At 71.7% G+C, this 222,273-nt stretch carries 219 protein-coding genes, 1 tRNA gene and 2 pseudogenes (2 of these 222 only partly in view); 125 read left to right on the top strand and 97 right to left on the bottom strand.

All coding sequences use genetic code 11. The annotated features are described in order from the left end of the window. From ACFW9Z_RS08865 to ACFW9Z_RS08845, 5 genes and pseudogenes are all read right to left on the bottom strand, one after another. A protein-coding gene (locus tag ACFW9Z_RS08865; RefSeq protein WP_384636499.1) for a lantibiotic dehydratase crosses the window boundary here: on the bottom strand, positions 1-1,829 show its 5' portion. 1,237 nt of this gene lie to the left of the window's left edge; only the first 1,829 of its 3,066 coding nucleotides appear in the window; it begins with the start codon at positions 1,827-1,829; its stop codon lies off the left edge, out of view. 85 nt (positions 1,830-1,914) lie between these two features. Then, positions 1,915-2,106, bottom strand: a complete 192-nt coding sequence (locus ACFW9Z_RS08860; protein WP_012380187.1) for an FxLD family lanthipeptide — start codon at positions 2,104-2,106, stop codon at positions 1,915-1,917. Between the two features lie 55 nt (positions 2,107-2,161). Beyond that, positions 2,162-3,397 (bottom strand): methyltransferase, FxLD system, encoded by a 1,236-nt coding sequence (gene fxlM / locus ACFW9Z_RS08855; protein WP_384636495.1) that lies wholly within the window; start codon positions 3,395-3,397, stop codon positions 2,162-2,164. A 319-nt stretch (positions 3,398-3,716) separates the two neighbouring features. Then, positions 3,717-3,962, bottom strand: a pseudogene (locus ACFW9Z_RS08850) (hypothetical protein); the annotation flags it as partial. Between the two features lie 71 nt (positions 3,963-4,033). Beyond that, positions 4,034-4,459, bottom strand: coding sequence for an ATP-binding protein (locus ACFW9Z_RS08845; RefSeq protein WP_384636492.1), 426 nt, complete (start codon positions 4,457-4,459; stop codon positions 4,034-4,036). Between the two features lie 619 nt (positions 4,460-5,078). On the opposite strand from ACFW9Z_RS08845, the gene ACFW9Z_RS08840 reads away from it, so the two are divergent. Further along, a complete protein-coding gene (locus tag ACFW9Z_RS08840; RefSeq protein WP_384636489.1) occupies positions 5,079-5,951 on the top strand; it encodes an XRE family transcriptional regulator in 873 nt (290 codons plus the stop codon). Beyond that, on the top strand, positions 5,948-6,475 hold the full coding sequence (locus tag ACFW9Z_RS08835) for a GNAT family N-acetyltransferase (protein WP_384636486.1): 528 nt from the start codon (positions 5,948-5,950) through the stop codon (positions 6,473-6,475). The genes ACFW9Z_RS08840 and ACFW9Z_RS08835 overlap by 4 nt, the downstream gene beginning before the upstream one ends. A gap of 169 nt (positions 6,476-6,644) precedes the next feature. Here ACFW9Z_RS08835 and ACFW9Z_RS08830 read toward each other — a convergent pair whose 3' ends face one another. Next, the gene (locus tag ACFW9Z_RS08830) at positions 6,645-7,562 is read right to left on the bottom strand and encodes a LysR family transcriptional regulator (RefSeq protein WP_384636483.1); all 918 of its coding nucleotides are present in this window, start codon (positions 7,560-7,562) and stop codon (positions 6,645-6,647) included. Positions 7,563-7,734: 172 nt separating this feature from the next. Between ACFW9Z_RS08830 and ACFW9Z_RS08825 the strand changes: the two genes are divergently transcribed. Beyond that, positions 7,735-8,727, top strand: a complete 993-nt coding sequence (locus ACFW9Z_RS08825; RefSeq protein ID WP_384636480.1) for a DMT family transporter — start codon at positions 7,735-7,737, stop codon at positions 8,725-8,727. Positions 8,728-8,958: 231 nt separating this feature from the next. Continuing rightward, entirely contained in the window at positions 8,959-9,390 is a 432-nt protein-coding gene (locus tag ACFW9Z_RS08820; protein WP_384636476.1) for a hypothetical protein, read from the top strand. A 156-nt stretch (positions 9,391-9,546) separates the two neighbouring features. Here the strand turns inward: ACFW9Z_RS08820 and ACFW9Z_RS08815 are convergent, their stop codons facing one another. After that, positions 9,547-10,557, bottom strand: a complete 1,011-nt coding sequence (locus ACFW9Z_RS08815) for a DUF2690 domain-containing protein (protein WP_384636473.1) — start codon at positions 10,555-10,557, stop codon at positions 9,547-9,549. Positions 10,558-10,918: 361 nt separating this feature from the next. On the opposite strand from ACFW9Z_RS08815, the gene ACFW9Z_RS08810 reads away from it, so the two are divergent. Then, a complete protein-coding gene (locus ACFW9Z_RS08810) occupies positions 10,919-11,332 on the top strand; it encodes a peptidoglycan-binding protein (RefSeq protein WP_384636470.1) in 414 nt (137 codons plus the stop codon). A 43-nt stretch (positions 11,333-11,375) separates the two neighbouring features. Here ACFW9Z_RS08810 and ACFW9Z_RS08805 read toward each other — a convergent pair whose 3' ends face one another. The 3 genes from ACFW9Z_RS08805 to ACFW9Z_RS08795 all read right to left on the bottom strand — a co-directional run bounded on the left by ACFW9Z_RS08805 (position 11,376) and on the right by ACFW9Z_RS08795 (position 13,974). Beyond that, entirely contained in the window at positions 11,376-12,293 is a 918-nt protein-coding gene (locus tag ACFW9Z_RS08805; protein ID WP_384636467.1) for a helix-turn-helix domain-containing protein, read from the bottom strand. Between the two features lie 133 nt (positions 12,294-12,426). Beyond that, a complete protein-coding gene (locus ACFW9Z_RS08800) occupies positions 12,427-13,146 on the bottom strand; it encodes an NUDIX domain-containing protein (protein WP_384636464.1) in 720 nt (239 codons plus the stop codon). A gap of 129 nt (positions 13,147-13,275) precedes the next feature. Next, positions 13,276-13,974, bottom strand: coding sequence for a hypothetical protein (locus tag ACFW9Z_RS08795; RefSeq protein ID WP_384636461.1), 699 nt, complete (start codon positions 13,972-13,974; stop codon positions 13,276-13,278). A gap of 285 nt (positions 13,975-14,259) precedes the next feature. On the opposite strand from ACFW9Z_RS08795, the gene ACFW9Z_RS08790 reads away from it, so the two are divergent. From ACFW9Z_RS08790 to ACFW9Z_RS08745, 10 genes are all read left to right on the top strand, one after another. Continuing rightward, positions 14,260-15,090 carry a TIGR03084 family metal-binding protein gene (locus ACFW9Z_RS08790; protein WP_384636458.1) on the top strand — a complete coding sequence of 277 codons (831 nt, stop codon included), beginning with the start codon at positions 14,260-14,262 and terminating at the stop codon, positions 15,088-15,090. A 110-nt stretch (positions 15,091-15,200) separates the two neighbouring features. After that, positions 15,201-16,904: an acyclic terpene utilization AtuA family protein gene (locus ACFW9Z_RS08785; protein ID WP_384636822.1), complete on the top strand. Its 1,704-nt coding sequence runs from the start codon at positions 15,201-15,203 to the stop codon at positions 16,902-16,904. After that, the gene (locus tag ACFW9Z_RS08780; protein WP_384636455.1) at positions 16,901-18,508 is read left to right on the top strand and encodes an acyl-CoA carboxylase subunit beta; all 1,608 of its coding nucleotides are present in this window, start codon (positions 16,901-16,903) and stop codon (positions 18,506-18,508) included. Before ACFW9Z_RS08785 ends, ACFW9Z_RS08780 begins: the two co-directional genes overlap by 4 nt. A gap of 63 nt (positions 18,509-18,571) precedes the next feature. Further along, positions 18,572-20,569, top strand: a complete 1,998-nt coding sequence (locus tag ACFW9Z_RS08775; protein WP_384636452.1) for a biotin carboxylase N-terminal domain-containing protein — start codon at positions 18,572-18,574, stop codon at positions 20,567-20,569. Further along, on the top strand, positions 20,566-21,744 hold the full coding sequence (locus ACFW9Z_RS08770; RefSeq protein ID WP_384636449.1) for an acyl-CoA dehydrogenase family protein: 1,179 nt from the start codon (positions 20,566-20,568) through the stop codon (positions 21,742-21,744). Before ACFW9Z_RS08775 ends, ACFW9Z_RS08770 begins: the two co-directional genes overlap by 4 nt. A gap of 149 nt (positions 21,745-21,893) precedes the next feature. Beyond that, positions 21,894-23,567, top strand: coding sequence for a 4-coumarate--CoA ligase family protein (locus tag ACFW9Z_RS08765; protein ID WP_384636446.1), 1,674 nt, complete (start codon positions 21,894-21,896; stop codon positions 23,565-23,567). Then, entirely contained in the window at positions 23,564-24,298 is a 735-nt protein-coding gene (locus ACFW9Z_RS08760) for an enoyl-CoA hydratase family protein (protein WP_384636443.1), read from the top strand. Before ACFW9Z_RS08765 ends, ACFW9Z_RS08760 begins: the two co-directional genes overlap by 4 nt. Further along, entirely contained in the window at positions 24,286-24,891 is a 606-nt protein-coding gene (locus tag ACFW9Z_RS08755) for a TetR/AcrR family transcriptional regulator (protein WP_384636440.1), read from the top strand. Before ACFW9Z_RS08760 ends, ACFW9Z_RS08755 begins: the two co-directional genes overlap by 13 nt. Positions 24,892-24,935: 44 nt before the next feature. Continuing rightward, a complete protein-coding gene (locus ACFW9Z_RS08750) occupies positions 24,936-25,316 on the top strand; it encodes a hypothetical protein (RefSeq protein ID WP_384636437.1) in 381 nt (126 codons plus the stop codon). 316 nt (positions 25,317-25,632) lie between these two features. Further along, positions 25,633-30,876 (top strand): hypothetical protein, encoded by a 5,244-nt coding sequence (locus ACFW9Z_RS08745; RefSeq protein ID WP_384636434.1) that lies wholly within the window; start codon positions 25,633-25,635, stop codon positions 30,874-30,876. Positions 30,877-31,023: 147 nt separating this feature from the next. Here the strand turns inward: ACFW9Z_RS08745 and ACFW9Z_RS08740 are convergent, their stop codons facing one another. Further along, a complete protein-coding gene (locus ACFW9Z_RS08740; protein WP_384636431.1) occupies positions 31,024-31,383 on the bottom strand; it encodes a hypothetical protein in 360 nt (119 codons plus the stop codon). Positions 31,384-31,591: 208 nt separating this feature from the next. Continuing rightward, the gene (locus ACFW9Z_RS08735; RefSeq protein ID WP_384636428.1) at positions 31,592-32,608 is read right to left on the bottom strand and encodes a DUF4232 domain-containing protein; all 1,017 of its coding nucleotides are present in this window, start codon (positions 32,606-32,608) and stop codon (positions 31,592-31,594) included. 314 nt (positions 32,609-32,922) lie between these two features. Here ACFW9Z_RS08735 and ACFW9Z_RS08730 point away from each other — a divergent pair, with 314 nt between their 5' ends. Further along, complete coding sequence (locus ACFW9Z_RS08730) at positions 32,923-33,141, top strand: hypothetical protein (RefSeq protein WP_384636425.1); 219 nt, start codon at positions 32,923-32,925, stop codon at positions 33,139-33,141. 10 nt (positions 33,142-33,151) lie between these two features. Here ACFW9Z_RS08730 and ACFW9Z_RS08725 read toward each other — a convergent pair whose 3' ends face one another. Then, the gene (locus tag ACFW9Z_RS08725) at positions 33,152-33,553 is read right to left on the bottom strand and encodes a DUF4440 domain-containing protein (RefSeq protein ID WP_384636422.1); all 402 of its coding nucleotides are present in this window, start codon (positions 33,551-33,553) and stop codon (positions 33,152-33,154) included. Positions 33,554-34,750: 1,197 nt separating this feature from the next. Then, positions 34,751-35,863, bottom strand: coding sequence for a MarR family transcriptional regulator (locus ACFW9Z_RS08720; RefSeq protein WP_384636419.1), 1,113 nt, complete (start codon positions 35,861-35,863; stop codon positions 34,751-34,753). Positions 35,864-36,506: 643 nt separating this feature from the next. Here ACFW9Z_RS08720 and ACFW9Z_RS08715 point away from each other — a divergent pair. The 3 genes from ACFW9Z_RS08715 to ACFW9Z_RS08705 are packed head-to-tail and all read left to right on the top strand — an operon-like array spanning position 36,507 to position 37,591. Continuing rightward, positions 36,507-36,956, top strand: a complete 450-nt coding sequence (locus ACFW9Z_RS08715) for a helix-turn-helix domain-containing protein (RefSeq protein ID WP_384636416.1) — start codon at positions 36,507-36,509, stop codon at positions 36,954-36,956. A 58-nt stretch (positions 36,957-37,014) separates the two neighbouring features. Next, complete coding sequence (locus ACFW9Z_RS08710) at positions 37,015-37,248, top strand: hypothetical protein (protein WP_384636412.1); 234 nt, start codon at positions 37,015-37,017, stop codon at positions 37,246-37,248. A 28-nt stretch (positions 37,249-37,276) separates the two neighbouring features. Continuing rightward, a complete protein-coding gene (locus tag ACFW9Z_RS08705) occupies positions 37,277-37,591 on the top strand; it encodes a hypothetical protein (RefSeq protein WP_384636409.1) in 315 nt (104 codons plus the stop codon). A gap of 100 nt (positions 37,592-37,691) precedes the next feature. On the opposite strand, the gene ACFW9Z_RS08700 is transcribed toward ACFW9Z_RS08705, so the two are convergent. Beyond that, positions 37,692-38,006 (bottom strand): 4a-hydroxytetrahydrobiopterin dehydratase, encoded by a 315-nt coding sequence (locus ACFW9Z_RS08700; protein WP_384636406.1) that lies wholly within the window; start codon positions 38,004-38,006, stop codon positions 37,692-37,694. 589 nt (positions 38,007-38,595) lie between these two features. Between ACFW9Z_RS08700 and ACFW9Z_RS08695 the strand changes: the two genes are divergently transcribed. Beyond that, positions 38,596-39,189, top strand: coding sequence for a hypothetical protein (locus tag ACFW9Z_RS08695; RefSeq protein WP_384636820.1), 594 nt, complete (start codon positions 38,596-38,598; stop codon positions 39,187-39,189). A 102-nt stretch (positions 39,190-39,291) separates the two neighbouring features. On the opposite strand, the gene ACFW9Z_RS08690 is transcribed toward ACFW9Z_RS08695, so the two are convergent. After that, positions 39,292-39,873: an HD family hydrolase gene (locus tag ACFW9Z_RS08690; RefSeq protein ID WP_384636403.1), complete on the bottom strand. Its 582-nt coding sequence runs from the start codon at positions 39,871-39,873 to the stop codon at positions 39,292-39,294. Between the two features lie 12 nt (positions 39,874-39,885). Then, positions 39,886-41,004 (bottom strand): helix-turn-helix domain-containing protein, encoded by a 1,119-nt coding sequence (locus ACFW9Z_RS08685; RefSeq protein WP_384636400.1) that lies wholly within the window; start codon positions 41,002-41,004, stop codon positions 39,886-39,888. 136 nt (positions 41,005-41,140) lie between these two features. On the opposite strand from ACFW9Z_RS08685, the gene ACFW9Z_RS08680 reads away from it, so the two are divergent. The 3 genes from ACFW9Z_RS08680 (at position 41,141) to ACFW9Z_RS08670 (ending at position 43,022) form a co-directional block, all read left to right on the top strand. Continuing rightward, entirely contained in the window at positions 41,141-41,287 is a 147-nt protein-coding gene (locus tag ACFW9Z_RS08680) for a hypothetical protein (protein WP_384636842.1), read from the top strand. Positions 41,288-41,575: 288 nt separating this feature from the next. Next, entirely contained in the window at positions 41,576-41,797 is a 222-nt protein-coding gene (locus ACFW9Z_RS08675) for a hypothetical protein (protein WP_384636398.1), read from the top strand. Positions 41,798-41,918: 121 nt separating this feature from the next. Further along, entirely contained in the window at positions 41,919-43,022 is a 1,104-nt protein-coding gene (locus tag ACFW9Z_RS08670; protein WP_384636396.1) for a methyltransferase domain-containing protein, read from the top strand. A 333-nt stretch (positions 43,023-43,355) separates the two neighbouring features. Here the strand turns inward: ACFW9Z_RS08670 and ACFW9Z_RS08665 are convergent, their stop codons facing one another. Then, positions 43,356-43,748: a hypothetical protein gene (locus tag ACFW9Z_RS08665; RefSeq protein ID WP_384636393.1), complete on the bottom strand. Its 393-nt coding sequence runs from the start codon at positions 43,746-43,748 to the stop codon at positions 43,356-43,358. Between the two features lie 8 nt (positions 43,749-43,756). After that, positions 43,757-44,896 carry an amidase domain-containing protein gene (locus ACFW9Z_RS08660; RefSeq protein ID WP_384636390.1) on the bottom strand — a complete coding sequence of 380 codons (1,140 nt, stop codon included), beginning with the start codon at positions 44,894-44,896 and terminating at the stop codon, positions 43,757-43,759. On the opposite strand from ACFW9Z_RS08660, the gene ACFW9Z_RS08655 reads away from it, so the two are divergent. Beyond that, a complete protein-coding gene (locus ACFW9Z_RS08655) occupies positions 44,862-45,287 on the top strand; it encodes an RNA polymerase sigma factor (protein WP_384636387.1) in 426 nt (141 codons plus the stop codon). The genes ACFW9Z_RS08660 and ACFW9Z_RS08655 overlap by 35 nt on opposite strands. A gap of 208 nt (positions 45,288-45,495) precedes the next feature. Next, a complete protein-coding gene (locus ACFW9Z_RS08650) occupies positions 45,496-46,083 on the top strand; it encodes a class IV adenylate cyclase (RefSeq protein WP_384636384.1) in 588 nt (195 codons plus the stop codon). 119 nt (positions 46,084-46,202) lie between these two features. On the opposite strand, the gene ACFW9Z_RS08645 is transcribed toward ACFW9Z_RS08650, so the two are convergent. Both ACFW9Z_RS08645 and ACFW9Z_RS08640 read right to left on the bottom strand, forming a co-directional pair. Continuing rightward, complete coding sequence (locus tag ACFW9Z_RS08645; protein ID WP_384636382.1) at positions 46,203-46,760, bottom strand: VOC family protein; 558 nt, start codon at positions 46,758-46,760, stop codon at positions 46,203-46,205. Between the two features lie 78 nt (positions 46,761-46,838). Continuing rightward, positions 46,839-47,948 carry a citrate synthase 2 gene (locus tag ACFW9Z_RS08640; protein ID WP_384636379.1) on the bottom strand — a complete coding sequence of 370 codons (1,110 nt, stop codon included), beginning with the start codon at positions 47,946-47,948 and terminating at the stop codon, positions 46,839-46,841. Positions 47,949-48,331: 383 nt separating this feature from the next. On the opposite strand from ACFW9Z_RS08640, the gene pdxH reads away from it, so the two are divergent. Further along, a complete protein-coding gene (gene pdxH, locus ACFW9Z_RS08635) occupies positions 48,332-48,967 on the top strand; it encodes a pyridoxamine 5'-phosphate oxidase (protein ID WP_384636376.1) in 636 nt (211 codons plus the stop codon). Positions 48,968-49,398: 431 nt separating this feature from the next. Here pdxH and ACFW9Z_RS08630 read toward each other — a convergent pair whose 3' ends face one another. Together ACFW9Z_RS08630 and ACFW9Z_RS08625 are read right to left on the bottom strand one after the other, a co-directional pair. Next, positions 49,399-50,691, bottom strand: a complete 1,293-nt coding sequence (locus ACFW9Z_RS08630) for a PQQ-binding-like beta-propeller repeat protein (RefSeq protein ID WP_384636373.1) — start codon at positions 50,689-50,691, stop codon at positions 49,399-49,401. A gap of 618 nt (positions 50,692-51,309) precedes the next feature. Then, a complete protein-coding gene (locus ACFW9Z_RS08625) occupies positions 51,310-52,281 on the bottom strand; it encodes a hypothetical protein (RefSeq protein ID WP_384636370.1) in 972 nt (323 codons plus the stop codon). Between the two features lie 867 nt (positions 52,282-53,148). On the opposite strand from ACFW9Z_RS08625, the gene ACFW9Z_RS08620 reads away from it, so the two are divergent. After that, positions 53,149-54,549 carry a PAS domain-containing protein gene (locus ACFW9Z_RS08620; protein ID WP_384636367.1) on the top strand — a complete coding sequence of 467 codons (1,401 nt, stop codon included), beginning with the start codon at positions 53,149-53,151 and terminating at the stop codon, positions 54,547-54,549. A 152-nt stretch (positions 54,550-54,701) separates the two neighbouring features. Here ACFW9Z_RS08620 and ACFW9Z_RS08615 read toward each other — a convergent pair whose 3' ends face one another. The 5 genes from ACFW9Z_RS08615 to ACFW9Z_RS08595 all read right to left on the bottom strand — a co-directional run bounded on the left by ACFW9Z_RS08615 (position 54,702) and on the right by ACFW9Z_RS08595 (position 59,988). After that, on the bottom strand, positions 54,702-55,979 hold the full coding sequence (locus tag ACFW9Z_RS08615) for a hypothetical protein (protein ID WP_384636364.1): 1,278 nt from the start codon (positions 55,977-55,979) through the stop codon (positions 54,702-54,704). A gap of 457 nt (positions 55,980-56,436) precedes the next feature. Beyond that, positions 56,437-57,636 carry an ABC transporter permease gene (locus ACFW9Z_RS08610; RefSeq protein WP_384636361.1) on the bottom strand — a complete coding sequence of 400 codons (1,200 nt, stop codon included), beginning with the start codon at positions 57,634-57,636 and terminating at the stop codon, positions 56,437-56,439. Continuing rightward, entirely contained in the window at positions 57,633-58,433 is an 801-nt protein-coding gene (locus ACFW9Z_RS08605) for an ABC transporter ATP-binding protein (protein ID WP_384636359.1), read from the bottom strand. Before ACFW9Z_RS08605 ends, ACFW9Z_RS08610 begins: the two co-directional genes overlap by 4 nt. Continuing rightward, positions 58,430-59,491 (bottom strand): efflux RND transporter periplasmic adaptor subunit, encoded by a 1,062-nt coding sequence (locus tag ACFW9Z_RS08600; protein ID WP_384636356.1) that lies wholly within the window; start codon positions 59,489-59,491, stop codon positions 58,430-58,432. Before ACFW9Z_RS08600 ends, ACFW9Z_RS08605 begins: the two co-directional genes overlap by 4 nt. Beyond that, complete coding sequence (locus ACFW9Z_RS08595) at positions 59,488-59,988, bottom strand: hypothetical protein (RefSeq protein ID WP_384636353.1); 501 nt, start codon at positions 59,986-59,988, stop codon at positions 59,488-59,490. The genes ACFW9Z_RS08600 and ACFW9Z_RS08595 overlap by 4 nt, the downstream gene beginning before the upstream one ends. Positions 59,989-60,124: 136 nt before the next feature. Here ACFW9Z_RS08595 and ACFW9Z_RS08590 point away from each other — a divergent pair, with 136 nt between their 5' ends. Together ACFW9Z_RS08590 and ACFW9Z_RS08585 are read left to right on the top strand one after the other, a co-directional pair. Further along, a complete protein-coding gene (locus ACFW9Z_RS08590) occupies positions 60,125-60,817 on the top strand; it encodes a response regulator transcription factor (protein ID WP_384636351.1) in 693 nt (230 codons plus the stop codon). After that, positions 60,814-61,980, top strand: coding sequence for a sensor histidine kinase (locus tag ACFW9Z_RS08585; protein ID WP_384636348.1), 1,167 nt, complete (start codon positions 60,814-60,816; stop codon positions 61,978-61,980). Before ACFW9Z_RS08590 ends, ACFW9Z_RS08585 begins: the two co-directional genes overlap by 4 nt. A gap of 97 nt (positions 61,981-62,077) precedes the next feature. On the opposite strand, the gene ACFW9Z_RS08580 is transcribed toward ACFW9Z_RS08585, so the two are convergent. Then, complete coding sequence (locus tag ACFW9Z_RS08580; RefSeq protein WP_384636345.1) at positions 62,078-62,833, bottom strand: SIS domain-containing protein; 756 nt, start codon at positions 62,831-62,833, stop codon at positions 62,078-62,080. Positions 62,834-63,054: 221 nt separating this feature from the next. Here ACFW9Z_RS08580 and ACFW9Z_RS08575 point away from each other — a divergent pair, with 221 nt between their 5' ends. Both ACFW9Z_RS08575 and ACFW9Z_RS08570 read left to right on the top strand, forming a co-directional pair. Further along, a complete protein-coding gene (locus ACFW9Z_RS08575; RefSeq protein ID WP_019764618.1) occupies positions 63,055-63,747 on the top strand; it encodes a metal-dependent transcriptional regulator in 693 nt (230 codons plus the stop codon). 717 nt (positions 63,748-64,464) lie between these two features. Next, positions 64,465-65,373, top strand: coding sequence for an alpha/beta fold hydrolase (locus tag ACFW9Z_RS08570; protein WP_384636340.1), 909 nt, complete (start codon positions 64,465-64,467; stop codon positions 65,371-65,373). 164 nt (positions 65,374-65,537) lie between these two features. Here the strand turns inward: ACFW9Z_RS08570 and ACFW9Z_RS08565 are convergent, their stop codons facing one another. The 3 genes from ACFW9Z_RS08565 to ACFW9Z_RS08555 all read right to left on the bottom strand — a co-directional run bounded on the left by ACFW9Z_RS08565 (position 65,538) and on the right by ACFW9Z_RS08555 (position 68,795). Further along, positions 65,538-67,202, bottom strand: a complete 1,665-nt coding sequence (locus tag ACFW9Z_RS08565) for a transporter (RefSeq protein ID WP_384636338.1) — start codon at positions 67,200-67,202, stop codon at positions 65,538-65,540. Next, a complete protein-coding gene (locus tag ACFW9Z_RS08560; RefSeq protein ID WP_384636336.1) occupies positions 67,199-68,068 on the bottom strand; it encodes an ABC transporter ATP-binding protein in 870 nt (289 codons plus the stop codon). Before ACFW9Z_RS08560 ends, ACFW9Z_RS08565 begins: the two co-directional genes overlap by 4 nt. A 61-nt stretch (positions 68,069-68,129) precedes the next feature. Then, the gene (locus ACFW9Z_RS08555; protein WP_384636333.1) at positions 68,130-68,795 is read right to left on the bottom strand and encodes a bifunctional DNA primase/polymerase; all 666 of its coding nucleotides are present in this window, start codon (positions 68,793-68,795) and stop codon (positions 68,130-68,132) included. A 299-nt stretch (positions 68,796-69,094) separates the two neighbouring features. Here ACFW9Z_RS08555 and ACFW9Z_RS08550 point away from each other — a divergent pair, with 299 nt between their 5' ends. Continuing rightward, complete coding sequence (locus ACFW9Z_RS08550) at positions 69,095-70,477, top strand: transcriptional regulator (protein ID WP_384636330.1); 1,383 nt, start codon at positions 69,095-69,097, stop codon at positions 70,475-70,477. A 177-nt stretch (positions 70,478-70,654) separates the two neighbouring features. Then, positions 70,655-72,316 (top strand): hypothetical protein, encoded by a 1,662-nt coding sequence (locus tag ACFW9Z_RS08545; RefSeq protein WP_384636327.1) that lies wholly within the window; start codon positions 70,655-70,657, stop codon positions 72,314-72,316. Between the two features lie 44 nt (positions 72,317-72,360). Here the strand turns inward: ACFW9Z_RS08545 and ACFW9Z_RS08540 are convergent, their stop codons facing one another. Then, positions 72,361-73,647 (bottom strand): ABC transporter substrate-binding protein, encoded by a 1,287-nt coding sequence (locus tag ACFW9Z_RS08540; RefSeq protein WP_384636325.1) that lies wholly within the window; start codon positions 73,645-73,647, stop codon positions 72,361-72,363. 174 nt (positions 73,648-73,821) lie between these two features. On the opposite strand from ACFW9Z_RS08540, the gene ACFW9Z_RS08535 reads away from it, so the two are divergent. Continuing rightward, positions 73,822-74,268 (top strand): hypothetical protein, encoded by a 447-nt coding sequence (locus ACFW9Z_RS08535; protein ID WP_384636817.1) that lies wholly within the window; start codon positions 73,822-73,824, stop codon positions 74,266-74,268. 77 nt (positions 74,269-74,345) lie between these two features. After that, the gene (purU, locus tag ACFW9Z_RS08530) at positions 74,346-75,245 is read left to right on the top strand and encodes a formyltetrahydrofolate deformylase (protein ID WP_384636323.1); all 900 of its coding nucleotides are present in this window, start codon (positions 74,346-74,348) and stop codon (positions 75,243-75,245) included. A gap of 16 nt (positions 75,246-75,261) precedes the next feature. Here the strand turns inward: purU and ACFW9Z_RS08525 are convergent, their stop codons facing one another. Together ACFW9Z_RS08525 and ACFW9Z_RS08520 are read right to left on the bottom strand one after the other, a co-directional pair. Continuing rightward, positions 75,262-76,878: a maleylpyruvate isomerase N-terminal domain-containing protein gene (locus tag ACFW9Z_RS08525; protein ID WP_384636320.1), complete on the bottom strand. Its 1,617-nt coding sequence runs from the start codon at positions 76,876-76,878 to the stop codon at positions 75,262-75,264. Continuing rightward, entirely contained in the window at positions 76,875-77,468 is a 594-nt protein-coding gene (locus tag ACFW9Z_RS08520; protein ID WP_384636317.1) for an RNA polymerase sigma factor, read from the bottom strand. Before ACFW9Z_RS08520 ends, ACFW9Z_RS08525 begins: the two co-directional genes overlap by 4 nt. Positions 77,469-77,820: 352 nt before the next feature. Here ACFW9Z_RS08520 and ACFW9Z_RS08515 point away from each other — a divergent pair, with 352 nt between their 5' ends. Both ACFW9Z_RS08515 and ACFW9Z_RS08510 read left to right on the top strand, forming a co-directional pair. Beyond that, a complete protein-coding gene (locus ACFW9Z_RS08515) occupies positions 77,821-78,195 on the top strand; it encodes an STAS domain-containing protein (protein ID WP_384636314.1) in 375 nt (124 codons plus the stop codon). Between the two features lie 114 nt (positions 78,196-78,309). Beyond that, complete coding sequence (locus ACFW9Z_RS08510; RefSeq protein ID WP_384636311.1) at positions 78,310-78,837, top strand: EF-hand domain-containing protein; 528 nt, start codon at positions 78,310-78,312, stop codon at positions 78,835-78,837. A gap of 47 nt (positions 78,838-78,884) precedes the next feature. Here ACFW9Z_RS08510 and ACFW9Z_RS08505 read toward each other — a convergent pair whose 3' ends face one another. Beyond that, on the bottom strand, positions 78,885-80,486 hold the full coding sequence (locus ACFW9Z_RS08505) for a class I adenylate-forming enzyme family protein (RefSeq protein ID WP_384636309.1): 1,602 nt from the start codon (positions 80,484-80,486) through the stop codon (positions 78,885-78,887). Between the two features lie 169 nt (positions 80,487-80,655). Between ACFW9Z_RS08505 and ACFW9Z_RS08500 the strand changes: the two genes are divergently transcribed. From ACFW9Z_RS08500 to ACFW9Z_RS08485, 4 genes are all read left to right on the top strand, one after another. Beyond that, entirely contained in the window at positions 80,656-81,879 is a 1,224-nt protein-coding gene (locus ACFW9Z_RS08500; RefSeq protein ID WP_384636306.1) for an amidohydrolase family protein, read from the top strand. 11 nt (positions 81,880-81,890) lie between these two features. Then, a complete protein-coding gene (locus ACFW9Z_RS08495; RefSeq protein WP_384636303.1) occupies positions 81,891-83,048 on the top strand; it encodes an acyl-CoA dehydrogenase family protein in 1,158 nt (385 codons plus the stop codon). A gap of 6 nt (positions 83,049-83,054) precedes the next feature. After that, a complete protein-coding gene (locus ACFW9Z_RS08490; protein WP_384636301.1) occupies positions 83,055-84,083 on the top strand; it encodes an acyl-CoA dehydrogenase family protein in 1,029 nt (342 codons plus the stop codon). Positions 84,084-84,520: 437 nt separating this feature from the next. Then, entirely contained in the window at positions 84,521-85,030 is a 510-nt protein-coding gene (locus ACFW9Z_RS08485) for an ATP-binding protein (protein ID WP_384636298.1), read from the top strand. Positions 85,031-85,061: 31 nt separating this feature from the next. Here the strand turns inward: ACFW9Z_RS08485 and ACFW9Z_RS08480 are convergent, their stop codons facing one another. Continuing rightward, the gene (locus tag ACFW9Z_RS08480; RefSeq protein WP_384636295.1) at positions 85,062-85,988 is read right to left on the bottom strand and encodes a cyclase family protein; all 927 of its coding nucleotides are present in this window, start codon (positions 85,986-85,988) and stop codon (positions 85,062-85,064) included. An 84-nt stretch (positions 85,989-86,072) separates the two neighbouring features. Here ACFW9Z_RS08480 and ACFW9Z_RS08475 point away from each other — a divergent pair, with 84 nt between their 5' ends. The 5 genes from ACFW9Z_RS08475 to ACFW9Z_RS08455 all read left to right on the top strand — a co-directional run bounded on the left by ACFW9Z_RS08475 (position 86,073) and on the right by ACFW9Z_RS08455 (position 90,743). Further along, entirely contained in the window at positions 86,073-86,990 is a 918-nt protein-coding gene (locus ACFW9Z_RS08475; protein ID WP_384636292.1) for an SDR family oxidoreductase, read from the top strand. Positions 86,991-87,083: 93 nt separating this feature from the next. Continuing rightward, entirely contained in the window at positions 87,084-88,247 is a 1,164-nt protein-coding gene (locus ACFW9Z_RS08470) for an acyl-CoA dehydrogenase family protein (RefSeq protein WP_384636290.1), read from the top strand. Further along, positions 88,244-89,293, top strand: coding sequence for a Zn-dependent alcohol dehydrogenase (locus ACFW9Z_RS08465; RefSeq protein ID WP_384636287.1), 1,050 nt, complete (start codon positions 88,244-88,246; stop codon positions 89,291-89,293). Before ACFW9Z_RS08470 ends, ACFW9Z_RS08465 begins: the two co-directional genes overlap by 4 nt. A 132-nt stretch (positions 89,294-89,425) precedes the next feature. Further along, positions 89,426-89,917: a MarR family winged helix-turn-helix transcriptional regulator gene (locus ACFW9Z_RS08460; protein ID WP_384636284.1), complete on the top strand. Its 492-nt coding sequence runs from the start codon at positions 89,426-89,428 to the stop codon at positions 89,915-89,917. Positions 89,918-90,077: 160 nt separating this feature from the next. Beyond that, positions 90,078-90,743 (top strand): TetR/AcrR family transcriptional regulator, encoded by a 666-nt coding sequence (locus tag ACFW9Z_RS08455; protein WP_384636281.1) that lies wholly within the window; start codon positions 90,078-90,080, stop codon positions 90,741-90,743. Positions 90,744-90,749: 6 nt separating this feature from the next. On the opposite strand, the gene ACFW9Z_RS08450 is transcribed toward ACFW9Z_RS08455, so the two are convergent. Continuing rightward, positions 90,750-91,739, bottom strand: a complete 990-nt coding sequence (locus tag ACFW9Z_RS08450; RefSeq protein ID WP_384636278.1) for a GlxA family transcriptional regulator — start codon at positions 91,737-91,739, stop codon at positions 90,750-90,752. A 440-nt stretch (positions 91,740-92,179) separates the two neighbouring features. Between ACFW9Z_RS08450 and ACFW9Z_RS08445 the strand changes: the two genes are divergently transcribed. Further along, positions 92,180-92,602, top strand: a complete 423-nt coding sequence (locus tag ACFW9Z_RS08445; protein ID WP_384636815.1) for a DUF2809 domain-containing protein — start codon at positions 92,180-92,182, stop codon at positions 92,600-92,602. Here ACFW9Z_RS08445 and ACFW9Z_RS08440 read toward each other — a convergent pair. Continuing rightward, positions 92,532-92,888 (bottom strand): hypothetical protein, encoded by a 357-nt coding sequence (locus ACFW9Z_RS08440; protein WP_384636276.1) that lies wholly within the window; start codon positions 92,886-92,888, stop codon positions 92,532-92,534. The genes ACFW9Z_RS08445 and ACFW9Z_RS08440 overlap by 71 nt on opposite strands. A gap of 194 nt (positions 92,889-93,082) precedes the next feature. Here ACFW9Z_RS08440 and ACFW9Z_RS08435 point away from each other — a divergent pair, with 194 nt between their 5' ends. Then, positions 93,083-94,471: an MFS transporter gene (locus ACFW9Z_RS08435; RefSeq protein WP_384636274.1), complete on the top strand. Its 1,389-nt coding sequence runs from the start codon at positions 93,083-93,085 to the stop codon at positions 94,469-94,471. A 15-nt stretch (positions 94,472-94,486) separates the two neighbouring features. On the opposite strand, the gene ACFW9Z_RS08430 is transcribed toward ACFW9Z_RS08435, so the two are convergent. From ACFW9Z_RS08430 to ACFW9Z_RS08420, 3 genes are all read right to left on the bottom strand, one after another. After that, positions 94,487-95,092, bottom strand: a complete 606-nt coding sequence (locus tag ACFW9Z_RS08430; protein ID WP_384636812.1) for a flavin reductase family protein — start codon at positions 95,090-95,092, stop codon at positions 94,487-94,489. 97 nt (positions 95,093-95,189) lie between these two features. Then, a complete protein-coding gene (locus ACFW9Z_RS08425) occupies positions 95,190-95,780 on the bottom strand; it encodes an HPP family protein (protein ID WP_384636271.1) in 591 nt (196 codons plus the stop codon). Between the two features lie 258 nt (positions 95,781-96,038). Next, positions 96,039-96,641, bottom strand: a complete 603-nt coding sequence (locus ACFW9Z_RS08420; RefSeq protein ID WP_384636268.1) for a CGNR zinc finger domain-containing protein — start codon at positions 96,639-96,641, stop codon at positions 96,039-96,041. 151 nt (positions 96,642-96,792) lie between these two features. Between ACFW9Z_RS08420 and ACFW9Z_RS08415 the strand changes: the two genes are divergently transcribed. From ACFW9Z_RS08415 to ACFW9Z_RS08400, 4 genes are all read left to right on the top strand, one after another. Next, the gene (locus tag ACFW9Z_RS08415) at positions 96,793-97,248 is read left to right on the top strand and encodes a VOC family protein (RefSeq protein ID WP_384636265.1); all 456 of its coding nucleotides are present in this window, start codon (positions 96,793-96,795) and stop codon (positions 97,246-97,248) included. A 76-nt stretch (positions 97,249-97,324) separates the two neighbouring features. Next, positions 97,325-98,293, top strand: a complete 969-nt coding sequence (locus ACFW9Z_RS08410; protein ID WP_384636262.1) for a pyridoxamine 5'-phosphate oxidase family protein — start codon at positions 97,325-97,327, stop codon at positions 98,291-98,293. A gap of 43 nt (positions 98,294-98,336) precedes the next feature. Then, positions 98,337-98,531 carry a ferredoxin gene (locus ACFW9Z_RS08405; RefSeq protein ID WP_384636259.1) on the top strand — a complete coding sequence of 65 codons (195 nt, stop codon included), beginning with the start codon at positions 98,337-98,339 and terminating at the stop codon, positions 98,529-98,531. Further along, positions 98,528-99,742 carry an NAD(P)/FAD-dependent oxidoreductase gene (locus ACFW9Z_RS08400; protein WP_384636257.1) on the top strand — a complete coding sequence of 405 codons (1,215 nt, stop codon included), beginning with the start codon at positions 98,528-98,530 and terminating at the stop codon, positions 99,740-99,742. Before ACFW9Z_RS08405 ends, ACFW9Z_RS08400 begins: the two co-directional genes overlap by 4 nt. Positions 99,743-100,108: 366 nt before the next feature. Here ACFW9Z_RS08400 and ACFW9Z_RS08395 read toward each other — a convergent pair whose 3' ends face one another. From ACFW9Z_RS08395 to ACFW9Z_RS08385, 3 genes are all read right to left on the bottom strand, one after another. Then, positions 100,109-100,468 carry a hypothetical protein gene (locus ACFW9Z_RS08395; protein ID WP_384636254.1) on the bottom strand — a complete coding sequence of 120 codons (360 nt, stop codon included), beginning with the start codon at positions 100,466-100,468 and terminating at the stop codon, positions 100,109-100,111. Positions 100,469-100,556: 88 nt separating this feature from the next. Further along, a complete protein-coding gene (locus ACFW9Z_RS08390) occupies positions 100,557-101,447 on the bottom strand; it encodes an enoyl-CoA hydratase/isomerase family protein (protein ID WP_384636251.1) in 891 nt (296 codons plus the stop codon). Next, positions 101,438-103,666 (bottom strand): acetate--CoA ligase family protein, encoded by a 2,229-nt coding sequence (locus tag ACFW9Z_RS08385; RefSeq protein WP_384636249.1) that lies wholly within the window; start codon positions 103,664-103,666, stop codon positions 101,438-101,440. Before ACFW9Z_RS08385 ends, ACFW9Z_RS08390 begins: the two co-directional genes overlap by 10 nt. A 201-nt stretch (positions 103,667-103,867) precedes the next feature. On the opposite strand from ACFW9Z_RS08385, the gene ACFW9Z_RS08380 reads away from it, so the two are divergent. Both ACFW9Z_RS08380 and ACFW9Z_RS08375 read left to right on the top strand, forming a co-directional pair. After that, positions 103,868-103,941: transfer RNA gene (locus ACFW9Z_RS08380), tRNA-Met, on the top strand. 167 nt (positions 103,942-104,108) lie between these two features. Then, positions 104,109-104,990, top strand: a complete 882-nt coding sequence (locus tag ACFW9Z_RS08375) for an NAD(P)H-binding protein (RefSeq protein WP_384636246.1) — start codon at positions 104,109-104,111, stop codon at positions 104,988-104,990. Positions 104,991-105,124: 134 nt separating this feature from the next. On the opposite strand, the gene ACFW9Z_RS08370 is transcribed toward ACFW9Z_RS08375, so the two are convergent. Further along, the gene (locus ACFW9Z_RS08370; RefSeq protein ID WP_384636243.1) at positions 105,125-105,661 is read right to left on the bottom strand and encodes a hypothetical protein; all 537 of its coding nucleotides are present in this window, start codon (positions 105,659-105,661) and stop codon (positions 105,125-105,127) included. Between the two features lie 380 nt (positions 105,662-106,041). Then, on the bottom strand, positions 106,042-107,019 hold the full coding sequence (locus ACFW9Z_RS08365; protein ID WP_384636240.1) for an AraC family transcriptional regulator: 978 nt from the start codon (positions 107,017-107,019) through the stop codon (positions 106,042-106,044). 104 nt (positions 107,020-107,123) lie between these two features. Here ACFW9Z_RS08365 and ACFW9Z_RS08360 point away from each other — a divergent pair, with 104 nt between their 5' ends. The 4 genes from ACFW9Z_RS08360 (at position 107,124) to ACFW9Z_RS08345 (ending at position 111,071) form a co-directional block, all read left to right on the top strand. Beyond that, positions 107,124-107,993: an NAD(P)H-binding protein gene (locus tag ACFW9Z_RS08360; protein WP_384636237.1), complete on the top strand. Its 870-nt coding sequence runs from the start codon at positions 107,124-107,126 to the stop codon at positions 107,991-107,993. A 423-nt stretch (positions 107,994-108,416) separates the two neighbouring features. Next, positions 108,417-109,169: an ABC transporter ATP-binding protein gene (locus ACFW9Z_RS08355; protein WP_384636234.1), complete on the top strand. Its 753-nt coding sequence runs from the start codon at positions 108,417-108,419 to the stop codon at positions 109,167-109,169. Further along, positions 109,160-110,476, top strand: coding sequence for a hypothetical protein (locus ACFW9Z_RS08350; protein ID WP_384636231.1), 1,317 nt, complete (start codon positions 109,160-109,162; stop codon positions 110,474-110,476). Before ACFW9Z_RS08355 ends, ACFW9Z_RS08350 begins: the two co-directional genes overlap by 10 nt. 4 nt (positions 110,477-110,480) lie before the next feature. After that, complete coding sequence (locus ACFW9Z_RS08345; protein ID WP_384636228.1) at positions 110,481-111,071, top strand: hypothetical protein; 591 nt, start codon at positions 110,481-110,483, stop codon at positions 111,069-111,071. A gap of 116 nt (positions 111,072-111,187) precedes the next feature. Here ACFW9Z_RS08345 and ACFW9Z_RS08340 read toward each other — a convergent pair whose 3' ends face one another. Then, complete coding sequence (locus tag ACFW9Z_RS08340) at positions 111,188-112,381, bottom strand: flavin-containing monooxygenase (protein ID WP_384636225.1); 1,194 nt, start codon at positions 112,379-112,381, stop codon at positions 111,188-111,190. Between the two features lie 226 nt (positions 112,382-112,607). On the opposite strand from ACFW9Z_RS08340, the gene fepB reads away from it, so the two are divergent. The 3 genes from fepB (at position 112,608) to ACFW9Z_RS08325 (ending at position 115,832) form a co-directional block, all read left to right on the top strand. Next, the gene (fepB, locus tag ACFW9Z_RS08335; protein WP_384636222.1) at positions 112,608-113,615 is read left to right on the top strand and encodes a Fe2+-enterobactin ABC transporter substrate-binding protein; all 1,008 of its coding nucleotides are present in this window, start codon (positions 112,608-112,610) and stop codon (positions 113,613-113,615) included. A gap of 61 nt (positions 113,616-113,676) precedes the next feature. Further along, positions 113,677-114,738 carry a FecCD family ABC transporter permease gene (locus ACFW9Z_RS08330; protein ID WP_384636219.1) on the top strand — a complete coding sequence of 354 codons (1,062 nt, stop codon included), beginning with the start codon at positions 113,677-113,679 and terminating at the stop codon, positions 114,736-114,738. Continuing rightward, positions 114,735-115,832, top strand: a complete 1,098-nt coding sequence (locus tag ACFW9Z_RS08325) for a FecCD family ABC transporter permease (protein ID WP_384636217.1) — start codon at positions 114,735-114,737, stop codon at positions 115,830-115,832. The genes ACFW9Z_RS08330 and ACFW9Z_RS08325 overlap by 4 nt, the downstream gene beginning before the upstream one ends. Positions 115,833-115,871: 39 nt before the next feature. Here ACFW9Z_RS08325 and ACFW9Z_RS08320 read toward each other — a convergent pair whose 3' ends face one another. Both ACFW9Z_RS08320 and ACFW9Z_RS08315 read right to left on the bottom strand, forming a co-directional pair. Next, positions 115,872-116,207 carry a transcriptional regulator gene (locus ACFW9Z_RS08320; protein WP_384636214.1) on the bottom strand — a complete coding sequence of 112 codons (336 nt, stop codon included), beginning with the start codon at positions 116,205-116,207 and terminating at the stop codon, positions 115,872-115,874. 3 nt (positions 116,208-116,210) lie between these two features. Then, positions 116,211-116,657, bottom strand: a complete 447-nt coding sequence (locus tag ACFW9Z_RS08315) for a hypothetical protein (RefSeq protein WP_384636211.1) — start codon at positions 116,655-116,657, stop codon at positions 116,211-116,213. A gap of 153 nt (positions 116,658-116,810) precedes the next feature. Between ACFW9Z_RS08315 and ACFW9Z_RS08310 the strand changes: the two genes are divergently transcribed. Both ACFW9Z_RS08310 and ACFW9Z_RS08305 read left to right on the top strand, forming a co-directional pair. Beyond that, positions 116,811-117,263, top strand: coding sequence for a DoxX family protein (locus ACFW9Z_RS08310; protein ID WP_384636208.1), 453 nt, complete (start codon positions 116,811-116,813; stop codon positions 117,261-117,263). Beyond that, positions 117,260-117,706, top strand: coding sequence for a Zn-ribbon domain-containing OB-fold protein (locus tag ACFW9Z_RS08305; RefSeq protein ID WP_384636206.1), 447 nt, complete (start codon positions 117,260-117,262; stop codon positions 117,704-117,706). Before ACFW9Z_RS08310 ends, ACFW9Z_RS08305 begins: the two co-directional genes overlap by 4 nt. 11 nt (positions 117,707-117,717) lie before the next feature. On the opposite strand, the gene ACFW9Z_RS08300 is transcribed toward ACFW9Z_RS08305, so the two are convergent. From ACFW9Z_RS08300 to htpX, 3 genes are all read right to left on the bottom strand, one after another. Continuing rightward, a complete protein-coding gene (locus ACFW9Z_RS08300) occupies positions 117,718-118,260 on the bottom strand; it encodes a hypothetical protein (RefSeq protein ID WP_384636203.1) in 543 nt (180 codons plus the stop codon). A gap of 134 nt (positions 118,261-118,394) precedes the next feature. Beyond that, the gene (locus tag ACFW9Z_RS08295; RefSeq protein ID WP_384636200.1) at positions 118,395-118,979 is read right to left on the bottom strand and encodes a hypothetical protein; all 585 of its coding nucleotides are present in this window, start codon (positions 118,977-118,979) and stop codon (positions 118,395-118,397) included. A 28-nt stretch (positions 118,980-119,007) separates the two neighbouring features. After that, the gene (gene htpX, locus ACFW9Z_RS08290; protein ID WP_384636197.1) at positions 119,008-119,916 is read right to left on the bottom strand and encodes a zinc metalloprotease HtpX; all 909 of its coding nucleotides are present in this window, start codon (positions 119,914-119,916) and stop codon (positions 119,008-119,010) included. A gap of 329 nt (positions 119,917-120,245) precedes the next feature. Between htpX and ACFW9Z_RS08285 the strand changes: the two genes are divergently transcribed. Beyond that, positions 120,246-120,413, top strand: coding sequence for a hypothetical protein (locus ACFW9Z_RS08285; protein ID WP_384636194.1), 168 nt, complete (start codon positions 120,246-120,248; stop codon positions 120,411-120,413). A 102-nt stretch (positions 120,414-120,515) separates the two neighbouring features. Here ACFW9Z_RS08285 and ACFW9Z_RS08280 read toward each other — a convergent pair whose 3' ends face one another. From ACFW9Z_RS08280 to ACFW9Z_RS08270, 3 genes are all read right to left on the bottom strand, one after another. Continuing rightward, complete coding sequence (locus ACFW9Z_RS08280; RefSeq protein WP_384636191.1) at positions 120,516-121,877, bottom strand: hypothetical protein; 1,362 nt, start codon at positions 121,875-121,877, stop codon at positions 120,516-120,518. A 40-nt stretch (positions 121,878-121,917) separates the two neighbouring features. Then, positions 121,918-122,685 carry a hypothetical protein gene (locus tag ACFW9Z_RS08275; RefSeq protein ID WP_384636189.1) on the bottom strand — a complete coding sequence of 256 codons (768 nt, stop codon included), beginning with the start codon at positions 122,683-122,685 and terminating at the stop codon, positions 121,918-121,920. Between the two features lie 385 nt (positions 122,686-123,070). Continuing rightward, positions 123,071-123,763 (bottom strand): pyridoxal 5'-phosphate synthase, encoded by a 693-nt coding sequence (locus ACFW9Z_RS08270; RefSeq protein WP_384636186.1) that lies wholly within the window; start codon positions 123,761-123,763, stop codon positions 123,071-123,073. 142 nt (positions 123,764-123,905) lie between these two features. Between ACFW9Z_RS08270 and ACFW9Z_RS08265 the strand changes: the two genes are divergently transcribed. Beyond that, the gene (locus ACFW9Z_RS08265) at positions 123,906-124,184 is read left to right on the top strand and encodes a type II toxin-antitoxin system Phd/YefM family antitoxin (RefSeq protein ID WP_384636184.1); all 279 of its coding nucleotides are present in this window, start codon (positions 123,906-123,908) and stop codon (positions 124,182-124,184) included. Next, positions 124,177-124,581, top strand: coding sequence for a type II toxin-antitoxin system VapC family toxin (locus tag ACFW9Z_RS08260; RefSeq protein WP_384636181.1), 405 nt, complete (start codon positions 124,177-124,179; stop codon positions 124,579-124,581). Before ACFW9Z_RS08265 ends, ACFW9Z_RS08260 begins: the two co-directional genes overlap by 8 nt. A gap of 37 nt (positions 124,582-124,618) precedes the next feature. Here the strand turns inward: ACFW9Z_RS08260 and ACFW9Z_RS08255 are convergent, their stop codons facing one another. Next, positions 124,619-125,794 carry an acetyl-CoA acetyltransferase gene (locus tag ACFW9Z_RS08255; protein ID WP_384636178.1) on the bottom strand — a complete coding sequence of 392 codons (1,176 nt, stop codon included), beginning with the start codon at positions 125,792-125,794 and terminating at the stop codon, positions 124,619-124,621. Between the two features lie 164 nt (positions 125,795-125,958). On the opposite strand from ACFW9Z_RS08255, the gene ACFW9Z_RS08250 reads away from it, so the two are divergent. Beyond that, entirely contained in the window at positions 125,959-127,266 is a 1,308-nt protein-coding gene (locus ACFW9Z_RS08250; RefSeq protein WP_384636176.1) for an acyl-CoA dehydrogenase family protein, read from the top strand. Then, complete coding sequence (locus tag ACFW9Z_RS08245) at positions 127,266-127,763, top strand: nitroreductase/quinone reductase family protein (protein ID WP_384636173.1); 498 nt, start codon at positions 127,266-127,268, stop codon at positions 127,761-127,763. The genes ACFW9Z_RS08250 and ACFW9Z_RS08245 overlap by 1 nt, the downstream gene beginning before the upstream one ends. A gap of 175 nt (positions 127,764-127,938) precedes the next feature. Here the strand turns inward: ACFW9Z_RS08245 and ACFW9Z_RS08240 are convergent, their stop codons facing one another. Beyond that, on the bottom strand, positions 127,939-128,586 hold the full coding sequence (locus tag ACFW9Z_RS08240) for a TetR family transcriptional regulator (RefSeq protein WP_026241229.1): 648 nt from the start codon (positions 128,584-128,586) through the stop codon (positions 127,939-127,941). 390 nt (positions 128,587-128,976) lie between these two features. On the opposite strand from ACFW9Z_RS08240, the gene ACFW9Z_RS08235 reads away from it, so the two are divergent. Both ACFW9Z_RS08235 and ACFW9Z_RS08230 read left to right on the top strand, forming a co-directional pair. Beyond that, positions 128,977-129,786 (top strand): VOC family protein, encoded by an 810-nt coding sequence (locus ACFW9Z_RS08235; protein ID WP_384636170.1) that lies wholly within the window; start codon positions 128,977-128,979, stop codon positions 129,784-129,786. Between the two features lie 248 nt (positions 129,787-130,034). Beyond that, complete coding sequence (locus ACFW9Z_RS08230; protein WP_384636167.1) at positions 130,035-132,458, top strand: PQQ-binding-like beta-propeller repeat protein; 2,424 nt, start codon at positions 130,035-130,037, stop codon at positions 132,456-132,458. 149 nt (positions 132,459-132,607) lie between these two features. Here the strand turns inward: ACFW9Z_RS08230 and ACFW9Z_RS08225 are convergent, their stop codons facing one another. After that, a complete protein-coding gene (locus tag ACFW9Z_RS08225; RefSeq protein WP_384636164.1) occupies positions 132,608-133,270 on the bottom strand; it encodes a hypothetical protein in 663 nt (220 codons plus the stop codon). Between the two features lie 261 nt (positions 133,271-133,531). On the opposite strand from ACFW9Z_RS08225, the gene ACFW9Z_RS08220 reads away from it, so the two are divergent. Then, positions 133,532-134,056, top strand: a complete 525-nt coding sequence (locus ACFW9Z_RS08220) for a hypothetical protein (protein ID WP_384636162.1) — start codon at positions 133,532-133,534, stop codon at positions 134,054-134,056. Positions 134,057-134,104: 48 nt separating this feature from the next. On the opposite strand, the gene ACFW9Z_RS08215 is transcribed toward ACFW9Z_RS08220, so the two are convergent. The 3 genes from ACFW9Z_RS08215 to ACFW9Z_RS08205 are packed head-to-tail and all read right to left on the bottom strand — an operon-like array spanning position 134,105 to position 136,563. After that, positions 134,105-134,890, bottom strand: a complete 786-nt coding sequence (locus tag ACFW9Z_RS08215) for an enoyl-CoA hydratase/isomerase family protein (RefSeq protein WP_384636159.1) — start codon at positions 134,888-134,890, stop codon at positions 134,105-134,107. Between the two features lie 3 nt (positions 134,891-134,893). Next, the gene (locus tag ACFW9Z_RS08210) at positions 134,894-135,385 is read right to left on the bottom strand and encodes a Zn-ribbon domain-containing OB-fold protein (protein ID WP_384636155.1); all 492 of its coding nucleotides are present in this window, start codon (positions 135,383-135,385) and stop codon (positions 134,894-134,896) included. 29 nt (positions 135,386-135,414) lie between these two features. After that, on the bottom strand, positions 135,415-136,563 hold the full coding sequence (locus ACFW9Z_RS08205; RefSeq protein WP_384636152.1) for a lipid-transfer protein: 1,149 nt from the start codon (positions 136,561-136,563) through the stop codon (positions 135,415-135,417). 103 nt (positions 136,564-136,666) lie between these two features. On the opposite strand from ACFW9Z_RS08205, the gene ACFW9Z_RS08200 reads away from it, so the two are divergent. The 3 genes from ACFW9Z_RS08200 (at position 136,667) to ACFW9Z_RS08190 (ending at position 139,002) form a co-directional block, all read left to right on the top strand. Next, on the top strand, positions 136,667-138,223 hold the full coding sequence (locus ACFW9Z_RS08200) for a FadD3 family acyl-CoA ligase (RefSeq protein ID WP_384636809.1): 1,557 nt from the start codon (positions 136,667-136,669) through the stop codon (positions 138,221-138,223). Positions 138,224-138,313: 90 nt separating this feature from the next. Continuing rightward, a complete protein-coding gene (locus ACFW9Z_RS08195) occupies positions 138,314-138,607 on the top strand; it encodes a hypothetical protein (RefSeq protein WP_384636149.1) in 294 nt (97 codons plus the stop codon). Continuing rightward, positions 138,607-139,002: a PIN domain-containing protein gene (locus ACFW9Z_RS08190; RefSeq protein WP_384636145.1), complete on the top strand. Its 396-nt coding sequence runs from the start codon at positions 138,607-138,609 to the stop codon at positions 139,000-139,002. Before ACFW9Z_RS08195 ends, ACFW9Z_RS08190 begins: the two co-directional genes overlap by 1 nt. 12 nt (positions 139,003-139,014) lie before the next feature. Here the strand turns inward: ACFW9Z_RS08190 and ACFW9Z_RS08185 are convergent, their stop codons facing one another. The 4 genes from ACFW9Z_RS08185 to ACFW9Z_RS08170 form a co-directional block, all read right to left on the bottom strand. Then, positions 139,015-139,413 carry a type II toxin-antitoxin system VapC family toxin gene (locus ACFW9Z_RS08185; protein ID WP_384636142.1) on the bottom strand — a complete coding sequence of 133 codons (399 nt, stop codon included), beginning with the start codon at positions 139,411-139,413 and terminating at the stop codon, positions 139,015-139,017. Beyond that, positions 139,410-139,688, bottom strand: a complete 279-nt coding sequence (locus tag ACFW9Z_RS08180) for a hypothetical protein (RefSeq protein ID WP_384636139.1) — start codon at positions 139,686-139,688, stop codon at positions 139,410-139,412. Before ACFW9Z_RS08180 ends, ACFW9Z_RS08185 begins: the two co-directional genes overlap by 4 nt. Before the next feature lie 175 nt (positions 139,689-139,863). Beyond that, entirely contained in the window at positions 139,864-140,037 is a 174-nt protein-coding gene (locus tag ACFW9Z_RS08175) for a hypothetical protein (protein ID WP_384636136.1), read from the bottom strand. Positions 140,038-140,242: 205 nt separating this feature from the next. Further along, on the bottom strand, positions 140,243-143,194 hold the full coding sequence (locus ACFW9Z_RS08170) for a BTAD domain-containing putative transcriptional regulator (protein WP_384636133.1): 2,952 nt from the start codon (positions 143,192-143,194) through the stop codon (positions 140,243-140,245). 332 nt (positions 143,195-143,526) lie between these two features. Here ACFW9Z_RS08170 and ACFW9Z_RS08165 point away from each other — a divergent pair, with 332 nt between their 5' ends. Next, positions 143,527-144,747: an amidohydrolase family protein gene (locus tag ACFW9Z_RS08165; protein ID WP_384636130.1), complete on the top strand. Its 1,221-nt coding sequence runs from the start codon at positions 143,527-143,529 to the stop codon at positions 144,745-144,747. 99 nt (positions 144,748-144,846) lie between these two features. Further along, positions 144,847-146,250 (top strand): SMI1/KNR4 family protein, encoded by a 1,404-nt coding sequence (locus tag ACFW9Z_RS08160; protein ID WP_384636128.1) that lies wholly within the window; start codon positions 144,847-144,849, stop codon positions 146,248-146,250. Here the strand turns inward: ACFW9Z_RS08160 and ACFW9Z_RS08155 are convergent. The 3 genes from ACFW9Z_RS08155 to ACFW9Z_RS08145 form a co-directional block, all read right to left on the bottom strand. Further along, a complete protein-coding gene (locus ACFW9Z_RS08155; protein ID WP_384636125.1) occupies positions 146,207-146,665 on the bottom strand; it encodes a hypothetical protein in 459 nt (152 codons plus the stop codon). The two genes, ACFW9Z_RS08160 and ACFW9Z_RS08155, sit on opposite strands and share 44 nt — an antisense overlap. A gap of 117 nt (positions 146,666-146,782) precedes the next feature. Further along, positions 146,783-147,652: a MerR family transcriptional regulator gene (locus ACFW9Z_RS08150; RefSeq protein WP_384636122.1), complete on the bottom strand. Its 870-nt coding sequence runs from the start codon at positions 147,650-147,652 to the stop codon at positions 146,783-146,785. Between the two features lie 158 nt (positions 147,653-147,810). Continuing rightward, positions 147,811-148,014 (bottom strand): cold-shock protein, encoded by a 204-nt coding sequence (locus tag ACFW9Z_RS08145; RefSeq protein ID WP_003967102.1) that lies wholly within the window; start codon positions 148,012-148,014, stop codon positions 147,811-147,813. A 413-nt stretch (positions 148,015-148,427) separates the two neighbouring features. Between ACFW9Z_RS08145 and ACFW9Z_RS08140 the strand changes: the two genes are divergently transcribed. From ACFW9Z_RS08140 to ACFW9Z_RS08125, 4 genes are all read left to right on the top strand, one after another. Beyond that, on the top strand, positions 148,428-149,282 hold the full coding sequence (locus ACFW9Z_RS08140) for a menaquinone biosynthetic enzyme MqnA/MqnD family protein (RefSeq protein ID WP_384636119.1): 855 nt from the start codon (positions 148,428-148,430) through the stop codon (positions 149,280-149,282). 265 nt (positions 149,283-149,547) lie between these two features. Next, complete coding sequence (locus ACFW9Z_RS08135; RefSeq protein ID WP_384636117.1) at positions 149,548-151,491, top strand: serine/threonine-protein kinase; 1,944 nt, start codon at positions 149,548-149,550, stop codon at positions 151,489-151,491. 71 nt (positions 151,492-151,562) lie between these two features. After that, the gene (gene mqnC / locus ACFW9Z_RS08130) at positions 151,563-152,762 is read left to right on the top strand and encodes a cyclic dehypoxanthinyl futalosine synthase (protein WP_384636114.1); all 1,200 of its coding nucleotides are present in this window, start codon (positions 151,563-151,565) and stop codon (positions 152,760-152,762) included. 7 nt (positions 152,763-152,769) lie between these two features. Further along, entirely contained in the window at positions 152,770-153,546 is a 777-nt protein-coding gene (locus tag ACFW9Z_RS08125; protein WP_384636112.1) for a hypothetical protein, read from the top strand. A 40-nt stretch (positions 153,547-153,586) separates the two neighbouring features. Here ACFW9Z_RS08125 and ACFW9Z_RS08120 read toward each other — a convergent pair whose 3' ends face one another. Genes ACFW9Z_RS08120 through ACFW9Z_RS08110 form a run of 3 tightly spaced genes read right to left on the bottom strand, consistent with a single transcriptional unit; the run spans position 153,587 to position 155,772 of the window. Further along, the gene (locus ACFW9Z_RS08120) at positions 153,587-154,591 is read right to left on the bottom strand and encodes a DUF3152 domain-containing protein (RefSeq protein ID WP_384636109.1); all 1,005 of its coding nucleotides are present in this window, start codon (positions 154,589-154,591) and stop codon (positions 153,587-153,589) included. Then, entirely contained in the window at positions 154,588-155,214 is a 627-nt protein-coding gene (locus ACFW9Z_RS08115) for a hypothetical protein (RefSeq protein ID WP_384636106.1), read from the bottom strand. The genes ACFW9Z_RS08120 and ACFW9Z_RS08115 overlap by 4 nt, the downstream gene beginning before the upstream one ends. Positions 155,215-155,223: 9 nt before the next feature. Further along, entirely contained in the window at positions 155,224-155,772 is a 549-nt protein-coding gene (locus tag ACFW9Z_RS08110) for a SigE family RNA polymerase sigma factor (protein WP_384636104.1), read from the bottom strand. A 486-nt stretch (positions 155,773-156,258) separates the two neighbouring features. Here ACFW9Z_RS08110 and ACFW9Z_RS08105 point away from each other — a divergent pair, with 486 nt between their 5' ends. The 5 genes from ACFW9Z_RS08105 to ACFW9Z_RS08085 all read left to right on the top strand — a co-directional run bounded on the left by ACFW9Z_RS08105 (position 156,259) and on the right by ACFW9Z_RS08085 (position 160,773). Continuing rightward, positions 156,259-157,146 (top strand): ABC transporter permease, encoded by an 888-nt coding sequence (locus ACFW9Z_RS08105; protein WP_384636101.1) that lies wholly within the window; start codon positions 156,259-156,261, stop codon positions 157,144-157,146. A gap of 67 nt (positions 157,147-157,213) precedes the next feature. Continuing rightward, positions 157,214-158,269, top strand: a complete 1,056-nt coding sequence (locus ACFW9Z_RS08100; protein WP_384636098.1) for an ABC transporter substrate-binding protein — start codon at positions 157,214-157,216, stop codon at positions 158,267-158,269. Continuing rightward, a complete protein-coding gene (locus ACFW9Z_RS08095; protein ID WP_384636095.1) occupies positions 158,253-159,092 on the top strand; it encodes an ABC transporter ATP-binding protein in 840 nt (279 codons plus the stop codon). The genes ACFW9Z_RS08100 and ACFW9Z_RS08095 overlap by 17 nt, the downstream gene beginning before the upstream one ends. Before the next feature lie 34 nt (positions 159,093-159,126). Beyond that, positions 159,127-160,050 (top strand): TauD/TfdA dioxygenase family protein, encoded by a 924-nt coding sequence (locus ACFW9Z_RS08090; protein WP_384636092.1) that lies wholly within the window; start codon positions 159,127-159,129, stop codon positions 160,048-160,050. Positions 160,051-160,080: 30 nt separating this feature from the next. Beyond that, on the top strand, positions 160,081-160,773 hold the full coding sequence (locus ACFW9Z_RS08085) for a demethylmenaquinone methyltransferase (RefSeq protein WP_384636089.1): 693 nt from the start codon (positions 160,081-160,083) through the stop codon (positions 160,771-160,773). A 72-nt stretch (positions 160,774-160,845) separates the two neighbouring features. On the opposite strand, the gene ACFW9Z_RS08080 is transcribed toward ACFW9Z_RS08085, so the two are convergent. After that, complete coding sequence (locus ACFW9Z_RS08080) at positions 160,846-161,376, bottom strand: GNAT family N-acetyltransferase (RefSeq protein ID WP_384636086.1); 531 nt, start codon at positions 161,374-161,376, stop codon at positions 160,846-160,848. Between the two features lie 97 nt (positions 161,377-161,473). On the opposite strand from ACFW9Z_RS08080, the gene ACFW9Z_RS08075 reads away from it, so the two are divergent. Together ACFW9Z_RS08075 and ACFW9Z_RS08070 are read left to right on the top strand one after the other, a co-directional pair. Further along, on the top strand, positions 161,474-162,757 hold the full coding sequence (locus tag ACFW9Z_RS08075; RefSeq protein WP_384636083.1) for a geranylgeranyl reductase family protein: 1,284 nt from the start codon (positions 161,474-161,476) through the stop codon (positions 162,755-162,757). A gap of 10 nt (positions 162,758-162,767) precedes the next feature. Further along, positions 162,768-163,670, top strand: a complete 903-nt coding sequence (locus ACFW9Z_RS08070; RefSeq protein WP_384636080.1) for a GNAT family N-acetyltransferase — start codon at positions 162,768-162,770, stop codon at positions 163,668-163,670. 26 nt (positions 163,671-163,696) lie between these two features. Here ACFW9Z_RS08070 and ACFW9Z_RS08065 read toward each other — a convergent pair whose 3' ends face one another. Next, complete coding sequence (locus tag ACFW9Z_RS08065) at positions 163,697-164,416, bottom strand: CGNR zinc finger domain-containing protein (protein WP_384636807.1); 720 nt, start codon at positions 164,414-164,416, stop codon at positions 163,697-163,699. 185 nt (positions 164,417-164,601) lie between these two features. Here ACFW9Z_RS08065 and ACFW9Z_RS08060 point away from each other — a divergent pair, with 185 nt between their 5' ends. The 5 genes from ACFW9Z_RS08060 (at position 164,602) to ACFW9Z_RS08040 (ending at position 168,998) form a co-directional block, all read left to right on the top strand. Continuing rightward, the gene (locus tag ACFW9Z_RS08060) at positions 164,602-165,339 is read left to right on the top strand and encodes a metallophosphoesterase (RefSeq protein WP_384636077.1); all 738 of its coding nucleotides are present in this window, start codon (positions 164,602-164,604) and stop codon (positions 165,337-165,339) included. Positions 165,340-165,689: 350 nt separating this feature from the next. Continuing rightward, entirely contained in the window at positions 165,690-165,920 is a 231-nt protein-coding gene (locus ACFW9Z_RS08055) for a hypothetical protein (protein ID WP_384636074.1), read from the top strand. Positions 165,921-166,293: 373 nt separating this feature from the next. Then, positions 166,294-167,580 (top strand): MFS transporter, encoded by a 1,287-nt coding sequence (locus tag ACFW9Z_RS08050; RefSeq protein WP_384636071.1) that lies wholly within the window; start codon positions 166,294-166,296, stop codon positions 167,578-167,580. 34 nt (positions 167,581-167,614) lie between these two features. Then, complete coding sequence (locus tag ACFW9Z_RS08045; protein ID WP_384636068.1) at positions 167,615-168,151, top strand: VOC family protein; 537 nt, start codon at positions 167,615-167,617, stop codon at positions 168,149-168,151. Then, a complete protein-coding gene (locus ACFW9Z_RS08040; RefSeq protein ID WP_384636065.1) occupies positions 168,144-168,998 on the top strand; it encodes a MerR family transcriptional regulator in 855 nt (284 codons plus the stop codon). The genes ACFW9Z_RS08045 and ACFW9Z_RS08040 overlap by 8 nt, the downstream gene beginning before the upstream one ends. Here ACFW9Z_RS08040 and ACFW9Z_RS08035 read toward each other — a convergent pair. The 3 genes from ACFW9Z_RS08035 to ACFW9Z_RS08025 all read right to left on the bottom strand — a co-directional run bounded on the left by ACFW9Z_RS08035 (position 168,972) and on the right by ACFW9Z_RS08025 (position 170,618). Then, complete coding sequence (locus ACFW9Z_RS08035) at positions 168,972-169,364, bottom strand: hypothetical protein (RefSeq protein WP_384636062.1); 393 nt, start codon at positions 169,362-169,364, stop codon at positions 168,972-168,974. The genes ACFW9Z_RS08040 and ACFW9Z_RS08035 overlap by 27 nt on opposite strands. A 190-nt stretch (positions 169,365-169,554) precedes the next feature. Beyond that, positions 169,555-169,752 (bottom strand): DUF397 domain-containing protein, encoded by a 198-nt coding sequence (locus ACFW9Z_RS08030; protein ID WP_384636059.1) that lies wholly within the window; start codon positions 169,750-169,752, stop codon positions 169,555-169,557. Between the two features lie 11 nt (positions 169,753-169,763). Beyond that, on the bottom strand, positions 169,764-170,618 hold the full coding sequence (locus tag ACFW9Z_RS08025) for a helix-turn-helix domain-containing protein (RefSeq protein ID WP_384636057.1): 855 nt from the start codon (positions 170,616-170,618) through the stop codon (positions 169,764-169,766). A 267-nt stretch (positions 170,619-170,885) separates the two neighbouring features. Between ACFW9Z_RS08025 and ACFW9Z_RS08020 the strand changes: the two genes are divergently transcribed. Together ACFW9Z_RS08020 and ACFW9Z_RS08015 are read left to right on the top strand one after the other, a co-directional pair. Further along, positions 170,886-171,374 carry an ATP-binding protein gene (locus ACFW9Z_RS08020; RefSeq protein WP_384636054.1) on the top strand — a complete coding sequence of 163 codons (489 nt, stop codon included), beginning with the start codon at positions 170,886-170,888 and terminating at the stop codon, positions 171,372-171,374. 304 nt (positions 171,375-171,678) lie between these two features. Beyond that, positions 171,679-172,899 carry an esterase/lipase family protein gene (locus tag ACFW9Z_RS08015; RefSeq protein WP_384636051.1) on the top strand — a complete coding sequence of 407 codons (1,221 nt, stop codon included), beginning with the start codon at positions 171,679-171,681 and terminating at the stop codon, positions 172,897-172,899. 80 nt (positions 172,900-172,979) lie between these two features. On the opposite strand, the gene ACFW9Z_RS08010 is transcribed toward ACFW9Z_RS08015, so the two are convergent. Beyond that, positions 172,980-173,864, bottom strand: a complete 885-nt coding sequence (locus ACFW9Z_RS08010; RefSeq protein ID WP_384636048.1) for a C40 family peptidase — start codon at positions 173,862-173,864, stop codon at positions 172,980-172,982. Positions 173,865-174,766: 902 nt separating this feature from the next. Here ACFW9Z_RS08010 and ACFW9Z_RS08005 point away from each other — a divergent pair. The 15 genes from ACFW9Z_RS08005 (at position 174,767) to recQ (ending at position 193,142) form a co-directional block, all read left to right on the top strand. Next, the gene (locus ACFW9Z_RS08005; protein ID WP_084748452.1) at positions 174,767-175,126 is read left to right on the top strand and encodes an NADH-quinone oxidoreductase subunit A; all 360 of its coding nucleotides are present in this window, start codon (positions 174,767-174,769) and stop codon (positions 175,124-175,126) included. Positions 175,127-175,144: 18 nt separating this feature from the next. After that, positions 175,145-175,699, top strand: a complete 555-nt coding sequence (locus tag ACFW9Z_RS08000; protein ID WP_114932397.1) for an NADH-quinone oxidoreductase subunit B family protein — start codon at positions 175,145-175,147, stop codon at positions 175,697-175,699. Then, positions 175,696-176,421 carry an NADH-quinone oxidoreductase subunit C gene (locus tag ACFW9Z_RS07995; protein ID WP_384636045.1) on the top strand — a complete coding sequence of 242 codons (726 nt, stop codon included), beginning with the start codon at positions 175,696-175,698 and terminating at the stop codon, positions 176,419-176,421. Before ACFW9Z_RS08000 ends, ACFW9Z_RS07995 begins: the two co-directional genes overlap by 4 nt. After that, entirely contained in the window at positions 176,421-177,743 is a 1,323-nt protein-coding gene (locus ACFW9Z_RS07990; RefSeq protein WP_384636042.1) for an NADH-quinone oxidoreductase subunit D, read from the top strand. Before ACFW9Z_RS07995 ends, ACFW9Z_RS07990 begins: the two co-directional genes overlap by 1 nt. A gap of 26 nt (positions 177,744-177,769) precedes the next feature. Continuing rightward, positions 177,770-178,594: an NADH-quinone oxidoreductase subunit NuoE gene (gene nuoE, locus ACFW9Z_RS07985; protein ID WP_384636804.1), complete on the top strand. Its 825-nt coding sequence runs from the start codon at positions 177,770-177,772 to the stop codon at positions 178,592-178,594. Next, the gene (gene nuoF, locus ACFW9Z_RS07980; protein WP_384636039.1) at positions 178,591-179,973 is read left to right on the top strand and encodes an NADH-quinone oxidoreductase subunit NuoF; all 1,383 of its coding nucleotides are present in this window, start codon (positions 178,591-178,593) and stop codon (positions 179,971-179,973) included. Before nuoE ends, nuoF begins: the two co-directional genes overlap by 4 nt. Further along, a complete protein-coding gene (locus ACFW9Z_RS07975) occupies positions 179,970-182,480 on the top strand; it encodes an NADH-quinone oxidoreductase subunit G (protein ID WP_384636036.1) in 2,511 nt (836 codons plus the stop codon). Before nuoF ends, ACFW9Z_RS07975 begins: the two co-directional genes overlap by 4 nt. Beyond that, on the top strand, positions 182,477-183,880 hold the full coding sequence (gene nuoH / locus ACFW9Z_RS07970) for an NADH-quinone oxidoreductase subunit NuoH (protein ID WP_384636034.1): 1,404 nt from the start codon (positions 182,477-182,479) through the stop codon (positions 183,878-183,880). The genes ACFW9Z_RS07975 and nuoH overlap by 4 nt, the downstream gene beginning before the upstream one ends. After that, positions 183,873-184,553 (top strand): NADH-quinone oxidoreductase subunit NuoI, encoded by a 681-nt coding sequence (gene nuoI, locus ACFW9Z_RS07965; RefSeq protein WP_384636032.1) that lies wholly within the window; start codon positions 183,873-183,875, stop codon positions 184,551-184,553. The genes nuoH and nuoI overlap by 8 nt, the downstream gene beginning before the upstream one ends. Then, a complete protein-coding gene (locus ACFW9Z_RS07960; RefSeq protein WP_384636029.1) occupies positions 184,550-185,416 on the top strand; it encodes an NADH-quinone oxidoreductase subunit J in 867 nt (288 codons plus the stop codon). Before nuoI ends, ACFW9Z_RS07960 begins: the two co-directional genes overlap by 4 nt. Next, positions 185,413-185,712, top strand: coding sequence for an NADH-quinone oxidoreductase subunit NuoK (gene nuoK / locus ACFW9Z_RS07955; protein WP_031127582.1), 300 nt, complete (start codon positions 185,413-185,415; stop codon positions 185,710-185,712). Before ACFW9Z_RS07960 ends, nuoK begins: the two co-directional genes overlap by 4 nt. Before the next feature lie 13 nt (positions 185,713-185,725). After that, positions 185,726-187,621: an NADH-quinone oxidoreductase subunit L gene (gene nuoL / locus ACFW9Z_RS07950; RefSeq protein ID WP_384636026.1), complete on the top strand. Its 1,896-nt coding sequence runs from the start codon at positions 185,726-185,728 to the stop codon at positions 187,619-187,621. Positions 187,622-187,625: 4 nt separating this feature from the next. Continuing rightward, on the top strand, positions 187,626-189,197 hold the full coding sequence (locus tag ACFW9Z_RS07945) for an NADH-quinone oxidoreductase subunit M (protein WP_384636023.1): 1,572 nt from the start codon (positions 187,626-187,628) through the stop codon (positions 189,195-189,197). Then, a complete protein-coding gene (gene nuoN, locus ACFW9Z_RS07940; protein WP_384636020.1) occupies positions 189,194-190,858 on the top strand; it encodes an NADH-quinone oxidoreductase subunit NuoN in 1,665 nt (554 codons plus the stop codon). The genes ACFW9Z_RS07945 and nuoN overlap by 4 nt, the downstream gene beginning before the upstream one ends. 202 nt (positions 190,859-191,060) lie before the next feature. Continuing rightward, positions 191,061-193,142 carry a DNA helicase RecQ gene (recQ, locus tag ACFW9Z_RS07935; RefSeq protein WP_384636802.1) on the top strand — a complete coding sequence of 694 codons (2,082 nt, stop codon included), beginning with the start codon at positions 191,061-191,063 and terminating at the stop codon, positions 193,140-193,142. A 25-nt stretch (positions 193,143-193,167) separates the two neighbouring features. Here the strand turns inward: recQ and ACFW9Z_RS07930 are convergent, their stop codons facing one another. The 5 genes from ACFW9Z_RS07930 to ACFW9Z_RS07910 all read right to left on the bottom strand — a co-directional run bounded on the left by ACFW9Z_RS07930 (position 193,168) and on the right by ACFW9Z_RS07910 (position 199,182). Continuing rightward, the gene (locus tag ACFW9Z_RS07930) at positions 193,168-193,428 is read right to left on the bottom strand and encodes a hypothetical protein (protein ID WP_384636018.1); all 261 of its coding nucleotides are present in this window, start codon (positions 193,426-193,428) and stop codon (positions 193,168-193,170) included. Positions 193,429-193,547: 119 nt separating this feature from the next. After that, a complete protein-coding gene (locus ACFW9Z_RS07925) occupies positions 193,548-194,225 on the bottom strand; it encodes a GPP34 family phosphoprotein (RefSeq protein ID WP_384636015.1) in 678 nt (225 codons plus the stop codon). Beyond that, the gene (fahA, locus tag ACFW9Z_RS07920; RefSeq protein WP_384636013.1) at positions 194,222-195,451 is read right to left on the bottom strand and encodes a fumarylacetoacetase; all 1,230 of its coding nucleotides are present in this window, start codon (positions 195,449-195,451) and stop codon (positions 194,222-194,224) included. The genes ACFW9Z_RS07925 and fahA overlap by 4 nt, the downstream gene beginning before the upstream one ends. Before the next feature lie 158 nt (positions 195,452-195,609). Further along, complete coding sequence (locus ACFW9Z_RS07915; protein WP_384636010.1) at positions 195,610-197,604, bottom strand: CocE/NonD family hydrolase; 1,995 nt, start codon at positions 197,602-197,604, stop codon at positions 195,610-195,612. Positions 197,605-197,682: 78 nt separating this feature from the next. Next, on the bottom strand, positions 197,683-199,182 hold the full coding sequence (locus tag ACFW9Z_RS07910; protein ID WP_384636007.1) for a peptide MFS transporter: 1,500 nt from the start codon (positions 199,180-199,182) through the stop codon (positions 197,683-197,685). A 156-nt stretch (positions 199,183-199,338) separates the two neighbouring features. Between ACFW9Z_RS07910 and ACFW9Z_RS07905 the strand changes: the two genes are divergently transcribed. The 8 genes and pseudogenes from ACFW9Z_RS07905 to ACFW9Z_RS07870 all read left to right on the top strand — a co-directional run bounded on the left by ACFW9Z_RS07905 (position 199,339) and on the right by ACFW9Z_RS07870 (position 208,841). Then, a complete protein-coding gene (locus ACFW9Z_RS07905) occupies positions 199,339-200,349 on the top strand; it encodes a polyprenyl synthetase family protein (protein WP_384636004.1) in 1,011 nt (336 codons plus the stop codon). 288 nt (positions 200,350-200,637) lie between these two features. Continuing rightward, the gene (locus tag ACFW9Z_RS07900) at positions 200,638-201,891 is read left to right on the top strand and encodes an outer membrane lipoprotein carrier protein LolA (RefSeq protein WP_384636001.1); all 1,254 of its coding nucleotides are present in this window, start codon (positions 200,638-200,640) and stop codon (positions 201,889-201,891) included. A gap of 92 nt (positions 201,892-201,983) precedes the next feature. Further along, entirely contained in the window at positions 201,984-203,006 is a 1,023-nt protein-coding gene (locus ACFW9Z_RS07895) for an ABC transporter ATP-binding protein (RefSeq protein ID WP_384635999.1), read from the top strand. After that, the gene (locus tag ACFW9Z_RS07890; protein WP_384635996.1) at positions 202,993-203,889 is read left to right on the top strand and encodes an ABC transporter permease; all 897 of its coding nucleotides are present in this window, start codon (positions 202,993-202,995) and stop codon (positions 203,887-203,889) included. The genes ACFW9Z_RS07895 and ACFW9Z_RS07890 overlap by 14 nt, the downstream gene beginning before the upstream one ends. Before the next feature lie 240 nt (positions 203,890-204,129). Continuing rightward, entirely contained in the window at positions 204,130-204,720 is a 591-nt protein-coding gene (locus tag ACFW9Z_RS07885; RefSeq protein ID WP_384635993.1) for a TetR/AcrR family transcriptional regulator, read from the top strand. A 173-nt stretch (positions 204,721-204,893) separates the two neighbouring features. Continuing rightward, positions 204,894-205,619, top strand: a pseudogene (locus tag ACFW9Z_RS07880) (carbon-nitrogen hydrolase family protein); the annotation flags it as partial. 411 nt (positions 205,620-206,030) lie between these two features. Then, a complete protein-coding gene (locus tag ACFW9Z_RS07875; RefSeq protein WP_384635990.1) occupies positions 206,031-206,501 on the top strand; it encodes a peptidoglycan-binding protein in 471 nt (156 codons plus the stop codon). Positions 206,502-206,726: 225 nt separating this feature from the next. After that, complete coding sequence (locus tag ACFW9Z_RS07870) at positions 206,727-208,841, top strand: SpoIIE family protein phosphatase (protein WP_384635987.1); 2,115 nt, start codon at positions 206,727-206,729, stop codon at positions 208,839-208,841. A 45-nt stretch (positions 208,842-208,886) separates the two neighbouring features. Here ACFW9Z_RS07870 and ACFW9Z_RS07865 read toward each other — a convergent pair whose 3' ends face one another. Continuing rightward, the gene (locus tag ACFW9Z_RS07865) at positions 208,887-209,804 is read right to left on the bottom strand and encodes an aminoglycoside phosphotransferase family protein (protein WP_384635984.1); all 918 of its coding nucleotides are present in this window, start codon (positions 209,802-209,804) and stop codon (positions 208,887-208,889) included. Between the two features lie 150 nt (positions 209,805-209,954). On the opposite strand from ACFW9Z_RS07865, the gene ACFW9Z_RS07860 reads away from it, so the two are divergent. Beyond that, on the top strand, positions 209,955-210,449 hold the full coding sequence (locus tag ACFW9Z_RS07860) for a MarR family transcriptional regulator (protein WP_384635981.1): 495 nt from the start codon (positions 209,955-209,957) through the stop codon (positions 210,447-210,449). 98 nt (positions 210,450-210,547) lie between these two features. On the opposite strand, the gene ACFW9Z_RS07855 is transcribed toward ACFW9Z_RS07860, so the two are convergent. From ACFW9Z_RS07855 to ACFW9Z_RS07805, 11 genes are all read right to left on the bottom strand, one after another. Then, the gene (locus tag ACFW9Z_RS07855) at positions 210,548-211,354 is read right to left on the bottom strand and encodes an HAD family hydrolase (protein WP_384635979.1); all 807 of its coding nucleotides are present in this window, start codon (positions 211,352-211,354) and stop codon (positions 210,548-210,550) included. Between the two features lie 148 nt (positions 211,355-211,502). Next, the gene (locus tag ACFW9Z_RS07850; protein WP_384635976.1) at positions 211,503-212,072 is read right to left on the bottom strand and encodes a hypothetical protein; all 570 of its coding nucleotides are present in this window, start codon (positions 212,070-212,072) and stop codon (positions 211,503-211,505) included. Positions 212,073-212,155: 83 nt separating this feature from the next. Further along, on the bottom strand, positions 212,156-212,656 hold the full coding sequence (locus tag ACFW9Z_RS07845) for a hypothetical protein (protein ID WP_384635973.1): 501 nt from the start codon (positions 212,654-212,656) through the stop codon (positions 212,156-212,158). 14 nt (positions 212,657-212,670) lie between these two features. Beyond that, on the bottom strand, positions 212,671-212,895 hold the full coding sequence (locus ACFW9Z_RS07840) for a DUF397 domain-containing protein (RefSeq protein WP_384635970.1): 225 nt from the start codon (positions 212,893-212,895) through the stop codon (positions 212,671-212,673). An 81-nt stretch (positions 212,896-212,976) separates the two neighbouring features. Continuing rightward, complete coding sequence (locus tag ACFW9Z_RS07835) at positions 212,977-213,831, bottom strand: helix-turn-helix domain-containing protein (RefSeq protein WP_384636799.1); 855 nt, start codon at positions 213,829-213,831, stop codon at positions 212,977-212,979. After that, positions 213,807-214,322, bottom strand: coding sequence for a DUF6879 family protein (locus tag ACFW9Z_RS07830; RefSeq protein WP_384635968.1), 516 nt, complete (start codon positions 214,320-214,322; stop codon positions 213,807-213,809). Before ACFW9Z_RS07830 ends, ACFW9Z_RS07835 begins: the two co-directional genes overlap by 25 nt. After that, positions 214,315-214,509: a hypothetical protein gene (locus ACFW9Z_RS07825; protein WP_384635965.1), complete on the bottom strand. Its 195-nt coding sequence runs from the start codon at positions 214,507-214,509 to the stop codon at positions 214,315-214,317. Before ACFW9Z_RS07825 ends, ACFW9Z_RS07830 begins: the two co-directional genes overlap by 8 nt. A gap of 203 nt (positions 214,510-214,712) precedes the next feature. Then, positions 214,713-214,922, bottom strand: a complete 210-nt coding sequence (locus ACFW9Z_RS07820) for a DUF397 domain-containing protein (protein ID WP_384636795.1) — start codon at positions 214,920-214,922, stop codon at positions 214,713-214,715. A gap of 80 nt (positions 214,923-215,002) precedes the next feature. After that, positions 215,003-215,515, bottom strand: a complete 513-nt coding sequence (locus ACFW9Z_RS07815; RefSeq protein WP_384636792.1) for a DUF6879 family protein — start codon at positions 215,513-215,515, stop codon at positions 215,003-215,005. Next, positions 215,512-215,730: a DUF397 domain-containing protein gene (locus ACFW9Z_RS07810; RefSeq protein WP_384635963.1), complete on the bottom strand. Its 219-nt coding sequence runs from the start codon at positions 215,728-215,730 to the stop codon at positions 215,512-215,514. The genes ACFW9Z_RS07815 and ACFW9Z_RS07810 overlap by 4 nt, the downstream gene beginning before the upstream one ends. Continuing rightward, positions 215,727-216,578 carry a Scr1 family TA system antitoxin-like transcriptional regulator gene (locus tag ACFW9Z_RS07805; RefSeq protein ID WP_384635960.1) on the bottom strand — a complete coding sequence of 284 codons (852 nt, stop codon included), beginning with the start codon at positions 216,576-216,578 and terminating at the stop codon, positions 215,727-215,729. The genes ACFW9Z_RS07810 and ACFW9Z_RS07805 overlap by 4 nt, the downstream gene beginning before the upstream one ends. A gap of 82 nt (positions 216,579-216,660) precedes the next feature. Here ACFW9Z_RS07805 and ACFW9Z_RS07800 point away from each other — a divergent pair, with 82 nt between their 5' ends. From ACFW9Z_RS07800 to ACFW9Z_RS07780, 5 genes are all read left to right on the top strand, one after another. Then, the gene (locus tag ACFW9Z_RS07800) at positions 216,661-216,921 is read left to right on the top strand and encodes a hypothetical protein (protein WP_015610646.1); all 261 of its coding nucleotides are present in this window, start codon (positions 216,661-216,663) and stop codon (positions 216,919-216,921) included. Next, the gene (locus ACFW9Z_RS07795; RefSeq protein ID WP_384635957.1) at positions 216,918-217,340 is read left to right on the top strand and encodes a hypothetical protein; all 423 of its coding nucleotides are present in this window, start codon (positions 216,918-216,920) and stop codon (positions 217,338-217,340) included. The genes ACFW9Z_RS07800 and ACFW9Z_RS07795 overlap by 4 nt, the downstream gene beginning before the upstream one ends. Before the next feature lie 89 nt (positions 217,341-217,429). Continuing rightward, positions 217,430-217,939 (top strand): hypothetical protein, encoded by a 510-nt coding sequence (locus ACFW9Z_RS07790; RefSeq protein ID WP_384635955.1) that lies wholly within the window; start codon positions 217,430-217,432, stop codon positions 217,937-217,939. A 121-nt stretch (positions 217,940-218,060) separates the two neighbouring features. Beyond that, entirely contained in the window at positions 218,061-219,023 is a 963-nt protein-coding gene (locus ACFW9Z_RS07785) for a hypothetical protein (protein WP_384635952.1), read from the top strand. Positions 219,024-219,229: 206 nt separating this feature from the next. Beyond that, complete coding sequence (locus ACFW9Z_RS07780; RefSeq protein WP_384635949.1) at positions 219,230-219,925, top strand: DUF4232 domain-containing protein; 696 nt, start codon at positions 219,230-219,232, stop codon at positions 219,923-219,925. Positions 219,926-220,189: 264 nt separating this feature from the next. Here ACFW9Z_RS07780 and ACFW9Z_RS07775 read toward each other — a convergent pair whose 3' ends face one another. After that, positions 220,190-220,645, bottom strand: a complete 456-nt coding sequence (locus ACFW9Z_RS07775) for a VOC family protein (protein ID WP_384635947.1) — start codon at positions 220,643-220,645, stop codon at positions 220,190-220,192. A gap of 148 nt (positions 220,646-220,793) precedes the next feature. On the opposite strand from ACFW9Z_RS07775, the gene ACFW9Z_RS07770 reads away from it, so the two are divergent. After that, the gene (locus ACFW9Z_RS07770; protein ID WP_384636789.1) at positions 220,794-221,372 is read left to right on the top strand and encodes a CGNR zinc finger domain-containing protein; all 579 of its coding nucleotides are present in this window, start codon (positions 220,794-220,796) and stop codon (positions 221,370-221,372) included. Positions 221,373-221,385: 13 nt separating this feature from the next. Further along, positions 221,386-221,778, top strand: a complete 393-nt coding sequence (locus ACFW9Z_RS07765) for an SRPBCC domain-containing protein (RefSeq protein WP_384635944.1) — start codon at positions 221,386-221,388, stop codon at positions 221,776-221,778. 111 nt (positions 221,779-221,889) lie between these two features. Here the strand turns inward: ACFW9Z_RS07765 and ACFW9Z_RS07760 are convergent, their stop codons facing one another. Next, on the bottom strand, positions 221,890-222,273 hold the 3' portion of the coding sequence (locus ACFW9Z_RS07760; protein ID WP_384635941.1) for a hypothetical protein. The gene runs 81 nt beyond the window's last position; only the last 384 of its 465 coding nucleotides appear in the window; the start codon falls outside the window, past its right edge; the stop codon is at positions 221,890-221,892.

Raw genomic sequence — 222,273 nt, 5'->3', positions numbered from 1 at the left:
AACGGCTTGTAGGCGGCGTACCGTCCGTTGGCCACCTCGGCCAGGAACCGGGCCAGTGGTGGGGTCTGGGTTCCGCCTTCCAGGGCGTGCAGGACCCGCACGTCGATGTGCCGGCCGGTGGAGAGCTGGACGAGATGGAAGCTGCGCGGGTCGGCGGTGACGGCGATGTCGGCGAGCCGGATCGTCGTCTCGTCGCGCTCCTGGTGGCCGGACAGCTCGATGACGTGCGGCAGCAGTCGCGATGTGCGGGTGACGTTCTCGTTGCGGTGCCGACGCGGCGGGAACACGAGCTGCGCGGTGAGGCGGTCCGGTGCTTCGCGATAGCTGGTGGCGAGGGCGTCTTGGTGCTCGGGCGGCAGGACGTGGGCGAACCGACCGGCCATGCTGCTGCCGGGGCGGGGCGCCGCCGTGAGCAGGAGTTCGAACGTGCCGCTGGACAGCGCCCGGGTGCTGGGGGCGTGGATCTCGAAGGCGGCCTCCACTCGGGGCACGAACAGCCGCTCGTCCGTTCCGGCGGCCTTCTCCAGGGCATGGACCATGTCGTCCGTCAGCCGCAGTTCGTCGCGGCCGTCGAGGAGGACTTGCTGCATCAGCGCGAGCAGCAGTTCGTCGCGGTCGGTGCGCACCTTCAGGGAGGCTCCGCGTTCGGAGCCGATGTATCCGGCGGGCAGCCCGAGGCCGCTGTCGGCAACCAGGTTCATCACCGGCACCAGGGCGCCGACGCCGTACTGGGCCCGGAACCGGCGGTGGTAGTCGCGCCAGTGCTGATAGCCGTAGGGCTGGGGGGTGGTCCGGTAGAGGGCCGACACGGCTGCCTGCGCTTCCGCGATCACGGCCTGCGGGAGCTGGGTCTCGCAGTCGAGGGCGGTATCAATGAGCAACGGTGTGGGCGTGACGGCGGTGAGGGCGCGCATTCGTGTGGCGAGGGCGCTCACGCTGATGTCGGAGAGCGTCGGCTGGTGGGCGGATACCTCGTCGCGTAGTGCGTACAGCTCGTGGACCAGGTCCCGCACGTCAGGGATGCTGTCCGCGTCGTGCTGTTCCAGTTCGTGGCACAGGTGCTGGAGGGGGTCCACGGTGGTCATGGGTGCCCACAGGCTGGTGATGAGGAACCGCTGCTCGACCAGGACGGTGAGAAGCGCGTCGATCTGCTCCGGTGTGGCCTGCGGGAAGCTGTCGCGCAGGTGGCCGTACAAGGCGCCGTAGGGGATGGGCGAGCGGGCGGCGTCCATGACGGCGGCCACCGGCCGGGCATTGCGGACGGATATCTCGACCGGGGCCAGCAGGACGGCGTGGCCGTCGGAGGGCGGGCCCGGCGCCACGAGCCGATCGCCCCGCGTGTGGGCGGCGTTGTTGGCGACGAGCGGGAGCCGCTTCAGTAACGCGAGGGTGCGTTGAAGCCGACGGACCATGTCGGTGACCCATTCGGAATCCGGCCGGATGAGCACGCGGTGTTTGTCGCCCCACCGCGCGCTTGCCCTGGGGCCGACCGTCACCGGAGCGGTTCCGGCGAACAGGCCCAGCGGGGTCGGCCGGTGCTGCCACCGCAGGAGGTAGGAGACCGTCGATACCGCGGTGCGGCGGACATGACGGGGATCGGTCTGTCGGCCTTGGACGACTGCCCCGATGGCGTCGGACAGGACGGGGGTGGCCAGCTCCAGCGCGTCGCGGAAGCCATCGCATTCCCAGACGCGGTTCAGCCACCCGCGAGTGGCGGCCACGTTGTCCAGGTCGAGAGTACGGGGGAGGTCTGCCGGTCCGGTGCTGGTGGTGGCGCGCAGCATGGCGGCACCCTGCCATCGGTGGTCGGCGACTGCTCGGGAAACCATGGGCCCTCCGTCTGACGGGGCGGGTGAGGGGCCGGTGGGCCGGGCGGAGCACTTCGCTCGGCCCACCGGGAGGGAACGGCCTGGATCAGGCCGGGTCCTCCGTGAAGGAGCCGCAGGCGGAGGCGCCGGTCGCGCAGGTGGTGCCGCAGCCGTCGCCCGTGGAGCACATGAGCTTGCCGTACGCGTGCTCGGCGATGACGACCTTCACGTCCAGGGGTGCGAAGTCGTCGTCCAGGCCCGCCAGCGGGGCGGGAGGGGCCAGAGTGGCGCTCGTCATGTTCGTGCCTTTCCTCTTGGTGTCCGGATGGGGTGGAACAACCTGGCTTCCCGCGTTACGCCGAGGGCCAGGAGAGCGAGACCCGGCTGTGCACCTTGTCGATGACCCGGTCGGCCGGGATCTGGTCATCAGAGGTGTTGGCCGGATAGACCCGGATGACCGGGCTGGGGCCGCCGCGCCGACTGGCCTCCCAGTCACGGAGCACGTCGGCGACCTGGTCGGCGAACTGCTTCGCGTTCGGGCCGAGGGTGTGCACGCCGTACTCGATGTGCTTGTTGTCCTCGGTGCGGCGGGTGACGAGGTAGGCGAAGGTGTCGTCCTCGACGGCGGCGAGGGCGAACCGCTTGTTCACGGGGGTGACCAGGCCCGTGTCCAGGTTCTCGTCGACGGCCATCGTGCAGAAGCCGGGCAGGCTGATGGCCATGGCCATCTGGAGGGTGTCGATGAGTTCCGAGAGGCCGATGACGACGCCTGTCCACAGCTCGTGGCGCGGGAACGTGACCGCGTTGTCCAGTCGGTGTGGGTCGGCCGGTAGCCCGTCGTCGAACTTCAGCCCGATCTCCGGTGTGCCGTTGACGAGAAGAAGTTCTTCCCGGTGGGCTGTCGAGCCCTGCATCGGGACGAAGCCGCAGATGAGCGCCGACACGCTCTCCAGGTACGGGCCGTGTTCGCCCGTGATCTGCGTGAAGGCGACCGACCGGGTCAGGCCACGCATCCGCAGCGGCACCACAAGTCGACCGCCCTGCTTGAGCTGCGCGGTCCACGCCGGGGCGATGTCCCAGGCTCCAGCGGTCACCATGACGACGTCGACCTCGCCGAGCTCCGGAATGGGCTCGGCGGCGTCGGCGGTGACGACACGCACCCGGTCGTAGCCGTGCTCGTTCAGGAGCCGGTGCGCCCGTTCGGTGACGACAGGGTCGATGTCCACGGTGACGACCTCGCCGTCCTCACCCACGAGCTCGGCGAGGTAGGCGGCGTTCAGCCCGCCCGAACCGATCTCCAACACGCGCATACCGGGCTTCACCTGGGCCTGTTCCAGCATCATCGCCTGGATCTGCGGGGCGGAGACGGAGCTGAGCTGCACACCGTGTTCGTCCGTCTTGGTGATCACCGCCGCGTACGTGTCGTACGCCTTGTCCAGCGGGGTGTCGGGAATGAACGCGTGCCGGGGCACCTTGCGCATCACGGCTTCGATCTCCGGGGAGGAGATACTGCCGCCCGCGCGCAGTTCGTCCACCACCTTGTTCCGGAGACGGGTTGCTTCGTCGGGCTCGACGGTCGTGTTCGTCATGGACTTCCTTCGGTCGTACGTGTTGGGGGATGCAGGCCGGCATCGTGTGCCGGATGGGCCGGGCAAACCGGGGGCGAACGTGCTCCGTTCTCGTCGGCGCATCGACGGGGCCATGCGCTGGACGGCAAGTTGGGGGAGGCTCACGCCCGCGGAGGGCTGCCCGGCGGGCCGGTTCGTGTCGACCAGCCCGCTGGGTGGTTCGCGGGTGGGTTGGGGCGTGCGTCACTCGATCCCCTTGATGCAGCGGGCCTCGATCAGCTTCGATCAGGTCAACGGTCACGAAGGCGAGACGGCGGGCGAGTCCGACGGCCTGCCGATAGCCAGCCGGAGTGGGCTCCTCCAGCAGAGGAACTCCTCGCTCGACCAGGCGGGTCATCTCGGCACTGGGCGGGAAGCTGTCGTCAGCCACCGTGATGTCGCTGAGCCGCTTCAGGTGTCTGCGGAGGCGGCCGAGCAGGGCGACAGCCGTTGCGACAGGTGGCGGCTGACTGCCGATCGCCGCGTCGAGGTCGTCGAAGACCTCCTCGATGTCGAGGGGTTCCCACGCCCGGAACCGCTCCAGCACGAGCCGTAAACCGTCCGCGTCGAGCGGTGGCGTCCACTTCCGGGCTGGAGGTTTCGGAGCCACTGCGGTGCTCACCGCTCTCTCCCCACCGAGGTCTCGATCACAGCCCAGGTGACCTTGCCCCACGGGTGCGTTTCGTAGCCCCACCAGGAACTCATCGCCGCGACCAGACTCAGACCCCGGCCGCTCTCAGCTGTCAGGTCGGCCGTCCTCAGGTGGGGAACGTCGTGCGAGCGGTCGGAGACTCCGATGCGGACGGCACCGTTGCTCGGACGCTCGATGTGGATGCGCGACACCGGGGTCTCGGTGTGCTCGACGGCGTTGGCCAGCAGTTCGGTGACGATGGTCTTTCCCCAGCCGGTCACGTCGTCGTCCATGCCCCAGACCGCCAGCACCCGGGAGACGAAAGCGCGGGCGAGGCTCACGGACTGACGTACGCAGGGCACTTCTGCGGCGTAACCCGGGGAGTCGATCGCATTCGGTTGAGCGACGGTCATGGTCACGAGGTCTTTCCCTCCGGCTGGGGTTCCCGGTCCGGACAAGCAAGGCAGGACCGGGCTTTCCTCCGTGCCGCCGCACCGAACTCGGCTTGGCGACCGATGACCAGTCAACGAGCGACGAGCGCAGCGCAACAGGAAGAGTCCCGGATTCGTGCACGTCCACCAACCGGAAGACTTTGCGTTTCCCTTACCCGAGCTCTAGGTACCAGCGTGACGGTGGAGCTACGTTCGGCGCATGGGAGGAAATCTCGTTCTTCAGGCCCGACTTGATCAACTCGGTCTGACACAGGAGGAGTTGGCGGAGCGCCTGAACGCCGCGCTGCACGGGATCACCGGTCGGCCCGGCGATTTTTCCTCCCGGACGGTGCGCAACCTGCTCAACGGATCAAGCCGACGCCCAATCGGACGCACTTGCGCCGCACTTGAGCGTGTGTTCGGCTGCCCCGTGGCGGACTTAGGGTTCAGCGCACCCAGCTCCATGCAACATCCCCCGGAGGGCTCCGTGCGGCGTCGCGACTTCATCGCTTCCACCACCGGGACGGCAGCCGCAGTCGTTCCCGTGGTCAAGCAACGTCGGTCGGTGGGCATGACGGACGTGGCCCGAGCATCGGCCGGCATGAACCGGCTCGTGGAGGCCGACGACCGCCAAGGCGGGCACGCCTCCCTGGCTACCGCAGCCCTCGAAGCTCGCGCCAAGGTGCTGGAGCTTCAGCAGCGGAACGCCGGCGAACGTGTACGCCGTGCCTTGTACGCGCTCGCGGCCGAGTTCACCACCGTCGCCGCCTGGTCGTGCATCGACCTACGTGACCTGGACAAGGCCCGGACGTACCTGCACGAGTCGTCCACGTTCGCCGGCCTCTCCCAGGACCCGCCCACGGCCATGCGCGTGTGGGTCAACATGGCCATGCTCGCCTACCAGCGGAAGAACTGGCCGGAACAGCTCGCGGCAGCTCAGGCGGCCAACGCCTCCCCAGCCGCCCGCAGAGACCCGTTCTTCGGCTCCATGGGCCGCGTCCGTCTCGCGCTCGCCCACTCGTCGCTGGGAGACCTGCGGGGCGCTCGCCGGTCCCTGGGCGCAGCGCAGGAGAACTACCGGAAGGCGGCCGAGGACGAGCGTCCTCGATGGACCGCGTTCTACGGGCCGGCGGAACTCAACCACCTCGCGGCGATCATCCTCAACCACAACGGGGAGCCCGCCGAAGCCGAGGCGATGGCTCACCGGTCCCTGGCCAGGATCCCGGCGGAGTTCCAGCGCAACCGCGCGCTGGCCACCTGCCAGCTCGCCCTGGCGCAACTCCGCCAAGGCGAGCCCGAGCAGGCCACGGCGACTGCGGGCACCGTCTTCACGATCATGGAGGGCGCTCCACTGCCGGGACGCATGCGCACCCTGATCGGAGACTTCCACCGAGACCTGTTCCGGCTGGCGCCGTCCACGACGTACGCCCGCGACTGGGCAGACCGCATGCGAGATGAATGGAGCCGAACGTGACCAGGGTGATCGACCTGCGGCACTACGCACAGGGAAGCCTCCCCGAGGGCTTCAAGCAGATGCTGATCGATGTGCATGCCGACGCCTACGCCGACGCGATGGACAACGAGTTCAACCAGCGGTTCCCGTGGTTCGTCGATCACTGGTCAGGAATGGACGGCTTCACCTGCGTCGTCGCCTTCGACGGTGACGAGCCGACCGGCTTCGCGTACGGCGCCCCGCTCCAGCCGGGCCGCGAGTGGTGGCGTTCCACGGCGTTCGCGCCGAACAACGGCTACACCGCGACCTACGCCGTCTCCGAGGTCATGGTGCGCCCGCAATGGCGGAGGCAGGGGATCTCGGAGCGGCTCCACGAAGCCCTGCTGAAGGAACGCGGCGAAGATCTTGCGGTGCTCCTGGTCGACGTGACGCACCCAAAGGTTCAGGGCCTGTACGAGACGTGGGGCTATGAGAAGGCGGGCGAGCAGCAGCCCTTCGCCGACTCCCCGGTGTACGCGGTCATGGTGAAGAGGCTGCATCCCTGAGCAGCGCCATCTCCGAGTCACCTCGCTGCTACGCCGTGTACCGGTCGACTGGTGGTCGCTGATCGCCAAGGCGACGTACTCAGGACCTCGATAGCGCTTTCGGCCAAGACGCTGGGGTAGCGCCCTCGGAGGTGTCCGGCGCGGCCCAGGCTTTGACTCCGGCCCCCGTTCATCCCCGCGCGACGATCTCCCGGGCCAGCGCGGCCAGCTCCGGCAGGGCGGGGTGGCCCGGGCCGTCGCGGCGGGCGAGGAGGACCGGGACGCCCGGGGCGTCGTCGAGCGGGAGGTAGGCGACCCCGGGGTGCGGGTGCATGGCGGCGGTGGAGGCGCCCGAGACACCGCTGCCGCGCCCGGCGGCGATGGCGGTCAGCCAGTCGTCGGTGTTGGCGACGGTGAGGGTGGCGGTGGGCCGGGCGTGCGGCGGCCAGAGCTCGGGGGTCGTGCTGCCGGAGACGGGGTTCAGGACGACGGGGCCGCCCGCGAGGTCGGCGAGGCGGAGGGACGTACGGGAGGCCAGCGGGCCGTCCGCCGTCACCGCCGCCACCCGCGCCTCGGTGAACAGCACCTCGGTGACGAGCCCCGGCGCCCGCACCGGTCCGCGCAGTACCGCCGCGTCGACCTCGCCCCGGGTGAGCCCGGCGGTGCGGTCGTCGATCCGGAGCAGCTCCAGCGGGGTCTGCGGGTGGCGTTCCTGCCAGGTCCGCAGGAGCGGTGTGGTGTACGGGCCGAAGGCCGACCAGGCGTGCCCGAGCCGCAGGGGCCAGTGGCGCAGCCGCCCGGGGGCGAGGGCCTCGTCGAAGGCGGCGACCGCGGTGGCGGCCTTGTCGCGGAAGGCGACGCCCTCGGGGGTCAGGGCGAGGTGGTGGGTGGAGCGGTCGACGAGCCGGACGCCCAGGTGCCGTTCCAGGGCGGCGAGGGTGCGGGAGACGGCGGGCTGGGTGAGGCCGAGGTGCGCGGCGGCCCGGGTGACGTTGCCCTCCTCGGCGACGGCGAGGAAGGCCCGCAGATGGCGGAGCTCGACGGCACGGCCGGGATGCCTGGGGCCTGCGGGTACTCCGGCGTTTCCTGTGTCTCCCCGGCTGTTCATGCGTCCGGAGCATAACGGGAGTCCAGAAGTCATTTCACGGGACGCGCTCGGATGCCTAACGTGGAGCCTGCGCCGCCGTGGTCGCGGCACATCGTTTCGTACCTTCTCCGTACTCCATCCGTACTCCCTCCGTATCCTCCTCGCACCCCCTCGTACCTCCGGAAGGCCGCCCGTGAACGTCAAGCGCACTGCCGCAGAGTCGGCGGCCGCAGCTGTCGCCGTACCCGAGGCGGTGCCCGCCCTGGTCGCTGCCGACCACGGCGGCGCCCGCGGGCCCGGTTCCGGGGCGAAGGGCAGCGGCGGTGGCAGCGGGCGCGGTACGCAGCTGGTGCCGGTCGTGCTGGTGGTCGCGGGCGGCCTCTCCGTCCAGTTCGGCTCGGCCATCGCGGCGCTGCTGATGCCGAGGGCGGGGGCGCTCGGCGTCGTCATGCTCCGGCTGGCGGCGGCCGCGCTGATCCTGCTGGTGGTCTGCCGGCCGAAGCTGCGCGGCCACTCGCGCGCCGACTGGGGCACGGTGGTGGCCTTCGGCGTGGCCATGGGCGGTATGAACACGCTCTTCTACCAGGCGCTGGACCGCATCCCCCTCGGTATCGCCGTCACCCTGGAGGTGCTCGGCCCGCTGGCCCTCTCCGTCTTCGTCTCCCGCCGCCTGATCAACGTCGTGTGGGCCGGGCTCGCCCTGGTCGGCGTGGTGCTGCTGGGCGGCGGGGGCGCCGACCGCCTGGACCCGGTGGGTGTGGCGTACGCGCTGGGGGCGGGGGCGATGTGGGCGGCGTACATCGTGTTCAGCGCCCGCACCGGCCGCCGCTTCCCGCAGGCGGACGGGCTGGCCCTGGCGATGGTGGTCGCCGCGGTCCTCTCACTGCCGCTGGGCCTCTGGGAGTCCGGCGCCAAGCTCACCGTGCCCTCCACCCTGGCGCTCGGCGCGGCGGTGGCGGTCCTGAGCTCGGTGCTCCCGTACACCCTGGAGCTCATGGCCCTGCGCCGGCTGCCCGCCTCCACCTTCGCGGTCATGATGAGCCTGGAACCGGCGATCGCGGCCACCGCGGGCTTCCTGATCCTGAACCAGGCCCTGTCCACGACGGACGCCCTGGCCATCGCGCTGGTCATCGGGGCGAGCATGGGCGCGGTGCGCAGCCAGCCGGGGGCGCGGCGGCGGGAGTGAGCCGCGAGGCCCTCGCCTTCACCTTCTCGGGCGTCCCGCGACGGTGTCACCCGCCCCGGTATATCCGCAGGTCAGACGGGTTGCTGTCCCGCGATTGCCCGGGTCGGCGGGTTCCGTGGACGGGGCCCGGCGGACGGGGGGAGTCTCGGTGACGTACCGACCGGCGGCACGGTCCACGGACCCCGCCGCCGCGTCGGGCGAACCGCGAACGTCCTATGCAAGGAGACTGTGATGGCATCACGCCAGGGCCTGACTCTGATCACCGCGGCCGCCGTTCTCGGCGGCGGCCTCGCCCTCGCGCCGGCCGCCACCGCCGCCCCCGCCGCCGGTCCGGCGACGGTCGCCGCGGCGAAGGCGAAGCCGAAGAACACCCAGTGTGTGCTGAAGACGGCCAAGTGGACCACCTGCAAGAAGGCCGGCAGCATCACGGTGAAGAAGGGGAAGACCCTCGAAGTCGAGCTGGTGTCCTCCGGCAACAAGCCGATCGACCTCCGCATCGCCAACCAGAACTCGAAGGCGCTGGCCAAGAAGAGCAACGTCCGGCCCGGCTCCGGATACACGCTCTTCTGGAACAACAGCGGTAAGGCCAAGAAGGTCAAGATCCAGGCCGACCGGGATCAGCCGATGAAGATCAACGCCAACATCCGCTACCGGATCAAGTAACCGGCCGCACGCCCGTCGGCGAACCGCTGCGAAGCGGCTCGCCGACGGGCGTCTCCGTTGTCCGGCCCCGAGCCTCGGTCGGATGCCGGATGCCGGATGCCGGATGCGGGGTGGTGCCAGGTGCCAGGTGCCAGGTGTCAGGTGGCGGATGTCGGGTTACGAGGGCACAGGTGACGCCCCTGGAAGGGGTTTGTCGCTGCCGTGCCGCGTGCAGCCCTTTTCCCCCGTCGACAATTCCCAGCAGGTTTTCACCTGACGGGGGGAGGGCGCCGACAGCATGAAGGTGAAGGCGGCGAGGTTGGCATCGTCGGGGACCACCTCGTCGAAGGTGCGGCCGTCCTTCCGGACGACCTCGACCCGGTCCCCGGGAACGGCGGACTTGACGCGTGCCCAGGCGGTTCTGCACGTACTGCTGTAGCGGACTTCGACGAACCTCCCCTGGACCCGGCTCACCGCCGCGGTCCAGGCGTCGCCGCCGCACCCCATCTCCACCGCGTCCTTGCCGTCGCACGCCGTGCCGAAGCACTGCGCCTCCACGCCCGTGACCGGTGGCTCCTGGGCGCTCGGGGTGCCGGAAGGGGAGCCTCGGCCCGGGTCGTCGGCCGGGGAGGCGCGGAGCACGGCGACCGTACAGACGACGGCGAGGGCCACGGCCGCTGCGGCCGAGACCGCCAGGACTCTCCGGCGGGGCCGCCGGGGACGGTCCCGTACACCGTCGGAAGCATCTGAGCCGGGGTCATCGGCTGCGGCAGGGGCACCGGTTCCGCTCGGCTCACCGGCCCCGGCAGTGGCCGCGACTGTGACCCCGGCTGCGGCCCCAGCCGGGGTCTCCTCCGGAGGCTCGGGGCGGGACGTCTCCCGTACGGCGGCGGTACGGGCCCGGCCGCTCCAGGCGCACTCCGCCACCTCCCACAGGGCCAGCAGCCGTTCCCCGTCCTCCCCGCCACCGCCTCCGCCACCGCTCCGGACGGCCAGGGCCTCGACCGCCGCGCGCGGGGGAAACTGCGTACCGTTGAGGAACCGTTCCCAGGACGACCTGCTGTACGGAGTCGCCTCGGCCAGGGCGGACAGGCTCAGGCCCGAGGCGTCCTTCGCCCGGCGCAACTCCCTGACGAGACGACCGACATCGGAATGCAGCCGCTCGGTTCGGGGATTTCCATCAGCCATAGGTGCAGACCATTCTTCGGCTGCCGACCGCCTTTATCGCAAGGCCATCCGGAGCCAGTTGAAATACGGACTTTTCTTCCCGTTCTATTCTTCCTCCTCCCGTGGCTGATCACTCGTAAACTGACGGGAATAAGGCAGGCAGTGTGAGGAAGGCCGCATGCACCGGTCATGGTCAATGGCGTTTATTCTGACGGCCGTTCTCGCGGTGAATGGCTGCGCGGGAGGGGACGGCTCCACTTCCCCGGCGCCCGGTTCACCGGCCGATCGCCCGTCCCCTCCGTCCCCTCCGTCCCCTCCGTCCCCTCCGTCCTCTCCCTCCCCTCCGTCCTCTCCGACCCGTCCGGCGCAGGAGAGGCCGTACGTGCACGGCACCGGACCGCTCGCCCAGCACTGGGACGACGAAGGCCTCCTCGGGGAGGACCTTCCGCTCCACAGCGACCTGGTCGCCCTGTGGCAGGCCGTGCTGTGGGCCGACGGCTATGTCAACCGGTCGCGGATCGACTGCCGTTACGACGAGCCCACGGTCCGGGCCACCCGGGCCTGGCAGAACAACCACGGGCTCCCGGCCGACGGCATCATCGGCCCGAAGACGTTCGGAAAGGCGGGGGCACGGCTCACCGAGCGCGACGGCGCCGTGTACTACGAGGGGAGGAAACACTCCGTACCCTTCCGTCGGGCCGACGACGGGAGGTATCTGGTGAAGGACGCGGGCCGGTACAAGCCGCTGCACCGCTACCGGCCGACCCTGGACGTGTGCGCGAAGACGCCCGGCTGATCCGCTGATCCGGCTGATCCGCTGACCCGGGTGACACGGGTGTTCAGTCCGTCCAGGAGCGGTTGTCCGAGGCGACGCACGCATGCTCGTCCCGCACCTGGACACAGACCTGGGCGCCGGTCCCCGCTCCATCCGGCACCGGGAGCATACGGGTGCGGCCGACGCCCGGCCGCTCGTCCAGGTGCGCGGGCAGCGGTGTGCTGACGGAGAGCCGATCCGATCCCCGTACGGGAGACACCTCACCCCAGACGGTCCCGCAGTGCGGACTGTGTTTCAGCTCCAGGCGCTGCGCGTCCCGGTCGAGCCGCCCCAGGACCCGCCCGTCCCGCGCGCACCCCGTCCGGACCGCGTCCTGCCCCTCGCAGTCGGGCCCCTGGCACTGCGCCGCCCGGCCCGGGGCCCCGGCGGCGGGGGCGGGATCGGCGGGCCAGGGCCAGGAGGGGCCGTCGGGCGTCCTGCCGGAGGACTTCGGCAGGGCCAGCAGGAGGAGCACGGCGATCCCGGCCACGAGGGAACGCACCCGCAGCGCCTGCTGTGACCGCTGGGCCTGTTGTGTCGGGGGCTCTGCTTCCCGAGGTTCTTCCCGCTGTTCCGACGACCGGTCGGGCTGGTCGGGCTGGTCGGTTAGAGCGGCCCGGGGGCAGGAATTGTCCGCAATCGGTTCACTCTTCCGGGCAGCCTTCCCAGCCGGTTCGGCCTCCGCAGCCGCTTCCCACAACACCCGCAGCCGGGCCAGATCCTGCCGCCCCGCACCGCCGAGTTTCCCGAGGGCTTCCACCGCCGCCCAGGGCGGCAGCGACGCCGCGTTTAGGTACCGCTGCCAGGAGGAGGCGCTGTACGAGGTCTTCCCCGCCAGCGAGTTCAGGCTCAGCCCGGTACGGTCCTTCAGCAGCCGGAGCCGCTCCGTCAGCCGTCGCCGCTCGGGCTCCATCTCCGCCGCCAGCGGCAACCACCGTGCCATGCGTCCCGGCCCCTTTCTTCCGACGTTTCCGATGCGAGCATGCACGCTCCAGCACCGGAAGGGCCTCCCCGGCCGTCACGCACCGGGCGGTACGGGCTGATACCGGCCGATAGCACCCCTTCGGCGGCCCCGGTCACCAGGTGCAGGCGGCCCGCAGATCGGTGATGGAGTCGGCCAGTTCGGCCGGGTGCGCGGGCCACCCCGTCCGGTGCCAGTGCTCGATCCGCCACGAGAGCCGGCGCGGCCAGAGCGGGGTGGCGGGGAGGTCCGCCACGGGGAGCCAGACGGGGACGCCGCCGTAGGTGTCCAGGGTCTCGGCGGACCCGAGCGTGCCCTCGGCCGCCATGAGGAAGTAGTGCTCGTGCCGGCCCCCCTTCCAGACCCGCGCCACCTCGCGCCCGACGCTCCCGTGGAGACCGGTCTCCTCCCGGAGCTCGCGTACGGCGGCCTCCTCGGGCGTCTCGCCCGGCTCCACCCCGCCGCCGGGGATCTCGTAGTACGGGCCGTCCTCGTCCGGCTCCTGGAAGCGGATGAGCAGCATGTGCCCGTCCTGGATCAGGAGCGCCCCGGCCCGGACCCGTACGGGAGGAACGGCGGCCGGATCGTCCACCTCGACCGCCCCCGCAGGCCCGCCACCGCCCTCCGCCCAGGCCCGCAGGACGGCCTCCGCCGTACCGGTGGGCCATATCCGCGCGTGCAGGGCCTCGTCCAGGGTGAGCGCGCGCAGCGGGCCCCGGGCCTCCGTCGCCGTACCGGGGAAGGCGTAGCGGACGGATCCGGCCTCGTGGCGCTCCTCCAGGACGAGCCGGTCACGGTCGAAGTGCGGGGTCACCAGGTGCGGTTCGGCAGTCATCGGCGGAGATTAGCAGCGGAGCGGACGGGAGCGCCCCCGGATCGCGCCCCGGCCGCGTTCCTGGACGTACCCCGGGCGTGTCCCCGGATCGCGCCCCGGCCGTGCTCCCGGCCGCATCCCCGTACGGGGTCAGCCGGCGAGCGTGTAGCCCAGCGGGCCGCCCACGATCTGGCTTTCGCAGTTCGGGTCGTTGGACTCGAACAGCTGGCGGTTGTCGCGGGTCAGGCAGCGGTAGAGCGGCAAGCTCGCCACCCCGTCCGGCGGCCCCACGGGGAGCCAGCCGAGCCGGGTCACGTACTCCTGGCCCTCGCAGTTGCGCTCGTAGGACAGGAAGTGGTCGCCCCGCACGACGCACAGGTACAGCGCGTGGGTGCCGGGAGCGGCGGAGGTGTACAACTGGCCCAGGCCGCCTTCGCGGTTGTAGCCGTCCGGCACGTGCCAGACGCTGCTCAGGTGGTCCCGGCTGCTGAGATACCGGTACAGCATGCGCGTCGGAGTGGCCGCCACCGGTTCGCCGACGCACTTCAGATGCCGTGTCGAGAACCAGTAGCCGCCGGTGATGGGGTTGTCGAAGGCAAAGGTGATCCGGCACTGGGAGCTGTGGAATCCGCTCTGGGCGGCCAGAACGAACGCCGAGTCGTACGCGGCCCGTTGGGCGATGTTCAGCGGGCCGCCGCCGGTGCCGACGAACTGGAGCTGCACCGGCCCCACGTCGGAGGCGGCCGCAGGGGCGGGGGCGGCCTGCGCGGGGGCGACTCCGGCCACCACCGTGGCGCAGGCGGTGACCAGGGCGAGCAGAACAGCGCGAAGGCGCGAAGGACGTCGCATCTGAGGACTCCTGTTGGTCATGCGGGTGATGAAGGGGAACGCGCGATGAAGGAATCGCGCATGTACGGACCGCGCTGCGGCCCGCACTCCGTACGCCCGTCATTCGACACGTTCCGGGCAGAGAACGAACAGAAGGTGTTCGGTCAATCACTGAACGGTGGGATGCGGTGCTGGCGCGAACGTGCCCGGCGGCGCCCGGACAGAAAATCATGCAAGCGTGCTTGATTGTTTCCTGGTCCGCTGCCATGCTCCTGGGCACCACACCCGGTCCCGAGGGGAGCGCACGTGTCCGATGTCGCAGCGGTGGTCGACGATCTGCGCGAGGAGAGCGACGAACTCGATCTGCTGGTACGGGCGTTGGGGGCCGAGCGGTGGCGGGAGCAGACCCCCGCCGAAGGGTGGACCGTCGCCCATCAGATCGCCCACCTCGCCTGGACCGACGGGGTCGCGCTGCGGGCGGCCACCGAGCCGGAACGGTTCGGCGAGGAGGTGGCCAAGGCGCTCGCTGCCCCCGAGTCCTTCGTCGACGAGGCCGCCGAAGCCCTGGTCGCCGCCCATGCCCCGGACGCCCTGCTCGCGCGGTGGCGGGAGGGGCGGCAGCGGCTCGGCCAGGTGTTGCGGGACGCCCCGGCGGGGGCCCGGATCCCCTGGTACGGGCCGCCGATGAGCGTCGCGTCCATGGCGACCGCCCGGCTCATGGAGACCTGGGCCCACGGCCAGGACATCGCCGACGCCCTCGGTGTCACCCGCACCCCCACCGCCCGGCTGCGGCACGTGGCGCGGATCGGGGTGCGGGCCCGGAACTACGCCTACGCCGTACGGGGGATCGAGGTGCCCGAGGAGGAGTTCCGCGTCGAACTCCACGCCCCGGACGGCGAATTGATCGCTTACGGCCCCGAAGGCGCCGCCCAGCGCGTCACCGGGCCGCTGCTCGACTTCTGCCTCCTGGTCACCCAGCGCGCCCACCGCGCCGACCTCGCCGTCACCGCCGAGGGGCGCGAGGCGGACCAGTGGCTCTCCATCGCCCAGGCCTTCGCCGGACCTCCCGGACCGGGCCGCCCGCCCCGCGCGGAGCGAGCCGTACACGCCGAGCAACCCGTACGGGGTGACCGGTGACCGCCCCCGACCCCTCTCCCGCCCGGGCCTCCAGCCCCACCGCCCCCGCCCCCGGCCCCGGCCCCAACCCCGCTTCCGACACCGCCCCCGCCCCCGCCCCCGGCCTCCGCATCGGCAACGCCTCCGGCTTCTACGGCGACCGCTTCGACGCCGTACGCGAGATGCTCATCGGCGGCCCCCTCGACGTCCTCACCGGCGACTACCTCGCCGAGCTGACCATGCTCATCCTCGGCCGCAGCCGCCTCAAGGACCCGGAGAAGGGGTACGCCACCACCTTCCTCCGCCAACTCGAAGAAGGGCTCGGGCTCGCCCATGAGCGTGGCGTGAAGATCGTCGCCAACGCGGGGGGTCTCAACCCGGCCGGACTGGCCGATGCCGTACGGAAGTTGGCCGCCAAGGTCGGCGTGCCGGTCACCGTCGCCCATGTCGAGGGCGACAGCCTGCCCGTGCCGGACGGGTTCCTCACCGCCAACGCCTACCTCGGCGGCGCCGGGATCGCCGCCTGCCTGCGGGCCGGGGCCGACATCGTCGTCACCGGCCGGGTCACCGACGCGGCCCTCGTCACCGGCCCGGCCGCCGCCCACTTCGGCTGGGGCCCGGACGACCTGGACGCCCTCGCGGGGGCCGTGGTCGCCGGGCACGTACTGGAGTGCGGGACACAGGCGACCGGCGGGAACTACGCCTTCTTCGGGGACCACGACGTCCGCCGCCCCGGCTTCCCCCTCGCCGAGATCCACGCCGACGGGTCCTCCGTGATCACCAAGCACGACGGTACGGGAGGCGTCGTCGACCTCGGTACGGTCACCGCCCAACTCCTCTACGAGACCGGGGGAGCCCGGTACGCCGGACCCGACGTCACCGCCCGCCTGGACACCGTACGGCTCACCCCCGACGGCCCGGACCGCGTCCGCATCGACGGGGTGCGCGGCGAGGCCCCGCCCCCCACCCTCAAGGCCGGGCTCACCCGGCTCGGCGGCTGGCGCAACGAGGTCGTCTTCGTCCTCACGGGCCTGGACATCGAGGCCAAGGCCCGTCTGGTACAAGGCCAGTTCGCCGACGCCCTGGAGCGGGGCGGCCCGCGGCGGCCCGCCGAGGTGCGCTGGGAGCTGGTCCGTACCGACCGCCCCGACGCCGACACCGAGGAGCGGGCCAGTGCCCTCCTCCGGCTCGTCGTGCGCGATCAGGACGCGGAGGCGGTGGGGCGGGCCGTCTCCGCCGCCGCCGTCGAACTCGCCCTCGGCAGCTACCCGGGCTTCCACGTCACCGCCCCGCCCGGAAAGGGCGCTCCCTACGGGGTGTTCGAGGCCGGCCACGTACCGGCGGGGGAGGTCGAGCACGCGGCTGTGCTGCCGGGCGGAAGCCGCATCGTCATTGAACCTCCATCCAGTACGCAGGAGTTGGCCGAGGTCGACGTGCCGGCGCTCCCCGCCCCGTACCCTTCCGGTCCCACCCGCCGTGCCCCCCTCGGACTCATCGCGGGCGCCCGCAGCGGTGACAAGGGCGGCGACGCCAACGTGGGTGTCTGGGTGCGTGACGACGACGCCTGGCGGTGGCTGGCCCATGAACTGACCGTCGAGCGGTTCCGCGAACTCCTGCCGGAGACCGGCGACTTGACCGTCGTACGCCATGTCCTGCCCAACCTCCGCGCCCTGAACTTCACCGTGCACGGCCTCCTGGGGGAGGGGGTCGCGTCCCAGTCCCGGTTCGATCCGCAGGCCAAGGCGGTGGGGGAGTGGCTGCGGTCGCGGTGGCTGCCCATCCCCGTGGCCCTGCTGGAACGCCACCAAGGCCCGTCCCCGGAGGTATCCGCATGACCGTCCTGCCCACCGGGCTCGACACCAACAGCCCGGATTACGCGGCGAATCGGGCCACCATGCTGGAGCGGCTCGCCGAGCTGGAGGCCGAGCACGCCAAGGCGCTCGCGGGCGGCGGCGAGAAGTACCTGGCCCGGCACCGCAAGCGCGGCAAACTCCCCGCCCGGGAGCGGATCGAGCTCCTGGTCGACCCCGACACCCCGTTCCTGGAGCTGTCGCCGCTGGCCGCCTGGGGCAGCGCCTCCCCCGAGTACGCCGTCGGGGCCTCGCTCATCACCGGGATCGGGGTGGTGGCGGGCGTCGAGTGCCTGATCACCGCCAACGACCCGACCGTACGCGGCGGGGCGTCGAACCCGTGGACGCTGAAGAAGGCCCTGCGCGCCAACGAGATCGCCTTCGCCAACCGGCTCCCCGCCATCAGCCTGGTGGAGTCGGGCGGCGCCGATCTGCCGTCCCAGAAGGAGATCTTCATCCCGGGCGGGGCGCTGTTCCGGGACATCACCCGGCTGTCGGCGGCCGGAATCCCCACCGTGGCCGTGGTGTTCGGGAACTCCACCGCCGGAGGCGCGTACGTCCCCGGGATGTCCGACCACGCCGTGATGATCCGGGAGCGGTCCAAGGTCTTCCTCGGCGGACCGCCGCTGGTGAAGATGGCGACCGGCGAGGAGAACGACGACGAGTCGCTGGGCGGGGCCGAGATGCACGCCCGTACGTCGGGGCTCGCCGACCACTTCGCCGTGGACGAACAGGACGCGATCCGGCAGGCCCGGCGGATCGTGGCCCGCTTCAACTGGCGTAAGGCACACGCCGATCCGGGACCAGCCGAGCCGCCTAAGTACGACGAGGACGAGCTGCTGGGGATCGTGCCGGGCGATCTCAAGGTGCCGTTCGATCCGCGCGAGGTGATTGCCCGGCTGGTCGACGGCTCGGACTTCGACGCGTTCAAGCCGCTGTACGGGACGAGCCTGGTGACGGGGTGGGCGCGGCTGCACGGGTACCCCGTCGGGATCCTTGCCAACGCGCAGGGGGTGCTGTTCAGCGAGGAGTCGCAGAAGGCCGCCCAGTTCATCCAACTCGCCAACCAGCGGGACATTCCGCTCCTCTTCCTGCACAACACCACCGGCTACATGGTCGGCAAGGAGTACGAGCAGGGCGGCATCATCAAGCACGGCGCGATGATGATCAACGCGGTGGCCAACTCCCGGGTCCCGCACCTGTCGGTCCTGATGGGCGCCTCGTACGGGGCCGGGCACTACGGGATGTGCGGCCGCGCCTACGATCCGCGCTTCCTCTTCGCCTGGCCCAGCAGCAAGTCCGCCGTGATGGGGCCGCAGCAGTTGGCGGGCGTCCTCTCCATCGTGGCCCGCGCGTCGGCCGCCGCGAAGGGGCAGCCGTACGACGACGAGGCCGACGCCGGGCTGCGCGCCATGGTGGAGCAGCAGATCGAGGCGGAGTCGCTGCCGATGTTCCTGTCCGGGCGGCTGTACGACGACGGGGTCATCGATCCGCGCGACACCCGGACCGTCCTCGGGATGTGCCTGTCCGCGATCCACACCGCACCGGTCGAGGGCGCCCGCGGCGGCTTCGGCGTCTTCCGGATGTGACCCGCGCATGACGAACCCTCCGGATGTGAGGCTCGGATGACCACCGCTATCGATGGGGCCCGGATGACCATCACGACTCTTCTTGTCGCCAACCGGGGCGAGATCGCCTGCCGGATCTTCCGTACCTGCCGTGACCTGGGCATCTCCACGGTCGCCGTGTACTCCGACGCGGACGCCGACGCCCTGCACGTGAGGGAGGCGGACCTCGCCGTACGGCTGCCGGGGGCCGCCCCCGCCGAGACCTATCTGCGCGGCGACCTCGTCGTGGCCGCCGCGCTGGCCGCCGGGGCGGACGCCGTGCACCCCGGCTACGGCTTCCTCTCCGAGAACGCCGCGTTTGCCGCCGCCGTGCAGGACGCGGGGCTGGTCTGGGTGGGCCCGCCGGTCAAGGCCATCGAGCTGATGGCCTCCAAGACCCGGGCCAAGGAGCTGATGGCGGGGGCCGGGGTGCCGTTGCTGGCCCCCGTGGACCCGGCCACGGCGAGCACCGACGATCTCCCACTGCTGCTGAAGGCCGCCTCGGGCGGGGGCGGTCGCGGGATGCGGATCGTACGGGAACTGGACGCGCTGGGAGGTGAGTTGCTGGCCGCTGCCGCCGAGGCCGCGTCCGCCTTCGGGGACGGGGAGGTCTTCGCCGAGCCGTACGTCGAGCGGGGCCGGCATGTCGAGGTCCAGGTCATGGCGGACGCGTACGACACCGTGTGGGCGCTCGGGACGCGGGACTGCTCGCTCCAGCGCCGCCACCAGAAGGTCATCGAGGAGGCCCCGGCGCCCGCGCTGGAGGAGGGGCTGCGGGCGCGGCTGCACGAGGCGGCGGTGGCGGCCGCGCGGGCGGTCGACTACCGGGGGGCGGGGACCGTGGAGTTCCTGGTCTCGGCCGAGGGCAAGCCGTACTTCCTGGAGATGAACACCCGCCTCCAGGTCGAACACCCGGTGACGGAGGCCGTGTTCGGGGTGGACCTGGTGGCGCTGCAACTGCGGGTGGCGGAGGGGGAGCCGCTGGACCCGGCGGTCCCGTCTCCGTCGGGCCACGCGGTGGAGGCCCGGCTCTACGCCGAGGACCCCGCGCGTGACTGGCAGCCGCAGACCGGAGCACTGCTCACGCTGGAGGTCCCGGACGCGCCCGGTCTGCGCCTGGACACCGGGTATGTCGGCGGCGACACCATCGGCGTGCACTACGACCCGATGCTCGCCAAGGTCATCGCCCACGCCCCGACGCGGACGGCGGCGGTGCGGTTGCTCGCCGGAGCCCTGGAGCGTGCCCGTATCCACGGCCCGGTCACCAACCGCACCCTGCTCGTACGGTCGTTGCGCCACCCGGACTTCGCGGCGGCCCGGCTCGACACCGGCTTCTACGACCGGCACCTGGCCGACCTGACCGCGCCGGGAGCCGGAACCGGAGACCCCGCCACCGCCGCCCTCGCCGCCGCCCTGGCGGAAGCCGTACGCCCCACCACCGCGTCCACCGCGTCCACCGCGTCCACCGCCCCCGCCCGCTTCGGCGCCTGGCGGAACGTCCCCTCGCAGCCGCAGGTCAAGCGCTACCGCAGCGAACCGGACGGCACGGAGTACGAGATCGCCTACCGGACCCCGCGCACCGGCATCCCGGAGCCGTACGAAGCGAACGGCACCCGGGTCCTCGCCGTCACCCCCGCCCGCGTCACCCTCGAACTCGACGGCGTGACGCGGCACTTCACCATCGCCCCGGACCGCGACCGGCTCTACGTGGACACCGCCGGAGCCTCGTACGCCTTCACCGCCCTGCCCCGCTTCACCGACCCCGCCACGCAGACCGACCCCGGCTCGCTCCTCGCCCCCATGCCCGGCACCGTCGTCCGCCTCGCGGAGGGCCTGGCGCCGGGGGCCGCCGTCGAGGCCGGGCAGCCCCTGATCTGGCTGGAGGCGATGAAGATGGAGCACCGCATCCTCGCCCCCGCCTCCGGCACCCTCACCGCCCTGCACGCCGCCCCCGGCCACCAGGTCGAGGTGGGCGCCCTGCTCGCCGTCGTACAGGAAGCGCACCCCGCAGCAGCCACCCCCGTACCGGAGGAGAACGCATGAGCACCGTCGGCACCATCGGCACCGTCCTCGAAACCGACGAACACCGGGCGCTGCGCGCCGCCGTGGCCGCCCTCGGAAAGCGGTACGGGCGCGACTACATGACCACCGTCATCCGCGAGGGCTCCCACACCCGCGAGCTGTGGGCGGAGGCCGCCAAGCTCGGCTACCTCGGGGTGAACCTACCCGAGGAGTACGGCGGTGGGGGCGGCGGCATGGCCGAACTCTCCATCGTGCTAGAGGAGTTGGGGGCGGCCGGTTCGCCGCTCCTGATGATGATCGTGTCCCCCGCGATCTGCGGCACGGTCATCGCCCGCTTCGGCACGGACGAGCAGAAGCGGACGTGGCTGCCGGGCCTCGCCGACGGCACCCTCACCATGGCCTTCGGGATCACCGAGCCGGACGCCGGTTCCAACTCCCACCGGATCACCACCACCGCCCGCCGCGACGGCACCGACTGGGTGCTCACCGGCCGCAAGGTCTTCGTGTCCGGTGTCGACATAGCCGATGCCACGTTGATCGTCGGTCGGACGGAGGACGCCCGCTCCGGGAAGCTGAAGCCCTGCCTCTTCATCGTTCCGCGCGATGCGGACGGCTTCGGACGGAACCAGATCGACATGGAACTCCACGCCCCCGAGAAGCAGTTCGAGCTGGTCCTCGACGACGTACGGCTGCCCGCCGACGCCCTGGTCGGCGACGAGGACGCGGGGCTGCTCCAACTCTTCGCCGGGCTGAACCCCGAGCGGATCATGACGGCCGCGTTCGGGATCGGGATGGGCCGGTTCGCGCTCGGCAGGGCCGTCGAGTACGCCCGTACCCGGCAGGTCTGGAAGGCCCCGATCGGCTCCCACCAGGCCATCGCACACCCGCTCGCCACCGCGCACATCGACCTGGAGCTGTCGCGCCTGATGATGCAGAAGGCGGCCCGGCTCTACGACGAGGGCGACGACATCGGGGCGGGCGAGGCGGCGAACATGGCGAAGTACGCGGCCGGCGAGGCGTGCGTGAAGGCGGTCGACCAGGCGGTCCACACGCTCGGCGGCAACGGCCTGACCAGGGAGTACGGCCTCGCGTCGCTGATCACCGCATCGCGCGTGGCCCGGATCGCACCGGTCAGCCGGGAGATGATCCTGAACTACGTCTCGCACCAGTCGCTGGGCCTGCCGAAGTCGTACTGACCCCCTTCCCCCTGATCCGCTTGCGTCCGACCTCTCCCCATCCCTCCCCCCAGGGGCGATTCTGACCCTCCACACAACACCCGCACGGCGTCCCGCGCCCCGCCCCCTCCCGGGCGGCGCGGGCCACCGCGACGACAGGGGTAACCGCCATGGTGTTCCGCAGCGAGTACGCAGACGTACCGGCCCTCGACACGCCCATCCACGAAGCGGTCCTCGGCGGGGCCGCCGCGTTCGGTGACACGGTCGCCCTGATCGACGGGGTGAACGGCACCTCCCTCACGTACGCCCAGCTCGACGGTTTCCACCGCCGGATCGCCGCCGCACTGGCCGACGCGGGGCTCAGGAAGGGCGACGTGCTCGCCCTCCACAGCCCGAACACGATCGCGTACCCGGCGGTCTTCTACGGCGCAACCCGCGCCGGGGCCTCCGTCACGACGGTCCACCCGCTGGCCACGGCCGAGGAGTTCGCCAAACAGCTCGGCGACAGCGGGGCGAAGTGGATCGTCACGGTCTCCCCGCTCCTGGAGACGGCCCGCCGGGCGGCCGAACTGACCGGTGGCGTCCAGGAGATCTACGTCTGCGACCAGGCGGAGGGCTTGGAGGGTTCGGAGGGTTCGGAGGGCTCGGAGGGCTCGGAGGGCCACACCTCCATCCTGGACATGCTGGCCTCCACCGCCCCCGAACCGGAGATCGCCATCGACCCCGGCGAGGACGTGGCGGCGCTCCCGTACAGCTCCGGCACGACGGGCACGCCCAAGGGCGTGATGCTGACGCACCGCTCGATCGGGACGAACCTGGAGCAGCTGAGGCCGTTCATTCCCATGGGGGAGGGAGACCGCATTCTGGCGGTTCTGCCATTTTTTCATATCTATGGGCTCACCGCCCTCATGAACGCCCCTCTCCGCTGCGGCTCGACCGTCGTCGTCCTCCCCCGCTTCGACCTGGCGCAGTTCCTGGACGCCATCCAGACGCACCGCATCACCGGTCTGTACGTGGCTCCGCCCATCGTGCTGGCGCTGGCCAAGCACCCGCTGGTGGGGGAGTACGACCTGTCCTCGCTCCGGTACATCGTCAGCGCCGCCGCCCCGCTCGACGCCGAGCTGGCGGAGGCGTGTTCGGCCCGGCTGGGGCTGCCGCCCGTGCGGCAGGCGTACGGGATGACGGAGCTGTCGCCCGGTACGCACGTGGTGCCGCTCTCGGTGGAGCAGCCGCCTCCGGGCACGGTGGGCAAGCTGCTGCCGAACACGGAGATGCGGATCGTGTCGCTCGAAGACCCTTCCCAGGAAGCGGAGTTGGGGGCGGACGGCGAGATCCTGATCAGGGGCCCGCAGGTGATGAAGGGCTACCTCGGCCGCCCCGAAGCCACCGCCGACATGATCGACGCGGACGGCTGGGTGCACACGGGGGACGTCGGCCGGGCGGACGCGGACGGCTGGCTGTACGTCGTCGACCGGGTCAAGGAGCTGATCAAGTACAAGGGGTACCAGGTCGCCCCCGCCGAGCTGGAGGCCCTGCTGCTGACCCATGAGCAGGTGGCGGACGCGGCGGTGATCGGGGTGTACGACGCCGAGGGCAACGAGGTCCCGAGGGCGTTCCTGGTCCGGGGCCCGGCGGCGGAGGGGCTGACCGAGGAGGAGGTGATGGCGTACGTCGCCGAGCGCGTCTCCCCGTACAAGAAGGTGCGGCAGGCCGAGTTCATCACGGCGGTGCCCCGGGCCGCGTCCGGCAAGATCCTCCGGCGCGAGCTGCGCGACCGGGAGAAGACGGATTCGACGGAGAAGACGCACCCGATGGAGAAGACGGACCCGACGGAGGAGAAGTGACCCTGATCCGCACGGCTCACGAACGCGGCATCGCGACCCTGACCCTGGACTCCCCGGCCAACCGCAACGCGCTGTCGGCCTCGCTGGTCGGGGAGTTGGGGGAAGCGCTGGGGGCCGCCGCTGCCGACGACACCGTACGGGCGGTGGTTCTCACCCACACCGGGAGCACGTTCTGTGCCGGGGCGGACCTGAAGGCGCCGCCGGACCCGGAGGTGTTCGTGGGGCTGATGCGGGAGATCGTGGCGCTGCCGAAGCCGGTCGTGGCCCGGGTGGAGGGCCACGTCCGGGCGGGCGGGCTCGGCCTGCTGGCGGCCTGCGACATCGCGGTGGCGGGCCCGTCGTCGACGTTCGCGCTCACGGAGTCGCGGTTGGGCCTGGCCCCGGCGGTCATCTCCCTCACGCTCCTGCCGCGCATGGACCGTACGGCGGCGAACCGGTACTTCCTCACGGGCGAGCGGTTCGACGCGGCGGAGGCGGCGAGGATCAACCTGGTCACGCTGGCCGCCGAGGATGTGGACAAGGCGCTCGTACCGGTCCTGGACGGTCTGCGCAGGGCCTCACCGCAGGGGCTGGCCGCATCGAAGGAGCTGGTCACGGCTACGGTGCTGGAGAGCTTCGACCAGTACGCCGAAGACCTCATCGCCCGCTCAGCGGAACTCTTCGCCTCCGAGGAGGCCAGGGAGGGGATGACGGCCTTCCTTGAACGACGGGACCCGGCATGGGTGCGGTGACCTCCTCCAATGTTGCGAGATCGGCTCACGCGCCGAAGCAGGACCGCAGCCGGGCGACCCGGCAGCGGCTCCTGGAGGCGGCGGTGGCCTGCCTGGCCGAACACGGCTGGGCGGGCTCCACCGTCTCGGTGGTCGCCGAGCGGGCCGGGGTCTCGCGGGGCGCGGCCCAGCACCACTTCCCGACCCGCGAGGACCTGTTCACGGGGGCGGTGGAGTACGTGGCCGAGGAGCGCTCGGCCGCCCTGCGCGCGCTCCCCGTGCAGGGCCGCGCGGAGGTGGTCGGGGCTCTCGTCGACCTCTACACCGGCCCCCTGTTCAGGGCCGCGCTCCAGCTCTGGGTCGCCGCCTCCAACGAGGACCAACTGCGGCCGCGCGTCACGGAGCTGGAGGCGCGGGTGGGCCGCGAGACCCACCGGATCGCCGTCGAACTCCTGGGCGCCGACGAGTCCCGCCCCGGCGCCCGCGAGACGGTCCAGGGCCTCCTGGACATGGCCCGCGGCCTGGGCCTCGCCAACCTCCTCACCGACGACACGGCCCGGCGCGCCCGGGTGGTGGCGCAGTGGGCGGCGCTGGTGGAGGAGGGGCTGGGGTGAGGCGGCGTTCGCGGCCTGCGGGCCCACCGGCAGGAGCTCCCGGCATGCGTAAAGTCTCCGCATCGGTCGGCATCGTTGCCGCGCTTGCGTCACTCGTCGTTCCGTGGGTGTACTACGGAGATATCGGCTTCTATGTGTACAGCGCCCTGGTGGCGTCTATTTATGTTTGTGCTGTCGCCTTGCTGTGCGTATGCACTTTTCTCGGTTCACGCCTGGCTCAGGTGGTGGGTGTTGGTGCCGGACTTGCCGTGGTTGGCTTCACGGTGAGCTTCTTGTTCTCTTACAACGATCCTTCCGTGTTCTTCGATGGTCCCGTACCTGCCGTCATCCCCCACTTGGGTGTGGGCCCTTTCCTCGCTCTTTTGAGTGCGGCATTCGCTCTTCCGGTGTTGCTGCGCCGAGGGGGAAAGCTCAGCCCACCCTGAGAACTCGAAAGAAGGCCCGCTCCTGTCGGCCCGCCGGCCGACGCGTGGACGTGTGGACGTGTGGATGTACGGAAGTTGACGCGCGGATGTGGAGTCGGCGGCGAACGGCCGCATCGCCGGTCGATCGGCTGTACGGTGCCCTCCCGCTCGTTACGTTGAGGCCGTGTGGAGCCAGCAGCGGTCAGGGAGCGAAGACGGCGGGGCCGGGCGCGTGCGGCGTACGGCCGAGGGCGCCGGGAAGGCGTCCCGGGCCGGGCGTCCGGCCGGTCCGGGGGTCTTCGGCGGTGGCCCCGGGGGGCTGCAGAGCATGCAGCGGATGATGGGCAACGAGGCCACCGTACGGGCGGTACGGCGGCAGAAGCGGCCCGTCGCCCTGCCGCCGCTCATCGACGAGCGCACCGAACAGGGGCTCGTGCTGCCGCCGTACCTGATGGAGCTGGAGGCGCCCGGACTCTCCACGGCGTACGGGCTGACCGGGCAGGAGTTCGTCCGCACCGCGATCGCGACCGTCGTGGGGCACGGCGACGGAACGGTCGCCGGTATCGCCGCCGAACTCTCCGGGCGGCCCGAGTCGTTCTTCGGCCAGGGCCGCGCGTTCACGGTGGAGGGGGCCGAGGGCGCGGAGGGAGCCGGGGCCGTGGGGTTCGACGTCACCGTGTCCATCGCGCCCGCGCCCGACGACCAGCCGCCCACGTTCCACCCCTCCGCCGACCTCGCGACGGCCCTGCCGGACCCGGGCGGGGCGCCGCTCGCCGGGCTGGACGACGCCGAGGGCAAGGAAACCAAGGTCGACGTCCAGCACAACAGCGCGGCCACCGCGAGCAGTACGGCCGGGAGCTCCGCGAGCAAGGGCGTGGGCGGTACGGTCTTCGGGCTCGCACCGGTCGCCCCGGGGGTGTGGCTGGGCGGCGCGGTGACGGGCAACGTACAGCCCTGGCAGTCCTCGCGGGAGTCCCGCACCCAGCGGGGCGTGGCCGAACCGCGCGTGCTGCGCAGCGACAAGGGCTCGGTGGAGGTGCGGCGCCGGGTGATCTACCGCGTACGGATCCGGCCGCAGGCGGGCCGGGGCGAGCAGGTCTTCCAGGGGTCGGGAGCGCTCACCCAGCGGGTGCCCACCGAGCATCTGATCCCGGCCGGTACGGGGGCACCGGCCCGGCCGCAGCCGGTGGGCGCCGGCCTCGCGCGGCAGGTCTCGCTGGCCGACTCGCTGGCCCCGGTCGCCGTGTCCGACACCGCCGCGCCGCACCGGGGCGGCGGCGGGCTGTTCGACGCGGTCGCCTCCGTCCTGCACCCCTCGCTGACCGCGCCCGGCGCCCCCGGCCGCTCCCGGCTGTACGAGGCGACCGCCACCCCGACCGTGCTGGAGGACCTGCCCCGGCTGCTGGGCGACGGCGTCACCGGGGACGATCTGCACTCCAAGGACGGGAGCAGCGCGGGCAGTTACCGCATGCGGGCCGTCGTCACCGGACTGTCCCCCGCCTGGGCGACCGGGAAGACCCAGTTGCGTACCCACCAGCAGGCCCAGCAGACCAAGACCGAGTCGGCGGGCAAGGGGCGCTCGCTCGGGGGCGGGCTGGGCCCGGCGATCGGGTTCGGGGCCGCGCCCAACGCGGCGGTGGTGCGGGGTACGGCGATGCCGGTCGCCGCGGCCCGCAAGGCCCGGTTCAGCGTGAACGAGCAGACGGTCTCCAGTCGGCAGGGCGCGGAGGTGCGGGGCGAGAAGGTGCTGTACCTGGGGACCGTGCAGTTCACCGTGGAGGGCACCGGGCCGCGTTCGGCCCGGATGGTCCTGCGCCCGGAGACGCGGGTGGCCACGCACGCGATGCGGGTCTGGATCAGCCTGCGGGCCGATGAGGCAGAGGAGTTGGGGCTGCCGCTGCCTCCGGGGGTGACGGCGGAGGAGTTCATCAAGAGACCGAAGCCGCAGGCGAATGCGGGGGCGGGGGAGGGAGCGGCGTCGGGTTCGACCTCTGCGTCTACGTCTCCATCGACGTCCGCGTCAGGGGCGGCCTCGACCTCAGCGGCCCCGGCCCCGACCTCTGCGGCAACAGCGGCGGCGGCCCCGGCGGCGGACGCACGCCACCTCCCCTTCGGCGCGATGGGATCGAGCGTCACGATCGGCCGCCTCGACACCGCCCCCATGGTGCGGGCCGTGCAGCAGCTGTTCGCCACCGACCCCCGGCTGGCCGGTTACCTCCCCGCCTTCGGCACCACCGCGCCCCCGGCGGCCACCAGCCGGGAGGAGGACGAGGCGCAGCGCACCAACTACCGCGAGCTGATGTCCGCCCTCTCCGAGGCCAACCTCCGGGTGAACAAGGACCAGTTGCTGTCCACCGGCATCCGGGTACGGCTGCGCCGCAAGACCACGATGCACGCCCACGACGTCCAACTGCGGGTCCACGGAACCCTGGGCGAGGCGCACCACCTCGGCGAGATCGACGATTGGCTGGTCCGCAGCCATTCCGGTGTCGCCGCCAACGTACAGAGCGGGCGCAGCAGTTCGCGGTCCATCGGCGGCATGGTGCTGGCCCAGGCCCGGATCATCCCCGGCATCCTCACCGGCTCGGCCCGCTACGAGCGGAACTCCACCGGCACCCGCCGCAACCAGGCCGGTCCCACCACCCGTACCGACGTCCTCACCAACGGTTCGGAGAAGGCGAGCGCGTTCGGGGCGGCGCTGCGCCTGAACGTGGACGTCACCATGACCTCGCGGAAACGCAAGCTGGCCCGCGCCCTGACCCCGGGCACCCCCGGCCGGGACGTACCGGAGGCCCGGCGGCTCTCCGGTCTGCACCTGGACGAGCAGGACGTACGGCTGCTCACGCCGTCCGATTTCACCGTCGACACGGCGGAGAAGGCGCGGCTGGACGCGGGCGGCGGGCAGGCCCCGGGCCCGGTGCAAGCCGTCGCCGCGACGGGCATCGGCGACCTGGCCGGGCTGACCCCGACGCCGACGACCGGGCAGCTCGTACGGGACTGGCAGCTGGTGGAGACCATCGGCGACGGGCAGCCGGTCCGTGACCTGGCCCTCGCGCTGCTGTCCCGGGCCGCCGCCCGGGGCGAGGCGGGCCGCGATGACCCGGCGCTGGCCACGGAGGGCCTGGCGCCCCGGCTCGCGGTCGAGGAACGCTTCAGCCCGCGGGCGATCACGGCCGCGCTGCGGCAGGCCGCGTCCTCCGGGTGGGTGGTGAAGAACCTGCGGTACCCGCGTCGGCTGGCCGCGCTGAACGGCGCGGTGGGCACCCGACTGGCGCTGGCCGCACCCCAGTTGGTGCACGAGGCCGCCGGGCCCGGCACCGAGACGTTCGTGCTGGGCGGCCACCAGGCCGGTGGACAGCAGGGCAAGGGCGCGTCCGACACAGTGCAGTTCGGGGTGACCGGCTCGCAGAACGGCGCCGAATGGCGGCTCGCCGAGGGGCTGTCGGCGTACGGGACGAGCTCGACGGGCGACACCGCGGCGGCCACCGTGTCGGGGACCGTGGAGCGCAACGCCCACACGCCGAAGAAGGCCCCGCTGTATCTCGTCCGGTGCGATCTGCTGGTCACCATGGTGGCGGAGGTCAAGGTCACGGGCGGCGGCCCGTACGTGGCCGACGCGGCGCAGACGCTGCCGGGCGCGGCGGCGGTGTGGCTGACGGCGGAGCAGTTGCGGGCGGCGGGGGTGGCCCTGCCCGCGTCGGCCCGCAAGGCGCTGAAGCTGGACGGGGCGGCCGGGGGCGGTGGGAACAGTGGCGGTGGCAGCGGTGACGGTGACGGGGCTCGGCGGCAGGGGGCTCTGTCCCCTGCGGAGAGCTCGGGGCAGGCCGGGGGCTCAGCACACCCGGGTGGTTCAAGCCGTACGGCGACAACGGCCGGAGGCTCAGGGCACGCGGGAGGTTCAAGCCGTACGGTGACGACGGCCGGAGGCTCAAGGCACGCGGGAGGCTCAAGGCACGCGGCGGCGGCGAAGCCCGGCGGCCCGGTGCTGCCGAAGCCGACCTTCGCCCGCGGCCTGCCGCTCGGGTTCGGCATGATCGAGGAGCTGCCCGACTTCGTGCCCCTGCTGGACCGGCTGCGCGCCGCCCTCGCGATCACCGGCCGTCAGGACATCTCCGACGACCTGCTGCCCCGCCAACAACTGCGTGACCGCAACGACAACGTACAGCGGCTGCTGCGGGTCCTGGACCGGGACGGTTCCACCGGCCTGTTGGCGAGCGCCATGGACGGCGGGGTCACAGTGGAGCTCCTGGACGGCCGGAAGACGCCGTACTGGGCGGTGTTCAAGGTCGACCGCATCGGCGAGGGGATCCGGGACGGGGAGGCGGACGACGGCCGGGACATGGAGTACATCACCTCGGCGGTCGCCCAGCAGGCCACCTCCCACGACGAGGGCGGGACCACCGGAGTGGAGGGCGTCTTCGGGGCCTCAGGGAAGCCGGAGGGCGGGGCGGGTCAGGTCAAGAGTGCCGGCGGGGCGGCCGGGCTCGGTGCCGCCTCGGGCTCCGGGCGCAAGCGCGGTGGCGCCGCACGGGGCCAGCTGGGGATGAAGACGGTCGCGGAGGCGAAGACGGCCAAGGCGGTGAAGGTACGGGTGCCGATCCTGGCGTCCCTCGAACTCCACGGCAGCAAGGGCCGGTTGGCCATGGCGGGCCTGGGCCGTATGACGCTGGTCCACCGGGTCCTGGAGAGCGACTTCGAGGCACTGGGCCGGATGAGAATCTCGCACCGCACCCCGCTCCCCATTGCCTCGGACGCGTCGGCCGGTACACCGGCCGGACTGGGCGCCTGGCGGGCCGGCGGGGTGCCGCTGCCGATGGAGGCGCAGGTGAACGGATTCCAGGGAGCCCCTTACGTACGGGAGTTGGTGTCGACGACGGTACGCCGGGCGGGCGGCAACGACCGCTTCCGGCAGAAGGGCCAGGCCGCCGCGTACACCCTGGGCGAGGCGGTCTCCACCGAATGGCTGATCGCGGCCCTCCCGCTGCTCACCTCCGCCGGGGCGGAGCTGCCGCCGGTGCACGCGAGCGGGGCGGCGGGCCAGGACCTGCAAGCCTCGTTGCACGCGCGGCTGAGGAAGGGGCGGGTGCTGGGGTCCGGGGACAAGATGACGTTCGAGACGGTGGCCCAGAGCGACCTGGGGGCACCGCGCCCCACCCAGACGGACGGCCAGAGCTCGGCCGAACAGGGCAGACAGGCACGCGGGTTGCTCGGCGCCGGGACGCTGAACGCCGACGAGTTCCGGCTCAACCAGCTCATGGGGAACGCGGGCGGATCCGGCTCGGGGAGCGGCGCGGCGGCACACGGCGGGGGCTCGATGCCGCTGCACAAACCGAAGTTCGGCTCGGTGCTGGTCCAATTCGCCCTGGACGTAAGGGTGGTTGCACGGGTCACGAACCGGGTGCGCGATGCGCATACGGAGGTGGCGGTACGCGAAACGACGCTGCCCCGCCCCGTGGTGATCCGTATGCCGCTCCCGGTCGCCGGCCGCCTCTTGGCCGCCCACCCCGCCGCCGTAACCGACCCGGGCAACCACCTGGGCCTGCGGACGGCGGCGGCCGCGTCGGCCTCGACGGGCCCCTGAAGAGGCGCGGCGACTTTTCCCCAGGCAGGAGGGGCCGCTACTTCCTGAAGGGAGCCCTACTTCCCTTTGAAGGGAGGCCGCTACTCCCCCCGAAGGGACCTACTACTCCCCCCCGAAGGCAGCCACTACTCCCCCTGGAGGGATCCGCTACTTCCCCTGGAGGGAGAAGCCCTCTGCGGAGACCAGACCCTTGACCGGGTCGGCGCGGAAGGAGGCGACCCAGGCCACGGGGTCGCAGCCCTTGCCGTTGGGATGTTCCTCGGTCAGCTGGGCTTGCTCGGTGTCCTTGACCGGGCTGCCCCCCTTCGCCGGGGTCACGGTCAGTTCGACCGGCAGCCGCTTGGCCCCGATGTCCTGCGGAAGCCGCACCGACACCATGCCGATCGGGTCGCTCGGGTCGCCGGACGCGCGCTCCTCGCACGAGCCGTCCACGCAGACCCGGATCGTCGCTCCTCCGGTCTTCGCGAAGTCGGCCGGGCGCCAGACGACGGAGACACCCGAGTCCATGTCGCTGAGCGTGCATATCTTGCTCTGCTCGAAGGTGCACCCGGACAGAGCGGCAACCGCCACCAATGAGAGGAAGGCCCTCCGCATAAGTCCCCTCCGCATAAGTCGTGTCTGCCCTTCCATCACTTGTGTGGACGTGCCCGAAAACCGTGGAGACATGCTCGAACGCTCCGCTCTGCTCTGCTCCACTTCGGGGCGGGCAGGCACATTATCGCTCCGCCTTCTTCCACGGTCTGACCCCGAGCTTTCCGGTCGTTCCGAGGTCGAGGTTCGGGGTCACCGTCACCGGTTCGGCACCGGCCTTGGCCCGGACCTGCACGTGGGGCACGTTCACCGGCGTACCGGACTCGGTGGTGTTCCGCCAGACGAGACCGGCGGTCGCCGCTTCGCCGGGGCCGAGCGTGACGGGACGGGGCGGCTCGTCGGGCCCGGCCCCGGTGGTGATCTCGCCGCTGCCTTCGAGGATCTTGACGCCGTCGATGGGCTTGAGGCCGCTGTCCAGGAGCTTCAGCAGCGGGTAGCCGTGGACGGTGTAGTCGCGCGTACCGCAGTTCTCCAGATGCAGGCCCACGACGCGTAGCCCCATGGCCGCGTCGCCCTGGTCGGCACTGACCCGGATTCCGGATGCGGGGCACGTACCCGGATCGGCAGGCGCCTCGCTCGCGGGGACCTTGGTCACGCGGAACACCTTGGCCTGGGTCACCGGTGGGGCGCCGGGCGGCAGCGCCTCCGCCCGGACCGTACCCCGCGCGGTCTTCCCGGGGCCGACATCGCGCACGGTCGCGGTCTCGTTGGCCATGGCCCCGCCGTCACTGCTCATGAAGGTGAAGATGACCGTGTACGTCAGGGTCTCGGCGCTCTCGTTGACGACCTCGTAGTGGGCGACGGCCCCCGGTTCCGTGGGGGCGGGGAGACGGTCGGCGGAGACGCGATATCCGTCGGTGGCCTTGGGCGAGGGCGAGGAGGAGGGTGAGGACGAGGGGGAGACCGGCGGGAGGATCAGCGAGGTGATCCGTACGCCGTCCATGCCCGGATCGTCGACCTGGGCGGAGGACGACGGCCCGGAGGAGTCGACACCGACCCCAGCGCCCCCGGCTCCCGCGCGCTCCGTCCCGCAGGCCGTGAGCAGCAGGGCGGCTGCGGCGGTCGCGGCGAAAGCCGACAGAAGAGGGCCGGTCCTGGCACGAGCGGGGCGGAGAGGGAGGGTAGGGAAGGTTCTGCGCATCCGGTCATCTGATCAGGACCTTGACCCAACGCGCGTGATGGAGAACACAGTTACGGTCACAACGGTGTCACAGGCGGGTCTGACCGGGTCGGGTGGGGTGCGGCAGACCGACGCAGCCGGCCCCCTCCCCTCTCCCCTCTCCCCCTCGCCCCGGGGCCCGGGGCGACGCGAAGCCGAAGCCTCTCAAGCCGCCCTGCTCCAGCAGAAGGTGACCAAACCGGCGGCCAAGCCGGACCCGGACCCGGGCCCGGAGCCGTCGGCGTCACCGGCCGTTGCCCGAAGAACCTCGGCTCGAAGCCCGGCACGACGGCGACGTGCACCGTCAAGGTCTCCTCACCCGCGAGGGCCTGGCGCGCCTGATGTTCGGGAACAACTCCGATCTCGACTACGCCCTGTCCAACGACATCCCGGAGGCGGTGCCGGTCCCTTTCGGCGAGGCCAAGTACCAGTGCGAGACGGCCTCCAAGGGTGAGGAGCCGTTCGGCTTCAACCTGCCGGTACAGGTCACCGACAGCGGGCCGAGGATCTACTGACTCCGAGGGGTCAGGAGCGCCCGTGCCCCTCGTCGGCCGGGACGGGGGTTGCCTGGTGGTAGTACATCCGCCACGCCGTCCCCCCGTCCTGCCTGCGCCACAGCGAACTCCGACGGGCCCGGTTGCCGCCGAAGTCACTTTCGTAGGTGAGGTGCACCAGCCCGGGGGCCAGTACGACACCCGCCATGTCCGACGGCTCGTAGCGCGGCCCGCCGTCCACGCCTCCGCCGTCCAGGTGCGGGAGCGCGGCAAGCATCTCCTCGTACGTCCACCGCCGCCCCGAAGCCCCGACCTCGACGAACTCCGGGTCGAGCAGCCGCTCGGCAAGCGCCCGCGACACACGCACATCGGGGTCCAGCAACTGCAACTCACCGGCGATCGCCGCGCTGACGTCTGTCGTCTCTCCGCTCATCAGTCCATCTTCTCAGCCAGCCGCCTTCCCACCAGGGGCCTGCGCGCCCGAGCTCTCCGCAACCGCTCCTCACGCAGGCGACGCTGACGCTCCTGCTGCCTGGTATCGCGAGCCGCAGGGGTGGTGAACCGAGCGAACCAAGGGACCAGGACACCTATCCCTACGAGGACGAGCGCCACGATCCAGTGACCGCCGGAGCGGCCCATGACCAGGGCAAGCACGGCTCCCGCGACCGCTCCGGCCGAGTGGCCCAGAGCTGGGCGCCCGTCTCTGCGGCAGAACTCGACCTTGGCCAGGACGAGAAGCGGCGCGGGCGAGGCCATGACCGCTGCGAAGTACTTGCCGCCACCGTCCGGAACACCAGCCTCTGGGCTGAGGCCCGCACCCCAGGCTCACCATCCCCACCAGACCCCAGCCGAACATGCGCGAATCGTAGGGGTGAGCCCGTCTGATCCGTCGACTGCCGGCCTCCGCGGTGCGGGTGGTGCGGCAGACGCGGCAGAGGCCGCCGGGGCTTCTGGTTGTCCGGCTCGGCCGCCCCGCGTACGACGAAGGGCCTCGGCCCTCCGCCAAGCCCCGAGCACGCGGGGACCACTTCCCGGCGCCCATGTCTCCGACGACCAGGATGGGACCACCCCCGCGTGCGCGGGGACCACGAGCGGGCTCCGATGGTGAAGGTGCGGCAGGGGGGACCACCCCCGCGTGCGCGGGGACCACGGGCTGGTGTGGCTGGCGAACGTCACCTCCCGGGGACCATCCCCGCGTGCGCGGGGACCACGGGCTGGTGTGGCTGGCGAACGTCACCTCCCGGGGACCACCCCCGCGTGCGCGGGGACCACACGTTCGGGAGGAAGGTCGCCAAGCTGGGCGCGGGACCACCCCCGCACGCGCGGGGACCACAGTTCGTGACCTGCGGTTTTATGTGGCGTGAGGCTCGTTTTTACTTACTTCTTGAGAAACGGACATATCTCCCCTGCGGCACGGACAGGCTGCGCTGGAAGCGGTGCCTGTCAGGAGTGGCTCTCTCCTCCAACGCTTGCGACAGGCGTTTCGTCCCCCGAAGGGGCGATGCGCGGGCGAGGGCATCACCCACCCCGCAGATTAGTCACTGCGCAGCGGAGACCGAGCGAATGTGAGTGGCGTTGTGTGAGGCGATATGCCGCGATGTGCGGGTCGGTCGATCCGTCGCTGTTGGCCTCAGACGGATTTGAGCAGGCCGCGGAGGTTGGCCATGCGTGCCTTGATGTCGGCGGCCTCGGTGGGGAGGGCCGGGCCTTCGTCAGCGTCGGTGTGGTGGGTGGTGTGGCAGGGGCGGCAGAGGCCGTCAGGGAGGGCTTCGGGCTGGCCGGGTCGGCCGCAGTCGGTGCATTCGATGAGGATGCGGTGGGCTGGGGTTGGAGTCCCGGGTGAGGCGTTCCCGGTGGGCAGGCTGGGTGGCATTTTGTTGGTGAGGCGGCGGCGGACGAAGCCGAGGGGGTAGTCGACCTGGGCGGGGAGTCCTGCGGTCAGCGCGCTGGTCAGGTAGTCGACGCTCACGCCCCGGGCGAGCCATTCCGCCGCCTGCGCTTCCAGGGCGGCGCAGTCGTCGGCGGAGAGGGTGAGGCGCTTGTCCTTGAGGCCGAGGTGGGCCAGGGCGAGGTAGGCGGGCGAGAGCGGGGCGCCGGAGGGATCGGATGCCGTGGGCGGCGTGGGCGGCGTGGGCGGCGTGAAGGGGGCCTGGGGTGGAGTGCGTTGGTGCGGTACGGCGGTGGGTTCCGGGCCTGCCGTAGCGGCGGGAGGCTCTTCCGTACGAGGAGTCTCCGACGGTACGGGCGGCGGTGTTTCCTCGGCCGGGACCCAGGGCGGCGGAGGCGGGGGCGGGGTGTCGGGGGCCGTGGCGTCCGGGGCGGAGCTCAGGGCCTGGGTGGCTTGTTCGGTGGCGAGGTAGGTGTTCCACCATGCGTTGTCGTGTGCGGTGCGGGACCAGAAGGTGCGGAAGACCCAGCGTGTCTCGTCGCCCGTGCCGACGGCGCATCGTACGCGTCGGAGGTGTCCGGCGACGGAGAGGGCGTTCAGGGCGGTGGAGATGGCCTGCTGTCCGTAGAGCGGGAGCTGCTTGGCCAGCTGCTTCACGCTCATGGCCGCGCCTTCGGGGAGGTGGTCGACGAACCCGGCGACGTACCGCTCGCGCGTAGGCAGGAGCGCGAAGTCTTCGCGCGTACGGGGGCGTTGGCCGGGCGCGGAGCGTTTGCCGTACCCGGGCTTGGCCATCGGGTACGCGGCGGAGGGTGCGGGAGCGAGCAGGGCAGAGCTAATGTGCTGGTTAGCCACGGGATCGTCCTTCTGCTTTGCGATCTTGCGGTCAGACCCCGGCCTGGTGCGTCCAACACCGTGTCGGGGTCGATTGGTTCTCGAACCGTAAGCACTCGTGACGCTCCGCCGCAAGCTGTCACAATTAGTCATACTTCCTGGCCGTGACGGGGTAGGGAGGGAGGGAGGTTTTCCCCAGCCCCCTTCCCTTACCTGCCGGTTAAAGAAGGCGCTCGAACCCCGAACCTCGCATCCCAAGGCTCGCATCCCGAGCCTCAAGCCTCGGGCCGGACCCACGCCCGCACACCCCCGAAAGAGTGAACCGAACGCCCCGAAGCCCGGGGCTCAAGCTCCGAACCCCGGGAACCGCCCTGCACGCGCGGGGGCCATGGTCGTGGGGGCGAGGTGGGTGGCGCTGGGCAGGTCTTGGCCTGGGGTGTGCGTTGCCCGGCGCGCTGGAGTGGTCCGCCTGGATGCCTGGTGGTGTGGGCATCGGCTCCGCCTGCGCGGCTCGTGTGTTCGTTTGGAGGGCCTGTCGGGTCGGCGGCCTGTAGAACCGGTTGAGCGGGGCGGGCCCCGTCCCTCTTGAGGTTGCCTGTGCCTGACCCTCGGGTTATAGATATTTCAGATGGATCGTTCGGTGGGTCAGTGATTGGAGGCGACCATGGCTCGTTCCAGTGTTCTTGCCCGTGCCGAGAGGGTGGAGCCGAATCCCACGCACCAGGGCGCGCTCGCGGCGACTGCCCGGATGGCGCCGGAGGCGGTCGAGGTGCTGGTGCGTACCCGGGATGGCAGCGAACTCGTGTTGCCTGGGGAACTGGTCCGCCTGCTTCTGGCCTCGGCCGGTGAGCTTGCCCGGGGGCATGCGGTGACGGTCTTGGCGTCCGAGGTCCAGCTGTCGCCCGCTGAGACCGCTGAGCTTCTGGGCCTGTCCCGGCCGTTCGTCGCACGCTTGCTTGATGCCGGCGACATCCCCTCGACGAACCTGCCGGGCAGCAGCCACCGGGTGGTCCGCCTTGCGGACGTGCTGGCGTTCCAGCGACAGCGTGAGCTCCGCAGAGAGGGGCGGCGGCAGATCGCGGATGTCCTGGAGGGTTCCGATCCGCTCCGTTGATCCGTCCTGCTGATCCAGGCGTCACGGGTAGCCGTCGAAGTGAAGAAAGAGGGGGAGCGTGGCAGCGCGGGTCTTTGTGGATACCAACGTCCTGTTTCCGTTCTCGGTCATGGACGTGATGCTGGCCCTCACCGAGGACGCTATCCACGAGATCGTATGGTCCGAACGGCTGCTCGCGGAGTGGGAGCGGGTCATCGTCCGGGAGGGAAAGCGTTCAGCGAAGTCGGCTGCCACAGTTACCCAAGCCGTCCGGCGATTCTTCCCCGATTGCGAGATCGAGGTGGCGGCATAAGGGCCCCTCGTGGATGAAATGCCAGGCGATGATCCCGACGGACCGGCATCACTCGGCGGCAGCGGTGGCGGCCGGTGCCGAGGCGCTGATCACGTGGAACCTTGCCGACTTCCCTGCCAGTGATTTGGCCGAGCGTGGAGTCCGGGTGACCGACCCGGACGCGTACTTGTGCGGGTTGTACAAGGAGTTGCCACACGAAGTGACGGAGGCGGTAGTCAGACTTTCCGGAGAGAAGCGCAATCCACCAGTCACCCTCGCTGATGCCGTCGCCCGTCTCGCCAAGGCCGGACTCCCCGTCTTCGCTGACCTGCTGACGGAACACCTCGGGCTCCGAACGAGGTGATACGAGGGGGCTTCAGGCGTCTCGCAGAACGCTCAGGGAGGACAGTTTGTCGGCCACGATCACGGCCATCGCCGGACGGGGACGCATACGTGTGTCCCGGTCAGGCGTTGTGGGGCTGCGCCTCGTGTGCGGCGGCGATCCGGTCGATCCGGGCGGCCAGGTCGAAGTCGGCTGCGGCGAGCCGGTGTCCGGCGTCGTGTGTCGTGATCCTGAACCGTACGTGATCCCATCGCAGGTCGATGTCCGCGTGGTGGTCGATGAGCCGTTCGACGTCTGCGACGTTCACGATCATCGCCACGCCGCCGTGGTACCGGATCCCGAACGTGCGGGTGATCGTGTCCCCTTCGCGTACCCAGCCCGGCAACTCGGCCAGCCTCTCGGCGATTTCCCCGTCCGACAGCGGATCCTTGCCCATGGTCAGCTCCCCTCGGTCACCGGAGCCAGGACCTCCGCAAGGTCCCGACCGAACGGGGCATCGCGCCACCGGCGCATCGCCCGTTCCAGTGCGGCAAGCTCCCGGCGCGTACAGGCGGAGCGGTTCCCGCCGTCATGTACACACCCGGAATCGTCCAGCCTCGCCGGTCGCGGCCTTGAGAACACCCCGCACGCGCGGGGACCACAGCTGGTAGTCCCGGAGGTCGTCCTCCTCGAAGGGACCACCCCCGCACGCGCGGGGACCACAGTTCGTGACCTGCGGTTTTATGTGGCGCGAGGCTCGTTTTTGCTTACTTCCCGAGAAACGGACATATCCCCCGGTCCCGTAAGCAGCCTCCACCTGAGCCGTGCAGCCTTCATTATCCCGAACGCCACCCACTGACACACGCGTTCCCGCAGTGCCCATACTGCCCTCGAACGGTGAAGCCACTCGCCGCGCCAGCCAAACAAGGCGTGCTCGACAGCGAGCCCCGCCCACGCAGGTCAGCCGAGATCAGCCTCTCTGTATTCGAGTCGACTTGATACATCGCGTGAGAGATCCTCAACGTGAACCGAACGGTGGAGGAATGTTGATCACGAAGTACCAGCACCGCCTACGCGATCGCTACCTTGCCGCCCCCGTCATGTCGGCCCCGGCCCCCTGGCAGCCGGTCCTGGACCGCAGCACCCCCATCGGCGGCCTGCTCGGCATCGGCTTCGCGGTTCATCCGGAGACCGGACACGATCTCGTCATGGTCGTCTCCCACGACGGGCACGGGCTCTTCGATGCGGTCACCGGCGAGAAGATCGCACGCGACCGGGATCCCGACCCCGTCACCAGCACCCCCGACGCACACCCGGACCTCGCCTGCCCCGGACTCGGCCCCGTCGCGGGTACCGACATCCGTATCGCCGGTCTCTTCGGCGGTGGCCTGCACTGCAACACCCCGGACGGCTGGACGGTGGATGTCGTCAGCCCCGACTGGCCCCACCACCGCATCATCCTCTCCACCGACGGCGGAGTGAACAACGGAGTGGCGGGAGACACCTGGTGGCACGTCTTCCACTCCGACTACTCGGAACTGCGCACCACCGGGTTCTCCCCGGCCGGTCGTACCCTGGCGATCGCGACCAGCAGCGACCTCACCCTCTGGACCCGCCCTCCGTTCCACAGCGAGGACTGAACGGCCACCGGAGCGTGTTCGGGCACCTTCCCGGCCAGCCTGGTCCGCGCAGGGGCAGGCGGCACGTCCACGACTGAGAGTGCTCCCCGCCCCAGGACAGGGCTACTTCTCGCCCTCCCCCAGGGCGGTGCGCAGCCAGTCGATGGACCCCTGGGCCAGGAGTTCGTCGGCCAGCCGGTTGGCCGTCCCGGTGACGAGGCGCCTGCGGCTGTTGTCGATCCACCGCTGGGCGTTCTCGTAGCCCTGCGCCTTGTACTCGATGCCCTGGAGCAGGCACTCCAACTTGTCCGCGTCGCGGGCGCAGACCGCCTCCGGCGACTCCTTCGCCTCGTACTCCGCCACCAGCTCACGGACCGCCGAGGCCAGTACCTTGGGCATGCCCGCCGTCTGGTCGGCGGTGACCTCCTGCGGGTCGCCCGCGGGCGCGTACTTCTTCCCCAGGTGGTTCACATCCCCGGTCCGGCTCTCCTGCGTGTCGTGCCACACGGCGAGGTAGGCGGCCCGGGCCGGGTCGGCGCCCTCCAGCTTCGCGATGATCGTGGCGATCAGCGCCGTACGCCACGAGTGCTCGGCCACACTCTCGGGGTCACGCACCCCGGCCATCCACCAACCGGTGCGCCGCGTCTGCTTGAGCGTGCCCGCCTCGTACAGAAATCGACCCACTGCGGACAGGTCGTCAGCCACGGCCTTCTCCTCTCACGCCTCAGCAAGGCGGATTGCGTACCGGATGCCCTCCAGCTCTCGGCGTGCCCGCACCGACAGCTCTCGACTATCCAACATCACGGGGAGGGATGCGCGTAGTTCGTTCCCCACCACGGTTCCGGGACGCAGCAGGTTCGGGCGGGCGGCGAGCAGGGCCCACAGGGTGTGAACGTTCAGGTCAAAGAAGCCATGCTCCGGGGCCATGCCGCGCACCAGGTGGCGCATCAGCTTGTCACCCGGCCACGGGCCCGGGCTCGCGGCGGCGATGAAATCGTCGGACAGCTGGATGTGCGGAGCCTCACCGATCCAGTAAGCCCAGTAGTTGAGGTTCGCTGCCTCACCCGCATCGTCATCTACGAGCGTCGAGGTGATGAAGTGCCCCATCCGGTCCCGGTCACCCTGCCTGGCGGCGACGGTCGCGACCGAACGGGCGTTGAGCCAGCCTGTCAGCCAGTCGTCCGGGCACTCCGTCCGCTGCTGCTGGGCCAGCCACTCGGAAGTGTCCGACGCATCGTCGTACCCGGCCAGGTAGAGGGCTTGGCGCCGCAGCAGGAAGCAGTCCCTGCCACGTGCCTGCTCTGCAGCTCGGCGCATGCGGGAGAAGAAGCGTCTGCGATCGGCTGCAGGGAGCTGTGGCCCTCGTGGTACGGGACCCCGGCGCGGTCGCGGAGGGTCGGGCAGCGCGCGCAACGGGGTCGGAGTCACGCCGTTGAGCGGCCAGGACAGTACCTCGACCAGCTCACGCTGCATGACCCACGCGCCGATCGGGCTGGCCTCGACGGGCACCTCCTCGTCGAGGGCACCGGTCAGCAGTACGTCGGCTTCCATGGCCCTTTCCAGAGCCAGGAGCAGGGCCGGTGCACTGCCCAGCTGTAAGAGCTGATGGCGGAGTACGAGCATCTGCCCGACCGGCACAGCGGTCAGGGGACGGCGTCCCGATTCCCAGCCTGCGACGGTGTCGGACGCTACTCGAAACCGCTCTGCGAGGGTCTCCTGAGTGTGGCCCAACTGCTCGCGGATCAAGCGGAATACGTACCCGGATACGGTGCCGCTGCGGGTTCTCTGTGACATTCCCCGACCATCGGTCAGGGCAGTGCGTGATTCGGTGCCCATGGCATCCCCTTGCCTGTCGACCGCAGCCGGACACCCGTACTCACGGTCAGTTCAAGCGGCAGCCCCTGCTCCCTACCGTCGTAGTCACAGTGACGACCTTGCGACTGAGGGTAGTGGAAGGGCTTTTGGTGTGACGATGACGATCAAGGTCTACGAGGTGGACCGCGAGGGCCATGTCCGGGTGATCCGACCGGAAGCCGAGGTGATCCCGCTGGAGCGGCCGGAGTATTCCCATGAGTTTCCTGCCTGTGAATGCCCTACCTGCGCTGAGGCTGCCTCGTGAAGACCGCTGTTGCGGGTGACACCGCGTACCGAGTGTGGCTCGGCCACACTCAGCACTGCCCCGCTTGCCGCACCGGAGTCTCCTGCCCGACGGCCGCCAAGCTCGGCCGCGCCTGGCGGAAGGCCCGCCGGTGAACTGCGACCGCTGTGACAAGCCCATCCTGCCCGGGCAGGCGGAGGAGATCCTCGTCCACGGGGCATCCGGTGCGGGAACGACGGTCGTGCTCCACAAGGATTCGTGCCCGGCGGCTCGTGTGTATACGGGATCCTCCTCCGCGCAGGAGCGCCGGTGATCGTGCTGTCGCCGACGGACGTCCGTACCTGCGAGGCGTGTTGGCGTGCCCCGGTGGTCGCCGTACGGCATACCGGCGGCGGTCGGGATCTGTTGTGCAGGGAGTGCGCCGAGGGCGGCTGTCCGCGCCGGGTCGACCTCTTCCCGCCGTACGGGATCTACCGACTGCACCACCCCGGCATCCGAACAACCCCATTAAGCAAAGGAGATGAACGATGAGCGACACCTCTCTTGCCGATGACGGTAAGCATGGTGGTTCTCCGTCGGACAAGCCGTGGACGCCGCCTCAGGAGCCGAAGCCGTCTCCGGGCGGCAGCCGCCCCAAGTACACCCCGCAGCCGTGAGTACCGCGCAGCACGTCCCCACCTACCCGGACCTGGTGCGGGGCCTTGCCGATCGGGGGTTGCTGGATGTCCGGTGGCGGCGGGTGTTCGAGGCTGTCCCGCGTAGCCGGTTCGTGCCGACGGAGGTCTGGCGGCAGTTGGCTGACCGGTGTGTGCCGGTCGTGGGGACCGACGCATGGCTGACCCTGGTGAACAGCGACGAGCCGGTCGTCACACAGCTTGACGACGGGGCACCGGGTGGGCCGGGTGTGGCGACGTCGTCGAACTCCATGCCGTCCATGGTGGCCCGGATGCTCGGGCTGCTGGATGTGGAGGACGGGCAGCGGGTGCTGGAGGTCGGGACCGGTACGGGGTACGTCGCCGCGCTACTCTGCGAGCGGCTGGGGGACGCCCTGGTCCACAGTGTCGAGCTGGACCCGGTCGTCGCCCGGCAGGCGGCCGACGCCCTGGCCCGGGCCGGGTACCGGCCGCGTCTGCGGGTCGGGGACGGTGAGCAGCCCTGGCCCGGCCTGGGGCCGGTGGACCGGCTGATCGCCACCTGTGCCCTGCGGTATGTCCCGTACGCGCTGCTCCGGCAAGTGCGGGCCGGCGGGGTGATCGTCGCTCCGCTGGCCCGGGAGTTCTGGTCCGGAGCCCTGGTCCAGCTGCACGTCCAGGGCGATGGTACGGCGGTGGGTCCGTTCTGCGGCGGGGCCACGTACATGCCGATGCGCTCCCACCGCACCCCCGACCTCCACGAGGTCCGCGGCAAGGGACGGGCCCGGGCCGCGGGCCTGGACCCCGCCCGGCTCCTTGATCTCGGGTTCGCCCTGTACGCCGGGGCCCGGCTGCCCGGCGTACGCCTCATCCACCAGGACATCCCGGGAGGTGTCCAGGTCTGGGCGACCCGGGAGGACGGGGCCGGTGCGACGGCCGCCACCGGGGAGGAGGTGTGGCAGTACGGGCCCGGCCTCCTGTGGGAGGAGATCGAACAGGCCTGGTGGGAGTACGCATCGGCAGGACGGCCCGACGCCGAACAGTTCGGGCTCACCGTGACCGCCCGAGGACAGCACGTCTGGCTCCGCAACCCATCGACGGTCATCCGGCCCGCCAGGGCATAGGCGGATCATGGGGTCTGGCCGTGTCCATGGCCAGGCCCCTGTTCGTGCGCTGGCTCGGCAGGCAGGAGGCCGGTCGTGGCTGTGACCGAGGCAGCCCGACTGAGGAGTCGACACGCCCCCTAGCCTCGTGTCCTCAGCGAGCTTCCGGCCGATCCGGGCCCGGCGTGCGCGCCGCGTAGTGCTCGTCCACGAGCCCACGAGCCCACGAGCCCACGAGCCCACGAGCCCACGAGTCCGCGCTCACGCACGGCATCGACCCCGAGGATTCCAGCTGTGCCGCCGAGAGCTGCGTGCTCTCCGCCCCGGGGGCGACGCCCATGTCCCTGCGCGTGCCTACTTCTTCGTGCTGCCCGTCACCGACACGACGAACCGTCCATCGAGCTCAAGGACAGCAAGGTCGGCGATGGGTGCCGATGAAGGGTCGAGGACGAACCGGTGCTCGGCCCCCATCTGGTCGCCGCGAACCTCGCGGACGTCGAGCGCGTCGATACCTCCGGAAGTGTCGAGCTCGACGGCCCATTTCACCGCCTCATCGACGCTCTCGCCTTCCTGGAGGTAGCGGCAGACATCCTCGTCGGACTTGTTGTCGGCCGTCGCCGCACTCAGGAACTGACGTACCGCCTCCTCGCCGGACTCCGCGCCGCTTCCACAGCCGGTCTTGCCGCAGGCCGTTGCCAGCAGGCTCACCGATGCCACGAGGGCGAGCCATGCCGGCAGACGGCCCATGGTCCTGCTCACACCTTGTTTGCCCACCATGTCCTGCCCTTGGTGTTGATCGCGGTGAACGGCTTGTTCTTGTTGTTCGACGTGTCGTAGGAGAGCAGCGGAACGTTGCCGCTGTGCCCGGTGGTCACCATCGAGTGCACCATGTTGTTGTAGTTGGTGCTGTTCGCATACTGAAGGATGTCACCGACGCGCAACTGGTAGACGTTCGACCATCCGGTAGCCCGCTTGGACTCGATCCGCGCGAACCGGAAGAAGTTGGGAGCACCGGCCCACGTCCACGAAGCGCGGATTCCGATGTTCCCGGTGTACCACCAGTTGCCGTCGCTGCGGTACCAGCCCAGATCGTGGCTCCAGCCCCCCGCCTTGAGCGACTGCGACACGAAGTTGGTGCAGTCCTGCGACCACTTGTGGTACGCGGGGTTGGGGCTCATGGCGTACTTCAAGGCGTAGTTCTTCACCTTGGTCCGGTTGGCCGCGCTCAGTGCCTTGGTCTCTGTCCCGCCCGGGATCTCGTCCTTGCCCAACGGCTCGGTCGAGGACGGTTCGACCGCCGGACCGGTCGCGGGGACGAGCGGTGTCTTCAGGTCGGGGTCGGTGAACTCGGTCGGATCGAACTTCGGTACGCTGTCGAAGTCGAGCAGCTCGGCGGGAACCTGGTCGTACTGAACGGCTTCGCCGTCGACGGCGAAGAACTGGCCCGGCTGCAACTTGCCGAGCGGTGCGTCGATCACCGCGAACGGCTGCAGCTCCTCCCACACTTGGCCATCGCCCAGCGTCCTTGCGATGTGCAACGTGACGAACCGGACGCCACTGCCACCGTCGGTCACCACGCTGTCGACCGATGCGTCGACGTCGGTGACCTCGATCCTGCCGTCGGCGTGGAACCCCTCGGCGACATCCTCGATCCTGCTCGCCTCGGCGGCGAGGGAGTGGAGCGCGAGAGGTTCGGCGGCGAGCCGTGACGCCTCTTTGCTCACGGATTGCTGAAGGCCGGCGACGGACGTACGCTGCTTCTCGACGTAGATCCTGCGGTTGATGTGCTCGACGGCGTCGGCGAGGTCGGCCTCTGCCAGTGTGACGCCGCGCAGGTCTTTCTGAGGTTCGGCCGAGGACTTGACCAGCGAGACGATGCTGACCGTCTGGCGCAAACAGGTGCCCGTCCCCACCGACGACGTGGGGTTACGTCAGTTGCGCACCCTGACCTACAAGATCGCTTTAGGGCACATCTCCAACGCGCAGCGGAAGGGCGCCCGAGAATCAGACGCACTCCGGCAGGGGATGCTCCGAACCCTTCCCGGAGCCGACCCCACGTACGAGGCGGTCGTGCCGGTGGTCCTGGCCGAGGCGATCGCCCAACTCGACGTCAACGATGGCCAAGGGGTGAACCTGATGATCGCCGGGTTCCGTACCGCAGAGATCGCGGACATCCTCGGGATCACCGAGAAAGCTGCGTCCATGCGCCTGGCGCGTGCACGGAAACGCCTTGACCGAAGGCTCGCTGCGGGCGAGAAGCACGCGGATGGCGACGTCACCGCATGATCATGAATGGGAGAGTGAACTCGCCGATCTATTCGTGAGCGGTATGGCGTTCAGCCGCGGAACCCCGACCTTCCGCCCGATGAGCAGGCCGAGTTCACCGAGCGCCCGCACATCGGCCAGTTGCACGATCACGCCTACCGTATGGGCCTGCCCGCTCATAGCGGCTCGTCCGTCTCCACCCTCGCCGACCACTTCTGAGAGAAGAGCCATGAAGCACGAGTACGAGGCGAAGTTCCTGGCCGTCGACACCGTCGGCCTCCAGGACAAGCTGACTGCCCTCGGTGCCGTCCAGGTGTTCCCCCGCACGCTCCTCACCCGCAAGATCTTCGAGAACGACTCCTTGGACGGCGGGGCCTGGCTCCGGCTGCGAGACGAGGGCACCCGCTCGACCCTCACGCTCAAGCAGGTCACCGACGCCACGACGATCGACGGGACGAAGGAGATCGAGACCGAGGTCACCGACCTGCACGCCATGGCCGACATCCTGCGCAGGGTCGGCCTCACCGAGGTCCGGTACCAGGAGAACTACCGCGAGGAGTGGCGTCTGGGCGAGGTCGCTTTCGACTTCGACACCTGGCCGGACCTGCCCACCTTCCTGGAGATCGAAGGGCCCGACGAGGCGTCGGTGCGGCAGGCCGCCGCGCTGCTGGAACTCGACTACTCCGAGGCCCGGTTCGGCAGCGTCGACGAGATCTACAGGAGCGAGGCCGGTCGCGACATCCTCGCCGAACCCACCCTTCTGTTCTCCGACACCGAGAAGCGGGAGAGCGCTGCTCTGACGTCCCGGAACCGTTGACCGTGGAGGGAGCTGCGATACGGGGCCGGGAGGAGGCGCTTGGACGTGGCGTAGGCAATAGGCGGTATGCGTAGGTGTGCGCGTTGCGGTGGTGGCCCTCGTCGGAGCATCTGGTGGGGTTACTGTGACGCTGCGTCAGGTTCCGTCGTGTCCGCCGTCTTCCGTCGCTCCGGATCCACCGCGTCCGCCGCCGTCACCCGGTCCTGTGCCTTGATGTCGCGGGTCTGCTCCGCCACCCACTCCGGGCTGATCGCCGGTGTCCCGCCCGGCACTTTGCCGCTCACGACCAGGCAGAACGGGTGGCCCGCCGGGTCGAGGAGCACTCGTACGTCGTGCTGCGGCTGGAACTCCGCCGGGGTCGCGCCCTCCGCCACCGCGTGGGCCACCCCTGCCTCCAGGTCCGTCACCTCGAAGTCCAGGTGCAGCATCATCAGCTGGTCGCCGGGGGCTGCGGCGGGGGCGGGCCAGACCGGGGGCACGTACGCCTCCTCCGTCTGGAAGGCCAGGCCGGAGCCGCCGCCGGGCGGGACGAGCTGCACCCAGCCCAGCTCCTCCTGCGTCGTTTCCCACCCCAGGAGGCGGCGGTAGAAGTCCGCCAGCTCCGCCGCGTCCGGGGCGTCGAGCACCGTGCAGGTCAGGGTCAGGGGCGGTCGAGGCGGTGGCGGGGTGGTGGTCACGGTGGGCTCCTCGGGCCGGTGAATGTGCCGGTACGAGTACCCCGTACCGGCACATTCACCGGCCCCCCCCGGCCGTACTCACCCCACGATGCCAACGATGTCCGCGTATCCCTCGATCTCGCGCGGGTTCCGCGTTCCCGGGCCCACGTACGTCGCCGACGGGCGGACCAGGCGGCCCGTGCGCTTCTGCTCCAGGATGTGCGCCGACCAGCCCGCCGTACGGGCGCACGTGAACATCGACGTGAACATGTGCGCCGGGACCTCCGCGAAGTCCAGCACGATCGCCGCCCAGAACTCCACGTTCGTCGCCAGGACGCGGTCCGGGCGCCGCGCGTGCAGCTCCTCCAGGGCCGCCTTCTCCAGCGCCTCCGCCACCTCGAAGCGCGGCGCCGCCAGCTCGCGGGCCGTGCGGCGCAGGACGCGGGCGCGGGGGTCCTCGGCGCGGTAGACGCGGTGGCCGAAGCCCATCAGCCGCTCGCCCCGGTCCAGGGCGCCCTTCACATACGCGGTCGCGTCGCCCGTACGTTCGATCTCCTCGATCATGCCGAGGACCCGGGACGGGGCGCCGCCGTGCAGCGGGCCCGACATCGCGCCCACCGCGCCGGACAGCGCGGCCGCCACATCGGCGCCGGTCGAGGCGATGACCCGGGCCGTGAACGTGGAGGCGTTCATCCCGTGCTCCGCCGCCGACGTCCAGTACGCGTCCACCGCCTTGACGTGCTTGGGGTCCGGCTCGCCGCGCCAGCGGATCATGAACCGTTCCACGACCGAATGCGCCTTGTCGATCTCGCTCTGGGGCACCATCGGCAGGCCCTGGCCGCGGGCCGACTGGGCCACGTACGACAGGGCCATCACCGCCGCCCGCGCCAGGTCGTCCCGGGCGGTCTCCTCGTCGATGTCCAGCAGCGGCTTCAGGCCCCAGACCGGCGCGAGCATCGCCAGCGCGGACTGCACGTCGACCCGGATGTCACCGGAGTGGACGGGGATCGGGAACGGCTCGGCCGGCGGCAGCCCGGGGTTGAACGCCCCGTCCACCAGCAGGCCCCACACGTTCCCGAACGAGACGTGGCCGACGAGATCCTCGATGTCGACCCCGCGGTAACGGAGCGAACCGCCTTCCTTGTCCGGTTCGGCGATCTCCGTTTCGAACGCGACGACTCCCTCAAGACCGGGTACGAAGTCGGACATCAGGCGGCTCCCTCAGTTCGGCGGGCGACGGGCGGTGTGCGGCGTGCGGCGTGCGGCGGCGGCCGTGTGCGTACGAAGACAGGTGTGCACGTGTACGAATGGCCGCGGCCGTGCGAAGGCCACAGAGGCCTGCCTCACGATATTGGCGGGTTCCCACGGAGCGGGGAAGCGTGACATCCGGCACAGGACTCCATTCCGGCGGTGTGTGGTTACGGGTCCTCCCCGCCGGGCACACTCGGCCGCTGCGGCAGGATGGGCCCGTGCCCACATCAGATCACTCCGTGCCCACTCCGGATCACACTGTGCCCGCACCGGATCATGCGGCCCACCAGGCTCCTTCCGTCGGGTCCTCCCGTACCGATTCCACCATCGATCCGGCGGCCATGCGCGAGCAGTACCGCTCCGAGGACTTCACCGAGCTCGACCTCAGCCCCGACCCGATGGACCAGTTCGCCCGCTGGTTCCGCCAGGTCGCCGTGGGCGGCGTGCTCCACGAGCCCAACGCGATGATCGTCTCGACCGCCACCCCGGACGGCCGCCCCTCCTCGCGCACGGTGCTGCTGAAGCAGTACGACGAGCGGGGCTTCGTCTTCTTCACGAACTACGGCTCCCGCAAGGGCCGCGAGCTGGCCGCCAACCCGTACGTCTCGCTGCTCTTCCCCTGGCACCCCATGGCCCGCCAGGTGATCGTCACCGGCAGCGCGTCCCGGGTCTCCCGCGAGGAGACCGTCGGCTACTTCCGTACGCGTCCGCACGGCTCCCAGCTCGGCGCCTGGGCCAGCGACCAGTCCGCGGTGGTCTCCTCCCGCGAGGAGCTGGTCCGCCGGTACGAGGACCTCGCCGCGCGCTACCCGGAGGGCGAGAAGGTCCCCGTCCCGCCGGAGTGGGGCGGCTTCCGGGTGGTCCCGGAGACCATCGAGTTCTGGCAGGGGCACAGCAACCGGCTGCATGACCGGCTTCGGTACGTGAGGGAGGGCGCGGAGTCCGGCAAGTGGCGGGTGGAGCGGCTCTGCCCGTAGGACTGGGGCGCGGCTGCGGGCCTGTGTCTCTGGGCCTCTGTGTGCCCGTGTGCCCGTGTGCCCGTGTGCCCGTGATGCCTGTGTGTCCGTGCGCCCGCCTGCCTGTTGCCCCTGCGCCCGCCTGCCTGTTTGCCCGTCTGCCTGGTGAAACGCAGAAACCCGCAGGCTCTGGGTCCTCCGTGCACAGAGGAGCCGGCCGGACTTACCGGCGAGCCTGCGGGTCGGTGACTGCTGGGAATTGGCCGGCGTCCGGCCAGGTGCACTGCGCAGAGTGCGACGGCGGACGTCAGCCCGCAGTCACCTCACGAGTCCGAAAAGAAATCACTTCCGGAACACCTCCTTTCCTGTGTGCTGAACAGCCTAGGAACCCCGCGCGGGGGCCTCAACCGATTTAATCGGCGGCTTCCTGCCGGGGGTACGGGCCCCGGAGGTCAGTGGACGGTGAAGGCGTACGTCATCGGGACGTCCCTGGTGTAGAAGCTGGAGGCGCGGTGGAAGAACAGGCGTCCGTCCTCGAAGAGGATCATCTCCTTCAAGCTGGGATCGACCATCTGTGCCGTCGTGTCCTGGACTTCGAAGGTTTCGGGCTGCTTCAGGAGCACGGTCTGTTTTCCGTCTGCGGCGGCGAAGTGCAGTACACCGCTGCCGGTCCCTCCCGTACCGGCGTTGTTGTAGGCGACGACCCCGTCCTCATCGGCGCGCAGGGGCAGCAGCACCGCGGAGTCGGCGCTGTCGACGGTCCACTTGCGCCGACCGGTATCGGTGTCGAAGGCCGCGATGTGGTTGCCGTTGGTGAGGTGCTCCTTCTCGCTGGGGAGGTAGATGGTGTCCTTCGACGCCGCGACCGTGTGGCACCCCGTGGCCCGGCAGCTGGAAACGTAGCCGTCGATCTTGATCGTCGCCTTGATCGAGCCGTCCGGGTCGAACGTGAACAGCCTGTTCGCCTCCAGGCCGCTCCCATCGCCCACCTGGGCGGCGACCACCAGCGGGTCTGTCGAGGCCACATAGGCGGAAAGCAGCCCCGCGGGCAGCTTGATGGTCCGGGACGGTTTGCCCGTACCCGGATCACGCTGCGTCACCGTCATCCGGTCGCCGCAGTAGGCCGTACTGGTCACTGTGCTGCCGCCGTGCAGCTCCTCGTATCCGCATCCCTGCGGAGGCGAGTCCCACACCGTTTCGCCGGTGCCGATGGCAAAGCCCCACGATGTGCCGTCCGGCCATCCGACCGCGGCGAAGTCCTCGGTGACAGCGACGCTGAGGTCCAGCCAGAGCGCGGCGTCAGGAAGGGACTTCTGCCAGAGCTTGCGTCCCTCGTTGATGTCGATCACCGCGAACTCGGTGCACTTGCTGCGGGCCTTCTTGGACCCGGCGAACGACACCGCCACGTAACCCTTGCGGGTCACATCCCGGGACGTGCCGCACACATTGCCGTCCAGCGGCACTTTCCAGGTCTGCTTCCCGCTGTCCAGGTCATAGCCGAGGACGGAGAAGGGACCGCCCGAGGCATAGGAGCGCGACGTCAGCCATGAGCCGTCCGCCTTGTGCCCGTCACCTTCGGGGTCATCTTCCGGTGCCGCCACCGAGAGCAGTTCGCGGCCCTGCGTGGGAAGGGCCTTCGGAGACGCCGCCTTCGTCGGTGCGCTCCCCTTGCCGTCGGCCTTGGTCGGCTGTTCCCCGCCGTTGAAGTGGAGGAACGCGAAGGTGCCGGCGACCAGGACGGCCACGGCCGCGGTGACGCACCCCGCGATGACCGCTGTCCGGCGCTTCCTGCCGCCGCCCGGCCGCCCCGGAGGGGCCGGGGGCTGGGGGAAGTACGGCGGTACCGGACCGTACGGAGGCTGAGTGCTGGGTCCCCCGCCCATGTACGGGGCGGGGCCGAATCCCGGAGGGCCCTGGGGCGGAGGCCCCGGGGCCGCAGGTGGGACGGGCGGCATGGGCGGTTGCGACATGCGAGTTCCAGCTCCTTGTGAACCTGGCTGTGGGAGAGCACCCGGGAAGCGGTGGCCCGGTATTGCCACAGGCTACGAGGGGGCTGCCGGTACGGGGAATTCGCCTCCCGGGGGTCTCCAGCAGCTACCTCGACGCCCTCCCCCCGGCCGCTGAGGGACCGGAGGGAGGGCGGGGAGGAGGGAGAGCGTCGAGGAGGGAGGCCGGACGGGCCGGCCACGTCAGCCGGGGTTGGCCGTACTGGCCGTGTCAGCCATGTCAGCCGGGCTGGCCGTACCGGCAGTGTCAGTCACGTCAGCCGGGCTGGCCGTACCGGCCGTACCGGCCGTGTCAGTCACGTCAGCCAGATCGGCGACGTGTCCGCGCCGTTCCCTCTCCCGGCACATGCCGCTCTTTCAGCACTTGTAGTTCTTCGCGCTGATGTAGGTCGGGATCGGGGTGATACCGGGGAGGGTGAACTTCATTTCCACGCACTTCTTGTACTTGGCCGCCGAGCTCCAGACGCCCGAGAGATGCGTGAGAGAGCTACCGGAAATCGCGAAGCAGGCCACCGAAGCCAGCGGGATGGCGAGAAGACCGCAGAGAGCCGAACCGCCCGCCGCGTACTTCACCTTGGATTCGTACTTCTTCACTTCGGCCTTGCTGAACTTCACGTAGAGGAACAGGCCGGTGCTGACCTTGGGGTCGGCCACCACGGGAAACGCGGTGTCCTTGTTGATCTCGACGCTCTGGACGAGGGTCGATCCGTTCAGCTTGTAGCTGGTGGGGACGTCCTTTCCGTTTGCGTCCTTCGCCCACGGAGCGTCGATGGTGCCGATGGCGACGTCGGGGCTGTCGCTGTCGCTGTCACTCCGGCGTACGAGGTCGAATCCACCGGTCTCGTTGGCGACCGCCTGAGTTCCGGCGGGAAGGCTCAGTTCGTAACGCTGCTGAGCCGGAGCGCTCGCGTCCTTGAGAGAGGTCAGGGCGCGTGCGCCGCCGTCGGCGGTGAGCTGGACGGCGATGTCCGTGGAAGCGGCGGCATCGGCGTACACCGTGGTCCCCGCGCCCGCCAGGGAGCCCTCGACGTTACGGCTCTGAGGCAGGCTCAGGCCCACGACGCCGCCGTCCGGCGTGGTGATCTCGACCTTGCCCGACGAGCTCTTCGGGGCCCGGGCGGTGGTGGTCACACCGCTCTCGTCGGTCACCGAGGCGGTGAGCGCGCCGTTCTGCGGGACTGCCGTGGCCAGGTCCTGGGTGCCGGTGGCGCCCTCGATGATCCGTGCCGTCCGCTCGGCCTGTGACGGCAGCCCGCCCGCCGTGGCGGTGGGCGCGATGGTCATCAGCAGGGCACCGGCGACGGTGGTCGCGACGATGCCGCTGGTCATACGAGTGGTCCGCATCATGTGCGGTTTCCCCCTTGTCGAATTGTTCGGGAACGCCGCTGGTCGTGCTTCATCCCCCATGGCTGAAGCAGTCGGAACCCCCGATTAGTCGTGAGCATTGAATCATCCGGGGGAAGCGGCGGATTTGAGGAGTTGAGAGGGCGTCAGAATTCTGTGGTTTGCAGATGCACTCCCTCGGAAGGGGGCTGGGAATGGCGGAATCTCTCGTCTTTCGCTTTCGGTGGTGTGGGGAGATGGGGTGTGCGAGTGGTGGAAATCGTGAGGGAGAGCGATGGGGAGGATGCGGGGGGTTTTCGCGTCGAATCCGGCGGGATCCGCGGCCCCGCTTCGGGCCGGAATGGAATGTCCGACGAACTCCGTGCGGCTGGCCATGGCGACCGCGCCGACCGTGCCACCCGGCGGCGAACGCGTGGATGCGTTTCTCGTCATGGGGTCAGTTGAGCCTTGTGCAGGGACAGTTGAGCTTCTGGTCTGAAGCTGCCGGGCGTCGGGTGGGGGTGTTTTCGGACATCGCTCGGGAGGTGTCCGGACGCGTCCTGCCGGGTGCGGGCGGTCCTGGCCTGCGTCAACGCCCCGTGGCGGCAGGCGTGTCCGGTGTGGCGGAACGTCGGCCTCCTCATCCGCTCCCGAACCGGGCTGCCCGCCGACTCCGGGAGCGGACCCTCCGGCTCCGGTGACGGAATGTTGTTGAAGTCGATACCGTTCGCTCGTTCAAACGAGAGGTCCCGGTTGGCTGGATCATGTAGCGGAGTGGGACGGGTTTTCGAGAAATCGCTGTGCGGTGCGTCACATTCGAGTTCAATGGTCGGACGTGCGGCCATGGCGGACACGTCCTGCGGGGGGTTCGGGATGAGTGTTTCCACGAGCAGGGGGACGACCGATGCCCTCGGCCCCGATCCGTTTCCCGGGTCCGAGCTGCTGGCCGCCCTGCTCGACGGCATGGACGCGGCGCTCTGCGCGTTCGACGCGGCCGGCACCGTCACCCACTGGAACCGCGAGGCCGAGCGCATCCTCGGCTGGTCCGCGCAGGAGGCCGTGGGGCGTACGGGGTTCGCCGGGTGGGCGGTGCGCCGGGCCGACGCGGACGAGGTGCAGGCGCGGCTGATGTCGGCCATGGACGCGCCGGGGCGGCAGGTGCACGAGTTCGCGCTGCTGCGCAAGGACGGCAGCCGGGTGCTGGTGCGGACCCAGTCCGCCGGGGTGCGCGGCGCGGAGGGGAAGCCGGCCGGGGTCTACTGCGCGTTCAGCGAGGTGCACGCCCAGATCGACCTGGAGCGGGCCATCGCGCTGAGCGAGGCGCTGTTGGAGGACGCGTCCTGGGGCGTCGTGCTCGTCGATGTCGACCTCCGGCCGACCGTGGTCAACGCGTACGCCTCCCGGGCGCTCGGCGGGGCCCGCACCACCCTTCTCGGCCGCCCGCTCGGCGAGGTGGTGGTCCACGGCGTGGAGGAACTGGAGGCGGCCCTGCACCATGTGCTCGCCGAAGGCGCGCCGGGCGCCCCGGCCGAGCTGTGGGTGACGCTGCGTACGGCGGAGGGCGAGCGGCGGCGGTGCTGGCGCAGCGGGTTCCTGCGGCTGGCCTCGCCGCTGGCGGAGGAGCCGGTTCCGCTCGGGGTCGGCTGGCTGTTCCGGGATGTGACGGCGGCGAAGCTCGCGCAGCAGGAGGCGGACCGCCTGCGGTTCCGGACGAGCCAGCTGCACCGGGCTGCCCGTACGGCCTCCGAGTGCGAGGACCCGATGGCGGCGGCGACCTCCCTGCTCGACTTCGCGCTGGCCGGGTTCGCCGACCACGTACTCCTCGATCTGACGGCGGGCGATCTGCGGGCGGGCGGCCTGGTGGGGGGTGACCTGGCGGCGGGTGCGCGCCTGGTCCGTACGGCCGCGACCCCCTCGGACGTGCCCGGTCCGTGTCTGCTGGTCGCGGGCGGCTCCATCCCGGTCCGGTACGGTCCCGGGCACCCGGCCCTCCAGGCCGTCGAGCGCACCGGCTCGGTCCGTACGAGTGCGGGGGCCGGGGACGCCGGAGGCGCGGCGGCAGCCTGGGCGGCGGAGCGCCGCTGGCCCGGTGACGCGGCCCACGCCCTGTGCACGGTGCTGCGGAGCCGGGGGCGGACGCTGGGCGTGCTGACGTTCCTGCGCGCGGCGAACCGGGCCGCCTTCGAACGCCCGGACACGGCGTACGCGGAGACGGTGGCGGCCCGGGTCGCGGGGGCCGTCGACCTGGCTCGGGCGGTGGGGGCGGGGGAGTAGGGGGGCTGGCTTCTCGGCTCTGGCCCTTCAGCCTTGCCCTCTCGGCTCTGGCCTCTTAGCCCTGGCCCTTCAGCTTTGGCCTCTCAGCTCTGGCCTCTTAGCCCTGGCCGCTCGGCTCTGGCCTCTCAGCCCTGCCTCTTCAGTCCTGCCCCTCAGCCCTGGCCCTTCGCTGCCGCCCTCTTCCGGCCTCTGCCCGCTGAGCGTCCTCCCGGCCGGTCCGCCGCAGACGCGTCGTCGGCCCCGGTGACCTCCGCGAGCGTGCCGTAGTACGCCGTCGGCCGGGCCTCGAACTCCGCCCAGGTGGCCAGCTCGTCCGCGTCGGCGTCCGGCCCGCGCAGCAGGTCGACCGAGGCCTGGGCGAACTGCTCGGCCCACCCCTCCCGTTCGGCCTCGGCGAGTACCAGGCGGAGCTGGGCCACTGCGGTCAGAACGCCCTCGCGCTCGTACGGCCCCGTCCGCAGCATCTCCCGTACCCCGCTCGCCGGGTCGGCGGCGATGAGCAGCTTCTCCAGCCGTGCGGCCAGCTCCTCGCCCGCCCGGCCGGCGTTCCGCGCCTGCGGCCCCGCGTCCACCAGCACCCGGAGTGCGGCGAGCAGTGCCGTGGTGCGCGGTTCGGGGCCGTCCGCGCCCATCCGCGTGGTCATGTCCCGGCCCACCTCGTCGGCCGTCCTGCGTGCGGCGGCCACCGTCCGCTCGGCCGCTTCCCGTTCCATACCGAAGAAGTGGGCGAGGGCCCAGGTCCCGGCGTCGAGGACGTCCCGTACGGTCCGGACGCCGCCCTGCTCCAGCTCCTCGGCCCGCAGCCGCTTCTCGGCCACTCCCTTCAGCCGGGTGACCGGGATCCGGCCCAACTCCCCGTCCACCAGCTCCCGGTGCAGCGGGGCCCATGCCGTCCGTACCGCCTCCTCGGCCCGGCGGTGGTCGTGGGCCACCAGCGCGGCGGCCTCCTGCAGCCGCCGCGCCCGGCGGAGGACGCCCGGCCGCACCCCGCTCATGCGGGACAGCGAGCGGATGTTCCCGCCGACGACGGCGATGAACGTCACGAGCAGCCCGAACATGATCAGCGTGTCGGAGAGGTCGATCTGCTCGTCGTGGGCCCGGTAGCTCTCCTCCAGTGAGGACAGCTCGCCCTTGTCCGGGCCTTCGGCGAGCACCCACCCGGTGTCCCAGCCGTAGTCGTCGTCCGAGCCGGGCTCCGGGGCCTTCAGCGACGAACTGCGCCGAGGGTCGCACCGGTACGACCCCGTGCGCTCGTCGTCGAACTCGAAGGGGTTGGCCCAGGCGACCTCGCACGCCCCGTCGGGTTTCTCCTCAAGGACGGTCAGCTCGACCTGCTCCAGTTCGAGGGGCTCCGGCGCGGTCATGGCCACGAACCCCGACCATGTGATCAGAGCCAGCCCGATGGCCAGCACCCACCGGAAAAGCGGCACGTGTCCCACCCGGTTCCCCCTGTTGTCTCGTCGGCGCCGTGTCGGCGGGACGGTGGCCCCGTCCTGCTCGTGTCGGCGACAGCGGTGCGTCCGGAGCGCGCGTCGGCGACGGCAGCCCGTCCGGCACGCCCATTGTTCGTCGGGCCGGGCCCGACGAACCAGAGGGGGAGCGGGCAGCGCTGGGGGGCCGCTGCCTTCCGGCTTCCGGCAATCCGAGGGAGGGGGCGGGGCCCGCTGTACGAGGTGGACTCCCCGGTGGACTGCCGGGTTCAGCCCTTCTTCCTTCAGGCCTTGCACCCCCACCCGGCGGTGCGCACCTCCTGCCGGGCCCGCGCCCCCACCGGGCCCCGCGCCCCCACCGGGCCCCGCGCCCCCACCGGGCCCCGCGCCCCCACCGGGCCCCGCGCCTCCTGCCGGGCCCCGCGCCTCCTGCCGGGCCCCGCCCCCGCCCCTGCCCTCACGCCGCGTGCAGCGCCAGGGTCGGGGAGAGGCGGGACGCCCGCACCGCCGGGTAGAGGCCCGCGATGGTGCCGATGACCAGCGTGGCGCCGAAGCCGCCGCCGACCGCCCAGAGCGGGACGACCCATGGCAGCCCGCCGGAGTGCGCGTACACCCCCGTCGCCGCCGCGCCCAGCGCCACCCCCGCCAGGCCGCCGAGGCCGGACAGCATCAGGGACTCCGTGACGAACTGGATGCGGATCTGGCCCCGGGTCGCGCCCAGCGAGCGGCGCAGGCCGATCTCGTACCGGCGCTCAAGCACGGAGATGATCATGGTGTTGGCGACTCCTACGCCCCCGACCAGCAGCGCGATGCCGCCCAGGCCCAGCAGCAGACTGCTGAACGCCCCCTCGGTCGCCGCCTTCGCGCGGAGGGCCGAGGACGGGTCGGTGACCTTCACGTTCTGCGGGTTCTGCGGGTCGACCGTCGCCGCCATCACCTTCCGTACGTCCTGCACCGCCGCATCGTCCGACCGCTCGTACACCGAGGTCGGGTGGCCCTCGAAGCCCAGCAGGCGCTTCGCACCCTCCCAGCCGACCAGGGCGGAGCGTTCGATCTCCGGGGCGAGGGGGAGCGGGGCGAGGATGCCGGTGACGGTGAAGTAGCGCCCGCCCAGCCACACTTGCTGCCCGGGTTCGGTGATCCCCAGCCGTTCGGCCGACACGTGGCCGAGCACGACCGAGGGGTAGCGGCCGGTCGCCGCGTTGAGCCAGCTTCCGCTGCTGACCTCGCCGCGCAGGACACGGAGGAGGTCGGCCGTCGTCGCCCTGACCGCGATCCCGCCCGTATCGCCCTCGTCGGTCTTCTCGTTGCGGCGTACGGTCGCGTCCAGGTCGGCGGTGGCCCCCACCTCCTGGACCCCCTTGATCCGGCCCACCATCCCGACCGCGTCCTCCGGCAGCCGCACCTCCTGCCCGGCGAACATGGAGTCGCCGGGGGAGGCCACGAGCAGGTTGGTGCCCAACTTGTCGAGCTCGCGGAGGAGTTGGGCCTGGCTGGAGGCGGAGATGCCCACCACGGAGATCATGGTCGCGATGCCGATGGCGATGCCCAGGGCGGAGAGCACGACCCGCATGGGGCGGCTGCGCAGGCCGGACGAGCCGACGTGGAGGACGTCCCGGGGGCCGAGGCGGGCCGCCCGCAGCCGGTTCCGGCTCACTGTTCTGCTCCCGCCGCCACGGACGGGACCACGGGCGGATTCCGTACGTCCGCCACCACCTCGCCGTCTCTGATCCGCACCTCGCGCGGCAGCCCCGCCGCGATCTCCGTGTCATGCGTGATCACCGCGATCGTCGCCCCCTCCCGGTTCAGGTCCCGCAGCAGCTCCATCACCGCCGCCCCCGACGCCGTATCAAGCGCCCCCGTCGGCTCGTCGGCCAGCAGCAGAGCGGGTTCGCCCACTACCGCCCGGGCGATGGCGACCCGCTGCTTCTGGCCGCCCGAGAGCTGGTGCGGCTTGTGGTCCAGGCGGTCCGCGAGGCCGACCCGGTCCAGCGCCTCGGCGGCCCTGCGGCGGCGTACGGAGCGGGGGAGGCCGGAGTAGAGCAGGCCCTCCGCCACGTTGTCGCGGGCGCTGACGCCGGGGACCAGGTGGAACGCCTGGAAGACGAAGCCCACGTGCTGGGCGCGCAGGGCGGAGAGGCGGCGGTCGGAGAGGGCCGCCACGTCGTGGCCCGCGATGTGGACGGTCCCGGCGGTGGGGTGGTCCAGGGTGCCGACGATGTGCAGCAGCGTGGACTTGCCGGAGCCGGACGGGCCGACGATGGCGAGGAGCTCGCCCTCCGCCACGGTGAGGTCCACCCCGCGCAGGGCGGTGACCCCGCCCGCGTACTCCTTGGTGACGCCCCGGAGGGCGACGACCGTACGCGTGTCCTCGACGCTGTCCGTGCCGGTGCCGGTGCCGGTGCCGGTGCCGGGGAGGCCGGTGACCGTATCCGTCGATGCGGTGCCGCTCATATCTTCGGCACCCCGACCTTCATGCCCTCGCGCAGACCGCCGCCGGACACCTCGACCCGGCCGTCCGCGAACATGCCGAGCTCCACCTTCACCTCGCGGACCGCGCCGCCCCGGACGACCTGGACGCCGAAGCCGCCGCCGGGCAGGGCCAGGAGCGCGTTCACGGGGACGGTCAGGACGTCCTTGCGGGTCTCGCCGGTGAGGTTCACCGTCACCGGTGACTGGTCGAACCCGCCGACCTTGTCCGGCCGGTCGAAGGAGACGGTCAGGGTGACCTTGGGGCTGTCCTCCTGCGGGTCGTTGCCCGGCTTCGCCGTCCGCCCGACCGAGGAGACCGTGCCGGGTGCGCTGGTGCCGTCCGGCAGCTCGACGGTGACCTCTGTGCCCGCCTTGGCCAACTGGCTTTCACTGACGTCCAGTTGGAACGTCACGATCCGCTCGGAGCCGGTCGTCGTGAGGACCGGGGCGCCCGGCTGGGCCAGGTCGCCGACGGCCGTCTCCACGCTCTTGATCCGGACCTTCCCGGGGGCGAACGCGATGTCCTGCGGGCCCACCTTGCCCGTCTGCTTGCCGCCCTGCGCCTTCTGCCAGCGCTTGACGGCCGCCGCGGTCAGCTCGGTGTACTCGGTGTCCGGGGTGAAGCCGGTGTAGCCGAGGGCGGCGAGGTTGCGTTCCAGCTGCTCGACGTCCCGGCCCTTGTCGCCCGGCTTCAGGGTCCGGTACATGGGGCCGGACCCGTACATCAGGCGGACGGCCCGGCCGTCGATCTCGTACAGCCGCTCGTTCCGCTTCACCGTGGAGCCGGGGCGCGGGGTCCAGGTCAGGGTGCCGGACGCGCCCGCGTTGACCTTGCGCTGTTTGTCGTAGCCGAGGGTCCCGTCGGCCTGGGCGCTGTCGTGCAGGTCGCCGCGCTCGACGGGGGCGGTGGCCGGGGGCAGGGCGCTGTTCTTCGCACCGGCCGACTCCGTACCGCCCCCGCCGAGCTGGGTGACCGCGATGGTTCCGGCCGTCACGGCGAGCACCGCGGCGACGGCCGCCACCGCCCGTCCGCGCCTCATCGGCCCACGCTCTCGCACGCCTTGTTCGCCTTCTCGAACTTCTTCATGTCCGAGCCCTTCAGCGCGGGCATCGCCTCCATCGCCCCGCCGTCGAACTTCGGATCGGGCATGTCGAACCCGTTCTCGCGCATGCACCGGGCGAAGGCCACCATCTTGTCCTTCTCCGCCTGGGTCAGCTCCTTGGGCCCGCCGCCGACCGCCTTGTCCTCGCAGGCCTTGAACGCCTTCTCCATCTCCTTCCGGCTCTTGGACCCGCCGTCGATGGTCACGCCCATGCCGTCCTGGCCCGCCTTCGGCTCCGGGATCTTCAGACCCTGCTCGCGCAGGCACGTGCGGTGCTCCAGGGCCTGGTCCTCCTCCGTCTTCTTCGTGTCGGACTTCTTGCTGCCGGAGGCCGACCCGTCGTCGCCCGAACAGGCCGTGGCGGTGAGGACGACGGTCGCGGCGAGCAGACAGGCTGCGGCGGCGGTGCGGCGCCGCGCGGGAAGGAAGGTCATGGAGGGCTCCTCGGCAGGTCGGTCGGACGGACGAACGGACGAACGGACGGCCCGAGCCTGCGCGAGGAGGCGGTTTCGTTTCCCTCAGCGCCGATGCTTACACCGGCGAAACACCGCTTTCGGGTACACAGAGCCCATGCGCGTGCTGGTGGTGGAGGACGAGGAATTTCTGGCGGGGATGATCGCCGAGGGGCTGCGCCGTGACGCCGTCGCGGTGGACATCGCCCCGGACGGGCCGACCGCGCTCGAGAAGCTCCGGTTCGGCGCGTACGACGTGATGATCCTCGACCGCGACCTGCCCGGGCTCCACGGCGACGAGGTGTGCCGACGGGTCGTCGGCGCCCGCCTGCTGACCCGGATCCTGATGCTCACCGCCTCGGGGACCGTACGGGACCGGGTGGCCGGGCTCGGGCTCGGCGCCGACGACTACCTGACCAAGCCGTTCGCGTACGACGAACTCCTCGCCCGGGTCCTCGCGCTCGGCCGCCGCTCCCGCCCCGCGCTCCCCCCGGTCCTGGAGCGGGCCGGGCTCACGCTCGACACCGCCCGCCGTCAGGTCTGCCGCGACGGCCGCTACCTGTCCCTCTCCCGTAAGGAGTTCGCCGTGCTGGAAACCCTCCTGCGGGCCGAAGGCGCCGTCGTCAGCGGCGACGACCTGATCGAGGAGGTGTGGGAGGAGGACACCAGCTACCGCACCAACGCGGTCCGGGTCACGCTCTCCAAGCTCCGTACGAAACTGGGGGCGCCGCCCGTGATCGAGACCGTGCCGGGGGCCGGGTACCGCATCGGGGACGGCCCCGTGGCGGGTACCGGGAGCGGCACCCCGTGAACAGCGAGCGCGCGCGGCTCACCGCGCTCTACGGCGGCCTGCTGGTGGTGGCCGGGGTCCTGCTCATGGGGCTCGTCTACCTGCTGGTCAGCGACCGTCTCTACCGCAGCGTCATGACCGCGGTGGCCCCCGCGGTCCCCACCTACCGGCTGGAGGCCTACTCCGCCTCCGCGCTGCCCGCCTCCGAGGCGGCGCAGACCACGGTCGTCCAGCCCGGCCAGTACGCGGTCGCGCGCAAGGTCAGCACCGCCGCCGGGGACGCCGTACTCAGCCAGCTCCTCACCGTCTCCGCGCTCTCCCTCGCCGTCTACTCGGCGCTCTCCGTCGCCCTCGCCTGGTGGATGGCGGGCCGGGTGCTGCGCCCGGTGGGGGTCATCACCGCCCGGGCCCGTCGGCTCTCCGGCTCCAACCTGCACGAACGGATCGCGCTCAAGGCCCCGCCCGGCGAGCTCAAGGAGCTGGCCGACACCTTCGACGGGATGCTCGACCGGATCGAGCAGCTGGTCGCCGCCCGGCAGCGGTTCGCCGCCAACGCCGCCCATGAGCTGCGCACCCCGCTCGCCGTCCAGCGGGCCGCCGCCGAGATCGGGCTCGCCGACGACCCGCCGCCGGAGAAGGTCGCCTGGATCCGGGACAAGCTCATCGACACCGCCGACAACAGCGAACAGCTCATCGAGGGGCTGCTGCTGCTCGCGGTCTCCGACGAGGGGCTGCGGCGGCGCGAACGGGTCGACCTGGACGCGACCACCGCCACGGTCACCGAGGCGCTGGCGGCGGAGGCGGCGGAGCGGTCCGTGACCGTCGACGTGGCGGCCCGGCCGGTCAGCGTGGAGGGCGACCCGGTCCTCCTGGACCACCTCGTGCACAACCTGGTCGCCAACGCGGTACGCCACAACCACCCCGGCGGGACGGTACGGGTCCGGGTCGGACCGGGCGGCCTGGAGGTCGCCAACACCGGGCCCGTGGTGGCGCCGGAGACCGTACCGCTGCTGTTCGAGCCGTTCCGCCGGGCGCAGGCCCGCCGCCACGCGCCGGGCGAGGGCGCGGGGCTGGGGCTCTCCATCGTGGCGTCGGTCGCCCGGGCGCACGGCGGGGACGTCGGCGCGACGGCCAACCCGGGCGGGGGGCTGACGGCGCGGGTGGCGCTGCCGACCCGCGCGTAAGCGCGTAAGGGGGCCGGGCTCAGTGGCGGGTACGGGGGGATCAGCGGCGGGTACGGGGATCGGTGGCGGTGCGCGGGGGACAGCGGCGGTACGGGGATCAGTGGCGGTAGAAGATCCGCTCCCGGTACTCCGTCATGACCCGGCCGTTCCAGTCGTGGCCGCCGTCGACGTTCGCCGAGCGCAGGAGCGGCGGCTCGATGCCCCGCGCCACCAGCTGCTCGGCGGCGGCGGCCAGCATCGCCTGCATGATCGCGCTGGTCACCACCGTGGAGGCGGGGGCGAAGGGGGCCTCGATGCCGGGGGCCGTCAGCTCCGCGTCGCCGATCGCGATCTTGCTGTCCAGCACGATGTCGCAGTGGTCGCGGAGGAAGCCGCCCGAGACGTGCCGGGAGCGGGTGTGCTCCGCGTACGCCACCGAGGTCACGCCGATGACCGTCAGCCCGAGGGCACGGGCGTTCTGGGCCATCTCGACCGGGAGCGCGTTGCGGCCGGAGAGCGAGATGATGACGAGGACGTCGCCGGAGGTCGCCGGGCTGGTGTCCAGGACCGCCGAGGCCAGGCCGTCCACCCGCTCCAGGGCGGAGCCGAGGGTGGCGGGCATGACGTCCACGCCCGTGGTGCCGGGCACGGTGAGCAGGTTCATCAGGGCCAGCCCGCCCGCCCGGTAGACGACGTCCTGGGCGGCGAGGGAGGAGTGCCCGGCGCCGTACGCGAAGAGTCGGCCGCCCGCCTCGACGGTGTCGGCGATGGCGGTTCCGGCGGCCGTGATGGAGCCCGCCTCCTCGTCCCGCACGCGCTGGAGCAGACCGATCGCCGCATCGAAGAACTGACCGGCCAGCTTGCTGTCGCTCATGGGAGGAGAGCCCTTTCGACGGGATTGCGAGGGGGTTTCGGCGGGGTGGGAATGGCTGTGCCGCCGATCACGTTGCGGTCTGGACCAGTGGCCTGTCAATAGCGCCCGGCGGCCTCCGGCGCCCGGTCTTGGACCGACGCGGCACGGTTGTCGGTGCTATGCGTCAGAATTGGTGCAGGGCCATCGCACGACGTTTTCTGTCACAGCATCGAGGGGCACGTATGTCCGGACTGATCGACACCACGGAGATGTATCTCCGCACCATCCTCGAACTTGAAGAGGAAGGCGTGGTGCCCATGCGCGCCCGGATCGCGGAACGGCTGGACCAGAGCGGTCCGACGGTCAGCCAGACGGTGGCCCGCATGGAGCGCGACGGCCTGGTCCAGGTCGCGGGCGACCGCCATCTGGAGCTGACCGAGGAGGGCCGCCGCCTCGCGACGCGCGTGATGCGCAAGCACCGGCTGGCCGAGTGCCTGCTGGTCGACGTGATCGGCCTGGAGTGGGAGCAGGTCCACGCCGAGGCCTGCCGCTGGGAGCACGTGATGAGCGAGGCCGTGGAGCGGCGGGTGCTGGAGCTGCTGCGCCACCCGACGGAGTCTCCGTACGGGAATCCCATCCCGGGCCTGGAGGAGCTGGGCGAGAAGGCGGAGGCCGATCCGTTCCTGGACGCCTCGATGGTGAGCCTGGCCGAGCTGGACCCGGGCGCGGAGGGCAAGACGGTGGTCGTGCGGCGGATCGGGGAGCCGATCCAGACGGACGCCCAGCTGATGTACACGCTGCGGCGGGCCGGGGTCCAGCCCGGGTCGGTCGTCAGCGTGACGGAGTCGCCCGGCGGGGTGCTGGTCGGTTCCAGCGGGGAGGCGGCGGAGCTGGACGCGGAGGTTGCTTCGCACGTGTTCGTGGCCAAGCGCTGACGCGCTGACGCCTTTGGCGTCGGGTTTCTGGGGTGGCACCCCGGGGCCGGGGGTCCTGTCCGGGCGCCGCTCACCCCGGCGAGGGTTCCGTCCTCAAACGCCGGACGGGCTGGGGTGGGCGTCGGACGGGCTGGGGTGGGCGTCGGACGGGCTGGGACAGGCGCCGCGCGGCTGGAGTGGGTCCCGGGCGGGCTGGGGTGGGGCTCGGACGGGGGGTTTCCCGGCGGAATCGCAGCGGCCGGGCGGATCGCGTGCCAGGCTGAGGCCAGGCATATGACCTGAGGGTGCCGGACCGGTTGCGGTCGGCACGGTCGGGGAGGGAGCAGGGAATGCGCCCGTCGTACCGGCAAGCCCGCCGCACGGTGGCTGCCACGGTCTCGTATGCCCTGGTCAGGGGCGGTTCGGCGGTGGCTCCGCCACCCTCTGCCATCGTTGTCGCGGAGACGGGTCGACCCCGGCGCCCGAAGGCGCCGGGGTCGGTCCTCCCCTGTGGTGACCTGGAGCCCCGAGCTCTCAAGGTCGTCCCCTGCGGACCCCTGTCCCCGAGCGGTCCGCCTCCCGTTGAAGATCTCCCCAGGGCGGCCGACGGCAATCCTCGCCGCATGTCACTCGAACGTGGGGTGTTGAGCGGCGGATCCCTGTTTTCGAATACGAGTTCGATAGTCTGACGTGGTACGAACACGCGGTGACCGAGGACCTGAAGGGGGTGCCAGGACGATGGTGCGGCGCATCGATGTGACCGGATCGGACGGCGTACGCCTCGCGGCGTGGGAGTTCGCGGATCCGCCCAAGGAGCGTGCGGAGGCGGACGGGGCGGGTGCGGACCGGTCCCCCGGGGTGTTACTGCTGCACGGGCTGATGGGCCGGGCCTCCCACTGGGCCCCCACCGCCCGCTGGCTCTCCGAGCGGTACCGGGCGGTGGGCCTCGACCAGCGGGGCCACGGCCGCAGCGACAAGCCGGCCGAAGGCCCGTACACCCGCGACGCATACGTCGCCGACGCCGAGGCCGCGATCGAACAGCTGGACCTCGGCCCCGTCACCGTCGTCGGCCACGCCATGGGCGCGCTCACCGGCTGGCAGCTCGCCGCCAAGCGCCCCGACCTGGTCCGCGCCGTCGTCATCTGCGACATGCGGGCCTCCGCGCTCGGGGCGGCCTCGCAGCGCGAGTGGAGCGACTGGTTCGCGTCCTGGCCGCTGCCCTTCGCCACCCTCGCCGACGTACGGAAGTGGTTCGGCGAGGACGATCCCTGGGTGGAGCGGCCGAACCCCCTGCGCGGGGAGTTCTACGCCGAGGTGATGGCGGAGAAGGAGGACGGCTGGCGCCCGGTCTTCTCGCGCAGCCAGATGCTCAGCTCCCGCGCCACCTGGGTCTACGACGCGCACTGGGAGGAGCTGGCCCAGGTGCGCTGCCCCGCCCTGGTGCTGCGCGGGCTCGACGGGGAGCTGGGCCGGGCCGAGGCCCAGGAGATGGTGCGCGTCCTGCCCCGTGGCCAGTACGCGGAGGTGGCCGACGCGGGCCACCTCGTCCACTACGACCAGCCGGAGGGGTGGCGGGCGGCGGTGGAGCCGTTCCTGGAACAGCTCGCCGAGGACACCCGGGGCGACCGGGAGCCGGTCGCCCCGTAGCGAGCACCTGTCCTGACCGACCGCGTGACGCCCGCACGCCCAGCGGCGTACCGGGCGTACTGGGCGTGCGGGGGTGTACGCGGCGTACGCGGCGCGTGCTCCGCGCGCAGCCCCGGCACGCACCCGGCCGCGACACAGCGGACGGCCGGCACGCTTCCGGCGGTTCACCCCTTGCTGACTGCCGTCAGGATCTCCGGCAGCCGGTTCGCCGTACGCGGAGCCGCGATGCGCAGCCCCGCCCACCCGAGGAACACCCCGTACAGGGCACCCGCCGGGATCATGAGCCAGAGCGCGGCGTGGTGGTCCGCGAGGTGCAGCCAGACCGTCAGCACGATCACCGGGGCGGCCAGCACGGGCGCGGCCAGCATGCCGCTGAGGATGGAGATCCACGCGAGCGCGCCCTGCCCGGGGGCCACGTTCTTGAACGCGCCCTCCTGCGGGATCGAGTACGGGAACAGGGCCGAGGCGACCGCCCCGATCGCCAGCATCGCGCCCAGCACCGCGAAGGAGATCCCCAGCGCGCCCGGCACCGCTTGCCAGTCGCCCAGCACCGCCGCCGTCACCAGGCAGACCGCCACCGTGAACGGGAGCGTTATCAGCAGCAGGGCCAGCGCCCGCGCCCGCAGTTCGACGTACGCGTCACGGGTGGAGGAGATCGTCAGGGCCACCATCCAGAAGGCGGAGGTGTCCTGGCCGAACTGGTTGTACATCTGCATGCCGAGCATCCCGGCGGCGAAGCAGGCGAAGTAGACCGAGCCGGTGCCCTGGAGGGCGTTGAACAGCGGCACGATCGCGCCGATCGCCAGCGCGGTGACCCAGGCCGCCTTGGTCTTCGGGTCCCGTGCCACGTACCGGAGGCTGCGCTGCACGACGGTTCCCGTACGCCCTTCGGGCAGCAGACCCGACAGACCGGTGCGGCCCGACTCCTTCTTCTCCTTCTCCTTGTCCTTGCGGGTGGGCGCCGAGGCGGCCAGCGTGGAGCCGTCCGGTGCGGTCATCAGCTTCACCAGCCCCCGCTGCCACCACCACATCAGCGCCACCAGGGCGGCCGCCGTGATCAGCAGCTGAAGGGCCGCGACCCCGTACGAACCGTCCGACGCCGCGTCCACCGCCGCTATCGCGGAGGCGCCGGGCAGCCAGCGGGCCACGTTCGCGGCCGGTTCCAGGGCGGAGAGCCCGCCCGCCTGACCGAGCCGCTGCGCGCCGAAGTTGACGAACTGGAAGCCCACCGCGATCACCAGACCGCTGAGTACGGCCAGGTCGCGGCCCTTGCGGGAGTTGAGCAGCCGTACGTTGGCGGTGGCGATGGCCCGCGACAGCGCCACACAGAGCAGCATCGTCAGCGGGACCGCGACCACCGCGAACAGCACGCCCGCCGGTCCGTGCGCCAGCGCGAGGACGGAGCCGAGCACCAGGCAGAGGGTGAACAGCGGCCCGATGCCGACCATCGAGGAGACCAGCAGGGCCCGGACCAGCGGTTCGGGCCGCAGCGGCAGCATCACCAGCCGGGTCGGGTCGAGCGTGTCGTCACCGCTGGGGAAGAAGAGCGGCAGCACGGCCCACCCGAGCGCCACGATGCCCGTCAGCAGCACGGCGACCGTCCCCGCCTGCGCGTCGCCGCGCAGCAGGAGCAGCCCGAGGACCTGGCCCGCGGCGAGCAGCAGGGCGAGGACGAGGGAGACGACGAACGCCGCCGTGCGCCCGCTGGACTGCCGCAGCCCGTTGCGCAGGAGGTTCAGCTTGAGCCGTACGAAGATGGCGGTCAGGCCCGCCGTCGGAGGGGCCGGGGCGGTGGCGGTGGTGGTGACGGGGGTGTCCAGCACACTCATCGGGAGCCGCCCAGCCAGTCGAGGGTGTCGCCGGAGTTCCGGCCGCCCGCGCCGACGAGTTCGAGGAAGGCGCTCTGCAGCGAGGGGGCGTCGCCGCGCACCTCGGCCAGGGTGCCCTGCGCCTTGATCCGGCCCGCCGCCATCACGGCCACCCAGTCGCAGAGCGACTCGACGAGCTCCATCACATGGCTGGAGAAGACCACGGTCGCCCCGGACCGGGTGTAGCGCTCCAGCACCCCCCGGATGGTCTGAGCCGACACCGGGTCGACGCCCTCGAACGGCTCGTCCAGGAAGAGCACTTCCGGGTTGTGGAGCAGGGCGGCGGCGAGGCCGATCTTCTTCCGCATCCCGGTCGAGTAGTCGACCACCAGCTTGTTCTGCGAGCCCGCGAGATCCAGTACGTCCAGGAGCTGGGCGGCCCGCTTGTCGACCTCGTCCCCCGGCAGCCCGCGCAGCCGCCCGTTGTACGCGAGCAGTTCGCGCCCCGACAGCCGCTCGAAGAGCCGCAGTCCCTCCGGCAGCACCCCGATCCGCGACTTCACCGCGACCGGGTCGGTCCACACGTCGTGCCCGGCGACCTCGATCTTCCCCATGTCGGGCCGCAGCAGCCCGGTGACCATCGAGAGCGTGGTCGTCTTGCCCGCCCCGTTCGGCCCCACCAGCCCGACGAACTTCCCGGCGGGCAGCTCCAGATCGACCCCCGAGACGGCGATCTGCTGCCCGAACCGCTTCCACAGCCCCTGTACGCGCACAGCGGGGGGCGCGGTCCGCCCCCCGCCCGCCGTCGCGCTTGCTTCCGCTTCCGTATGCGTGTCGTGCGCGTTGTGCGCGTCTGTCACGTCACGTGCATCTGCCCGGTCCGGCATGGCACAGCCTTTCGATATCCCCATAGATGGGGACCACCCTACGAAAGGCCTGCCGGGAGCCCTACGAGAGCCGCGTGCGGGCGTCCGCCGCCTCGCGGGCGCAGGCGTAGGCCAGGGGGCTGATCAGTTCGTCCACGTCGGGGAGCCAGCGGTTGACGTGGGTGGGCTTGCGGGCCCACTGGACGGCGCCGCGGCCGCCGATGCGGGTGGGCGGGGCGGCGATGTAGTGGCCCTCGCCGCGGCCGGTCAGGTCGATCGCCTCCGCGTTCCAGCCGAGCGTGCGCACCAGTTCGGACGCCTTGGCCGCGGCGCCGGGCAGCACGAAGAAGAGCATCCGGCGGTCGGGGGTGCAGGTGACCGGGCCGAGCGTGAGGTCCATCCGCTCCATCCGGGCCAGCGCCAGGAACCCGGCGGACTCGGGGACGTCGAGGGCGTCGAAGGTACGGCCCGTCGGCAGGAGCACCGAGGCGCGCGGCTGCTTGGTCCACATGCGGCGGGCCGCCGCACCGCTGCCGGTCGCCTGGCCCGCCCAGTCGGGCCGGTCCGCGTGAGCCCCGGGCAGGGCGCAGGCCGCGTCGCCGCAGGAACAGCGCTCCGTCCCCTCCACCGCCTCCAGCCAGGTGCCGGGGAACACGTCCCAGTGGCGCTCTTCCGCGTACCGCACCGCGGCGTCGAGCAGGTGCTCGCCCCGCTGCTGAGGGACCTGTGCGGCTTCCGTGACTCCCATGGGCTCTTCCACGCCCAGCTCAACTCCCGGCATCACCAGGGGTTACGGGCGCGGGGGGAGCGGGTCACGGTGCATCGATCCTGCACGTGGGGCGCATCGGAGCACGGGCGGGGGCGCGCGTGAGGCCGTGGGCCGATGCGGGGGTAGCACCCAGCGGGACCGGGCGATCCGCCCTGCCCGGACGGGCAACTCGCCGTGCCCGTACCGAATGCCGATGGAATATGCGCATTTCTTGTGTATGTGACGGGCAGTGATCCTTCCACCGATCACCGCGTACTTCGACTGTTCCAGGGGGAAATGTGGCAGCAAGGCCTCTCGTAGCCCGCCAGCCCAACGAACGGCTCCAGACGCTCATCCAGGAAGCCGCCTGTTCCAACGCGGGCCTCGCGCGCCGCGTCAACATGGTCGGGGTCGAACGTGGCCTCGACCTCCGCTACGACAAGACGTCCGTGGCCCGCTGGCTGCGCGGACAGCAGCCCCGGGGCCGGGCCCCGGGCATCATCGCCGAGGCGCTCGGCCGCAAGCTCGGGCGTACGGTCACGATCGACGAGATCGGCATGGCCAACGGCAAGAACCTGGCCTCCGGCGTGGGCCTCCAGTACGCGCCGACCGTCGCCGGGGCCGTCGAGCAGGTCTGCGAGCTGTGGCGCAGCGACGTCGGCCGCCGCGATCTGCTCACCGGCTCCGCCGTCGCCGCCTCCGCCCTCGTCGAGCCCAGCCGCGACTGGCTGATCTCCGGCAAGGACCCCCAGGTCGAACGGGTGGCCGGGGCCCGGGTCGGGATGGCGGACGTGGCGGCGGTGCGGGCGATGACCACCGCCCTCACCGACCTCGACCACCGCTTCGGCAGCGGCCATGTGCGCCCGGTGCTGGTGCACTACCTCAACAGCGTGGTCTCCGGCCTGCTTTCGGGGGCGTACCGCGAACAGGTCGGCCGCGAGCTGTTCGCCGCGGTCGCCCGCCTCACCGAGCTCGGCGGGTACATGGCCGTCGACACCGGTCAGCCCGGCCTCGCCCAGCGCTACTACATCCAGGCGCTCCGGCTCGCCCAGGCCGCCGGGGACCGGGCGTACGGCGGCTATGTGCTGGCCGCCTCCATGAGCCACCTCGCCGCCCAGCTCGGCAACCCGCGCGAGATCGCCCAGCTCGCCCGCGCCGCCCAGGAGGGCGCCCGGGGCCAGGTCACCCCCCGCGCCCAGGCGATGTTCTACGCGGCCGAGGCCCGGGGCCACGCGCTGCTCGGGGACGCCCGGACCTGCCAGGTGGTGATGGGGCGGGCGGTCACCGCGCTGGAGCAGGCCGAACCGGAGACGGGCGACGACCCGGACTGGATCGCCCACTTCGACACCGGCTACCTCGCGGACGAGCTGGCCCACTGCCACCGGGACCTCAACCAGGCGCAGGAGGCCGCCCGGCGGGCCAAGGAGGCGCTGGCCGCCCTGCCGGAGACCCGGGCCAGGCGCCGGGGCATCGGGCTCGTGCTGCTCGCCTCGGCCCAGGTCCAGCAGCGCGAGGTGGAGCGCGCCTGCCACACGGGGACGCGGGCGATGGAGCTGCTGGGGACGGTGCGCTCCAGCCGGGGCGCCGAGTATCTCGACGACCTCCAGCAGCGCCTCGCGCCGTACGGGCAGGAGCCGGCGGTCCGGGAGTTCGGCGAGCGCCTGGAGCTCCAGGCGGCGTGAGAGAACGGAGTGGCAGGGGAAGGGCAGCGACGGGCGGGCGTTAACAGCGTTCCGTGTGCGCTGCGTGTTACCGGGGCTGTGAAGGGGTGGTGAGAGGGGCCACGCGCTTGGCGGAGGCGGGCGGCCACCCGATAGCGTGAGCCGACGATTCCGTTGGTTCACACGTAGGAGTCCCCGGTGACGCAGAGCGGACAGGGCGGACAGGGCGGCGAGCAGGAGCTCCCCGCCGGACGGCCCGCGCACGAAGGTGTCGTGCTGCCCTCCGACGGCGGTGCCCCCTGGAACCCGGGGGCACCCACCGGCGGCCCGGCCGACCAGGGCGGCCGGGCGGTGCCTGCGGGCGGGCAGCCGTGGGGTCAGCCCTGGGGGCCGCAGTCCGACACCCCGCCGCAGCCGGACCCCCAGGCGCCGGGTGCCTACGGGTACCCGCAGCAGCCCCCGCAGTCCCAGCCGCTGCCGCCCGCACAGCCCGTGCAGGCCGGGGGGCCGTACGGGCAGCATCAGCAGTCGTACGGTGGGCAGGGGCAGGGGCAGCAGGCTTACGGGCAGGGCGTGGGGGCGTACCAGCAGGCCCAGCAGCCCCAGCACGCCCAGCACTCCGACCCGTACCAGCAGAGCCCGCAGAACCAGCAGCATCAGCAGAACCAGCAGTACCCGTCCCAGCAGCCGCACCAGCCCCATCAGCCCCAGCCGTATGCGCAGCCGCTGCCGCCGGAAGCCGGGGCGGGGGCCGGTGCCGGGGGCGGTGCCGGTGCTGGTCTGCCCGGCGGGGATGTCGACGCCACCCAGTACATCGCGCCGGTCCCGGCCGGGGACGTGGACGCGACGCAGTACATACCGCCGGTGCCCGGCGGAGCCCCGTACGGGATCAGGCCGGGCGCACCGGAGGACCGGCAGCCGCCCGCGGAGTTCGACAACCTGTTCCGCGCGGAGGGGCCCGCGCCCGCCACCCAGCAGATACCGCACTTCGACGCGGCCCAGCAGGCCCCCCAGCAGCAGCCGCCGCATCAGCAGTACAACCAGCAGCAACAGCAGCCGTCCCAGTCCCACCAGCCCCACCAGCCCCACCGGACCCAGCAGCCCTACCCCGGCGGGCAGTTGCCGCCCCAGGCGTCCCAGGGCTACCAGTCGGGGCTCCACGGTCTGCGGGGCGGTGACGGAGCCGCCGAGCCGCCCCTGCGGGACGACGGTGACGCCCCGCGCCGCCGCTCGGCGCACATCCCGCTCATCGCCGCGGTCGTCGTCGGCTGCGCGGTCGTCGGGCTCGGCGCCGGCGCGCTGCTCAGCGGCGGTGGCGGCGACCAGGCGAAGGACGACAAGCAGCCGGTCGCCTCGCAGAGTTCACCGGTGCAGAGCACCCCCACCAAGGCGCCCGTCGACCCCGCGAAGCCGCAGGCCGAGGCGTTGGACAAGCTGCTGGCCGACAGCAACAACAGCCGTGCGGCGGTGATCAGTGCGGTCGAGAAGATCAAGTCCTGCAAGGACCTGGACCGGGCGAACACCGACCTCAAGGACGCCGCCCAGCAGCGCCGCGACCTGGTGACCCGGCTGGAGGGCCTGACCCTGGACCAGCTGCCGCAGCACGCGGCGCTCACCTCCTCGCTGACGCGGGCCTGGAAGGCCTCCGAGGCGGCCGACGAGCACTACGCCGCCTGGGCCCGGCAGGCGAAGAGGAACAAGAGCGTCTGCAAGGGCGGTCAGGCCCGGTCGACCAACGAGACGGCCCGCGCCAACCGGCAGAGCGGCGAGGCCACCAAGGCCAAGCAGGAAGCCTCCGCGCTCTGGAACGCCATCGCGGAGAAGCACGGGCTGACCAAGCACACGCCCCAGGAGCTCTGACCCACCTCCCCCGTCCCGGCCGGGACGGGGGAGGCGCCGGATCATCAGCCCGGGGTCCGCCGCGCGTCCGACAAGGCCTCCGCGACGTCCACGAACCCCCTCTTCTGCGCGATGAGCCGCCCTTCCCGTACCACCTGGAACGTCACCTCCGCGTTGACGATGCGCGGGTAGGGCGAGGTGCCCAGCAGGTCCTTGAAGCGCCAGCGGAGCACCGGGGTCAGGCCGCCGGTGTCGACCTCGGTGCCCCGGTTGAGCGCGGAGGCCACCTTGTTCGGGGTGACCGTGTCGTCCCCGATCGCCCGGACGACCGCCCGTAGCGCCGTGTACGCGATCCACGTCGTCTGCACGCCCGTGTCGTCCGGGTCGATACGGGTGTCCCCGAACGCGTGCTTCCGGATCACCTCGCGCATCTCGTTCCAGCGCGCGTCGCCCGCGTCCGGGTACCAGCCGGTGATGTAGGCCCCCTCGAACGGGCTCTTGCGGCCGCCCGTGCGGTCGATGAGCGGCTGGCTGACGCTGCCGAGCACGGAGGAGATCCTGACCCGCTCGCCCTCCGGCTCCAGTCGGCGGAAGGAGTCGAAGAAGGTCTCCGTACGGGTGCCGAGCACCGCCGTGACACAGCTGCCGCCCGCACCCGGCTTCAGCGCCTTGGCCGCCTGCTCGTCGTAGGAGGTGGCGTGTTCGGGGGCCAGGATGTCGGTGGACTCGGGCCGTTGGGCGGCCAGCAGCCCGGTGTTGAGGAGCTGCGGCATCCGGGCGCCGCCGATCGAGTCGGGCCGCACCAGCGAGACCCGCTCGCAGCCGTCCGCCAACTGCCGTCCGTGGCCCGCCAGCAGCGCCGACTGGCCGCCGTTGACCGGGTACGAGAGGTAGCTGCGGAACTCCTCGTCGGAGGCGCCGTAACCGCCGATGTACGGGACGCCACCGGACTCCAGCACCGGCATCGAGCTCTGGCCGTGCCTGCTGTACGAGCCGACGACCGCGGCCACCTTCCGGTCGACGGCCTCCCGGGCGCACCGCTCGGCGCCCGCCGCCGAGTCGCGCTCGTCGCAGGTGATCACCTTCAGCTCGCGCCCGTCGATGCCGCCCTGCTCGTTGATCCAGCGGGCGTAGGTCCGGGCCATCGCGGGGACACCCGGCATGCTCAGCGCGTCGGCGTCATCCACCCGGTCGGGCGCCCAGGTCATCACGGTGACGGGCTCCCCGGAGCCCCCCGAGCCTCCGGGGAGCACGCCACAGCCGGACAGCAGCAGCGCCCCGGCGGCCGCCGTACCGATCAGGGAGGGGAAGGGGAAGGGGCGGGTGAAGGCGGTACGTCTCCGTCCGGTCATGGACAGCAACGCTCCCGCGCCCGGAGTAACGCCACGCTGTCCCGCGTTCAACGCTCGGTGACGTAAAGGTGAATTACGGGGGTGGGCGCGGGTCCGCCGGAGAGGAACGTACGATCGACGACCGTGCAGCAAGGTTCGGAGAACTCTTCCCGTCACGGCCGTCGCTCCTCCACCATGGGCGTCATGCCGCTCACTGACATGCCGTGGTGGCGCTGGCGCACCAACGTGCGCTCGGCGCTGCACATGCTCTCCGACCCCGTCTTCCACCACGAGTACTGGCTCGCCGGCCGGGAGGGGTACGGGGACGTCACCGACGCCGTGTACCGCCTGGTCGAGGACACCTGGCTCGACAACTGGTCCGCCGAGAAGTACGTCGGCACCATATTCAGGGACTCCGCCGAGGCCGCCGCCGTCGACACCGCCGCGCTGCGCGTCCTGCGGATCATGCACCAGGTCGGTGCGGACGCTCCCGTCTCCGCCTATCTGGAGCACCACGGCTGGCCGGAGGCGGTCCGCGCGGCCCGCGAGGCGCATGTGATGCTCGCCACCAACGACGCCGAGGACCCGGACGTCCCGCCGCGCTCCCTGGACGTCATCCGGATCATGACCAGGGTCGCGTGACCGGAGCCGTGTGACGGCCGGGGCCGCATCGTGAGCAGGCGCCGCCCGACCTCCGGCGGCTGTGGCACCCTACGAGGATGACCGCACCGCAGCCCACCGCCTCCCTGGCCGCCTCGGACACCGACCTCCCCGAGCAGTACGTCCTCACGCTCTCCTGCCCCGACAAACAGGGCATCGTGCACGCCGTCTCCAGCTATCTCTTCATGACCGGCTGCAACATCGAGGACAGTCAGCAGTTCGGGGACCACGACACCGGTCTGTTCTTCATGCGCGTCCACTTCTCGGCGGAGTCCACGGTGACGGTGGACAAGCTGCGCGCCAGCTTCGCCGCCATCGGCGAGGCCTTCCGGATGGACTGGCAGATCCACCGGGCGGCGGAGCGGATGCGGATCGTGCTGATGGTCAGCAAGTTCGGCCACTGCCTCAACGACCTGCTGTTCCGTTCCCGTACGGGGGCGCTGCCCGTCGAGATCGCGGCCGTTGTCTCCAACCACACGGACTTCGCCGAGCTCGTCGCCTCGTACGGCATTCCCTTCCGGCACCTCCCGGTGACGAGGGACAACAAGCCGGAGGCCGAGGCGCAGCTCCTGGAGCTGGTCCGTGAGGAGGATGTCGAGCTGGTCGTCCTCGCCCGCTACATGCAGGTTCTCTCGGACGACCTGTGCAAGCAGTTGAGCGGCCGGATCATCAACATCCACCACTCGTTCCTGCCGAGCTTCAAGGGCGCCAAGCCCTACCACCAGGCGCACGCCCGCGGGGTGAAGCTGATCGGCGCCACCGCGCACTACGTCACCGCCGACCTCGACGAGGGCCCGATCATCGAGCAGGAGGTGGAGCGCGTCGGCCACGACGTGACCCCCGACCAGCTCGTCGCGATCGGCCGGGACGTGGAGTGCCAGGCGCTGGCCCGTGCGGTGAAGTGGCACGCGGAGCGGCGCATCCTGCTCAACGGCCGCCGTACGGTGATCTTCAACTAGAGCTCGTACGAGGGCACTACAGACGGCTGAGCGAGGCCGACGCGAACAGCACGTCGCGGATGGCCTCGCGGTCGCCCTCCTGGCCCGCCGCCGCTTCCACCGGCGAGATGTGGCCCGCGACCAGCTGGCAGAACTCCACCCCGTCCAGGGCCACCTGCGCCACCGCCCGCTCGCGCGAGCCGACGGCGTCCGGTGAGTCCAGCGGGATGTACCAGTCACCGCCGCCGTGCCCCTCCACCTCCAGGTGGACCGAGCGGCCCGGCTCCCCTGCCCCCACCAGGTCCTTCGCCGGTGCGGCGAGACCGGCCCGGCGGCGCGCCGCGAGGGTGGCCGGGAGCAGCCGCGCGGCCAGGTCGATCATCCGGTGCAGATGGGCGGCGGACGGCGGATCGTACGGGTAGGCCACCGCCTCCGCGATGTCCGTGCCGTGCACCCAGCACTCGAAGGCCCGGTCCAGCAGCGCGTCCTGGAGCGGCAGGGCGAACGCCCCGTACGAGACGGAGCGCTCCCCGGCGTGCCGCCCGGCCAGCGACGCCGTACGGATCAGCTCGTGGGTCAGGTCCCGCCAGGGCTCACGGACGGCCCGGGTGGCGGGCGGGTGCGTGGCGGCCCAGTACGTCTCGGTGCGCCGGGTCGGTGTTCCGGCCTCGGCGAGCGGGTCGTCCAGGCCGAGCGCGGTGGAGACCAGCCCGTCGACGGCCATCAGATGGCCGATCACCCCGGCGACCGTGGTCCGGCGGCTGACCGCGCGCTCGTCCTCGAACCACCGCAGCTGGACCGGCGCGTGCCAGTCGGCATCCCCGATGTCCCGGAGCAGGGCGTCCAGCCGGGCGGTCTCGGCGTCGTACGGAGCGGCCCACTCCGGTACCGGGATACGGGCCGGGCGGCGCCCGAGGCAGCCGTCCAGCACCCGGGTCCGCAGGCCCGGGTCGAGGTCCAGCGAGCCGTCGGTGTGCAGCAGCCCCACCGCGTCCCGCAGCCGCAGCGCCTCCTCCGCACAGGGCACGCACACGGTGATGTGGCCCTCCACGGCGGCGGACTCCTCGGCCGAACAGGCGGAGAGCGCCCAGGCCCCGAGAAGGGCCTTGAGGACCTGGTGGGAGAGGCCCGGGGCGACGGACCCGGTCATGGCGCGGGGCGGTTCGGGGACGTCGTCGGTCTCGGCCCCAGCCCTGGGCTCGGTCCCGGTCTCGGTCCTGGGCTCGGTCCCGGCCCCAGTCCCGGCACCAGCCCCAGTCCCGGCACCAGCCCCAGTCCTGGCCTTGGCCCCGGTCCCGGTCTCGGTCCCGGCCCCAGTCCCGGTCCCGGCCTCGTGCAGCGCATCCGCCTCCCGCAGGGCTCCGTCCCGTACGGCTTCGTCCGCCTCCCGCGAGGCTTCGCCCCGTGCGGCTTCGTCCCGTACGGCTTCGTCCCGTACGGTCTCCTCCGGGGCGTCCGCTCCCCGTACAGCCTCATCAGGGACCCCCTGCTCCGGCACCGCCTCGTCCGGCGCGCAGTCGCCCGGTGGTGGCAGCGCGGGCCGTTCCACCGTCTCCAGGTCGAGATCGTCCACCGCACCGCGCGGGCCCGGTATGCGCCGTGCGCCCCGGACCTCGTCGTCGCGCCTGTCGCCCTCGCGTCCGTCGTCGCTCACCGGGTGTGCCCGTAACTGGGTGGTGAGGACCCTTCGAGCGCGCGGGTGCCGGCGGTGGACAGCAGCTGGAGGCCCAGCCGGAGCCGACGGCGGGCCTCGTCCTCGGTGACGCCGAGGTCGGCCGCGGTCTGCCGGTAGTCCCGGCGCTGGACGTAGGCGAGGTGCAGGGCCTGCCGCAGCGAGGCGGGCATCGAGGAGACGATGTAGTCGGCGCGGGCCGCCGCCGTGGCGGTGCGCACCCGCCGCTCCACCTCCTCCGGGTCCGGCACGGCACCCTCGCCGTGCTCCTCCGCGTACGACTCGGCGGCCGCGCGCCGCAGCCGCCGTACGGACTGGTGGTGGGTGAGCCGGGCCAGCCAGGAGCGCATCGAGCCCTGTTTCGGGTCGTATGCCTCCGGGTTCTCCCAGACCTGGGCGAAGACCTCGCGGGTCACCAGACCGGCGGCGTCCTCGTCGTCGAGCATCCGGTGCGCCTGGCTGTGGACGAGCGAGGCGAACCGGTCGTACAGCTCGCCGAGCGCCGCCGCCTCGCCGCCGGCCAGCCTCTGCTGCATCCTGCGGTCCCAGCGGGGCGGTGCGTCCTTCGCCATGAAACCCCCAGCCCCGAGCCCCGGCCCCGTCGCCGCTGCCCGGCTCCGTGATGGATCGTGATCCGGCCTCTGCCCTCGTTGTCCGAATGTAGTCCGCCGCGCGGGCTGTGCACCTGCCTTTGCCGCAACTGTCCGATGTAAGGACGGCTCGGACCCGGGCAATTCATTTCGGCAACTCTCGCCGCCCGGCCTCCCCTGAGCAGGGGAAACCGGCCGAAGTGATCATTTCCACCGGAAACCCCCTGGGCTCCGGAGGCCGGGGCGGTGTTTCATGGACGGGCGGTTGGGCAGCCGCGAGGAGGAACGGAAACTTCCGGATTGCCGGGAGCCCCGGAACGAGAGGTCCAGTCGCGTGACGCTGAAGGTGGACGAGACCGAGCAGGGCGACTGGACCGTGCTGCGCATACGCGGTGAACTCGATCTCGTGAGCTCACCCGTCGTGCGTCAGTCCGTCCACGACGCGGTGGCGGAGGGGCGGCACGATGTGGTGCTCGACCTCTCCGAGGTGTTCTTCTGCGACTCCAGCGGGGTGGGGATACTGATCGCCTCGCGCCGCCTGATGAAGTCCTGCGGCGGCCGCCTGCGGCTGATCCTCCCGGCCCGGGGCGCCGAGGACGGCTCCCACGTCAACAAGGTGCTGGGGGCGCTGGGGGTGCGCCGGCTCTTCGACGTCCACCCCGACATGGCGTCCGCCGTCGACGAGGAGCGGCGCCCGCTGACGGCCTGAGCGCTCCGGCGAGACGCGTGACCGGCCGAGCGCGGCCGGTGCTGAAGCGAGGTTGTCACACAGGAGGCGTCACTCGGTGACACGTGGAGGCCCCGGGCGACGTACGCTCCCCGCATGGACAGCGCAGAGTACGAGCGAAAGATCGCGCACCGCTTCGCCGCCTTCGACCAGGACGGCAACGGCTATATCGATCGCGCCGATTTCAACGCCGCAGCCGCCCGTCTGCTCACCGAGTTCCGTACGACGGCCCGGTGCGACAAGGGCCAGGCGCTCTACACCGGGGCCGAGGCCTTCTGGCAGGGCATGGCGGGCATCGCCGATGTGGACGGGGACCAGCGGGTCACCCGTGAGGAGTTCGTGGGCGGGGCGGTGAAGCGGCTGCGGGACAATCCCGAGCGGTTCGCGGAGATCGCCCGCCCCTTCCTGCGGGCGGCGATCGCGGTCGCGGACAGCGAGAACGTGGGCGGCCGGGCGTCGGTCGCGTCCGTGGAGCGGGCGCTGAGAGTCCTCGGGGCCGGTGCCGAGATCGCGGGCATCGCGGCGCAGAGCCTGGACACGGACCGGGACGGGCTGATCGCCGAGAGCGATGCGGTCTCCGCGCTCGCCGTGTACTTCACGGTGATCGAGCCGGACGCCAGGTAGCCGACGGCAGGGTTACGGGGGTGGGTGAGCCACCCCCGTAACCCTGCTCAGGCGATCCCGCCGAACCGCTCCCGCAGCTTGTACTTGAGCACCTTGCGCAGCGTCTCGTTGCGGGGCAGGGCGTCCACCACCTCCAACTGCTCCGGCACCTTGTGCACGGAGAGCCCGGCGCCCCGCAGATGGGCGGCCAGCTCGGGCAGGGCCGGCGCGGGCGCGCCCGGCACCCGCTCGATCACCGCGCAGACGCGTTCGCCGCGCTCGGCGTCCGGGAGCCCGATGACCGCCGCGTCGGCCACGGCCGGGTGCGTGTGCAGCAGGTCCTCGATCTCCTTGGCGGAGATGTTCTCGCCCTTGCGGATGATGATGTCCTTCAGCCGCCCGGTGAGCGTGAGGTGCCCGCTCTCCTGGAGCCGCCCCAGGTCCCCGGTGATCAGGAACCCGTCACCGTCGAAGGCGGCGGCGGAGGCCCCGGCGTCCAGATACCCCCGGCAGACCGCCTCCCCGCGCAGCCGTACCTCGCCCTCCACGCCGTACGGGAGCGGCTTGCCCCGGGCGTCGGTGATCCGGATCTCCATGCCTTCCGGCGGCCGCCCCTCGGTCAGGGCCAGGTGCTCCGGGGTGTCGTCCGGGGCGCCCATCGTGATCATCGGGACCTCGGTCATCCCGTACCCATGGGTGAGCCGCACCCCCATCTCGCGCACCACCGCGTGGTACACCTCCGGCGGCTTCGGCGCGCCCCCGCCCGCCAGCAGCCGGAGGGAAGGGATGAGGCGCCGGTCCGGGTCCTTGCGCTGCTCGGCCAGGAACATCGCGTAGAACGCCGTCGAGCCGCCCGCCACGGTCACCCCGTGCCTGCGGTACTCGTCCAAGGCCTCCGGCAGCGCGAACTGTTCGAACATCACCGCCGGGAACCCGTACAGCAGGAGCATCACCGTGTAGTCGGGCCCGGCGACATGCGCGTACGGGAACGCCATCGAGCCCACGTCGTCCGCGACGAGCTTCAGCGCGTGGGCGAGGTAGGAGCCGCCCGCGATCAGGGAGCGGTCGGTGTGGAGGACACCCTTGGGGTCGGAGGTGGTGCCGGAGGTCCAGTAGATCCAGCGGACCTCGGTGCCGGTCGAAGGCTCCGGCGGGGGCGGCAGGACGGCCGGATCGCCGTCGGGGAGCTCCTCGTACGTCTCGAACACCTGCGGCGGGTCGGCGAGTTCGGCCGCGATCCGCTCGGCCATCGCGGTGTGGTCGAAGCCGCGCCACACCCCCGGTACGGCGAAGAACGCGGGCCCCGACTCCCGTAGCGCGAACCGCACTTCGCGGTCCCGGTAGAAGGGGATGACCGGCGTCTGTATCGCCCCGAGCCGGGTCAGGGCGAAGGAGAGCAGGGCCGTCTCCAGCCGGGTCGGCAACTGCCAGGCGACCACACTGCCCGCCCGCACGCCCATCCCGTACAGCCCGGCGGCGACCCGTTCGGCGCGGTCCCGCAGCTGCCCGAAGGTCAGGGACCGGTCCTCCTGGAGCAGGACCGGGCGGTCGGGGGTGAGGGCGGCGCGGCGTTCGATCAGCTCCCAGAAGGTGCGGGAGGCGCCCAGGGCGTACGCGGTGGCGGTCACGTTCGCGTCGTTCGCGTCGTTCGCGTCGTTCACGGCGGTCACAGGGGTCCCTCCGAACTGACGGCCAGTCAGATATTGCCGAGAGCGTAGGGCTCCGCGCCTTGTCGGTCCAGGGGTGCGGAGCTAGCCTGAGTGCCGCACTGAAATCTGACGGACCATCAGAAAGCGCCCGGAGATCGCGGGGTGCGCGCCGGAGGGGACGACACACGCCATGACGGATGACGACACCATGACGGAGACGGACACGGAACTGCCTCGGATCGTCAGCGTCGACGACCATGTGATCGAGCCCGCGCACCTCTTCTCCACCTGGCTGCCCGCGAAGTACCGCGAGTGCGGGCCCCAACCGCTGACGGCGGGCATCGGGGAGCTGGCGTACACGGGCGGGAAGTACGTCATCACGATGGACCCGGACGGCCCGCCGACCGACTGGTGGATCTACGAGGACCTGAAGTTCCCGTACAAGCGGAACATCGCCGCCGTCGGCTTCGACCGCGACGACATGACCCTGGAGGGGATCACCCGGGCCGAGATGCGGCCCGGCTGCTGGGACCCGGCCGAACGGCTCAAGGACATGGACCTCAACCACGTCGAGGCCTCTCTCTGCTTTCCCACCTTCCCGCGTTTCTGCGGGCAGACCTTCGCCGAGGCGCACGACAAGGAGGTCGCCCTCGCCTGCGTACGTGCCTACAACGACTGGATGGTCGAGGAGTGGTGCGGCGACAGCGGCGGGCGCCTCATCCCGCTCTGCATCATCCCGCTCTGGGACATCGGCCTCGCGGTGGCGGAGATCAAGCGGAACGCGGCCCGGGGCGTCCGCGCGGTCACCTTCTCCGAGATCCCGACCTACCTCGGCCTGCCCTCCATCCACACCGGCTACTGGGACCCCTTCTTCGCGGTCTGCCAGGAGACCGGCACGGTCGTCAACATGCACATCGGCTCCAGCTCCCAGATGCCCGCGGCCTCCCCGGACGCACCGCCCGCCGTGCAGGCCTCGCTCTCCTTCAACAACGCGATGGCCTCGATGATGGACTTTCTCTTCAGCGGGGTGCTGGTGAAGTTCCCGACGCTCAAACTGGCGTACAGCGAGGGCCAGATGGGGTGGATCCCGTACGCCCTGGAGCGCGCCGACGACGTCTGGGAGGAGCACCGGGCCTGGGGCGGGGTGCGCGATCTGATCCCCGAGCCGCCGTCCACGTACTACTACCGGCAGATGTTCTGCTGCTTCTTCCGCGACAAGCACGGCATCGCCTCGCTGGACGTCGTCGGCCGCGACAACGCCACCTTCGAGACCGACTACCCGCACGTGGACTCGACCTTCCCGCACACCAAGGAGGTCGCGCTCGACCACGTCAAGGGCCTGGACGGGACGACCGTCTACAAACTGATGCGCGGAAACGCGATCCGGATGCTCGGCCTGGACCTGGACAAGTAGGCGACGGACTCGTGGATCTCGTGTACACGGAGGCCGAGGAGGAGTTCCGGCGGCGGCTGAGGGAGTGGCTGGCCGCCGTGCTCCCCGGGCTGCCCGCCAAGCCCTCGCCCGACGACTGGCCCGCGCGCCGGGCGTACGACATGGCCTGGCAGCGGATGCTGTACGACGCCGGGTACGCGGGCCTGCACTGGCCGGTCGACGCGGGCGGGCAGGGGGCGACCCCGACCCGGCACCTGATCTTCCTGGAGGAGTCGGAGAAGGCCGGGGCGCCCTATGTCGGGGCCAACTTCGTCGGGCTGCTGCACGCCGGGCCGACCATCGCCGCGGAGGGGACGGCCGAGCAGCGCGCCCGCTGGCTGCCGCCGGTGCTGCGCGGGGACGAGGTCTGGTGCCAGGGGTTCAGCGAGCCGGAGGCGGGCTCGGACCTGGCCGCGCTGCGGACGGCGGCGGTGCGCGACGGGGACGACTACGTGGTGAGCGGGCAGAAGATCTGGACCTCGCACGCGGAGGTGGCCGACTGGTGCGAGCTGCTGGTGCGGACGGACCCGGGGGCGCCGAAGCACCGGGGGATCAGCTGGCTGGCGATGCCCATGGACGCGCCCGGCATCACGGTCCGGCCGCTGCGGACGCTGGCCGGTTCGACGGAGTTCGCGGAGGTGTTCCTCGACGAGGTCCGGGTGCCGGTACGGAACCGGGTCGGGGCCGAGAACGACGGCTGGCGGGTCACCATGGTCACCCTCTCCTTCGAACGCGGTACGGCCTTCGTCGGCGAGGTCGTCGCCTGCCGCCGCACCCTGGCGGCCCTGGCCGCCGAGGCCCGGCGGAACGGGCGGTGGGACGACCCGGTGCTGCGCCGCCGCCTCGGCCGCCTGAACGCCGAGTTCCGGGCCCTGTGGCGGCTCACGCAGGGGAACGTGGGGGAGTCGGAACGTACGGGCGGGGTCCCCGGCACCGGCGGCTCGGTCTTCAAGCTGCGCTACTCCGGCGTCCGTCAGGAGCTGTACGAGGCGGCGGCGGAGGTGCTGGGCGGTGGCGATGCTTTCGACCTGGACCGGGAATGGGTCCTGGACCGGCTCTCCTCCCTCTCGTACACGATCGCCGCCGGCACCTCGCAGATCCAGCGGAACATCGTCGCCGAGCGCATCCTCGGCCTCCCGAAGGGGCGCTGACCTGCCATGGACTTCCAGCTCTCGGACGACCAGCGGGCCCTGCGGTCCGGTATGCGCGACCTGCTCGGGGCGGTGTTCGGACGAGACCGGATGCGGGAGGCGGTGGAGCGGGGCGGGGCGGTGGACCGGGGGCTCTGGCACGAGCTGGGTGCGGCCGGGTTCTTCGCGCTGCGGCTGCCGGAGGAGGCGGGCGGGGTGGGGCTCGGGCTGCCGGAGGCGGTGCTGCTCTTCGAGGAGGCGGGCCGGGCGCTGCTGCCGGGGCCCCTGGTGGCCACGCACCTGGCGGCGGGGCTGGTGAAGGGGGCCGCGGAGGGCGAGGCGGTGGTGACGGTCGCGGAGGGGGGCGGGCGGCCGGTGGCGGACCTGGGGGGTGCGGACGCGGTGCTGGTGGACGGGGGTGCGCTGACGGGGGAGGGGTACGGGGCCGGGGGCCCGGGACGCGTGCTCACCGGGGAGGCGCTGGCGGCCTTCGTGGCGGCAGCCAGGCCCGTACGGTCGATGGACCCCCTGACGCCCCTGCACCAGGTGGAAGGGGAGGTGGAGGGGCAGGGGCTTGCGGGGGCCACGGAGGCGTACCCCGGCGCACTCCGCCGCGAAGGGGCGCTTCTCACTGCTGCCGAACAGCTCGGAAGCGCCGCCCGCACCACCGAAATGGCCGTTCAACACGCCCGTACGCGCCAACAGTTCGGATCGCTCATCGGTTCGTTCCAGGCGGTCAAACACCTCTGCGCCGACATGCTCGCCCGCACCGAACCGGCCCGCAGCGCGCTGTACGCGGCCGCGCTCACCGCCGACCCGGTGGAGATCGCGGCGGCCAAGCTGCTCGCCGACGAGGCGGCCGTACGCAACGCCCGGGACTGCCTCCAGATCCACGGCGGTATGGGGTTCACCTGGGAGGCAGATGTTCACCTCCACCTGAAACGGGCCTGGCTCCGGGCGGCCCGGTGGCTCACGGCGGCCGAGGCGGAGGAGGTCCTGGCCGCCGATCTGGCCCCCGTACGCCCGCTGTACGGCGGTTCAGCGGTACGTGGTTGACGGCCGGACGAAGCAGGGGGTGGAGGGTGACTCAGTGCAGCCGGTCGGCGTCGATACCGGGTTGTGTCCTTTGCGTGATTCGTCACCGGGTGGAGTCGGCGCCGGGCTCGGGTACGCTCCGTGGGATGCGAGTGGTTCTGGAACCGGACGATCCGGGGGCGGCCTGTGCGGCGGCTCCGGTCCGGGGCGAGGGCTCTTGCCGGAGATGTGCCGGGCCTGCCCGGGAAGCGATTCTCGCGGCCTCTGCACGCTCCTGTTCGACTCCCCGCAGCGTGCGTCGCACAGTATGCACCACGCGTACTCCTTCGCGCTGGAATATGCCCGAAGCGCTTGTTGCGGTGACTGTACGTCAACCATGCTGTCGCGTAAGGGAATCACGTTCCGTGACCCTGAGGAGGCGCGAGGCGATGTGTCCGCCGGTTCGGATGGTGTGAGCGGTGCAGGTGCTTCAGGTTCAGCTGGAGGTCGGTCCGGATCCCGCAGAGGTGGGACGGGCCCGTAGGTGGGCGCGGTCGCGCCTGGTCGGATCCGGGATAGGGGATGACGAGCCGCTCGCGGAGACGCTCATCCTGCTGATCTCGGAGCTGGTCACCAACGCGGTCGTCCACACGGGCTGCCCGGCGGTGCTCCGGATGCTGTTCGGCGGCTCCGGGGCCTCCGGCGCGGCCGGGACCGTCCGGGTGGAGGTCGCCGACGCCAGCGACTGCCCGCCGCGCCCGCGCCACGCGGAGGGCGAGGACACGGGCGGCCGGGGCCTGGAGCTGGTGGACGGCCTCGCCGACCGCTGGGGCTGGCAGCGGGAGGGCGCCGGGAAGCAGATCTGGTGCGAGGTGGACCGGGGCGGTCCGGTGGCGGGCCGGGAGGCGCCGCCGAAGGTCGTCGTGCAGGGCGGCGAGGTGTGCGAGCCACCCTCCTGCGTCTTCACGAACGCGACCGGCCTGGCCTGAGCCGGACTGTTCTCCGTACGGGATCACGTGGTCACAGCACCGCGACCGGGGCGACCGGAGAGCCGGTGGCCCCGGTGAACGGCTCCGGCGTGGCGGTGAGCAGGAACGCGTACCGCCTCTCCTCCGCACAGGCTGTGGACAGCGCTTCCAGCTCCCAGTTCTGGCCCTGGAGCATCCCCATCTCGACGAGGTGGAGCGCGTGCACGGGCATCCACAGGTCCTCGATCTCCGGCGGGAAGACCTCGAAGGTCAGGGTGTCGTTGGCGACCGCCGCCACATCCCGGGCGTGGAACCACTCGGGCGTGCGCACGGACAGCCCGGGCGACGGATAGCCGTACGCGTGCCGGTCCCCGGCCAGGACGACCTGCACCTGCCCTGTCCGTACGAGGACGATGTCCCCGGCCCGTACGCGTACGCCCCCGAACTCCTCCGCCGCGTCCAGATCCTCCGGCGTGACGGCGTGCGTGCCGTCCAGCCGGTCCACACCCCGGGCGCGCGCCACATCGAGAAGTACGCCCCGTGACACGACGTGCTCCACGGCGGCGATCGACGAGAACTGCGCGCCGGCGTGCGCCGTGATGGTGTCCGCCGGGCGGCCGTTGTAGATCCTCCCGCTGTGCGAGACATGGGTCAGGGCGTCCCAGTGGGTGGCGGCCTGGAGCCCCATGGTGACGGTGTCGTCGCTGGTGGCGACGGTCCCAGGCCCGAACATCTCCTGGTTGATCTGGACCATGGTGTGCAGCGGGTCGATCCGCCCGGGGATGAACCCGCTCTGCACGCCGCCGTGGCGGAGGGGGAGGGCGAGCGGTACCCGGCGTCCGCTCCGGACGGTGGCGGCGGCCTCCCGTACGACGGCGTCGGTCACCAGATTGAGCGTCCCGCGCTCGTCGTCCTCCCCCCACCTGCCCCAGTTGTTCACGCGCTTGGCGATCTCGTGGAACTCGGCCGGCAGGGACATGGGGGCCTCCTGGGTCTTGTGCCGGGGCGTCCGGCTGCCCGTAAAATCTAACGGTCCGTCAGAAACTGCGGAAAGGGGCCGGGCATGGGGAACTTCCTGGCAGGCAAGGTGGTCGCCGTCACGGGGGCCGGCCGGGGCATCGGACGGGCGGTCGCGCTCGCGGCGGCGGGGGAGGGGGCGCGGGTCGTCGTCAACGACTACGGCGTCTCCGTCGAGGGCTCGGAGCCGGCCGGCGAGATCGCCCGGTCCGTGGTCAAGGAGATCGAGGCGGCGGGCGGGCGGGCGGTCGCGGTGGCCGACGACATCTCCACGATGGCGGGCGGACAGCGGATCGTGGACACGGCGCTCGCGGAGTACGGGCGGCTCGACGGGGTCGTCTGCGTGGCCGGGATCCTGCGCGAGCGGATGCTGTTCAACATGTCCGAGGAGGAGTGGGACCCGGTCCTCGCGACGCACCTGAAAGGCACGTTCACGGTCTTCCGGGCCGCGTCGGCGGTGCTGCGGAAGCAGGAGGGCGGCGGCACGCTGATCGGCTTCACCAGCGGCAACCACCAGGGGAGCGTGTCCCAGGCCAACTACAGCGCGGCGAAGGGCGGGATCATCTCGCTGGTCCGCAGCGCGGCGCTGGGCCTGCACCGGTACGGCGTCACGGCCAACGCGGTCGCCCCGGTGGCCCGGACCCGGATGTCGGCCGGGGTGCCGATGGAGCTGGCGGAGATCGGTGAGCCGGAGGACGTGGCGGCGCTGGTGGTCTACCTGCTGAGCGACCGGGCGCGGGCGGAGAAGATCACCGGCCAGGTGTACACGATCGCCGGCCCCAAGATCGCGGTCTGGGCCCAGCCGAGGGAACTACGGGCGGCGTACGCGGAGGGCGGCCCCTGGACCCCGGAACGGATCGCGGCCTTCCTGCCGGGGACGGTGGGGGTGGACCCGATGCCGATGCTGGCGCGGGTGGAGGAGATGGCGGAGGCGGCGAGGCAGGGGGCTCGGCCGAACCAGTGACCGCCCTCGGAGGCTCCGCCCCCGAACCCCCGCTCCTCAATCGCCGGAGGGGCTGGATTCGGGGCGGTGCCCCCGGAACGACAGGAGGCACGCATGGACTTCCGGTTCACCGACGACGACCACACCTTCCGCACCCACGCCCGCACCTGGCTGGAGACCCACCTCGCCGAAACCCCCACCTCCACCCCCATCCCCACCCCCCGCGCGTGGGAACGCGAGCTGGGCCGGGCAGGGTGGATCGGCATCGGCTGGCCATCCGAGGAAGGCGCGCGTTACGGCAACCGCCCCGCCCCCCTCCCCCAACAGGTCATCTGGGCCGAGGAGTACGCCCGCTCCACCGCCCCGCCCCGCATGGGCCACATCGGGGAGAACCTCCTCGCCCCCACCCTCATCACCTACGGCACCGAGGAGCAGAAACAGCGCCACCTGCCCCCCATCGCGCGCGGAGAGACCTTCTGGTGCCAGGGGTACAGCGAGCCGGACGCGGGGTCCGACCTCGCCGGGATCCGGACCGCCGCCACCCCGGACGGCACCGGCGGCTACACCGTAACCGGCCAGAAGATCTGGACCTCGCTGGCCCAGGACGCCGACTGGTGCTTCGTGCTGGCCCGCACCGAACCCGGCTCCACCCGCCACCGCGGACTCTCCTTCCTCCTGGTCGAGATGGACCAGCCGGACCGCATCGAGGTGCGGCCGATCCGACAGATGACGGGGACCAGCGAGTTCAACGAGGTCTTCTTCGACGGGGCCCGGGCCGCCGAGGTGGTCGGCGGCGAGGGCAACGGCTGGCAGGTCGCGATGGGGCTGCTCGCCCTGGAGCGCGGGGTCTCCACCCTCGCCCAGCAGATCGGATTCGCCCGGGAGTTGGAGGAGGTGGTCGCCGCCGCCGTGGCGAGCGGGGCCGCCGATGACCCGGTCGTCAGGGCCGCCCTCGTACGTCAGTGGGCCGAACTCGTCACCATGCGCCGCCACGCCCTCCGCACCCTCGGCACCACCGGCGACCCGGGCGCCCCCAGCGTGGCGAAGCTGCTGTGGGGCGGCTGGCACCAGCGGCTCGGCGAACTGGCGGTCCAGGTGAGGGGCGAGCCGGGAGCGGTCGGCCCCCAGTCCTGGTCACCGGAGAACCCGTACGAACTCACCACCGCACAGCACCTGTTCCTCTTCAGCCGGGCCGACACCATCTACGGCGGCTCCGACGAGATCCAGCGGAACATCATTGCCGAGCGGGTGCTCGGCCTACCGAGGGAGCCGAGATGAGAGGCGTCGTCTTCGACGGCACACGGACCGAGGTCGTCGACGACCTGGAGATACGCGAACCGGGCCCCGGCGAGGTGCTGGTGGCGGTGGCCGCCGCCGGTCTCTGCCACAGCGACCTGTCGGTGATCGACGGCACGATCCCCTTCCCCGTTCCCGTCGTGCTCGGCCACGAGGGCGCGGGCGTGGTGGAAGCGGTCGGCCCCGGCGTCGGCCACGTACGGCCCGGTGACCACGTGGCGCTCTCCACCCTCGCCAACTGCGGGGCCTGCGCCCAGTGCGACCGGGGCAGGCCCACGATGTGCCGGAAGGCGATAGGGCGCCCGGGCCGCCCGTTCTCGCGAGGCGGTAGGAAGCTCTTCCAGTTCGCCTCCAACTCGGCTTTCGCGGAACGTACGTTGGTACGAGCCGTCCAGGCGGTGAAGATCCCGGCCGACCTGCCCCTCACCTCCGCCGCCCTGATCGGCTGCGGGGTCCTGACGGGCGTCGGGGCCGTGCTGAACCGGGCGAAGGTCGACCGGGGCGACACCGTCGTGGTCATCGGCACCGGCGGCATCGGCCTCAACGTGCTCCAGGGCGCCCGGCTCGCGGGCGCGCTCACCGTCGTGGCCGTCGACAGCAACCCGGCGAAGGAGACGGTGGCCCGGCAGTTCGGCGCCACGCACTTCCTGACGGGCACCGACGGCGTACGGGACATCCTCCCCGACGGGGCCGACCACGCCTTCGAGTGCGTCGGCCGCACCGAGCTGATCCGCCGGGCGATCGACCTCCTCGACCGCCACGGCCAGGCGGTCCTGCTCGGCGTACCGGCGGCGAGCGCCGAGGCGTCGTTCGTCGTCTCCTCGATGTACCTGGACAAGTCGATCCTCGGCTGCCGTTACGGCTCCTCGCGCCCGCAGCGGGACATCGCCCTGTACGCGGACCTCTACCGGGAGGGCCGTCTGCTGCTGGACGAACTGGTCACCGAGACCTACCCGGTTGAGGACTTCGCCAAGGCGGCGGAGGATGCCCACCACGGGCGGGTGGCGCGAGGGGTACTGGTCTTCTGACCCACGGATTCAGCACGGGCGGCGACCGGACACGGCCCCGGAGGCCGCCCCGTACCCCGGACCTTCGCGAGGCTCCGGGCGTGGCTCAAATCAGTGGTGCTCACGGGCACTTGCGGAGATAGCTTCGAGATCATGAAACCGCTGACCGACACTCCCACCGACCAGGCTCCGGCCGATCCGCGCGTCGCCGACGACATGCTGGCCACCCAGCCCATCGGGTACTGGAGCGGCCTCGCGCACACGGCCGTCACCCGGCACCTGCGGGACGCGATGGCCAGGATCGACGCCACGCAGCCGCAGTACTGGGTGTTGAACTGCGTGAACGGATGGCCGGAGGCGCCGAGCCGCGAGGAGGCCGTCACCCAACTGACGCCCATGGCGGACGGGCCGCACGAGATCGGGCGCGCCGTCGGCCAACTGCTCCACCGCGGCTGGCTGCGGACCGACACCGACAGCCGCCTGCACCTCACCGATGCCGGGGAGGCTGCCCGGCTACGGCTGCGCGACCTGGCGACCGGACTGCGCGCCGTGGTCCACGAAGGCATCAGCGACGAGGAGTACGTGGCCGCGCTCAAGGTGCTGCGCAGGATGGTCGCCAACGTCGAGGCGGACAGGGACTCCTAGGCCCGGCGGAGAGGGGCGCGGACAGTGGGATGCGGTGAGAGGCCAATGGGTTCGTGATAATTTCTCACGAAACTTTGAGCAAGTAGCCTCGCGGCTGTCATGACCGGGGGACTGTCGTGGCTGTCGTGACTGTCGTGGCTGGGGAAGGTGACGACGCACCATGGCGCAGTCCGACACAACAACCCCGCGTGAGCGCTACCGCGCCCAGGTGCGTACCGAGATCAAGGAACACGCCTGGCAGCAGATCGCCACGGCCGGTGCCTCCGCGCTCTCCCTCAACGCCATCGCCAAGCAGATGGGCGTGAGCGGCCCCGCGCTCTACCGGTACTTCGCCGGGCGCGACGAGCTGATCACCGAGCTCATCCGGGACGCGTACCGCAGCCTCGCCGACACCCTCCGTACGGCCGCCGCCGAAGGTGCCGACCTGTCGGGGCTGGCGTACGCGCTGCGCGGCTGGGCGCTGGCGGATCCCCACCGGTACTTCCTCGTCTACGGCACCCCCGTCCCCGGCTACCACGCGCCCGACGACACCACCGCCGTCTCCTCCGAGATCATGGCGACCCTGCTCGACGCATGCGCGGCGCTCGTCTCCGGGGCCCCGGGCGCCCCTGCGGCCCCGCTCGCCGCCCACCTGGGGCAGCACCGGGAGTGGGCCGGTGACCACCCCGCCCCGCCCGCCGCCCTGCACCTGGCCATGAGCTTCTGGACCCGGCTGCACGGCGTGCTGTCACTGGAGCTCGCCGGGCACTTCACCGGGATGCGCTTCGACCCGGCCCAGCTCTTCGCGGCCGAGCTGGACGATCTGCTGCCGGACCCGGCGACGTAACCCTGTCTATGCGGTGTCCGCCGAGGCCCGGAACGTACGCCGGTACACCGTCGGGGGCACCCCCAGCGCCGCCTGGAGGTGCTGGCGCAGGGAGGTCGCCGTGCCGAAGCCCGCGTCCCGGGCCACCTGGTCGATGGAGAGGTCCGAGGACTCCAGCAGGTGCCGGGCCCGTTCCACCCGCTGCTGGGTCAGCCACTGGCCGGGGCTGACGCCCACCTCCTCCCGGAAGCGGCGCGTGAACGTCCGTACGCTCATCGACTCCTGCTGGGCCATGTCCCGCAGCAGGATCGGCCGGTCCAGCCGACCCAGCGCCCACGCCCGGGCGGCGGTGGTCGTCGCGAACTGCGGTTCGGGGACGGGGCGGTGGATGTACTGGGCCTGCCCGCCGTCCCGGTACGGGGGGACGACCGTGCGCCGGGCGATCTCGTTGGCCACGGCGGACCCGTGGTCGCGGCGCACGAGGTGGAGGCAGAGGTCGATCCCGGCGGCGACCCCGGCGGAGGTCAGGACGTCGCCGTCGTCGATGAACAGGACGTCCGGGTCGACGCTGACCTGCGGGAAGGTCCGCTGGAAGTGGTCGGCGGAGGACCAGTGCGTGGTGGCGGGGCGGCCGTCCAGATACCCGGCGGCGGCCAGGACGTAGCTGCCGGTGCAGATGGAGACCATACGGGTGCCCGGCCGGACGAGCGCGAAGGCGGCGGCCAGCTCCTCGGTGAGCCTGCCCTCCTCGAAGACCGGGCCCAGCTCGTAGGAGGCGGGGACGACCACGGTGTCGGCGGTGGCCAGCGCCTCGGGGCCGTGCTCCACGAGGATCGAGTAGTCGGAGTCGGTCCGGACGGGCCCCGGCGGGCGGACGGAGCAGGTCACGACCTCGTACAGCTTCCTGCCCTTGTTGCCCGGTACGGGTTCCAGGGAGCGGCCGAAGATCCGGTCCGGGATGCCCAGCTCGAAGGGGAGCAGTCCGTCCAGGGCCAGGACGGCGACGCGGTGCGGCATGGCGGGCCTCCTCGAAAGGCGCCGACGGGCCTGTGGGGGGCCCATCGGGGAACTCACTGGCTGGTATAGACCATGGGCTGGTACAGGGTAGCGACGAGAGGGAGAAGCCGACAGGGATCGCGTCCATTCCCGGTGGCTGCGGCGGTGGGTGCTCCGGAGTCGCTGGTGGCGGTGGCCGTGATCAATAGGGGGGTGGTGGTGGCGGTGCTGTTGGTGGTCCAATCGATCCGGTGGGTCCGGTGGGTCCGGTGGGTCCGGTGGGTCCGGTGGGTCCAATCGGTCCGGTGGGGCCTGCGGTTGCGGCGGTTGCGGCAGTTGCGGATGGTGGGGAGCGCGTGAGGTTTGTCTTGTTCCGTTCCTTTGTGAGGCCTTCCGCGCGGGGTTCCTCGCTTCGGGCTCGTACGACGTCTCCGGTACGGCCCTCCGCCCTTCGCGCCCGGCTGGTCGCCGCGGGCGCGGGCGTCGTCACCGTTGCCGCCGGGCTCGGTGTGCGGGCCGTGGGTGACGGTGCCTTCGCCAAGTACGCGGGGAGTGCGCTCTATACGGTGCTGCTCTGCGCCCTCGTCGCCTTCTGCGCGCCCCGCGCGCGGCCGGTCGTGGTGGCTGCCACAGCGCTCGCCCTGAGCTGGGCCGTCGAACTCCTCCAGCTCACCGGGGTGCCCGCAGACCTCTCGGCGCGGAGCGCGGTGGCCCGGCTGGTGCTCGGCTCGACGTTCAACGCCCCGGACCTGTTCTGGTACGCGGTGGGCGCGGTGGCGGGCTGGGCCGTGCACACGGGGGTCCGGAGGTCTTCTACCGTTCCTCCTGCTTCTTCTCCTGCTCCTTCGCCTTCCGCCGGGCCTCGGCCCGCTGCATCTCGATGACCTCCAGGGCGTGGGCGCTGGCCTGTCGGCGGACCGTACCCGCGACGAACAGCGCCACGCCCAGCACCGACACCGGCACGGAGATTGCCAGGAGCGTCAGTTGCTCGGGAAGGGCCTCGATCAGGCCGCAGTTCTGCGTCTCCCCGTAGCAGGACCGGTCCGACTGCTCCACCAGCAGATACGCGAGCCGCACCCACAACGCGCAGGCGGCGAGCAGCAGGACGGCTCCCCAGGTCTGCATCGCCGTCGATGCGCGATGGAACTTCTGACGTGCGACCCATTGCATGAGATCCCCCGGATTCGTCGCGTACGCGGCCACCGGTAGGTAGGTAGGTCGGTCGGCCGGTTGCCGCAGTGGCCGTCGGCGATGGTACGGGCAGGAGGCGCCCGGCCCCCCGGCCGGGGGTGTGGCCCGATCCCTGCGAACCATGTCCTCCCGGCCACTCGTGGGAACAGGCGCAGGCCAAGAGGCTGGTCCACGTGACCGAGACCATCGAAAGCGCCGCCCGGGACGACGACCGGCGGCCGCCGCGCGAGGAGCGCCGCCGTCGTCCCCGTATCCATCGGCGTATCCACCGGGCGTGGATCGTCGCCGCCGTCACCTTCGTGACGATCATCGGCGGCGCCGCCTTCGGCTCCCTGCCCGGGCTGCTCATCAACCCGCTCCACGCCGAGTTCGGCTGGTCGCGCGGTGAGATCGGGCTCGCGGCCTCCATCAACATGGCACTGTACGGGCTGACGGCGCCGTTCGCCGCCGCGCTGATGGACCGGTTCGGCATCCGGCGGGTCGTGGCGACCGCGCTGACCATGGTGGCGGCCGGGGCGCTGGCCAGTGTCTGGATGACGGCCTCCTGGCAGCTGATGATCTATTGGGGGCTGCTCGTCGGCCTGGGCACCGGGTCCATGGCGATGGCGTTCGCCGCGACCGTCACCAACCGCTGGTTCGTGACCCGGCGGGGGCTGGTCACCGGCATTCTCACCGCGGCGGGCGCCTCCGGGCAGTTGGTCTTCCTGCCGCTCTGCGCCTGGATCGTGTCCGAGCACGGCTGGCGGCCCGCCTCGGTGACCGTGGCCCTGGCGGCGCTGGTCGTGGTCCCGTTCGTCCGGCTCCTGATGCGTGACCATCCGGCCGACGTGGGGCTCGCCCCGTACGGCGGTGTGTACGTGGCGAAGCCCGCCCCGGCCCGGGGTGCCGCGCGCCGCACGGTGAAGGTGCTGTTCAGCGCGGCGCGCACCGGCCCGTTCTGGCTGCTGGCCGGGACCTTCGCGATCTGCGGGGCCTCCACCAACGGGCTGATCCGCACCCACTTCGTCCCCTCCGCGCACGACCACGGCATGCCGATCACGGCGGCCGCCTCGCTGCTGGCGGTGATCGGGATCTTCGACGTCGTCGGCACGATCTTCTCGGGCTGGCTCACCGACCGTTTCGACGCCCGCAGACTGCTCGCCGTCTACTACGCGCTGCGCGGGATCTCGCTGCTCTTCCTGCCGATGCTGATGGCGCCCGAGGTGCAACCGCCGATGGTCTTCTTCATCGTCTTCTACGGGCTGGACTGGGTGGCCACGGTCCCGCCGACGCTGGCGCTCTGCCGCGAGCAGTACGGGGACGACAGCGCCATCGTCTTCGGCTGGGTGCTGGCCTCGCACCAGGTGGGCGCGGCGGTCGTGGCGTTCCTGGGCGGGGTCGCGCGGGACGTCTTCGGCAGCTACGACGTGGTCTGGTACGCGGCGGGGGCGCTGTGTGCCGTTGCCGCGCTGATGTCGCTGGTGATCCGGCGGGCCGCACGGGCCGACTCGGCCGCCGGGGGCGCTGGGGCCGCCGGGGGCGACTCGGCCGATTCGGCCGACTCGGCTGTCTCCAGCGGGTGAAGAGTGCCTTCGCCCCTAGCGGCTGAACCGGCCGAACACGCCCCGGTGGAACAGCAGCGGCTCCCCCTCCTCCGCCGCCCCCAGCGCCTCCACCCTGCCGACCACGATCAGGTGGTCCCCGCCGGTGTGGACGGCGTGGACGCGGCAGTCGACCCAGGCCGGTACGGAGTCGAGCAGCGGTGACCCCGTCGCCGGGGCGTCCTCGTACGCCACCCCCGCGAACTTGTCCGCCCCGCTCACCGCGAACCCCCGGCACAGCGGCCCCTGTTCGGCGCCCAGGACGTTGACGCAGAACGCCCCGGCGCGGGCGATGCGCGGCCAGGTCGTCGACGTACGGGCGACCATGAAGGCGACCAGCGGCGGGTCCAGCGAGAGCGAGGCGAAGGACTGGCAGGCGAAGCCGGTGGCCCCGTCCGCGTCGCGTGCGGTGACGACGGTGACGCCGCTGGCGAAGTGGCCCAGCACGCGCCGGAATTCGCCCGGGTCGACGGGGAGTCGCTCATCGTCCCGGACCGCCCTCAGACCGGGCCGGGGCAGCGTCTCTGGCGGTGCGTGCTCCGTCGCCGCCGCTGTCGTGGCGGCGCCGACGGACCTGAGGTACCGGACGGCGGTGGCGGCCATGCCTGCGTGTCCCATCACACCGCCCATTAGAACTGACGCACCGTCAGATGTGAACGGGCGGGGCCGAACGAGCTTGAGTGGATGGCCCGTTGGGGATCTACCACCAGTACGTGGGGTAGCGGGCGGTCCTGCCGCTGCGCCCGGCCAGGATGCCGAAGCCGACGATCACGGCCGTGGCGAGCAGCAGCAGGGCGAGGAAGAGGGCCGCCGGGGGCTGGGTCGCCACGATGATGACGGCGGTGGCGGCGGCGGGGGAGTGTCCGGTACGGGTCAGGGTCATGGCGCCGATCGCGAGGCCGCCCGCTACGGCCGAGGCCCAGACCGAGCTTCCGGCGGCGGCGAGGACCGCTAAGCCCACGAACGCCGAGACGAGCTGCCCGCCGATGACGTTGCGCGGCTGGGCCAGCGGCAGGGCGGGCGCCGCGAAGACGAGCGCGGCGCTGGCGGCCAGCGGCGGGATGAGCACCGTCTGGCCGAGGGCGTGACCGATGGCCGCGAGCAGCACCAGGGCGGCCGTGCCGCCGACGGTCGCGACCGAGACGGAGGAGAGGGCGGGGCGGGCGGGGGCCTTGCTGGTCAGCAGGGAGGGGGAGCGGGTGGGGGCGGCTGGTGTGGGGGCGGCCGGTGTGGGTGTGGCTGGTGTGGGTGTGGGGGCAGGTATGGCGGGGGTGGTCGGGGTCTCGGGCATGGAATTCCTTCCTGGGTGGCTGGATCGGGAGAGCTGGCCGTGGTGAACACGTACGCGCGCGGGTCCGCCCACGGGGAGGAGTCGGCCCCCGGGCCGGAGTTCCGGACCGTCGTCCGCCGGGCTGCGTCCTCTGCTTCGTCAGGACCCGTGCCCGCCGCGCGTGGTGCACGGCGGGGCGCGGGACCGGGGCCGTTTGGCCCGCCGCAGCGGGCGCGCCCGCGCGGGCGACGAAGCGGTGTGACGGGCGCGGCCTCCGGTTCAGGTACAGGTGCCGGTGCCGGAGCCGGTGCGGCGGGCGTAGTGCCGCTGCGCCTTCGCGCGGTTGCCGCAGCCGGCCATCGAACACCAGCGGCGGGTCCCGTTCTTGGAGATGTCGTAGAAGTGCAGGACGCAGGCGTCGTTCGCGCACGGGCGGATGCGGTCGGGCCGGTCGGCCACCAGTCGTAGCCAGTCCTCGGCCGCGTACCAGGCGGGCCCCCAGGACGGGTCGTCCACCTCCACCGCCGACTCCGGCAGCCCGTCCGCCCCCAGGGTGCGGCGGATACGCCCGTGCGACAGCACCTCGTTGAGCGCCGCCATGGCGGCCGGGGTGGCCGGATCCTGTCCGCCGGCCGCCGCCGCCAGCGCTTCGAGCGCGGTACGGGCCTCCAGCAACCGGTCCAGGGTGTCGAGGTCGGCGGCGAACGCGGTGGGTCCTGTGTGCTCGCGTACGGGGTCGCTGTTCAGCCAGATCGCCAGGCCCTGCTCGGATTCCAGCAGGTCGCGCGGGCCTTCCGCATCGATCCACCGGGTGTTCAGCAGGTCGAGCGCGAGGGGTTCGCCGATCAGCGGCCGGGGGTCGGCCCCGGTGGGGTGCGGCACGGCAGTCGTCCCTTCCGTCGCGAAGTACTCCGCTCATGCTAACCGGCCAGATGGCTTTCAGTGGTTGACGACCCTGGCTTCTAACCTTTAAATTCAACTTTACTGGTTACGAGGTGTCTCGTGGCCCTGACCGAAGGCATGGGGATCGACCATGAGCAAGGCGAAGAACCTGCAGACCGGCCACATCGGCCTCAACGTCACCGACCTGGACCGTTCGCTCGCCTTCTACCGCGAGGTCTTCGACTTCGAGGTGCTGGCCGAAGGGAAGGACGACGACCGCCGCTGGGTCTTCCTCGGGCGGGACTCCCAGCTCGTGGTGACCCTGTGGCAGCAGAGCGAGGGCGCCTTCGCCCCCGCGCTGCCCGGCCTGCACCACCTCTCCTTCCAGGTGGACACCGTCGAGGAGGTCCGGGCCACCGAGGAGACCGTGCGCGCCCTGGGTGCCGAGTTCGCCTACGAAGGTGTCGTGCCGCACGGCGAGATCGGTACCTCCGGCGGCATCTTCTTCTCCGACCCCGACGGCATTCGCCTGGAGGTGTACGCGCCCTTCGGCGCCGATCCGGCGGACGCGCCGACCGCCGGGGCTCCCACCTGCGGTTTCTTCTAGGTGAGAGAGCGGTATCGGCGGCAGTGACAGCGGTAGTTGCTCCGGCGCGGGTCACTCTTGGCGAAAGGACAGGATCATGGGCGGCTACCACCACGGTGAGATCGCCGTGCAGGAGCGGGCGGGGCTCGCCCGTCAGGCCGGACAGTCGCAGGGCGCCATCGGCAACTCCATCCCCGATGTGGCGGTGGCCTTCCTCGCCCAACAGCCCCACGTCGTGGTGGGCGGCACGGACGAGCGGGGCCGGGTCTGGGCGACCCAGCTCACCGGGGAGCCGGGGTTCCTGTCCGTGGCCGGGCCGCGCACCCTGAATATCGGGGTGCTGCCCCCGCCGGAGGATCCGCTCGCCCGACTCCTCTCCGGTGCCGGAACCGGTGCCGGTGCTGGTGCCGGTCCTGGCACCGGCACCGGCGAGGAGCCCGCCCGGATCGGCATGATCGGCATCGAACCGGGCACCCGCCGCCGGATGCGGATGAACGGCCGGGCGGTCCGCGAGGGCCAAGGGCTGCGCGTCGAACTCGACCAGGTCATCGCCAACTGCCCCAAGTACATCCAGAAACGCGACCATCGTACGGCTGTGGCGACGGCCGCCGGTCCGGTCCGGCGGACGGCCGTCGACAGCGTGGAGCTGAGCCCCCCCCAACAGCGGGTGCTGCGGGCCGCCGACACCTTCTTCGTCGCCACCACCTCCGACCGGGGAGACGCGGACGCCTCGCACCGGGGCGGCAACCCCGGCTTCGTCCAGGTGCTCTCACCCCGGCTGCTGCGCTGGCCCGACTACCTGGGCAACGCCATGTTCCTGACCCTGGGCAACCTCGAACTCAACCCGGCGGCAGGCCTGTTCGTCCCCGGCTGGGAGACCGGCACCTCCCTGCATCTGACGGGTTCGGCCCGCACGGTGTGGGACGAGGAGGAGGTGGCCCGTCACCCCGGGGCGCAGCGGCTGGTGGAGTTCGAGATCACCGCCGTACGGGAGATCGCGGCGGCCTCCCCGCTGCGCTGGTCCGCGCCCCTCTACTCCCGCTTCAACCCGCCGACGTCCGGCTGAAGCCCCATCGAGCCAACGTGCCCACACCTGTGACGGAGTCGCCATGCAGATCACCGTGGACCTGAACGTCTGTGAAAGTCACGGTAGTTGTGTCTTCGCCGCCCCCGAGATCTTCTCGTTCGACGATGACGACTACCTCCAGTACGAAGCCGAGCCGGACGACGGGCTGCGCGAGGTGGCCGGGAAGGCCGCCGCCTCCTGCCCCGTCCGCGCCATCACCGTGGTCCCCGCCCCGTGAGCGCCGTCGTCCCGCCCCGCGATGTGGTGGTCGTCGGGGCCTCGCTGGCCGGGCTGCGGGCCGCGACGGCCCTGCGGGAAGCGGGGTTCACCGGCAGGCTGACCATCGTCGGGGCCGAGCGGCACGCCCCGTACGACCGCCCGCCGCTCTCCAAGCAGTTCCTGACGGCCGCCGAGGCCCCGGCCGACCCTCTGCTCCCGCTCCCCGACGGCCTCCGGGCCCGCTGGCTGCTGGGGCGGGCGGCCGTCCGGCTCGACCCGTACCGCCGGATCGTCACGCTCGCCGACGGCACGCGCCTGCCCTACGGTGGCCTGGTGATCGCCACCGGGGCCGCCGCCCGGTCCGGTGTCGTGGACGACGAACCCGGCCCGGACCAGGGTGTGTTCACCCTGCGCGGCCGCGACGACGCGATGGCGCTGCGGGCCGCGCTCACCCCCGGGCGGAGGCTGCTCGTGGTCGGCGCCGGGTTCCTCGGCGGCGAGGTCGCGGCGGCGGGCCGGGCGCTCGGGCTCGATGTCACGCTCGTGGCGGCCGGGGCCGTACCACTGGAGCGCGCGGTCGGCAGGGAGGTCGGCGCGTTCGTGGGGATGCTCCACCGGGAGGCGGGCATCGACCTGCGCACCGGCACCACGGTCGCCGCGTTCGGAACGGGTGCCGACGGCGGGCTCAAGGGCGCCCGGCTGGCCGACGGGCGGCTCCTCGCGGCCGACGTCGCGGTCCTGGCCCTGGGCGCGGCCCCGGCCACCGGGTGGCTGGCCGGTTCGGGGATCGAGGCGGTCGACGGAGTGCCCACCGACTCCCGCCTGCGGGCCCTGTTCCCGGACGGTACGACGGTGCCCGGCGTGGTCGCGGCGGGCGACGCGGCCCGGGTCCCGCAGCCCCTCGCGGGCGGCGCCGCGACTGCCCTCGGCCACTGGGCCGCCGCGGCGGAGCAGGGCGCGGCGGCCGCCCGTACGCTGCTGCTGGGCGAGGGGGCCCCGGTCTTCGCCGAGGTGCCCTCCTTCTGGTCCGACTTCCACGGCGTCCGGCTCCGCTCGGTGGGCCTGCCGGCCCTCGGCGACCTGGTGAAGGTCCACGAATGCGACCGGGACGCCCGGCGCCTGGAGGTCAGCTACCACCTGGACGGACGCCTGGTCGGCGCCCTGACCATCGGCCGGACCTCCCGACTGGCGGCCTACCGGCGGGCGTTGGCCGAGCGAACGTCCGGCTGATCTTCACGAGCTCGGCGGGCGCGGTGGCCGTACAGGGGGGCAGACCGTCCGGACGGCCTACCGGCCGGGCCTCGACAGGGCCACCGTACGTCGCGTGCCGATCAGGGTCCTGGCCCGGGGGGCTGGGCCGAGGTCCGTTCTCAACTCTCCACCCCAGCCTCCAGTTTGCGCAGCCGCAGCACATAGTCGCTGAACAGATGCCGGCTCCGGTCGAGCAGTTCGCCCGATCACCGCACCGGGCGGCAACCCGGGGTCGTCCGCCGCCGTGCACCGCTCCCGGTACCAGGCCGACGGGTCGCTTCCCTGCTGCCGTACGACGTACCGGGCGCAAGCGCGCACGAGCGCGGAACGGTCGCCGAGCATCGGTCATACGGCGGAGAGAAAAGTGACCGCCGCCAGCACCAGGGAGACCAGGCAGGCCAGGGCCCCCAGCAGCAGGCTCCGGGCGTCGGCGCGCATCCGCCGCACGGCCGGTGCCAGACGGACCGCGACGAGCACGGCCGCACCGGCGGACGCACCGCCGACGCACCAGAGCAGGAAGCCCGTCATCGGCACGCCCTCGGCCATCCCCCACACCACCGTCAGACCGGCCAGGGCGACCGGCAAGGAGATCAGCGCCCAGGCGAGCAGCCACAACCCTGCGGCCAGGAGCATCACAGGAGTACGCCGGGGCGGAGGGGCGATCCGGGCCGGTCGGTAGAGAATGTCGTACGTACGAGGGTTCACGCCCCGATCCTCGCCGACCCCCTGCCGCCCGGGCATGGGGCGGATGACTCAGCGGACCACGGTCCCGTACTCACTTCGGATCATGTGCTCAGTGCCCCCGGTACTCCGGTGTGCGCCGCTCGACGAAGGCGGCGACACCCTCGTTGGCGTCCCGGGTGGTCATGTTGATCTCCTGGGCGGCCGCCTCCGCCGCGAACGCCGTCGCCCGGTCACTGGTCGGTGAGTCGTTCACGAGCTGCTTGGTCAGGGCGATGGCCCGGGTCGGCCCGCAGGCCAGCCGTCCGGCCCACTCGGTGGCGAGGGCGGTCAACTCCCCTTCCGGTACGGTGCGGTTGACGAGGCCCAGCCGTTCCGCGTCCGCCGCCGTCAGCGCGTCCCCGAAGAACATCAGCTCCTTCGCCCGCTGCGGACCGATCAACCGGGGCAGCAGATAGGCGCCGCCGCCGTCCGGGACGAGCCCCCGGCGTACGAAGACCTCGATGAACTTCGCCGTATCGGCCGCCAGGACCAGATCGCAGGCGAACGCCAGGTGCGCGCCGATCCCGGCGGCGGTCCCGTTGACGGCGGCGATCACCGGCTTCTCGCAGTCCAGCACGGCGGCGATCAGCCGTTGCGCGCCGAGCCGGATGGTCCGGGCGACATCCCCGGGGACACGTTCGCGCGTCGGGGCCGGGGCGCCGCGCAGGTCGGCGCCCGCGCAGAAGCCGCGCCCGGTGGCGGTGAGCACGACGGCCCGTACGGCGGGGTCGGCGGAGGCGTCGGCCAGCAGGGCGATGACCCGTTCGCGCTGCTCCCAGGTGACGGCGTTCATCGCCTCGGGGCGGTTGAGGGTGATCCAGGAGACGCCTTCGGGGGTGGTGCGGTGGAGGACGGTGGACTCGACGGGGGCGGGGGCCTCCGGTTCGCGATATGCCCCCGTCCCGCGCTTCCCCGTCCCGCGCTCCCCCGTACCGACGACGGCTTCCGCGCTCACCGGCACACCGCCAGCGCGTCCAGCGCCACCGCGCCCTGTCCGCGCCCCAGCACCACCAGCGGGTTGATGTCCAGCTCGGTCAGGTCGTCGCCCAGCTCCAGGGCCATGCGCTGCACCCGCAGCACCACCTCCACCAGCGCGTCCACATCGACGGGCGCCCCGCCGCGCACCCCGGCCAGCAGCGCCCGCCCGCGCAGCTCGCCGAGCATGTCCCGGGCCTCCTTCTCGCCGAAGGGGGGCACCCGTACCGCCGTGTCGTGCAGCACCTCCACCAGGACCCCGCCGAGCCCGACCGTGACGGTCGGCCCGAAGAGCGGGTCGTGGGTGACGCCGACCATCATCTCGACGCCCCGGTCGATCATCTGGCAGACCAGGACGCCGTCCAGGTCGACGGATTCGAAGCGGGCGATGTCCGTCAACTCGCGGTAGGCGTCCCGTACTTGGCTGGCCGATGTCAGGCCCACCTTCACCAGGCCCAGTTCCGTCTTGTGGGCGAGGTGGGGGCCGGAGGCCTTCATCACGACCGGGTAGCCGACCGGCCCGGCCGCCCGGACGGCGCCCGCCGCGCTCGTCACCAACTGCTCGCGCGGGACGCGGATGCCGTACGCGCGCAGGAGCTGCTTCGCCGCGTGCTCGCTGAGCTGCTGCCCGGGGCGCATCAGGGCCCGCGCCTTGCGGAAGGAGGGGGAGGGGGTGCGCGGGGCCTCGTCGAAGGGGGAGCGGTAGCCGGAGGTGAAGCGGTGGTGGTCCAGGTAGGCCTTCACGGCGGTGACGCAGTTGGAGAACGTACGGAAGGTGGCGACGCGGGAGGAGCCGAGGAGGGTGGTGCGGTAGGCGTCCTCGGTGCCCACGGGGGAGCCCCAGATCACGCAGACCAGCTTGTCGGTGGCCTCCGCCGCGTCGACCAGGTCCTGGGCGAGGCGGTCGCTCATGGGCGGGAACGGGCCGGTGATCGGACAGATCAGCACCCCGACGGACGGGTCCGCGAGGATCGCGTCGATGATTTTCCGGCCGCGGTGGTCGCCGACCGGGTGGCCGCCGTTGTCGATCGGGTTGGCGACGTTCAGGTAGCCGGGTATCCAGGTGTGCAGCTCGTCCTGTTTGGCGGCGGAGAGGGTGGGGAGGGTGAGCCCGGCCGCCGTCGCGAGGTCCGCGAAGTGGGCGCCGGTGCCGCCGGAGATGGAGTACACGGCGACGCCCTCCGCGCGGGGCGGCCGGGCGCGGGCCAACAGGGCCGCGGTGTCCTGGAGTTCGTCCAGGCCGTCCACCCGGACCACCCCGAACTGCCGCATCGCCGCGTCCACCACCTGGTCCGCCCCGGTCAGCTTCCCGGTGTGCGAGGCGGCGGCCTCGGCTCCGGTCTCCGTACGCCCCACCTTCACCGCCACCACCGGCACCCCGGCGCGGGCGGCCCGGTCGGCGGCGAGCAGAAAGGCGCGGCCGTCCTTGAGCCCCTCCACGTAACAGGCGATGGCCCCCACCTCGGGGCGCTGGGCGAAGTACGCGAGGAAGTCGGCGGTCTCCAGATCGGCCTCGTTGCCCGTGGGCGCCCAGTGCGAGAGCCGGATGCCGAGCTCCTGGAGGGCGTGGAGCGGGCGGCCCTGGTGCCCGGACTGGGTGATCAGGGCGATGGCCGGGCCCGCCAGGTCGTCCCGGAACTTCTCGAAGGCGTTGAGGTTGGTGTTCGGCCCCAGCAGTCGTACGCCGGACCGCTCCACGGCCGCCGCCAGCCGGGCCTGGGCCACCGCGCCGGCCTCCCCGGTCTCGGCGAACCCGGAGGCGAAGGCCACGGCGAAGGGGATCTTGGCCTCGGCCAGCTCCTCGATCACCGGGAGCGGATCGGCCACCAACAGGACGGCCAGATCGACGGGTTCGGGCAGCCCGGCCACCGAGGGGACGCAGGGGAGCCCGAACACGGCGTCCCGGGCCGGGTGCACCGGGTGGAGCCGCGCCCCGACGCGTTCGGCCCAGGCGATGAGCTGCCGGGTGATACCGGTGTTCGGGCGCCCCTCGGTGTCGGAGGCGCCGACGACGGCCACCGAGCGCGGCCGGAAGAAGCGGTCCAGGTCGGGCACGGCCAGGTGGAGCGGCCGCCCGCTGACATCGAGGCCGCCCTGCCGTGCGGCGGTCGGCAAGCTGACGACGGAGGCGTGCGGCTCCTCGCCGCAGGCCACCACCCGGGCGCGGAAGCCGGTGGTGAGGGTGCCGTGAGTCGATCCAAGCATCGTTCCGCCACTCCTGCTCGATGGTCCTGCTCGATGGCCTGTCGGCCCGGTGTCCCCGCGGGGCCGGCGCGGTTGGCTGACGAACTGTCAGGTTACTGAACTGACGGCCCGTCAGGAATGGTCGTGCAGGCAAAGGCTTCCGAGGGCGGGCCGTCGCCGGTCAGGGGGAGGCGCGAAGTGGCGTAGGGTGGGGTTCACCGACGCGGGGTGGAGCAGCTCGGTAGCTCGCTGGGCTCATAACCCAGAGGTCGCAGGTTCAAATCCTGTCCCCGCTACTGATGAACGCGTCTGAGGCCCGGATCTCCTGAGATCCGGGCCTCAGACGCGTTTCCCGCCCACCGGCCACTGGGCCCGGACAGAGCCACTGGGCCCGGACGGCTGGACATCCCTCCCGGACGCTGAGCCATGGCGGGCCAGGTCGTGCCGGGCGAGGCTGGGGCACATGACACAGACAGCAGACGCGAACCCCGTACCGTCCTCCGCGCCTTCCCCCGTCCTGGTCCTCGGTGGCACCGGCAAGACCGGCCGCAGGGTGGTGGCCCGCCTCCGCGAGCTGGGGGTGGAGACCCGGGCGGCCTCGCGGTCCGGGGAGACCCCGTTCGACTGGGCGGACCCGGCCACCTGGCAGGCCGCCCTGGAGGGGGCCGCCGCCGTCTACATCGTCCCGCTCGACACCTCGCCCTCCCCGACGCCCGCCTTCGTCGAGCAGGCCGTGGCGGCCGGGGTGCGGCGGCTGGTGCTGCTCTCGGCCCGGGGCGTGGACACACCGGGCTACTTCGGCTCGCCCGAGTACGACGGCGGCCCGCATGTGCAGGGGGAGGAGGCCGTACGGGCCTCCGGCGTGGCCTGGACGATCCTGCGGCCCGGCTGGTTCGCCCAGAACTTCACCGAGGGCGTCTTCCTCGACGACGTACGCAACGGGTCCCTGACCCTGCCCGTCGGGGACGGCGAGGCGGCGTACATCGACGCGGACGACATCGCGGCGGTGGCGGTGGCGGCGCTCATCGAGGACGGCCACACGGGCGAGGCGTACGAGCTGTCGGGCCCGCGCGCGCTCGGCGTGGCCGACGTCCTGGACGAGATCGCGAAGGCGAGCGGCGTACGTGCCTCCTATGTGCCGACCGAGGAGTCCGCGTTCCGGGCGGGGCTGGTCGCGCAGGGCATGTCCGAGGTGGAGGCCGCGCTCTGGACCGCCGCCCTGGACCCGATCCGCACGAGCCGGGAGGCCGCGCTGAAGGACGGGGTCCAGCGGGCCCTGGGCCGTCCCCCGCGCGACCTCGCCGATGTCGTCCGCGAGGCGGCGGAGAAGGGGGCCTGGGGGTAGAAGGGGCCCGGGGGGTGGGGCGGGGTCGCGCGCCGGGGGCCGACCGGGCCCCGGCCGGGGCGGCGGATACCTCGGTGAGGGGAGCGGCCGTCGCCCCCCGGCCCCTCCCTCGTTGGGTTTGGCCCTTGCCGGGCTCAGAGTTCGTCGGTACGGGACAGGGCGTCGGTGATCAGCCGGGTGGCGAAGTCGGGGTCGTCGGCGATGCGGTTGATGTGCTCCGCGAGCAGGAAGGTGGTGGCCTCCAGGGGAGTCATCTCCACCTCGGTCCACTCCCCGTACTGCTTGCGCCACAGGTTGGGGCTCAGACCGGTACCGGCGGCGATGACCAGGCCCGCCATGGTGGGGATGGCCTCGGGGCGGATGCTCCTGGGCATCATGCGCAGCGAGGCCACGAGGTTGGGCACCACGTACTCGATGACGTCCTTGCCGTGCTCCTCGTGGGCCTTCCGCAGCCACACCATGTACATGTAGATGAGCGTGCACGCGCCGTCCAGCACGTCATGGGCACCCTCCGGGCCCAGTGACGCGGTGAACTGCTCGATCAGCTCGCGTTGTTCGGTATCGGTCCCGGTGGTGCCGTTGTGGATGCTCTTGAGCCGGGAGTCGATCATCAGGAGCGCCGCGCCCACGTCGCCTGCGGGAGCGTTCTGGGGGCCGTAGGGCGATGACACAGGATTCCTCCTCGGGCGGCTGCCACGGCGGGCAGGGCTGACGTGTCCGTACAGTAGACGGCCGCTGCGGCGCTTCCGGTGGACTTCTTCCTTTGCGGGACAGGGCGGGGGCCGGTGGGTTAGGGCGTTGGCGGTGACGGGCGGTGGGGGTCGGTCCGGTGGCCCGGGTGTGTGCGGTACGGGGGTGGTCCACGCCGCTGTGACGTGGGCGGAAGCGGAAGTGCGCGCCGCGCGGAGGTGAGGGCGGAGGGGTGGGCGGAAGGTCCGGGGTGGCTGCTCTTCGGGTGGCGGTAAGGTGTGTTCTAGTGGGGCAGGGCTTACGGTGGATGGGTGCGCGTCCCTCGAAAGGGGGGGCGGGGGAACGCGCGCTGTACGGCTTCTCACCCCGCCGGGGCCTCCCGTCCCCGTGCGGGGCCCGTCGGGGTCTCCTGGCGGTACGCGCTCGGGCTCTCGCCCCGGAGCCGCTTGAACGCCGCGCTGAAGCCGAACGCGTCCGCGTAGCCGACCCGCCGGGCCACCGCCGCCACGGTCAGCTCCGGGCGGGTCAGCAGGTCGGCGGCGAGGGTCATGCGCCATTCGGTCAGGTACGCCACCGGGCCGTCCCCGACCAGCTCCGTGAACCGCTTGGCCAGGGTGGTCCTCGACACCCCTGCCAGGGAGGCCAGTTCGGCCGTCGTCCAGGGGTGCGCCGGGTCCTCGTGCATCGCCCGCAGCGCGGGCCCCGCGACCTCGTCGCCGAGGGCCCCGTACCACCCCGGCGGCTCGGCCTCCGGGCGGTCGAACCAGTCCCGCAGGGTGCACACGAGCATCCAGTCCAGCAGCCGGTCCAGCACGATCTGATGGCCCGGCCGCGCGCCGCCGATCTGGGCGACCAGGTAGTCGCGCAGCGGCTCGCAGTCGTCCTCGTCCGGCACGACGAGAACCGGCGGAAGGGCCCGGAGCAGCCGTTGGGGAACCTCCGCCCGTACGTCGTAGGCGGCGGCCAACAGCACGGTGGGCCCGGCCAGTTCGGCGCCGTGACCGGCGGCGGGGGCCAGGTCGTCACCCCAGCGCACCTCCCGTACGCCCAGGGAACTCCCGGGCCCCGGGCCCCGCCCCGTACCCGGCTCCGTACCGTTCGCCGGGTCGTCGGTGAAGGTGAACGGCGCCGGTCCCCGTACGATCGCCGCCTCGCCGAAAGCCAGCCGCCGGGGCTCCCCGGCCTCCGGCACGATCCACCCGGCGCCCCGCATCGGCAGGCACAGGGTCAGGTAGGCCCCGTCCGTGAAGCGCAGGGACCACGGCGGCCAGAGCACCGACCGCCCGAACACCGCACCCTTGCCCCGCACGCCCCGCAACAACTCGTCGAACACGTCCATGGGGCCCACGATAGGCAGACGCGGCACGCGTTCCGGACGCTCCCTTATGCACGGCGGACGGCCGCCCATGGTCCGGGCGGCGGCCGGTGCGGTGGACTGGCTCCATGACCACAACGAAGCCCGGTACCCACCGCTCCCCGTCCACCGTCCTCGTCCTCGGCGCCACCGGCAAGACCGGCCGCCGGGTCGTGGACCGCCTCCGTGCCTCCGGGACGGCGGCCACGGTCCGGGCGGCCTCCCGCTCCGGCGAGGTCCGGTTCGACTGGACGCTCCCCGACACCTGGGAGCCCGCACTGGCGGGAGCCGGGGCGGTCTACCTCATCGCGCCCGAAGACCCTGCCCCGGTACGGGAGTTCGTGAAGCAGGCCGAGGCCCTTGGAGTGCGGCGCTTCGTGGCGCTCTCCGGCCGGGGCATCGACCGGGCGGTCGGCGGCGACTTCGGCCAGGGCATGGTGGCCGGTGAGGCGGCGGTCCGGGAGTCCGGGGCCGAGTGGACGATCCTGCGCGCCAACAACTTCTTCCAGAACTTCGACGAGGACCTGTGGCTGCCCCCGCTCCGGGCGGGCCGGCTGGGCCTGCCGATCGGGGAGACACCGGAACCGTTCATCGACGCGGACGACGTGGCGGCGGTCGCGGCGACGATCCTCACCGAAGGCGGGGACGGACACGCGGGCCGCGTCTACGAGCTGACGGGCCCCCGCGCGCTCACCTTCGCCGAGGCCGTCCGCACCATCGCCGGGGCGGCGGGCCGCCCGATCCGCTACGAGGAGCTGACCCCGGCCGCGTACCGCACCGAACTCCTCGCCGAGGGCTGGCCGGAGGCGGCGGCGGACGGCCTGGGCACCATGTTCGCCCTGCACCGTGCGGGCCACACCGCGACGGTCACCGACGACGTCCACCAGATCCTGGGCCACGCCCCGGCCGACCTGGAACCGTGGGCGCGGGGGGTGGCGGCCCGGGGGGTGTGGGCGTAGGGGCGGCCCGGGGGTTGGGCGGGGCGGGCCCTCCGGGGTTGAGGGCCGGGGCGGGGCGAAGGCTTCGGGCCGAGGGCTCCGGGGCGGGCGCTCCGGACCGAGGGCTGGGCCTGCTCACCGAGGCGGACGATGTCGCCGGTCAACACCCGGAGAGTAGGCGTGAGTTCACGCGACGTTCAGGGGGTTCGCCGCGAAGGCCTCACCCCCCTCGGCCGCTGGGGCGAGGAGAGCATGGAGCGACTGGAGAACCTGCCTCGGGGGCGTACGGAACGATCACATTCAGCCGAAGTTGATCATTAACTGGTCATACTCGTGCCGATCGGTGCCATCCGCCGAGCGTGTCTGCATCTTCTTGTCCGACAGAACGCCGGAACGCGCACCGAACCAGTGCGGGCCTGCCCCCACTGTCAGAGAGCGCGCATCATGCCCATCGGCTTCCACTCGGCCGCGTTCGGCTATCGCCGTCGCAGTCCGGTCGTCCAGGATTTCACCTTTGCCTTTCCGCCCGGCCGGACCGTGTTCCTCGGCCCCAACGGCGCCGGCAAGTCGACCGTCCTGTCGTTGGCCGCTTCCGTGCTGCAGCCGCAGGCCGGCACCGTTGCCTACGGGAGGCGGACGACGGCCCGGCGGGCCGGGCTCGCCGAGTACCGGCGGCGGGTCGCCTGGCTGCCGCAGCAGATCGAATCGGTTCCCCGGCTGACCGCCCGGGAGCAGGTGGCCTACGTCGGCTGGCTGAAGGGCATGAACCGCCGGGACGCCTGGGACGCCTCTCTCGGCGCTCTCCAGCGGGTCGAACTCGCCGAACTCGCCGACCGGAAGGTGCGCCGGATGTCCGGCGGGCAGCAGCGCCGGGTCGGCGTGGCCCAGTCGCTGGTGCACGAGGCCGAAGTCCTGCTGCTCGACGAGCCGACCGCCGGGATGGACCCGCGTCAGCGGCGCGTCTTCCACGAGATCCTCGGCGGCCTCGACCAGCACGTGCTGCTCTCCACCCACGATGTCGCCGACCTGGAGGACACCTACGACCACGTCGTCGTCCTCAACGGCGGGACCGTCCGCTTCGCCGGCGCGGTACGTGAGTTCCACGCCCTGGCCCCGTCCGGCACCGCGCCCGGCCGCGTCGCGGAAGCCGCGTACTACGCCACGGTCCAGGAGGAGGGGGAGACCGCATGCGCATAGCGACAGCACTGCGCACCACCAGCGTCGTCTGGGTCGCCCCCCTGGTCCTCGCGTGGGTGTGGCTGGTCACCAGCCACGAGGCGGCGGGCGCACCGGCCTACTGGGCCGGGAACACCGCCCTGGTCGGGCACACCCTCCCCTTCTACGCCCCCGCCTGCGCGGCCTTCGCCGCCTGGGAGGCCGGACGGCTGCGGAGGGCGGGGATCCACCGGCTGGCACCCGTGCGCGGCAGATACGCCATCGCGTTCGGCGCCCTGTGGCCCGTGGTGCTCCTCGGCGTGGCGGCGGTCGTGGTGTGTCTGCTGACCCTGCGCCTGGCGACCGGCGCGGCACACGACTGGCCGCACCTGGGCGTCCTGGCCATGGCCGGGTACCTCATCACCGTTCACACCGTCCTCGGCTACGGCCTCGGCATGCTGCTGCCGCGGATCCTGGCCACGCCGCTGATCCTCGTCGTCGACTACCTGTGCCTCGTCATGCCCGTCACGGTCGTCGACCCGATGTGGCTCCGCGAGCTCACCGGATGGCTCGACGCCCCGTACGGGGACGTCACCGTCACCACGAACCCGGTGGCGCTCGCCGTACCGATGGTGCTGGCCACGGGGGTCCTGGCCGCCGTCCTGGCCGGTGCGGAGATCGCCCGCTGGCGTCGCCACCGTGCCGTGCGCGTCGGCGTCGGGGCCGTCGCGTCCCTGGTCTGCCTGGGAGTGTTCGCCCTGCTGGCCGTTCTGCCCGTACGCGACTGGGACGGGGACCCGCCCCCGTACGCCCGTACCGACGCACCCGTGTGCACCGGCGACTCCCCCAGGATCTGCGTCCCCCTGGAGGCGGCCGACAGCCTGGAGCGGCTGACCGGTACCGCGAAGGAGCTCGTGCCGCGCCTCGTCGACGCCGGGCTGGAGCCGCCGGAGGAGCTCGCGTTCGTCGCCGAGACGGCCGACACCGACGCGCGGACGTGGAAGCTGTTCCTCCACCGGGACATGGGCGACCTGGATGTGAAGGCGAGCGTCGCGGCGTCGGCGCTGCCGCCTATTCCGCCGTGCCCCACCGAGTCCGACGTCCGCACCGGCCACGTGGGCACACTCATGGCCTGGCTCATGGTGAAGGCCGGCATGAGCGTCGACGAGATCCAGGGCCAGTACAGCCAGAAGCTGGCCGCCGACCCCCAGGTGATGTCGGTCGTGAAGAGGGAGACGAAGCGGTCTCCGGCCGATCAACTCGCCTGGTTCAGAAGTAATGTGACGCTGCTTCAGCAGTGCAAGCCCGCTCCGGGGACCCTGCCGGCCGTCGCCACGACCGAAGGGTGATCCGATGGACATGTGGCTGAGAACGCGCCGCCTCCCGGTCCTCGCCGCCGCCCTCGCGGCCTACGCCACGCTGACCGCGGCGGCCGGTGACACGGTGGTCGACCTTCCTTCGCTGGGCAGCGACGCCGCCCGCCCGCTGGTCCTCTTCGCCCCGATCCTGGCCTGTATCGGGCTCACGTTCTCCCTGAGCAGCAGGCTTCCCGCCGCCGAGGCGTCGGGGAGCCGTCCCGTCGCCCGCTTCGACCAGGCGCTGGTCCTGGCCACCGTCCTGACCGCGGCCGCCGTCGCGTACGCCGTCGCCGTCCTGCTCGACGCCCACATCGCGAGCACCGCCGGCCGCAACACCGCGTTCCTGGCCGGACTGATGCTGTGCGTCCGCCGGATCGCGGGCCATCAGGTGGCCGCGATCGCTCCGGTCGCCTGGGTGATCACGATGATGCTCATCGGCAACACGGGCAGCAACGGCCAGCCCCACCCCTGGTCGGTCATCCTCCTGCCGCCGGACCACGTACCCGCCGCGCTCGCGGCCACCGCACTGCTGGCCCTCGGCACGGCCCTGGCCCCGGCCGCCCCGATGCTCCGCGACGCGGGCTGAGCGATCCTCCGCGACGCGGGGCGAACGGGGAAGGTTGCCTCGGCATGGTCGCCTCGGTGCCTCGGTGCCTCGGTGCCTCGGTGCCTCGGTGCCTCGGTGCCCCGCCCGCCCCGGCCTCAGTGCGCCCGTGCCACCCTCTTCGCGATCTTCCCCGCGTCCAGGGCCAGTTCGCGGAGCATCCCGCTGATCGGGTTGGTGAAGCCGGTGAAGTAGAGGCCCGGGGCCTGTTTCGGGGTGCGGGCGCCATGGGTGACCGGGCGGCCCCGCGCGTCCAGTACGTCCAGGTGGCCGAGCAGCGGCTCCAGGGCACGGGCGTAGCCGGTCGCCGCGATCACGGTGTCCGGGGTGAGGCGGGTGCCGTCGGCCAGGACCACCGCGTCCCGGTCGAAGGAGGCGACGGCCGCCACCGGAACCACCCGGCCGGTCCTCACCGCGTCGGTCAACCCCACGTCCTGCACCGGGATCGCCCCCTCCCGGACCCGCGAGTACAGGCCCGTCCCCGGGCGCGGCAGCCCCTGCGCGGACAGGTCCGGTACGGCGATCCGGGCCAGGACGGCCCCCAGCCGGTCGACGAGCCACACCGGCAGCCGGCGGACCAGGACGCCGGTCGCCTGCGCGGGCCACCCCGCCGTGGAGCGGCGCACGATGTGCGGGGCGGTGCGCACCGCGATCCGTACCTCGCGGGCCCCGCCCTCCGCCAGGTCCGCCGCGATCTCGGCCCCCGTGTTGCCGATGCCGACCACCAGGACGTCCTTTTCCGCGTACGGGGCCGGGTTCCGGTACTCCGCCGCGTGCAGCAGCTCCCCGGTGAACGCGTCCCGGCCCGGCCACTCCGGGATGCGCGGGGTGTGGTTGAAGCCGGTGGCGACCACGACCGCGCGGCCCCGCAGGACCCGGCCGCCGGTGGCGGTGAGCTGCCAGTCGCCGGAGCCGTCGGGGGCCGGGTCGATCCGGGTCACCTCGACGCCCGTCACCACTTCCAGCTCATGGTGCTCGGTGTACTTCTCCAGGTACCGCACCACATCGTCCCGGCCCACCCAACGGCCGAACTTACGGGGCATCTTCAGCCCCGGCAGCGCCGACCAGCGGCGGGTGGTGTGCAGGCGCAGCCGGTCGTAGTGGCCGCGCCAGGAGGCGCCGACCCGGTCCGACTTCTCCAGGACCACCGCCCGTACGCCCCGGGTACGCAGCGCCGCGGCGGTGGCGAGGCCTCCCGGGCCGCCGCCGATGACGTAGACGGGCCGGTCCTCCGTGCGGTCGGTGAGGGCGACGGCGTCGGTACTGCCGGTGGGGGACGGGCTGTTGGGCATGGTTCGGAGCGTAATCGTCCGCTCTGTTGATGGGTCTCGGTCATGGTGGGAATCGATTGCGAATTGATCACGGAGGGCGTGATGCGGTGGTTGCGCCCCCTTCGCGCCGCTCGCCCGATCTAAGGTAAGGCTAACCTTGCTTCGGTTGATGTGAGGTGACCACCGGGGGGCCCTCGCGCGGTGCAGTGCCGCGCGCCCGCCAGGCGGTCGAAGGGGTGGGACGTACATGAACGGCAGACAGCTTCGGACCCGGTTCCGGGGGGTGGCGGCCGTCGCCGCCGGGCTCCTCGCGCTCACCGCTTGCGGTGGTGGCGGCGACACGGCCGACAAGAGCGCGGGCAGCGGCAAGGACGACAAGGCGTCCGCCGCCACCCGCTCCGTCAAGCACGATGCCGGAACCACCGAGAAGGTGCCCGCCCAGCCCAAGCGCATCGTCTCGGTCAGCGTCACCATGACGGGCCATCTGCTGGCCCTCGACGCCCCGGTCATCGCCTCCCAGGCCACCCCGCCCTCGGTCATCACCGACAAGCAGGGCTTCTTCACCCAGTGGTCCGACGCGGCCGCCAAGAACAGCGTCAAGGTCGCCTACCAGGGCTTCGAGCCCGAGGTGGAGAAGGTCCTCGCGCTGAAGCCGGACCTCATCATCGGCGCCTCCTCCGGTGCGGAGAACGCCGAGAAGTTCTACGACAAGCTCTCCGTCGTCGCCCCCACCCTCCTCTACCGCCACGACGACGTCTCCTGGCAGGACCTGACCGCCCGCCTCGGCAAGGACCTCGGCCTGGAGGAGCGCGCGACCGAGGTCGTCGCCGCCCACGACAAGCGGGTCGGCGAGGTCAAGGCCGCCATCACCGCGCCGAAGCAGTCCGCCGCGCTCGTCCGCGACAACCAGTCCGCCATGACCGTCTTCACTCCTGAGTCCGCCCAGGGCCGGCTGCTCACCTCGCTCGGCTTCACGGTGCTGGAGCCGCCGGCCGGCAAGGGACAGACGCAGGGCGGCCGTTCGGACTTCGCGGAGTTCAGCCAGGAGAAGGTGGCCGACACCGCGAAGGACAGCTCGCTCCTCTTCGTCAGTCACACCCCCGAGGAGATCACCGCCGCCACCGCGCGCCCGGTCTGGAAGGACCTGCCCGCCGTCAAGGACAAGCGCGTGTACGACCTCGGCCTGGACACGTTCCGGCTGGACTACTACAGCGCGGGCAACCTGATCGACAAGATCGAGAAGTCCTTCGGCTGAGGCGGAGGCTGAGGCCGATACCGATACCGATACCGAAGCCGATACCGATACCGATATCGACGTGATCCGTAAGCAATCCGCCGTACGCGTACGGTACGCCGCCGGGCTCACGGCGGGGCTGGTCCTCCTGGCCCTCGCCGTGGCCGGCGGCCTCGCCGTGGGCGCGCAGCCCGTGCCCCCGGCCGAGGTGCTGGCCGCGCTGTTCGACCCGGACGCCCCGCACGCCTCCCTCGTCCGGGAGGTCCGGGTGCCGCGCACGCTGCTCGCCGTCACCGCCGGGGCGGCGCTGGGCCTCGCCGGGGCGGTGATGCAGGGGATGACCCGTAACCCCCTGGCCGACCCCGGCATCCTCGGCGTCAACACCGGGGCCGCCTGCGCGGTGGTCGCCGCGACCGTGCTGCTCGGTACGCGTTCGCTCCAGGCCGTCGTCTGGTGGGCGTTGCTGGGGGCGGCCGTCGCGGTGATCGTGGTGTATCTGCTCGGCGGCCGGGGCGCGGGGCGCGGCACCCCTGAAGGGCTCGTGCTCGCGGGGGCGGCCGTCACCGCCGTGCTGGGGGCGGTGGTCAGCGGGCTCGGGGTGCTGGACGCGGACGCGTACGGGACCCTCCGCATCTGGTCCGTCGGCACGTTGGCGGGTCGCGAACTCCCGGTGTTCTGGGAGGTGTTGCCGTTCCTGCTGGCCGGTGCGGTGCTCGCGCTCACCGTCGCGCCCGCCCTCAACGCGTTCGCGCTCGGCGACGAGGCGGGCCGGGCGCTGGGCGTCGCCCCCGGACGCGTACGGCTGCTCGGAACGCTCGCCACGGTGCTGCTCAGCGGCGCCGCCACCGCCGCCATCGGCCCGGTCGGCTTCATCGGCCTGGTCGCCCCGCACGTGGCCCGCCTGCTCACCGGCCCCGACCACCGCCGCCTGATGCTGTACGCGGTCCTCATCGGCGCGGGACTGCTGCTCGTCGCGGACATCGTGGGCCGGGTCGTCGCGCGCCCGGCCGAGATCCAGGTGGGCATCGTCACGGCGTTCGTGGGCGCGCCCGTACTGATCTGGCTGATCGGCCGTACGCGGCGGAACCGCCGGAGCGCTTCCCGGACTTCCCGGACTTCCCGGAAGGCGGTGGCGACGCCATGAGCGCTGTGACCCGTGCCCGTACTCGTACTCGTACGGAGGACTCGGCTCGTTCCGTGTCCGTACGGGGTCGGGGCCCCGCCCACCGGACCCTCCGCCTCACCCTCGGCGGCCTCTCCCTCCGCATCCGCCCCTGCCCCCTGGCCGTCACGCTCCTCCTCACCCTCCTCGCGGCGGGCAGCGGGGCCCTCGCGCTCACCCGGGACGGTCTCGTACCGCCGTCGGAGGTACTGGGCGCGCTGTTCGGCGCGGGCTCGGAGCAGGCCGCGTTCGTGGTCCTGGAGCTGCGGCTGCCCCGGGTGGCGCTCGGGCTCGTCGTCGGCGCGGCGCTGGGCGCGGCCGGGGCGCTGTTCCAGCAGCTCTCCCGCAACCCGCTCGGCAGCCCGGACATCGTGGGCTTCAACTCCGGTGCGGCGACAGGTGCGTTGCTGGTCCTGCTGCACGGAGATCCGGCGTACGTGGCGGCCGGCGCGGCGGGTGGCGGCCTGGTGACAGCGGTCATCGTCCAACTCCTGGCCCGGCGCGGCTCGTTCCGGGGAAACCGGCTGATCCTCGCCGGGATCGCGGTGGGTTCGCTGCTGACCTCGGTCAACTCCTACCTGCTCACCCGGGCCGCCCTGGACCACGCCCAGTCCGCCCAGCTCTGGCTGATCGGCAGCCTCGGCTCCACCGAACGCCACCAGATCCTCCCCGCCACCCTCGCCCTGACGGCCCTGCTCCTGCTCGCCCTCCCCCTGGTCCGCCGCCTGGACCTGCTGGAGATGGGCGACGAGGCGGCGGGCGGCCTGGGCATCGACGCGGGCCGCACCCGTGTGCTGGTGCTCCTGGTCGCGGTCGGGCTCAGCGCGGTGGCGGTCTCGGTGGCCGGACCGATCGTGTTCGTGGCCCTCTGCGCACCGCAGTTGGCCCGCCGCCTCAGCAGGGGTACGGGAACGGGGCTGCTGCCCGCCGCCGCGATGGGGGCCCTGCTGCTCTCCGCCTCGGACCTGGTGGCGATCACGCTGCCGACGGCGGGCGCGCTGCCGGTGGGTGTGGTGACCGGTGCGCTCGGCGGGGTCTACCTGGCGTGGCTGCTGGGGCGCAGGCAGCGGCGCTGAGGGGGGCGCGGTGGGTGGCCGGTCGGGGCGAGCGGCCCTCTAGACGTCCTCGGTTCCGGCCCCCTGGTCGCCCACGATGGCGTGCAGGTTGGTCAGATAGGCGGCGAAACGCTCGCGTCCGGAGTCGGAGATGCGGACATGGGTGACCGTGACCCGCTTGACGCGCAGTTTGGCCACGTCCACCAGATCCTCCTTCTCCAGGAGGGCGATCTGGCGTGAGAGCTCGGCGGTGGTCAGCCCGAGGCTCTCGCGGAGGTCGGCGAAGGCCACGTGCTGAACCCGGTTGAGGGTGGCGAGGATGGCCAGGCGCGTGGGGGAGTGGATGACGTTGACCAGCGCCTCGCGCGGCTGGCGCGGTGGTGTCCCGTCGCTCACCGGTCACCGCCTCCAGCGCAGGACGAGGTAGACCGCGCCGACGAGCGTGGGGACCGCGGCGGCCACGAGGTGCGCGGTGAGCGTGTCGGGGCCGTCGCCGAAGACGAGGTTGATGCCGGGGATCCCCATGAGGGCCGGTCCGCCGAAACGGGCCGCGCTCTCCAGGCGGGTGTGGGGCCGTCTGCGCGCGGCGCCGGCGTGGTGGTTGTTCCAGGCGATGAACACCGCGACCCCGACGGCGAAGACGCAGATCCCGGTGGTGCGGGTGAGGCCGGACTCCATGGCGGTCACGAGACCGGCGTAGAGCCCGCCGAGGGTGGCGAGCCCGGCGGCCCGCTCGGCGGCGGATGCGGGACGGGTCAGGTCGGGCGCCGCGGCGATCGTGGCGAGCTGGTCGGCGGGGCTGGGCGGGGAGGTGTCGGCGTCGGTGTCGTGCTGCATGGTTGTCATGCTGACATCTGGTTACGGAACCTGCAACTGGTTGCGTAAAAGGTCGGCAATCCTTGCTTGAGTTGTGGGGTGGTCCGTGGTGCGCGCCTCTTGCGTCCGGCCTCCGCGTCCGCTGAACTGACGTACCGTCAGAAATCTTTCCCCGGAGGCCCGATGCAGACGATCTGGCTCAGCGGTGCGGAATGGCTCGCCGTCCTGCGCATAGGCCTCGGCCTCTGGTGGCTGGAGAGCTGGCGGCACAAGGACAGGAGGGGCTGGTTCGAGCGCGGTACGGGGATCGCCTGGGCGGCCGACGTGGCGGGCAAGCACCGCTGGGGTGTGGTCCGCACCGGCTTCCGGCGGATCGTCGAACCGCGCCCGAAGCTGATCGCGTACGTCGTCGTCTACGCCGAACTGGCCCTGGGACTGGGCCTGGTGACCGGCTTCCTCACCCCGATCGCCCTCCTCGCCGGCCTCCTCCTCAACCTCCTCTACCTGGTCCTGATGATCCACGACTGGGCCGAGCAGGGGCAGAACGCGATGATGGCCCTGATCTCGCTGGTGGCCCTGTTCGCGATGGCGTGGCAGACGTGGTCGCTGGACGCGGCGTTCGGGCTGTTCCTGTGACGCCGGACCATGGAGCGGCCCCGCGCTTCGACCTCCCGGAGCCGGACGCCTTCACCCGCCCGTACTGGGACGCGGCGGGGGAGGGGCGGCTGCTGATCCGCCGCTGCGCCGGGTGCGGCCGGGCGCATCACTACCCGCGCGAGTTCTGCCCGTACTGCTGGAGCGAGGACGTGGGGTGGGAGGCGGCAAGTGGGCGGGCGGCCCTCTACACGTGGTCCGTCGTCCACCGCAACGACCTGCCGCCGTTCGGGGACCGCGTCCCGTACATCGCGGCCGTCGTCGACCTGGCCGAGGGGCCCCGGATGATGACGGAGATCGTGGAGTGCGCGCACGCCGACCTCCGCATCGGGATGGGCCTGACGGTCACTTTCCGCGCCCCGGGCACGGGAGGCGGGGAGGCCGTACCGGTCTTCCGGCCGGACCGAGTGACCACCACCGGCTGAACTCGGCCTCCTCACCCTGTGGACAGCCAGGCGTTCAGAAGGGCTTCCCGCTGCCGCGAGTTCAGCGTTTCGGTGGGCTGTGTCGCCTGCTGCCAGTCGGACATGACGGCGGGCGAGGAGGTGCCCTGGACGAAGCGGGCGAGCAGGGCGTGCGAGAGGTCGACCTCGCGCTGCGTGTACGCGGACGAGGCGGCCGAGAAGGCCGGTGTCCTGATCTCGTCGCTCCGGGTCGCGACCACCACGGTCATCTCGGTCGGGCTGCCGGGGGTCCAGGCGTTCAGGGCCGCTGCGACGACGGAGGCCGCGCGGGACGCCCACCGGGTGACCGTCGAACGGACCGGTGCTTCGGTCACGCGTACGGCGGAGAGGTCGGACCACATCCACCGCAGGGGTTCGGGCCCGCTGATGCGGAGGCCCTCCGGAGTGATGATCACCCCTGGGGCCGGTGCGACGGGCGGCATGCCCAGGTGGACCGCCTCCGCCCCGATCCAGAAGAGGCCGACCATGGCACCCGACCGCTGCTGCGGGTGGACCTGGGGCGGTATCGATTCCAACGTGTCTCCTCGGCTCCGCGCCGACCCTGACGTGGGCCGACACTGCCGAAGATAGGCGGGCGCGGGCACGGCCCTGCCGGATTTGAGCCACGTCGGGGCTCACGGGGCTCATGGACTCACAGGCCCTCGGGGGCTCACAGCCCCGGCGCCCCCCACACCGGGAACCACCGCGACAGGTCCTTCTCCACCCGGAGGTCGTCGCCGAGGGCGCCCCGCACCTGGAGCTCCAGTTGGTTGTCCCGCTTCTCCGCGTCGCCGGGGAGCGGGGCGAAGGGGTAGAACGTGCCGCGCTTGTAGAGGTACACGAGCGCCAGCGCACGCCCCTCCGCGTCCCGGAAGCCGATCAGCGAGCAGAGCAGGTGCGGGCCGAAGCCGCCGTCCTGGAGCAGGGTGTTCACCGCGTGCAGATCGTTGACCAGGCCCGCCGTGTCGTCGGCCGGGTGGCTGGCCAGCAGCCAGGTGTAGCCGTACGGGTCCCGGCTGAACTCCACCGGGATGCCCCCGCGCTCCGTGTCCGCGTCCAGCAGCTCCCGTACGTCCTCCTGGAGACGGGCGAAGCCGCCGCCCTCCACCCCCGCGAAGCAGACCGAGCCCAGTCCGGTCGGGGTGAAGCCGGTGGCGGCCTGGAGGGTGAGGGCGGCCGAGGGGACGGCGAAGAGCTGGTCGAGGTCGGGGCGGACGGGTTTGCTGCGGCCGAGGATGGCGTCGAGCAGGCCCACGGACGTAACTCCTTCGGCGCTTGGCGGCTTATCGGGACAGGTCGGTGGAGATGCGGGACAGCTGGTCCAGGCGCTGCTCCAGCGTCGGGTGCGAGGAGAACAGCCGGCCCAGGCTCTCCTTCGAGGCGAACGCGGGCATGAAGTAGAACGCGTTGTACGGCTCCGCCTTCCGCAGGTCCTCGGTCGGGATGCGCGCCATCTGCCCGCTGACCTTCGTCAGGGCCGAGGCGAGGGCGGAGGGCCTGCCGGTGAGCAGGGCGGCGGCCCGGTCGGCGGAGAGCTCGCGGTAGCGGGAGAGCAGCCGGGTGAGGAGGAAGCTGATCGCGTACACGACGGCGCTGATCAGCGGGATGAGGAGGAGCAGGATGCCTGCCGGGTCGTTGCCCGGGCGGCTCCGGGCGAAGCCGCCCCACAGGGCTATACGGGTGATGATGCCCGCCAGTACGCCGAGGAACGAGGCGATCGTCATGACGGCGACGTCCTTGTGCGCCACGTGCGACATCTCGTGCGCGAGAACGCCCTCCAGCTCCTCCGGTTCCAGTCTGCGCAGCAGGCCCGTCGTCGCGCAGACGAGGGCGGTCTTCTCGCTGCGGCCGGTGGCGAACGCGTTCGGTACGTCACTCTCGGCGATGGCCACCTTGGGCTTCGGCATGTCCGCCAGCGCGCAGATCCGGTCGATGGTGCCGTGCAGCTCGGGGGCCTGCTCGGGGGTGACCTCGCGGGCGCCCATCCCGTACGCCGCGATGCGGTCGCTGAACCAGAACTGGGTGATGAACAGGCCGCCCGTGATGATCAGGATGATCGGCCAGGAACCGCGCAGGGCCGCGAGGAGCACGCCCACGAAGACGACGTACAGCAGACCGATCAGGAACATGGTGGTGACCATGCGGCCGGTCAGGCCCCGGTCGGGGGCATAGCGGGAACGGGCTCGCGGCATCGGTGCCTCCCAGCGGTTCGCCTCTGTCCATGGTGCACCTTTTCGGGGTGAAACGATGCGCGTCTTCGGGGGGAGCCGATGCGGGTCTTCGGGGAGGGGGAGGGGGAGCCGATGTGTGGACCGCCCACGGCCCGGCTCCCGGCCCGGTGGCTGTATGCAGCATGTGTACTGCTCGCCGAACGGCCGTGGAGACAGTCGCCCGGGCCTACCTAGACCAAGGACGACCGATCCGCGCAGAGGCCCGCAGGGGAGACACGATGACGACGCCGCCGAATCCGGGTACGGGTTCGCCACCCGCCGACCCGCAGCCGCCGGGTGAAGGACCCCTGGTGAGTCTGCGCACGGCGGTGATCTTTCTGATCGGGATCTTCCTGGGCCTGCTCGTCGGCGGGCTGACGCACCTCGACGGGCATTCGACGGCCATGGCCGTACTGGCCGGGCTCGGTGCGGCCGGGGCGAGTATCCCGGTGCTTCACATGATGATCGGGGGGCACTGAAGTCGCTTGCAGCGGGTAGGGGGAAGGGGCGGGGAAACCGAATTCCCCGCCCCTTCCCCCTACCTGCTACCCGCTGCGCGCCCGTTCCGTGACGGCGGTGGATCAACGGCCCAGAACGATCCGTTCCGCGGTGCCGAGGGTCTCCAGCGCGTAGGCGTGGACCTGCCTGCGCCGCTCGCCCGGAACCAGCGGCGCGATGAGCGCGAAGAGGCCCGAGGCCACGATCAGGGCCCCCGCCAGCGGCAGGAGGGGGACCACGCGTACGCCGTCCGTCCAGGACAGACCCGCCCCGCCCGGACCGGGCGGCCCGCCTGCGGCGGGATCGGGCGACCTGTTCGCGGGGAGACGGCGGAGCGCCATCGCCGTGAGGAGGAACAGGACGCCGAGCACGACGAGGAGGGGCGTGAGCGTCAGCAGCGAGAAGGCCGTCCCGGCACCGGGCAGAACCAGCCAGCTCGTCACCGCGACGGCCGAGGTGCCGACGGCCAGTTGCGTCGTGGTGCGCAGACGGGCCGTGTCCAGGTGCCGCGCCTCCCATTCGGCCGTCGAGCGTGCCGAATCGGCGTTCAGGGTTCGCTCGCGCAGCTCTAGCTCGCGCTGTTGCTGCTCGGCCTCCAGTTCCAGCCGACGCATGTCCCAGCGGTGCTTGCGTTCGTTCTCGCGCTCGTTGGCCGCGATCCGTTCCCTCTCCAGCTCGACCTGCTTCTCCTCCAGATGGATCTGGCTCGCGGCCGCATGCATGGCGTTCAGGGTGTAGGAGTCCTGGGAGACCTGGATTTCGCGTTCCGCCACAGTCTCCTTCTGTGTGTGGACGTCGACCTGAGCCTGCTGGACGTGCCGGCGCAGCTCGATCAGCCCGGCCAGCTGCGGATCGGTCTCGTCGGCATCCTCGCTCTCGCCGAGGGGGCCGCTTCCCGCCTTTCCCTGTATGGCCGCGAGCCGTGCCACCGCCTGTTCGAGCCGGGTGATGTCGTCCTCTTCGGACGGGTCCCGCTTCCCGTCGCCGTCCGGTGTCCTGCCGTCGCCCGGCCAGGGAGAAGCGTCGTCGTCGGGGCGCGGGGCGATGCCTTCGGTGAGTCCGTCCGGCGCGTCCGGTTCGTGCAATCCGTCCGGCTCTTCCAGCCCGTCCCGTTCGTTCTCGTCCGGCCCGTCCGGCATATCCGGCCCGTCCAGCTCGTCCAGCTCGTCCCCGTCCGGAAGGTCCCAGCCGGCCGTGTCCTCCTCGATGGCCAAGTCCATGTCGCCGAACCCGAGCGAAGAGCGCTTCAGCAGTGCCAGGTACCGCGTCACCTCCGGCAGCACGTCCGCGTCCCGCGGAACGGCGTGCGGGGCCGTGGACGCCATCGCTTCGAGTGCCGTGATCCAGCGGGCGCGCTGCCCGGTCGTGTCGGTTTCCCGTTGCTCCGCCCGCAGCAGCAAGGCCAGCGCCTCACCGGCGACGGCCCGTACTTCGTGTGGCGCCATCTCATCCGTGATGGATGTACGCATGTCAGATGTACGCATGTCAGACCCCCTCAGCTGTGCGGTCGCCTGTTTGGTCGCTGTGCGGCCGGGGAGGGCGGGGCGCCGACTCCGGCTCATCGGTTCCTCGCGGTCGGTCGCGCTGTTCGTTCAGTCCCGGCTGTTGTTGCCGTACGCGAAGGCAGAACCGGCTCCACTTCGCGTGTGCCGCCTTGCCGCTCTTGCCGAGAGCCCTGCCGATCTCATCCCACTCCTGTCCCGCCTTCCGCATATCGGCGATGGTGGCGATCTCGTGGTCGCCGGTGCGCAGGATCCGCTCCAGCTGATCCGCCACCACCGCGTGGTGGGCCGGGTCGGTGGCCGGGGGCGCGAGGAGATTCAACTCGATGTTCTGTTCGAGGATTCCCAGGTTGTGGTGGTCGACGGGGCGCGATGCCTGCCCGTCCTTCCACTGCTTCCGCCACCGTCGAAAGGCGTTGGGGAACTCGTGGACAAGTCCGCCGATGAAATAGGAACGTAAGGAGCTGCCCAGCTCCGGCTGCCAGTTGCCGCCGAGCAGGGCCTGTTCCCGGAGGCGGTTGACGGCCGTGGCCACGGCGTCGTCGACCAGCATCTCCCGCTCTGCCGCGTGCTCACGGAGAACCTCGCGCTCAAGCGATGTGCCGACCGGCCGGCCGGTCTTGTCGCAGCGTCGGAAGATGTGGCCGGTGCAGACCGCCTTGTGCAGGAACTTCTGGCCGTAGGCGAAGCACTGCTCGACGAAGAGGTCCCATCGGGGCCCCTGGAATCCGTCCTCGCGCAGGAGCCGCACCAGGTCCTGGTCGGCCTGGTGCGCTGACTTCCTCTGCCCGGGCTGTTCACCCCCGGGCTGTTCATCCCCGAGCTGTTCACCCCCGGGCTGTTCGCCCCCGATCTGTTCACCCCCGATCTGTTCACCACCGGGCTGTTCATCCCCGATCTGTGCGTTCCTGGGCTGTACATCCCCGGGGTGCGTTCGGTGCCCGAAGCGGCGGTTCTGTGGAACCCCCGCCGTGGAAGCCGGTTCCCGCCCGACACCGTCCGATGGCGTCTGCTGCTCCACATCCCCTCCAAGCGGCACGGGAGCCGTCGTCCATGCGGCTCGTCACGGTGTAGGTCCGGCCGGTCGAGATGTTCCACGCGCGGAGTTCGGATTTTTTCGGTGGGTGCCCGGGGCGTCAGGGCCAGAGCAGTTCGCGGGTCCAGGCGCCGGTCTCCGTACCGCTCTCCGCGCGGCGGTAGCGCAGCCGGATGTGGCGGCGGCGGGTGTCGCCCTGGAAGAACTCGACCTCGGCCGGCGCGACCACGTACCGGGTCCAGGTCGGAGCCTCGGCGTCCGGTTCCGCCCGCGCCCGCTCCCAGGCCGCGTCCGCCGCCCGGTGGAGGGCGGCCACGGAGTCCACGACCTCGCTCTGGGTCCCGGTCAGGGCGGCGGCGAGGGCTCCGGTGGAGCGGGCGTGCAGGTCGGCGTGGCTCTCGGCCGGGGTGCAGCGGGCGACGGGACCCCGGACCCGTACCTGCCGCCCCTGTGCGGGCCAGTAGAAGCCGAGTGCGGCGTACGGGCGGGCGGCGAGCTGGTGGCCCTTGGCGCTGGTGGCGTGCGAGGCGAAGTGGAAGCCGCGCTCGTCGGCGCCGTGGAGGAGCAGGGTGCGTACGTCGGGGAGGCCCTCGGGGTCCGCCGTGGCCAGCGTCATCGCGTGCGGCTCCGGCTGCCCGGCCGCCACGGCCCCGGCGAACCAGGAGTGGAAGAGGGGGACGGGTGCGGGCGGGGCGGTCGCCGGGTCGAAGGACGGCAGCTCGGTGTCCCAGACGCGCTGGGCGTGGAGGAGGTCGGGGAAGGAGTGCGGGGTGCGGTCGCTCATGGGGGCCATTGGACCGTATGGGCCCTGTCCGGTGGACCCGTACGTCGCTGTCCGGTGGACCCGTACGTCGCTGTCCGGTGGACCCGTACGGGCCTGTCCGACCTGTCCGAGCCCTGTAGCGCGATGAGACACGCCACGCTACGGTGGGTCCATGAGGACCATCACGCAGCGGGAGTTCCGCAACAAGTCCGCGGAGGTCATGGACGCGGTGGAGGGCGGTGAGACCTTCCACATCACCCGGAACGGCATAGAGGTCGCCGAACTGCGCCCCCTCAGCCGCAAGCGGCAGCTCAGCGCCGAGGAGCTCGTGGCCCGGCACCGGCGGTTGCCCCGGGTGGACGGGGCGGCGCTGCGCCGCGAGGCGGACGAGTTCTTCGGCGCGGAGGACCGCGTGGGCGACGATGACGTATGGGAGCGCAAGGGTGGCTGAGCGGCACCGGGCAGGGGTGCTCGATACCTGTACGTACATCGACCTCGATGTACTGGAGCCGGAGAGGCTGCCCGTGCTGCCCGTCCTGACGGCCGTTTCACTGGCCGAACTCCAGCAGGGGGTGGCCATGGCGAAGGACCCGCTGGTGCGGGCCGCGCGGATGGAGAAGCTGGGGGCAGCCGTGGCCGACTTCGAACCGCTCCCCTTCGATGCCGACGCCGCCGCGCGCTACGGGACGCTCGTCGCTCTCGTCCTCGCGGCCCGGCGTGATCCTCGGCCGCGACGCCTGGACCTGATGATCGCGTCCATCGCATCGGTTCGGGATCTGCCGCTCTACACGCGGAACGCCGACGACTTCAAGGGCCTGGAGAGTGCGGTCACAGTCGTCGGGTTGTGAGGAGGGGGGGCCCTGCCCACCCGGCCTTCTCGTCCCCTCACCCCCGCCCCAGCACCACCGTCCCCGACGAGCAGAACCAGCCACCCGTTCCCGACGCCACCGCCAGCTCCGGGAGGCGGCCTCCGGGCTTGTGGACCTGATGGGGGCCGGCCTCGCCGCGTAGTTGGCGTACCGCCTCCACCAGCAGGAACAGGCCGCGCATCCCGGGGTGGCAGGCGGAGAGGCCGCCGCCGTCCGTGTTCACCGGGAGCTCGCCGCGCAGGCCCGTGCGGCCCTTCTCGACGAACGCGCCGCCCTCCCCCTTCGCGCAGAAGCCCAGGTCCTCCAGCGTCACCAGCGTCATGTACGTGAACGCGTCATAGATCTCCGCCAGGTCGATGTCGGCGGGGCGCACCCCGGCCCGTTCGAAGGCCAGGCGGCCCGAGACGGCGGCGGGGGAGACCGTGAAGTCCTCCCACTCCGACATCGTGGCGTGGGAGATGTGCTCCCCGGTGCCCAAGATCCAGACCGGCGCCTTCGCGGTGTCCGGTACGTACTCCTCGGCGGCCAGCAGCACCGCGCATCCCCCGTCGCTGCGGATGCAGCAGTGCAGCTTGGTGAACGGGTCCGCGATCATGGGGCCGGAGAGGACGTCGTCCACCGTGATCGGGTCGCGGAACATCGCCTCCGGGTTGGCCGCCGCGTTCGCCCGTGCCCGCACCGCCACCTCGGCGAGCTGTTCCAGCGTGGTGCCGTACTCGTGCATATGGCGGCGCGCGGCCATCGCGTACTTGGCGATCAGGCTGTGCCCGTACGGGACTTCGAACTGTGACGGCCCCCGCGCCCCGAGCGACAGGTTCGACGTGCGGCGGCCCGCCTTGATGTCGGCGCGGGCCGTCGACCCGTAGACCAAGAGCACGGCCCCGGCCCTCCCCGCCGCGATGGCGTCCGCCGCATGGGCGGCCATCACCTCCCAGGTGGCGCCGCCCACCGCCGTGGAGTCGACCCAGGTGGGGCGCAGCCCCAGGTACTCCGCCACCTCCACCGGGGCCAGCATCCCCAGCCCGGCGGAGGCGAAGCCGTCGACCACCGAGCGGTCCAGGCCGGAGTCGGCGAGCGCGCGCCGGGCCGCCTGGGCGTGCAGGGCGTACGGCGTGGCGTCGTCGACGCGTCCGCAGTCGGAGAGGGAGATGCCGACGACAGCGACCTTGCGGGGGCAGTGGGAGGCGGACATGAATCTGACGGTACATCAGATAATGGTGGGTGCAACCGTGTGATGCGTGCGGCTTCCGAACCTCTGTCCGTGTGCGGGACTCTGGGAATCTGCTTGCCCCGCAACTAATGTGACGGATCGTCAGATCGGGAGCCGTTCCGGTTCCTGAGGGGAGGAGCCCGACGATGGACGCCGCCTTCACCGCGGAGCAGAACGAGATCCGCCGCACCCTGCGCGAACTGCTCACCAAGCACAGCGGGCCCGGCGAGGTCCGCGCCGCTGTGCGGACCGCCGAAGGCCACGACCCGGCCCTGTGGCACCGGCTCGCCCGGGAGCTCGGGCTGCCGGGGCTCGCGCTGCCGGAGGAGTACGGCGGTGCCGGCTGCACCGCCACCGAGCTGGCCCTCGCCTGCGAGGAGACGGGCCGCGCCCTGCTGCCCTCCCCGCTGCTCGCCACCGCCGTACTCGCCGCGCCCCTGATCGCCGCCCTGGGCACCCCGCGGCAGCGCGCCGAGCTGCTGCCCCGGATCGCCGACGGGACCCTGACCGCCGCCCTCGCCGTCCCCGGCGGGTCGATGGCCACCGCCCTCGGCCTCACCGCCGACAACCGGTCCGCCGCCTGGGCGGGCGGCGGCCGGGCGGGGGGCGTCCAGGCCCGCAGATCCCCGGACGGTGGCGAGTGGCGGCTCTACGGGGAGGCGGACCGGGTGCTCGACGGGCACAGCGCCGGGCTCCTCCTGGTCGCCGCCCACACCGGGGGCTATCCACGGAGCCGGACGTTCCTCTTCCTGGTGCCCGCCGAGGGGTCTGCCGGAGTGCCCACTGAGGGGGCTGCCGGGGTGTCCGCCGAGGGGCCTGCCGGAGTGTCCGCCCCGGTCGAAGGGCTGACACGTACCCGGCTGACCTCCATGGACGAGACCCGGCCCCTCGCCCGTGTCGAACTGCGTGACACCGCAGCCGAACTGCTCGGGGCGGATGACGCCCCGGACGTCTGCGGCGCGCTCGCCGCCACCGGGCGTACCGCCGCCGCCGTCCTCGCCGCCGAAGCGGTCGGCGCGGCGGCGGGCGCGCTGGAGCGGACCGTGGCGTACGTGAAGGAGCGCGAGCAGTTCGGCCGGGCCATCGGGTCGTTCCAGGCGGTCAGACACCGCCTCGCCGACCTGTACGTACGGGTGGAGGCGGCCCGGTCCGCCGCGTACTACGCCGCCTGGGACCCGGCGGCGGGCCCCCTCGCGCTGGCCCAGGCACTGGAAGCGGCCCGGATCGTCGCCGGCGAGGCCGTACAGCTGCACGGCGGTATCGGCTTCACCTGGGAGCACGAGGCGCATCTGTACGTGAAGCGGGCGGCGGCGGACGAGCTGCTCTTCGGGCCCGTCCACCGGCTGCGCGACCACGCGGCGGGGCAGGCCGGGCTGTTCGGGGCCGCGCCCGGGGCGGGCGTCGTGCACGGGGCCGTAACGACGGATGGTCTCGCGCACGGGGCGGCCGTCTGATGGCCCGCACCCAGGCCCCCTCCCGGGCCGCCCGGCTCATCCAGAAGGTCTCCTCCACCCGCGCCTTCGCGAGGATCGCCCCGCATGTCGTCCCCGCCCTGGACCGCACCGTGCACCGCCTCACCCGGGGCAAGGTGCTGCCCAGCGCCCGGATGCTGCCGGGGCTCGTCCTGACGGTGCCGGGGGCGCGCAGCGGGCGGCCGAGGGTGACCCCGCTGGCCTGTATGCCGGAGGGGGAGGCGGAGAGCACCTGGGTCCTGGTCGGCAGCAACTTCGGCCGTCCCGGGCATCCGGCCTGGACCGCCAACCTGCTGGCCCGCCCGGAGGAGGCCGTCATCAGCTGGCGGGGCCGGGACATCCCGGTGCGCGCGCGGCTGCTGGAGGGGGCGGAGCGGGAGGAGGTGTGGCGGGTGGCGCTGACGTTCTGGCCCCCGTACGCGGCGTACCAGGCGCGGGTGGAACGGCAGATCCGCCTCTTCCGGCTGGAACGGCGGTAGCGCCTCCCGTGGGTTCGTACCGCCCATGGTTCCCATTGGTTCGTGCCGCCCGGATACGCCGACGCCCGCTCTCCGGTTCGTACCGCCCGGGAACGCCGACGGCGGACCACTGGCAGAGGTGCATGGTGGTCCGCCGTCGGTGAGACAGGACGTGCCGGTGGGGCGTGCCGGTGGGCTACTTCGTGGGCTTCTTGCCGGTGATGCCGAGGTGCACCAACAGCGCCAGGTTCGGGCGCAGTTCGGCCTGCTTCACACCCCAGGTGGTGAACCCCTTCTGGTGCGAGGCGACCGCGGCCAGCATCGCGACCAGAGAGCCCGCCATCGCGGCGGCGCTGATGTCCTTGTCGACCTTGCCCTTGGCCTGGAGCTCCTTCACCGAATCGGTGAGGGAGTTGGTGACCGAGTTCAGGATCTTCATGCGGATCTTGTAGAACCGCTTGTCCCCCTCGGCGGCGCCGAGGTCGATCACGCGGAGGATCGCGTCGTTGCGGCGCCAGAAGTCGAGGAATCCTTCGACGAGTTCCTCGGCCGTCTGCCAGCCGGCTTTGCCGACCCAGGGGCGTCCGGCGACCAGTTCGGTCAGTCCGGCACCCTCCTTGGCCACTTCCTCGGCGATTTCGAGGACGGCGCCCTCCACGTCGGGGAAGTACTGGTAGAAAGTCGCGGGTGAAGTCCCGGCCTTCCGGGCGACGTCGATGACTTTGACGTCCCGGTACGGCGAGGAGCTGAGCATCTCGCTGAGGCAGTCGAGCAGCTTCTGCCGCGTCGCCTGACCGCGTCGACCGGCCACGCGGCCGTCGACGGTACGTACTTGTCCTGTCATGCCGTCAGCTTACCGAGGGGCGATGGGAGCGCGATTCGGCCGACTGCAAATGGGGAACGCCGCAGTACCGGCGGGGTGCGAGGGGCACCGGGCGAATGTTTTCGGCCGCGGCCGCCGGGTGCGTACGAGTGCCCGTCCCCGTGGGCTGATTCCAGCCGCGCGCCCCGGCCATCCGTACGGCCGAAAGTGTTATCAACAGCCTGTGGACAACTTCGGTGGACAACTTTCGTCCATGCGGTGCCCGCGCCTTCACTATCCGAGTAAATGTTCCCCTATGGGGGCGTTCGGCGTCCGCCGGGGCGCGCGGGGCCGGGTGCGACGTTACGTTGACTGTGACGGGCGTCACGGCGACGGGGCCGCGACGGAACCGCGACGGAAGGACCGGGCCCCATGGCCGCATTCGCGCACTCGGCACCGTGCTGGGCGGACGTGCAGCTCTCCGATCTCGAAGCGGGCAAGCGCTTCTACGGCGGCCTCTTCGGCTGGACCTTCCGCGCGGGCGACGGCATGCCCTTCGCGGACGCCCTGAGCGGGGGCAGGCTCGTCGCCGCCCTCGCCGCCAAGAAGGACGGGCGGATGCCGACCGCCTGGGGCGTCTACTTCGCCACCGACGACATCCGGGCCACCGTCGCAGCGATCCGCGAACACGGCGGCCAGATCATCACCGACCCCGTACGGGCGGGCCGGGCCGGGATCGTGGCGCAGGCGGCGGACCCCGGAGGGGCGGTCTTCGGCCTCTGGCAGCCGGAGGAGCGCGCGGGCTTCGAGAAGCAGAACGAGCCCGGCTCCTTCTGCTGGACCGAGGTCCACACCCGGCGGCCGGAGAGCGTGGACCCCTTCTACGAGAAGGTCTTCGGCTTCCGGGGCACCGACCTGGACGAGGCGGGCCACGACGTCTCCGGCGACGCCGAGGCGCTGGTCGACTTCCGGATGTGGTCGCCCGAGGGCACCGAGCCCGGCCCGGACACCGCCGTGGGGGGCCGCAGCGTCATCACGGACGCGTTCCCCGCCGAGCTGCCCAGCTACTTCCTCACCTACTTCGCCGTCGCCGACTGCGAGGCGGCGGCCGAACTCGCCGTACAGCTCGGCGGCCGGGTCTCCGCACCGCCCTTCGACATCCCTTACGGGCGGATGGCGGTCCTCCACGACGACCAGGGCGCCCTCTTCGCCGTACTCCAGCCGAACGAGCTGCTTCCGTAACCTCCTCGCACCCCCGTCGAGCTCCCGCCGCGTACCGGTGTGGGCGAGAATCGGCCGAAGTGACATGAGACACCCCCATCCGCCCCCGGGTTCGCAACCGGCGCCCGAGCCAGGAAGAATCAGGGTGCACCGCCAGGTGGTGCCCAGCGGTGAGACGCTGCGCAGGCCGGGAATCGCACCGGGCGGTGACGGGCGGTAGTTCGCGGGCTTCGTTCCTGAGGCCAGTAGGGGGAGGTGGCAGGCACGTGATGGAGCAGCTGACGCAGCACGACCCGAGACGGATCGGCCCGTTCGAGGTGCTGGGACGGCTCGGGGCCGGCGGCATGGGGCTGGTCTATCTCGCCCGGTCGGCGTCGGGCCGGCGGGTGGCGATCAAGACGGTACGTACGGAGCTCGCCGAGGACCAGCTCTTCCGGGTCCGCTTCACGCGCGAGGTGGAGGCCGCCCGCGCGGTCAGCGGGTTCTACACCGCCGCCGTGGTCGACGCCGATCCGCGCGCCGCCGTGCCGTGGCTGGCCACCGCCTATGTGCCCGCGCCCTCGCTCGAAGAAATAGTGAACGAGTGCGGCCCCATGCCGACCCAGGCCGTGCGCTGGCTGGCGGCGGGCATCGCCGAGGCCCTCCAGTCCATCCACGGCGCCGGGCTCGTCCACCGCGACATGAAGCCCTCCAACGTCCTCGTCGTGGAGGACGGCCCCCGGGTCATCGACTTCGGCATCGCGTCCGGCGTCTCCAACACCCGCCTGACCATGACGAACGTGGCCGTCGGCACCCCCGCGTACATGTCGCCCGAGCAAGCCAGGGACTCCCGCAGCGTCACCGGGGCCAGCGACATCTTCTCGCTGGGCTCCACCCTGGTCTTCGCCGCCACCGGCCACGCCCCCTTCCACGGGGCCAACCCGGTCGAGACGGTGTTCATGCTGCTGCGTGAGGGGCCCGACCTGGAAGGGCTGCCGGACGACCTGCGGCCGCTGATCGAGTCCTGCATGCAGATGGACGCCGCCCGGCGGCCCAGCCCCGCCGACCTCCAGGCCCAGCTCTCCCCGCACCTCTTCGCCTCGGGCAGTGACGACAGCGGTACGGCGTCGGCCTGGCTGCCCTCGCAGGCCACCGCCATGATCGAACGGCGCCGGGGAGGCGGCCGTACCGCCCCGCCGGTCCCTTCCGCGCCCCCGCCGCGCCCTCCGCAGCCCCCGCACGCCCCGGAGCGCGCTCCGGACCGGGGCCCCGACTGGCGCAGCGGCGGCGATCTGCGCTCGCCCTCCCCGCGCTCCTCGCCCGCGCCGGTCTCCGCCCCGCCGTCCGCCCCGGCCCCGGACGGCGGCCCCGTCCACCTGCCCGGCGCGAAGGTGCCGATCGGGCCCGGGCCGCGTGCGGGGGAGGGGCGCGGTGCCGCCGCCGCGCATCCGGCCGCCGCGACGGGCTGGGTCCGCCCGCCCGCCGGGCTGAACGGCGCGGCCGGTTCGCCCGCCGCGCCCACCGCCCCCGTACCGGCCCCGGGTCCCTCCCCGGACACCGCACCGCCCGCCGCCCCCGACCGGTGGCGGCCCTGGCGCTTCCGCATGTCCAACGACGTGTGGGGGACGCCGGTCGTCTTCGGTGACCTGCTGTACGTGACGTCCTTCGAGATCCACGCGCTGGACGTGGGCAACGGGCGGCGCCAGTTCAAGACCCGGGACGTGGCCTGGGCGATGGCGGTGGAGGGCGGCCGGATCCACGCCTCGGACGGCCCGTCCCTGTACGCGCTGGACGCGGCGACCGGCACCGAGCAGTGGCGGCTCCGGACCGACGCCTGGGTGTACGCGCTCAAGGCCGACCGGGGCACGGTCCTGACCGCGACCCGGGGCGGCGGCGTCCAGGGGTGGGAGGCGTCCAACGGCGACAAGCTGTGGGAGATCACCGGGGTCCAGAGCGACTTCGAGACGGCGGAGGCCGCGCCGGTCATCCACGACGGCACGGTCTACGTCTGGCAGGACGCCCGGCTGCGCGCGCTGGACGCCCGTACGGGCCTGGAGCGCTGGTCGTACCCGATCGGCGACGCGGCCTCCTGCGGTGGCGTCCCGGTCCGGGTCACCCCGGCCCCGGACGGCTACGTCTACATCGCGGCGGGCACCCGCGTGCTGGCCGTGGAGACCGTCTCCGGCCGGGTGCGCTGGCACTTCGAGTCCCCGGCGGTCTTCCTCTCCCCGCCCGCGTTCGCGCCGGGCCCGGCGGTCACCGGGGGCGGGGTCTACCTCGCGGACTACCTCGGTACGGTGTACGCGCTCGACGCGACGACGGGCAAGGACCGCTGGCGCATCGCCACGGAGGCCCGCGCCTCGCTGGAACCGGTGCTCGTCGCGGTGGGCAACGTCCACGTGGGCAGCGGCAGCGCGCTCTACACCCTGGACGCGGTCACCGGCACCCCGAAGTGGCGCTTCGCGGCGGGCGGCGACGTGGTGGGCTCCCCGGTCGTGGCGGACGGCCGCGTCCACTTCGGCTCGGCGGACCACGTGCTGTACACCCTGGACGCGGCAGGCGGCCAGCTCCGCTGGAAACTGGCCACGGGCGGCGAGATCACGGGCTCCCCGGTGGCGCAGGCGGGCGTGGTGTACGCGTGCAGCAAGGACCGCTGCGTATACGCGCTGGACGCGCTGAAGGGCACGGGCACGGGGAACAGGGCCCGCACCTGAGCCCCGGTTCCGTCCTCGGACATCCCAGCCGGTCCGGCGTTCGAGGACGGAACCGTTCAGGGGTGGCGGGTTGGCTCCGAGGGGGCCGGAGCCCCGGACATCCCAGCCCGTCCGGCGTTTGAGGACGGAACCCTCGACGGGGGTGGCCGTCACGACTCCGGTGGCCGCCGAGGCGGATGCACCGGATCCCGGGGGTCACCGGGACCACCCCGCGGCGGCGGCGCCTGCGGATACGACCGCGTACGGGGATCATGGGGATCCGGCCCCACATACGGGTCCACCTCCGGCTCCGGCCAGGGCGACGTCTGCACGGACATCCCCGGCTCCTGCGTAGGAGGCCAGGTGTCCACCTGATCCGCCGCAGGCGCGGCGTACGGCTCCGGCACCGGCCGGTCCCTCCGCCCCCGTCCCGTCATCAACAACGCCCCGATCAGCATCAGCACCCCACCCGCAGCCGCGTTCGCCACCCCCACCTGCAACCCCGCCCCGTCCCCGCCCACCACCAGCGACCCCGCCGCCTGCCCCTGGCGGACCATCCACAGGATCGTGAAGCCGAGCACCACCACCCCCGCGAGCGCGACCACGAGCCGCGACCGCAGCACCACCCCCACGATCACCAGCACCGCCGCGCCCAGGAACGGCAGCAGGATCGAGACCAGCACCCCCGATTCCGTGGCGGTGATGCCCCCGAAGAGGTCCTGCACCCGGTAGTCCCGCCCCGCCCGCCCGTCGTACCAGTCGCGGAACGGGCTCAGCACGGCGGACGCGGCCCCGGCGAGGGCGACGAGTGAGCCGAGGATGTTGCGGATCATCGTCAGCCTCCAACGGCGTACGGCGAACACCCCCCCGCACGGCCGACGCTACGCCCGGCCGATCACCCCCGCCACGCGGATGCCTCCACCCGCCACCCGCCCCCCGCCACGCGGATGCGCCGGGCCGCGGACCATGACGGGACCGTGACAGGGCCATGACCTACAGGGCGGCGGCATCCGGCATGCTGTGGGACGGCAGTACGAAGGCAGACGGACTACGTCGACGGACAACGCCGACGGACAACAAGGGGGGCTGCATCCATGATGCGGCGACAGATGAAGCTCGCGGCGCTCCTGGTCGTGGTGGTGCTCGCGCTCACCGGATTCTCGACGTCCACCAGCGGGGGCAGGAGCGGCAAGAGCAAGGGCGGCAGCAGTTCGGGCGGCGGCTGCTCCAGCTCCAAGAAGAGCAACAGCGGTTACCGCCACAACTACGACAACGACAACGACGACACCTCCTCCTCCGGCTCGTCCGGCTCCTACGGAACCCCGACACCCACCGCATCCGACGCCCCCGACGTCCGGGTGATCCGCTGTGCCCAGCCCCGCAAGGGCAAGCGCAAGGCGGTCACCGCGTCCGTCATCGAGCTGCGCTCCAACGAGATCGGCCCGCAGAGGTACGAGGTCGACGTGACCTTCCTCGACGCCCGCGGGAACACCGTCGACACCGCCGAGACCACGACGACGCTCGACTACGGCGACACCCGCAACCTCACCGTGCGGATGGACAGCCCCGGCAAGGTCTCCCGGGTCAAGCGATGCGAGGTAACAGCGCAACTGCTCTGAGAAGAGGGCCTTTACGGGCAGGAAGCCAACCACCCACCCTCACCGCCCTCACCGAACCCTGGGCTCCCCGCCCCCGCCCCCATCCCGCCGCCCCGCGAACAGCTCGGCCTGCCGTTCCGGGGCCAGGTTCCCGAGCGCGATCAGGGCGGGCGCCTGGGCCATCGCCTGCGTACGGGCGGCCTCCCGCGCCGACCACACCGCCCGGACCGTGCCCTGCACCGCCTCGGTCGGGTACCCGGCGATCACCGCCGCCGACCGCAGCGCCGCCGCCACCGCGCCCCCGGGCTCCGTCACCTCGCTGACCAGCCCGACCGCGTACGCCCGCTCGGCGCTGACCCTTTCCGCCGTGCCCATCAGGGCCATCCGGGCCACCTCCCCGAACGGCATCCGCTGGGCCATCGCGATGGCCTCGTACGCCGAGACCATCCCGTACGTCGTGTGCGGGTCGAAGAAGGTCGCCTCGCGCGAGGCGACGATGAACTCCGCCTCGCCCAGCAGGTAGAACGCCCCGCCGCACGCCATCCCCTCCACGGCCGCGACCACCGGCTTCCAGAGGTCGTTCGCCTTGGGCCCGATATGGAGGAGGGGGTCGTCGACGGCGTACGGGGACGGGGGCTGCGGCACGTCCACGCCCCGGTCGATCCCGGTGCAGAAGGCGCGGGTGCCGGACCCGGTGAGGACGACGGCCCGCACCGACTCGTCGTACCGCAACTCTCGCCACAGCGAGCCGAGTTCCTCGGCAGTCTCCAGATCGATCGCGTTGAGCTTCTCCGGCCGGTCCAGGGAGGCGAGCGCGACCCCGGGGGCCGCCCCCCGCTCGATGCGCAGAGCCATCGCTCACCGCTCCAGCAGCCAGCGTACGAGCGTGGCACCGGCCTTGGGGTCCGGCGCGGCACCTGCCTCGGCCTCGGCGCCGCCCCCCGCCCCCACCGCGCAGAAGACCGCCCGCACCGGCGCCCCGATCCGCAGCCGCGCCGGGTCCACCGAGTTCAGCGGTGCGTCGGCGGAGGCGACCACGTTCCCGGCCAGCCGGATGTGCGGGGCCTCGGCCAGCTCCACCACCACCGCGTTGTACGGGGCCTGTTCGGCGTAGGCGGGGAGGAGCGGCGGGTGCGGGACGACGTACGACCAGAGCCGTCCGCGCCCGCTCATCGCCCGCCACTCGCTGTCGAACGACCCGCAGCGCGGGCAGCAGGGCCGGGGCGGGAAGCGCAGTTCGCCGCAGGCGGCCAAGGCGCAGGCCTGGACGCGGAGTTCGCCCCGGGCGGCGTACTCCCAGAAGGGTGCGCCGTCCTCGTCCATGACGGGAAGCAACAGAGAATCGTTCATACCCACCTCCTCGACAACTCCTCAACTCCTCAGTTCCGCAGCAGTACAGCGGATGTCGGCACGCCCTCACCGGCCGTGACCAGGCAGGTGGCGGCGTCCGGCACCTGGGCGGTGGCGGTGCCCCGCAGTTGCTTGACGCCCTCGGTGATGAGGTTGAACCCATGGACGTACGCCTCGCTCAGCCCGCCGCCCCCGGTGTTGACCGGCAGCCGCCCCCCGCTCTCCAGCGCCCCGCCCTCGGTGAACGCACCGCCCTCGCCGCGACCGCAGAAGCCGTACCCCTCCAGGGAGAGCGGGACGAGCGGGGTGAACGCGTCGTAGATCTGGGCCACATCGATGTCGTCCGGCCCGAAGTCGGCCTGTTTCCACAGCTGTCGGGCGGCGGTCCAGGCGGGTCCGGTGAGCGGGTCGTCGTTCCAGTAGTTGACCATCCCGTGGTGCTGGGCGGGCAGCCCCTGGGCGACGGAGTGCAGATAGACGGGCCGCTGCCGGCAGTCGCGGGCGCGCTCGGCGGAGACGATGACACACGCCAACGCCCCATCTGTCTCCAGGCAGTTGTCGAAGAGGCAGAGGGGTTCACTGATCCACCGGGAGGTCATGTACATCTCGCGGGTCAGCGGACGGTCGTACATGATCGCGGCCGGGTTCTGGTTGGCCCGGTTGCGGCAGGCGAGGGCCACGTTGAAGAGATGGTCGCGGGTGGCCCCGTACTCGTGCATGTAGCGCCGGGCCAGCATCCCGATCTCGTCGGCGGGCCGCAGGAGCCCGTAGGGCCGGGTCCACTGGGCGGGGGTGGGGAGTTGGACGGCGGTGTTCTTCCACGGCCGGGGTCCGGAACCGCGTTTACGGGACCGCCAGGCCACCCCGACGCTCGCCTGGCCGGTGGCGATGGCTCCGGCGAGATGGCCGAGGGTGGCGCAGGAGCCACCACCTCCGTATCCCGCCTTGGAGAAGAACGTGACGTCCCCGGCGCCGATCGCCTTGGCGACCTCCACCTCGTCGGTCTCCTCCATCGTGTACGAGGCGAAGCCGTCGACCTCCGAGGGTGCGATGCCCGCGTCGTCGAGGGCGGCCAGGATCGCCCGGCAGGCGAGGGTCTTCTCGGATTCCGGGAGCCGTTTCGCGAACGCCGTCTGCCCGATCCCGGCTATCGCTGTCGCGTCCTTGAGCGTCGCCATCCGCCAACCTCCCGCACCGTCGAGCCTGCTGACAGCGGCAGAGGCTACCGCTAATCTGACGGATAGTCAGCTAGTGCGGCGGCGGCGGGAAGGCGGGCGCGTGATGCGGGGCGACGAGGAGTGGGGCAGCATCCCGGGGCTGGTACGGGCGGCGGCCGAGCGGTACGGACCGGCCGAGGCGGTGGCCGACGGCCGCACCCGCCTCTCGTACGCCGAACTCGGCGACCGGGTGGAGCGCGCCGCGGCCGCGTGCATGGCGGCCGGGGTGGAGCCGGGCGACCGGGTCGCGATCTGGGCCCCGAACACGCTGGACTGGATCGTCTCCGCGCTCGGGGCAGTGAGCGCGGGAGCGGTGCTGGTCCCCCTCAACACCCGCTTCAAGGGCACGGAGGCGGCCCACATCCTGCGCCGCAGCCGGGCCAGGCTGCTCTTCGTCACCGGCACGTTCCTGGGCACGTCGTACGTGGCGTCCCTGCGCCGGTCGGAGGTGAGGCTGCCGGACCTGGAGCGGGTGGTGGTGCTGGCGGACACGGCCCCCGAGGACTACACGAGCTGGCCGGAGTTCCTGGCGGCGGGCGAGGGGGTGCCGCCCTCAGCCGTACGGGAACGGGAGGCCGCCATCCGCCCCTCTGACCCCTCCGACCTCATCTACACCTCGGGCACCACGGGCGCCCCCAAGGGTGCGGTGATCACCCATGCCCAGACGCTGCGCGCATACGAGATCTGGAGCGAGCTGGCGGGCCTGCGCGCAGGCGACCGCTACCTGATCGTGAACCCCTTCTTCCACACCTTCGGCTACAAGGCGGGGATCATCGCCTGCCTGATGCGGGGCGCCACGATGGTCCCGCAGCCGGTGTTCAACGTGGACACGGTGCTGGCGAACATCGCGGCCGAGCGCATCTCCGTCCTGCCCGGCCCGCCCACCCTCCACCAGTCCCTCCTGAACCACCCGGCCCGCGACTCCCACGACCTCTCCGCCCTGCGCCTGGTGGTGACGGGCGCGGCCGTGATCCCCCTCCGGCTGGTGGAGCGCCTGCGCACCGAGCTCGGCATCGCCACGGTCCTCACGGCGTACGGCCTCTCCGAGGCGAGCGGCATCGTCACGATGTGCCGCCGGGGCGATCCGGCGGAGACCGTGGCGACCACGTCCGGCCGCGCGATCCCCGGCACGGAGGTCCGCGTCCTCGCCGAGCCGGGGGCGCCCGGGGAGATCCAGGTCCGCGGCTTCAACGTCATGACCGGCTACTTCGAGGACCCGGAGACCACGGCCGCCACGATCACCCCGGACGGCTGGCTCCGCACCGGCGACATCGGCGTCCTGGACGGGGCGGGCAACCTGCGGATCACGGACCGGATCAAGGACATGTTCATCGTGGGCGGCTTCAACGCCTACCCGGCCGAGATCGAACAGCTCATCGGCCTCCACCCGGACATCGCCGACGTGGCGGTCATCGGCGTCCCCGACCCCCGCCTCGGCGAGGTCGGCAAGGCGTACGCGGTCCGCCGCCGGGGCGCCACGGTGACGGCGGACGACCTGATCGCCTGGTCCCGCCGCGAGATGGCGAACTTCAAGGTGCCGAGGGCGGTGGAGTTCGTCCCGGAGCTCCCGCGCAACGCGAGCGGGAAGGTGGTGAAGGGGGAGCTGCGGGGGCGGGGGTAGGGCGGGTCCGCCGGGTACCTCTGTTCGGCTTCACCGGATGGAGTGAACGGGCGGGGGCCGTCGCCGCGACCCGGCGGTATGGTCGTAAGTATGGCAACCAAGAAGTACACGGTCACCCTGCCGGAGGAGCTTGCGGAGGAGATCCGGGCGGAGGTCGGCCCGGGCGCCTTCAGCGCGTATGTCACGCGGGCCATAGAGCGCCAGCGCGAGCACGACCGGCTGGGGGAGCTGGTGGAGCGCCTGGAGGGCGAGTACGGCCCCGTCACCGACGCGGACCTGGCCGCCGCCGAGGCCGAGCGGCGCGAGATCGAGCAGTGGTTCGCCGACCGGGCGGCGGACGAGGCACCGGCCGGGCCCGAGCGCCGGAACGCGGCGGCTGCCTGATGCCGGAGATCTCGTACGTACTGGACTGCGAGGCCGTCTCGCGGGCGGCACTCGGCAACGCGGAGATGAAGAGCCGCCTCAAGGATGCCCACCGGGCGGGCATCCGGGTGGTGACCAGCTCGATGACCCTGATCGAGGCCTACCACAGCAAGATCCGGCGTCCGGTGTGGGACTGGGCGATGTCCGGCGTCGTCGTCGAGCCCGTCACCAAGGAGATCGCGGACGACGCGATCCGGCTCCTGCGGGCGACCGGTCTGCACGGGCACAAATACGCCATCGACGCAGCCCTCGCCGCGATCGCGAACCGGCAGCGCGGGCCCGCGGTCGTCTTCACGTCCGACGCGGACGACCTGACCAAGCTGTGCGCGCCACGGGTGCAGGTGAGAGGGCTGTAGGAGTCCGGACCGTCAGATCTTCTCCGCCGTCACGCGGGCGTGGCCGACGGTGAGGAGCCCGATGTCCTCGACGTCGGAGGTCAGGACCGTGATGCGCCCCGGGTGCGCCAGGGCGGTCGCGCAGAGCAGTGCGTCGATGGCGTACTTGTGGCCGTGCAGACCGGCATCCATGAGCAGGGTCGCGGCGGATTGCGCGATGGCCTGGCTGACCGGTTCGACGCGCAAGCGGGACAGCGTCCAGTTGAGCGCGGCGGTATTGATGCGCGGATGGATCACCTCGGCCAGGATCACTGCCGAGGTGATGACCGGGAGGTCGGCGGCACGGGCCGCCTCCAGCCACTCCTGCGCCTCGCGGCTCCTCAGGACGGCCTGAGTCAGCCCTTCGCTGTCGAGCACCAGGGCACCGCTCACGCGGCCGCTCCGGCCTCGGGCGGGCTGGTCGTCAGCTTGGCGCGCTTGTCGGTCACCGAGGAGGGGTCGGCGGGGCCGTTGGCCTTCTCGAAGTCGGCGAGCAGCTCGTCCAGGTTGTCGCGTTCGATCTGCCGCTGCGCGGCCGCCTCAAGGTACGCGGAGACCCCTCGCTTGCCGACCCGCTCGCGGATCGCGTGGAGGGTCCCGGCGGTGAGGGAGACGGAGATGCCGCTGCTGGGGCCGTCTCCGGGAGGGAAGTCAGGGGCTTCAGCCATGGCTCGACTTTAGCATTTTCCATGCTATAAGGCGGGGGCGGTGGACTCCCACCGCCCCCGCACACCCAAGGGGCCCGAGCCCATCCCCAGGCCCGGGCCCCTCGGTGTACGGCAGTCGCGACGGCTCCCCCTCGGCGCCGCCGTGACTGCTCCCCCGTACCCCCCTCGTGAAGGTCTACTTCTTGCGCTTGAGGGGTTCGCTCGTGGCGTGCTGGTCCTGAGTCGTGACCGGGGCGGTCGGCTCGCCGGTCGCGTGCTGGTCCCTGTTGGTGACCGCTCCGGTCGGCTCGCCGGTGGCGTGCTGGTCGGCGGGCTTGAAGACCGGGTCCTTCTTCGTGGCGTCGGCCATGGTGGTCAACTCCTTCTCTTCGTGCGGTGCGCAGTGGGTTGGTGAGGCCCGTCCGGCTGTTCCCCCGTGGACTGCCGGACGGGCCTCTCAGGGCCGCTCACCTTAGTAGCGCGGCCGATGTCGCCCCCGTCTGCCCCCCGACGCGACGGATCGACAGGGCCGATCGTGCCGGGCGGCGATAAACGAACGATGAACGCGCCTGTGCTCAGGCCGCCGTGGTCGTCAGCAGCGACCGGACGTCGGCCGCTTCCGGCGAACCGAGACCGTCGTAGATGGCCAGCGCCTCGTTCCAGCAGACCTGGGCGCGACCGGTCTGTCCTATACCGGCCAGCGCGCGCCCCAGGACGGTCAGCACGTTCCCCCGCCGCCATGCGCCGCCGATGCCCCGCAGGACGGTCAGCGCCAGCTCGGCGTACTGGGCGGCCTGCGCGGGCTGGCCCGACGCGATCTCCACCTCGGCCAGCCGGAACAGGGTCATCCCCTCCCACAGCCGCTGCCTGCTGTCCCGGAATATCTCCAGCGCCTCGGTCAGCTTGTCGGTGGCCGCCGCGAACTCACCGCTCTGGGTCAGTGCCATGCCCAGGGCGTAGCGTCCGTTCGCGCCGCGCAGGGCGTGGCCGAGCGAGTCGTAGATCTCGATGCCGGACCGGGCGATGGTGATGGCGCTCCCGGTACGACCCGTGGCGAGGTGGATGCGGGAGAGGTTGCACAGGGCGCTCGCCTCCCCCGGGCGGTTCCCGTCGCTGCGGAACGCGTCTATCGCCTGGTTCAGGAAGGCCTCGCCGTCCTCATGGCGGTTGTGGTAGAGCGCGATGATGCCGCGGGCGTTGGCCGCCCAGCTGCCCGCCAGCAGGTCCTGAGCGGTCTCGGCCAGCCGCATCGCCTCCTCCGCCTCCCGGTCCGCGTGGTCGAACCGGCCCGCCAACTGGTGGGCGTTGGCCAGCGACATGACGGCGCGGCTTTCCGTCCGGGGGTCGCCGCACTCCCGGGCGGCCTCGCGGACCGTCACGGCTGCGGCCTCGTACTGCTTGGCGTTGGCTCCCGATTCGCCCAGGTCCAGGGCGGCGTACAGCAGGTCCACCGCGCGGCGCAGGGTGGCCGGACGAGCCACCTGGCGTACGCAGGCGAGGAGGTTGGTCGCCTCCGTGTACAGCCAGTCCAGCGCCGCGTGCCGGTCGCTGAACGTGAGGCCCGCGTGCTCCGTGGGCTCCAGATGGTTCACCAGCCGGTCCCCCGGCCGCTCCAGCGCGTACACCCCCGCCGCCGTGGCCAGGTAGAAGTCCAGCAGCCGGGAGAGGGCCGCCTGCCCCTCCGCGGGCTGTTCGTCGCGTTCCGCGCAGGCACGCGCGTAGAGGCGTACGAGGTCGTGGTAGCGGTAGCGGCCCGGGGCGGCCGATTCCAGGAGGGAGGTGTCGACCAGGGCCTCCAGGAGGTCCTCCGCCGTGTGCGGCTCCAGGTTCAGCAGGGCCGCCGCGGCGGCGAGGGAGATGTCCGGGCCGTCCGCGAGGCCCAGGAGGCGGAAGGCGCGGGCCTGGGCCGGTTCCAGTTGGCCGTAGCCGAGTTCGAAGGTGGCCTTGACCGCGAGGTCGCCCGCCTGGAGCTCGTCCAGGCGGCGGCGCTCGTCGGCCAGCTTGGCGGCGAGGACGGAGACCGTCCAGGTGCGGCGGGCGGCAAGACGGGAGGCGGCGATGCGGATGGCGAGGGGCAGGAAACCGCAGGCGGCCACCACATCGAGGGCCGCCTCCCGCTCCGCGCCGACGCGTTCGGCGCCCACGATCCGGGTGAAGAGCTGGAGCGCCTCCTCCGGCGACATCACGTCCAGGTCCACCAGATACGCCCCGGCCAGGTCGACCATCCGCACCCGGCTCGTCACCAGGGCCGCGCAGCCGGGCGTCCCGGGCAGCAGCGGGCGGATCTGGGCCGCGTCGTGGGCGTTGTCCAGCAGGACCAGCACGCGGCGGCCGTCCAGCGTCGAGCGGTAGAGCGCCGCCCGCTCGTCCAGGGTGTCCGGGATCGCCGAGTCCGCCGTGCCGAGCGCCCGCAGGAACGAGCCCAGCACCGTCTCCGGCTCCGCCGCCCTGGCCCCCGCACCCTGGAGGTCCACGTACAGCTGGCCGTCCGGGAAGTGCGGGCGGGCCTGGTGGGCGACGTGGACGGCCAGCGTCGTCTTGCCGACCCCGCCGATCCCGGCCAGCGCGGAGACCGCCATCACCGAACCGTCGGCGGTGGCCAGTTGGGCGCCCAGCTCCCGGACGAAGGGGCCCCGCCCCGTGAAGTCCGGTACGGTCGCCGGAAGTTGCGCGGGCTTCAACGGCGCGGGCGCCGGGGCCGGTTCGTCCGCCGGGCGGGCCAGCTCCTCGTCGGCCCGCAGGATGCGCTGTTGGAGCTGGGCCAGTTCGGGGCGCGGGTCCACCCCCAGCTCCTCGGCGAGGAGCCGGCGGGTGTCCGCGTACACGGCCAGCGCCTCCGCCTGCCGCCCGCTGCGGTACAGCGCCACCATCAGCAGCTCGCGCAGCCTCTCCCGCAGCGGGTGGGCCGCCGTGAGCGCGGTCAGCTCGGAGACGGCCTCCGCGTGGTCCCCGACCTCCAGGTCCAGATCGAGCCGGGTCTCGGTGAGCGTGAGGTGCCACTCCTCCAGCCGGGCCCGCTGGTTCTCCGCGTACGGCCCCGGCACCGAGGCCAGCGCCTCGCCCGCCCACAGCCCGAGGATCTTGTTGATCAGCGCCCGGGCCTGGGCGCGGTCGCCACCCGCGCGGGCCTTCTCCGCCTCGACGGCCAGGTCCTGCGCCAGGGTGAGGTCGAGGGCGCCCCGGCCGATCCGGATCGCGTACCCGCCGGACTCGCTCACCAGGGTGTCCTGCCCCAGGATCTTGCGGAGCCGGGAGGCGTACGTACGGATGGTGGCCAGCGCCTGCGAGGGCGGCTCCTCGCCCCAGAACGCGTCGATCAGCTCGCTCGCCGTGGCCGTCCGGCCCTCGCGCAGGAGCAGCGCGGCCAGCAGGGCACGCTGCTGGGGGGAGCCGGAGGGGAGCGATTCCGCCCCGCGCCATGCCCGTACGGGACCCAGGACGGTGAACCTGAGGGAGTCGGCGGCCCCCGGTTCCCCCGGAGCACGCTGCTCCGGTACGCGCACGCGTGGCCCGTGGTCACGGTCCATTGATGCCCCCTGTCCTGCTCGCCTGCCGGCCCCGCTCTTTAGCGGGTCCTGCCGGTGGTGCCCGTGCCCGCGCCCGGAAGCCCCGCCGCCACCGTCCGCCGTCCGCCGCCTGTGCGTCGTCCGCCCGTGCGCCGGAGTGCCGAAAGCGGTTGTGCATCCGGATTGCTCGGTACCGCTGGTATCGCGCTCAACAGTCTGCCTTGTCGCGGGCGGCCCCGTCAGCAGTGGGTGACGCTCTGCACAAGGCTTCGACAACGATTCGGGAACCGTGTGCGGCACCGATGGAGAACAGATAGCTGACGGTTCGTCAGATCGGCGCTACCGTGGGATGCATGGAGACCTTCCCGAAGATCATCTCGGTGGACGACCACACGGTGGAGCCCGCTCATGTCTGGCGGGACCGGCTCCCGTCCAGGTACGCGGACTCCGGCCCGCGCGTCGTCCGCGCACCCCTGAAGGAAATGACCTTCCTGGGCGGAAAGTTCGCACCCGTGATGGGTGCGCCGGGCGACGACGGCCCGGTGGGCGACTGGTGGGTCTACGAGGACCTGCACCGGCCGCTCACCCGCCTGGACACCGCCGTCGGCTACGACAGGGACGAGATCAAGCTGGAGATCATCACCTACGAGCAGATGCGGCCGGGCTCCTTCTCGGTCCCCGACCGGCTCGCCGACATGGACGTCAACCACGTCCAGTCCGCCCTCTGCTTCCCGACCTTCCCGCGCTTCTGCGGCCAGACGTTCACCGAAGCGAAGGATCGCGAGCTGGGGCTGCTCGGGGTGCGCGCGTACAACGACTGGATGGTGGAGGAGTGGTGCGGCCCCGAGGCGCACGGCCGCCTCATCCCGCTCACCCTCGTACCGCTCTGGGACGCGGAGCTCGCCGCCGCCGAGGTCCGGCGCAACGCGGCCCGGGGCGTGCGCGCGGTCGCGTTCTCCGAGATACCTCCCCATCTCGGGCTTCCGTCGATACATGCGGACGACTGGGATCCGTTTCTCGCGGCCTGCGACGAGACCGGGACCGTCATCGCCATGCACATCGGCTCCTCGTCGAAGATGCCGTCCACCTCCGCCGACGCCCCGCCCGCCGTCGGCTCCACCATCACCTTCGCCAACTGCTGCTTCTCGATGGTCGACTGGCTGATGAGCGGCAAGTTCGAACGCTTCCCCAACCTCCGGATCATGTACGCGGAGGGCCAGATCGGCTGGATCCCGTACATCCTGGAACGCGCGGACGTCGTCTGGGAGGAGAACCGCGGCTGGGGCGGCGTCGCCGACAAGGTCCACCGCCCGCCGTCCGAGCTGTTCGCCGAGCACGTCTACGGCTGCTTCTTCGACGATGCCTTCGGGCTGCGGAACCTGGACGCGATCGGGGTCGGCAACGTTCTGTACGAGACGGACTACCCGCACTCCGACTCCACCTGGCCCAAGTCCCGCGAGGTCGGCGAGGCCCAGATGGGGCACCTCGCCCCGGACGTCGTGGACCGCATCGTCCGGGGCAACGCGATCGACCTGCTGGGGCTGACGGAGGACGGGCTCTGGGCGGGGGCGTAGGGGGTACGTCCCGGAGGAGCACGTACCCGGAGGAGCGCGTACCGGGGAGCACGCGCCCGGGCGACAGGGGATGTCAGTGGTGCCGCGTAGGGTCTGCGCATGGTTGATCAGGGGCCCCGCGCGGCATCCATATACGACTTCGCGACCTGGGAGCCCGTGCTGCGGCTCCTGCTGGCCGGCCGGCCACAGAGGCAGGCCGACCGGTCTGTCCGGGTGGAGGGAAGCATCGGTCTGCACGGCTGGAGCCTGGCCCTGGAGCGACGGCTGCCGCCGCCGGGCCGGGCGGCCCAAGTGGAGGACGAGCGGGAGGAGTCCGACGCGGTGGAGCGGGTGCGGGGCGCGCTCGCGGACATCGGCGTCGACGAGATCCCGTTCGTGGCCGAGATCCAGCCGACCGGGCGGACCGTGCTCCGCCTGCTGGGGTCCAGCCCGGCCGTGGAACCCGGCATCGGCACCCGCCCGGGGGCGCTCGTCCTGGTCGACGGTTCCCTTGCCGAGCCCTGGCGCCGCCTCCCTGATCCGGTGCCCGGGGCGGTCGCGGCCCCTTCGGCGGACCCGGGACTGCTGGAGCGGACGCTGCGCGAACGGTTGCCGGACGTCGTCGGCGCGACGGAGGAGGAGATCGCCGCCGCCGAGGCGCGCCTCGGCGTCACGCTGCCCGACGAGCTCAAGGCGCTCTACCGGGTGACCAGGGCGCGGTGGGAAGACTTCGGCGGCGACTACGAGGCGGCGGAGCGGGTGTGGGAAGCGGTCGGCTGCGACCTCCTGGACCTCGACGACCTGTACGTCGCCGACGCGCCGTCCCGTTACTGCCCCTGGGAGTTCGCGGCGACGGAGGCGGTCGTCACCCCGCCCGACGCCCCGGTGCAGGGCCTGGTCGGATCGCCCGGCTGGATCGTTTTCGGTGACAACGGCGGCGGGGACCTCCTGACCGTCGATCTGACCCCCGGCCCCCGAGGCCACCTGGGGCAGGTCATCATGCTCTCCCACGAGGAGAGGACGGGCGCCGCACTCGTCGCCGACTCCCTCACCGACCTGGTGCTGGGCCGTACCGTCCCGGAGGAGCCCGGCAGTCGGCACGGTCACCGGCCACCTGCCGTCGCGTTGGTCAACATCGGCGGCCTGAAGAGCATCCAGGCCGCCGCCCACCCCGCCCTGGAGGTCCTGTTCATCGGCGTGTGGGACGGCGCGCCGTTCAGCCTCGCCCCCGTCATCGGGCTGCCCCGCCTGCGTACGCTCGTCGCCTACCCCGGCACGCTGGCCGACCCCCTGGAGATCACCGGGCTCACCGGGCTGGAGTTCCTGAAGCTCGGCCCGGAGGAGTGGCGCGTTCTCCTCGACGCCGGAGCCGTACCGCGCAGCCTGTCGGCCGCGGCCATCGAGGTCCACGGCAACCCGGACCCCCTGCCCGTCGTGGCCCTCGCGAACGAGATCCTGGCCCTCTGGGACCGGCCCCGGATCACCCAGACCGTCGTCGAAGGAGACCTCGGCCCCCTGGCGTAGCCGGGCGGGCAGGGGTGATTTCCAGCTCGTCGTCGAGAGCGCGCAGGTGAACGCCCCCGCCGGGGAAGTGGAGCGTGAGGCCGGCCGTGAAGCCGACACGGCCGTCGTCGTAGCCGATCTCCCGGACCGAGCGGATCTGCTGTCCGACGAACCGGGTCAGCGGAACGCCCGGCGGATCGTCGACCACCGAGACCTCGCCGTGCTCGCCCATCGCGTACGGCCCGTGCGGCGGGTCGACCCGCAGCGACAGCCCGGTCCCGGGGGTGTGGAACAGGACCGGGCCCAGCCCCTCCAGGCGCAGCCACAGGTGCAGGAGCGTCGGTTCGTCGTCGGCGTAGTGGTGCCAGGCCGTGGTCACCCGCACCAGCCGCTTCCCGGTCAGGTCGGCGGCAAGCAGTTCCTCGACACCGGTCACCTGCCGATACTCGCACCGCCCGACCACCGGCACACCCGCATTCTCGCGGCCACCGTCCCGGGCCACGCAGTGCGTGTACGGGGAGGGGGCCGGCCCCCTCCCCGTACACGCGGCGGGTCAGACCCGCTCCACCGGCTCCTGGAGCTCCGTCACCCAGGCGTCCCGGTCCGGCGGGCACTCAAGGGTGACCTCGCGGGCGTACCCCGTGGAGCGGTAGCCGTTCTCCTCCAGCCAGTGGGCCAGGGTCTGCGCGGTCGGCAGTACGTCGTCCATCGCGCCCCGGTGCACGATCGTCGCCGCCTCGAACGGGGGCAGCTCCACCACGCTCACCCCGGTGTCGCCGACCGGGCCCACCGGGGCCGACACCGTCACCCCCGCGTGCACGACGATCGCGCCGCCGCCATCGCCGCCATCGCCGCCATCGCCGCTGCCCTCGGGAGCGCCCGGGGAGGCGTCCTCGTACCGCGCGATCCCGGGGCCGGTCGGCCGGATTCCGGCGCTTTCCAGGAGCGGGAAGAGCTCCTCGTACAGCGGACCGATCACCGGCCCGATGTCCTGCGGCTCGTAGCTCGCGGCCGTCCCGGTCAGCTCGGCCACCCGGACCGCGGGAACGGTCTTGATCACAACATCCTCGGCAGGCATGTGCCCCTCGCTCTCGATCGACCGGAGCCTCGCCTCGACCTGGGCCAGCCGCAGGGACGCGGCCGCCACCGCGTCGGCCAGCTCCGCCCGGCGCAGCCGCAGCATCCCGCGCAGCTCCTCCGGTCCCACCCGCTCGTCCAGGACGGCCCGCACCTGCTGGAGCGTGAAGCCGAGGTCCTTGAGCGCGATGATCCGGTTGAGCCGGGCGAGCTGGGCGGCACCGTAGAAGCGGTAGCCGGTGGCGGGGTCGGTGCGGTCCGGGCGCAGCAGCCCGATGGCGTCGTAATGACGCAGCATCCGGGGCGACACCCGCCCGTACCGGGCGAAGTCTCCGATGGTGAACATGATGGCTCCCACTGCACGGCTTCACACGGGGTGAAGGTCAAGGGCTACCGGTCCGGCGCGTCCCGGGAACAGGCAGGAGCCCCGTTCCTCCGCCGAAGCGGGGGAGCGGGGCTCCTTGGGTACTGCTATGTGCGGCCGCGATCGACCGACCCGGGCAACTAGGCCGGGGTGACGTTCTCAGCCTGCGGACCCTTGGGTCCCTGAGTGACGTCGAAGTTCACGACCTGGTTCTCCTCAAGGGAGCGGAACCCGGACGCGTTGATCGCGGAGTAGTGAACGAAGACATCCGGGCCGCCGCCGTCCTGGGCGATGAAGCCGAAGCCCTTTTCAGCGTTGAACCACTTGACGGTTCCGGTAGCCATAAGCCCTCCTTGGGCCAAAGGGTTGCCCTGCTCCAGAACCTGCAAACAAGTCTGAAAACTACAAAAGCCTGCGGGTTACATGCTCCGCAGGCTCTGTACTGCAAGGGAAACCAAACTGCAACTTGCGAGCGAGCCTAGCACGCAGTCTCTGGAGAGCGGTAGAGGGAAAGATCACTTCACCCGAATGTTTGATTGCCCTGTCGAAGGTGTGACGGGGAGGGCCGTACGGGTGAGCGCGGGCGGGCGTACGAGGGAGCGCGAGTGGGCGTACGAGGGAGCGTGTGCGGGCGTACGGGGGAGCGCGGGCGGGGAGTGAAGGCAGGGCGCGGGAAGGGCGCGCGGGGCGCTGTGCGAGGTGTTGTGCGGGGCGCCCCGGTGGTGCTCGTCGGCGGGGGCGGGTCTAGCCTCGCGATGTGGACAATTCAACCGTCTCCAGCCGCCCGCGCGTCGGCCACATCCAGTTCCTGAACTGCCTCCCCCTCTACTGGGGCCTGGCGCGTACGGGAACCCTGCTCGACCTGGAGCTCTCGAAGGACACCCCGGAGAGACTCAGCGAGCAGCTGATCAGGGGCGATCTGGACATCGGCCCGGTCACCCTCGTGGAGTACCTGCGCAACGCGGACGACCTGGTGGCCTTCCCGGACATCGCGGTCGGCTGCGACGGCCCCGTGATGTCCTGCGTGATCGTCTCCCAGCTCCCGCTGGAGCAGCTCGACCGGGCCCGGGTCGCCCTCGGCTCCACCTCGCGCACCTCCGTACGCCTGGCCCAGCTCCTGCTCGCCGAGCGCTACGGGGTCCGGCCCGACTACTACACCTGCCCGCCCGACCTCGGGCTGATGATGCAGGAGGCGGACGCGGCCGTCCTGATCGGCGACGCCGCCCTGCGCGCCAACCTGCACGACGCCCCCCGCCTCGGCCTCCAGGTCCACGACCTGGGCCGACTGTGGAAGGAGTGGACGGGGCTGCCGTTCGTCTTCGCCGTCTGGGCGGCCCGCAAGGACTTCCTGGCCGCCCACCCCGAGACGGCGGCCAAGGTGCACGAGGCGTTCCTCGCCTCCCGGGACCTCTCCCTGGAGGAGGTCACCAAGGTCGCGGAACAGGCGGCCCGCTGGGAGGCCTTCGACGCCGAGGTGCTGGAGCAGTACTTCACGACCCTGGACTTCCGCTTCGGACCGGAGCAGTTGGCCGGTGTACGGGAGTTCGCCCGCCGGACCGGACCGGACACCGGATACCCGGCGGATGTGAACGTGGAGCTGCTCGGCGGCTGAGCCGATCCGGGGAATGGGGGAATTCGCTTTTCCGTTCCCGGGCCGCGAATGGAGTGCCCGGTAGAACGGCACATTCGCGCCTTTCCCCGGGGCGAAAACATCCCCTCCTGCCCTGAGAAGGGGGAATGGTCCGGCCGTTTCCCGGTGACCGCGCCGGTGGCGCCCCCTAGGCTTCGGTCCGAGTCCGGACCGTCCGCACGGTTCTCGGCCGTCCACGGGGTTTCTCAGCCCGCCACAGGGTTCAGCCGTCCACAGGGGAGTCCATATGCAGCCGCTGGAAGCGGGCGAACCGCACACCATCGGTGCCTACCGGCTGCTCGGCAGGCTCGGTGCGGGCGGTATGGGCCGGGTCTATCTGGGGCGCAGCGTCGGCGGCCGCACGGTGGCGGTCAAGGTCGTCCACCCGCACTTCGCCCTGGACGAGCAGTTCCGCGCCCGGTTCCGGCGCGAGGTGGAGTCCGCGCGGCGGATCGGCGCGCAGTGGACGGCCCCGGTCCTGGACGCCGACCCGGACGCCCCGGTGCCGTGGGTGGCCACGGGGTACGTCGCCGGGCCGCCGCTCTCCCAGGCGATCACCGAACACGGCCCGCTGCCCGAGCACGCGGTCCGCACCCTGGGCGCCGGGCTGGCCGAGGCCCTTCACGTCGTCCACGGCCAGGGCATCGTCCACCGCGATGTGAAGCCCTCCAACGTGCTGCTCGCCCTGGACGGCCCCCGCCTCATCGACTTCGGCATCGCCCGGGCCCTCGGCGCGACCGTCTCGCTCACCTCCACCGGGGTCTCCGTCGGCTCACCCGGCTACATGGCGCCCGAGCAGATCCGCGGCCGGGACGTGTCGGGGGCGGCGGACGTCTTCTCGCTGGGCGCGGTGCTGGCGTACGCGGCGACCGGCGAGGCCCCCTTCTCCGGCGACTCCTCCGCCGTACTCCTCTACAAGGTGGTGCACGAGGAGCCCGAACTGGGCGACCTGGAGGGCGAGCTGCGCGAGGTGGTCGCGGGATGCCTGTCCAAGGACCCGGACGCGCGGCCCGCCCCGGCCGACCTCGCCCGCACACTCGCTCCGGACGGGGCGGCGGCGATGGTGGCGGCGGGGTGGCTGCCGGGGCGGCTGGTGGGCGAGGTCAGCCGGTCGGCGGTGGCCCTGCTGGACCTGGAACCGCAGGACGCGCCGGTGGGCTCGGGCCCGGTGCCGTTCAGCAGCGCGTCGCTGGGGGCGGGGTCCGGGGGGCCCGGGGCGCACGAAGACCCGGGCCGCGATGCGCGTACGGGCTCCGATTCCCGTACGGGCTCCGGCTCCGGCACCGATTCCCGTACGGGTACGGGCTCCGGCCCCCGTACCGGCCCCGAAGCCTCCACCGGTCCCGAAGCAGGCCTCCTCGGGGTCTTCGGCCCGCCCCTCGTCCACGTACCGGACACTCCGCCCCCACCCCCACCCCCGCCCACCACACCTCCGGCAACCGGATTCCCTGGGCAGCGGGCCCACGACCCCCGGTTCTCCGTCACCGTCAGCGCCGACTCGCAGACGGGCACGAGCACGGGCGCAGGCACAGGCGCGGGCGCGAGCGCGGGTGCGCGCCGGAGCCGCCGGGTGAGCTGCACCGTCGCGCTGGCCGTGGCGGGCTCGTTCGCGGTCGTCGCCCTGGGCTCGGGCCTGCTCGACGGCCTCTTCCCGGGCGGCGACGCGGACCGGCACAAGGGGGACGACATCGCCGCCACACCCCCGTCCGCCTCCAAGGAGCCGACCCCCGCAGCCTCCGAAGACCCCTCCGACGCTTCCGACCCTTCCTCCGATCCCTCCGGAAGTCCCTCCGACGCCGACGGGGCCCCGGTGAGCGCGGTACCGAAGGCGTTCGTCGGCACCTGGGAGGGTCCGCTGACGGAGAAGACGAACGGCGGGCCGCACGGCACCCTCACCGCGGTGTTCACCGAGGGGAGGAAGGGCACCCAGGTCGTCAGGATGTCCAACACCATCTCCCAGCTCGGTCTCACCGTCACCTGCAACAGCGTCGGCACCCTCACCTCCGGCACCGCGAAGGAGCTCAAGGTCCGCGAGCGCACCGATCCGGACCGCCCGAGCACCCCGGGTTTCTGCACCACCACCGAAGCCGACCTGGTCTTCCGCCTCACCGACGAGAGGACGCTGGCCTATCGCTCCGAGGAGCGCGGCGCGGGCCTCCCGTACGGGAACCTCACCCGGTCCGGCGGCTGACGGCGTACGGGGCTGGCGTACGCTGGATCGGTCCGAGGATCCTCAAAAAACCGCCGAAAGGTGACAGCCCGGTGACCGAGAAGGCCGACCTTCAGCCCGTCCTCGACCGAGCCGCCGAGGGCGGTCGGATCACCCCGGAGGAGGCGCTCGACCTTTACCGTTCGGCGCCGCTGCACGCGCTGGGGTCAGCCGCCGACGCCGTACGCCGTCGCCGTTACGCCGGTACGGAGCACATCGCGACGTACATCATCGAGCGGAACATCAACTACACCAACGTGTGTGTCACGGCCTGCAAGTTCTGCGCCTTCTACGCGCCCCCCAAGGACAAGGCCAAGGGCTGGACCCGGAACATCGAGGACATCCTGCGCCGCTGCGCGGAGACCGTCGAGCTGGGCGGCACCCAGATCATGTTCCAGGGCGGCCACCACCCGGACTTCGGCGTCGAGTACTACGAGGAGCACTTCTCCGCGATCAAGAAGGCGTACCCGCAGCTGGTCATCCACTCCCTCGGCGCTTCCGAGATCGAGCACATGGCCCGGATCTCCAAGGTGTCCGCAGAGGAGGCCATCGCCCGTATCCACGCGGCCGGTCTCGACTCCTTCGCGGGCGCGGGCGCCGAGCTGCTGCCCGCCCGGCCGCGCACCGCCATCGCCCCGCTCAAGGAGTCCGGCGAACGGTGGCTGGAGATCATGGAGATCGCGCACGGTCTCGGTGTCGAGTCCACCTCCACCATGCTGATGGGGACCGGCGAGACCAACGCCGAGCGCATCGAGCACCTGCGGATGATCCGGGACGTCCAGGACCGTACGGGCGGCTTCCGCGCCTTCATCCCGTACACCTACCAGCCGGAGAACAACAAGCTGAAGGGCCGCACGCAGGCCACGCTCTTCGAGTACCTGCGGATGATCGCCATCGCCCGGCTCTTCCTCGACAACGTGGCCCACATCCAGGGCTCCTGGCTGACCACCGGCAAGGAGGTCGGCCAGCTCTCCCTGCACTACGGGGCCGACGACCTCGGCTCGATCATGCTGGAGGAGAACGTCGTCTCCTCGGCCGGTGCCAAGCACCGCTCCAACCGGCTGGAGATCATCGACCTGATCCGCAAGGCGGACCGGGTCCCGGCCCAGCGCGCCACCACGTACGAGCACCTCGTCGTGCACGACGACCCGGCGAACGACCCGGTCGACGAGCGGGTGGTCTCGCACATCTCCTCGACCGCGATCGAGGGCGGCACGGCCCACCCGGAGCTGAAGCTCCTCAACGCCAACTAGCCCTCCTGTGCTGACGATTCACGCCGCGCCACTGGTCCTTCCGGTCGGCGCGGCGGCAGTTGGGGAAGGCGCCGACGGCAGGGGCGACGGCGGTCGCGGTGGTGCTGTGGCCGTGGACGGCGACCGGATCGTCGCCATCGGCCCGTACGAGGAGGTCGCCGCCGCGCACCCGTCCGCCCGGGTCCGTCGCTGGCCCGGCCTCCTCGCCCCCGGCCTCCGCCAGGACCGGGCCCGGGAGCTGCTCACCCGCTGCTACCACCCGGACCCGCGCGAGGCCGAGGAACTGGGCGAACTGCCGCTCCGGGGCGAGGAGTTCGACCGGATCGCGGCGACGATGGACCCGGCCCGGCGGGCGGGCAGCGTACGGCGGGGGCTCCAGCGGATGCTGCGGCACGGCACCACCCATGTGGTGGGCCCGTTCGACGCGGACGACGACCCCGCGCTGCGAACGGCCATCGCCCGGTCGGGCCTGGTCCAACTCCCGCCGGATCCCAGCCGTTCGAGGCCGACCGAGATGTCACCCCCGCATCCGCATCCGTCCTCGCCCCCGTCTCCGGATCCGTCCCCGTCCCCGCATCCGCAGGGGCCCGGCCGCCCGGCGGACCTGGACCCCTTCGCGGCGGGCGGCGACCTCGCCTCCACCGCCCACGGCCCGCTGACCGTGGGCGGCCGCGCGGACTTCGCCGCCTTCGACGTGCCCGACGAGGCGGCGCTGCGCACGGGCGGGGCGATCCACTGCGTGGCGACGGTACTCGCGGGGCGGCTCGTCCACCGCGCCCGCTGAGACCGGAGCCGACTCCGTACGGTCCCCGGGGGTTTACGGGTTACGGCACCTTCGGGCCACCCAGATAGCGGCCCTTGGCGTCGTACGGCCAGGCGTTGGCGACGCATCCCTTCAGGCCGTTGATCTGCTGCATCATCGCGGGGGCGGGGCGGCCCTTGCCCGGGCAGGTCTCGTGGCCGCGGCCCAGCCAGTGGCCGACCTCGTGGTTGATGATCAGGGCCCGGTACTCGGCCACGGGCCCGTCGAACTGCGGTGAACCCAGCTGCCAGCGCTTCAGGTTGACCATGACCTGCTCGCCGCCCCGGCAGTTGACCTCGCCCCGGGTGTTCAGGCCGTAGGCGCCGCAGAGCCGGTCCGTGGTCGCGGGGGTGGCTATCTTGACCACCAACCCGGCCGACTTGTCGGTGACTTGGCGGAACGAGCGCTCGCCGCCGTGGCTCCAGCCGCGCGGGTGGGCCAGGATCGTGGCGATCTCCTCGGCGGCCCGGTCGGGGTCGACGCCGATGCCGTCCTCCACCTCGACCCGGTAGGGCTCGCCCTTGCCGGACTTCGTGACGCCCGCGCGGGCGACGGTGAACGTGCCGGGGCCGGAGGCCGGTACGTCGGCGGCCCGGGGCGGCCGGTCCTTGTCGGCCGGTGGAGTGGGAGTGGGGGAGGCCGGCGCGGGGGTGGGAGGTGCGGTCGGCGGGGGCGAGGCGATCGGGGTCTCGGCGTTGTCGGCCCCGGACCCGGTGGCGGGTCCCGCGTCGGCGGTGACGGACGGGCCCCCGTTCTGCCAGGGGCGGCCGATGAGGCCCGCCACCAGCGCCACGGCCGCCAGGGCGAGCACGGCGAACCCTGCCGTCCGGCGCCGGTTCCGGCGTCTTCGCCGCTCGCGGGAACGGGAACGGGAACGGGAGCGGCCTTCCGGGCGGCCCCTCGGCGCGCGTCCCGGACCGCCTGCCGCTCCCGCACGCTCCCCCGGGAGGGCGCGCAGCCGGAACGTCTCGGCGTCGCGGGCGGGTTCGTCGCGCGGCAGCGTGCCCAGGCCGCGGCGGCCCGTCAAGACGTCGCCCCGGGGTCCGGTGACGGGGCGAACGGCTCGGCGGCGGACCGCGCCGGGCCGAGCCCGCCCGGTGGCGCCCCTGAGGGGGTGGCCGAGGAGGTGGCCGGAGGGGTCGCCGGGGGCGTGGCCGGAGGTGTGGCCGGAGGCGTGGACCAGAGCGGGGTGGTGGGCGTCGGCGTGGGCGGGGAGGAAGGTATCGGCATGCCGGTTACGGGCTCCGTCGGGTCGGGGGAGGGGTCCGGCGCGGGCCGGGTGGGGGAGGGTTCCGGCGTGGGCCGGGTGAGCGAGGGGTCCGGTACGGGCCGGGTCAGGGAGGGGCGGGGAGCGGGGGCGGCGGGTTCGGTGTCGGGGGTCGGCCGCACCAAGGGTCCCAGCAGGGCGATCCCCAGCGTCACGGAGGTCACCGCGACGAAGGCGCCCGCCACCGCGAACCCCCGGCTCCTGGCCCGTCGCCGCTGCCCCTCCCGTACGGCGTCGGGCACCAGATCGGGCAGCGGGGGCAGGGCGTCGGCGGTGCGGGTGAGAGCGTCCCGGAACAGCTCCTCCCGGAACAGCTCCTCCCGGAACGGCTCCTCCCGGAACGGCTCCTCCTCGGGCGAATGCGGCTGTGGTGGTGGCTTCATGACCGGCCCTCAGCTTCCGGTGGAGTAGAGCTGGACATCGCCCATGCGGGCGCGCAGCCGGACGAGCGAACGTGAACACTGGCTCTTCACCGTGGACTCGCTGCACCGCAGCAGCGAGGCGACCCTCTCCACGCTCAGGTCGTCCCAGTAGCGCAGGACGACCATCGCCCGGGCCCGGGGAGGGAGTTCGTCGAGCAGGCCGAGCAGCGTGACGCGGAGATCGGTGTGGGCGGCCGGATCGGCCTGTGGGCGGGGGGCGTTGGAACGGTGTGCTAGCAAGTCCCGTACGGAACGCCGCCGTTCGGCCACATACGTACGGACCAGGACGGTCTTGGCGTAGGCGTCGAGATTGTCCGCCCGGCTCGCCCGGCGCCAGTGCTGGAACAGCTTGGCGAGGGTCGTCTGCGTCAAGTCCTTGGCGCCTTCCACGTTCCCGCAGAGCAGGTAGGCCGTCCGGTACAGCCGCCGCTGCCCCTCCCGCGCGTACGCCTCGAACGCGGCGCTGTCACCGTCCGCCCCACCGGGCCCCGCTCCACCGGGCTCCGCCCCTGCCGGCATCCGCCCTCCCTCTCCTCGCGTCTCCGTGCACCCCCCTGCCGGCCGCCCGGGGCGGCCTTCACCCGTTACAGAGTCCGCGGGTGCCGAAAAGGTTGAAGGCGAACGGCGATCAGTTCGAGAGACCGGCCAGCGGGATGGAACGTCTCATTCCGTGGTACGAATCTGGTGCCTCGTCGAGCGCCTGTGCTAGAACAACTGCCGTGACAGCCGATCGTTTTCTGGTGGAGTGCCTCCACATCGATCTCTGCCGCGTTTCCAGCGCTTCCTGTTGTTGAAGCCCTGCGCGCGGCATCCTCAGTGATGCCCTGACACGTCGACACGCTGACGTTCCGGCGCTGTCCGCCTTGTTCACGCGTACGCCTGCCGCCTGCCGCCCGACTCTTCGGCGGGCCTCTCTCTCCGTCTCCCCGCGGTAGCTCGCGCCCGGCTCGACCGTGCGTCCGACGGTCTGCCCCGCTCTGCCCTGCCCTGTCCCCGGAGCCCTCCATGACCACGCCCCCTTCCGTGCGGGAACGGGCCGCCGACGTGCCCGCGTCCGGCGGCCACCCACCGGCCGAGCGCCCTGCGTCCGGGCGGCGGCCGGAGCGCGGTGCGCGCCTGCGCCGCATCGGGCTCCGCCTCATCGCCCTCGCCGCCCTCCTCGCGCTCTGGCAGCTGGTGATCGTCCTCCAGCTCTGGTCGCCGGTCCTGGTCCCGTCGCCCGCCGCCGTGTGGGAGGCGCTGCTGAAGACCTCCGGTACGCACGACGGGGTGCGCGGCTACCAGGGCCACACCCTGATAGAGCACCTCGGCATCAGCCTGCGCCGCATCTTCATCGGGGCCGGGGCGGGTGTTGTCGCGGGGCTGGTCGTCGGTGTCCTGATGGGGACGCTGCCGTGGGTACGGGTGGTGCTGGAGCCCGCCGTGGCGTTCCTGCGCACCCTGCCGCCGCTCGCCTACTTCAGCCTGCTGATCATCTGGTTCGGCATCGACGAGGCGCCCAAGCTCTGGCTGCTCGCCATCGCCGCGATGCCGCCGGTCGCCGTGGCCACCGCCTCCGCCGTCGCCTCCGCGCCGACCGCCCTGGTCGAGGCGGCCCGGGCGATCGGGGCCAGGCGCGGGCAGGTCGTGACGTCGGTCGTGCTGCCGTCCGCGCTGCCCGAGATCCTGGTCGGGGTCCGCCTCGCCTTCGGCATCGCGTACTCCTCGGTGGTCGCCGCCGAGACGGTCAACGGCCTGCCGGGCATCGGCGGCCTGATCCGCGACGCCCAGCGCTACAACCAGTCGGACACCGTCATCCTCGGCCTCTTCGCCATCGGCATCTCCGGCCTGCTCATCGACGCCGGGCTGCGCGTGCTGTCGGACCGGCTCGCCCCGTGGCGACGCCACGCGTAAACACCCAGCCCTCTCCTCCCTCATACCCCCCTCCCCTCCCCTCCCCTCCAGTACGAAGGACACGCACATGGCCGGAACACGCGGTTGGCTCCGCCTCTCCTCGATCGCCGCAGCACTCGGAGCCCTGGTGGCGGTGACGGCCTGCGGCGGGGGCGGGTCCGCCGACGGGGGCAAGGGCGGCGGCGACAAGACGATACGCATCGCCTACCAGGCCTTTCCCAGCGGCGACCTGATCGTCAAGGAGAAGGGCTGGCTGGAGAAGGCGCTCCCCGACTACACGGTCAAATGGACCAAGTTCGACTCGGGCGCCAGCATCAACACCGCCTTCGTGGCCGGTTCGGTGGACCTCGCGGCCATCGGCTCCAGCCCGGTCGCCCGGGGTCTCTCCGAGCCGCTGAACATCCCGTACCAGGTCACCTGGGTGCTCGACGTGGCCGGGGAGAACGAGGCGCTGGTCGCGCGTAACGGCTCCAAGATCTCCTCCGTCAAGGACCTGGCCGGCAAGAAGGTCGCGACGCCGTTCAGCTCCACCTCGCACTACAGCTTGCTCGCGGCCCTCGACCAGGCCGGGGTCGACGCCTCGAAGGTCCAGCTCCTCGACCTGGAGCCGCAGGACATCCTGGCCGCCTGGACGCGCGGCGACATCGACGCCACGTACGTCTGGCTGCCCACCTTGGAGGAGCTGAAGAAGACCGGCAAGGTGCTCGTCTCCAGCCGCGAACTCGCCGCCGCGGGCAAGCCCACCCTCGACCTCGGGGTCGCCTCCACCAGCTTCATCGAGGCCCACCCCGACGTGCTGCCCGCCTGGCGCAAGGCCCAGGCCCAGGCGCTCGACCTGATCCACGACGACCCGGACGCGGCCTCCACCGCCGTGGGCAAGCAGCTCGGGATCAGCCCGGCCGAGGCGGGGGCCCAGATCAAGCAGGGCATCTTCCTCAAGCCGGCCGAACAGGCCGACGCGAAGTGGCTCGGCACCCCCGGCAAGGTCGGCGGCCTGGCCGACAACCTGCACAGCGCGGCGCAGTTCCTGGTCGACCAGAAGCAGATCGACTCGGCGCCCGACCTGGAGAAGCTGCGGAAGTCCATCTACGTGGAAGGGCTGACCGATGCCGTCTCTCCCTGAAACGGATACGGACACGGAGAAGGCTCCCGTCCCCGCGCAACGTAAAACTGAGGCCGTCGTCTCCGTACGCGAGGTCGAGCACACCTACGGCGGCCGGGGCCGGGGCACGGAGGCGGTGACCGCCCTCGGGCCGGTCTCGCTGGAGATCCCGGCGGGGGAGTTCCTGGTGCTCGTCGGCCCCTCCGGCTGCGGCAAGAGCACCCTGCTCCGCCTCATCGCGGGGTTCGAGCGGGCGTCCTCGGGCGAGGTCGAGGTGTTCGGCGAGCGCCCCGAGCCCGGCAACCAGGCGGGCATCGTCTTCCAGCAGCCCCGCCTCTTCCCGTGGCGTACGGTCGGCGACAATGTCGGCCTGGCGCTGAGGTACGCGGGCGTCCCCCGGGCCGAACGGCGCGAGCGCACCGCCGAGTTGCTGGAGCGCGTCGGCCTCGCGGACACCGCGGGCCGCCGCATCTGGCAGATCTCGGGCGGCCAGCAGCAGCGGGTGGCCATCGCCCGCGCGCTGGCGGGCGGGAAGCGGCTGCTGCTGCTCGACGAACCGTTCGCCGCGCTCGACGCGCTGACCCGGGAGCGGCTCCAGGAGGACCTGCGCACGGTCTCCGCCGAGACCGGGACCACGTCGGTCTTCGTCACCCACAGCGTGGACGAGGCGGTCTTCCTCGGCACCCGCACGGTCGTGCTCAGCGCCCGGCCGGGGCAGGTCGCCCTGGACATCCCGATCGGCCTGCCGCGCTCCGGCACCGGCCCCGACGAGCTGCGCGGGCTGCCGGAGTACGCCGCGCTGCGCGCCGAGATCGGTACGGCGGTACGCGACGCGGCCCGCTGAGCCACCCCCGTACGACCGAGAAGCGAGGAGAACCATGACCCTCACGACCACCCCTGCGCTGCGCGACCACCGCATCCCCGCCGACGGCCTGTACGAGGGCCCGCGCGTCCTGCGCCGGGTCCCGGAGGGGTGGACGGACCGGCCGTACGAGCTCTTCGAGCTGGTCCCGCTCGGCCGGGTGATCGGCGCCGAGATCCACGGCGTCGACCTGACCCGCCCCCTGGAGACGGCCGTGCGCGCCGAGCTGGACCGGGCGCTGCTGGAGTGGAAGGTGCTGTTCTTCCGGGAGCAGCACCTCACCTCGCACCAGCAGCGGGCCTTCGCCGGGCACTGGGGCGAGCTGGAGACCAACCCGCTGCTCGCGACCGGGGACGACCCGGAGGTGGCCCGCCTCGACCGCACCACCGTCCCCACCTTCGAGAACGTCTGGCACGCGGACGTCACCTTCCGCGAGCGCCCGGCGCTCGGCGCGGTCCTCCAGCTGCGGGAGGTGCCCCCGGTGGGCGGGGACACGCTGTGGGCGGACATGGCGGCGGCGTACGACAATCTCCCCCGGGAGGTGAAGGAGCGCATCGCGGGGGCGCGGGCGGTGCACGACTTCATCCCCGGGTTCTCGCGCTTCTTCCCGCCGGAGCGGCTGGCCCCGCACCAGGAGCGGTTCCCGCCGGTCGAGCATCCGGTGGTGCGGCGCCATCCGGTCACGGGCCGCCGGACGATCTTCGTCAACGCCTCGTTCACGACGCACATCGTCGGGTTCGAGCGGGAGGAGAGCGACCGGCTGCTGAGGCTGCTGTTCCAGCAGGCGCACGCGCCGGAGTTCCAGGTGCGGTACGGCTGGCGGGCGGGCGATGTCGCGTTCTGGGACAACCGGGCCACCCAGCACTACGCGGTCAACGACTACGCCCCGCACCGCCGGGTCGCGGAGCGGGTGGCGATCGCGGGGGACCGCCCCCACTGACGTACGGGGGCGGGCTGCTTGAATGGAAGGGTGACCCGAGCCTCCCTGGACAAGCAGCCGCACGAAGTCGCCTCGATGTTCGACGGTGTGGCGGCCAACTACGACCTGACCAACGACGTGATCTCGCTGGGCCAGGCCCGGCTGTGGCGCAAGGCGGTCGCGGCGGCGGTCGACGCCCGCCCCGCGCAGAAGATCCTCGACCTGGCGGCGGGCACCGCGACCTCCTCGCAGCCGTTCGCGCGGGCCGGCGCTTACGTCGTCCCGTGCGACTTCTCGCTCGGCATGCTGGAGGTGGGCAAGCGCCGCCACCCGTGGATGCCGTTCACGGCGGGCGACGGGATGCGGCTGCCGTTCAAGGACGAGGTGTTCGACACCGTCACGATCTCCTTCGGGCTGCGCAACATCCAGGACACCGAGACGGCGCTGCGCGAGCTGTACCGGGTGACGAAGCCGGGCGGCCGGGTCGTGATCTGCGAGTTCTCGCAGCCGACGTGGGCCCCGTTCCGCACGGTGTACACGGAGTACCTGATGCGCGCGCTTCCGCCCACGGCCCGTACGGTGTCCTCCAACCCGGACGCGTACGTCTATCTCGCCGAGTCGATCCGCGCCTGGCCCGACCAGCCCGGCCTCGCCGCACTCCTTCAGAAGGCGGGCTGGTCGAAGGTGGCGTGGCGCAACCTCACCGGCGGCGTGGTGGCCCTGCACCGGGCCACCCGCGCCTGAGGTTCCACAGTGCCCCGGCTCGGGCGGCTCCGCACCGGGCCACCCGCGCCTGGATCCCCGTAGAACGATGGCTCAGAGCTCCAGCCGGAAGCAGTACGCCTCCACCCCGCTGCTGGTGGTGAACGTCTCCGCCTGCCGCATCCCGAGCCGTTCCGCCACCGCGATCGACCGGACGTTGCGGGCGTTCACCATCGCGACGACGTCCGGCACCCCCGCCGCCCGCAGCCGCTCCAGCGTGGCGCGGGCGGCGGCGGTGGCGTACCCCCGGCCCCAGGCCGCGCGAGCCAGCCGCCAGCCGATCTCGATCGCGCCGACCGGACCGAAGTGCGTGTGCGGCCACGGCTGCGCGCCCGTGAAGCCGAGCACGGTGCCGTCCTCGTCGGTGAGGGTCCACAGGCAGTACCCGAGCTCCGCGTCATGCCGCCGCTGACGCGCGGTGAGCTCCTCGTAGACGGAGAACTCCGCGCTCCGGCCGCCGTGGAACTCCATCACCTCGGGGTCGTCGAAGACCCGGTGCCAGATCAGGGCGTCCTCGTCGGTCGGTACGCGCAGGCGTACGGCGGGGGCGGGAGCGGTGGGCGGCGGAACAGGTGCTATCGACATGAGGGAGCCCTTCGGAGGGTTGTTCTGCAGGCCCCCATAGACTGCACGGGACATGTGCCGCGCGGCACGCGAATTCGAGTCTTCGGGAGATCCGACCGTGACCGAGCCCCTCTCCGAGCACAGCGCGGACGTGATCGTCGTCGGAGCGGGCCCAGCCGGCTCCACGACCGCGTACTACCTCGCCAAGGCCGGACTCGACGTCCTGCTGCTGGAAAAGACGGCCTTCCCCCGGGAGAAGGTCTGCGGCGACGGCCTCACGCCCCGCGCCACGAAACAGCTCGTCGCCATGGGGATCGACATCTCCGAGGAGGCGGGCTGGCTGCGCAACAAGGGGCTGCGCATCATCGGCGGCGGTGTCCGGCTCCAGTTGGACTGGCCGGATCTCGCCTCCTACCCGGACTACGGACTGGTCCGTAAACGCGACGACTTCGACGAGCAGCTCGCCCGGCAGGCGCAGAAGGCCGGTGCCCGGCTGTACGAGCGCTGCAACGTCGGCGCCCCCATCCGGGACGACCGCACCGGCCGCATCACCGGGGTGGAGGCGAAGATCGGCGAGGAGAAGACCCCGGTCACCTTCCACGCCCCGCTCGTGGTCGCCGCCGACGGCAACTCCACCCGGCTCTCCCTCGCGATGGGCCTGCACCGCCGCGAGGACCGCCCGATGGGCGTCGCCGTCCGTACGTACTTCACCTCGCCCCGCCACGACGACGACTACCTGGAGTCCTGGCTGGAGCTCTGGGACAAGCGCGGCGCCCAGGACCGGCTGCTGCCCGGCTACGGCTGGATCTTCGGCATGGGCGACGGCACCTCCAACGTGGGCCTCGGCATCCTCAACTCCTCCTCCGCCTTCAAGGAGCTGGACTGGCGCGAGGTCCTCAAGGCCTGGTGCGCCTCGATGCCGGAGGAGTGGGGCTACACCCCGGAGAACATGACGATCCCGATCCGGGGCGCCGCCCTCCCCATGGCCTTCAACCGCCAGCCGCACTACACCAAGGGCCTCCTGCTCGTCGGCGACGCGGGCGGCATGGTCAACCCGTTCAACGGCGAGGGCATCGCGTACGCCATGGAGTCGGGCCAGATCGCCGCCGACGTCATCGTCCAGGCCCACGCCCGCGCCACCCCCGCCCAGCGCGAACTGGCCCTGAACAACTACCCGAAGGTGCTCAAGGAGACCTACGGCGGCTACTACACGATGGGCCGCGCCTTCGTGAAGCTGATCGGCAACCCGAAGGTCATGAAGGTCGCCACCGAGCGCGGCCTGACGCACCCGCTGCTGATGAAGTTCACGCTGAAGATGCTGGCCAACCTGACCGACCCGCAGGGCGGCGACGCGATGGACCGCATCATCAACGGGCTGTCGAAGGTGGCTCCGAAGGCCTGAGGCCCGCCGGATGTCCGTCCTCCTCCGCCCCTTCACCCCCGCCGACCTCCCGGCGGTCCTGGCCCTGATCGACGAGGACCGCCTCCCCGGCCAGCCGCGCGCCACGCCGGAGCTGTTCGCGGAGGCGTCGAGGGGGAGTACGGAGGCGGACGGCCACTGGTGGGGCGCGTACGGGGCGCCGGAGGTCCAGGTGGCGGTCGGCTCCGGCGGCGGGATCGTCGGAGCGGTCGCCCGCGCGCGGCGTACGGAGGACGGGGCGGGCCTGATCCCGTGGCTGCACTGCCGGGAGGATCCGGTGGTCGCCGACGCGCTGCTGAGCCATGCCACGGCGGCTCTGTCGTCGGCGCCCGGGGGCCCGGGCCCGGTCGACGCGTTCCCGTTCGCCACCGCGCTCACCCAGGGCCTCGAAGGGCTGCCGATCGGCCATCGCCCCGTGACCCACGCCGCGTTGGAGCGTGCCGGGTACGCCGGGGAGCGTCTCTGGCGCTATATGCGCGCCGACCTGCCCCGCCCCGGTCTGCCCCGCGCCGAGGGCGTACGGGTCGGCCCCGCGCGGGACCGTGGGGCCTCGCGGCGGCTGGAGGTCGTACGGGACGGGCGGGCCGTGGCCGAGGCGGTGATCGGCCGCCCGGTGCAGGGCATCGGCGTCCTGTGGTGGATCGAGGTCGAGGAGGCGGCCCGGGGACGCGGCACCGGCCGCGCCCTGCTCGGCTCCGCGCTCGACGCGCTCGGCGGACTGGGCGCCACGCAGGCGGTCCTGTACGTGGACGACGACGAGCCCCCGGGCGGCGAGCGCGACCGGACGGCGGCCAACCGGCTGTACGAGTCGGCCGGGTTCGTGGAGGTCGACCACCTGTGGTCCTACGCCCTGGGGGGTTACGCCCCGCGGGATGCGGCCGCCGCCCAGGCCTGACGTCCTCGCCGTACACGTCATACGTATCAACGTGCGGCGGGCCCCTGGTCTGTGACCGCCCCCCGCGTGCGCTCGTCCTGCCGGGCGTCCTTCCGGGCCTCGTGGCGTGCGTAATGCCGGGCCACCCGGGCCCGGTTGCCACAGGACGGCTTGCACCACTCCTGGCGGCCGTGGCTCTTGATGAAGTACCGCACGCAGCGCGGCGCGTGGCAGGCCCGCAGCCGTTCGCGCTCCGGCCCGCCCAGGAAGTCCACCGCATCGCGTGCCAGGGCGGCGACCAGCCGTACGCCCGGATCGCCCTCGGCCGACAACAGCCGCGCCACGGGAGGCCCTTCGGCCGGCCAGTCCAGTTGCGGGACCACGGGCTCCCGGGCGGCGGCCGCGTTGAGGTGGGCCAGTGCCTCGGTGGCCGGCATCAGGCGGTGGGCGTCCGCCGGGCTGGGCGGGTCCGGGCTCACGACCCGCGCGAACAGGGCCCGGACGGCCCGCCGTACGCCGACGATGGCGTCCCTGAGCTCCGCGTCCACGACAAGGTCCCGGGTGGCGCACTTTCCGGCGGCCTGCTCCCCGGCGGCCTGCTCCCCGACAGTGAGCTCCCTGACAGCGAGCTCCCCGGCGACGACGGATTCCCCGGCGCCGAACTGCTCAGCATGCCGCTGGAGCCACCGTGCCGCCCCCCGGACCGTCTCCAGATCGTCGACGACGCCACCGTCCCCGTCGTGGCGGATGGTGCTCACCAGCTCCATGACGGGCCGCTGCTCCACCGATCGCCCCTTTCACCGCCCGCGGCTCTCGCCGCACCTGGCTCTCGCCGCACCCGGCCTCACCACCCCTGGCCATCCTCGACGCCCCCTTGAACTCTGTCCGCCCCCACTCTAGGTTCCTAATGGAAGAATGAAAATTAGCGTTAGACGATGGGGGATGGTCCGACATGTTGCTCGCCCAGATCAGCGATCTCCACCTGGACGGCAGTGAACGCGCCACGCACAGGGCGACCCGCGTCATGGAGTACCTGCGGGCCCTGCCCCGCCCCGTCGACGCGCTCCTGGTCACCGGAGACATCGCCGATCACGCGGCGGAGGCCGAGTACGAGGAGGCGGCCCGCGTCCTGGCCGCCCCCTTCCCCGTACTGGCCTGCCCCGGCAATCACGACGCCCGCCCGGCCTACCGCAAGGCCTTCCTCGGCGAGGCGCCCGAAGAGGGCCCCGTCAACCGGGTCCACCGGATCGCCGGAACCGTCATCCTGATGTGTGACTCCACCATCCCCGGCCGCGACGAGGGGCGCCTCGACGCGCAGACGCTCGCCTGGATCGACACCACGCTCACCGCGCTCCCGGACGGCGTCCCCGCGCTGATCGCCTTCCACCAGCCGCCCGTCGAGCTCCACCACCCGCTGCCCGACGCCGGGCGGCTGGAGGAGCCGGAGCGCCTGGCCGCCCTCCTCGACGCCCACCCGCAGGTCGTCGCCGTCCTCACCGGCCACGCCCACACGGCGGCCGCCTCGGCCTTCGCGGGCCGCCCCCTCATCGTCGGCCCCGCCGTCACCTGGACCCTGCGCATGCCCTGGGAGGGGGACCGCCCGGCCGACCGCGACCAGCCCCCGGGCCTCGCGTTCCACGTCCTGGGCGAGGACCGACGCCTGACGACACACTTCCGCGTCGTGCTCTGACGCCGTGCTCCGACAGGGCGCCGGACCCCGGGGGTTCCCGGGGCGCCGGACCCCGGGGCTTCCATGGCCCCCGCCCTCGACCCCGCCCCCGACCCCGACCCACCCACTCACCCACCCACCCACCCACCCACCAGCGCATAATCCCCGACCCCCCACGTGATCGTGTGCGATGATTTGCGCGCCACCCCCGGTCATCGGCAGTCCCGGACCGGCTGGTGCCCGCCCTCGCCCGTAGCGGCGGCACGCGGCGCGTACGACGCTCGTTCCCGCCCCACCGCACACATCGAACGCAGGCCACCGGGGTACGGGACAAGCCGATACAGCGCTGCTCGACCCAAGGACAGACAGCCATGACGACCGCCTCCCTGCCCCGGAAGTCCTCCCGCCCGGAAGCGGGCGCCCAGGACACCGCGCCGCTCCAGCACCACGGCCTCTTCCTGGAGCCCCGCTTCGCCCCGGGCCTGACCTCCCCGGACGAGGACGACGAGGAGCTGGACGCCGCGTACGACGCGCTGCCCGCGCCCACCACCTCCGCGCGGGAGCCGGAGCGCACCGCGAACCGCCGCCCGCGCCGCCGCTGACGGTCCGGTAGCATCGGCCCCATGTCCAGCCCCGAGTCCGACAGACTCCGCCCACCGGTGAACCGGTGGGCGAACTGCCGCTGAGCGTCGTCGGTCGACCCCCTTCCGGGTCACCGGCTTCCTCCGCCACGGCCGAGCCCCCCGCCGGATCACCGCGGGTACGGGCCGTTCCCACCCCGCGTACGCGCTGAAGTACCGCCACAGGTACTGCCGTACGCCGGTTTCGTGCCCCGGGCCAGTCCACGTGGACCCGGGCACTTCTCCGCACCGCACCACCTCGCCGGTTCTCGTCGTCCGGCGGCTTCACGCGGCCCGCATCCCCGCACTTCGGTACGTCTGTCCATCGACGCTTCCGTCAAGGGGTCTGCTTCCCATGCCACTTCCCTTCGCTGTCTACGCCCTCGGGCTCGCGGTCTTCGCCCAGGGCACCTCCGAGTTCATGCTGTCCGGCCTCGTCTCGTCCATCGCCGCCGACCTGAACGTCTCCCTCTCCGCCGCCGGTCTCCTCACCTCCTCCTTCGCTGTCGGGATGGTCATCGGCGCACCCCTGATGGCCCTCTTCAGCCGCTCCTGGCCCCGGCGCCGCGCGCTGCTGCTCTTCCTCGCGGTGTTCGTCGCGGTCCACATCGTGGGTGCGCTGACCCCGAGTTACGGAGTCCTCCTCGCCACCCGCTTCGTCGGGGCCCTCGCCAACGCGGGCTTCTGGGCAGTGGCGTTGGCGGCGGCGGTCTCGATGGTCCCGGACCGGTTGAGGGGCCGGGCCACCGCCGTGGTGGTCGGCGGGGTGACGATCGCCTGCGTGGTCGGCGTACCGGCCGGTGCGGTACTGGGGGAGCGGTGGGGGTGGCGGGCCGCGTTCTGGGCGGTCGCGTTGGTGTCGCTGCCCGCGTTCGTCGCGATCGTACGTACGGTGCCGGGCGGCGCACCGCGTGCCTACGGGGCGCCCGCCCCCGTACGAAAGGAACTCCGGGCACAGACCGAACTCCGGGCACAGACCGAACTCCAGGCACGGAACGAACTTCAGGTACCCCGGGTACGGGACGAACTCCGCCTCCTCACCGGCCCCCGCCTCCGCCCCACCCTGCTCACGATGGCCCTGGTCCAGGGAGCCACCTTCTGCACCTTCTCCTACCTGGAACCGCTCCTCACCCGCACGACGGGCCTCGGCACGGCCTGGGTACCCGCCGCGCTCGCGCTCTTCGGGGCGGGGGCGTTCCTGGGCGTCACGGTGGCGGGGCGGTACGCCGACCGCCGCCCGACGGCCTTCATCACGTACGGCATGACCGCCCTGACCCTCGGCTGGACCACCCTGGCCCTGACGGCGGCCGGCCCGCTCGCCGCCCTCGCCCTGATCCCGCTCCTGGGGATGCTCGCCTTCGGTACGGGCACGGCCCTGATCACCCGGGTCCTGGGCCTGGCTCCGGACGCCCCGACGCTCAGCGGGGCCTTCACCACGAGCGCGTTCAACCTGGGGGCGACGGTGGGCCCGTGGGCGGGCGGCCTGGCCCTGGACGCGGGGTTCGGCTACCGGGCACCGGTCTGGGTGAGCGCCCTGCTGATGGGCCTGGCGCTGCTCACCGCGAACTACGTTCGGTCCCGGGCGGGGTCGGACGGGACAGCCGGTTCCACCGGTTCCACCGGTTCAACCATCCCGGCTTGACCCTCACGTTGCGTGAGGCTGAAAGGTGGGGCGCATGAGCGACTACTACAACGCGTTCGAGACGAGTCCCGTTCCCGCACCCGGCCCGGATGCGGTCCCGCCGGAGCCGTTCCGTGGCATCTACGGCATGCCCGCGTTCGTGACGATCCCCACGAGCGATCTGGCGGCGTCGGTGGACTTCTGGGTACGGGGGCTCGGGTTCTTCGAACTGTTCAGCGTCCCCGGCACGATGGTGCATCTGCGCCGATGGGCGTTCCAGGACGTGCTTCTCGTCTCGGCGGCGCGCGTTCCGGAGCAGCCGCCGGCGATGAGCTTCAGTTTCGCGGGCGTGCTCAGCCAGGTGGATCCCCTGGCCGAGGCATGTCGTGCGCTGCGCCCGAACGCGGTCGACGGTCCACGGGACACCCCCTGGAACACCCGCGATGTGGAGGTGGTCACTCCCGAGAACGCACGGGTCGTCTTCACCGCGGCGAAGCCCTTCGATCCGGCCGGTCAGGAGGCGCGGAACCTTGCGGCCATGGGGATCACCCCGCCCGGCGACGGTCCGGGCGACCATGGGAAGCATGGCTGACACCACCGAAGCCGACGGACTGACCGTCGGCCAGGTCGCGAAGCGTCTGGACGTGACGGTCCGCGCGCTGCACCACTGGGACGAGACCGGACTGGCACGACCGTCGCTGCGCACGGCTGCCGGATACCGGCTCTACACCACTGACGATCTGGAACGCCTGCACCGGATCGTCGTCTACCGGGAGCTCGGTCTCGGCCTGGACAGGATCCGCGCCGTTCTGGACGATTCGACTGCGGATGTGCCCGGCGCACTGCGCGCGCAGCGCGACCAGGTCGCCGAACGGATCGACCGCCTCCAGCGGCTCGGCGCCGGACTGGACCGGATGATCGAGGCCCACGAGCGCGGCCTGCTGCTGACCGTCGAGCAGCAGGCCGCGATCTTCGGCCCCCGGTGGGACCCGGACGGTCCTGCCCAAGCCCGTCGGCGCTACGGAGACACGACGCAATGGCGGCAGTACGCCGAACGCTCGGCCTCTCGAGGCCCGGAGGAATGGCAGGCCATCGCCGACGACATCGCAGGCTTCGACCGCGCCCTCGGGGATGCGATGGACACCGGCGTCACCCCCGGCAGCCCGGAAGCGCATCAACTCGTCGAGCGGCACCGCGAAGTCTTCGCTTCGCACTTTCCCCTCACGAGACAGATGCAGGTCTGTCTCGGCCGCATGTATGAGGACGATCCGGGATTCGCTGCCCACTACGACGGCATCCGCCCCGGCCTCGCCACGTGGTTCCGCCGCATCATCGACGCCGACGCGCGCGCCCATGGCATCGACCCCGACACGGCGACCTGGGACGAGGGTGCCGCTGAGACCGAACCTGGTTCAGACAGCACAGCGGCACCGGGGTGACGACGGGACGCCGAGGGCCAGGTAAGTGAGAGGCCGTACGGTCCACTCGATGTGCCGCCCCTTGCGGAGCATCAACGTGAACCCGCAGCTCTCCCCCCGGTGCAGCGCCCCGAGAGCCTGCACCCAGCCACCTTGGTCGGCCCAGTAGAGGGCCCGCCCGGCTTCGTGCGGGGTCAGCCCGAGAACGTGGCTGGAGCGGAGCTGGACGCGCAGGATACGGATGGCGTCGCGGGGGTTGGCGAGGAGCCGGAGATCGACCGGCTCGGGGACGAACCCGTTGGCGGGCCCGTACCGCAGGACCTCGAACCGGAACCCGCGCTGCCGCTGAGCCTGTACGGGGGTGGAGGTGCGGGGAGAAGTGCGCATGGTCGACCGTCCGATCGCAGCGTCCGGGACACCGGGCACCTCGACAGGGCGGCCCGGTCCAACTGCGGTGACCGTAACGTCACGCGCCGCTACGGCGCAACCATGTTCCGGAACAAAAATGCTGGCTCATACGTGCGAAGGCCCTCCACCGTGGGGTGGAGGGCCTTCGTAGCGTGGGGTTCGGGACGCCCTACTGGGCGAAGTGGTCGAACTCGCCTGCCTTGACACCCTTGATGAACGCGGCGAACTTCTCGCGCGAGGTGACGGCCACGGCGCCGGGATCGTCGCTCTCGCGCATGAGGATCTGACCGGCGTTCTCGGTGATCTCCACGCACTGTTCCTGCGAGCCGGAGAAGGTGGACTTCTGCCACTCAAGTGCTTCGTTCATGCAGGGAATTCTCACATATCCCGTGCGAGGTGATGGATGAAGCTCCGTGACTCTGCCGGGTCCAGGGACGCTGTTCGGGCGAGGTCGAGCCACAGGCGGAAGCGGTGCAAATCCGCCTCCGCATCCAGGTAGACGCTGCGGATGGGGGCATCGATGTGCACCGTGTCGAGCTGGGGTACGACGCCACCCGTATACAGGGCGGTGTGGGTCATGTCCACATCCTGCTCACTGGAGAACGTGATGACGCGCAGGGAGACGTTGGGCCGGTCCGCTTCTTCCAGCAGGTGTTCCAACTGGGCGCGGGCGACCTTGCGTCCGCCCACTCGCATCCGCAACGCCGCCTCGTGCACGATGGGTGCGAACTCCGGAGGCTCGTCCCGATCGAGAATGGTCGCCCTCCGCATGCGGTGCTCCACCCGGGCCTCCACCTCGTCCTCGGGCAGCTTGGGCAGCGCCAACCCGAACATCGCCCGCGCGTAATCGGGTGTCTGGAGCAGCCCCGGCATGGTCACCGGCTGGAGGCTCCGCATATAGCGCGCATGGTGCTCCAGCTCCGCGATGTCCAGGAATCCGGGCGGCAGCACCCCGCGGTACTCGTCCCACCAGAACTGGCCCCGGTGCTCACGGGATATCGCGCACAAGGCGTCGATCAGCGCCTCGTCGTCGCAGGCGTAGAAGCTCGCGAGCCGGCGGATGCGCTCCTCGCCGATGCCGCTCCGTCCGGCCTCGATGTTGCTGATCCTGGCCTGGTCGGTCGAGATGCGCCCGGCGGCCTCCCGGGCGGTCTTGCCCGCGCGCTCCCGGAGCTTCCTCAGTTCGGCGCCCAGGCGGGCCTGGCGCGCGGTCGGGTTGTCCCTTGGTGGCATGTCACCTTCCCCTGTCTGCGCGTGCAGTGTCGCAGGGCTTTCGGCGGATCGCGACGAGGTCACCCACAAGGGTGAATAGGTGGGGCGCATTCTTGTTCCGGGCCATTTATTGACCCTAGCCTGCCCATGAGACCGACGCGCCGGGTATCGACGCCGAAGTGCAGCCGTACGCAGGGGCCTTGACCGGTACCTGTATGCGGCCGGAGCCACGGCAGCCGAGAACGAAATGGCGCACCCATCGACTCTGGCTCACGTAGGGAGACCCCCATGCCGGCCGTCATCGCGCCACCCGCCCCCTTTCCGCGCATCCCCGAACCCTGCGAGGGCTACCAGCTCGCGATGCCCAACTCGCCCGCCGCCGCGAAGATCGTGCGGGACTTCGTCGGAACGCTGCTCCGGACCGGCGCGCACCCCGGACTCGCGGACGATGCCCGGCTCTGCGTGAGTGAGCTGGTCTCCAACGTGTACTGCCACACGCGTTCGGAGCTGGTCCGGGTCGAGGTCATGGTGGACCGGGACCAGGTCGCGGTCCACGTCACGGACGACGGCCTGGGCCCCCTGCCGAAACCGGCGGCCCGCCCCGAAGGCGAAGGCGGACGCGGGTTCCTGGTCGTCGACGGCCTGGCCACCAGCTGGGGGAGCAGCACGCGCCAGGAGAACACCCGGCGGACCCGGACGGTCTGGTTCGTCCTCACGGAACCGGGCCGGGACACCGTGGCGGAAGCCGACGCCGATCCCGTACGGGTGACGAGGTGAATGGCGTGATTCCCGCCGTCGCCGGGGCGGCGGCCCGGGGGTTCCCGGCCCGCACCACAGGCACGGCGGGCCGACCCGCAGCGGCACCAGTCCCCGTACCGTAAGAGATCGGCCAAACGCACCTTTCCGCAGGTCAAACGTGCGGCCGCGAGTTTCTACCCGAGAGGGTGACACGGCGTGGCGCAGGCGCGTACGAGCGTCGGAGGCGCGGCCATGATGTGCGGGCCCCCGCACCCCCGCCGCAGTCTCCGTGCCCGTGTCCGTCGGGCCGCTGCGGCCTGTGCGCGGGCGGAGGAGCGACACAGTGTCCGGACAGCAGGGCGAGAGCGCGGAGCAGTCCATCGGCGCGTTCACGCTGGCGGGTGCGCCGCGGGCCACGGCGGCCGGCGGGGGTACGGTCCCGCGCGCCGACGAGGAGTGGGTCCTGCCGGGCGGCTTCGCCCGGGTCTACTACGGGAACGGCAACCGGGGCATCGTACGGCCGGTGCTCATGGCGGACGGGTTCAACCTGGGGCGCAGCGATCTCGACGCGCTCTACCTCGGGCTGGAGGCGGACTTCCCGCTCATCGGCTCCCTGAAGCAGCGGGGCCGAGACGTCATCCTGGTCGGCTTCGACGAGCGCAGCGCCTCCGTCCTGGACAACGCGCGGACCGTCACCGACGCCATCCTGCGCACCAACGCCTCACAGCTGGGCGACGCGCGGCTGACGGTCGGCGGCTTCAGCATGGGCGGGCTCGTCACCCGTTACGCGCTGGCGCGGCTGGAGCACCAGCGGATGGACCACCGCACCGGGCTCTACTTCTCCTACGACAGCCCGCACCGGGGTGCCGTCGTCCCGATCGGGCTCCAGGCGTTCGCGCACTTCATCCCGGTGCCCAACGACTTCGCGAAGCAGATGAACAGCGCCGCCGCACGGCAGATGCTGTGGCGCCACTACAACAGCCAGGACGGCACCATCGGGGTGGACCCGGAGCGGGAGAAGTTCCTGGGCGCGCTGCGGGACGTCGGCGGCTGGCCCCGGATTCCCCGGCTGATCGCCGTGGCCAACGGCCGGGGCGACGGGCAGGGGATCGACGTGCCGCCCGGTCAGACCGCGTTGGCGTCCACCGGTGACCGGGTCTACCCGGGTACGAAGCTGCTGACCCAGGCCGAGGGGCACGAGGTCGTCGTCGCGGAGCTGAAGCGGCTCTTCCCGAAGGCGGAGAAGACGATCCGGACGAGCGGGTTCCCGGCGCTCGACGGCGCCCCGGGCGGCACGCTGGGCTCGTACCGGATTCTCGCCTCCGCGCTGGAGAAGGCCGGTGCGACGGTGGACCTGCGCCACCCGGATGTCTGTTTCGTGCCCACGGTCAGCGCGGTGGCCGTCCGGGACCTCGACCGGCCCGAGGACCTGTACGCGAACATCGACGACCTCCCGCCGGACGAGAGCGAACTGGACGACTTCCTCTGCTCGTCCGGGACCACCGGGCACACGGCCATCACCGAGGAGCTGTGCACCTGGCTGCTGGACCGGCTGCCGCACTGAGCCGAGCACGGCCCGAGGGCCCGTCACTCCCGAGCGGGGGAGCGGCGGGCCCTCGGGCCGTGCTGCGAGGCGCTTGTGAATCAGAGAACGCGGACCGCGCCCGTCGGCCGGTCGTAGTCCATGGAGCGCTGGACCGTGCCGGTGCTGGAGTTCTGCGCGCCGACGAACTGGCCGCCGCCCACGTAGATCGCCACGTGGTACGCGCTGCCCGCGGCGCCCCAGTACAGGATGTCGCCGGGCTGGAGGGCGTTCAGGGAGACCTGGGTGCCGGCCGTCGACTGGGCCTGCGAGACGCGGGGGAGGTCGATGCCCACCGAGCGGTACGCGGCCTGGACCAGGCCGGAGCAGTCCCACGCGTTGGGGCCGGTGCCACCGGCCACGTACGCGTCGCCGACCTGGGCCTTGGCGAAGGCGACGATGGCTCCGGCGGAGCCCGAGGCGTTCGACGAGGGGGCCGGGGCCGCCGAGGGGGCGGAGGCCGGGGCCGAGTTGCCCGAGGAGGAGCCCGTGGAGGCGGTGGCGGGGGCGCTGAGCGTCGTGCGCTCGGCGGTGCGGGAGGCGCGCTCGGTGCGCTCCTGGGCCTCGGCCTCCGCGCGGGCCTCGGCGGCGGCTTCGGCCTTCTTCTTGGCCTCGGCCTTGCGGACCGCCTCGGCCTTGGCCTTCTTGGCCTCCTTCGCAGCGCTCTTGGCGGCGGCGGCCTCGTGGGCCTGCGCCTCCAGGTCGAGAGCGATCTGCTGGGTGGCCTCGGCGGAGGCGGCGACGGCGGCGGAGAGCCCGGCGGTGATGGTGGGCATCTCGATGGTCTGGGTGACCGGTTCGGCCTGTGCCTCGGCCTGCGCCGGGCCCGCGGCACCCGCGACCGCGATGGTGCTGAGGACGCCACCGGCAACTCCGGCTCGCAGCGCCGACTTCGAGGCGCGCTGGCGGGGCTTCCGGTGGCTGGGTATGTGAGCGGTGTGGGACATGGGTACTAGCGCTATCAGGGCTGTAGGGGTCCCATCAAGAAACGTGTGTTGCGACACAGTTACGTTCGGAATCTGTGAATCCGCTTTCCGTGCGCCTTTATTGACGCCGTAACGGGCAAAACGGGCATGAGTGATCAGGGCCGTGATCTCTGCCTTTCGGTAATACGCCCGAATTGCCCGCTGCTTACCATCCGTTCACACCGATGGCCAAGCCCGGTTTCCGCGCGACCCGCGCCCGGTGACGCAGGTCACAGCGTGGGTCTCGGGTGAGCGGCAACCCTCGCGCCCGCGGGCGGCGTCCGCTCCGCTTCGACGGCGGGCGCCCCGCCACCCCTCCGGCGGGCCCGCGTGCAAGTCCCCGGGCGGGCCCGCGTGCGAGCCCTCCGGGGTTCCGTGCGCGCGATCCGGGAGTCGACGCACGCGCGATCCGGAAGTCGACGCACGCGCGATCCGGGAGCCGGTGCACGCGCGATCCGGAAGTTCGTGAATGCGCGCACATGTCCCCTTCGGTCCTCGCCGCCCCTCGTCCGGGTGAGGGTGATCGGCGACCGGTGCCCTTATCACCCCGTCGCGGTCCACCGCCAATTTGCTTGTAATGGCCGTCCATTGATAGCGCCGCACGTCTTTGACCAGCGGTAACACCGATGAATGTCACGTCTCGTGATCACTCGGCCGCTTCGCGTATGAAGATCACCGCTCATACGACTTCATGATCCTTCGTCAGGTGGTGGAGATCACAAAGACGTTGTCGTACCCCGTGTCGCAGATCACAGGGGGACGGGCATAGGATGCGGGGCAGTCGGGCTTGTGAACTGCCTCACATGTGCACGATCTTGGTGAGGTGGCGAGCCGGTCGCCCGATGCGGTCCAACGGTCAAGGACGACTGGAAGGAGCGAGGAGCGTGAATGCCTACGCGCCCATCCTCGTGCTCGGCGCCCTGGGGGCAGGGTTTGCGATCTTCTCCGTGGTCATGGCCACGCTTATCGGCCCCAGGCGGTACAACCGGGCAAAGCTCGAAGCGTACGAGTGCGGTATCGAACCCACGCCGACACCGGCCGGAGGTGGCCGCTTCCCCATCAAGTACTACCTGACGGCGATGCTTTTCATCGTCTTCGACATCGAGATCATCTTCCTCTATCCCTGGGCGGTCTCCTTCGACGCCCTCGGGATCTTCGGGCTCGTGGAGATGCTGCTCTTCGTGCTCACCGTCTTCGTCGCCTACGCGTATGTCTGGCGTCGCGGCGGCCTGGAATGGGACTAAGGGGCTGAGGGGCACACCATGGGACTCGAAGAGAAGCTGCCCAGCGGCTTCGTGCTGACCACGGTCGAACAGGCCGCCGGCTGGGTGCGGAAGTCCTCCGTCTTCCCGGCCACGTTCGGCCTCGCCTGCTGCGCCATCGAGATGATGACGACAGGTGCGGGCCGCTACGACCTGGCCCGGTTCGGGATGGAGGTCTTCCGCGGATCGCCGCGCCAGGCGGACCTGATGATCGTCGCCGGACGGGTCAGCCAGAAGATGGCGCCCGTCCTGCGGCAGGTCTACGACCAGATGCCGAACCCCAAGTGGGTCATCTCCATGGGGGTTTGCGCATCATCGGGCGGAATGTTCAACAATTACGCCATTGTGCAGGGTGTTGATCACATTGTCCCGGTCGATATCTATTTGCCGGGATGCCCGCCGCGTCCCGAAATGCTGCTGGACGCCATTCTCAAGCTCCACCAGAAGATCCAGGACGGCAAGCTCGGCGTCAACGCGGAGGAAGCCGCCCGCGAGGCGGAGGAAGCGGCCCTCAACGCGCTGCCCCTGATCGAGATGAAGGGGCTCCTGCGGTGAGCGACAACACCCACGGCGAGGGGCGGAACGGCAACTCCGTACCCGCCCCGCGCGACACCGGCGGCGAGGTCATCCGCGTACGCAAGGGCATGTTCGGCGCCAACAACGGCGGCGACACCTCCGGCTACGGCGGCCTCGTCCGCACCATCACGTTCCCGGGCGCCTCCTCCCGGCCCTACGGGGGGTGGTTCGACGAGGTGGCCGACGAGCTCGAAGGGGCCCTGGAGGAGCAGGACCTGCTCCCCGAGAACGCCATCGAGCGCACCGTCGTCGACCGCGACGAGCTCACCTTCCACATCGCCCGCGAGCACCTGGTCCAGGTCGCCCGCACCCTGCGCGACGACCCCGCCCTGCGCTTCGAGCTCTGTACGGGCGTCAGCGGCGTCCACTTCCTCGGCGACAAGGGCCGCGAGCTGCACGCCGTCTACCACCTGCGGTCCCTCACCCACGGCCGGATCATCCGGCTGGAGGTCTCCGCCCCGGACAGCGACCCGCACATCCCGTCCCTCGTCGAGGTCTATCCGACCAACGACTGGCACGAGCGCGAGGCGTACGACTTCTTCGGGCTCATCTTCGACGGGCACCCGGCCCTGACCCGGATCATGATGCCGGACGACTGGCAGGGCTTCCCGCAGCGCAAGGACTACCCGCTCGGCGGCATCGCCGTCGAGTACAAGGGCGCCCAGATCCCGGCTCCGGACCAGCGGAGGTCGTACTCCTGATGACCACTCCCCACGCGACACCCCGAGCGACCACCGAGGGGACTGTATATACAGTCACCGGCGGCGACTGGGACGAGGTCGTCGAATCCGCAGCCAAGTCCGACGACGAACGCATCATCGTCAACATGGGTCCTCAGCACCCGTCCACACACGGCGTGCTGCGGCTGATCCTGGAGATCGACGGCGAGACCGTCACCGAGGCCCGCTGCGGCATCGGCTACCTCCACACCGGTATCGAGAAGAACCTCGAATTCCGCAACTGGACCCAGGGCACCACGTTCGTCACGCGGATGGACTACCTGACGCCGTTCTTCAACGAGACGGCGTACTGCCTGGGCGTCGAGAAGCTTCTCGGCATCGAGGACCAGATCCCCGACCGGGCCACGATCATCCGCGTGCTCCTGATGGAGCTCAACCGGATCTCCTCGCACATGGTCTGTATCGCCACCGGCGGTATGGAGCTGGGCGCGACCACGATCATGATCTACGGTCTCCGCGACCGTGAACTGGTCCTCGACCTCTTCGAGCTGATCACCGGCCTCCGGATGAACCACGCGTTCGTCCGCCCCGGCGGCCTCGCCCAGGACCTGCCGCCGGGCGCGGTCGACGCACTGCGCGAGTTCATCAGGACCATGAAGAAGAACCTGCCGGAGTACGACAAGCTCGCCACCGGCAACCCCATCTTCAAGGCCCGTATGAAGGACGTCGGCTACCTCGACCTCACCGGTTGCGTGGCGCTCGGCGTCACCGGGCCGGTGCTGCGCTCCGCCGGACTCCCGCACGACCTGCGCAAGAGCGACCCCTACTGCGGCTACGACACCTACGACTTCGAAGTGCCGACCGCCGACACCTGCGACTCCTACGGACGCTTCCTGATCCGCATGGACGAGATGCGCGAGTCGCTCCGGATCATCGAGCAGTGCCTGGAGCGGCTGGAGCCGGGTCCGGTCATGGTCGCCGACAAGAAGATCGCCTGGCCCGCCCAGCTCGCCCTCGGCGCGGACGGACTCGGCAACTCGCTCGACCACATCAGGAACATCATGGGCACCTCCATGGAGGCCCTGATCCACCACTTCAAGCTGGTGACCGAAGGGTTCCGGGTCCCGGCCGGGCAGGCGTACACCGCCGTCGAGTCCCCCAAGGGCGAACTCGGCGCGCATGTCGTCTCCGACGGCGGAACCCGCCCCTACCGGGTCCACTTCCGGGACCCGTCCTTCACCAATCTGCAAGCCATGGCGGCGATGTGCGAGGGCGGCCAGGTCGCCGACGTGATCGTCGCCGTCGCGTCCATCGACCCCGTGATGGGAGGCGTCGACCGGTGACCGCAAACCAAGAGGTCAGTCTGGGGATGCCGCAGCTCCCCGCCCCCGCCTACCCGGCCGACGTGCGCGCCCGGCTCGACGCGGACGCGAAGGAGGTGATCGCCCGCTACCCGGGAAGCCGCTCCGCACTGCTGCCGCTCCTCCACCTCGTACAGTCCGAGGAGGGGTACGTCTCCCGTACGGGGATGGCCTTCTGTGCCGAGACCCTCGACCTCACCACCGCCGAGGTCACGGCCGTCGCGACCTTCTACTCCATGTACCGGCGCAGGCCCAGCGGTGACTACCAGGTCGGGGTCTGCACCAACACCCTGTGCGCGGTCATGGGCGGCGACGCCATCTTCGACACGCTCAAGGAGCACCTCGGCGTCGGCAACAACGAGACGACCGAGGACGGCAAGGTCACGCTGGAGCACATCGAGTGCAACGCGGCCTGTGACTTCGCGCCCGTCGTGATGGTGAACTGGGAGTTCTTCGACAACCAGACGCCCGAGAGCGCCACCCGGCTCGTGGACGACCTGATCGCCGGGCGGACCGTCGAGCCCACCCGTGGCGCCCCGCTCTGCTCCTACAAGGAGACCGCCCGCATCCTGGCCGGCTTCCCCGACGAGCGCCCCGGCGCCGTCGAGGCCACGGGTGGCGCGGGCCCTGCCTCCCTCGTCGGGCTCAAGCTCGCCAAGGGCGAGGGACTGCCGAAGGCCCGGGTCGTCGCCCCGCGCGACGGACAGCCCAAGGGTGAGCAGCCGCACGACCCTTCGCCGTCCGAGCACCTCAGCTCGCACGACGCACCGCAGCAGACCTCGGCCTCCGACCCGGAGCACCCGGCCGGGCCCACCGCCGAGGAGGGGGAGTGATGACCTTGGCCGCCGAGATCGACCACAACGGGACGAGCCCCGAGAAGCTGCTCGCCCCCGTCCTCTCCTCCTTCTGGGACCAGCCCGAGTCCTGGACCCTGGAGACCTACCGCCGCCACGAGGGGTACGAGGGACTGCGCAAGGCCCTCGCCATGGACCCCGACGACCTCATCGCGTACGTCAAGGACTCCGGTCTGCGCGGACGCGGGGGCGCCGGGTTCCCCACCGGGATGAAGTGGCAGTTCATCCCGCAGGGAGACGGCAAACCGCACTATCTAGTTGTCAACGCCGACGAGTCGGAGCCGGGGACCTGCAAGGACATCCCGCTCCTCTTCGCGAACCCGCATAGCCTCATCGAGGGCATCGTGATCGCCTGTTACGCGATCCGTTCGTCGCACGCGTTCATCTACTTGCGCGGTGAGGTCGTCCCCGTGCTGCGACGACTGCACGAGGCCGTACGAGAGGCGTACGAGGCGGGTTATCTGGGGACGAACATCCTGGGTTCAGGGCTCGATCTGGAACTCACGGTGCACGCAGGTGCCGGCGCGTACATCTGTGGTGAGGAAACCGCGCTGCTCGACTCTCTCGAAGGACGGCGTGGACAGCCCCGGCTGCGGCCCCCTTTCCCTGCGGTCGCCGGTCTGTACGCCTGCCCCACTGTGGTGAACAACGTCGAGTCCATCGCCTCGGTTCCCGCGATCCTGAACAAGGGCAAGGACTGGTTCAAGTCGATGGGCAGCGAGAAGTCCCCGGGCTTCACGCTCTACTCGCTCAGCGGCCATGTCACCAGCCCCGGCCAGTACGAGGCCCCGCTCGGCATCACGCTGCGTCAGCTCCTCGACATGAGCGGCGGGATGCGGGCCGGTCACCGCCTCAAGTTCTGGACCCCGGGCGGCTCCTCCACCCCGATGTTCACCGACGAGCACCTCGACGTACCCCTCGATTACGAGGGCGTCGGCGCCGCCGGGTCCATGCTCGGCACGAAGGCGCTGCAGTGCTTCGACGAGACGACCTGCGTGGTACGGGCCGTCACCCGCTGGACCGAGTTCTACGCCCACGAGTCCTGCGGCAAGTGCACGCCGTGCCGTGAAGGGACGTACTGGCTGGTCCAGTTGCTCCGTGACATCGAGGCGGGCAAGGGCCAGATGTCCGACCTGGACAAGCTCAACGACATCGCCGACAACATCAACGGCAAGTCGTTCTGTGCGCTCGGCGACGGTGCCGCCTCGCCGATCTTCTCCTCGCTCAAGTACTTCCGCGAGGAGTACGAACAGCACATCACGGGCAAGGGCTGCCCCTTCGATCCCGCGAAATCCACGGCCTGGGCCGACGACAAGAACGTCGACGGCAAGAACGCTCACCGGGGGGTGAACGCATGACAGTCACCACGAGTGCGCCCTCCGGGGGCGGCGAGGCGGCCATCCCGCCCGAGGACCTGGTCACGCTGACCATCGACGGCATCGAGATCAGCGTCCCCAAGGGGACCCTGGTCATCCGGGCCGCCGAACTCCTCGGCATCGAGATCCCGCGCTTCTGCGACCACCCGCTCCTCGACCCGGCCGGTGCCTGCCGCCAGTGCATCGTCGAGGTCGAGGGCCAGCGCAAGCCGATGGCCTCCTGCACGATCACCTGTACTGACGGCATGGTCGTCAAGTCGCAGATCACCTCTCCTGTCGCCGAGAAGGCGCAGAAGGGTGTGATGGAGCTGCTGCTGATCAACCACCCACTGGACTGCCCCGTCTGCGACAAGGGCGGCGAGTGCCCGCTCCAGAACCAGGCGATGTCCCACGGTGGCGCCGACTCCCGCTTCGACGGCAAGAAGCGGACCTTCGAGAAGCCCGTCCCGATCTCCACCCAGGTGCTGCTGGACCGTGAGCGGTGCGTGCTCTGCGCGCGCTGCACCCGGTTCTCCAACCAGGTGGCGGGCGACCCGATGATCGAGCTGATCGAGCGCGGCGCCCTCCAGCAGGTCGGTACCGGCGAGGGCGACCCCTTCGAGTCGTACTTCTCCGGCAACACCATCCAGATCTGCCCGGTCGGGGCGCTGACCTCGGCGGCGTACCGCTTCCGCTCCCGCCCCTTCGACCTGGTCTCCACCCCCTCGGTGTGCGAGCAGTGCTCCGGCGGCTGCGGGATGCGCACCGACCACCGGCGCGGCAAGGTCATGCGGCGCCTCGCGGCCAACGAGCCCGAGGTCAACGAGGAGTGGATCTGCGACAAGGGGAGGTTCGGCTTCCGCTACGCCCAGCAGCGCGACCGCCTCACCACCCCGCTGGTCCGCAACGCCGACGGCGTCCTGGAACCGGCGAGCTGGCCCGAGGCGCTGGAGGCGGCGGCCGCCGGACTGCTCGCGGCCCGGGGCCGTACCGGTGTCCTGACCGGTGGCCGACTGACCGTCGAGGACTCCTACGCGTACAGCAAGTTCGCCCGGGTCGCTCTCGACACCAATGACATCGACTTCCGCTCGCGGGTCCACAGTGGCGAGGAGGCCGACTTCCTGGCCGCCCGTGTCGCCGGGCGCGGCCGGGACCTGGACGGCGAGGGGGTCACGTACTCCGCGCTGGAGAAGGCCCCCGCGGTCCTGCTCGTCGGGTTCGAGTCGGAGGAGGAGGCCCCCGGTGTCTTCCTCAGGTTGCGCAAGGCCCACCGCAAGAGCGGTCAGAAGACCTTCGCGCTCGCCTCGCACGCCACGCGCGGCCTGGTGAAGGCGGGCGGCACGCTGCTGCCCGCCGCGCCCGGTACGGAGACCGAGTGGCTGGACGCGCTCGCGGGCGGGGTCGGTCTGGAGGCCGAAGGGGATGCCGCCGCCGAGGCGTTGCGCGGTGAGCACTCCCTGATCATCGTCGGTGAGCGGCTCGCGGGTGTGCCCGGCGCACTCTCCGCCGCCGTCCGTACCGCCGCCGCGACCGGCGCACGCCTGGTGTGGATTCCGCGCCGGGCGGGCGACCGGGGCGCGGTGGAGGCGGGCGCGCTCCCCACCCTGCTGCCCGGCGGCCGTCCGGCCACCGATCCGCGGGCCCGGGACGAGGTGGCCGCCGTCTGGCGCGTCGCCGAACTGCCCTCCCGCCACGGCCGTGACACCGGCCAGATCATCGAGGCCGCCGCCACCGGCGAACTGGGCGCGCTGCTCGTCGCCGGGGTCGGCGTGGAGGACCTGCCCGACCCGGCGCGGGCGATCGAGGCGCTGGACGAGGTCGGGTTCCTGGTCTCGCTGGAGCTGCGGCCGAGCGAGGTGACCGCCCGGGCCGACGTGGTCTTCCCGGTCGCCGCCGTCGCGGAGAAGTCCGGCACCTTCCTCAACTGGGAGGGCCGGGTCCGGATGTTCCAGGCGGCGCTGAAGCCGGAACAGATGCCCCGGACGCTCTCGCCGGTCGACTCCCGCGTGCTGCACATGCTGGCCGACGCCATGGACGTCCACTTCGCGCTGCCCGACCTGACCGCCGTCCGCCGCGAGCTGGACCGGCTCGGCGGCTGGGAGGGCGGCCACGCGGACGACCCGCGCGAACCGGCGCAGCCGCTGCCCCGGCCCGGCGACGGCGAGGCGGTCCTCGCGGGCCACCGGATGCTGCTCGACCTCGGCCGGCTCCAGGAGGGCGACACCGCGCTCGCCGGAACCCGGCACGCGGCCGTCGCCCGGCTCTCCGCCACCACGGCCACCGAGACCGGCGTCAAGGACGGCGACCTGCTCGCCGTCACCGGCCCCACCGGCACCGTCGAACTCCCCCTCCAGGTCACCGACATGCCGGACCGCGTGGTCTGGGTGCCGCTGAACTCGGTGGGACGCGGCATCCCCGCCGACACCGGTGCGAACCCCGGGGGCCTGGTACGGATCAGCCCCGCCGCCGTACCGGCTGCTCCCGTCGAACCATCGGAGGTACGAGCGTGACTGGCCTCACCGCACTCACGACGGCGCCCGGGGGTGCCGTCCTCGCCGCCGAGGATCTCTCGATGTTCGGCACCGACCCCTGGTGGCTGGTGCTCGTCAAGGCGGTCTTCTGCTTCGCGTTCCTGATGCTGGTCGTGCTCTTCTCCATCGTGTGGGAGCGCAAGGTCGTCGCCTGGATGCAGCTGCGGATCGGCCCCAACCGGCACGGCCCCTGGGGACTGCTCCAGTCGCTCGCCGACGGCGTCAAACTGATGCTGAAAGAAGACGTCATCGTCAAGCGCGCGGACAAGGCGGTCTACATCCTCGCGCCGATCCTCGCGGCGATCCCCGCCTTCATGGCGGTCGCGGTCATCCCCTTCGGCCCGGCGGGCAACGAGGTCTCGATCTTCGGCACCCGTACGACGATGCAGCTCACCGACCTGCCGATCGCCGCGCTCTACATCCTCGCCGTCGGTGCGGTCGGGGTGTACGGGTTCGTGCTCGGCGGCTGGTCCTCGGGCTCGACGTACCCGCTGCTCGGCGGGATCCGCTCGTGCGCCCAGATGATCAGCTACGAGATCGCCATGGGCGCCGCGTTCGCCTCGGTCTTCCTCTACTCCGGGTCGATGTCGACCTCCACGATCGTGGAGTCGCAGGCGGACCGGTGGTACATCATCCTGCTGCCGATGTCCTTCCTCATCTACATGGTGACGATGGTCGGGGAGGCCAGCCGGGCCCCGTTCGACATGCCGGAGTCCGAGGGCGACCTCGTCGGCGGCTTCAACACCGAGTACAGCTCCATCAAGTTCGCGATGTTCATGCTCGCCGAGTACATCCACATGGTGACCGTGTCGATGATCGCGGTGACGCTGTTCCTCGGCGGCTGGCGGGCCCCGTACCCGATCTCCGCGTTCTGGGAGGGGGCGAACCACGGCTGGTGGCCGATGCTCTGGTTCTTCCTCAAGCTCCAGGCGCTGATCTTCTTCTTCATCTGGCTGCGCGGCACCCTGCCACGCGTCCGCTACGACCAGCTGATGAAGCTCGGCTGGAAGGTCCTGATCCCGGTCTCCGTGGGCTGGCTGATGCTCGTCGCCACCGTCCGCGCGCTGCGGAACGAGGGCTACGACTTCTCCCGGATCGTGCTGTACGTCGGCGGGGCGGTGCTCGCGATCCTGCTGATCTCCCTGGTCGTCGACATGTTCCGCGACCGCAGGCTCAGGGCCCAGGAGGCGGAGGCCGGACCGGAGCCCGCCTTCGACCCGATGGCGGGCGGGTTCCCGGTGCCACCGCTGCCCGGACAGACCCTGCCGCCGGTCCCCAGGCGCGTACCACGACGGGAGCGGGAGCTCGTTGTCAGTGGTGGGTCGGATACTCAGAGTGACGGAAACGTGAGTGACGGAAAGGAGGCCGGCGGTGTCTGAGAAACCAGAGCTCACGGGCTCATCGGGATCCGCTGGGTCCTCGGGGGAATCGGGATCGGCGGGGGAGAAGTTCCAGAACCCCGTGGCCGGCTTCGGCGTGACCTTCAAGGCCATGTTCAAGAAGCGGCTGACCGAGCAGTACCCGGAGACGCCGAAGGTGACGGCGCCCCGCTTCCACGGCCGCCACCAGCTCAACCGCCACCCGGACGGACTGGAGAAGTGCGTCGGCTGCGAGCTGTGCGCCTGGGCGTGTCCGGCGGACGCCATCTACGTGGAGGGCGCGGACAACACCGAGGAGGAGCGCTACTCCCCGGGCGAGCGATACGGCCGCGTCTACCAGATCAACTACGCGCGCTGCATCCTGTGCGGACTCTGCATCGAGGCCTGTCCCACCCGGGCGCTGACGATGACGAACGAGTTCGAGCTCGCCAACACCACCCGCGAGAGCCTCATCTACACCAAGGACGAGCTGCTCGCGGGCCTGGAGGAAGGCATGGTCGACAGCCCGCACGCGATCTTCCCGGGCATGGACGAACAGGACTACTACCGGGGCCTGGTCACCGAGGCCGCCCCCGGTACGGTGCCGCAGCCGGCGCTCTCCAAGGGCGAGCAGAAGCCCGACGAGTCCGCCGGAGCCACCGGCGTACAGCAGGGCAGGGGGGCAGGCGCATGAACGTGATCGCCGCGGCCTCCACCACCTCGACCGGTGAGGCCGTCCAGTTCTGGATCCTGGGGACCGTCGCCGTGATCGGCGCGCTGGCCACGATCCTGCTGAAGAAGTCCGTGCACAGCGCCCTGGCGCTCGCCGGGACCATGGTCGTCCTGGCCGTCTTCTACCTCGCCAACGGCGCCTATTTCCTCGGCATCGTCCAGATCATCGTCTACACGGGCGCGATCATGATGCTCTTCCTCTTCGTCGTGATGCTCGTCGGCGTCACGGCGGCGGACTCCCTGAAGGAGACCCTCAAGGGGCAGCGCTGGCTGGCCCTGGGCTGCGGCCTCGGCTTCGGCATCCTGCTGATCGCGGGCATCGGCAACGCGTCGCTGTCCACCTTCAACGGGCTGGGCGCCGCCAACGCCCTGCACGGAGGGAACGTCGAGGGGCTCGCCAACCTCATCTTCACCAAGTACGTCTTCGCGTTCGAGATCACCGGCGCCCTGCTGATCACCGCGACCGTCGGGGCGATGGTGCTCACGCACCGCGAGCGCACCGAACGGGCCAAGACCCAGCGGGAGATGGCCGAGGAGCGCGTACGCGGCAAGCACCTGCCGCCGCTGCCCGCGCCCGGTGTCTACGCCCGGCACAACGCGGTGGACATCGCCGGTCTGCTGCCCGACGGCACGCCGTCCGAGCTGACCGTCATGAAGACGCTGCGCGACCGGGGCCAGATCCGCGATGTCTCGCAGGAGTCCCTCGCCGATCTGAAGGCCCTGGAGCAGCGTTCCGGGGAGCGGCTCGGACGTGAGGACGCGGACGCCGTGTCCCGGGGCGCCGACCCCGCATCCGCGGCGGACAACTCGGAGGCCGCCAAGTGAACCCGGTCAACTATCTCTATCTCGCGGCCCTGCTGTTCGCGATCGGCGCCTCCGGGGTGCTGATCCGGCGGAACGTGATCGTGCTGTTCATGTGCATCGAGCTGATGCTCAACGCGTGCAACCTGGCTCTCGTCACCTTCTCCCGGATGCACGGAAACCTCGACGGACAGATCGTCGCCTTCTTCGTGATGGTCGTCGCCGCCGCGGAAGTCGTCGTCGGGCTCGCGATCATCGTGTCGTTGTTCCGCTCCCGCCACTCGGCCTCGGTCGACGACGCCAGCCTGATGAAGCTGTAAGGGGACCGGAATCGTGGAGAACCTGATCGCGCTGCTCGTCGCGGCGCCCCTGCTCGGAGCGGTGGTCCTGCTCTGCGGCGGCCGTCGGCTCGACAAGACCGGGCACTGGCTCGGCACCGTGCTCGCCGCCGCCTCGTTCGTCGTCGGTGTCGTCCTCTTCACCGACATGCTGGGGAAGGGCGCCGAGGACCGGGCCCTGCACCAGCACCTGTTCAGCTGGATTCCGGTGGAGGGCTTCCAGGCCGACATCGCCTTCCAGCTCGACCAGCTGTCGATGACGTTCGTCCTGCTCATCACCGGTGTGGGAACGCTGATCCACATCTACTCCATCGGCTACATGGAGCACGACGAGCGCAGGCGCCGCTTCTTCGGCTATCTCAACCTGTTCCTCGCGGCGATGCTGATCCTCGTCATCGCCGACAACTACCTGCTGCTGTACGTCGGGTGGGAGGGCGTCGGTCTGGCGTCGTACCTGCTCATCGGCTTCTGGCAGCACAAGCCCAGCGCGGCCACCGCCGCGAAGAAGGCGTTCCTGGTCAACCGCGTCGGTGACGTGGGCCTCTCGATCGCCATCATGCTGATGTTCACCACCTTCGGCACCTTCGCCTTCGGGCCGGTGCTGGAGGCGACCGGTGACACCAGCGAGGGCAAGCTGACAGCCATCGGCCTGATGCTGCTGCTGGCCGCCTGCGGCAAGTCGGCCCAGGTGCCGCTGCAGTCCTGGCTCGGCGACGCGATGGAGGGCCCGACCCCGGTCTCCGCCCTCATCCACGCCGCGACCATGGTCACCGCCGGTGTCTATCTGATCGTCCGCTCCGGCGCCATCTTCAACGGTGCCCCGGACGCCCAGCTGGTCGTCGCCATCGTCGGCGCTGTCACGCTGATCTTCGGTGCGATCGTCGGTTGCGCCAAGGACGACATCAAGAAGGCGCTCGCGGGCTCCACGATGTCGCAGATCGGCTACATGATCCTGGCCGCGGGCCTCGGCCCGATCGGCTACATCTTCGCGATCATGCACCTGGTGACGCACGGCTTCTTCAAGGCCGGGCTCTTCCTGGGGGCCGGTTCGGTGATGCACGGCATGAACGACGAAGTCGACATGCGCAAGTACGGCGGCCTGCGGAAGTACATGCCGGTCACCTTCGTCACCTTCGGCCTCGGCTATCTCGCCATCATCGGCTTCCCGGGCCTGTCCGGCTTCTTCTCCAAGGACAAGATCATCGAGGCGGCCTTCGCCAAGGGCGGCACCGAGGGCTGGATCTTCGGCTCCGTCGCCCTGCTGGGTGCCGCGATCACCGCGTTCTACATGACGCGCGTGATGCTGATGACCTTCTTCGGTGAGAAGCGCTGGCAGCCCGACGCAGAGGGCCATGAGCCGCACCCGCACGAGTCCCCGAAGTCCATGACGGTCCCGATGATCGTGCTGGCCGTCGGTTCGGTCTTCGCCGGTGGCTTCTTCGCCATCGGTGACCGCTTCGTCAACTGGCTCCAGCCGGTCACCGGTTACGACCACGGGCACTCCCCGCTGAGCGTGGCCACCGTCACCGGAGCCACCGTCGTGGCCCTGGTCATCGGGGTCGCGATCGCCTGGACGATGTACGGGCGCAAGCCGGTGCCCGTCGTGGCTCCGCGCGGCTCGCTGCTCACCCGGGCGGCCCGCCGCGACCTGCTCCAGGACGACTTCAACCACGTGGTCCTGGTCCGCGGCGGCGAGCACCTCACCCGCTCGCTGGTCTACGTCGACCACTCCCTGGTCGACGGCGTCGTCAACGGCACGGCCGCATCGGTCGGCGGGCTCTCCGGCCGGCTGCGCAAGCTGCAGAACGGCTACGCCCGCACCTACGCGGTCTCGATGTTCGGCGGTGCGGCGGTCGTCATCGCCGCGACCCTGCTGATGAGGGCGGTCTGATCACATGTCCTTTCCCCTCCTGACCGCGACGGCGGCGCTCCCGGCCATCGGAGCCATCGCCACCGCCGCCGTCCCCGCCGCACAGCGCACCGTGGCCAAATGGGTCGCGCTGTTCTTCTCGCTGGGCACGCTCGTCCTGGCGGGCGTCGTCTTCGCCCGCTTCGAACCGGGCGGCGACCGCTACCAGCTCACCGAGTCCCGCTCCTGGATCGCCGACTTCGGCGTCCGGTACGAACTCGGCGTGGACGGCATCGGGGTGGCCCTCCTCGGGCTCACCGCGCTGCTGATCCCCTTCGTCATCGCGGCCGGCTGGCACGACGCCGACCCCCTGGAGACGAAGTCCTCGCGCTGGCGCCCCACCCAGGGCTTCTTCGCCCTGATCCTCATGGTCGAGGCCATGGTGATCCTGTCGTTCCTCGCGACCGACGTCTTCCTCTTCTACATCCTGTTCGAAGCCATGCTCATCCCGATGTACTTCCTCATCGGCGGCTTCGGCGACCGAGCCCACGCGGGCAGCGACGAGAACGCCGCGAAGCAACGCTCGTACGCGGCGGTCAAGTTCCTCCTCTACAACCTGGCCGGCGGCCTGATCATGCTGGCCGCCGTCATCGGGCTCTACGTGGTCGCGGGCAGCTTCTCGCTCTCCGAGATCACCGAGGCCCGCGCGGCCGGCACCCTGGAGATGGCGACCAGCACCGAGCGGTGGCTCTTCCTCGGGTTCTTCCTCGCCTTCGCGATCAAGGCCCCGCTGTGGCCGCTCCACACCTGGCTGCCCAACGCGATGGGCGAGGCGACCGCACCGGTCGCCGTGCTCATCACCGCGATCGTCGACAAGGTCGGCACCTTCGCGATGCTCCGCTTCTGCCTCGGGCTCTTCCCGGAGGCCAGCAAGTGGGCGACCCCGGTCGTCATCGCCCTGGCGCTCGTCTCCATCGTCTACGGAGCGCTGCTCGCGGTCGGCCAGCGCGACATCAAGCGGCTCATCGCCTACGCCTCGATCTCGCACTTCGGCTTCATCATCCTGGGCATCTTCGCGATGACCAGCCAGGGCCAGTCGGGCGCCACGCTCTACATGGTCAACCACGGCATCTCCACCGCCGCGCTGCTGCTGGTCGCCGGATTCCTCATCACCCGGCGCGGCTCGCGGCTCATCGCGGACTACGGCGGGGTGCAGAAGGTCGCCCCCGTGCTGGCGGGCACCTTCCTCATCGGCGGTCTGGCGACGCTGTCGCTGCCGGGGCTCGCCCCGTTCGTCAGTGAGTTCCTGGTCCTCGTCGGCACGTTCAGCGCCTACCCGGTGGCCGGGATCATCGCCACCTCCGGCATCGTGCTCGCCGCGATCTACGTCCTCGTCCTCTACCAGCGGACGATGACCGGACCGGTCAACGAGTCGGTGAGGACCATGCCCGACCTCAAGGTGCGTGAGCTGGCGGTCGCCGTACCGCTGATCGCCCTCCTGATCTTCCTGGGCGTCTTCCCGAAGCCGCTCACCGAGGTCGTCAACCCGGCGGTCAAGCACACCATGTCCGACGTACAGAAGAAGGACCCCCAGCCCGAGGTGGAGGCCGCCAAGTGAGCGCAACAGCTGTCCACAACCTGTGGACGACGGCGAGCGGGGTGACATTCGCAGCTCCGGGGGACCGCTTCACGGCGCCCACGATCGAGTACGCCCAGCTCGCACCCGTCCTGATCATCGTGGTCGCCGCCGTCCTGGGCATCCTGGTGGAGGCGTTCGTCCCGCGCAGGGCCCGCTACCACACCCAGCTCCTGCTGACCGTGGTGGCGCTGGCCGCCGCGTTCGCCGCCGTGGTCTCCCTCGCGGCCGGCGGGTACGGCACCACCAAGGCCCAGATCGCGGCCATGGGCGCCATCGCGATCGACGGACCCACCCTGTTCCTCCAGGGGACCATCCTCCTGGTCGCCGTGGTGGCCGTCTTCACCTTCGCCGAACGGCGGCTCGACCCCACGGCCCACGGCAGGAAGGTCGACTCCTTCGCCGCCCAGGCCGGTACGGTGCCCGGCAGCGACGCCGAGAAGGCCGCCGTCCGCGCGGGCTTCACCACCACCGAGGTCTTCCCGCTGACCCTCTTCTCGGTGGCGGGCCTGATCGTCTTCCCCGCCGCCAACGATCTGCTGACCCTCTTCATCGCGCTGGAAGTCTTCTCGCTCCCGCTCTACCTCCTGTGCGCCATCGCCCGCCGCAAGCGGCTGATGTCCCAGGAGGCGGCCGTGAAGTACTTCCTGCTCGGCGCGTTCTCCTCGGCGTTCATGCTCTTCGGGATCGCCCTCCTCTACGGCTACGCGGGCTCCCTCTCGTACGCCACCATCGCCAACGTCGTCGACGGCTCGGTCCTGGAGATCGACCCGGCCCTCGCCGGAACCATGGGCAACGACGCGCTGCTCCTCATCGGCGGCGCGATGATCCTGACCGGCCTGCTCTTCAAGGTCGGCGCCGTCCCGTTCCACATGTGGACCCCGGACGTCTACCAGGGCGCCCCGACCCCGGTCACCGGCTTCATGGCCGCCGCCACCAAGGTCGCCGCGTTCGGTGCGCTGCTGCGCCTGCTGTACGTGGTGCTCCCCGGGCTCACCTGGGACCTGCGGCCGGTGCTGTGGGCCGTCGCCATCATCACGATGCTGGGCGGGGCGGTCGTCGCGATCACCCAGACCGACATCAAGCGGCTGCTCGCCTACTCCTCGATCGCGCACGCGGGCTTCATCCTCGCGGGTGTCATCGCGACCAGCCCGGAGGGGGTCTCCTCGGTCCTCTTCTACCTGGGCGCGTACTCCTTCGTCACGGTCGGCGCGTTCGCGGTCGTCACGCTGGTACGGGACGCGGGCGGCGAGGCCACCCACCTGTCGAAGTGGGCCGGGCTCGGCCGCCGCTCGCCGCTGGTCGCCGCGGTCTTCGCGGTGTTCCTGCTGGCCTTCGCGGGCATCCCGCTCACCTCGGGCTTCTCCGGGAAGTTCGCCGTCTTCAAGGCGGCGGCCGAGAGCGGTGCGGGTGCGCTGGTCGTCGTCGGTGTGATCTCGTCGGCCATCGCGGCCTTCTTCTACATCCGCGTCATCGTCCTGATGTTCTTCAGCGAGCCGAAGGCGGACGGCCCCACGGTCGCCGTCCCGTCCCCGCTGACGATGACGACGATCGCGGTGGGTGTGGCGGTCACGCTGGTGCTGGGCCTGGCCCCGCAGTACTTCCTGGACCTGGCGGGCCAGGCGGGGGTCTTCGTGCGGTAGGCGGAACGCTCCTCGGACAGCGCCGGACGGTCTTTATCCACAGACCGTCCGGCGTTGTCGTAGGAGGCGCCTATCGTGGTCGGGGACGGAGAGCGGACGGACAGCAGACGGACAAGGGCCGGGCGGTGCGGACGGGGCGGGATCACGGATCGCGGACCGGACGGCGCGGACCCCGGGGGACAGAGCATTGGAAAGCGTGACCATGGATGTGACCGGGACGGTGACCGGCAACGGGACCGACACCGACGGCGGAACGGGCGACCGCACCGAGACCGAGGCGCGGCGGACGCTGCACCGGGTCTTCGGATACGACGCGTTCCGCGGCGAGCAGGGCGCGGTCATCGAGCATGTGGTGTCCGGCGGCGACGCCGTCGTGCTCATGCCGACCGGCGGCGGAAAGTCCCTCTGCTACCAGATCCCGTCCCTGGTCAGGCGGGGCACCGGGGTCGTCGTCTCCCCGCTGATCGCCCTCATGCAGGACCAGGTCGACGCCCTGCGCGCGCTCGGTGTGCGGGCCGGTTTCATGAACTCCACGCAGGACTTCGACGAGCGCCGCTCGATGGAGGCGCAGTTCCTCGTGGGGGAGCTGGACCTGCTCTACCTGGCGCCGGAGCGGCTGCGGCTGGACTCCACGCTCTCCCTGCTGGCCCGGGGCGAGATCTCCGTCTTCGCGATCGACGAGGCGCACTGCGTCGCCCAGTGGGGCCACGACTTCCGCCCGGACTACCTGGCCCTGTCCGTGCTCGGCGAGCGCTGGCCCGACGTCCCGCGCATCGCCCTGACGGCGACCGCCACGGACGCCACGCACCAGGAGATCACCCGCCGCCTCGGCATGCCGGACGCGAAGCACTTCGTGGCCAGCTTCGACCGGCCCAACATCCAGTACCGGATCGTCCCGAAGTCCGACCCCAAGAAGCAGCTCCTCACCTTCCTCAAGGAGGAGCACGACGGGGACGCGGGCATCGTCTACTGTCTCTCGCGCGCCTCCACGGAGAAGATCGCGGAGTATCTGACCCGCAACGGCATCAACGCCGTGCCGTACCACGCGGGCCTGGACGCCTCGACCCGCGCCACCCACCAGGCGCGCTTCCTCCGCGAGGAGGGGCTCGTCGTCGTCGCGACCATCGCCTTCGGCATGGGCATCGACAAGCCGGACGTCCGCTTCGTCGCCCACCTGGACCTCCCGAAGTCCGTCGAGGGGTACTACCAGGAGACCGGCCGCGCGGGCCGGGACGGGGAGCCGTCGACGGCCTGGATGGCGTACGGGCTCCAGGACGTCGTCCAGCAGCGCAAGCTCATCCAGGGCGGCGAGGGCGACGAGGCCCACCGCCGCCGGGCCGCCGCCCACCTGGACTCGATGCTGGCGCTCTGCGAGACGGTCCAGTGCCGCCGGGCCCAGCTCCTCACCTACTTCGGCCAGGAGCCCACGGCCGCCGACTGCGGCAACTGCGACACCTGCCTGACCCCGCCGGAGACCTGGGACGGCACGGTCGTCTCGCAGAAGCTGCTCTCCACGGTGGTGCGGTTGAAGCGTGAGCGGAACCAGAAGTTCGGCGCGGGCCAGATCATCGACATCCTGCTGGGCCGCAAGACCGCCAAGGTCATCCAGTTCGACCACGACCAGCTCTCCGTCTTCGGCATCGGCGAGGAGCTGGCCGAGGCGGAGTGGCGCGGTGTCGTACGCCAACTGCTGGCTCAGGGCCTGCTCGCGGTGGAGGGGGAGTACGGCACGCTGGTCCTCACCGACGAGAGCGCCACGGTCCTCGGCCGCGAGCGTGAGGTCCTGCTCCGCAAGGAGCCCAAGAAGCCCACGACCCGCTCGTCGTCCTCGTCCGGTGGCTCCCGGGGCGCCAAGGGCAAGACGGCCGCGGCCGACCTGCCCGCCTCCGCCGTCCCGGTCTTCGAGGCCCTGCGCGCCTGGCGCGGCGCGACGGCCAAGGAGCAGGGCGTCCCGGCGTACGTGATCTTCCACGACGCGACGCTGAGGGAGATCGCGACCGTCCACCCGACGTCGCTCGGGGAGCTGGGCGGCATCAGCGGCCTGGGCGAGAAGAAGCTCGCGACGTACGGGGAGGGGGTGCTGGGGGTCCTCGCGGAGACGTCCCCGGGGGCGTCTCCGACGGCTTCTACGACCCCTGCCCCGACTGCCCCGGCCCCCGCGCCCCGTGCGGCGGCGGCGGCGACCCCGGCCCCGGCCCGTACGAAGGCTTCCGCAGCCCCGGCCGCCCCGCAGCACAGCGACCCCGAGTTCGCCTGGGACGAGGAGCCGCCCGAGTACGAGTGAGGGCGTGGACCGGGCGGCGGCGGGGCTACTCCGGGTCCGCCGCCCGGCTGCGGAACTCGAGAGCGGTCAGGTCCAGATCGACGGGGAACGGCACCGACACCTTCATGCGGTCGTGGAAGATCCCGGTGGAGGTGTACGCCCCGGTGACCAGGCTCCCGTCGATCAGCTCCGTGTGCCGGGGAAGATTCGGGAGGGTGTCCAGGTCGTCGGCGGTCCAGCCGCCCTCGGGCGGGACCGCCCACCTCGGCGCGGGCCCTTCGGTGTCGTCGTGCGTCGGTGTCGGCATGCCGGGGAGTCTTGCGGTCCGGGCGGGGCCCGTTGCCGGGAACCGGATGAGGCTCCCCCGAACGTGTGATCGCCTCGCGTGCCGCTGACCGCTGACCGGAGTGCTCCTCCGCGCCCCCTTCAGTCCTCGTCCTTGTCCCCGCCCCCGCCGTAGCCGCTCCAGCCGTTGCCGGACTCGTTCTGCTGCACGTTGTAGTGGACGGCCGAGGCGGTCCACTCGGAGGCGCGCATGACCTTCATGACCGTTCGGCCCGTGCGGCCCAGGCGGGTCAGGTCGTCGGCGAGGCCGATCGCGGAGACCAGGGCGCCCAGTACCCGGTCGCGGTGGTGGGGGTACCCCGCCGCCTCGGCCGCCGCGAACCGGTCGAGGACGTCCCGCGCGAGGTCCGGTACGACCGGGAAGTGGCGGTGGTTCGGGAGCACGCCCAGGAAGCGGCGGGTCTCCCGGGACAGGACGAAGCGCTCGACCAGGGAGTCCAGGTACTTCTCCTGGACGTACCGGTCGTAGTCGCCCACCCAGCGCCGGGCGCGGATCGCCGAGCGGCGGCGGCCCTTGGCCGGTGGGTCCAGGGTCCGGAGCATGGCCGCGAGGAGCGGGTCGGCCGGGTCCAGTGGGTTCACCACCTGGACCCGGCCGTTCTCCTCCCGTATCCGCCCCTGGAGCTCCAGCTCCGCGAGGACGGCCCCGGCCGTCCCGTACGCGAGATCGCGGGCCTCGCACATCGGCTTGCCCCGGTCCGGGTCCAGGGCGAGCAGGATCAGTTCCTCGGGCAGGGTCAGGGCGGAGGAGGAGGTCATGGTGCCGTGACGATCCTGCCGGTCACATCGCCCAGGCCCACGCGGGTGCCGTGCGGGCCGGGGGCCCAGGCGGTCAGCGTGACCGTGTCGCCGTCCTCCAGGAACGTCCGCTTGCCCTCGGGCAGTTCCAGCGCGTCCCGGCCGTTCCAGGTGAGCTCCAGGAGCGAGCCGCGCTGCGCGGTCTCGGGGCCGCTGACCGTGCCGGAGCCGTACAGGTCCCCGGTCCGCAGCGACGCGCCGTTGACCGTCATGTGGGCGAGCTGCTGGGCGGCCGTCCAGTACATCGAGGCGAACGGCGGCTCGGCGACGACCTGGCCGTTGATCTCGACGGAGATCCGGATGTCGAAGCCGCCGGGCTCCTCCTCCCCGGAGTCGTCGAGGTAGGGGAGGAGGGGGACATCCCGGGTGGGCGGGGCGGTGCGGGCCGCGTCCAGGGCCTCCAGCGGGGTGACCCACGCCGATACGGAGGTGGCGAAGGACTTGCCGAGGAACGGGCCGAGCGGCACGTACTCCCAGGCCTGGAGGTCGCGCGCCGACCAGTCGTTGAGCAGCGACAGCCCGAAGACGTGCTCGCGGAAGTCGGCGAGCGGGACCGGGGTGCCGTGGGCGGAGGGGACGCCGACGACGAAGCCGACCTCGGCCTCGATGTCCAGCTTCACCGAGGGCCCGAAGACGGGTGCCGGGTCGGTCGGGGCCTTGCGCTGGCCGCTGGGGCGCACCACGTCCGTACCGGAGACCACGACGGTGCCGGAGCGGCCGTGGTAACCGATCGGCAGGTGCTTCCAGTTCGGGGTGAGCGCGTCGCCGTCCGGCCGGAAGATCCGGCCGACGTTGGTGGCGTGGTGCTCGCTGGCGTAGAAGTCGACGTAGTCCGCGACCTCGTACGGCAGGTGCAGGGTCACCGCGTCCACCGGGTGCAGCAGCGGCTCGATGTCCGCGCGGTGGCCCGGGACCGTCAGCCAGGCGGTGAGCGCGCGGCGCACGTCCCGCCACGCGGTGCGGCCTGCCGCGAGCAGCGGGGTCAGGGTCGGCTGGGCCAGCAGCCCGGCGTAGGGGGAGCCGAGCGCGTGGGCGGCGGCTCCGGCGTCCAGGACGTGGTTGCCGATGCGCACGCCGATCCGGCGGTCCTCGGGGTGGCCGGGGGCGGAGAACACACCGTACGGAAGGTTGTGCGGGCCGAAGGGGTCGCCCTCGGGCAGGTCGAGCGGGCTGCTCTGCTCGGGCATGTGTTGCTGCCTCGCTTTCCAGGTCGTGTGGAGGACACGTTACGTCGGAGGTACTGCCCCACGGCAGTGCCCTGACCATCCCCAACTGTGCCTATTGCCCGGAAAGTTCGATGAGTCCCCCGGAAATCCGGGGGACCCGGCCACGTAACAGGGACCGCTCAGCCCGCCGTGCGCGGAATCCGCTTCTCCCAGGTGCGGTGGAAGACGATCTCGTCACCGTCCTTGCAGATCACCTCGTCGGAGGTGATGAAGTCGTGGTCGTCGGCGGCGATCTCGGAGCGGGTCTCGATCTCCACGTCCCAGGCCATCTCCGGCCGGTGCAGCCGGATGCGCCAGTCGGAGCGGGTGCGGGCGGAGAGCGGGTCGTCCTGCTGGATCGTGTACGTCTCCAGGGCCTCCTCGGTGAATTCGAGGCCGTCGGGGTAGACCCGCGTACCGCCATAACGCGGATCCACCTCAAGCCGCCACTCGCCCTTGGCGACATCGCGGACGACGAGGCGTTCGGGGCGCGGCTCCTCCAGGGTGACCGGGTAGACCACGCCGAGCGGTTCGGACTGTTCCGGTGCGCCGAAGGTGATCGAGGGGTCCTCGGTGTGGCGGCGCACCGGGAGCTCGACGAAGCTGCCGTCCGCGTCGAGCGTGAACCCCGCCGAACCGGCCTGCGGCCAGATCCAGGGCCAGTACGAGGAGGAGACCGCGAGCCGGATGCGGTGGCCGGGCGGGAAGGTGTGGCCGATGCCGTTGAGGTCGAAGACCACGTCCTCTCTCTCGCCGGGCGTCCAGTCGTCGGTGCGGTCGCGGCCGTGGCGGGCGGCGAGGTTGAGGGCGCCCCGGGTGACCAGGGTGGAGGAGCCGTCGGGTGCCACATCGCAGAGCCGGGCGATGGCCTGGCCGCGCGGGACGTCCATCCGGATGCGGAGCTTGACCCGGGGGCGGCCGAGGATCTCGATCGGCGCCTCTTCCACCGGGAACTCGAACGACACCGACTTCGCGTCCTCGTCCCGCTGGTCCGGCGGCAGGTCGGCCTCGTTGCCGAACGGGAAGAAGCGGCCCGCGTCCACCCCGGTCTGCTGCGGCGAGGCGACGATCCGCTCACCGCCCTGGAGCGCGTACGCCACCGGGTTCACGTTCTCCGATGGCCAGGAGGCGTCCCCGACCCACCGGCCGGGCAGCGTCTCGTACACCGTGGCGGGCGGGTGCGAGCCGCTGATCCAGGACCGCAGCAGCGGCTCCCGCAGCACGCCCGTCTCCTTGCCCTTCAGGTGCTGGTCCCACCAGCGCAGCGTCTCCTGGAGGAAGCCGATCGCGGGCCCCGGCGGCAGCCCCCGGTCCGGGTACTGGTGCGACCACGGGCCGATGATCCCGCGCACCCGCGCCGGGTCCAGGTGCTCCACCAGCCGGAGCACGGTGTCGCGGTACGGGTCGTGCCAGCCGCCCACCGCGAGCACGTTCGCCTTGATCGCCCCGTAGTCCTCGCAGACGCTGCCGTGCTTCCAGTAGTCGTCGCGGCTCTGGTGGGACAGCCAGGTGTGGATGAAGGGCTCGACGGCCTCCAGCCGCTTCAGCCACATCTCCTTCCAGTCGTCGCCGACCTGCGCGGGGTCCGGCGGGCGGGAGACGAAGGCGAGCATGGTGGCGGCCCAGGCGTGCATGTCCACGGCGAGGACGGAGCCGCCCATGTAGTGGACGTCGTTGTCGTAGCGGTCGTCGGCCGAGCAGACGGTGACGATCGCCTTCAGCGGTTCGGGGGCGAGCGCGGCGATCTGGAGCGAGTTGAAGCCGCCCCAGGAGATCCCGAACATGCCGACCCGGCCCGAGCACCACTCCTGCTGGGCCAGCCAGTGGATGACGGCGACCCCGTCGGCCAGCTCCTGCGCGTCGTACTCGTCGCCCGGCAGCCCCTCGCTGTTGCCGTGGCCGCGTACGTCGACCCGTACGGAGGCGTAGCCGTGGCCCGCGTACCAGGGGTGGCGCTGCCAGTCGCGCGGGGCGGTCCAGTCGCCGAGCCGGTAGGGGAGGTACTCCAGTAGCGCGGGGACCGGTTCGTCGGTCAGGGGCCGCCAGATCCGGGCGTAGAGCCGGGTTCCGCCGGAGAGCGGGATGCGGACGTCCTCGTGGGTCGTCTCGTACGGGAACTCGGTCGTGATGTTCATGGGTCACCTCGGTGGGGGACGGGGGACGCCTTCTTTTAGGGGCCGCGACGCCTTATTAGGGGATCGGGAGGGGGGCGGTCAGTGGACGGGGTGCATCGTGCGCTTCAGCCACGGCGCGGCGAGGATCATCGCCACCCCGGCCGCCACCGCGATCCCCCCGTTGACGCCGAAGTACGCGGGGTTGGAGACCTCTCCGTACAACTTCACGACCTGGGCCTGGATGCCGTTGGCCAGGGCGAGGGAGAGGAACCACAGTGCCATCGTCTGGCTCGCGAACGCCTTCGGGGCGAGCTTGGTGGTGGCGGACATGCCGGAGGTCTCCAGGAGTACGTCTCCGAGGCCGAGGAGCAGGTAGGAGCCGACGATCCACCAGGCCGCCATCCGGTACACGTCGTCCGCGTGGCCGGAGGTCGGCAGGACCATCAGCAGGAAGGAGAGCCCGCCGAGGATCACCCCGAACGCGATCTTGTTGGAGGCGTGCGGCTGCCGGGTGCCCATCCGGGCCCAGGTCGCGGCCACCACGGGCGCGAGCGCCACCTCGAAGGCGCCGAGCGCGGAGGCGTACCAGCTGGCCGGGAAGGTGAAGCCGAGGATCTCGGTCCGGGCGTTGGTCGACGCGAGCAGCATCATCGTCGAGTACGCCTGGAACAGGATGAAGTTGAAGACGACGGAGCCGAGAAAGAGGACGACGTACGGGCGGAGCCTGCCGCGCTCCTCCGCGGTGACCCGGGGGGAACGGAACATCACCACGAAGTAGACGACCGGCGCGATCACCGAGATGAGGGTCAGGACGTCGACGAACCGGTCCATCGTCAGCCAGCCCGCCAGGGCCAGCGCGGTGGCCGCGGCGGCGACCACGACGGCCCCGCCGATGATCATCCGTACCGCGCGGCGCATCGCGGTGGGGGCGAGCGCGAACTCGGCGGCGTGCTTACGCCCGGCCAGGTGACGGCGGCCCGCCACGTACTGGATCAGGCCGAGGGTCATCCCGACCGCGGCGGCCGAGAAGCCCCAGTGCCAGCTCACGTGGTCGCCGAGCCAGCCGGTGATCAGCGGTCCGGCGAAGGCGCCGATGTTGATGCCCATGTAGTAGAGGGCGAAGCCCGCGTCGCGCCGCTCGTCCTCGGTGCGGTAGAGCTTGCCGACCATGGAGGCCACATTGGGCTTGAGCAGGCCCGTACCGGCGCTGATCAGGCCGAGCCCGACCCAGGTCATCGCGTCGGTGGGCACGGCCATGGAGTAGTGGCCGCAGGCGATGAGGATGCCGCCGTACAGGACGGCCCGGTAGGAGCCGAGGATGCGGTCGGCCAGCCAGCCGCCCGCCACCGAGACCAGGTAGACGAGCGTTCCGTAGGCCGCCGACACGGAGGCGGCGGTGCCGGGGTTCATGCCCATGCCGCCGTTGGACACCTTGTCGGCGAAGAACAGCACCAGGATCGCCTGCATGCCGAGGAAGGAGAACCGCTCCCAGACCTCCAGCCCCGACAGGGTCATCAGCCCCCGTGGCTGGCCGAAAAAGGCGCGGTCGTCCTCGGGCGGGGGCTGGGCCGGTTCGGTGTCGGCGGCGCTGTGGGACAAAGTGGATACTCCTGATCGTATGAGCTGATCCCGAACATACCGGCGGTGGCGGGAAGCCGCCCACGGTGATCCAAAGGGGACCGGATACGCTGAGTCGGATGGAGACAACGACACATCGACATTGCGTGTGATCGTCAGCAGACAGGAGATGCCCTCGTGACCGTCGTCGGGCCGTTCGGACTGCACGTGCGGGACCAGGCTCTTGAGGCCGATGTCCAGACGGGCCTGGCCGCTGTCGAGGCGGGGCTGCTCGAAGCCACCAAGAGCGATGTGCCGTTCATCACCGAGGCCGCCCAGCACCTGGTGCGGGCGGGGGGCAAGCGATTCCGCCCACTGCTGGTCATGCTCGCGTCACAGTTCGGCGATCCGGACGCGCCGGGCGTCGTCCCCGCTGCCGTCGTCGTCGAGCTGACCCATCTGGCCACGCTGTACCACGACGACGTGATGGACGAGGCCGACGTACGCCGTGGCGTGGCGAGCGCCAACACCCGCTGGGGCAACTCGGTGGCCGTGCTGACGGGCGACTTCCTGTTCGCCCGCGCCTCCCACATCCTGGCCGACCTGGGCCCCGAGGCCGTACGCATCCAGGCCGAGGCGTTCGAGCGGCTCGTCACCGGCCAGATCCTGGAGACCGCGGGCCCGCGCGACGGCCGCGACCCGGTCGACCACTACCTGGACGTGCTCAGCGGCAAGACCGGCTCGCTGGTCGCCGTCTCCGGCCGGTTCGGCGCGCTGATGGCCGGGGCCGACGAACGGACCGTGGACATCCTCACGCAGTACGGGGAGCGGCTCGGCATCGCCTTCCAGCTCGCCGACGACGTCCTCGACATCGCCTCCGACACCCACGAGTCCGGCAAGACCCCCGGCACCGACCTGCGCGAAGGCATCCCCACCCTCCCGGTGCTGCGGCTGCGCGCCCAGGCCGCGGAGGACGGCAAGCCCGACGACCTGGAGCTCGTGGAGCTGCTCGACGGCGACCTGAGCGACGACGACACCCTGGCCGAGGCGCTGCGCCGACTGCGCGCCCACCCGGCGCTGGAGCAGGCCCGTCAGGACACCGTCCGCTACGCCCAGGAGGCGCGCGCCACGCTGGCGCCGCTGCCCGAGGGGTACGCGAAGTCCGCGCTGGAAGAGCTGTGCGACGCCGTGGTGCACCGCGCGGGCTGAGAGCGCCGTTCGCGGTGCCCTGGGTTGACGACGCGTCAGCCTCTATAGGTGCCGACCCGGTGCCCTGGAGGGCGCTGGCCCGGGGCCCTACCCCTACTGGATGGCTGACCCACCCTGCCCGGTTGTCATACCGGAGCAGTAGGCGGGTTGATCCCGGGGGCTGACGCTTCATGGCGCCCGATTTGGTCAGATGGATAAGAACCACTCCTGACCACATCGGGTGAGAATGGCGGCAGGGAGTGGACGGGCAACCGTACGGAAGCCGCCGACCACGGAGGTAGGGCACACATGGCACCGAACGACAGCGCAGAGACCATCGGCGAGGCCACGGGCACTGTCGTGGGCCGTCGGAAGGCGGCGCGCTACATCGTCCCCGTCGCGGTCGCGGGGGTGGCGGCCGCGACCATCGGGCTCGTCCCGGCGCTCGCGAACACCGGCGACCCGGACCTGCCGAAGATCAGCGCACAGGAGCTCATCGAGAGGATCGCCGCCTCCGACGAGCAGCAGCTCTCCGGGACTCTCAAGATCAGCACGGACCTCGGCCTGCCCCTCGACGGCCTGGCCGGCGCGTTCGTACCGGGCGGCGACGACAAGGGCTCCAGTGCGGCCGCACCGGAGGACAAGCTCATGGAGCTGACGTCCGGCACGCACACGCTGCGGGTGGCCGCCGACGGCCCGGACAAGCAGCGGCTCTCCATCCTCGGGAACGCCTCCGAGTACAGCGTCATCCACAACAAGGGCGAGGTCTGGGCGTACGACTCCCAGTCCGACGAGGTCTACCACGCGGGGGCGCCCGAGAGCGCGGGCGCGGAGAAGGAGTCCCCGGAGGCCCCCGAGGGCGTACCGACCACTCCGAAGGAGTTCGCCGAGCAGACGCTCGCGGCGGTCGGCGACACCACCTCGGTCACCGTGGACGGCACCGCGCAGGTGGCGGGGCGGGACGCGTACCAGCTGGTGATCAAGCCCAAGCAGTCCGGCTCGACGATCGGTTCGGTGCGGATCGCGGTGGACGCGGAGAACGGCGTACCGCTGAAGTTCACGCTGGCCGCCGCGAGCGGCGGCAAGGCCGTGGTCGACGCCGGTTTCACCAAGGTCGACTTCTCCAAGCCCGCCGCCTCCCAGTTCGACTTCACCCCGCCCAAGGGCGCCAAGGTGACGGAGGCCGACGAACTGGAGACCGGCAAGGACGAGCACGGCGCGGCGCAGAAGGGGCTTCCCGAGCAGTTCTCCGGCCAGCTCCCCGGACCGCTCGCCGGACTGGAGGGCTCCGAGGGCGTCAACGTCATCGGCAAGGGCTGGACGTCGATAGCCGCCATCGAGATCCCCGGTGGCAAGGGCCTGCCCACGGCGGGCTCGGACGGCATCCCGGCCGAGGCCCAGGGCTTCCTGGACGCGCTCGGCGACAAGGTCACCGGGAAGTTCGGCTCGGGCACGGTCTTCAAGACCCGCCTGGTCAACGCCCTGGTGACGGACGACGGCAAGGTATACGTGGGAGCGGTGACGAAGGACGCGCTGGTACGGGCGGCCGACGGCGCCAAGTAGGGCCTTTCGGGGTCATCCGGCCGTCCCGCCCCGTCGCACACCCGTGCGGCGGGGCGGTCCGGCCCCTGCATGCGCTGAGAGGTGCGACCGGCATGACGGACACAGCGGCTGAGGGCACGGCGGCTGAGGGCACAGCGGCCATCCCGGCGGCCGAGCCGGGCGATCCCGCTGCTCCCACCGCCCCCGTCATCGAGACCCGCGGTCTCACCAAGCGCTACCGGGGCGGCCAGCTCGCCGTGGACGGGCTCGACCTCACCGTCCCCGGCGGGAGCGTCTTCGGCTTCCTCGGCCCCAACGGCTCCGGCAAGACCACCACCATCCGGATGCTCATGGGCCTCATCGACCCCACATCGGGCACGGCCAGGGTGCTCGGCCGCCCGATGCCCCAGGCCGCCCGTACGGTCCTCCCGGAGGTCGGCGCGCTGATCGAGGGGCCCGCGCTGTACGGGTACCTCAGCGGCCGCGACAACCTCGTACGGTTCGACCGCGCCGACCCCACCGCCGACCCGCGCACCCGCCGGGCCCGCGTCGGCCACGCCCTGGAGCGGGTCGGCCTCGCCGCCGCTTCGGCCAAGAAGGCGAAGGCGTACTCCCTCGGCATGAAGCAGCGCCTCGGCCTCGCCGCCGCCCTGCTCCGGCCGCGCCGCCTGCTCGTCCTGGACGAGCCGACCAACGGCCTCGACCCGCAGGGGATGCGCGAGATCCGGTCCCTGGTCCGGGAGCTGGCGGCCGAGGGCACCACGGTGTTCCTCTCCTCGCACCTGCTGGACGAGATCGAGCAGGTCTGTACGCACGCGGCGGTGATGGCCCGGGGCCGACTGCTGGTGCAGGGCCCGGTCGCCGACCTGGCCGCGAGCTCCCGCGCCCGGCTCGCCGTCACCACCCCCGACCCCGGAGAGGCCGCCCGCATCCTCAAGGGCCACGGCCTCACCGGCCTGGCGGCCGAAGGCGACCGGCTGACCGCCGACGCCCCGCCCGCCGCCGTGGACCTCGCCGACCTCAACGCGGCGCTGGTGGGCGGCGGGGTGCGGGTGCGGGCGTTCGGGGTCGAGGGCGGCTCGCTGGAGGACGCGTTCGTGGCACTGACCGGAGAGGGATTCGATGTCGCAGGCTGAGGCCCCCGTGGCTCCGGAAAGCACCGGGCCCCGCCCCCGTAACCCTCTCTGGACGCTCGGAATCCTCCGCTCCGAGGTCACCACCACCCTCCGCCGCCACCGCACCTACGCACTCCTCGCGGTGCTCGCCGCCGTCCCCGTACTCATCGGGATCGCGGTCCGCATCGAGACGGGCGGCGGCGGGGCGGGAGGGGGGCCGGGCGGCGGGGGAGGGCCGGCGTTCCTGACCCAGGTCACCAACAACGGCCTGTTCCTCGTCTTCGCCGCCCTCGCCGCGACCCTGCCGGTCTTCCTGCCGATGGCCGTCGGCGTCGTCGCGGGCGACGCGATCGCGGGCGAGGCGAGCGGCGGCACCCTGCGCTATCTGCTGGTCGCCCCGGCGGGCCGGACCCGGCTGCTTCTGGCCAAATACGCCTCCGTCCTCACCTTCTGCCTGGTCGCGACCTTCGTCGTGGCGGCCTCGGCGCTGGCGGTGGGGGCGCTGCTCTTCCCGGTGGGCGAGGTCACGACGATCTCCGGGACCCGGATCAGCTTCGGTGAGGGCCTGGTACGGGCCGCGCTGACGGCGGGGGTCGTCGCGGGGTCCCTGGTCGGTTTCGCCGCGCTCGGGCTGTTCGTCTCGACGCTGACCAACAGCGGGATCGGGGCGATGGCGGCGACGGTCGGGCTGCTCATCACCGTACAGATCCTGGACAGCATCCCGCAGTTGAGCGGGGTCCACCCCTACCTGTTCCCGCACCACTGGATGTCGTTCGCGGACGTCCTGCGCGAGCCGGTCCACTGGGACGGGCTCGTCGAGAACTTCCGGCTCCAGGGCCTGTACGCGGCGGTGTTCGGCTCGGCGGCCTGGGCGCGGTTCACCACGAAGGACATCACGACCTGAGCGGGACCCATGAGGTCGTCCCGTGGCGGGGCCGTGGCCGGATCGGATCGGTGAGCGGTCGTCCATGCCGTCGGCCGGGCGAGCCGTCCCCCGATCGGCTCGTCGCGGCACGAACGGCACGAACGGTGCGGAGGAGGGGAACGACGCGACACGGTACGTTCCGTTTCCGCTTGGGTATTGTTCGGCCTATGACGACTGTCTGTCAATAAGGATTGGCTGAAACCCCCCTATGCTCACCGAATGATCACATCGCCGAGTAGCCTGCGCCGCAGCGAGAGATCACGACGTGCGACGCTGCAGGCCGCGCTCGACCTCTGTACGGAGAAGGGGTACGGGCGCGTGACGATAGAGGCCATCGCGGCCCGCGCCGGAGTGAGCAAGAAGACGATCTACCGGTGGTGGCCGTCAAAAGGGGCGGTGCTGCTGGAGGCGTTCACGGACGCGCTGGTGGACGCCACGCCGTTCGTGGACACCGGTGACATCGGGGCCGATCTGCGCACCCATGTCGCCGGGGCGGTGAGGCTGCTCTCCGTGCCGCCCTTCGGCCCGGCCTACGCGGGCATCCTCTCCGAGCTCCACCACGACGACGTCCTCGCGCAGGCCCTGAAGGACCAGCTGGTCGACCCGCGCGTCGAGGAGGCGGTGGCTCGGTTGCGGAGTGCCCAGGACCAGGGCCAGATCCCGCCGGGTGCGAACCTCCCGCTGGCCGTGGAGATGCTGTACGGCCCCGTCTACTACCGCCATGTCCTGCGCAAGCCGGTCCAGGACGAGGAGACGATCGCCACCCTCGTGGCCCATGTGCTGCGCGCGCTGGGGGCGCCGGGGTACTGAGGGCTGTACGGGGGTCCGGTACGGGCACGGGTGCGGCCCGTGCCGGGGGTGGGGCTGGTCATCGTGGAGGCGACCGGGGAGCGAGGGGGGAGTCCAAGAGTCCAAGAACCCTGGAGTACGGGGGTGCGGGGGTACGAGGAAGAGGCTCGCCGCCTCTGTGGCACGCTCGGCCGGTGAAGATCGCCGCAGCCCAGCTCGCCTCCGTCCCCGCGGACATCCCCGCCAACGTCCGGCAACTCGCCGCCCTCGCCGGGCAGGCACGCGAGCGGGGTGCCGAGCTGCTCGTGCTCCCCGAGCTCGCCCTCACCGGCTACGAGCTCGGGGCCCTCGCCGAGAACCCCGCCCTCCTGCTGGGCGCGGACGACCCGAGGCTGGACGGCCTCCGCTCGACCGGGATCGCCACGGTGGTCAACTGCGCGGTGGGCGGAGACGGCCGGGGTACGGCACCCGCGTCCGCCGGGACCCGCCCCGCCATCGGCACCTTCGTCTACGGCCCCGACGGCGAGCTGATCACCACCTACCTCAAGCAGCACCTCCACGACCAGGAGAACGCCGTGTTCGCGCCCGGCACCCGGGACGGGCGGTTCGTGTTCGGCGGCATCCGCTTCGCCCTGGCCACCTGCTACGACAGCCACTTCCCCGGCCTGCCCGCCCGGGCGGCGGCGGACGGCTGTCAGGTCTACCTCGCCTCCACGCTGTACGGGACGGGCGACGGCATCCAGCAGCGGGCGACCGTCTACCCCGGCATCGCGGAGGCCGCGAACCTCTTCGTCGTCCTCGCCAACCACGTGGGCCCCGCCGGCCCCTGGACCGGCTGCGGCCGGTCCGCGATCTGGGCCCCGGGCGGCCGACTCCTGGCCGAGGCGGACGCCCGTACGCCAACGGTGATCACCGCTGAGACGGCCGGGACTGCCGAGACCGCCGGGGCTGCCGGGACCGCCGGGGCTGCCGGGACCGCCGGGGCTGCCGAGCCCGTCCAGCCCGTCGCGACTGCCGAGCCCGCCGAGACCGCCCAGCCCGCAGGGCCCCTCCCGCCCGCCTAGCCGGTTCATGACAATGGGCGCCACTTCGTGACGATGAGCGCCTGAACGCTTGACGATGAGTGCCTGCTTCCCCCCGGCGCCCGTCGCGCCCGCCCACGTCATCGCCCCAGGTCAGCCCGGCCGGATGCGCTGATTCCGCGACGATCCGGGACCGTACGGCCCGCCCCGCCCGTGCCCTACGGTCTGTGCCGTGGTTCTCGGAGTCGCGGGGGGAGCGCGCTGTCGTGGCGCGGAACACCCCGCCCAGTGGTGAAGGAGAGACCGACTGTGCGACGACTGATGGCCGCGGCGGGTGCGGCGATTGTCCTGGGAAGCGGGATCGGCACGACCGGCCCGGCGCTGGCCGCGCCGACGACGGCGCGGGCGGTGACGACGACCGCCACGGAGGCAGCACCGACGGGGGGTGCTGCGGCGATGGCGGAGTACTGCACCCGCGCGCTGAACTCGTACCGGGGCAGCTACATCGCGAAGAAGCCGGCCGGACCCACCACCTACGACTGCATCATGGGCCAGGGCGCCCAGGGTGAACATGTCCGCGCGCTCCAGAGTGCGCTGACGCTCTGCCACCGGCTCAACACCGGCGGCATCGACGGCATCTACGGGCCCGCCACCCGGTCCGCCGTCCAGGCGCTCCAGCGCAGCGTGGGCCTTCCCGTGGACGGCGTCTACGGACCGAAGACCAAGTCTCACGTGAAGTGGCGCTACTACTCCAGTTCGAGCGCCATGTGCGCGTCCTGATCTGGCTGCCCCGGGGCAGCCAGAACGCCCCCCGCCCCCTGGGCAGCCAGAACACGGAATCGGAACGGAAACGGCAGGGGCGTGGCAGCGTCACTCCCCTGCCGCACCCCTGCCACCCCCCCCGGGTGGCCGCTCCCGCCGCGTCGGGTGATGCTGGTCCGGCACGTGCCGGTGCGCCGGAGCGCCGGTGCGCCGGAGCCTGAGGGCCTGAGGGTGGGTGGAACTGTGTCGTACGCCGATACCCCGGCCGGGGCCGGGGCCGAGAACGACGGGCCCACCCCCCTGGACGACACCCCCCTGGACCACGCCCTCCTGGACACCCTCTTCACCCAGTCCGCCGTCGGCCTCCTCGTGCTCGACCCGCAGCTCCGGCTCGTCCGTACCAACTCCCTCGTCGAGGGCGTCGCGACCGACGAGTACATCGGGCTCCGCTTCACCGAGGCCTTCCGGCTCGACGACCCCGCCGGTTCCGAGCAGCTCATGAAGCGGGTGCTCGCCGGGGAGGGGCCCGTACGCGAACATCTCGTACGCGGTCGGCTCCGGCAGATCCCCGGCGACCGGATCTTCCTGGTCTCCGCCTACCGCCTCGAAGCCCCCGACGGCACCGCCCTCGGGCTGGTGAGCGCGGTCGTCGACGTCACCGAGCGGGAGCGGGCCCGCGCCCGGGAGACCGCGCTGGCCGCCGTGCGCGACGCGGTCGGCGGCTCCCTGGACGTGGCCACCACCTGCCGGTCCTTCGTGGACGCGCTGGTTCCGGGGTTCGCCGATCTCGCCGTCATCGAGGTGGTGGACGAGGTTCTGCGCGGCGCCGACCCGCCGGTGGGCCCGCTGCCGCCGGACACCTCGCTGCGCCGCGCGGCGAGCGGTCACTGCGACACCCTCCGGGGCGAGGAGGCGATCCCGGGCCGCCCGCTCGGCGCGACCCGGCACCTCCCCCTCCGTACGCCGTACGCGCTCGCCGTCGCGGACCTGCGCCCCCGGCTCGTCCAGCTCACCGCCGACACCCCGTGGATCGACACCGAACCGGACGGCGGCCGCATCCTCGCGGAGACCGGTGCGCACTCGCTGATCGTCGTGCCCCTCACCCTGCGGGGAGCCGTCCTCGGCCTGGTCAGCCTCTACCGGTGCGGGGCGAGCGAGCCGTTCGATGAGGAGGACGTGTCCCTGGCGGGTACGGCGGCCACCCGCGCGGCCCTCGCGATCGACAACGCCCGCCGGTACGAGCGCGAGCACGTCATTGCCTCCACGGTCCAGCGCCGCCTTCTCCCGCAGGCCGTACGTGACCAGGCCGCCGTGGAGACCGCCCACGTGCTGCTGCCCGGCCGGGACAGCGGCTGCTGGTTCGACACGATCGCGCTCTCCGGGGCCCGTACGGCACTCGTCGTCGGCGGGGTCGCGGGGGAGGGGCTCCAGTCGGCGATCGCGATGGGCCAGCTCCGTACGGTCATCCAGGCGCTGGCCGGACTCGACCTGGAGCCGGAGGAGGTCCTGGCCCGCCTCAAGGAGACCGCCGACCGCCTCGCCCACGAACGCGCGGCCCTGCCCCCGAGCGACTCCCTCCAGGGCGAACCGCTGCGGGCGGGATGCGTGTACGGGGTCTACGACCCGTTCACCCGCACCTGTACGGTCGCCCGCGCCGGGCACCCCGCGCCCCTGGTCGTCGGCCCCGACGGAGAGGCCGTCCCCCTCGACGTACCGGAGGGGCCCGGCCTCTTCGCCGCCGACGGCGCCCTCTTCGCCCCCGCCGCCGTGACCCTGGAGGAGGGCAGCGTCCTCGCGTTCTGCACGCCCGAACTGCTGGCCGACGACGGCGCGGGGGAGCGCATCACGCAGGTCCTCGCCCGCCCCGGCCGCAGCCTGCGGCAACTGGGCGACGACATCGTGTACGAGCTCCCCGACGACACCCGCTCCGCCGGGGCGGCGCTGCTCCTGGCCCGTACCGGTACGGTCTCCGACCACCGGGTCGCCACCTGGGACCTCGCCCAGGAGCGCACGACCCCCGCCACCGCACGCCTGCTCGTCCGCGACCGGCTCCAGGGCTGGGGGCTGGACGAGGACACCGTGGACTCGACGGAGCTGATCGTCAGCGAACTGGTCACCAACGCCGTCCGCTACGGCACCCCGCCGCTACGGCTGCGCCTGCTGCTGGACACCACCCTCACCTGCGAGGTCCACGACGGCTCGACGGCCTCCCCGCACCTGCGCCACGCCCGTACGGTCGACGAGGGCGGCCGGGGCCTGTTCATCGTCTCCCGCCTCGCGGCCCACTGGGGAGCCCGGCACAGCCCGGAGGGCAAGGTGCTCTGGACGGAACAGGAGCTTCCGGGCAGCGCCACATGACCTCTCTTCTCTATGCGTTGACGCCGTTGACGCCGTTGACGCCGTTCATGCCGTTGCCGTCAGGCGCCGCAGTGCCGCGTGGGCGGGCGGCCCCCAGGTGGCCTTCCCACCGGGGCGGCCGTGGACGCCCGCGTCGCCGATGAGGATGCCGCTGAGCGCTTGCAGCACCGCCCAGCCACGGGCGCGGCGCAGGGCCGCGGGGTCTGCGGCCGGGCGGTAGGCGGCATGGAAACGGTCGATGGCGCCGTCCGGCAGCAGCACCCAGGCGGCGGCGAGATCGCAGGCGGGATCGCCCGCGCAGAGCTCCCCGAAGTCGATCACGCCGCAGAAAGTCCCGTCCTCGGTGAGGATGTTGGCGGGATGCAGGTCGCCGTGGAGCCAGAGCGCCGGACCTGCCCAGTCCGGCGCGGCGACGGCGTCCTCCCAGACGGCGCGGACGGCGTCCGGCTCGGCGACCAGCCCCCGCCCGACGGCCGAGGCGAGGTGCCGGTCGAAGCCGTCGGCGAGCGCGGCCATCGGCCCGCCGCGCCCGTACCTGCCGACCGGCGCGTCGGCGGGCGCGGGCTGATGAAGGGCCGTCAGGAAGGCGCCCAACGCCTCGGCCGCCTCCTCCGGGCGCGTGGCCGGGGCGCGGTCGGCGGGCGCGCCCGGCACCCAGGTGGTGACGGTCCAGGGCCGGGGGAGCCGATCGGAGGGCTCCCCGAGGCGCTGCGGCACGGGAACCGGCAGCGGCAGGCCCGGGGCGAGGACGGGCAGCCAGGTGTGTTCCTTGCGCAGGAGCGCGTCCGCGCCCTCGGTCGCCCAGGGCAGCCGTACGGCGAGGTCGTCACCGAGCCGCCACAGCTGGTTGTCCCACCCGCGCGCGCCGAGCGATACGGGGCGATCGGCCAGGTCGGGGTGCTGGTCGCGCAGCAGGTCCCGGACGAGCTCGGCGGTGATGTCCATCTGGATGTGGGTGGTCATGCGGAGCAACAGTAGTGGGAGGCCGGTCCCATCGCCCTTGATCTCAAGCGGACTTGAGGTCTTACGGTACGGGTATCGGGGGCGCGGCCGACGCGGCCCCAGGCTTCCTCAACCGACAACGTCCTTCCCTCGCAAGGAGTTTGAACTCACATGACAACCCGACCCGTCTCCTCCCTCTCCTCCGTCTCCTCCCTCTCCGACGCCGAGCTGGCCACCCAGCCCGCTGCCTACTGGACCGGCGTGGCCTACGAGGCGCTCATCGCGTTCACCCGGGCCCAGCAGGCCGAACTCGGCTTCACCCAGCCCCAGTTCTGGCTGCTGCGCAACCTGTCGAAGCACGACATCTCCCCGGACGGCCAGGGCATGACCGTCCCCGAACTCCAGCAGGCCATGCGGTCCTACCTCCGGTTCGAGGACGACCTGCACGCCGAGGCACAGGTCCTGCTGGAGCGCGGCTGGCTCACCCGCGACGGCGAAGGGCGGCTGTGGATCACCGAGGCGGGCGAGGAGGCCCGGACCGGCCTCAAGCGGCACGCGCCGGAGATCCGGGGCCGTATCCACGAGGGCATCGAGGACGCGGACTACGTGACGGCGCTGAAGGTGCTCCGGCAGATGATCCGGAACACCGGAGGCGCCGTGGACTAGCGGCTCAACGGCGGGCGCCAGCCCCGTAACCGCTGAGCTGCTCAGCCGCTCAGCCTCGTAACCACTCAGCTGCTCTGCCGCTCAGCCTCTCCGCCCCCTCACCCGAACAGCCGCTCCAGGACCGCCGCCACCCCGTCCTCCGCGTTCGACAGGGTCACCTCGTCCGCCGCCGCCCGCAGCTCCTCGTGGGCGTTGCCCATCGCCACCCGGTGGCCCGAGCGGCGGAACATCGGCAGGTCGTTGGGCATGTCCCCGAATGCCACCGTCCGCTCCGCCCCGATCCCCAGCAGCTCGGCCGCCGCCGCGATCCCGGTGCCCTTGTCCACGCCCCGGGGAGCCAGTTCGACCGTGCCGGGGCCCGCCATGGTGACGGTGGCCAGCTCGCCCACGGCCGCGCGGGCGACGGCGGTCAGGGCGTCGTCGCCCAGCTCCGGGTGGCGAACGAGCACCTTGATGACCGGCCGCTCCCACAGGGCGTCCCGGGAGTCCACGCGGACGGCGGGGAGGGTCGGGTTCGGCACCCGGTAGCCGTTCTCGATGAGCGTGACACCGTCCACCCCGTCCTGGTCCACGGCCGCGAACACCGCCCCGACCTCCGCCTCGATCTTGCCGAGCGCGGTGTCGGCGGACTCCCGGTCCAGGGTGACCGAGCGCAGGAGCCGGGCGCTGTCGGCGTCGTACAACTGCGTCCCTTGCCCGCACACCACGAGCCCGCTGTACGCCAGGTCCGCGAGCAGCGCCCGTATCCCCGGGACCGGTCGCCCGGTGACGATCAGGTGCCGGGCACCTGCGGAGGCGGCGAGCGCGAGCGCGGCGCGGGAGCGGGTGCTCACGGTGTCGTCCGGGCGCAGCAGAGTGCCGTCCAGGTCGGTGGCGACGAGGTCATATGCGGATGGCGTGGGCATGGGCCCCAGCCTAGAAGGGCCCGGACGGCCGCTTGCGCGCGAGGGGAGAATCCGGTACGGGGCACGGGCCGAGGTCCAGCGACCAGCCCGGGCACCCGGGGGTCGGCCACACGGAGCAGCCGCGCTTAGGCGGCTGCTCAGCGGCGAATCAGCCGCAGCGGCATTCCCACGGTTCCGTGGAGCCCACCTGTTCCGGCTCCACGGAGCCCACCTGTTCCATACGCCGGACCTCCCGTTCCGCCGCTTCCAGATGGCCGAGGTCGAGGGCCATCGCGGCACGCCCGGCGACGTAGAAGATGTCCTGACGGATCCGGCAGTCCAGCCCTGGTTGGCGGCACAAGGCCAGGAACCGAACCTCAAGACTGAGTTCGATGCGGCCCATCTCGTCCCGGACACGGGCTGGGAGTGCGGCGTGCCGGAGATCCTTGGCGTAGTCACGCGTCTGCCGGTCGGCCTCGTCAGGCCGGGCTTCCACAGGGCGATAGGGGTGATCGGCCCACTCCGTGGCAGCCCACTCGACAAGCTCGTCCAGGCACACCGAGGCGACCACCACATCTGGGGGCGAGGCGGAGAGGGCCGCGTCGGCGTCGGCGATCAGCCGGGCGAGACGGCGTCGCGCGTCCTTGTCCCCCGTTGCGCACATCGCGATGAAGCCCGACAACACGTCGAGCCTGCGCGACACCTCCGCCCGCTGCCAGATCTCGTACAGTCCTGCCATCCACCGTTCCGTCCTTCACCGACCACGCCGTCGTGATTTCGTGTTTTTGCGTCTCCGCGCCTTCGTGTCTTCGTGTCCGAACCTTACGGCGTAGCCCCGCCAGCGGCTCCCAATCGGGTCTGCCGGGCGGGGCAGGGGAGTTCGGGCGCGCTGCGGTTCGGGGAGCAGGTCACCAGGGCGACGGAGTGGAAGAGCGTGCCCTTCATGTAGTGGCCGAGGGACACGTCCCCGCCCCACGTGAGCCGTTCGACGGCAGCCCTGACGAGGAGGACCAGCCGGGTCGCCTCCCGGTCCTGCGCGGAGGCGAACCGGGGTGCGAACTCCGTGAGTTGCCGCCCCAGCCATGCGCCGGCCTCCTTCGGCTCCTCCCACGTCCCCCGGATCGTCGAGGCCGGTTTCATGAGCCAGTGGGCCGTCTGGAGTGGGGGTACGTCGGAGGTCGGGAAGGCGGCCACCGCCTCCCGGTAGCGGTCGTGCACGTCCGGGTCGCTGGTCGCTGTGGGGGCCTGGCCCGGGGGGCGGCGGATGCTCTCCTTGTCGAACGTCCGCCTCTCCCCGAGCCAGGCGTAACCGTGGTGGTGCACGGGTGCGTCGCCGTTCAGGCGGAGAGGTCGAAGCGGGCGGGGTCGATGCCCGCCGCGTCCAGCTCCGCCGTGGTGAACCGCAACGGCTCGGCACCCGGGCGCTTGCTGTCGCCCACGGCCCAGGCGTCCGGCCCGATGCGCGCCAGCGTCACGCACGCCTCGCCGTCGGGGTGGGTGTTGCCGCCGCAGGCCTTCGAGAACTCGGCTCCGGAGATGGGGAGTTCGTACAGGTCGGACATGACTGTCCCCTTTTCTGGGCTGCTGGGTTGCTGATGTCTTCGTGTAACGGCAGCAATGGTGTCCAGAGAGGGGAGCGGTTTCTAGGCGGTTTCCTGTTCGCGCAAAAGCTCGTCCCGGATTCCTTCGATCAGGCTCCGCATGTCGTCACCGGAAAGGGCGGATGCGCTGAATCCCTCGAACTTGGATACGTACAGGGAAACGTCTCTCGGGTCGGTCACGACGACTTCCGCATGAACTGTTTCGACGGCCACGACCCGGTCATCCTGGATCACAAATGCATGGTTCGGAATGTCGTGCTTTTGTCCGCCGATAGGCACCACGCGTATATCTACGCTCGGCAGACGAGAAGCTGAAACCAGTCTGTCCAGCTGGCCGGCCATGACCCTGGACGGCACGATCAGCCACCGAAGCACCGGCTCGGTGATGACGAACTGCAACGTCTTGGACTCGTCGTACAGAGCCTCTTGCCGGTCAATCCGTGCACTGGCCGTGCGGCGGACAGTCTCTTCGGACAGATCGTCGTAGCGTGACAGGATCGCCCTCATGTATTCAGGGGTCTGGAGCAGTCCGGGCACCAGGGCCGGCTGGAAGACCCGCAGGAGACTCATCCGGGCTTCCACGTCCCGTAGCCGCTGCTGAGCCTTATGGAGTCCCGCGCGCTGGATCAGGCGCCAGGCGGTGGCCTCCGTCGCCGCAGCGCGGGCCGCGTCCATGTACTCCGTCTTGACGTCCTCCGAGACGCCTATGGCTGTCAGGATGCGGTCGACGTCGTCTGCGCTGGGGGAGACCTTCCCCGTCTCGATCCTGCTGAGCTTGCTGGGTGACATGACAGCGCTGCGGGCAACTGCTTTGGCTTCCTTTCCGGAAGCGTTCCGCAGCAACCGCAGCGCGACGCCAAGCTCTGAACGGTTCACTCGCCGTGCGTTGCCCACCAGTCCGCGAACGGTACGGCGTGAGCCAGTGCCGTGTTCCTGTAGCCGACGTACTCGTCGGCCCGGTCGTCGGGGAGCACGTCGGCCCCGGTGAACTCGCCGTCGGGGGCGTAGTGCATGGGGGCCGCGGTGACCGAGTCGAACAGCCAGAAGTCGCCCACGCCGACGAGCGGGTTGGGGCGCTCGGTCACGTCGAGGATGAAGAACTCCTCACCGGCCGTGCTGTTCGTGGTGTACCCCCAGCCCAATTCGTAGCGCAGGTACGGTGTGAGCGGACGCGTGACCACGTGTACGCGATACATTCTCCGGCCGGAGTCGACGTGTGCGCGTACCTCGTCGAGCCAGTCGGCGTTGTAGCCCTCCGGCTTCGGCTCGCCGTCGAGGAACAGTCGGTACGCGTCTGCGTTGCCTGAACGGCCGTAATCGTCGAGAGTCTCCAGCCGGAAGGCTTCCTGCTTGAAGTCGTCGAACAAGTCCCCCAAGGTCTTAGGCACCGAGCTTGCCTCCGAATGCTTCGCGGATCAGTTCCATAGGGATCTCGACGAGGGTTTCGTGGGCCGGAATCGTGAGCCCGTGGTCCTTCGGAGTCTCACCCTGAACGATGATCGTGCCCCGGTCCGTCTTGTAGACCGTCGGGCAGTTCTTCTTCTCGCATGTTGTAGCAAGCACCGTCACCTTCACGGACGTTCCCCTCTGCCGCCAACGATGTCCCGTCTGATCCTTCCGCCCTACCGTGGGCAGGGCAAGAGGTTCTGGTTTCCGGAACGGGAAACCCGGTTTCCCTGCCCGAGGTTGCTGCGCGAGCCTCGGTCCGTGGCCTTCGCCGTCGTGACGGAAAAGCCCCACCGTGCACGCACGGTGGGGCCACTTCGTGGGGCGGTTGCTCAGACCGCGCCGAACTCCCCCGCGCCGACCCCCGCGACGAAGGCCGTGAACGCGGTGGCGGGGATGGTGAGGACCGGGCCGGTGGTGTCGTCGTGCTTGGAGTCGCGGACGGGGACGATGCCGTGCGGGGCGGCGGCCAGGTTGGTGGCGACTTCCACGCACTGGCCGCCGTTGTCGCTGTACGAGGACGTGAACCAGTGAGGGGCCATGGGTTCGGGCTCGGTCGTCACGGGGTGCCCTTTCGTGGGTGGTCGGTTCCAGGGGCATGGATACCCACGGCCGGCGCGGGTCAGTCGCCGTGCGTTGCCCACCATTCCGCGAACGGTACGGCGTGTGCCAACGCCGTGTCCCTGTAGGCGGCGTACTCCTCGGCCCGGTCGTCGGGGAGCACGTCGGCCCCGGCGAACTCGCCGTCGGGCGTGTAGCGCATGGGTGCCGCCGTGCGCGAGTCGAACAGCCAGAAGTCGCCCACGCCGCCGAGCGGGTCGGGGTGCTCGGTCACGTCGAGGATGAAGAACTCCTCACCGGCCGTGCTGTTCGTCGTGCAGCCCCAGCCCAACTCGTACCGCAGATAGGGCGTGAGCGGGCGCGTGACCACGTGTACGCGATACATTCTCCGGCCGGAGTCGACGTGTACCCGTACCTCGTCGAGCCAGTCCTCGTTGTAGCCCTCCGGCTTCGGCTCGCCGTCGAGGAACAGCCGGAACGCCTCCCACCGCTCCCGGCGAGACGAGAGCCTCCGGCTTCCCGTTGCGGAAGCCGGAGGCTCTCTCTTGGGCGGACAGGTCCGCCGGGCCGTCAGACCGCGCCGAACTCCCCGGCCCGGACACCCGCGACGAACGTCGTGAACGCGGCGGCCGGGACGGTGAGGACCGGGCCGGTGGTGTCGTCGTGCTTGGAGTCGCGGACGGGGACGATGCCGTGCGGGGCGGCGGCCAGGTTGGTGGCGACCTCCACGCACGCGCCGCCGTTGTTGCTGTACGAGGACGTGAACCAGCGGGGGGTTTCGGTTGTCACGGGATGCCCTTTCGCAACTGCTTGACGATGTCAACGGAGGCCGCCTGCGAGGGAGCTACCGCTTGCAGGCGATGGTAGTCCGAGAGCAGGGGCAGCACAGCGGTGGTTTCCCTTTCGACGTACCCCTGTTGTGAGGATTCGGCGTACGACATGATCGAGCGGTCCACCATGGTCAGGATGTAGACCGGCAGGTCGAACGGGCGGAGCTCTCCCAGGTCGAACGGGACCACCTGAAGCATCGTGTTGGGCAGTTCGGCGAACTCGATGAGGTGGTCGTACTGCGCCTTCATCACCTCGGGCCCGCCGACCGGGCGGCGCAGGCAGCTCTCGTCCACCATGCCGAAGACCATCGTCTCCCGGCCCCCGAACACCGCCGCCTGCCGTTGCGCGGTGACCGCGATCCGCTCCTGGGCCTGCTCGGCGGTGATGGCCCCGCGCCGGGCCGCGCTCTCCGCGAGGACCTTGGCGTACTCCGGGGTCTGGAGCAGGCCCGGGATGACACCGACCTCGTACAGCCGGATCTCCGCCGCCCGCTTCTCCAGACGGAGGTATTCCGGGAAGCCCTCCAGCAGGCTGCCCTGTTTGATTTCCCGCCACTCGCGCTCGAAGGCCTCGGGGCTGCCGACCAGGCCGAAGATCTGATCGGCCCGCCGCGAGAAGGGCAGGGTTGCGGACTTACGACCAGTTTCCATGGCCGAGATGTGCCTGCCCGTGCAACCGGCCAGATCCCCCAGATCGTCCTGGGTCATCCCACGCTCGTCACGTAACCTGCGCAGACGTGCACCGTACGCGGCTTGCGGGCTGGCCTCGGCATTCAACTGCTTCCGGTATACCAACGTGCCCTCCATTACGGCCAAGTTGAAGACCATTCGACGTTAGGACACTCTGAGCCTCCCCGGTAGTCATATGGCTACAGAGAGGATCCGAATGGTGTACGGCGAAAACGTGTGTCCGAATCACGAACGCTGTCCGCGCGTTCCTGATCCCGGAACTCTCCTGGTGGACACCAGCCGTGGTGACCGCGTGGGGGAGTTCCGGGGAGTCGCCGGCTTCTACTGGTCGCTGCGGCCCGTGGGCGGCGGCATCGAGTGGGAGGTCGAGCCCCGCTACGTACGCCCTGCCCTCCTCATGGAGCAGCTCCGCGCCCGTACCGCCCGCCTCAACGCCCGTAGCCGGGGAGAGGTGCTGTGAACCCGGGCCAGGCGCGGGGTTGTTGGTACGTCGCCGAGAGCAGCGCGGGCGATGCGGCGCGGTCCGTACGGCTCGGCGGGGTCGTCGCCCCGACCCGGCGGCTCGCGCTCCGGTGGCTGCGGCGGCAGGCCCGCCGGTTCGCGGACGCGCTCGACCCGGACCCGTACACCTCCTGGATCCCGGCCCGCGCGCTGCACCCGGTCGCCGACGGTGCTCACGCCCCGGTCGCCGACGGCGCTCACCACCCGGTCGCCAGAGGTGCGTTCCATGACGCACCGGCCGAACTCCGGGCGTGGGCCGACAGTTTCCGCGAGCACGACTACGCGCTGCTGCGGCTCGCGGACGGGTTGCCGTACGAGTTCGTCGCCCGGGACGCCCTGGCCTGGTACGGGCTCGTGGTCCGCCCGCTGGCCCGTTAGCCGGACTGACGGGCGTACATACGCGCGTACGTACTTCTTCTCCGGGCGGCTGCCCGAACCCCGCCCCCAACCACCGAGGATCGAACGACGTGTTGCAGTGCACCGCATTCGCCGAAGTCCCGCCGATGGGCGCGCTCGTCGTGCTCACCGCCATGAACACCGAACCCGGCCGGACGCCGGTCATGCCCGAGCTGGACGAGATGCTGCTGTGCGAACTCGGCGAGCACGACAAGGAGACCGAGCACGCGGCGCAGCTCTGGGCGGCGGAGATGTCCGCCGCCCGGGACCTGTGGATGTTCTGGACCGATACGGACACCGACACGGGCATGCGCCGTAAGTTCCGGTTCGCCGAAGTGCCCCCGTGCCTCGCCGTCCTCCGCGACCTGGCCACCGACGAGGGGGAGGCGTGCCTCCTGTTCGACCGGCACTCCGCCCCGCACTCCTGGCACGTGACGGACCCGCTCGCGGACCTGGTGGCGGAGCAGGTCAGGGAGGAGGTGCGGCGGGAGCGGGGTGGGGATGGGGACGAGGACGGGGATGGGGATGGGGATGGGGACGGGGGCACGGGTGGGGGTGAAGGGCCGGAAAGTGTGGGCTGAGGGTGCCGCGTACGTCGTACCGCTCGGGTTGTCGTCTCGTCGCCTCATCGCCTCGTCGTCGACAAGGTTTGCGTAACCTGGGGGAGCGTAAGGCGGGTTGGGCGAGGCGGGGGGCGCCTTCATGGGGAAGCAGGCCGAACGGCGGCAGGGGAGCGCAGTACGCGGCGGAAACGTCGGGTGGCGCGGCGAGGTCTCCGTGCGGGTGGCGCTCGTCTACGGCGCGGTGGCGGGTGGCTGCACGACCCTCGGCGTGGCGTTGCTGCTGCTGTTCGTGGACGGGTTGTCAGGAGGGCGGTTCCTCCTCTGGCTGCTCCTCGCGGCGGCCGGGCCCGCGATGGCGACGCGGCTCTTCAGTATGCCGATGGAGAAACGCCGTTGGGGACGGGCCATTGGCCACGGCCTTGGATCGGTGCTGTGGCCGACGGTGATGCTTGCTCCGTTCAGTTCTGTCTTCGCCCATTTTCTGCCGACGGATGCGCGGCTCTGGCCGCTCCTTCTGGTCTGGCTGTTCAGCAGCGGGTTCTGTGCCCTGTGGGTGGGCCACGTCAGTAGGGAGGAGAAGCCCGCGGCCGCCGCTCGGGCCGGTGTGTCTTCGCCCGAGTCCGGGTCCGGGTCCGAGCCTCAGTCCCCGTTCCCGTCCCAGTCCCAGTCCCAGTCCCAGTCCCCGCCTCCGCTCCTGCCCTCGCCTCCGGCCCGGTCGGTGGAGGAGGAGCAGGCCGTCACCGAGTTCGGTGAGCTGCTGGCCCATCACCCCTTCGACGCGAGCCTGCCGGGGGTGGAGTACGTGGAGAGGGCGGACTACTCGCTCGCGCTGAACGCGTACGAGCGTGCCAAGGCGGCCCGCCCCGGTGAGGTGCTGGGCATCCTCGCCGAGGGGCGGACCGCGCTGGCCAGGCTGGACGCCCGGATGGGGCTGGACACCGTGCAGTCGAGGACCGGGTGCTTCTTCGACCACCGCCACGGCCCGGCGGTGACCAGCGTGCAGTGGACGCCCGCCGGAGGGACCCGGCGGCGCATCGAGGTGTGCCGCGCGGATGCCGTACGGCTGGCCGACGAGCGGGGCAGGTGGCGTCGGGCCTTCTAGTGCGGGGCGTCGTGACCGGAGTCGGACGAGGGCGGGTTCCGCCGTGTCGAGGGACGACAGCAGGTCGTAAGCGAAACGTCAGCCAAACATGAGCGGTGGGCGTGATGCTTCAAGTGTCAGCAGGTCAAGCGGGGTAGCGGCTCGCCGCGCGTTCCGGGCCGCGACTGCACCTCCGTACTCGACCGCCATACACTCGGGGAATTCACATGCGTACGACGCTCCATTTCCGCAAGCGCACCGCCACCGTCGGTGCAGCACTCACCGCCGTGCTCGCCCTCGCCCTCACCGCCTGCAACGGCGACGACAACGCGTCGGGCAGCACGCAGGTCAGCCCCACCGCGTCGGCGGGGGAGGCGGGCGGCACTGGTGGGAGCGACCAGAGCACCGGCACCAGCACCGGCGGGTCGGACCAGAGCACCGGCACCAGCACCGGGGGGAGCGGCCAAGGCGCCGACACCAGCACCGGTGACACCAGTGACGGCAAGGTCGCCCCGTGCCGCTACGGCGTGCTTGACGCCACCGCCGCCGACACCACCACGAACAAGACGGACGGCGTCGTCACCGTCACCTTCAAGAACGTCTCCAGCAGCGACTGCCGCATCAGCGGCTTCCCGGGTGTCGATCTGGAAACGTCCCTGGGCGACACCATCTCTGTGGACCGCAACGGCGAGCAGCCCGTGGCGCAGATCCTCAAGGAGGGCGGGACCGCAGCCTTCACCATCACGTTCCCGGTCAACAGCAGCGGCGGCTCCGGCGTGCGGCTGACCGACATGGTGGTGACACCCCCGAACGAGGTCGAGCCCTTCACCCTGACGTGGCCGGCGGGCACGCTCGCCGTTACCGACGACGAGGGCAGCGGGAAGAAGATGGAAGTCAGCCCGGTGGGCAAGGCCAGCAACTAACCGGCCGACTGACTCCGCCCCGCCCCGCCGACCCCGGAGAACAGCTAGCGCGAAGTGCTCCTGCCGCGTTGCCTCCTCGTCAGTTCCCGTATTTCTCCGGGTTCTCCGGGGTCTCCGGCAGACGGACCCACGGCGATCCGGTCCGGGACTTCCAGGCGATCGCATCGATCACCTCACGGTGGTTCCCGCCACCGCCCCCGTCTGGGCGTCCGGCCCGGCAACAACGGCTCGATCCGCGTCCACTGCGCGTAGGTCCCGCGTGGATCAGTTCACGCAGAACTCGTTCCCCTCGGGATCTTCGAGTACGAGCCAGCTTCCGCCCGGTTCGTCGACCGTGCGCAGGACGCGCGCACCCAGGGCCACCAGCCGCTCCGCTTCCGTGTCGCGTTCCCCGGGTGCGGTGTGCACGTCGATGTGGAGGCGGTTCTTCACCGTCTTCGGCTCCGGGACCCGCTGGAACAGCAGCCGCCGCCCCAGCCCCGTACCGCTTCTCTCGTCGTACGGGTCCTCCGGGTGCCGTGCCGCCGCGAGGTCGCGCCAGGCGCGGCGGCCGTGGGCGTGGGTGGTGATGGGCCCGGGTACGGCTCCGGCGGCGAGCAACTGCTCGACCAGGGCGCTGTTGTCCTCGATCACGTAGCCCAGGGCCTCGGCCCAGAATCCGGCTTGGGCGTGCGGGTCGGCGCTGTCGATCACGAGCTTCCAGGACAGGGTGCGTGTCATGGAAACCGTTTATAGTGGTTACATGAGTGGAAGCGCAATGGACACGCCGGGGGTGCCGGGCGGGCGGGGTGCGCCTGGCACGCCGGGGCCGCTGGACGCACCGGCCGTGCGGGCGCCGACGCGGCGGGGGGCGTCCGAGCCGCCTGGGATGGTGCTGCGGCATCCGGACGGCAGCTCGTTCCGGTTCGATGCGGGGGCCCTGTGTCTGGAGCTCCTGCCGACCGGTGGGCCGGGCCCGCTCGCGTACTTCGAGGTGCTGCACGGGCCCGATGACCTGGTGCGCTGGGCGGGGGAGAGCCGACTGCCCGGTGGGCTCGGCCCGGCCGTGAGCCCGGCCGAGGTGGCGGCCGCCCGTGCGCTGCGGGATGCGCTGTGGCGGCTGGCGGAGGCGCGGGTGGCGGGGCTGCCGCCCGGGGCGGACGACCTCGCCGTGGTGAACGGTGCGGCGGCGCACCCGCCCCTGACCGCCCGGCTGACCGCCGAGGGGGCGCGGGAGTGGGCGGCGGGGGCGACCGGGACCGGGCTGCTCTCCACCGTGGCCCGTGACGCGGTCGAGCTGTTCACCGGGGCGTACGCCCACCGGATCCGTACGTGCGGCGCGGACGACTGCCGCCTGCTGTTCGTCGACACCTCCCGGCCCGGCAAGCGGCGCTGGTGCTCGATGGAGCGGTGCGGGAACCGCCACAAGGTCCGGGCCCACCGCGCCCGGACGACGACCACTGACTGAAGGGGTGTGCGCCATGCCTACCGGACTCACTCAGGACGCGGGCTGGGAGATCGGCGTCTCCCGGACGATCCGGCAACCGCCGCAGGCCGTATGGGAGTTCATCACCGGACCGGAGGGCGTCGCGCTCTGGCTCGGCGCCGAGGGACCGCTCCCCACGGAGAAGGGCACTCCGTACCGTACGGCGGACGGCACCGAGGGCGAGATCCGCAGCTACCACCCCGGCGACCGCGTCCGCCTCACCCACGGCACGTCCACGGTCCAGGTCACCGTGACACCCGGCAGCTCCGAGGACCGGGCCGTACTCCGCTTCCACCAGGAGCGGCTGGCGAGCGCGGAGGAGCGCGAGGAGCGGCGTACGCACTGGAAGGGTGTGATGGAGCGGGTGGCGGCGGAGCTGACGGATTGACGCGCTGCTGGATTGACGGGCTGACGCACTGACGGGCTGCTCTGAGCGGGGGCGCACGCCGTACGGGGGGGGGCCTAGGCCTTCACGCCGTACGGCCGTGGGCCTTCGCTCTTACGCCGTCGTACGTGGCGGGCAGGCTCCGCACGTGTGGCCGTCCGTCGCGGTCAGCAGCCGCGCCGCCGCGTCCCGTACCGCCTGGGGAGCAGACGCGTCGGTGGCCAGCCGGGCGGCCGTGGGGCGGTCCGCCGCCACCGCCTCGTGCGCGGCGCGGGTCCACTCGGGGTGCTGGGTGTGCCCGGCGGCGAGGATCGTGGCGAGCAGTTCCAGGACGCCCGCCCGGTCCCGTACGGTCTCCGTCGCCGCCAGCTCCCACAGGAACGGCACCGCGGCCACGGTCGAATCGAACACCGCCGGGGCGCCTATCCACTGGCCCAGGTCGCTCAGCGCGTCCTCGGCGGTCGGGCCGTCACCCCAGGCGATCCGCGACAGCGTGCC

The organism is Streptomyces sp. NPDC059452 (genome assembly GCF_042750035.1).
Lineage (GTDB): Bacteria > Actinomycetota > Actinomycetes > Streptomycetales > Streptomycetaceae > Streptomyces.
The sequence above is the reverse complement of the archived record's forward strand: the minus strand, read 5'-3'. Positions and strand labels throughout refer to the sequence as shown.

What these genes read in the sequence shown, in the direction of transcription:
- ACFW9Z_RS08860 (WP_012380187.1), bottom strand. Translation starts at nt 2,106, where the DNA reads ATGACGAGCGCCACTCTGGCCCCTCCCGCCCCGCTGGCGGGCCTGGAC.
- fxlM (WP_384636495.1), bottom strand. Translation starts at nt 3,397, where the DNA reads ATGACGAACACGACCGTCGAGCCCGACGAAGCAACCCGTCTCCGGAAC.
- ACFW9Z_RS08845 (WP_384636492.1), bottom strand. Translation starts at nt 4,459, where the DNA reads ATGACCGTCGCTCAACCGAATGCGATCGACTCCCCGGGTTACGCCGCA.
- ACFW9Z_RS08840 (WP_384636489.1), top strand. Translation starts at nt 5,079, where the DNA reads ATGAACCGGCTCGTGGAGGCCGACGACCGCCAAGGCGGGCACGCCTCC.
- ACFW9Z_RS08830 (WP_384636483.1), bottom strand. Translation starts at nt 7,562, where the DNA reads ATGAACAGCCGGGGAGACACAGGAAACGCCGGAGTACCCGCAGGCCCC.
- ACFW9Z_RS08820 (WP_384636476.1), top strand. Translation starts at nt 8,959, where the DNA reads ATGGCATCACGCCAGGGCCTGACTCTGATCACCGCGGCCGCCGTTCTC.
- ACFW9Z_RS08815 (WP_384636473.1), bottom strand. Translation starts at nt 10,557, where the DNA reads ATGGCTGATGGAAATCCCCGAACCGAGCGGCTGCATTCCGATGTCGGT.
- ACFW9Z_RS08805 (WP_384636467.1), bottom strand. Translation starts at nt 12,293, where the DNA reads ATGGCACGGTGGTTGCCGCTGGCGGCGGAGATGGAGCCCGAGCGGCGA.
- ACFW9Z_RS08800 (WP_384636464.1), bottom strand. Translation starts at nt 13,146, where the DNA reads ATGACTGCCGAACCGCACCTGGTGACCCCGCACTTCGACCGTGACCGG.
- ACFW9Z_RS08795 (WP_384636461.1), bottom strand. Translation starts at nt 13,974, where the DNA reads ATGCGACGTCCTTCGCGCCTTCGCGCTGTTCTGCTCGCCCTGGTCACC.
- ACFW9Z_RS08780 (WP_384636455.1), top strand. Translation starts at nt 16,901, where the DNA reads ATGACCGTCCTGCCCACCGGGCTCGACACCAACAGCCCGGATTACGCG.
- ACFW9Z_RS08775 (WP_384636452.1), top strand. Translation starts at nt 18,572, where the DNA reads ATGACCATCACGACTCTTCTTGTCGCCAACCGGGGCGAGATCGCCTGC.
- ACFW9Z_RS08770 (WP_384636449.1), top strand. Translation starts at nt 20,566, where the DNA reads ATGAGCACCGTCGGCACCATCGGCACCGTCCTCGAAACCGACGAACAC.
- ACFW9Z_RS08765 (WP_384636446.1), top strand. Translation starts at nt 21,894, where the DNA reads ATGGTGTTCCGCAGCGAGTACGCAGACGTACCGGCCCTCGACACGCCC.
- ACFW9Z_RS08755 (WP_384636440.1), top strand. Translation starts at nt 24,286, where the DNA reads ATGGGTGCGGTGACCTCCTCCAATGTTGCGAGATCGGCTCACGCGCCG.
- ACFW9Z_RS08750 (WP_384636437.1), top strand. Translation starts at nt 24,936, where the DNA reads ATGCGTAAAGTCTCCGCATCGGTCGGCATCGTTGCCGCGCTTGCGTCA.
- ACFW9Z_RS08745 (WP_384636434.1), top strand. Translation starts at nt 25,633, where the DNA reads ATGATGGGCAACGAGGCCACCGTACGGGCGGTACGGCGGCAGAAGCGG.
- ACFW9Z_RS08740 (WP_384636431.1), bottom strand. Translation starts at nt 31,383, where the DNA reads ATGGACTCGGGTGTCTCCGTCGTCTGGCGCCCGGCCGACTTCGCGAAG.
- ACFW9Z_RS08735 (WP_384636428.1), bottom strand. Translation starts at nt 32,608, where the DNA reads ATGCGCAGAACCTTCCCTACCCTCCCTCTCCGCCCCGCTCGTGCCAGG.
- ACFW9Z_RS08725 (WP_384636422.1), bottom strand. Translation starts at nt 33,553, where the DNA reads ATGAGCGGAGAGACGACAGACGTCAGCGCGGCGATCGCCGGTGAGTTG.
- ACFW9Z_RS08715 (WP_384636416.1), top strand. Translation starts at nt 36,507, where the DNA reads ATGGCTCGTTCCAGTGTTCTTGCCCGTGCCGAGAGGGTGGAGCCGAAT.
- ACFW9Z_RS08705 (WP_384636409.1), top strand. Translation starts at nt 37,277, where the DNA reads ATGATCCCGACGGACCGGCATCACTCGGCGGCAGCGGTGGCGGCCGGT.
- ACFW9Z_RS08700 (WP_384636406.1), bottom strand. Translation starts at nt 38,006, where the DNA reads ATGGGCAAGGATCCGCTGTCGGACGGGGAAATCGCCGAGAGGCTGGCC.
- ACFW9Z_RS08685 (WP_384636400.1), bottom strand. Translation starts at nt 41,004, where the DNA reads ATGGGCACCGAATCACGCACTGCCCTGACCGATGGTCGGGGAATGTCA.
- ACFW9Z_RS08680 (WP_384636842.1), top strand. Translation starts at nt 41,141, where the DNA reads ATGACGATCAAGGTCTACGAGGTGGACCGCGAGGGCCATGTCCGGGTG.
- ACFW9Z_RS08665 (WP_384636393.1), bottom strand. Translation starts at nt 43,748, where the DNA reads ATGGGCCGTCTGCCGGCATGGCTCGCCCTCGTGGCATCGGTGAGCCTG.
- ACFW9Z_RS08650 (WP_384636384.1), top strand. Translation starts at nt 45,496, where the DNA reads ATGAAGCACGAGTACGAGGCGAAGTTCCTGGCCGTCGACACCGTCGGC.
- ACFW9Z_RS08640 (WP_384636379.1), bottom strand. Translation starts at nt 47,948, where the DNA reads ATGTCCGACTTCGTACCCGGTCTTGAGGGAGTCGTCGCGTTCGAAACG.
- pdxH (WP_384636376.1), top strand. Translation starts at nt 48,332, where the DNA reads ATGCGCGAGCAGTACCGCTCCGAGGACTTCACCGAGCTCGACCTCAGC.
- ACFW9Z_RS08625 (WP_384636370.1), bottom strand. Translation starts at nt 52,281, where the DNA reads ATGACCAGCGGCATCGTCGCGACCACCGTCGCCGGTGCCCTGCTGATG.
- ACFW9Z_RS08620 (WP_384636367.1), top strand. Translation starts at nt 53,149, where the DNA reads ATGAGTGTTTCCACGAGCAGGGGGACGACCGATGCCCTCGGCCCCGAT.
- ACFW9Z_RS08605 (WP_384636359.1), bottom strand. Translation starts at nt 58,433, where the DNA reads ATGAGCGGCACCGCATCGACGGATACGGTCACCGGCCTCCCCGGCACC.
- ACFW9Z_RS08600 (WP_384636356.1), bottom strand. Translation starts at nt 59,491, where the DNA reads ATGAGGCGCGGACGGGCGGTGGCGGCCGTCGCCGCGGTGCTCGCCGTG.
- ACFW9Z_RS08595 (WP_384636353.1), bottom strand. Translation starts at nt 59,988, where the DNA reads ATGACCTTCCTTCCCGCGCGGCGCCGCACCGCCGCCGCAGCCTGTCTG.
- ACFW9Z_RS08590 (WP_384636351.1), top strand. Translation starts at nt 60,125, where the DNA reads ATGCGCGTGCTGGTGGTGGAGGACGAGGAATTTCTGGCGGGGATGATC.
- ACFW9Z_RS08580 (WP_384636345.1), bottom strand. Translation starts at nt 62,833, where the DNA reads ATGAGCGACAGCAAGCTGGCCGGTCAGTTCTTCGATGCGGCGATCGGT.
- ACFW9Z_RS08575 (WP_019764618.1), top strand. Translation starts at nt 63,055, where the DNA reads ATGTCCGGACTGATCGACACCACGGAGATGTATCTCCGCACCATCCTC.
- ACFW9Z_RS08570 (WP_384636340.1), top strand. Translation starts at nt 64,465, where the DNA reads ATGGTGCGGCGCATCGATGTGACCGGATCGGACGGCGTACGCCTCGCG.
- ACFW9Z_RS08565 (WP_384636338.1), bottom strand. Translation starts at nt 67,202, where the DNA reads ATGAGTGTGCTGGACACCCCCGTCACCACCACCGCCACCGCCCCGGCC.
- ACFW9Z_RS08560 (WP_384636336.1), bottom strand. Translation starts at nt 68,068, where the DNA reads ATGCCGGACCGGGCAGATGCACGTGACGTGACAGACGCGCACAACGCG.
- ACFW9Z_RS08555 (WP_384636333.1), bottom strand. Translation starts at nt 68,795, where the DNA reads ATGGGAGTCACGGAAGCCGCACAGGTCCCTCAGCAGCGGGGCGAGCAC.
- ACFW9Z_RS08540 (WP_384636325.1), bottom strand. Translation starts at nt 73,647, where the DNA reads ATGACCGGACGGAGACGTACCGCCTTCACCCGCCCCTTCCCCTTCCCC.
- ACFW9Z_RS08535 (WP_384636817.1), top strand. Translation starts at nt 73,822, where the DNA reads ATGGGCGTCATGCCGCTCACTGACATGCCGTGGTGGCGCTGGCGCACC.
- purU (WP_384636323.1), top strand. Translation starts at nt 74,346, where the DNA reads ATGACCGCACCGCAGCCCACCGCCTCCCTGGCCGCCTCGGACACCGAC.
- ACFW9Z_RS08520 (WP_384636317.1), bottom strand. Translation starts at nt 77,468, where the DNA reads ATGGCGAAGGACGCACCGCCCCGCTGGGACCGCAGGATGCAGCAGAGG.
- ACFW9Z_RS08510 (WP_384636311.1), top strand. Translation starts at nt 78,310, where the DNA reads ATGGACAGCGCAGAGTACGAGCGAAAGATCGCGCACCGCTTCGCCGCC.
- ACFW9Z_RS08500 (WP_384636306.1), top strand. Translation starts at nt 80,656, where the DNA reads ATGACGGATGACGACACCATGACGGAGACGGACACGGAACTGCCTCGG.
- ACFW9Z_RS08490 (WP_384636301.1), top strand. Translation starts at nt 83,055, where the DNA reads ATGGACTTCCAGCTCTCGGACGACCAGCGGGCCCTGCGGTCCGGTATG.
- ACFW9Z_RS08480 (WP_384636295.1), bottom strand. Translation starts at nt 85,988, where the DNA reads ATGTCCCTGCCGGCCGAGTTCCACGAGATCGCCAAGCGCGTGAACAAC.
- ACFW9Z_RS08475 (WP_384636292.1), top strand. Translation starts at nt 86,073, where the DNA reads ATGGGGAACTTCCTGGCAGGCAAGGTGGTCGCCGTCACGGGGGCCGGC.
- ACFW9Z_RS08470 (WP_384636290.1), top strand. Translation starts at nt 87,084, where the DNA reads ATGGACTTCCGGTTCACCGACGACGACCACACCTTCCGCACCCACGCC.
- ACFW9Z_RS08465 (WP_384636287.1), top strand. Translation starts at nt 88,244, where the DNA reads ATGAGAGGCGTCGTCTTCGACGGCACACGGACCGAGGTCGTCGACGAC.
- ACFW9Z_RS08460 (WP_384636284.1), top strand. Translation starts at nt 89,426, where the DNA reads ATGAAACCGCTGACCGACACTCCCACCGACCAGGCTCCGGCCGATCCG.
- ACFW9Z_RS08455 (WP_384636281.1), top strand. Translation starts at nt 90,078, where the DNA reads ATGGCGCAGTCCGACACAACAACCCCGCGTGAGCGCTACCGCGCCCAG.
- ACFW9Z_RS08450 (WP_384636278.1), bottom strand. Translation starts at nt 91,739, where the DNA reads ATGCCGCACCGCGTCGCCGTCCTGGCCCTGGACGGACTGCTCCCCTTC.
- ACFW9Z_RS08440 (WP_384636276.1), bottom strand. Translation starts at nt 92,888, where the DNA reads ATGCAATGGGTCGCACGTCAGAAGTTCCATCGCGCATCGACGGCGATG.
- ACFW9Z_RS08430 (WP_384636812.1), bottom strand. Translation starts at nt 95,092, where the DNA reads ATGGCCGCCACCGCCGTCCGGTACCTCAGGTCCGTCGGCGCCGCCACG.
- ACFW9Z_RS08425 (WP_384636271.1), bottom strand. Translation starts at nt 95,780, where the DNA reads ATGCCCGAGACCCCGACCACCCCCGCCATACCTGCCCCCACACCCACA.
- ACFW9Z_RS08415 (WP_384636265.1), top strand. Translation starts at nt 96,793, where the DNA reads ATGAGCAAGGCGAAGAACCTGCAGACCGGCCACATCGGCCTCAACGTC.
- ACFW9Z_RS08410 (WP_384636262.1), top strand. Translation starts at nt 97,325, where the DNA reads ATGGGCGGCTACCACCACGGTGAGATCGCCGTGCAGGAGCGGGCGGGG.
- ACFW9Z_RS08405 (WP_384636259.1), top strand. Translation starts at nt 98,337, where the DNA reads ATGCAGATCACCGTGGACCTGAACGTCTGTGAAAGTCACGGTAGTTGT.
- ACFW9Z_RS08385 (WP_384636249.1), bottom strand. Translation starts at nt 103,666, where the DNA reads ATGCTTGGATCGACTCACGGCACCCTCACCACCGGCTTCCGCGCCCGG.
- ACFW9Z_RS08375 (WP_384636246.1), top strand. Translation starts at nt 104,109, where the DNA reads ATGACACAGACAGCAGACGCGAACCCCGTACCGTCCTCCGCGCCTTCC.
- ACFW9Z_RS08365 (WP_384636240.1), bottom strand. Translation starts at nt 107,019, where the DNA reads ATGGACGTGTTCGACGAGTTGTTGCGGGGCGTGCGGGGCAAGGGTGCG.
- ACFW9Z_RS08360 (WP_384636237.1), top strand. Translation starts at nt 107,124, where the DNA reads ATGACCACAACGAAGCCCGGTACCCACCGCTCCCCGTCCACCGTCCTC.
- ACFW9Z_RS08355 (WP_384636234.1), top strand. Translation starts at nt 108,417, where the DNA reads ATGCCCATCGGCTTCCACTCGGCCGCGTTCGGCTATCGCCGTCGCAGT.
- ACFW9Z_RS08350 (WP_384636231.1), top strand. Translation starts at nt 109,160, where the DNA reads ATGCGCATAGCGACAGCACTGCGCACCACCAGCGTCGTCTGGGTCGCC.
- ACFW9Z_RS08345 (WP_384636228.1), top strand. Translation starts at nt 110,481, where the DNA reads ATGGACATGTGGCTGAGAACGCGCCGCCTCCCGGTCCTCGCCGCCGCC.
- ACFW9Z_RS08340 (WP_384636225.1), bottom strand. Translation starts at nt 112,381, where the DNA reads ATGCCCAACAGCCCGTCCCCCACCGGCAGTACCGACGCCGTCGCCCTC.
- fepB (WP_384636222.1), top strand. Translation starts at nt 112,608, where the DNA reads ATGAACGGCAGACAGCTTCGGACCCGGTTCCGGGGGGTGGCGGCCGTC.
- ACFW9Z_RS08325 (WP_384636217.1), top strand. Translation starts at nt 114,735, where the DNA reads ATGAGCGCTGTGACCCGTGCCCGTACTCGTACTCGTACGGAGGACTCG.
- ACFW9Z_RS08315 (WP_384636211.1), bottom strand. Translation starts at nt 116,657, where the DNA reads ATGACAACCATGCAGCACGACACCGACGCCGACACCTCCCCGCCCAGC.
- ACFW9Z_RS08310 (WP_384636208.1), top strand. Translation starts at nt 116,811, where the DNA reads ATGCAGACGATCTGGCTCAGCGGTGCGGAATGGCTCGCCGTCCTGCGC.
- htpX (WP_384636197.1), bottom strand. Translation starts at nt 119,916, where the DNA reads ATGCCGCGAGCCCGTTCCCGCTATGCCCCCGACCGGGGCCTGACCGGC.
- ACFW9Z_RS08280 (WP_384636191.1), bottom strand. Translation starts at nt 121,877, where the DNA reads ATGGCGCCACACGAAGTACGGGCCGTCGCCGGTGAGGCGCTGGCCTTG.
- ACFW9Z_RS08270 (WP_384636186.1), bottom strand. Translation starts at nt 123,763, where the DNA reads ATGGCCCCCATGAGCGACCGCACCCCGCACTCCTTCCCCGACCTCCTC.
- ACFW9Z_RS08265 (WP_384636184.1), top strand. Translation starts at nt 123,906, where the DNA reads ATGAGGACCATCACGCAGCGGGAGTTCCGCAACAAGTCCGCGGAGGTC.
- ACFW9Z_RS08255 (WP_384636178.1), bottom strand. Translation starts at nt 125,794, where the DNA reads ATGTCCGCCTCCCACTGCCCCCGCAAGGTCGCTGTCGTCGGCATCTCC.
- ACFW9Z_RS08250 (WP_384636176.1), top strand. Translation starts at nt 125,959, where the DNA reads ATGGACGCCGCCTTCACCGCGGAGCAGAACGAGATCCGCCGCACCCTG.
- ACFW9Z_RS08245 (WP_384636173.1), top strand. Translation starts at nt 127,266, where the DNA reads ATGGCCCGCACCCAGGCCCCCTCCCGGGCCGCCCGGCTCATCCAGAAG.
- ACFW9Z_RS08240 (WP_026241229.1), bottom strand. Translation starts at nt 128,586, where the DNA reads ATGACAGGACAAGTACGTACCGTCGACGGCCGCGTGGCCGGTCGACGC.
- ACFW9Z_RS08235 (WP_384636170.1), top strand. Translation starts at nt 128,977, where the DNA reads ATGGCCGCATTCGCGCACTCGGCACCGTGCTGGGCGGACGTGCAGCTC.
- ACFW9Z_RS08230 (WP_384636167.1), top strand. Translation starts at nt 130,035, where the DNA reads ATGGAGCAGCTGACGCAGCACGACCCGAGACGGATCGGCCCGTTCGAG.
- ACFW9Z_RS08225 (WP_384636164.1), bottom strand. Translation starts at nt 133,270, where the DNA reads ATGATCCGCAACATCCTCGGCTCACTCGTCGCCCTCGCCGGGGCCGCG.
- ACFW9Z_RS08220 (WP_384636162.1), top strand. Translation starts at nt 133,532, where the DNA reads ATGATGCGGCGACAGATGAAGCTCGCGGCGCTCCTGGTCGTGGTGGTG.
- ACFW9Z_RS08215 (WP_384636159.1), bottom strand. Translation starts at nt 134,890, where the DNA reads ATGGCTCTGCGCATCGAGCGGGGGGCGGCCCCCGGGGTCGCGCTCGCC.
- ACFW9Z_RS08210 (WP_384636155.1), bottom strand. Translation starts at nt 135,385, where the DNA reads ATGAACGATTCTCTGTTGCTTCCCGTCATGGACGAGGACGGCGCACCC.
- ACFW9Z_RS08205 (WP_384636152.1), bottom strand. Translation starts at nt 136,563, where the DNA reads ATGGCGACGCTCAAGGACGCGACAGCGATAGCCGGGATCGGGCAGACG.
- ACFW9Z_RS08200 (WP_384636809.1), top strand. Translation starts at nt 136,667, where the DNA reads ATGCGGGGCGACGAGGAGTGGGGCAGCATCCCGGGGCTGGTACGGGCG.
- ACFW9Z_RS08195 (WP_384636149.1), top strand. Translation starts at nt 138,314, where the DNA reads ATGGCAACCAAGAAGTACACGGTCACCCTGCCGGAGGAGCTTGCGGAG.
- ACFW9Z_RS08190 (WP_384636145.1), top strand. Translation starts at nt 138,607, where the DNA reads ATGCCGGAGATCTCGTACGTACTGGACTGCGAGGCCGTCTCGCGGGCG.
- ACFW9Z_RS08180 (WP_384636139.1), bottom strand. Translation starts at nt 139,688, where the DNA reads ATGGCTGAAGCCCCTGACTTCCCTCCCGGAGACGGCCCCAGCAGCGGC.
- ACFW9Z_RS08175 (WP_384636136.1), bottom strand. Translation starts at nt 140,037, where the DNA reads ATGGCCGACGCCACGAAGAAGGACCCGGTCTTCAAGCCCGCCGACCAG.
- ACFW9Z_RS08170 (WP_384636133.1), bottom strand. Translation starts at nt 143,194, where the DNA reads ATGGACCGTGACCACGGGCCACGCGTGCGCGTACCGGAGCAGCGTGCT.
- ACFW9Z_RS08165 (WP_384636130.1), top strand. Translation starts at nt 143,527, where the DNA reads ATGGAGACCTTCCCGAAGATCATCTCGGTGGACGACCACACGGTGGAG.
- ACFW9Z_RS08160 (WP_384636128.1), top strand. Translation starts at nt 144,847, where the DNA reads ATGGTTGATCAGGGGCCCCGCGCGGCATCCATATACGACTTCGCGACC.
- ACFW9Z_RS08150 (WP_384636122.1), bottom strand. Translation starts at nt 147,652, where the DNA reads ATGTTCACCATCGGAGACTTCGCCCGGTACGGGCGGGTGTCGCCCCGG.
- ACFW9Z_RS08145 (WP_003967102.1), bottom strand. Translation starts at nt 148,014, where the DNA reads ATGGCTACCGGAACCGTCAAGTGGTTCAACGCTGAAAAGGGCTTCGGC.
- ACFW9Z_RS08135 (WP_384636117.1), top strand. Translation starts at nt 149,548, where the DNA reads ATGCAGCCGCTGGAAGCGGGCGAACCGCACACCATCGGTGCCTACCGG.
- ACFW9Z_RS08115 (WP_384636106.1), bottom strand. Translation starts at nt 155,214, where the DNA reads ATGAAGCCACCACCACAGCCGCATTCGCCCGAGGAGGAGCCGTTCCGG.
- ACFW9Z_RS08110 (WP_384636104.1), bottom strand. Translation starts at nt 155,772, where the DNA reads ATGCCGGCAGGGGCGGAGCCCGGTGGAGCGGGGCCCGGTGGGGCGGAC.
- ACFW9Z_RS08105 (WP_384636101.1), top strand. Translation starts at nt 156,259, where the DNA reads ATGACCACGCCCCCTTCCGTGCGGGAACGGGCCGCCGACGTGCCCGCG.
- ACFW9Z_RS08100 (WP_384636098.1), top strand. Translation starts at nt 157,214, where the DNA reads ATGGCCGGAACACGCGGTTGGCTCCGCCTCTCCTCGATCGCCGCAGCA.
- ACFW9Z_RS08095 (WP_384636095.1), top strand. Translation starts at nt 158,253, where the DNA reads ATGCCGTCTCTCCCTGAAACGGATACGGACACGGAGAAGGCTCCCGTC.
- ACFW9Z_RS08090 (WP_384636092.1), top strand. Translation starts at nt 159,127, where the DNA reads ATGACCCTCACGACCACCCCTGCGCTGCGCGACCACCGCATCCCCGCC.
- ACFW9Z_RS08080 (WP_384636086.1), bottom strand. Translation starts at nt 161,376, where the DNA reads ATGTCGATAGCACCTGTTCCGCCGCCCACCGCTCCCGCCCCCGCCGTA.
- ACFW9Z_RS08070 (WP_384636080.1), top strand. Translation starts at nt 162,768, where the DNA reads ATGTCCGTCCTCCTCCGCCCCTTCACCCCCGCCGACCTCCCGGCGGTC.
- ACFW9Z_RS08065 (WP_384636807.1), bottom strand. Translation starts at nt 164,416, where the DNA reads ATGGAGCTGGTGAGCACCATCCGCCACGACGGGGACGGTGGCGTCGTC.
- ACFW9Z_RS08060 (WP_384636077.1), top strand. Translation starts at nt 164,602, where the DNA reads ATGTTGCTCGCCCAGATCAGCGATCTCCACCTGGACGGCAGTGAACGC.
- ACFW9Z_RS08055 (WP_384636074.1), top strand. Translation starts at nt 165,690, where the DNA reads ATGACGACCGCCTCCCTGCCCCGGAAGTCCTCCCGCCCGGAAGCGGGC.
- ACFW9Z_RS08050 (WP_384636071.1), top strand. Translation starts at nt 166,294, where the DNA reads ATGCCACTTCCCTTCGCTGTCTACGCCCTCGGGCTCGCGGTCTTCGCC.
- ACFW9Z_RS08045 (WP_384636068.1), top strand. Translation starts at nt 167,615, where the DNA reads ATGAGCGACTACTACAACGCGTTCGAGACGAGTCCCGTTCCCGCACCC.
- ACFW9Z_RS08040 (WP_384636065.1), top strand. Translation starts at nt 168,144, where the DNA reads ATGGCTGACACCACCGAAGCCGACGGACTGACCGTCGGCCAGGTCGCG.
- ACFW9Z_RS08035 (WP_384636062.1), bottom strand. Translation starts at nt 169,364, where the DNA reads ATGCGCACTTCTCCCCGCACCTCCACCCCCGTACAGGCTCAGCGGCAG.
- ACFW9Z_RS08030 (WP_384636059.1), bottom strand. Translation starts at nt 169,752, where the DNA reads ATGAACGAAGCACTTGAGTGGCAGAAGTCCACCTTCTCCGGCTCGCAG.
- ACFW9Z_RS08025 (WP_384636057.1), bottom strand. Translation starts at nt 170,618, where the DNA reads ATGCCACCAAGGGACAACCCGACCGCGCGCCAGGCCCGCCTGGGCGCC.
- ACFW9Z_RS08020 (WP_384636054.1), top strand. Translation starts at nt 170,886, where the DNA reads ATGCCGGCCGTCATCGCGCCACCCGCCCCCTTTCCGCGCATCCCCGAA.
- ACFW9Z_RS08010 (WP_384636048.1), bottom strand. Translation starts at nt 173,864, where the DNA reads ATGTCCCACACCGCTCACATACCCAGCCACCGGAAGCCCCGCCAGCGC.
- ACFW9Z_RS08000 (WP_114932397.1), top strand. Translation starts at nt 175,145, where the DNA reads ATGGGACTCGAAGAGAAGCTGCCCAGCGGCTTCGTGCTGACCACGGTC.
- ACFW9Z_RS07990 (WP_384636042.1), top strand. Translation starts at nt 176,421, where the DNA reads ATGACCACTCCCCACGCGACACCCCGAGCGACCACCGAGGGGACTGTA.
- nuoE (WP_384636804.1), top strand. Translation starts at nt 177,770, where the DNA reads ATGCCGCAGCTCCCCGCCCCCGCCTACCCGGCCGACGTGCGCGCCCGG.
- ACFW9Z_RS07975 (WP_384636036.1), top strand. Translation starts at nt 179,970, where the DNA reads ATGACAGTCACCACGAGTGCGCCCTCCGGGGGCGGCGAGGCGGCCATC.
- ACFW9Z_RS07960 (WP_384636029.1), top strand. Translation starts at nt 184,550, where the DNA reads ATGAACGTGATCGCCGCGGCCTCCACCACCTCGACCGGTGAGGCCGTC.
- ACFW9Z_RS07945 (WP_384636023.1), top strand. Translation starts at nt 187,626, where the DNA reads ATGTCCTTTCCCCTCCTGACCGCGACGGCGGCGCTCCCGGCCATCGGA.
- recQ (WP_384636802.1), top strand. Translation starts at nt 191,061, where the DNA reads ATGGATGTGACCGGGACGGTGACCGGCAACGGGACCGACACCGACGGC.
- ACFW9Z_RS07930 (WP_384636018.1), bottom strand. Translation starts at nt 193,428, where the DNA reads ATGCCGACACCGACGCACGACGACACCGAAGGGCCCGCGCCGAGGTGG.
- ACFW9Z_RS07925 (WP_384636015.1), bottom strand. Translation starts at nt 194,225, where the DNA reads ATGACCTCCTCCTCCGCCCTGACCCTGCCCGAGGAACTGATCCTGCTC.
- fahA (WP_384636013.1), bottom strand. Translation starts at nt 195,451, where the DNA reads ATGCCCGAGCAGAGCAGCCCGCTCGACCTGCCCGAGGGCGACCCCTTC.
- ACFW9Z_RS07915 (WP_384636010.1), bottom strand. Translation starts at nt 197,604, where the DNA reads ATGAACATCACGACCGAGTTCCCGTACGAGACGACCCACGAGGACGTC.
- ACFW9Z_RS07900 (WP_384636001.1), top strand. Translation starts at nt 200,638, where the DNA reads ATGGCACCGAACGACAGCGCAGAGACCATCGGCGAGGCCACGGGCACT.
- ACFW9Z_RS07895 (WP_384635999.1), top strand. Translation starts at nt 201,984, where the DNA reads ATGACGGACACAGCGGCTGAGGGCACGGCGGCTGAGGGCACAGCGGCC.
- ACFW9Z_RS07890 (WP_384635996.1), top strand. Translation starts at nt 202,993, where the DNA reads ATGTCGCAGGCTGAGGCCCCCGTGGCTCCGGAAAGCACCGGGCCCCGC.
- ACFW9Z_RS07885 (WP_384635993.1), top strand. Translation starts at nt 204,130, where the DNA reads ATGATCACATCGCCGAGTAGCCTGCGCCGCAGCGAGAGATCACGACGT.
- ACFW9Z_RS07865 (WP_384635984.1), bottom strand. Translation starts at nt 209,804, where the DNA reads ATGACCACCCACATCCAGATGGACATCACCGCCGAGCTCGTCCGGGAC.
- ACFW9Z_RS07860 (WP_384635981.1), top strand. Translation starts at nt 209,955, where the DNA reads ATGACAACCCGACCCGTCTCCTCCCTCTCCTCCGTCTCCTCCCTCTCC.
- ACFW9Z_RS07855 (WP_384635979.1), bottom strand. Translation starts at nt 211,354, where the DNA reads ATGCCCACGCCATCCGCATATGACCTCGTCGCCACCGACCTGGACGGC.
- ACFW9Z_RS07850 (WP_384635976.1), bottom strand. Translation starts at nt 212,072, where the DNA reads ATGGCAGGACTGTACGAGATCTGGCAGCGGGCGGAGGTGTCGCGCAGG.
- ACFW9Z_RS07840 (WP_384635970.1), bottom strand. Translation starts at nt 212,895, where the DNA reads ATGTCCGACCTGTACGAACTCCCCATCTCCGGAGCCGAGTTCTCGAAG.
- ACFW9Z_RS07820 (WP_384636795.1), bottom strand. Translation starts at nt 214,922, where the DNA reads ATGGCCCCTCACTGGTTCACGTCCTCGTACAGCGACAACGGCGGCCAG.
- ACFW9Z_RS07805 (WP_384635960.1), bottom strand. Translation starts at nt 216,578, where the DNA reads ATGGAGGGCACGTTGGTATACCGGAAGCAGTTGAATGCCGAGGCCAGC.
- ACFW9Z_RS07785 (WP_384635952.1), top strand. Translation starts at nt 218,061, where the DNA reads ATGGGGAAGCAGGCCGAACGGCGGCAGGGGAGCGCAGTACGCGGCGGA.
- ACFW9Z_RS07780 (WP_384635949.1), top strand. Translation starts at nt 219,230, where the DNA reads ATGCGTACGACGCTCCATTTCCGCAAGCGCACCGCCACCGTCGGTGCA.
- ACFW9Z_RS07775 (WP_384635947.1), bottom strand. Translation starts at nt 220,645, where the DNA reads ATGACACGCACCCTGTCCTGGAAGCTCGTGATCGACAGCGCCGACCCG.
- ACFW9Z_RS07770 (WP_384636789.1), top strand. Translation starts at nt 220,794, where the DNA reads ATGGTGCTGCGGCATCCGGACGGCAGCTCGTTCCGGTTCGATGCGGGG.
- ACFW9Z_RS07765 (WP_384635944.1), top strand. Translation starts at nt 221,386, where the DNA reads ATGCCTACCGGACTCACTCAGGACGCGGGCTGGGAGATCGGCGTCTCC.